This is a genomic window from Paenibacillus guangzhouensis (assembly GCF_009363075.1).
GTDB classification, from domain to species: Bacteria; Bacillota; Bacilli; order Paenibacillales; family Paenibacillaceae; genus Paenibacillus_K; species Paenibacillus_K guangzhouensis.
The window spans coordinates 6,357,672-6,588,357 of the sequence record NZ_CP045293.1; the positions used below are offsets into that span (position 1 = coordinate 6,357,672).

Annotated in this window: 192 protein-coding genes, 6 pseudogenes and 1 other annotated feature (2 of these 199 only partly in view); of the genes and pseudogenes, 153 read left to right on the forward strand and 45 right to left on the reverse strand. The window is 48.1% G+C overall.

The window, feature by feature from the left end; genetic code table 11:
• The 3 genes from kdpB to GCU39_RS28545 all read left to right on the forward strand — a co-directional run.
• Window positions 1-1,725: the 3' portion of a potassium-transporting ATPase subunit KdpB gene (gene kdpB / locus GCU39_RS28535; protein WP_152396574.1), read on the forward strand. 315 nt of this gene lie to the left of the window's left edge; 1,725 of the gene's 2,040 nt are visible here — the last part of the coding sequence; its start codon lies off the left edge, out of view; it ends in the stop codon at window positions 1,723-1,725.
• Between the two features lie 32 nt (window positions 1,726-1,757).
• On the forward strand, window positions 1,758-2,384 hold the full coding sequence (gene kdpC / locus GCU39_RS28540) for a potassium-transporting ATPase subunit KdpC (RefSeq protein WP_152396575.1): 627 nt from the start codon (window positions 1,758-1,760) through the stop codon (window positions 2,382-2,384).
• 174 nt (window positions 2,385-2,558) lie between these two features.
• Window positions 2,559-5,000 (forward strand): universal stress protein, encoded by a 2,442-nt coding sequence (locus tag GCU39_RS28545; RefSeq protein ID WP_152396576.1) that lies wholly within the window; start codon window positions 2,559-2,561, stop codon window positions 4,998-5,000.
• 73 nt (window positions 5,001-5,073) lie between these two features.
• Here GCU39_RS28545 and GCU39_RS28550 read toward each other — a convergent pair whose 3' ends face one another.
• Complete coding sequence (locus GCU39_RS28550) at window positions 5,074-5,592, reverse strand: hypothetical protein (RefSeq protein WP_152396577.1); 519 nt, start codon at window positions 5,590-5,592, stop codon at window positions 5,074-5,076.
• 202 nt (window positions 5,593-5,794) lie between these two features.
• On the opposite strand from GCU39_RS28550, the gene GCU39_RS28555 reads away from it, so the two are divergent.
• The 7 genes from GCU39_RS28555 to GCU39_RS28585 all read left to right on the forward strand — a co-directional run bounded on the left by GCU39_RS28555 (window position 5,795) and on the right by GCU39_RS28585 (window position 13,896).
• Window positions 5,795-6,085, forward strand: a complete 291-nt coding sequence (locus GCU39_RS28555) for a YerC/YecD family TrpR-related protein (RefSeq protein WP_152396578.1) — start codon at window positions 5,795-5,797, stop codon at window positions 6,083-6,085.
• 3 nt (window positions 6,086-6,088) lie between these two features.
• Window positions 6,089-6,859, forward strand: coding sequence for a sirohydrochlorin chelatase (locus GCU39_RS28560; protein WP_152396579.1), 771 nt, complete (start codon window positions 6,089-6,091; stop codon window positions 6,857-6,859).
• Window positions 6,860-6,895: 36 nt separating this feature from the next.
• Window positions 6,896-7,801, forward strand: a complete 906-nt coding sequence (locus tag GCU39_RS28565; protein ID WP_152396580.1) for a diacylglycerol kinase — start codon at window positions 6,896-6,898, stop codon at window positions 7,799-7,801.
• A gap of 152 nt (window positions 7,802-7,953) precedes the next feature.
• Window positions 7,954-9,438 (forward strand): 23S rRNA (uracil(1939)-C(5))-methyltransferase RlmD, encoded by a 1,485-nt coding sequence (rlmD, locus tag GCU39_RS28570; RefSeq protein ID WP_152396581.1) that lies wholly within the window; start codon window positions 7,954-7,956, stop codon window positions 9,436-9,438.
• Between the two features lie 898 nt (window positions 9,439-10,336).
• Window positions 10,337-10,768, forward strand: a complete 432-nt coding sequence (locus GCU39_RS28575; protein ID WP_152396582.1) for a hypothetical protein — start codon at window positions 10,337-10,339, stop codon at window positions 10,766-10,768.
• Between the two features lie 570 nt (window positions 10,769-11,338).
• Window positions 11,339-12,307, forward strand: coding sequence for a putative phage abortive infection protein (locus GCU39_RS28580; RefSeq protein ID WP_193726668.1), 969 nt, complete (start codon window positions 11,339-11,341; stop codon window positions 12,305-12,307).
• A gap of 344 nt (window positions 12,308-12,651) precedes the next feature.
• A complete protein-coding gene (locus tag GCU39_RS28585) occupies window positions 12,652-13,896 on the forward strand; it encodes a hypothetical protein (RefSeq protein WP_193726669.1) in 1,245 nt (414 codons plus the stop codon).
• 657 nt (window positions 13,897-14,553) lie between these two features.
• Here the strand turns inward: GCU39_RS28585 and GCU39_RS28590 are convergent.
• Window positions 14,554-14,742 (reverse strand): annotated as a pseudogene (locus GCU39_RS28590) (tyrosine-type recombinase/integrase); the annotation flags it as partial.
• Window positions 14,743-14,901: 159 nt separating this feature from the next.
• Here GCU39_RS28590 and dptF point away from each other — a divergent pair.
• The 8 genes from dptF (at window position 14,902) to GCU39_RS28630 (ending at window position 29,455) form a co-directional block, all read left to right on the forward strand.
• Window positions 14,902-16,686, forward strand: a complete 1,785-nt coding sequence (dptF, locus tag GCU39_RS28595; protein WP_193726670.1) for a DNA phosphorothioation-dependent restriction protein DptF — start codon at window positions 14,902-14,904, stop codon at window positions 16,684-16,686.
• A 3-nt stretch (window positions 16,687-16,689) separates the two neighbouring features.
• The gene (dptG, locus tag GCU39_RS28600) at window positions 16,690-18,081 is read left to right on the forward strand and encodes a DNA phosphorothioation-dependent restriction protein DptG (RefSeq protein ID WP_152396586.1); all 1,392 of its coding nucleotides are present in this window, start codon (window positions 16,690-16,692) and stop codon (window positions 18,079-18,081) included.
• Entirely contained in the window at window positions 18,062-23,215 is a 5,154-nt protein-coding gene (dptH, locus tag GCU39_RS28605; protein ID WP_193726671.1) for a DNA phosphorothioation-dependent restriction protein DptH, read from the forward strand. The genes dptG and dptH overlap by 20 nt, the downstream gene beginning before the upstream one ends.
• A 121-nt stretch (window positions 23,216-23,336) precedes the next feature.
• Window positions 23,337-24,428 carry a DNA sulfur modification protein DndB gene (gene dndB / locus GCU39_RS28610; protein WP_152396588.1) on the forward strand — a complete coding sequence of 364 codons (1,092 nt, stop codon included), beginning with the start codon at window positions 23,337-23,339 and terminating at the stop codon, window positions 24,426-24,428.
• Window positions 24,429-24,448: 20 nt separating this feature from the next.
• The gene (gene dndC / locus GCU39_RS28615; RefSeq protein WP_152396589.1) at window positions 24,449-25,948 is read left to right on the forward strand and encodes a DNA phosphorothioation system sulfurtransferase DndC; all 1,500 of its coding nucleotides are present in this window, start codon (window positions 24,449-24,451) and stop codon (window positions 25,946-25,948) included.
• Window positions 25,938-27,932: a DNA sulfur modification protein DndD gene (gene dndD, locus GCU39_RS28620; RefSeq protein ID WP_152396590.1), complete on the forward strand. Its 1,995-nt coding sequence runs from the start codon at window positions 25,938-25,940 to the stop codon at window positions 27,930-27,932. Before dndC ends, dndD begins: the two co-directional genes overlap by 11 nt.
• Complete coding sequence (gene dndE / locus GCU39_RS28625; protein WP_152396591.1) at window positions 27,929-28,315, forward strand: DNA sulfur modification protein DndE; 387 nt, start codon at window positions 27,929-27,931, stop codon at window positions 28,313-28,315. Before dndD ends, dndE begins: the two co-directional genes overlap by 4 nt.
• A 15-nt stretch (window positions 28,316-28,330) precedes the next feature.
• Entirely contained in the window at window positions 28,331-29,455 is a 1,125-nt protein-coding gene (locus tag GCU39_RS28630) for a cysteine desulfurase family protein (RefSeq protein WP_227793671.1), read from the forward strand.
• A 19-nt stretch (window positions 29,456-29,474) separates the two neighbouring features.
• Here the strand turns inward: GCU39_RS28630 and GCU39_RS28635 are convergent, their stop codons facing one another.
• Both GCU39_RS28635 and GCU39_RS28640 read right to left on the reverse strand, forming a co-directional pair.
• On the reverse strand, window positions 29,475-30,308 hold the full coding sequence (locus GCU39_RS28635; RefSeq protein ID WP_152396592.1) for a DUF3226 domain-containing protein: 834 nt from the start codon (window positions 30,306-30,308) through the stop codon (window positions 29,475-29,477).
• Window positions 30,305-32,341 (reverse strand): AAA family ATPase, encoded by a 2,037-nt coding sequence (locus tag GCU39_RS28640; protein ID WP_152396593.1) that lies wholly within the window; start codon window positions 32,339-32,341, stop codon window positions 30,305-30,307. Before GCU39_RS28640 ends, GCU39_RS28635 begins: the two co-directional genes overlap by 4 nt.
• A 645-nt stretch (window positions 32,342-32,986) precedes the next feature.
• Between GCU39_RS28640 and GCU39_RS28645 the strand changes: the two are divergent.
• Both GCU39_RS28645 and GCU39_RS28650 read left to right on the forward strand, forming a co-directional pair.
• Window positions 32,987-34,252, forward strand: a pseudogene (locus tag GCU39_RS28645) (class I SAM-dependent methyltransferase).
• Window positions 34,253-34,255: 3 nt separating this feature from the next.
• Window positions 34,256-36,841, forward strand: coding sequence for a metallophosphoesterase (locus GCU39_RS28650; protein ID WP_152396594.1), 2,586 nt, complete (start codon window positions 34,256-34,258; stop codon window positions 36,839-36,841).
• A gap of 370 nt (window positions 36,842-37,211) precedes the next feature.
• Here the strand turns inward: GCU39_RS28650 and GCU39_RS28655 are convergent, their stop codons facing one another.
• Both GCU39_RS28655 and GCU39_RS28660 read right to left on the reverse strand, forming a co-directional pair.
• On the reverse strand, window positions 37,212-37,385 hold the full coding sequence (locus GCU39_RS28655; protein WP_152396595.1) for an eL19 family ribosomal protein: 174 nt from the start codon (window positions 37,383-37,385) through the stop codon (window positions 37,212-37,214).
• Window positions 37,354-37,557 carry a helix-turn-helix domain-containing protein gene (locus GCU39_RS28660; RefSeq protein ID WP_152396596.1) on the reverse strand — a complete coding sequence of 68 codons (204 nt, stop codon included), beginning with the start codon at window positions 37,555-37,557 and terminating at the stop codon, window positions 37,354-37,356. Before GCU39_RS28660 ends, GCU39_RS28655 begins: the two co-directional genes overlap by 32 nt.
• Before the next feature lie 242 nt (window positions 37,558-37,799).
• Between GCU39_RS28660 and GCU39_RS28665 the strand changes: the two genes are divergently transcribed.
• The 4 genes and pseudogenes from GCU39_RS28665 (at window position 37,800) to GCU39_RS28680 (ending at window position 39,924) form a co-directional block, all read left to right on the forward strand.
• Entirely contained in the window at window positions 37,800-38,072 is a 273-nt protein-coding gene (locus tag GCU39_RS28665; RefSeq protein ID WP_152396597.1) for a hypothetical protein, read from the forward strand.
• 28 nt (window positions 38,073-38,100) lie between these two features.
• Window positions 38,101-38,412, forward strand: a pseudogene (locus tag GCU39_RS28670) (metallophosphoesterase); the annotation flags it as partial.
• 150 nt (window positions 38,413-38,562) lie between these two features.
• Window positions 38,563-39,118 (forward strand): annotated as a pseudogene (locus tag GCU39_RS28675) (RNA 2'-phosphotransferase).
• A 20-nt stretch (window positions 39,119-39,138) separates the two neighbouring features.
• Window positions 39,139-39,924, forward strand: coding sequence for a TatD family hydrolase (locus GCU39_RS28680; protein WP_152396598.1), 786 nt, complete (start codon window positions 39,139-39,141; stop codon window positions 39,922-39,924).
• A gap of 94 nt (window positions 39,925-40,018) precedes the next feature.
• Here the strand turns inward: GCU39_RS28680 and GCU39_RS28685 are convergent, their stop codons facing one another.
• Together GCU39_RS28685 and GCU39_RS28690 are read right to left on the reverse strand one after the other, a co-directional pair.
• Window positions 40,019-40,849, reverse strand: a complete 831-nt coding sequence (locus tag GCU39_RS28685; protein WP_152396599.1) for a WYL domain-containing protein — start codon at window positions 40,847-40,849, stop codon at window positions 40,019-40,021.
• Entirely contained in the window at window positions 40,824-42,146 is a 1,323-nt protein-coding gene (locus GCU39_RS28690; protein ID WP_152396600.1) for a helix-turn-helix transcriptional regulator, read from the reverse strand. The genes GCU39_RS28685 and GCU39_RS28690 overlap by 26 nt, the downstream gene beginning before the upstream one ends.
• 632 nt (window positions 42,147-42,778) lie before the next feature.
• Between GCU39_RS28690 and GCU39_RS28695 the strand changes: the two genes are divergently transcribed.
• From GCU39_RS28695 to GCU39_RS28715, 5 genes and pseudogenes are all read left to right on the forward strand, one after another.
• Window positions 42,779-43,894, forward strand: coding sequence for a slipin family protein (locus GCU39_RS28695; protein WP_152397479.1), 1,116 nt, complete (start codon window positions 42,779-42,781; stop codon window positions 43,892-43,894).
• A gap of 69 nt (window positions 43,895-43,963) precedes the next feature.
• Window positions 43,964-45,529, forward strand: coding sequence for a limonene hydroxylase (locus tag GCU39_RS28700; protein WP_152397480.1), 1,566 nt, complete (start codon window positions 43,964-43,966; stop codon window positions 45,527-45,529).
• A 369-nt stretch (window positions 45,530-45,898) separates the two neighbouring features.
• Window positions 45,899-46,696, forward strand: a pseudogene (locus tag GCU39_RS28705) (ADP-ribosylglycohydrolase family protein).
• Window positions 46,697-46,745: 49 nt separating this feature from the next.
• Entirely contained in the window at window positions 46,746-48,116 is a 1,371-nt protein-coding gene (locus tag GCU39_RS28710; RefSeq protein WP_152396601.1) for an SMI1/KNR4 family protein, read from the forward strand.
• Window positions 48,117-48,398: 282 nt separating this feature from the next.
• Window positions 48,399-50,033: a formate--tetrahydrofolate ligase gene (locus GCU39_RS28715; RefSeq protein ID WP_152396602.1), complete on the forward strand. Its 1,635-nt coding sequence runs from the start codon at window positions 48,399-48,401 to the stop codon at window positions 50,031-50,033.
• 105 nt (window positions 50,034-50,138) lie between these two features.
• Here GCU39_RS28715 and GCU39_RS28720 read toward each other — a convergent pair whose 3' ends face one another.
• Both GCU39_RS28720 and GCU39_RS28725 read right to left on the reverse strand, forming a co-directional pair.
• Window positions 50,139-50,570 (reverse strand): toxin-antitoxin system TumE family protein, encoded by a 432-nt coding sequence (locus tag GCU39_RS28720; RefSeq protein WP_152396603.1) that lies wholly within the window; start codon window positions 50,568-50,570, stop codon window positions 50,139-50,141.
• On the reverse strand, window positions 50,560-51,234 hold the full coding sequence (locus tag GCU39_RS28725) for a hypothetical protein (protein ID WP_152396604.1): 675 nt from the start codon (window positions 51,232-51,234) through the stop codon (window positions 50,560-50,562). The genes GCU39_RS28720 and GCU39_RS28725 overlap by 11 nt, the downstream gene beginning before the upstream one ends.
• 208 nt (window positions 51,235-51,442) lie before the next feature.
• On the opposite strand from GCU39_RS28725, the gene GCU39_RS28730 reads away from it, so the two are divergent.
• A complete protein-coding gene (locus GCU39_RS28730) occupies window positions 51,443-52,813 on the forward strand; it encodes a hypothetical protein (protein ID WP_152396605.1) in 1,371 nt (456 codons plus the stop codon).
• 94 nt (window positions 52,814-52,907) lie between these two features.
• Here the strand turns inward: GCU39_RS28730 and GCU39_RS28735 are convergent, their stop codons facing one another.
• Window positions 52,908-53,123 (reverse strand): helix-turn-helix domain-containing protein, encoded by a 216-nt coding sequence (locus GCU39_RS28735; protein WP_152396606.1) that lies wholly within the window; start codon window positions 53,121-53,123, stop codon window positions 52,908-52,910.
• 158 nt (window positions 53,124-53,281) lie between these two features.
• Between GCU39_RS28735 and GCU39_RS28740 the strand changes: the two genes are divergently transcribed.
• From GCU39_RS28740 to GCU39_RS28750, 3 genes are all read left to right on the forward strand, one after another.
• Window positions 53,282-53,527 carry a hypothetical protein gene (locus tag GCU39_RS28740; RefSeq protein WP_193726672.1) on the forward strand — a complete coding sequence of 82 codons (246 nt, stop codon included), beginning with the start codon at window positions 53,282-53,284 and terminating at the stop codon, window positions 53,525-53,527.
• A gap of 46 nt (window positions 53,528-53,573) precedes the next feature.
• Window positions 53,574-53,836 (forward strand) — a binding site (T-box leader).
• A gap of 113 nt (window positions 53,837-53,949) precedes the next feature.
• A complete protein-coding gene (gene asd, locus GCU39_RS28745) occupies window positions 53,950-55,035 on the forward strand; it encodes an aspartate-semialdehyde dehydrogenase (protein WP_152396607.1) in 1,086 nt (361 codons plus the stop codon).
• A 176-nt stretch (window positions 55,036-55,211) separates the two neighbouring features.
• Window positions 55,212-55,823 carry a TetR/AcrR family transcriptional regulator gene (locus GCU39_RS28750; protein WP_193726673.1) on the forward strand — a complete coding sequence of 204 codons (612 nt, stop codon included), beginning with the start codon at window positions 55,212-55,214 and terminating at the stop codon, window positions 55,821-55,823.
• A 57-nt stretch (window positions 55,824-55,880) separates the two neighbouring features.
• Here GCU39_RS28750 and GCU39_RS28755 read toward each other — a convergent pair whose 3' ends face one another.
• The 3 genes from GCU39_RS28755 to GCU39_RS28765 all read right to left on the reverse strand — a co-directional run bounded on the left by GCU39_RS28755 (window position 55,881) and on the right by GCU39_RS28765 (window position 61,376).
• On the reverse strand, window positions 55,881-57,461 hold the full coding sequence (locus GCU39_RS28755) for a DUF5597 domain-containing protein (RefSeq protein WP_193726674.1): 1,581 nt from the start codon (window positions 57,459-57,461) through the stop codon (window positions 55,881-55,883).
• A gap of 37 nt (window positions 57,462-57,498) precedes the next feature.
• The gene (locus tag GCU39_RS28760) at window positions 57,499-58,845 is read right to left on the reverse strand and encodes an MFS transporter (RefSeq protein ID WP_152396610.1); all 1,347 of its coding nucleotides are present in this window, start codon (window positions 58,843-58,845) and stop codon (window positions 57,499-57,501) included.
• Between the two features lie 161 nt (window positions 58,846-59,006).
• Complete coding sequence (locus GCU39_RS28765) at window positions 59,007-61,376, reverse strand: NPCBM/NEW2 domain-containing protein (protein WP_152396611.1); 2,370 nt, start codon at window positions 61,374-61,376, stop codon at window positions 59,007-59,009.
• Between the two features lie 592 nt (window positions 61,377-61,968).
• Here GCU39_RS28765 and GCU39_RS28770 point away from each other — a divergent pair.
• A complete protein-coding gene (locus tag GCU39_RS28770; RefSeq protein ID WP_152396612.1) occupies window positions 61,969-62,442 on the forward strand; it encodes a GNAT family N-acetyltransferase in 474 nt (157 codons plus the stop codon).
• A 134-nt stretch (window positions 62,443-62,576) separates the two neighbouring features.
• On the opposite strand, the gene GCU39_RS28775 is transcribed toward GCU39_RS28770, so the two are convergent.
• Window positions 62,577-63,260: a TetR/AcrR family transcriptional regulator gene (locus GCU39_RS28775; protein ID WP_152396613.1), complete on the reverse strand. Its 684-nt coding sequence runs from the start codon at window positions 63,258-63,260 to the stop codon at window positions 62,577-62,579.
• A 274-nt stretch (window positions 63,261-63,534) separates the two neighbouring features.
• Between GCU39_RS28775 and GCU39_RS28780 the strand changes: the two genes are divergently transcribed.
• From GCU39_RS28780 to GCU39_RS28795, 4 genes are all read left to right on the forward strand, one after another.
• Window positions 63,535-64,359: an SDR family NAD(P)-dependent oxidoreductase gene (locus GCU39_RS28780; RefSeq protein WP_152396614.1), complete on the forward strand. Its 825-nt coding sequence runs from the start codon at window positions 63,535-63,537 to the stop codon at window positions 64,357-64,359.
• Between the two features lie 143 nt (window positions 64,360-64,502).
• Entirely contained in the window at window positions 64,503-65,666 is a 1,164-nt protein-coding gene (locus GCU39_RS28785; RefSeq protein WP_152396615.1) for an SMP-30/gluconolactonase/LRE family protein, read from the forward strand.
• Between the two features lie 66 nt (window positions 65,667-65,732).
• Complete coding sequence (locus GCU39_RS32125) at window positions 65,733-65,960, forward strand: hypothetical protein (protein WP_227793367.1); 228 nt, start codon at window positions 65,733-65,735, stop codon at window positions 65,958-65,960.
• A 264-nt stretch (window positions 65,961-66,224) separates the two neighbouring features.
• Complete coding sequence (locus GCU39_RS28795) at window positions 66,225-67,259, forward strand: LCP family protein (protein ID WP_152396616.1); 1,035 nt, start codon at window positions 66,225-66,227, stop codon at window positions 67,257-67,259.
• 85 nt (window positions 67,260-67,344) lie between these two features.
• Here GCU39_RS28795 and GCU39_RS28800 read toward each other — a convergent pair whose 3' ends face one another.
• Both GCU39_RS28800 and GCU39_RS28805 read right to left on the reverse strand, forming a co-directional pair.
• A complete protein-coding gene (locus tag GCU39_RS28800; protein ID WP_152396617.1) occupies window positions 67,345-69,519 on the reverse strand; it encodes an S-layer homology domain-containing protein in 2,175 nt (724 codons plus the stop codon).
• 307 nt (window positions 69,520-69,826) lie between these two features.
• Window positions 69,827-70,936 (reverse strand): GntR family transcriptional regulator, encoded by a 1,110-nt coding sequence (locus GCU39_RS28805; protein ID WP_152396618.1) that lies wholly within the window; start codon window positions 70,934-70,936, stop codon window positions 69,827-69,829.
• A 156-nt stretch (window positions 70,937-71,092) separates the two neighbouring features.
• On the opposite strand from GCU39_RS28805, the gene GCU39_RS28810 reads away from it, so the two are divergent.
• On the forward strand, window positions 71,093-72,385 hold the full coding sequence (locus GCU39_RS28810) for a glycoside hydrolase family 125 protein (protein ID WP_152396619.1): 1,293 nt from the start codon (window positions 71,093-71,095) through the stop codon (window positions 72,383-72,385).
• A 58-nt stretch (window positions 72,386-72,443) separates the two neighbouring features.
• Here GCU39_RS28810 and GCU39_RS28815 read toward each other — a convergent pair whose 3' ends face one another.
• Window positions 72,444-73,493: a 2,3-butanediol dehydrogenase gene (locus tag GCU39_RS28815; protein WP_152396620.1), complete on the reverse strand. Its 1,050-nt coding sequence runs from the start codon at window positions 73,491-73,493 to the stop codon at window positions 72,444-72,446.
• A gap of 253 nt (window positions 73,494-73,746) precedes the next feature.
• On the opposite strand from GCU39_RS28815, the gene GCU39_RS28820 reads away from it, so the two are divergent.
• Window positions 73,747-74,775 (forward strand): LacI family DNA-binding transcriptional regulator, encoded by a 1,029-nt coding sequence (locus tag GCU39_RS28820; protein WP_152396621.1) that lies wholly within the window; start codon window positions 73,747-73,749, stop codon window positions 74,773-74,775.
• Window positions 74,776-74,947: 172 nt separating this feature from the next.
• The gene (locus GCU39_RS28825; protein WP_152396622.1) at window positions 74,948-76,393 is read left to right on the forward strand and encodes an alpha/beta hydrolase family protein; all 1,446 of its coding nucleotides are present in this window, start codon (window positions 74,948-74,950) and stop codon (window positions 76,391-76,393) included.
• A gap of 77 nt (window positions 76,394-76,470) precedes the next feature.
• On the opposite strand, the gene GCU39_RS28830 is transcribed toward GCU39_RS28825, so the two are convergent.
• Window positions 76,471-76,812 (reverse strand): helix-turn-helix domain-containing protein, encoded by a 342-nt coding sequence (locus GCU39_RS28830; protein ID WP_152396623.1) that lies wholly within the window; start codon window positions 76,810-76,812, stop codon window positions 76,471-76,473.
• A gap of 194 nt (window positions 76,813-77,006) precedes the next feature.
• Here GCU39_RS28830 and GCU39_RS28835 point away from each other — a divergent pair, with 194 nt between their 5' ends.
• The 3 genes from GCU39_RS28835 (at window position 77,007) to GCU39_RS28845 (ending at window position 79,964) form a co-directional block, all read left to right on the forward strand.
• Entirely contained in the window at window positions 77,007-77,438 is a 432-nt protein-coding gene (locus GCU39_RS28835) for a hypothetical protein (protein ID WP_152396624.1), read from the forward strand.
• Between the two features lie 198 nt (window positions 77,439-77,636).
• Complete coding sequence (locus GCU39_RS28840; protein WP_152396625.1) at window positions 77,637-78,143, forward strand: ferritin; 507 nt, start codon at window positions 77,637-77,639, stop codon at window positions 78,141-78,143.
• A gap of 246 nt (window positions 78,144-78,389) precedes the next feature.
• On the forward strand, window positions 78,390-79,964 hold the full coding sequence (locus GCU39_RS28845) for an ATP-binding cassette domain-containing protein (RefSeq protein ID WP_152396626.1): 1,575 nt from the start codon (window positions 78,390-78,392) through the stop codon (window positions 79,962-79,964).
• Between the two features lie 94 nt (window positions 79,965-80,058).
• Here GCU39_RS28845 and GCU39_RS28850 read toward each other — a convergent pair whose 3' ends face one another.
• Window positions 80,059-80,406: a hypothetical protein gene (locus GCU39_RS28850; RefSeq protein ID WP_152396627.1), complete on the reverse strand. Its 348-nt coding sequence runs from the start codon at window positions 80,404-80,406 to the stop codon at window positions 80,059-80,061.
• A 163-nt stretch (window positions 80,407-80,569) separates the two neighbouring features.
• Here GCU39_RS28850 and GCU39_RS28855 point away from each other — a divergent pair, with 163 nt between their 5' ends.
• The 3 genes from GCU39_RS28855 to GCU39_RS28865 all read left to right on the forward strand — a co-directional run bounded on the left by GCU39_RS28855 (window position 80,570) and on the right by GCU39_RS28865 (window position 83,087).
• Entirely contained in the window at window positions 80,570-81,226 is a 657-nt protein-coding gene (locus GCU39_RS28855) for a M48 family metallopeptidase (protein WP_152397481.1), read from the forward strand.
• A gap of 35 nt (window positions 81,227-81,261) precedes the next feature.
• Window positions 81,262-81,651: an iron chaperone gene (locus GCU39_RS28860; protein ID WP_152396628.1), complete on the forward strand. Its 390-nt coding sequence runs from the start codon at window positions 81,262-81,264 to the stop codon at window positions 81,649-81,651.
• Window positions 81,652-81,851: 200 nt separating this feature from the next.
• Window positions 81,852-83,087 (forward strand): DUF5050 domain-containing protein, encoded by a 1,236-nt coding sequence (locus GCU39_RS28865; RefSeq protein WP_227793368.1) that lies wholly within the window; start codon window positions 81,852-81,854, stop codon window positions 83,085-83,087.
• 80 nt (window positions 83,088-83,167) lie between these two features.
• Here the strand turns inward: GCU39_RS28865 and GCU39_RS28870 are convergent, their stop codons facing one another.
• Window positions 83,168-84,145 (reverse strand): DUF4179 domain-containing protein, encoded by a 978-nt coding sequence (locus GCU39_RS28870; RefSeq protein WP_152396630.1) that lies wholly within the window; start codon window positions 84,143-84,145, stop codon window positions 83,168-83,170.
• A 161-nt stretch (window positions 84,146-84,306) separates the two neighbouring features.
• On the opposite strand from GCU39_RS28870, the gene GCU39_RS28875 reads away from it, so the two are divergent.
• Complete coding sequence (locus GCU39_RS28875; RefSeq protein WP_152396631.1) at window positions 84,307-85,545, forward strand: MerR family transcriptional regulator; 1,239 nt, start codon at window positions 84,307-84,309, stop codon at window positions 85,543-85,545.
• Window positions 85,529-86,485 carry a GDP-mannose pyrophosphatase NudK gene (gene nudK, locus GCU39_RS28880; protein WP_152396632.1) on the forward strand — a complete coding sequence of 319 codons (957 nt, stop codon included), beginning with the start codon at window positions 85,529-85,531 and terminating at the stop codon, window positions 86,483-86,485. Before GCU39_RS28875 ends, nudK begins: the two co-directional genes overlap by 17 nt.
• Before the next feature lie 71 nt (window positions 86,486-86,556).
• Here nudK and GCU39_RS28885 read toward each other — a convergent pair whose 3' ends face one another.
• Window positions 86,557-86,985, reverse strand: a complete 429-nt coding sequence (locus tag GCU39_RS28885; RefSeq protein WP_152396633.1) for an exosporium protein C — start codon at window positions 86,983-86,985, stop codon at window positions 86,557-86,559.
• A 237-nt stretch (window positions 86,986-87,222) separates the two neighbouring features.
• On the opposite strand from GCU39_RS28885, the gene GCU39_RS28890 reads away from it, so the two are divergent.
• The 9 genes from GCU39_RS28890 to GCU39_RS28930 all read left to right on the forward strand — a co-directional run bounded on the left by GCU39_RS28890 (window position 87,223) and on the right by GCU39_RS28930 (window position 94,954).
• Window positions 87,223-87,699 (forward strand): GNAT family N-acetyltransferase, encoded by a 477-nt coding sequence (locus GCU39_RS28890; protein ID WP_152396634.1) that lies wholly within the window; start codon window positions 87,223-87,225, stop codon window positions 87,697-87,699.
• A 57-nt stretch (window positions 87,700-87,756) separates the two neighbouring features.
• A complete protein-coding gene (locus GCU39_RS28895) occupies window positions 87,757-88,044 on the forward strand; it encodes a hypothetical protein (protein ID WP_152396635.1) in 288 nt (95 codons plus the stop codon).
• Window positions 88,045-88,332: 288 nt separating this feature from the next.
• Window positions 88,333-89,532, forward strand: coding sequence for a DUF4855 domain-containing protein (locus GCU39_RS32345; protein WP_152396636.1), 1,200 nt, complete (start codon window positions 88,333-88,335; stop codon window positions 89,530-89,532).
• Window positions 89,439-90,950 carry a DUF4855 domain-containing protein gene (locus tag GCU39_RS32350; RefSeq protein ID WP_152396637.1) on the forward strand — a complete coding sequence of 504 codons (1,512 nt, stop codon included), beginning with the start codon at window positions 89,439-89,441 and terminating at the stop codon, window positions 90,948-90,950. Before GCU39_RS32345 ends, GCU39_RS32350 begins: the two co-directional genes overlap by 94 nt.
• 206 nt (window positions 90,951-91,156) lie before the next feature.
• Window positions 91,157-91,441, forward strand: a complete 285-nt coding sequence (locus GCU39_RS28910; protein WP_152396638.1) for a hypothetical protein — start codon at window positions 91,157-91,159, stop codon at window positions 91,439-91,441.
• 2 nt (window positions 91,442-91,443) lie between these two features.
• A complete protein-coding gene (locus GCU39_RS28915; protein WP_152396639.1) occupies window positions 91,444-92,403 on the forward strand; it encodes an FAD:protein FMN transferase in 960 nt (319 codons plus the stop codon).
• On the forward strand, window positions 92,403-92,978 hold the full coding sequence (locus GCU39_RS28920) for a ferric reductase-like transmembrane domain-containing protein (protein WP_152396640.1): 576 nt from the start codon (window positions 92,403-92,405) through the stop codon (window positions 92,976-92,978). Before GCU39_RS28915 ends, GCU39_RS28920 begins: the two co-directional genes overlap by 1 nt.
• Window positions 92,953-93,636 carry a response regulator transcription factor gene (locus tag GCU39_RS28925; RefSeq protein WP_152396641.1) on the forward strand — a complete coding sequence of 228 codons (684 nt, stop codon included), beginning with the start codon at window positions 92,953-92,955 and terminating at the stop codon, window positions 93,634-93,636. Before GCU39_RS28920 ends, GCU39_RS28925 begins: the two co-directional genes overlap by 26 nt.
• Window positions 93,626-94,954: a sensor histidine kinase gene (locus tag GCU39_RS28930; RefSeq protein ID WP_152396642.1), complete on the forward strand. Its 1,329-nt coding sequence runs from the start codon at window positions 93,626-93,628 to the stop codon at window positions 94,952-94,954. Before GCU39_RS28925 ends, GCU39_RS28930 begins: the two co-directional genes overlap by 11 nt.
• A gap of 87 nt (window positions 94,955-95,041) precedes the next feature.
• Here the strand turns inward: GCU39_RS28930 and GCU39_RS28935 are convergent, their stop codons facing one another.
• Window positions 95,042-96,238 carry an acyltransferase family protein gene (locus GCU39_RS28935; protein WP_152396643.1) on the reverse strand — a complete coding sequence of 399 codons (1,197 nt, stop codon included), beginning with the start codon at window positions 96,236-96,238 and terminating at the stop codon, window positions 95,042-95,044.
• Window positions 96,239-96,385: 147 nt separating this feature from the next.
• On the opposite strand from GCU39_RS28935, the gene GCU39_RS28940 reads away from it, so the two are divergent.
• The 11 genes from GCU39_RS28940 to GCU39_RS28990 all read left to right on the forward strand — a co-directional run bounded on the left by GCU39_RS28940 (window position 96,386) and on the right by GCU39_RS28990 (window position 111,189).
• Window positions 96,386-97,309 carry a helix-turn-helix domain-containing protein gene (locus GCU39_RS28940; protein WP_152396644.1) on the forward strand — a complete coding sequence of 308 codons (924 nt, stop codon included), beginning with the start codon at window positions 96,386-96,388 and terminating at the stop codon, window positions 97,307-97,309.
• Between the two features lie 182 nt (window positions 97,310-97,491).
• Complete coding sequence (locus tag GCU39_RS28945; protein WP_152396645.1) at window positions 97,492-98,802, forward strand: ABC transporter substrate-binding protein; 1,311 nt, start codon at window positions 97,492-97,494, stop codon at window positions 98,800-98,802.
• Between the two features lie 114 nt (window positions 98,803-98,916).
• Window positions 98,917-99,849, forward strand: a complete 933-nt coding sequence (locus tag GCU39_RS28950) for a carbohydrate ABC transporter permease (protein WP_152397482.1) — start codon at window positions 98,917-98,919, stop codon at window positions 99,847-99,849.
• A gap of 3 nt (window positions 99,850-99,852) precedes the next feature.
• Entirely contained in the window at window positions 99,853-100,683 is an 831-nt protein-coding gene (locus GCU39_RS28955) for a carbohydrate ABC transporter permease (protein WP_152396646.1), read from the forward strand.
• Between the two features lie 15 nt (window positions 100,684-100,698).
• On the forward strand, window positions 100,699-101,778 hold the full coding sequence (locus GCU39_RS28960) for a Gfo/Idh/MocA family protein (RefSeq protein WP_152396647.1): 1,080 nt from the start codon (window positions 100,699-100,701) through the stop codon (window positions 101,776-101,778).
• Window positions 101,775-102,611: a Gfo/Idh/MocA family oxidoreductase gene (locus tag GCU39_RS28965; RefSeq protein WP_152396648.1), complete on the forward strand. Its 837-nt coding sequence runs from the start codon at window positions 101,775-101,777 to the stop codon at window positions 102,609-102,611. Before GCU39_RS28960 ends, GCU39_RS28965 begins: the two co-directional genes overlap by 4 nt.
• Before the next feature lie 201 nt (window positions 102,612-102,812).
• Window positions 102,813-108,851: an S-layer homology domain-containing protein gene (locus GCU39_RS28970; protein ID WP_152396649.1), complete on the forward strand. Its 6,039-nt coding sequence runs from the start codon at window positions 102,813-102,815 to the stop codon at window positions 108,849-108,851.
• Between the two features lie 160 nt (window positions 108,852-109,011).
• Window positions 109,012-109,539 carry a DinB family protein gene (locus GCU39_RS28975; RefSeq protein WP_152396650.1) on the forward strand — a complete coding sequence of 176 codons (528 nt, stop codon included), beginning with the start codon at window positions 109,012-109,014 and terminating at the stop codon, window positions 109,537-109,539.
• Between the two features lie 36 nt (window positions 109,540-109,575).
• Complete coding sequence (locus tag GCU39_RS28980) at window positions 109,576-110,457, forward strand: phosphotransferase family protein (RefSeq protein WP_152396651.1); 882 nt, start codon at window positions 109,576-109,578, stop codon at window positions 110,455-110,457.
• 61 nt (window positions 110,458-110,518) lie between these two features.
• The gene (locus tag GCU39_RS28985; protein WP_152396652.1) at window positions 110,519-110,968 is read left to right on the forward strand and encodes a HEAT repeat domain-containing protein; all 450 of its coding nucleotides are present in this window, start codon (window positions 110,519-110,521) and stop codon (window positions 110,966-110,968) included.
• A 41-nt stretch (window positions 110,969-111,009) separates the two neighbouring features.
• Complete coding sequence (locus GCU39_RS28990; protein ID WP_152396653.1) at window positions 111,010-111,189, forward strand: DUF3934 family protein; 180 nt, start codon at window positions 111,010-111,012, stop codon at window positions 111,187-111,189.
• Between the two features lie 89 nt (window positions 111,190-111,278).
• Here the strand turns inward: GCU39_RS28990 and GCU39_RS28995 are convergent, their stop codons facing one another.
• The gene (locus GCU39_RS28995; RefSeq protein WP_152396654.1) at window positions 111,279-116,354 is read right to left on the reverse strand and encodes a cadherin-like beta sandwich domain-containing protein; all 5,076 of its coding nucleotides are present in this window, start codon (window positions 116,352-116,354) and stop codon (window positions 111,279-111,281) included.
• Window positions 116,355-116,750: 396 nt separating this feature from the next.
• Here GCU39_RS28995 and GCU39_RS29000 point away from each other — a divergent pair, with 396 nt between their 5' ends.
• The 6 genes from GCU39_RS29000 to GCU39_RS29025 all read left to right on the forward strand — a co-directional run bounded on the left by GCU39_RS29000 (window position 116,751) and on the right by GCU39_RS29025 (window position 126,576).
• Window positions 116,751-117,695: a permease gene (locus GCU39_RS29000; protein ID WP_152396655.1), complete on the forward strand. Its 945-nt coding sequence runs from the start codon at window positions 116,751-116,753 to the stop codon at window positions 117,693-117,695.
• Window positions 117,696-117,723: 28 nt separating this feature from the next.
• Complete coding sequence (locus GCU39_RS29005; protein ID WP_152396656.1) at window positions 117,724-118,662, forward strand: TIGR03943 family putative permease subunit; 939 nt, start codon at window positions 117,724-117,726, stop codon at window positions 118,660-118,662.
• A 204-nt stretch (window positions 118,663-118,866) separates the two neighbouring features.
• Window positions 118,867-120,261, forward strand: a complete 1,395-nt coding sequence (locus GCU39_RS29010; RefSeq protein WP_152396657.1) for an MATE family efflux transporter — start codon at window positions 118,867-118,869, stop codon at window positions 120,259-120,261.
• A 149-nt stretch (window positions 120,262-120,410) separates the two neighbouring features.
• Window positions 120,411-121,511, forward strand: a complete 1,101-nt coding sequence (locus GCU39_RS29015) for a DNA alkylation repair protein (RefSeq protein WP_152396658.1) — start codon at window positions 120,411-120,413, stop codon at window positions 121,509-121,511.
• A gap of 469 nt (window positions 121,512-121,980) precedes the next feature.
• Window positions 121,981-125,616 (forward strand): glycosyl hydrolase family 18 protein, encoded by a 3,636-nt coding sequence (locus tag GCU39_RS29020; protein ID WP_227793369.1) that lies wholly within the window; start codon window positions 121,981-121,983, stop codon window positions 125,614-125,616.
• A gap of 171 nt (window positions 125,617-125,787) precedes the next feature.
• A complete protein-coding gene (locus GCU39_RS29025) occupies window positions 125,788-126,576 on the forward strand; it encodes a hypothetical protein (protein WP_152396659.1) in 789 nt (262 codons plus the stop codon).
• Window positions 126,577-126,634: 58 nt separating this feature from the next.
• On the opposite strand, the gene GCU39_RS29030 is transcribed toward GCU39_RS29025, so the two are convergent.
• Both GCU39_RS29030 and GCU39_RS29035 read right to left on the reverse strand, forming a co-directional pair.
• Window positions 126,635-127,858 (reverse strand): MDR family MFS transporter, encoded by a 1,224-nt coding sequence (locus tag GCU39_RS29030; RefSeq protein WP_152396660.1) that lies wholly within the window; start codon window positions 127,856-127,858, stop codon window positions 126,635-126,637.
• Window positions 127,859-127,870: 12 nt separating this feature from the next.
• Window positions 127,871-128,785 (reverse strand): ArsR/SmtB family transcription factor, encoded by a 915-nt coding sequence (locus GCU39_RS29035; protein ID WP_193726675.1) that lies wholly within the window; start codon window positions 128,783-128,785, stop codon window positions 127,871-127,873.
• Between the two features lie 203 nt (window positions 128,786-128,988).
• On the opposite strand from GCU39_RS29035, the gene nirB reads away from it, so the two are divergent.
• From nirB to GCU39_RS29050, 3 genes are read left to right on the forward strand one after another with little or no spacing between them, the layout of a single operon-like run.
• Complete coding sequence (gene nirB, locus GCU39_RS29040) at window positions 128,989-131,391, forward strand: nitrite reductase large subunit NirB (protein ID WP_152396662.1); 2,403 nt, start codon at window positions 128,989-128,991, stop codon at window positions 131,389-131,391.
• Window positions 131,392-131,405: 14 nt separating this feature from the next.
• On the forward strand, window positions 131,406-131,726 hold the full coding sequence (nirD, locus tag GCU39_RS29045) for a nitrite reductase small subunit NirD (protein WP_018758565.1): 321 nt from the start codon (window positions 131,406-131,408) through the stop codon (window positions 131,724-131,726).
• 3 nt (window positions 131,727-131,729) lie between these two features.
• Window positions 131,730-132,500, forward strand: a complete 771-nt coding sequence (locus GCU39_RS29050) for a formate/nitrite transporter family protein (protein WP_152396663.1) — start codon at window positions 131,730-131,732, stop codon at window positions 132,498-132,500.
• A gap of 451 nt (window positions 132,501-132,951) precedes the next feature.
• On the opposite strand, the gene GCU39_RS29055 is transcribed toward GCU39_RS29050, so the two are convergent.
• Both GCU39_RS29055 and GCU39_RS29060 read right to left on the reverse strand, forming a co-directional pair.
• Window positions 132,952-134,580 carry a response regulator transcription factor gene (locus tag GCU39_RS29055; protein WP_152396664.1) on the reverse strand — a complete coding sequence of 543 codons (1,629 nt, stop codon included), beginning with the start codon at window positions 134,578-134,580 and terminating at the stop codon, window positions 132,952-132,954.
• Window positions 134,573-136,348, reverse strand: a complete 1,776-nt coding sequence (locus tag GCU39_RS29060) for a sensor histidine kinase (protein WP_152396665.1) — start codon at window positions 136,346-136,348, stop codon at window positions 134,573-134,575. Before GCU39_RS29060 ends, GCU39_RS29055 begins: the two co-directional genes overlap by 8 nt.
• A gap of 217 nt (window positions 136,349-136,565) precedes the next feature.
• Here GCU39_RS29060 and GCU39_RS29065 point away from each other — a divergent pair, with 217 nt between their 5' ends.
• The 17 genes and pseudogenes from GCU39_RS29065 to GCU39_RS29145 all read left to right on the forward strand — a co-directional run bounded on the left by GCU39_RS29065 (window position 136,566) and on the right by GCU39_RS29145 (window position 161,147).
• Window positions 136,566-137,504: an ABC transporter permease gene (locus GCU39_RS29065; RefSeq protein WP_152396666.1), complete on the forward strand. Its 939-nt coding sequence runs from the start codon at window positions 136,566-136,568 to the stop codon at window positions 137,502-137,504.
• Window positions 137,505-137,563: 59 nt separating this feature from the next.
• On the forward strand, window positions 137,564-138,526 hold the full coding sequence (locus GCU39_RS29070) for a carbohydrate ABC transporter permease (protein WP_152396667.1): 963 nt from the start codon (window positions 137,564-137,566) through the stop codon (window positions 138,524-138,526).
• 252 nt (window positions 138,527-138,778) lie between these two features.
• Window positions 138,779-140,272: an ABC transporter substrate-binding protein gene (locus tag GCU39_RS29075; RefSeq protein ID WP_152396668.1), complete on the forward strand. Its 1,494-nt coding sequence runs from the start codon at window positions 138,779-138,781 to the stop codon at window positions 140,270-140,272.
• A 258-nt stretch (window positions 140,273-140,530) separates the two neighbouring features.
• Complete coding sequence (locus tag GCU39_RS29080; protein WP_152396669.1) at window positions 140,531-141,592, forward strand: Delta(5) desaturase DesA; 1,062 nt, start codon at window positions 140,531-140,533, stop codon at window positions 141,590-141,592.
• A 66-nt stretch (window positions 141,593-141,658) separates the two neighbouring features.
• Entirely contained in the window at window positions 141,659-142,795 is a 1,137-nt protein-coding gene (locus GCU39_RS29085; protein WP_152396670.1) for a sensor histidine kinase, read from the forward strand.
• Complete coding sequence (locus tag GCU39_RS29090) at window positions 142,792-143,391, forward strand: response regulator transcription factor (RefSeq protein WP_152396671.1); 600 nt, start codon at window positions 142,792-142,794, stop codon at window positions 143,389-143,391. Before GCU39_RS29085 ends, GCU39_RS29090 begins: the two co-directional genes overlap by 4 nt.
• 215 nt (window positions 143,392-143,606) lie before the next feature.
• On the forward strand, window positions 143,607-143,963 hold the full coding sequence (locus tag GCU39_RS29095) for a hypothetical protein (RefSeq protein WP_152396672.1): 357 nt from the start codon (window positions 143,607-143,609) through the stop codon (window positions 143,961-143,963).
• Entirely contained in the window at window positions 143,945-145,795 is a 1,851-nt protein-coding gene (locus tag GCU39_RS29100; protein ID WP_152396673.1) for a helix-turn-helix transcriptional regulator, read from the forward strand. Before GCU39_RS29095 ends, GCU39_RS29100 begins: the two co-directional genes overlap by 19 nt.
• 174 nt (window positions 145,796-145,969) lie before the next feature.
• Window positions 145,970-146,893, forward strand: a complete 924-nt coding sequence (locus tag GCU39_RS29105) for an ABC transporter permease (protein WP_152397484.1) — start codon at window positions 145,970-145,972, stop codon at window positions 146,891-146,893.
• A 12-nt stretch (window positions 146,894-146,905) separates the two neighbouring features.
• On the forward strand, window positions 146,906-147,772 hold the full coding sequence (locus GCU39_RS29110; RefSeq protein WP_152396674.1) for a carbohydrate ABC transporter permease: 867 nt from the start codon (window positions 146,906-146,908) through the stop codon (window positions 147,770-147,772).
• A 31-nt stretch (window positions 147,773-147,803) separates the two neighbouring features.
• Entirely contained in the window at window positions 147,804-149,360 is a 1,557-nt protein-coding gene (locus tag GCU39_RS29115) for an extracellular solute-binding protein (protein WP_152396675.1), read from the forward strand.
• A 113-nt stretch (window positions 149,361-149,473) separates the two neighbouring features.
• Window positions 149,474-149,941, forward strand: a pseudogene (locus GCU39_RS29120) (sulfatase/phosphatase domain-containing protein); the annotation flags it as partial.
• A 224-nt stretch (window positions 149,942-150,165) separates the two neighbouring features.
• The gene (locus GCU39_RS29125; protein ID WP_152396676.1) at window positions 150,166-150,624 is read left to right on the forward strand and encodes a 2-thiouracil desulfurase family protein; all 459 of its coding nucleotides are present in this window, start codon (window positions 150,166-150,168) and stop codon (window positions 150,622-150,624) included.
• Between the two features lie 30 nt (window positions 150,625-150,654).
• Window positions 150,655-151,059, forward strand: coding sequence for a DUF6855 family protein (locus GCU39_RS29130; protein ID WP_152396677.1), 405 nt, complete (start codon window positions 150,655-150,657; stop codon window positions 151,057-151,059).
• Window positions 151,060-151,321: 262 nt separating this feature from the next.
• Entirely contained in the window at window positions 151,322-158,116 is a 6,795-nt protein-coding gene (locus GCU39_RS29135; RefSeq protein ID WP_193726676.1) for an S-layer homology domain-containing protein, read from the forward strand.
• Window positions 158,117-158,251: 135 nt separating this feature from the next.
• Window positions 158,252-159,385 (forward strand): PQQ-dependent sugar dehydrogenase, encoded by a 1,134-nt coding sequence (locus GCU39_RS29140; protein ID WP_407671727.1) that lies wholly within the window; start codon window positions 158,252-158,254, stop codon window positions 159,383-159,385.
• A gap of 406 nt (window positions 159,386-159,791) precedes the next feature.
• Window positions 159,792-161,147 carry a dipeptidase gene (locus GCU39_RS29145; RefSeq protein ID WP_152396679.1) on the forward strand — a complete coding sequence of 452 codons (1,356 nt, stop codon included), beginning with the start codon at window positions 159,792-159,794 and terminating at the stop codon, window positions 161,145-161,147.
• 102 nt (window positions 161,148-161,249) lie between these two features.
• On the opposite strand, the gene GCU39_RS29150 is transcribed toward GCU39_RS29145, so the two are convergent.
• Window positions 161,250-162,635, reverse strand: coding sequence for a sulfatase family protein (locus GCU39_RS29150; protein WP_152396680.1), 1,386 nt, complete (start codon window positions 162,633-162,635; stop codon window positions 161,250-161,252).
• A 218-nt stretch (window positions 162,636-162,853) separates the two neighbouring features.
• Between GCU39_RS29150 and GCU39_RS29155 the strand changes: the two genes are divergently transcribed.
• The 3 genes from GCU39_RS29155 to GCU39_RS29165 are packed head-to-tail and all read left to right on the forward strand — an operon-like array spanning window position 162,854 to window position 167,958.
• On the forward strand, window positions 162,854-164,443 hold the full coding sequence (locus GCU39_RS29155) for a TerB N-terminal domain-containing protein (RefSeq protein ID WP_152396681.1): 1,590 nt from the start codon (window positions 162,854-162,856) through the stop codon (window positions 164,441-164,443).
• Between the two features lie 9 nt (window positions 164,444-164,452).
• On the forward strand, window positions 164,453-165,772 hold the full coding sequence (locus GCU39_RS29160) for an ATP-binding protein (protein WP_152396682.1): 1,320 nt from the start codon (window positions 164,453-164,455) through the stop codon (window positions 165,770-165,772).
• Window positions 165,769-167,958 carry a DEAD/DEAH box helicase gene (locus tag GCU39_RS29165; RefSeq protein WP_152396683.1) on the forward strand — a complete coding sequence of 730 codons (2,190 nt, stop codon included), beginning with the start codon at window positions 165,769-165,771 and terminating at the stop codon, window positions 167,956-167,958. Before GCU39_RS29160 ends, GCU39_RS29165 begins: the two co-directional genes overlap by 4 nt.
• Before the next feature lie 74 nt (window positions 167,959-168,032).
• Here GCU39_RS29165 and GCU39_RS29170 read toward each other — a convergent pair whose 3' ends face one another.
• On the reverse strand, window positions 168,033-169,691 hold the full coding sequence (locus GCU39_RS29170) for an MDR family MFS transporter (protein WP_152396684.1): 1,659 nt from the start codon (window positions 169,689-169,691) through the stop codon (window positions 168,033-168,035).
• A gap of 24 nt (window positions 169,692-169,715) precedes the next feature.
• Entirely contained in the window at window positions 169,716-170,144 is a 429-nt protein-coding gene (locus GCU39_RS29175) for a MarR family winged helix-turn-helix transcriptional regulator (protein ID WP_152396685.1), read from the reverse strand.
• Between the two features lie 293 nt (window positions 170,145-170,437).
• Between GCU39_RS29175 and mutT the strand changes: the two genes are divergently transcribed.
• From mutT to GCU39_RS29230, 11 genes are all read left to right on the forward strand, one after another.
• Window positions 170,438-170,839: an 8-oxo-dGTP diphosphatase MutT gene (mutT, locus tag GCU39_RS29180; protein ID WP_227793371.1), complete on the forward strand. Its 402-nt coding sequence runs from the start codon at window positions 170,438-170,440 to the stop codon at window positions 170,837-170,839.
• A 2-nt stretch (window positions 170,840-170,841) separates the two neighbouring features.
• Window positions 170,842-171,174 (forward strand): nucleoside triphosphate pyrophosphohydrolase, encoded by a 333-nt coding sequence (locus tag GCU39_RS29185; protein ID WP_152396686.1) that lies wholly within the window; start codon window positions 170,842-170,844, stop codon window positions 171,172-171,174.
• A gap of 26 nt (window positions 171,175-171,200) precedes the next feature.
• Complete coding sequence (locus GCU39_RS29190) at window positions 171,201-172,865, forward strand: PucR family transcriptional regulator (protein ID WP_152396687.1); 1,665 nt, start codon at window positions 171,201-171,203, stop codon at window positions 172,863-172,865.
• Between the two features lie 457 nt (window positions 172,866-173,322).
• Window positions 173,323-174,786 carry a CoA-acylating methylmalonate-semialdehyde dehydrogenase gene (locus tag GCU39_RS29195; protein ID WP_152396688.1) on the forward strand — a complete coding sequence of 488 codons (1,464 nt, stop codon included), beginning with the start codon at window positions 173,323-173,325 and terminating at the stop codon, window positions 174,784-174,786.
• A gap of 21 nt (window positions 174,787-174,807) precedes the next feature.
• Window positions 174,808-176,160, forward strand: coding sequence for an aspartate aminotransferase family protein (locus GCU39_RS29200; protein ID WP_152396689.1), 1,353 nt, complete (start codon window positions 174,808-174,810; stop codon window positions 176,158-176,160).
• Between the two features lie 13 nt (window positions 176,161-176,173).
• The gene (gene ald, locus GCU39_RS29205; RefSeq protein WP_152396690.1) at window positions 176,174-177,307 is read left to right on the forward strand and encodes an alanine dehydrogenase; all 1,134 of its coding nucleotides are present in this window, start codon (window positions 176,174-176,176) and stop codon (window positions 177,305-177,307) included.
• A 124-nt stretch (window positions 177,308-177,431) separates the two neighbouring features.
• A complete protein-coding gene (locus tag GCU39_RS29210; RefSeq protein WP_152396691.1) occupies window positions 177,432-177,869 on the forward strand; it encodes a hypothetical protein in 438 nt (145 codons plus the stop codon).
• An 18-nt stretch (window positions 177,870-177,887) separates the two neighbouring features.
• Window positions 177,888-178,232, forward strand: coding sequence for a hypothetical protein (locus GCU39_RS29215; RefSeq protein WP_152396692.1), 345 nt, complete (start codon window positions 177,888-177,890; stop codon window positions 178,230-178,232).
• A 385-nt stretch (window positions 178,233-178,617) separates the two neighbouring features.
• Window positions 178,618-179,547, forward strand: a complete 930-nt coding sequence (locus tag GCU39_RS29220) for a metallophosphoesterase family protein (protein ID WP_152396693.1) — start codon at window positions 178,618-178,620, stop codon at window positions 179,545-179,547.
• A 341-nt stretch (window positions 179,548-179,888) separates the two neighbouring features.
• Window positions 179,889-180,680, forward strand: a complete 792-nt coding sequence (locus tag GCU39_RS29225) for a nucleotidyltransferase domain-containing protein (protein WP_152397487.1) — start codon at window positions 179,889-179,891, stop codon at window positions 180,678-180,680.
• A 4-nt stretch (window positions 180,681-180,684) separates the two neighbouring features.
• On the forward strand, window positions 180,685-181,911 hold the full coding sequence (locus GCU39_RS29230; protein ID WP_152396694.1) for an RtcB family protein: 1,227 nt from the start codon (window positions 180,685-180,687) through the stop codon (window positions 181,909-181,911).
• Between the two features lie 78 nt (window positions 181,912-181,989).
• Here the strand turns inward: GCU39_RS29230 and GCU39_RS29235 are convergent, their stop codons facing one another.
• Both GCU39_RS29235 and GCU39_RS29240 read right to left on the reverse strand, forming a co-directional pair.
• Entirely contained in the window at window positions 181,990-182,268 is a 279-nt protein-coding gene (locus GCU39_RS29235) for a DivIVA domain-containing protein (RefSeq protein WP_152397488.1), read from the reverse strand.
• Window positions 182,269-182,475: 207 nt separating this feature from the next.
• Window positions 182,476-183,228: a Crp/Fnr family transcriptional regulator gene (locus tag GCU39_RS29240; protein ID WP_227793372.1), complete on the reverse strand. Its 753-nt coding sequence runs from the start codon at window positions 183,226-183,228 to the stop codon at window positions 182,476-182,478.
• 82 nt (window positions 183,229-183,310) lie between these two features.
• Between GCU39_RS29240 and GCU39_RS29245 the strand changes: the two genes are divergently transcribed.
• Both GCU39_RS29245 and GCU39_RS29250 read left to right on the forward strand, forming a co-directional pair.
• On the forward strand, window positions 183,311-184,597 hold the full coding sequence (locus GCU39_RS29245; protein WP_152396695.1) for an NCS2 family permease: 1,287 nt from the start codon (window positions 183,311-183,313) through the stop codon (window positions 184,595-184,597).
• Between the two features lie 79 nt (window positions 184,598-184,676).
• A complete protein-coding gene (locus GCU39_RS29250; RefSeq protein ID WP_152396696.1) occupies window positions 184,677-185,882 on the forward strand; it encodes an anaerobic sulfatase maturase in 1,206 nt (401 codons plus the stop codon).
• A 62-nt stretch (window positions 185,883-185,944) separates the two neighbouring features.
• Here GCU39_RS29250 and GCU39_RS29255 read toward each other — a convergent pair whose 3' ends face one another.
• Window positions 185,945-186,925: an aromatic ring-hydroxylating oxygenase subunit alpha gene (locus GCU39_RS29255; protein ID WP_152396697.1), complete on the reverse strand. Its 981-nt coding sequence runs from the start codon at window positions 186,923-186,925 to the stop codon at window positions 185,945-185,947.
• Window positions 186,926-187,194: 269 nt separating this feature from the next.
• On the opposite strand from GCU39_RS29255, the gene GCU39_RS29260 reads away from it, so the two are divergent.
• Both GCU39_RS29260 and GCU39_RS29265 read left to right on the forward strand, forming a co-directional pair.
• Window positions 187,195-188,541 (forward strand): solute carrier family 23 protein, encoded by a 1,347-nt coding sequence (locus tag GCU39_RS29260; RefSeq protein WP_152396698.1) that lies wholly within the window; start codon window positions 187,195-187,197, stop codon window positions 188,539-188,541.
• 306 nt (window positions 188,542-188,847) lie between these two features.
• Entirely contained in the window at window positions 188,848-189,174 is a 327-nt protein-coding gene (locus GCU39_RS29265; RefSeq protein ID WP_152396699.1) for a hypothetical protein, read from the forward strand.
• Between the two features lie 168 nt (window positions 189,175-189,342).
• Here the strand turns inward: GCU39_RS29265 and GCU39_RS29270 are convergent, their stop codons facing one another.
• Window positions 189,343-189,771, reverse strand: coding sequence for a threonine/serine exporter family protein (locus GCU39_RS29270; RefSeq protein WP_152396700.1), 429 nt, complete (start codon window positions 189,769-189,771; stop codon window positions 189,343-189,345).
• Between the two features lie 30 nt (window positions 189,772-189,801).
• Window positions 189,802-190,560 carry a threonine/serine exporter family protein gene (locus tag GCU39_RS29275; protein ID WP_152396701.1) on the reverse strand — a complete coding sequence of 253 codons (759 nt, stop codon included), beginning with the start codon at window positions 190,558-190,560 and terminating at the stop codon, window positions 189,802-189,804.
• Window positions 190,561-190,773: 213 nt separating this feature from the next.
• Between GCU39_RS29275 and rnhA the strand changes: the two genes are divergently transcribed.
• Window positions 190,774-191,436, forward strand: a complete 663-nt coding sequence (gene rnhA / locus GCU39_RS29280; RefSeq protein WP_152396702.1) for a ribonuclease H — start codon at window positions 190,774-190,776, stop codon at window positions 191,434-191,436.
• A gap of 52 nt (window positions 191,437-191,488) precedes the next feature.
• On the opposite strand, the gene GCU39_RS29285 is transcribed toward rnhA, so the two are convergent.
• From GCU39_RS29285 to GCU39_RS29295, 3 genes are read right to left on the reverse strand one after another with little or no spacing between them, the layout of a single operon-like run.
• Window positions 191,489-192,439 (reverse strand): serine hydrolase domain-containing protein, encoded by a 951-nt coding sequence (locus GCU39_RS29285; protein WP_152396703.1) that lies wholly within the window; start codon window positions 192,437-192,439, stop codon window positions 191,489-191,491.
• Window positions 192,436-193,116, reverse strand: a complete 681-nt coding sequence (locus GCU39_RS29290; RefSeq protein WP_152396704.1) for a DNA alkylation repair protein — start codon at window positions 193,114-193,116, stop codon at window positions 192,436-192,438. Before GCU39_RS29290 ends, GCU39_RS29285 begins: the two co-directional genes overlap by 4 nt.
• 51 nt (window positions 193,117-193,167) lie before the next feature.
• The gene (locus GCU39_RS29295; protein WP_193726677.1) at window positions 193,168-194,343 is read right to left on the reverse strand and encodes a MalY/PatB family protein; all 1,176 of its coding nucleotides are present in this window, start codon (window positions 194,341-194,343) and stop codon (window positions 193,168-193,170) included.
• Window positions 194,344-194,517: 174 nt separating this feature from the next.
• Here GCU39_RS29295 and GCU39_RS29300 point away from each other — a divergent pair, with 174 nt between their 5' ends.
• From GCU39_RS29300 to GCU39_RS29320, 5 genes are all read left to right on the forward strand, one after another.
• A complete protein-coding gene (locus GCU39_RS29300; protein ID WP_152396706.1) occupies window positions 194,518-194,733 on the forward strand; it encodes a hypothetical protein in 216 nt (71 codons plus the stop codon).
• 176 nt (window positions 194,734-194,909) lie between these two features.
• On the forward strand, window positions 194,910-195,548 hold the full coding sequence (locus tag GCU39_RS29305; RefSeq protein WP_152396707.1) for a nitroreductase family protein: 639 nt from the start codon (window positions 194,910-194,912) through the stop codon (window positions 195,546-195,548).
• 37 nt (window positions 195,549-195,585) lie between these two features.
• Window positions 195,586-196,536, forward strand: a complete 951-nt coding sequence (locus tag GCU39_RS29310) for a ring-cleaving dioxygenase (protein WP_152396708.1) — start codon at window positions 195,586-195,588, stop codon at window positions 196,534-196,536.
• Complete coding sequence (locus GCU39_RS29315; protein ID WP_152396709.1) at window positions 196,533-197,144, forward strand: alpha/beta hydrolase; 612 nt, start codon at window positions 196,533-196,535, stop codon at window positions 197,142-197,144. Before GCU39_RS29310 ends, GCU39_RS29315 begins: the two co-directional genes overlap by 4 nt.
• Before the next feature lie 134 nt (window positions 197,145-197,278).
• The gene (locus tag GCU39_RS29320) at window positions 197,279-198,208 is read left to right on the forward strand and encodes a TRM11 family SAM-dependent methyltransferase (RefSeq protein WP_152396710.1); all 930 of its coding nucleotides are present in this window, start codon (window positions 197,279-197,281) and stop codon (window positions 198,206-198,208) included.
• An 8-nt stretch (window positions 198,209-198,216) separates the two neighbouring features.
• Here the strand turns inward: GCU39_RS29320 and GCU39_RS29325 are convergent, their stop codons facing one another.
• Window positions 198,217-199,200, reverse strand: a complete 984-nt coding sequence (locus GCU39_RS29325) for a DMT family transporter (protein ID WP_152396711.1) — start codon at window positions 199,198-199,200, stop codon at window positions 198,217-198,219.
• Window positions 199,201-199,391: 191 nt separating this feature from the next.
• Between GCU39_RS29325 and GCU39_RS29330 the strand changes: the two genes are divergently transcribed.
• Both GCU39_RS29330 and GCU39_RS29335 read left to right on the forward strand, forming a co-directional pair.
• Window positions 199,392-200,750 carry an aminotransferase-like domain-containing protein gene (locus GCU39_RS29330; protein WP_152396712.1) on the forward strand — a complete coding sequence of 453 codons (1,359 nt, stop codon included), beginning with the start codon at window positions 199,392-199,394 and terminating at the stop codon, window positions 200,748-200,750.
• 72 nt (window positions 200,751-200,822) lie between these two features.
• On the forward strand, window positions 200,823-201,785 hold the full coding sequence (locus tag GCU39_RS29335; RefSeq protein ID WP_152396713.1) for a Gfo/Idh/MocA family protein: 963 nt from the start codon (window positions 200,823-200,825) through the stop codon (window positions 201,783-201,785).
• A gap of 72 nt (window positions 201,786-201,857) precedes the next feature.
• Here GCU39_RS29335 and GCU39_RS29340 read toward each other — a convergent pair whose 3' ends face one another.
• On the reverse strand, window positions 201,858-203,144 hold the full coding sequence (locus GCU39_RS29340) for a hypothetical protein (RefSeq protein ID WP_152396714.1): 1,287 nt from the start codon (window positions 203,142-203,144) through the stop codon (window positions 201,858-201,860).
• A gap of 287 nt (window positions 203,145-203,431) precedes the next feature.
• On the opposite strand from GCU39_RS29340, the gene GCU39_RS29345 reads away from it, so the two are divergent.
• From GCU39_RS29345 to GCU39_RS29360, 4 genes are all read left to right on the forward strand, one after another.
• Window positions 203,432-203,866: a MarR family transcriptional regulator gene (locus GCU39_RS29345; RefSeq protein ID WP_152396715.1), complete on the forward strand. Its 435-nt coding sequence runs from the start codon at window positions 203,432-203,434 to the stop codon at window positions 203,864-203,866.
• Between the two features lie 101 nt (window positions 203,867-203,967).
• Window positions 203,968-204,819 (forward strand): hypothetical protein, encoded by an 852-nt coding sequence (locus GCU39_RS29350; RefSeq protein WP_152396716.1) that lies wholly within the window; start codon window positions 203,968-203,970, stop codon window positions 204,817-204,819.
• 89 nt (window positions 204,820-204,908) lie between these two features.
• Window positions 204,909-205,904 carry an asparaginase gene (locus GCU39_RS29355; protein ID WP_152396717.1) on the forward strand — a complete coding sequence of 332 codons (996 nt, stop codon included), beginning with the start codon at window positions 204,909-204,911 and terminating at the stop codon, window positions 205,902-205,904.
• On the forward strand, window positions 205,901-206,605 hold the full coding sequence (locus GCU39_RS29360) for a copper homeostasis protein CutC (RefSeq protein WP_152396718.1): 705 nt from the start codon (window positions 205,901-205,903) through the stop codon (window positions 206,603-206,605). Before GCU39_RS29355 ends, GCU39_RS29360 begins: the two co-directional genes overlap by 4 nt.
• A gap of 63 nt (window positions 206,606-206,668) precedes the next feature.
• Here GCU39_RS29360 and GCU39_RS29365 read toward each other — a convergent pair whose 3' ends face one another.
• The gene (locus GCU39_RS29365; RefSeq protein WP_152396719.1) at window positions 206,669-206,893 is read right to left on the reverse strand and encodes a DUF1128 domain-containing protein; all 225 of its coding nucleotides are present in this window, start codon (window positions 206,891-206,893) and stop codon (window positions 206,669-206,671) included.
• Between the two features lie 143 nt (window positions 206,894-207,036).
• On the opposite strand from GCU39_RS29365, the gene yyaC reads away from it, so the two are divergent.
• The 8 genes from yyaC (at window position 207,037) to GCU39_RS29405 (ending at window position 212,604) form a co-directional block, all read left to right on the forward strand.
• Window positions 207,037-207,585: a spore protease YyaC gene (gene yyaC / locus GCU39_RS29370; protein ID WP_152397490.1), complete on the forward strand. Its 549-nt coding sequence runs from the start codon at window positions 207,037-207,039 to the stop codon at window positions 207,583-207,585.
• A 135-nt stretch (window positions 207,586-207,720) separates the two neighbouring features.
• Window positions 207,721-207,984: a hypothetical protein gene (locus GCU39_RS29375; protein WP_152396720.1), complete on the forward strand. Its 264-nt coding sequence runs from the start codon at window positions 207,721-207,723 to the stop codon at window positions 207,982-207,984.
• Window positions 207,985-208,006: 22 nt separating this feature from the next.
• Window positions 208,007-208,807, forward strand: a complete 801-nt coding sequence (locus GCU39_RS29380; RefSeq protein WP_152396721.1) for an alpha/beta fold hydrolase — start codon at window positions 208,007-208,009, stop codon at window positions 208,805-208,807.
• Between the two features lie 147 nt (window positions 208,808-208,954).
• The gene (locus tag GCU39_RS29385) at window positions 208,955-209,218 is read left to right on the forward strand and encodes an autorepressor SdpR family transcription factor (protein WP_152396722.1); all 264 of its coding nucleotides are present in this window, start codon (window positions 208,955-208,957) and stop codon (window positions 209,216-209,218) included.
• 12 nt (window positions 209,219-209,230) lie between these two features.
• Complete coding sequence (locus GCU39_RS29390) at window positions 209,231-209,911, forward strand: SdpI family protein (RefSeq protein WP_152396723.1); 681 nt, start codon at window positions 209,231-209,233, stop codon at window positions 209,909-209,911.
• 30 nt (window positions 209,912-209,941) lie between these two features.
• Window positions 209,942-210,598: a DUF6483 family protein gene (locus tag GCU39_RS29395; RefSeq protein WP_152396724.1), complete on the forward strand. Its 657-nt coding sequence runs from the start codon at window positions 209,942-209,944 to the stop codon at window positions 210,596-210,598.
• Between the two features lie 15 nt (window positions 210,599-210,613).
• Window positions 210,614-211,819 (forward strand): class I SAM-dependent methyltransferase, encoded by a 1,206-nt coding sequence (locus GCU39_RS29400; protein ID WP_152397491.1) that lies wholly within the window; start codon window positions 210,614-210,616, stop codon window positions 211,817-211,819.
• 92 nt (window positions 211,820-211,911) lie between these two features.
• Window positions 211,912-212,604 carry a PilZ domain-containing protein gene (locus GCU39_RS29405; protein ID WP_193726678.1) on the forward strand — a complete coding sequence of 231 codons (693 nt, stop codon included), beginning with the start codon at window positions 211,912-211,914 and terminating at the stop codon, window positions 212,602-212,604.
• A 58-nt stretch (window positions 212,605-212,662) separates the two neighbouring features.
• On the opposite strand, the gene GCU39_RS29410 is transcribed toward GCU39_RS29405, so the two are convergent.
• Entirely contained in the window at window positions 212,663-213,013 is a 351-nt protein-coding gene (locus GCU39_RS29410) for a dehydrogenase (RefSeq protein ID WP_152396726.1), read from the reverse strand.
• A 51-nt stretch (window positions 213,014-213,064) separates the two neighbouring features.
• Window positions 213,065-213,550: a cupredoxin domain-containing protein gene (locus GCU39_RS29415; protein ID WP_193726679.1), complete on the reverse strand. Its 486-nt coding sequence runs from the start codon at window positions 213,548-213,550 to the stop codon at window positions 213,065-213,067.
• Window positions 213,551-213,709: 159 nt separating this feature from the next.
• Between GCU39_RS29415 and GCU39_RS29420 the strand changes: the two genes are divergently transcribed.
• The 4 genes from GCU39_RS29420 (at window position 213,710) to GCU39_RS29435 (ending at window position 217,040) form a co-directional block, all read left to right on the forward strand.
• The gene (locus tag GCU39_RS29420; protein WP_152396727.1) at window positions 213,710-214,324 is read left to right on the forward strand and encodes an undecaprenyl phosphate transporter UptA; all 615 of its coding nucleotides are present in this window, start codon (window positions 213,710-213,712) and stop codon (window positions 214,322-214,324) included.
• A 42-nt stretch (window positions 214,325-214,366) separates the two neighbouring features.
• Complete coding sequence (locus tag GCU39_RS29425) at window positions 214,367-214,933, forward strand: thioredoxin family protein (protein WP_152396728.1); 567 nt, start codon at window positions 214,367-214,369, stop codon at window positions 214,931-214,933.
• A 7-nt stretch (window positions 214,934-214,940) separates the two neighbouring features.
• Window positions 214,941-215,564 carry an MBL fold metallo-hydrolase gene (locus tag GCU39_RS29430; RefSeq protein WP_193726680.1) on the forward strand — a complete coding sequence of 208 codons (624 nt, stop codon included), beginning with the start codon at window positions 214,941-214,943 and terminating at the stop codon, window positions 215,562-215,564.
• A 279-nt stretch (window positions 215,565-215,843) separates the two neighbouring features.
• Entirely contained in the window at window positions 215,844-217,040 is a 1,197-nt protein-coding gene (locus GCU39_RS29435) for a M24 family metallopeptidase (RefSeq protein ID WP_193726681.1), read from the forward strand.
• Window positions 217,041-217,126: 86 nt separating this feature from the next.
• On the opposite strand, the gene GCU39_RS29440 is transcribed toward GCU39_RS29435, so the two are convergent.
• Window positions 217,127-217,723 carry a hypothetical protein gene (locus GCU39_RS29440; protein ID WP_152396730.1) on the reverse strand — a complete coding sequence of 199 codons (597 nt, stop codon included), beginning with the start codon at window positions 217,721-217,723 and terminating at the stop codon, window positions 217,127-217,129.
• 134 nt (window positions 217,724-217,857) lie between these two features.
• Here GCU39_RS29440 and pcp point away from each other — a divergent pair, with 134 nt between their 5' ends.
• The 16 genes from pcp to GCU39_RS29520 form a co-directional block, all read left to right on the forward strand.
• Window positions 217,858-218,508: a pyroglutamyl-peptidase I gene (gene pcp, locus GCU39_RS29445; RefSeq protein ID WP_152396731.1), complete on the forward strand. Its 651-nt coding sequence runs from the start codon at window positions 217,858-217,860 to the stop codon at window positions 218,506-218,508.
• 185 nt (window positions 218,509-218,693) lie between these two features.
• Window positions 218,694-220,451, forward strand: coding sequence for a glycerophosphoryl diester phosphodiesterase membrane domain-containing protein (locus GCU39_RS29450; protein ID WP_265333420.1), 1,758 nt, complete (start codon window positions 218,694-218,696; stop codon window positions 220,449-220,451).
• Between the two features lie 163 nt (window positions 220,452-220,614).
• On the forward strand, window positions 220,615-221,145 hold the full coding sequence (sigY, locus tag GCU39_RS29455) for an RNA polymerase sigma factor SigY (protein WP_152396733.1): 531 nt from the start codon (window positions 220,615-220,617) through the stop codon (window positions 221,143-221,145).
• A complete protein-coding gene (locus GCU39_RS29460) occupies window positions 221,132-221,527 on the forward strand; it encodes a YxlC family protein (protein WP_152396734.1) in 396 nt (131 codons plus the stop codon). The genes sigY and GCU39_RS29460 overlap by 14 nt, the downstream gene beginning before the upstream one ends.
• Window positions 221,517-221,747 (forward strand): transcriptional regulator, encoded by a 231-nt coding sequence (locus tag GCU39_RS29465; protein WP_152396735.1) that lies wholly within the window; start codon window positions 221,517-221,519, stop codon window positions 221,745-221,747. Before GCU39_RS29460 ends, GCU39_RS29465 begins: the two co-directional genes overlap by 11 nt.
• Before the next feature lie 33 nt (window positions 221,748-221,780).
• Window positions 221,781-221,975 (forward strand): PLD nuclease N-terminal domain-containing protein, encoded by a 195-nt coding sequence (locus GCU39_RS29470; RefSeq protein WP_152396736.1) that lies wholly within the window; start codon window positions 221,781-221,783, stop codon window positions 221,973-221,975.
• On the forward strand, window positions 221,972-222,892 hold the full coding sequence (locus tag GCU39_RS29475; RefSeq protein WP_321575612.1) for an ABC transporter ATP-binding protein: 921 nt from the start codon (window positions 221,972-221,974) through the stop codon (window positions 222,890-222,892). The genes GCU39_RS29470 and GCU39_RS29475 overlap by 4 nt, the downstream gene beginning before the upstream one ends.
• Window positions 222,889-223,677 carry an ABC transporter permease subunit gene (locus GCU39_RS29480; protein WP_152396737.1) on the forward strand — a complete coding sequence of 263 codons (789 nt, stop codon included), beginning with the start codon at window positions 222,889-222,891 and terminating at the stop codon, window positions 223,675-223,677. The genes GCU39_RS29475 and GCU39_RS29480 overlap by 4 nt, the downstream gene beginning before the upstream one ends.
• Before the next feature lie 121 nt (window positions 223,678-223,798).
• Window positions 223,799-224,179, forward strand: a complete 381-nt coding sequence (locus tag GCU39_RS29485; protein WP_152396738.1) for an ATPase — start codon at window positions 223,799-223,801, stop codon at window positions 224,177-224,179.
• A gap of 346 nt (window positions 224,180-224,525) precedes the next feature.
• Entirely contained in the window at window positions 224,526-225,278 is a 753-nt protein-coding gene (locus GCU39_RS29490) for a stalk domain-containing protein (protein ID WP_152396739.1), read from the forward strand.
• Window positions 225,279-225,378: 100 nt separating this feature from the next.
• Window positions 225,379-225,666 carry an Asp-tRNA(Asn)/Glu-tRNA(Gln) amidotransferase subunit GatC gene (gene gatC / locus GCU39_RS29495; RefSeq protein ID WP_018758650.1) on the forward strand — a complete coding sequence of 96 codons (288 nt, stop codon included), beginning with the start codon at window positions 225,379-225,381 and terminating at the stop codon, window positions 225,664-225,666.
• Between the two features lie 60 nt (window positions 225,667-225,726).
• The gene (gene gatA / locus GCU39_RS29500; protein WP_152396740.1) at window positions 225,727-227,184 is read left to right on the forward strand and encodes an Asp-tRNA(Asn)/Glu-tRNA(Gln) amidotransferase subunit GatA; all 1,458 of its coding nucleotides are present in this window, start codon (window positions 225,727-225,729) and stop codon (window positions 227,182-227,184) included.
• A gap of 314 nt (window positions 227,185-227,498) precedes the next feature.
• Window positions 227,499-228,938, forward strand: a complete 1,440-nt coding sequence (gene gatB, locus GCU39_RS29505) for an Asp-tRNA(Asn)/Glu-tRNA(Gln) amidotransferase subunit GatB (RefSeq protein ID WP_152396741.1) — start codon at window positions 227,499-227,501, stop codon at window positions 228,936-228,938.
• Window positions 228,939-228,964: 26 nt separating this feature from the next.
• A complete protein-coding gene (locus GCU39_RS29510; RefSeq protein ID WP_152396742.1) occupies window positions 228,965-229,660 on the forward strand; it encodes an MgtC/SapB family protein in 696 nt (231 codons plus the stop codon).
• Between the two features lie 127 nt (window positions 229,661-229,787).
• On the forward strand, window positions 229,788-230,420 hold the full coding sequence (locus tag GCU39_RS29515; protein WP_152396743.1) for an RNA polymerase sigma factor: 633 nt from the start codon (window positions 229,788-229,790) through the stop codon (window positions 230,418-230,420).
• A 10-nt stretch (window positions 230,421-230,430) separates the two neighbouring features.
• Window positions 230,431-230,686 carry the 5' portion of a hypothetical protein gene (locus GCU39_RS29520; RefSeq protein WP_152396744.1) on the forward strand. The gene runs 71 nt beyond the window's last position, so only the first 256 of its 327 coding nucleotides appear in the window; the start codon lies at window positions 230,431-230,433; its stop codon lies off the right edge, out of view.

Below are 230,686 nucleotides of genomic sequence, written 5' to 3' on the forward strand. Positions count from 1 at the left end.
GTGCTGGCGAATAAAGTACAGCCTGGCGGCGGCGTGAAGCAAGTGCCGGCAACCGAGCTCCGCAAAGGCGACATCGTCGTCGTATCGATGGGCGAGATGATCCCTGGAGACGGGGAAGTGATCGCGGGGCTGGCAACGGTCGACGAATCCGCGATTACCGGTGAATCTGCGCCAGTGATGAAGGAAGCGGGCGGCGACTTCAGTTCCGTCACAGGCGGTACACGTGTCGTCAGCGACCAGATTAAAGTGCGGATCACGAATGATCCGGGCGAATCGTTCCTCGATCGCATGATCTCCCTCGTGGAGGGAGCAGAACGTCAGAAGACGCCGAACGAAATTGCGCTGAATATTTTGCTCATTACATTGACCGTGATCTTCTTGATCGTTGTGGTGACACTAGCACCGATTGCAAAGTATGTCGGAGTCGACTTGGAAATTCCAGTGCTTATCTCCTTGTTAGTCTGCTTGATCCCGACTACAATCGGCGGGCTGTTGTCCGCAATCGGGATTGCAGGGATGGACCGGGTGACGCAGTTCAACGTACTCGCGATGTCCGGTAAGGCCGTTGAGGCAGCAGGGGACATCAACACGATGATTCTTGATAAAACCGGAACGATTACATTCGGGAATCGGATGGCGAGCGACATGGTGCCTGTCGGCAAAGCGACGGTCGAAGAAGTATCCCAGTGGGCTGCGGTGAGTTCGATGCACGATGAGACACCAGAAGGCCGTTCTGTATTGGAATGGGTACGAAGAGAAGGACATTCGTTCGATGAATCGCTGGCGAAGGGTGCGGAGTTCATTGAATTCCGGGCAGAGACGCGGATGAGCGGCGCTGATCTCTCCAACGGCTGGAAGGTTCGTAAAGGCGCTATTGATGCGGTGAAGCACTGGGTGCTTGAACAAGGCGGCGTGATTCCGGCGGATCTGACGGACAAAGGCAATAAGATTGCTTCGGAAGGCGGAACACCGCTTGCGGTGGCAGTGAATGACCGATTGGTTGGGATTATTTATTTGAAGGATACCGTCAAACCGGGGATGCGCGAGCGGTTCGAACAGCTTCGCCGCATGGGAATCAAGACGATTATGTGTACGGGGGATAATCCACTGACCGCAGCGACCATTGCGCGTGAAGCGGGCGTGGATGATTTTATCGCTGAGAGTAAGCCGGAGGACAAAATCGCGGTCATACGCAAAGAGCAAGCTGAAGGCAAGCTCGTCGCGATGACAGGCGATGGCACGAATGATGCGCCGGCCCTAGCGCAAGCGGATGTGGGTCTCGCGATGAACAGCGGGACGATCGCCGCGAAGGAAGCAGCGAACATGGTGGATCTAGATTCGGACCCTTCGAAGATTATCGAAGTCGTATCGATCGGGAAGCAGCTGCTCATGACGCGCGGTGCGCTGACGACGTTCAGTGTGGCGAACGATGTGGCGAAATATTTTGCCATCATCCCAGCGATGTTCATGTTAGCTATTCCGGAAATGCATGTCTTGAACGTGATGGGGCTCGGGTCTCCGATGTCCGCGATATTATCGGCATTAATATTTAATGCGGTCATTATTCCGCTCTTGATTCCGCTCGCGATGAAGGGCGTGGCTTACCGGCCGATGAGCGCGAGCAAGCTGCTCAGCCGGAACTTATTGATCTACGGCCTAGGCGGCGTGATCGCACCATTCATTGGCATTAAGCTGATTGACCTCGTCGTCCACATCTGGATTTAGTACGGAATCGATAAGAAAGGGATGGAATATCCATGAATATGAATCTTCAGACAAATACAACGGTTGAGGTGCCTGCCCGAACATCGGTCGGCTCCATCGTCGCGATAGCAATTCGTGTCAGTCTCGTCTTTATTATCCTCTGCGGGCTGGTGTATCCGCTCCTGTCCACGGGGCTTGCGCAGGTGCTCTTGCCGAAGCAGGCGAATGGCAGTCTCATTAAAGACGCGAACGGCACGGTGATTGGGTCCGAGGTGATCGGACAGATGTTCAAGGATCAGAAGTATTTCCAAGGCCGGGTATCCAGTATTGAATATAATGCTGCGGGCTCAGGGTCGAATAACTATGCGCCTTCGAACCCCGACATGCTGAAGCGGACGCAGGAATCGGCGGCGGCGTGGACGAAGAGTAACCCGGATGTGCCGCTCAGCGAGGTACCGATTCAATTGCTTACGAATTCGGGGTCGGGTCTAGACCCGCATATCTCACCGAAGAGTGCTGAGGTACAGATTCCGCGGATCAGCAAACTGACGGGCATTAGCACAGAACAGCTGGAGAAGCTGGTGGAGAGCCATACGGAAGGCCGGGATCTCGGCGTATTCGGAGAGCCGCGCGTGAATGTCTTGATGCTGAATATTGATCTGCAGAAATTAATGAAATAGATGAGAGAGTGTCCACTTGATCCTTGCGGTCGAGTGGGCATGTTCAAATATAAGAATTTATAAGTTTCACAAATAAATTGTTCTTATATTTCTCGCTTAAACGCTTCCCGTCCTTGGAAGGACGCCGTTGGCGTTTATGCTTGATGGGAATCGATAAACCAAAGGAGTAGGGGCATGGAGCAGTTTCGGAGGAAAACACCGGAGGAAATTCTGGAGTCGATTACGCGGTTGTCGCGAGGCTATCTGAAAATATTGATCGGCGCGGTCAGCGGCTCGGGCAAGACGTACCACCTGCTACGCGAAGGACATCAGCTCGCGAAGCAAGGGGTGGATGTCGTCTTCACGGCGATCTCGACGCGGCAGCGGCCCGAGACGATGGAGCAGATTGGCGATCTGGAGCGGGTGCCGAGCATTCATTGGCTCAAGGATGGAGTCGAGCAGAAGGACATCGATCTGGACGCGCTAGTACAGCGTAATCCGGAGGCGGTGCTCATCGACGGCCTCGCACATCGGAATCGGCCTGGTGCGCTCCATGCCACACGGCTGGAGGATATCCAGTATTTATTGAAGCAAGGCATTAGCGTCACGACGACGGTCAATGTCTACGAGCTGCAGGAGGTTGCAGCGTTCGCGAAGCCGTATATCGGCTTCATGCCCGAGATGACCGTACCGACGGATACGCTCGAAATGGCGGATGAAGTTCGGTTGATCGACGTGACGCCGGAGACGCTGCTCAAGCGGTTGGAGGAAGGGCATTTGTCTGGATTGCAGCTGCCAGCAGACCTCTCTGTCTTCCGGCACGGCAATCTGGCGGTGCTGCGCGAGATAGCGCTGCGGCTGGTCGCGGAGGGCGTGAACGAGTCGCTGGAGCGGCATCGGGAACGGCTGGGGCTCGTCGGGCCGTCATGGGCCGCGGAGCGGATTCTCGTCGCAGCGCAGTATCACTGGAACGGCTCGATCTATATTCGAAGAGGCCAGCAGATTGCGAAACGGCTCAATGGCGATCTGCGCGTTGTCACCTTCGTGAAACCCGGCATGGAGCTATCGAAGGAGAAAGCGACGTTCAAGCGGTCGATCGTGAAGCTGACAGAGAAGCTCGACGCGCCGTTTGAAGAGCTATCGCTCTCATCGCAGAGGCATCTGCCGCGCACATTAATGAAGTATGCGCTCGATCATCAGGTGACACGGATCGTAATCGGGCATTCGAAGATGACGCGCTGGCAGGAGTTCCTCAAGGGTTCGGTATTGAACGGCCTGATCGCGCGAATGAAGCAGGTGGATATGTTCATCGTCGCAGATCGAGCAGAATCGGAGGGGGAACGGATCCTGCCGACCAAACGGTTGTCTTCGCGCGGGGATGGCGCTGGCGAGCAGGTTACGAGCGGCGAAGCGAAGCAGCCGCTAGGCAAGGTGCGCGTTCGCGGTCAGCTGAGAGACTTGGAGCGGAATCGCTATCGCCGATTAACGCAGGAAGAGATTGAGCGGGAAGTCGCATCGATGCAGCGCGGGCATTTCAAGGTCTATATCGGGGCTGCTCCGGGGGTGGGCAAGACCTATACGATGCTGCGGGAAGGCAATGAGCTGCTGCGCAAAGGGGTAGACCTGTGTATCGGCTACTTGGAGACGCATGGCCGACGGGAGACGGCGGCCCAAGTAGGCGCTTTGCCGCTCGTCCCAAGGCGGAAGATCGATTATCGCGGCGTGCAGATGGAAGAGATGGACACGGATGAGATTCTGCGCCGCAACCCCGAAGCTGTGTTGGTCGACGAGCTGGCGCATACGAATGTACCGGGCAGCGAGCTGAAGAAGCGGTACGAGGATGTCGAGCGGCTGCTGACCGCGGGCATCTCCGTCATCTCGACGATGAATGTGCAGCATCTAGAGAGCTTGAATGATGCGGTGGAACAGATTACCGGCATACGCGTGCGAGAGACGGTGCCGGATCATATTTTGCGGCTAGCTGATGAAGTAGAGTTGATCGATGTCGCACCGAAGACGCTGCAGCAGCGGCTGCGGGATGGACATATCTATCGCAGAGAGCAGGTAGAACAGTCGCTGAATCATTTTTTCAAGACGGGGAACTTGATTGCATTGCGTGAACTAGCCTTGCGGGAGCTGGCGGACGATGTGGATGAACGTCTGGAATCGTGGGAACGGAAGCCTTCGCTTCGCGGCCCCTGGCGTCGGAAGGAAGTGATCTTCGTCGGGGTCACGTTAAGTTCGAACGCGGAACGGCTCATTCGGCGTGGATTCCGTATCGCGTATCGGCTCAAGGCAGCGCTCTATGTTGCGTATATTCACACCGGGGGGCCGATGACGGTGGAGCAGCAGGAGCGGGCGAAGGCGATTGAAGCACTCACGGAACGTTTTGGAGGCACCTTCAAGGTTAGTCACGCCCCGCATGCGAGCAAGCTGGCAGACGTATTCATGCAGGAAGCGAACCTCGTGAAGAGCACGCAGCTGATTCTCGGGCAATCGGCTCGTCCATGGCATGTGCGTCTACTGCGTGGATCGGTGATTAACAAGCTGCTGCGGATGGCGCGGCATATGGATGTATTGATTGTGGCGAAGCATAGAGGACTCGCGAGAGATGGAAGAGTGATAGAAAAAGGTTAGCAGGGAGAAAGGCTGAAGCGAGGAGGCTTCAGCCTTTCGTGCATGGTAAGGGGAGGGTGAAGAAGGGGATTGCTTATCTTTTAGGCTTGTAGCCTTTGTAACCTTTGGAGCCTTTGGAGCTGGTAGGACGGCGGCGCTGTTTCGATTTGTTCGTCGATTGGCGCTTGCGTCTGCGGCGCCGTCTGCGTTTTTTTGAGGACCAATCGTCATCACCATCCTTCTTTTTGCCGGGAAGCAGGACGTCGGCCATCATTTTCACGACAGGTGCGATCTGGGAGACGCTCTGCATCACCTTCTGCACCTTCGACACCGTGCTCACAATCCCGTCAATGCCGCCCATACGGTCGATGAAGCCTTTGATGTCACCAAAATTAAAATTGAAAGGGAACTTGCTCGTACTGGCGACAGGCGTGACAGGGGTGACAGATGGATTAGCGAAGGGGACGAGGGAAGAAGACTGGGCTGCGTCAATGGCCGCTGGCGTCGTCTCCGGAATGGTCAATTCTTCTTGCAGGGGATGCCGATTATATGGATTACGCACGCCGGGGTACGGTGAGACGTGACGTGTACGCGCGGGATGGTGCTGCGACATGGGAATTTCACTTCCTTTATGGGTGGATGTATAGAATACTGTATGTGTTAGGCGAACAACATGACTGGACGAATGCCCGGTTTTTGACAAAAAATGTGGGCAGATTTTCGCTCTGTAGTGCAGGAAAACGGTAATGCTTGAAATAGATTTGCACTCTACGTTACAATGGGGGTAAGTACCAGTAGCTGGGGGATGAGATAAAGTGCAACTTAAGAAACTTAATGATAAAACAATCGATCAATTATTCGAGGCAGTGCTAACGCTCAAGTCGGTAGAAGAATGCTATATTTTCTTCGATGATCTATGCACGGTGAACGAGATCCAGTCGCTGTCACAGCGTCTGGAAGTGGCAAGAATGCTCGGCAAAGGCTGCACGTATAATCAGATCGAAGCGGAGACGGGTGCGAGCACGGCGACGATCTCGCGCGTGAAGCGCTGCCTGAACTACGGCAATGACGGCTACACGATGGCGCTCGAGCGGTTGGAACGTTAAGGCATGCGTCCGGGTATACTGATCATTGGCCACGGGTCACGGGATCGCGATTGGGTCGCGCTCGTGGATGAAGCTGTGCGACATGCGGAGCTGCCAGAGGGAATACCCGCCGAGGTTGTATTTCTGGAAATCGTCGAAGGGCGACTTATACAAGATGGCATAGACCGTCTCGAAGCAAAGGGAGTTACGGACCTGTTCGTGATCCCTTTCTTTGTGTCGGGCGGAAGTACGCATGTCGACGAGATTGCCTATGCGCTCGGGGTGAAGGATGCCCCGTCTACCGATACGGATCTCTTGCCGTTCCGCGTGCAGGCGCGCGTCTGGTTCGGGGAACCGATGGACGAGGATCCGATCGAGATGGCAGAGATCGCGATGGAACGCAGCCGCGCATTGCTGGGCGGACGGAAGCCGGAAGAGACGGTGCTCATGCTCGTCGCCCATGGGAGTGAACACCCTTTATTCTATGATCGTTATGTGGGCGGGTTACTGCGGGTGGCTGATCGCATTCAGCGTGAGATGAAATATGCTGCCATTGATTCGGCGCTACTGCTTCCGGAGCAATTATATGATAAGATAATAAGATGGCAGACAGAGACGGACTATACGGTGATGGTAGTGCCGTTATTTTTGAGTTCGGGCTATTTCACCAATCGTGTAATACCGAATCGTATTGGGCAGGCTGTATGTGTATATGACGGTCAGGCACTGTTGCCGCATCCGCTCGTATCGAGCTGGTTGTCGAGGCAAGTGAGACAGGTTATGCAGCGACGATGACCCGTACGAAATGAATGAAACAGGGGCATATACAATATGGGTATGGATCGAATCACGAAAAGAGCGAGGCTCATATATAATCCAACATCCGGCAGGGAAGAGATGCGGCGACGGCTCCCTGATATTCTGCAGCGGCTGGATCTCGCAGGCATCGAGACGACTGCGCACGCGACGATCGGCGAGGGCGATGCAACGGCTTGTGCGATCGATGCAGTGGAACGCGGCTATGATATGATCATTGCGGCTGGCGGCGATGGGACCCTCTATGAGGTGATCAACGGCCTGGCGCCGCTTGCGAATCGACCGCCTCTTGGGATTCTTCCGGTGGGGACGACGAACGACTTCGCGCGCGCGATGAACATTCCGCGGAATTGGAGCGATGCGTGCGATCTCATTATCGATCAGCGTACGCGGCCCATCGATCTTGGTCTTGCGGGTGATCGCTACTTCATTAATATTGCGGGCGGCGGCTCGCTCACGGAGCTCACCTATGAGGTGCCGATCAAGCTGAAGACGATGATCGGGCAGCTGGCGTACTACGTGAAGGGGCTGGAGAAAATGACGCGGCTTCGCCCGTCGGAGCTGATCATTCGCGCGGAGGGCATCGGCGAATTTCATGAGGAATTCATGCTCTTCCTGATCGCGAACAGCAACTCGATCGGCGGCATGGATAAGCTCGCGCCGAATGCGCGGATCGACGACGGACTCTTCGATGTCCTACTCGTGAAGAAATGCAACCTCGCGGAGTTCATCCGGATCGCAAGCCTCGCGATGCGCGGGGAGCATATGACAGATCCGCATGTGGTGCATTTCCGGACTTCGCATCTGGAAGTGACATCGCCGGAGTACGTCCAGTTGAACCTAGATGGCGAGCTTGGGGGCACGCTGCCTTGTAACTTCTCGGTGCTGCCGTCGCATATTGAGATTTTTGCGGCGGAGTAGTGCGTAGGACTACGTTAGTTGGTAAGAAGGAAACAGAAGTGAGCGTAAACAGTGGGGGATTGCGTTTTGGCTCGGGATGAGGCAAGGCGGGATTCCCTTTTACTTATAGATAAGAGGTTGTTTAAATGTAAAAGTTGGGCGGGGTTAGATAGATGACTAGAGGAAGACAGCGCGGGGGACAAGCCCGTAATCATAGCAGAAGTAAGGTGCAATCGCAGGCGATTCTCGATCTGCCGGTAGAGAAGAACGAGGACGTTGAAGTCGACATCATCGGCTTGACGCATGAAGGCGAAGGCGTGGGCCGCGTGGAAGGCTACACGCTGTTCATTGGTGGCGCCTTGCCGGGCGAGCGCGTGCGAGCGAAGGTGCTGAAAGTGAAGAAGCAGTATGGGTATGCGAAGCTGCTTGAGGTCTTGGTCGCAAGCCCGGATCGGATCGCGCCACCGTGCGAGATCTACAAGCAGTGCGGCGGCTGTCAACTGCAGCACTGGTCGTATGAAGCGCAGCTCGACTGGAAGCGCCAGCACGTGGTGGACAACTTGGAGCGAATTGGGAAGTTGAAGGTTGGCGGAAAAAGTGAGGGAGAGATCGAGGCAGGGATCGTGGTTCACCCGACGCTCGGGATGAATGATCCATGGCGGTATCGGAACAAGGCGCAGGTCCCGATGGGGATGGCGGAAGAAGGCGGCCTGATCGGTGGCTTCTACGCACGCAACTCCCACCGCATCATCGATATGGATGCTTGTCTGATTCAGCATGATCAGAACGATGATATCGTGCGCCGTGTGAAGGCCATTGGTCGTGACCTCGGTGTGACGGCTTATAACGAAGAGACAGGCGAAGGCTTGCTGCGCCACGTTGTCGTACGCGTCGGCTTCCGCACGGGCGAGCTGATGGTCGTGCTCGTGACGAACGGGGCCAAGCTACCGCGTGCCGAGTCATGGATCGAAGCGATCCTCGCGCAAGTGCCAGGCGTGGCGAGTATTTGTCAAAACATCAACACGAAGAGAACGAACGTGATTTTTGGCGATGAAACCCGCACACTATGGGGCCGAGATGTTATCTATGACTACATCGGCGACGTGAAGTTCGCCATCTCAGCCCGCTCGTTCTACCAAGTCAACCCGGTACAGACCGAGGTGCTGTACGGGAAGACGCTTGAGTATGCCGGCCTGACAGGCTCCGAGACGGTCATCGACGCCTATTGCGGAATCGGTACGATCTCGCTGTTCTTAGCGCAGCATGCCAAGCGCGTCTACGGCGTCGAAATCGTCCCTGAGGCGATCGAGGACGCTCGTGCGAACGCGGCACTTAACAGGATTAACAATGCTGAGTTTGAGGTAGGGGCTGCTGAAGATGTTATGCCACGCTGGTTGGAGCAGGGTGTGACACCGGATGTCGTTGTTGTGGATCCGCCGCGCAAGGGGTGCGATGAGAGGCTGCTTGAGACGCTGTTGACGATGCAGCCGGAGAGCATCGTGTATGTGTCGTGTAATCCTGCGACGTTGGCGCGGGATCTACGTGTGCTTGAGGATGACGGGTATTGTGTGAAGGAAGTGCAGCCGGTGGATATGTTTCCGCATACGGTTCACGTAGAATCGGTGGCATTGTTAGTGAGGAATGGTACAGAGAGCTGAGTATGCAGTGGTGGACGGGTTTGTGGAGTATAACAGGTAGTGTAAAAGTGTGGAACAGAGGCTTGAAAATAATAGAGTTGACTGATTGTTGACGAAATTAATAGATTTTATCAGGCAACACCTGATGTTGAAATCAGGTGTTTTTTTAAAATTGGTAGTTAATCTGGTAGAACTTTTATGAAGTGATCAATGACTAACAGCATAATAGTAAAATCGGGACCTGAAAGTCCTATTTTTCCATCAATTTATGATATTATTTATATAACTTTTAATATTAAGTTCGGAGGGTTAGGATTATGTTTCAACCGTACCAGCCAGAGTGGATAAAGGAATTAACCGGTAATGATGGTGGTACATAAAACCATACTCCTAATGGGTTTCCAAATCGGATATCTATAAAGGGGACATTGTTGATAAATGTTATCAATTAGCTAAGACCCTAAACCTTCAAGGAATTTTCGATCTCGACGCTAGTGTGGTTGGCGCACAAAAGGGAGTAATGGATATCATTGATGGGTATGGAATCGAGGATCTGATTTTGGGTATGGGGAGAAGACCTGAGGTTGTTTACAAAATGAGAATCGGAGGAACCATACTTACACTGCAGATGAAATGTTCCATATCCCTTTTCAATTTCGAGGTAGGGTGAAGACTAATAGATACAGTATACCAGGCTTGCCTTGGTGTATCTAGGAAGCTCAATGTATATTTGTTGGGAGGAACTTGACCGCCCCGACCTTAATACGATACAGGGTTCGTTATTCATGATGAAAGGTCTTTCATATCTAGATCTTTCTACTCCGCCAACAGCCATTACGTTGAAGGCTGAGAAATTGTTCCTAAGATTTTACGGGGGAAAGAACAAGTTAATCATTGGTTTGACGAAATTAAAAAATATTTGATTCTTTGGCCTTTAATGGCTTGCTGTTCCATTCGTGTTAAGCATCCTGAAGATGCTTTCAAACCCGAATACATAGTCCCACAATTGCTACTTCAATGGATTCGCCAATCAAAATATGATGGAATTTGTTATTTTTCAACCCGTATCGATAATATCACGGATGAGAATTTAGAACTCTTTCGAAACTATGCCTTCCCCGTTAAGGATCGTCTGGCACAAGGAATATGCCAAAGGCTCGCAAATAAATTTAAAATACGAACAAATGCAATTCCTTGGCAACTCTTTCAGTTACACAAAGAATCATCTGGAATTTTGGCTAGTGAAGTAAGAAATCACCCTCTAGAAATCGTAAAAGGTGTACAACCAATACCTTATTCTCGAACTGATTTCAGGCTATTTGAAGAGCTACTTATTTCATCATATGCTTAAATACTCGCTCGAGTTATATGACAGTGAATAGATAAATATAAACATTGGGGGGCCTGTATAGGGCATGCTGGAGGACAATGAGGGGACGTAATTACCTGGACCGGGAGAATGAAATTTTGGTATAACAAGCTTCTAATGAATACATTTACTATTTTTGGTAGTATGTAGTCCGAGTTGAAATGATATTTACGCAAATAAAAGTGGAAAAATTTTAATTTAAAAAAAGTTAAGGATAAATATAAAATGGAAACAATCCATGGATTTTTTGAAAGAAAATGAACCGATTTGGGGCAATGAAAAAGAGAGAATTATTAGATAATCTCCACAAGGAACATTTGAACTACATACTTTTGTTGGTGGGCAAATGGAACAAAGGGTATGGCTCATATATCCTTAATAAAATAGAGCTTAAAAGCTAAAGAATAGGTTTTAATCGAATACTAGCCATCGTGAAGGAAACGAACCCTAATAGTTGCTAGAATGATTAAATGGTTGTATCAAAAGGGTATTCATCAAGGAGTCAGGGATGTAGGATTAGTGCAGAAACTGGTGTGTAGGAGGAGAATATTTTTGAAATGGGATAGAGATAAAAACTCGGCTTGGAAAACTGTATTGAATCTGTTTAAAAATCCACAATTTTATTTTATTTTCGCAATTCTTCTTGCATTATGGGGGTTTGCAAATCCTTGGTTAGTTAGATCATACTTCCTTGGGGGAGTTGAAAATTATAGTGTACAGGAAGCAACTTATTCTGAGCAGGTAAAGTCTCCTTCGAACGATAATCAGCCAGATACGCAAGATACTCCTTATCCAACACATAAAGAGTTGGGACCGATTGGTGACTGGTTAGGTGGGACGTCTACACCCCTGCTGACACTAGCGGGGTTTTTAATGATTCTTGCTTCATTTATAGTTCAGCGTCAACAATTACTAAACTCTCAAAAAGAAGTTCATGAGCAAAAATACACTTTAGGTAGGCAACGATTCGATAGTGTTTTTTTTAATATGGTTCAACTACATAACGAAATTGTTAAGTCAATGGAGTACACGGAACTAAAATACAACCCACTTAACTATACAGATTTCCATAATAAAATCCCAGTACATAAGTCAGGTAAGGAAAGACTTATTGAATTGGTGAACGATAGTGGAATAGTTAGTAATATAGCAACAAAACAAGAATTAATGGATAAATTCGAGAAATTATATAACAAAAATGATGATTTATTAGGACACTATTTTAGAAATTTATACAATCTGATTAAAATTATTGATGAAAGTGAGGATATTATTAGATACAACGCAGATACAGGAGAACTTGATATGGATATGACAGATAGAGAAAGAAAGAGGTATATTAGAATAATAAGAGCTCAATTATCTTTTTCAGAGTTAATTCTTATCTTCTTCAATTCATTGACCGAAAATGGCAGAGAATTTAAAGAATTAATTGAAAAACATAAGCTCCTAAATAACTTGAAAACGGAAAAGGTCCCAAAAGCAATGCGAGATATTATTGAGGACATGGGCCAACATTAAGTACAAATTCGTAGAAGGAATAGATATACAAGAATATTAAGCTATTAGAGTTAAGCACCCCAAGAGGTGCTTTTTATATATCCATGCAGGGGATGAGACACAAATAATGAATAATTTACCATAATTCTTTTGCGTAAATAAAATTTAATGGGATTTTCTCAGCTGAATTAATTGAATCAAATAACAATCGTATATTATTTGTTGAATCTGGTTTATCAAACCCAAGCTTATGTAAACAAGGAATATTAGATGAAAAACTAAAAATGATACTTAAACGATGTTTTTTTAAAAATGATTGAGGTGATCTAATTTTGGAATTCAACTTTAGAGAGCATGAAAGAAATATGATTAATACTAATTTTGAAAAATTGCTATTAAAATATTTCAATAAGACAGAGCACAAATGCTATAAACAGGACTGCAATAAAATTGCTATTGGTTCACATGCTATTTCAAGAAATATATCGCTTGCAAGTATTTCAGTAGATGGGAATATGAAGTATTTTAAATCAAAACGAAGTGGAAAAGAAAGTAAAACTTTAATATTGGACGATATTGGTATGTATGAGGCTAGTAAGTTTCAAGGATTTTGTTTGGAACATGATGGGGGATTTGAGTTTCTTGGTAAAAATTCTTATAAGTATAACGTCAAACAAATATTGATGCAATGTTATAGAAGTATATGTTATTCCTTGTTTAAGATCAAACCTTTAGCAGATCAATTTAATAATGATTCATTTGATTTTGTTAGAGAACTTGTAATGAAGCCTTCTGTGATTGAGACATTGCTAACAGAAGTAGTTGCCGAATCTAACGATAGTATAGAAGTATTTACTGAAAAATTAGGGAAAGATAGAACCCTTATTGAATGTTTAAGGGGGAGATTGGAAGAACTTATAGATGAAGAAGTTCTTAGATTTTCCTATGAGTACGATAAATTTTATGACCTAAAACAAACATTGGAACAGACTCTAGAGATACTGGAAGAAACAAAAACAAACGAACCTTTGGTAAAGTTCGAAAGTTTGTCTGACCCGTTTGGGGTTGGATTTTTTTATAAACGAATTGATATGAACATTCCTGTGGCGTTGTTGAATCAACACTTAATAGACATTCGAGGAAATGCAACTTTTCTCTTTTTCACTGTAATACCATATGAAGATGGTACAGAGATTTATTGGATATTTGATAATAAATACAGGCATGTGTTTTTGAATGAATGGGAAAAAATGCTTATGAATGAAATTGAGATAATCAACAGAATTGAAAGTAGTATGATGCATTGTGAACAATGGTTTATTGATCCTAAAGTTATAAATAGGATTCCTCCTGAACGATTGAAAATTATAACAGAAGATATTTATTTTATACATGAAAGAAATCCATTCAAAGATTATGATTTATCGATTTTTGATGAATTGCGTTTAAATTTGCTAGAGAATCTTGATGAACAAAAAAAACTACGTGAAAAAAATAAGATTAATTCTATAGCGACTCGTGAACCGAGTCATGTCAGAGATAAAAAGCTTAGAGAATCAGTCCTAAAATCACCATCAAAAATAATTGAAAGACAAATTCGCCAAACATGAGGCTGTAAATTTCTTTGTGTAAACTCATAAGTTAAAATGAATTAAACTAGGGGAAAGGTTGGTATTAAGAGAATGACACAAGTGGCACTGTTAGCACGACACCTCCATGGTCGAGGCGAAACTCATTCCCTCTTCCAGAAAGCCACATGGTCTATAGAAAAATAAAAGGGTTCATTGAAATAGGGTGATGCACCGCAAGAGCAAGCTTGCCGAACAGCTCGGATGGCATGAAAAGTATTCAGGGAAGTTCGCTAAGGGCAAGATTCATTGTTCTTGTTCTTGTTGTAGGAAAAAGACGGGGGAAATGGGGTTCCCTAAGTTTGAACTAACCAAGCTGGAAAATAACATGGTTGAATGATTGTGGTTTTGGATAAGCTTGTTGAAAAGAAATAGATGTATTATGTTTGCTTAAACGGGTGCCAGACCGTTATAAGTGAAAAAAAATTGTGGGCTAGCCCACGGAGATGGTGCAATGTTTCGGTGGAGAAGAAAGCGGATCCAACGTAAGGCGGTCAACCTTTTTGGCGGTGGGTGATCGCTTTTTTCATTTGTATTATTACAACAACTATTTTAAGGGGCATTTAAGTGTCGAAGATCCTTTCTATAATGTCTTGGATATAAAAATAAGCCGCGCTGGAAGATCCGGCACAGCCTTGTCTAACCATTTCTCTTTTCTTTCTTAGGTGGCACCAATGAATCCAGTTTATTCGCTGCATCCCTGTCGGCTGATTGTAAGGCATGGCCATAGATGTTCATTGTGGTAGAAATATTGGAGTGACCCAAGCGTTCCGATATGAGTTTGGCATGTACGCCTTTGTTGATCAATAAGGTAGCACTCGTGTGACGAAAGCCCCCCAAGAGCCCCCAAAGGTCACACGAAAGTCACCCAAAGGTCACCCTTTCGATAGTTTATAGGGTTGATTTGATGAGCCTTAAGCAGGGAAATCATGTATACTTAACGAATTGTAATAGTACATGTCGAAACTTTATAAGGAGGCTATCAGAGTGAGCGTGCAATCCTATTCCGGCTGCCTGGTAAGCACTTTGAAAAAATGTAAGCAATCTTCTAAAGAGGCTGTAGATAATTTGGAGTCTTTCGACTCCTTTAAAAAGTATATGCATATTTCAAGGACTGTCGAAACAGAGTTAGAAGAGATTATTGTAAAATCAAAAAATGCTGAGCAATCACAGCTTATATTAGTATGTGGCGGTGTTGGGGACGGCAAGTCGCACACACTTGCGTACTTAAAAAGCAAGTATTCTTTCCTAAGCACGACGGAGTTTTATATACATAATGATGCTACAGAAAGTTTTGATCCGCAGAAGACTTCGATTCAAACCCTGGCGGAGTGCTTTAGAGACTTCTCAGATGAAGGATTGAAATCTGGAGCTATTAAGAAAGCAATTCTAGCAATAAATTTAGGAGCATTGAATAATTTTATTGACTCGGATTATGGAAGTCAATTCAGTCAATTGAAAAACTATGTGAACTCTAAGAAAATCCTTGAGTCCACAATAACCTCAAACAATTATGATCCTAATAGTCACTTTCAATTTGTCAATTTTAGTGATTATTATATGTTTGAATTAACTGAAACCGGAACAAAATCGGATTATTTATTCGGATTAATTAATAAAATTACTGCTCCATTACAAGAAAACCCTTTTTACAAGAGCTATCAAAATAACTGCATTAATAACTGTGTGGTCGCCGAACAATGTCCAATTAAAAAAAATTACGAGTTGATTGCGGAATCTAATATTCAGAATAAGGTTATTGATCTTATTGTAAAAGCCGTGATAAGTGAAAAGCTCATTGTCTCGTCAAGAGCATTTCTGAATTTTATTTACAATATTCTGGTTGCTCCCAATTATGAGAATTTGTCAGATGATTCGATTATGAAAGTAAATATGAATATCCAAATTAGCGAATATATTGAGCGACTATTGCCATTTTTGGTTTTTGCTCAACCGGATAGCTCAAATATAAACTATGCCTTGTCACATTTGAGCCCGACCAATTCGAGAAATGAACATATTGATCAAGTATTAATTGATTTTAAAACTGTTGATGATAAGACCGATTTATTTCATAAATACCTCAATATTGACTCATTACCATACCTTTTTAGTCTAATAAAAAAATATCAAAAAGATGAACAGCTAAAGTCACAATTGGAACGGGAAGTCGGTAAGTTGTTTGTTCATTTATCATATTTCCTAAATAAGGAACACTGGAATGTGTTTCATGATCCTGTTTTTGTTAAGTATGTATCATATCTTTACTGGTCAAATATCGGAAATACAGGAAAGTTAGCAAATCTATATAATATCGAACTCAAAGAAGCTATTTATCGTTGGAACGGGAATGGGTTTGGTACTTATATAAGTCTCAATGTTGGGCAACCTCAGAATTCTTATAAAACTCTTCAGAAGCTTGAGATTCAACCTTTAATAAATAAAGATGTAGCGAGTTGTTCAGAGAATCAGCTGTCAAAGTTTCTATTAAAGATTCCTGTTGCATTTAAAGTGAAAAACTCAGTTGGTTCAGCTGCTGTAGAACTAGACTATTCACTATATAAACTTGTTACAAAAATAGGTGAGGGTTATCGGCCAAATAAAAATGATAAACTACAATTCATTAACTTCGTAGATTTTATTAATAAACTTAGTGAGTTAGGAAACGGACGTGAAGAAATTATTTTTGAGGAAGTTCACTCGGCAAGTAAAAGTAGATATTCCTTGAGTTATGATAATATTTTCGAAAATTATACATTTACGGTGGTATAACATATGAGCTATCAACTGGACATTGATAAAATTAAGCAAAATTTTAACTTCTACGAGGAAAAAATAAGACATAATCCCAGTAAAGTATCGAGATTTTTACCATATACCTCAAAAAAAAATGACGAAGATAAAGTAAAGGACTTTGCGATGGTATTGGGGGAGTTTTTTCGTCTAGTTGAAAAGAAAAGAGCGGACGAAAACATCGTTTTTAGTGAGATTTTAGAAAAAATGCTAGCTAAGGTTACTTTCGATAAAGAGGGGGATAAAGAGTACTTCATTAACCTAGTTAATTCTATTTTTCAAACGGAAAACAATAAGACGTATATTTTCCATCCACATATTTACTTGTATCTAACTACTGATACTGAGACGAAGAAGATGGGACGGTTTCTATTTGATGTTCTGATTAATGAATCAAAACAAAAGGATATCGTTCTTCAAATAAATTTTGATACAACAGATGTTCTTTCAAAATTATTTGTTGAAGTATTACCCCAATTAGAGAGTTACCAAGACAATGAAAAGGCGACATATCATTGTGCAATACCTAATATTTCAACATTATTCACTAAAGATCTTAAATGGTTATTGGCACATCCAAACTTGTTTATACTTCATGTAGAGAAGCTATTGAAGTATTACTACTTTTTTTACGTATCCCAATTTTCGTTGTCATGTCAACGTTTTTTGACTGAAGAAGAACTTGAGATACAACCTATATACTTTAACCTGGAATGGGAGAGTACATCTAGTAACAGGATAAGTTATGAAAATGGTTGGAAAAAAATTGAGGCCCCAATTTCGGTATTATTCTCACATATCAATTGCCTGGAGTTCTTAAACCACAAGAAACATTCCGATAGTGTTTATTTTTATAATGACATAGTAAGAAAATTAAAATCTGTAGACGCTTCAGGTCGTATGAAACTGTTAAGTGAATTGGAGAAACTAATCAAGGACTATATGGATAAATTACCTGACACCAACTGGGAAGGTTTTAAATACAAGGATACTTATGATGATCCAGTGAAGAGCATGATTAATAAATTATTCAGAGCAATAGATTACCAGTTTAATGATAGTACTCGTAAAAAACAATATATAATGTATCGGCAATGGTTTGTATCTTTTTGCCAAAGCAACTTTATTAAGGTGAGAGGGCGGCTTGGGAAGACATTGAAGTTAACTCCAGAATACCTGTTATTCATTACTAATTTAATCATTAAAGATGAGCCAAAAATAAGATTGAAGAAATTGTTTGAAGGATTTAAGGAGAGAGGAATTGAATTTGATCGGGATTCACAGAACCAGATTATTAAGTATTTTGAGGCTATAAATATAATTGAGAAAAAAAGCGATAGTGGGGATGCAATCTATGTCAAATCCTTTTTATGATTATCTTGCAAGGAAGGTGGATGAATATTTCTCCAGTACATTCCTTCTTCCTGGTGATAAATATCATATTTATTTTGATCGTGATGAGCATGTTTCAGTGTTGCTTACTCATTTAAACGCACTTAGCAACAGCGAAACGTTTCATGTCAAAGATGAGAGCGGTCATATAGTTTACGAGACATTTTGTTTAAAATATTATGGTTCAAATTTAGTTGTGGGTTCGACGGTTAATGCAACACCGGACTATTTAACAAAGCTCCGTAATAGTGTTGGAACTGAAAGTAACGATATGCAGGAAACGTCATTTTTACTTATACATAATTCAAATTTAGATAGTTTGGTTCATGGTACAGATTCTTTTTATAAGGAAGGCATGCCTTTTCATATTAAGGTAGTTGAAAAAGATATTAAACAATTGTTAGCCACAACTTCTCTTAACACAACTGAGAAAAGAATACTTGAATTCATTGTTTCTAATAAAAAAGTAATGCGCAGTCAATATGAGGAAACTACCCTTTTTGATTTTATTGATGTACTTGCGGTGCTAAATCGATCTGAAATCTCAAATAGTGAGTATATGTCATTTGGGTTGTTCAAAGATAATGATATGGTGCTTCCTACATTAACTGATAAAGATTTCAAAGAACGACTTAAACTTAACCATGAGTTGTTTACTAAAGTTGATTCTGTCTACAAAAATGGAAATATTGACACCGAACTTGAAAAGTATTTTGATGATGAGGGAGTAGACTTATTATCAAACCCAAACTGGGCAGAGACTGAGTTTAATCCCGTTTATATATCCAATCGTAATAAGCAGAATGATAAAGGACTTGAGTACGTTGAAGGAAAGAAAAAGACCCAAGATGGGCTGAACTTTTGGGAGAGGCCCGCGGGCGAAAGTAAGTCAAAACAAAGGACTCGAAGTTTTCTCATCTTTAATCCAGAAAAAAAACAAGAAATTAACCTTGAGTTGAACTTCAATGACAAAGTCTTCAACAAGCATGCCAAGTTGGAGACTAAGGTTATTGGTGTAACCACCGATACATATGGGTCCAAGTTGAAAGTTAAAATTAAGGTGAATGAAGTAGAAAGTAAATTTTTCAGAATAACCTACAAAACGGAGACCTCAAATAAGTTTGATTTTAGGTTTGCTGTAGTTGAAGTTAATGAATCATTTCTTGCGGGGATTCAAACTTCTTATACTGTTGTACCTACTAAAGAGCCATATCTCTTAATTAGTTCTGAGGAAACCGAACTAATAGTGAACCCCTCTGAGAACGATGTCGAAACAAACATGATAACTCTTGATGGTAGGTCTGTTCCGCAGGTTAAGGTGACTACTGGTCAAAAAGTAATAATTAAAAAATCGCTAGATAGTGATAATGAAGAAGAAGCAATTCGCTTCAATATTTTGTTTAATGACACCTTAATTCCTTTTGCGGTTGAAGATATCGTTGAGCGCCCTGCGCCAATAACAGCATTTACAGTTTGGAAACAAAAGATGTTAAGACAAGAGCACTTCTATTATAAAATCGAAAACGAGAAAATGAAGATAATTTATGGAAATCGAGAAACTTTCGCACAGGGGGAATTTAAGAAAAGTTTGGAGCGGGAGTATGAGTTAATTCATTCTGATGGGCTCTATTTCCATGAAGGCGTTATAGGGTTACTAAACAAAGAAATTGAGGTTCCCGATAGTATTAGAAGCTCTTATTCGAATCTAATTACTTATTTTAAAACAAAAAAATTGTTACCCAGTCTGGCATATATGGATGAGGAATATAAAAGCCTGGTCGAGGTCTACATATCCTCGTTCATTGATGAACTAGAGCAGCTAGAAAACGGACAGTTAACTCAAAAGAGTCGTAATATAGGTCTAGTTGGAACTATCGACCGGACGATAGGAGAAAAGGAATGGTTATTTAGTCCGTTGCATCCTATGAATCTTGTTTTTCAAATTGTATTAAACAAGTTGATAGCTGGGCAAGAACTTCAAGACGAATTGTTGAAAACGTTAAGGGGAACTTTTTTAATTCCTCATGTTCGATTTGGAAATGATAAGCTCTATAAGGTTACAGATCAATCAGACTCATACGAGTGGAACACCTATGTAGATAATGATCTACCTAGGTACGAAGGTAATAGGTCATTCGTGAATAAATTAGTATATGAAAAGATTGAGGAGTTTATCGAGCACTTTAAGTATTTGTTTGACACTGATGAGCGTTCGCCCTTAAAAGTAAATGTAGTGAATATGGGGGATTGCCGTGAGATAACGCAAGGACTTTTAGAATTTTACAAGAGACAACTTAAAAAGAAGATAAGCAAAGAGAAGCTAGTACCTATTAATATAAATATTTATTCTGAAACTCCTGAGACAAATGTGTTTGAAGAAATTTCAGAATTATCAAAGGTTGAAGATATCGAGGAACGACTTGATCTAAAACTATCTGTAGACGATTACTTAGCAGAAGAAGTAATTAATATTTTTCATGACAAGGTAACTTTTTTTTCGAAAGATGCCGCTAATGATAAGTACGAGTATAGTCATGTTACTTTCTATCAAATGAAGAAAATTGAACAGATAGCCGACAGCAAGATGGTGGATATCCCAACGGGCCTATCCTTATTCGGACTGTCTTCAGGAGTACCGTCTGCGTTTGTCAACGGAAATTATTTAACTGGGTTCGGCAGCAAATCTTTGCCGGATAGCAATAACTTAATTCATCGTCTCGCTCCGCGAATGAATGCTTTGTTAAGAGTTGCAAGGAACTTAAATAGCTACCAGGACGACTCGGCGGTAGTTACTGCGATATCTTCCGAAGGGAAACATATCCTTAATAAGATATATGATTCAACTCACTGGGTTACATTCGTAGAACCTCGTGTAGACTTGAGTTTTTTTAAAAATGACACAAGAAATAACGATTTATTAGTTATTCACTATAACGACCAATATACAACTTCTAACGCCTTGGATGCTATTACTGTAACTCGGCGATCGAAACAATACCAAGTACTTATTCAGGAATTTTTGGCTTCAAAAGGCGTACCTATTCAGGAAGATGTAACAATAAATATTATTAATCTTTTCAACGCACTAAATGGTAATTGGTTATTGCGTTTGCTTGCCCAGAATAATCATTTTCCAAAAGAAAAAATTAGTATTCTCTCTGCTGCTAAATTGGCACTAGCATTCCTATGGACTTCTGACATCATATGGATTCCGATTTCTATGGAGGAAGTGCTTAGGATCTCTGGTGGAACTGGACTTAAGCAAGCAGAGGGGTTATTCTCGGCGAAGAATTTACGTCAACATGGCTCGTATAGTGATGACTTACTTTTCATTGGAATTGAAACGTGTGATGGTAGCAACATTAAAGTCCATTTATGTCCAGTTGAAGTGAAAATCGGAGTTAATAGTAATGTTCAGGCTAAGGCCATTTCGCAAGTAAAGGAAACTCATCGACTTCTTTATGAATTTTTGACAGGGGATGCCCCATCGGCCATGATCTATCGCAACTTTTTCATCCAGTTGGCGTTGGCCAACCTGGAGAAATTAACTATTTATGATGTTTGGCCGGAACAAAATTTTAGAAATAAAGTTGATTATGTAATTAAGGAACGGCTTTTGAATGATGAGTATATCCTTTCTAATGAATTTAAAGAAGTCTTAGGAGAAGGTCTTGTTATTTCCTTCAAGCGTGATCTCATCTTTGCAGAAGCAAAAAAAATTGATGATGTAATGTACATCAGCTACCCGGAGAAGACTGGGTACAATTTCGTTACTACAAGCGTTGAAAATTTGAAAGCTGCACTGCACAATGGCCAGTCCAGCATCGATAAAAATTTGCTTTTATCAAATTGTCATAATAAATCGGATGCGACTACTGTTATTTCTTACGTACACGATAGTAACGAGAGTATAACACCTATTTCTGAGGCTAATGTACATTCTCCTGTAGCTGAAGCTTTACCTTCTGATGAAGATAAGCCGTTAGAAATTTTATTTGGAACGAATGTAGAAAATGGTGATAATGTCACCTGGTTTCCAACTTCTACAAATAAAGTCCTTCATACGAATACAGGTATAATTGGAACAATGGGGACGGGGAAGACACAATTCACGAAATCACTTGTAGCTCAACTTAAAAAGAACTCTGGTCAAAATCTATATAAAACACCAATTAAGGTTTTGATTTTTGATTACAAAGGAGACTATATAAAAGATGATTTTGTGAAGTCAACAGGAGCTAAAATTTACGATTTATTTCATTTGCCATATAATCCTTTGTCTTTGTTTGTTACCCAACCGATAAAACCTTTATTACCGGTTCATACCAGCAGTACTTTAACTGATACTATTTGCACTGCATTTAACCTTGGTCCCGTTCAGACAATAACCTTAAAAGATTTAATTATGGATGCGTATGCAAATAAAGGGATTTTAAAAACTGACTCGTCCACTTGGAATAAACCCGCTCCAACATTCAATGATTTGTTTGAGTTGTTTTCACAGAAAGATGGATTAAAGATAGACAGTTTGTACGCAGCACTAAAGGAATTATACGATACAGAAGTGTTCGAGCCTGATTCAACAAAAACAATTCCATTATTTGATTTAATTGAGGGAATAACTGTAATTAATTTGTCTGGCTACAACGATAGTATTCAGAATTTGGTTGTCGCAATTACTTTGGACAACTTCTACAATCAGATGCAGATGTCCGGGCATAGTAGGATACAAGGCAACATAAGAGAAATTACAAGAATGATATTGGTAGATGAAGCTGACAACTTCTTAAGTAAGGATTTTAAGGCAATTAAGAAAATCCTGAAGGAAGGCAGAGAATTTGGAGTAGGTACAATTCTTTCGACCCAATTTTTAAGTCATTTCTCAACGAACGATAACGATTATGCAAACTATATCTTAACTTGGGTCCTCCATAATGTTTCGGAATTGAGTAGTAAAGAGATAAGAATGTTATTTAATACTCAGTCCAAGACCGAAGAAGAAAATATTATGAGTCAGATTAAAAAGTTAGAAAAGCATCATAGTGTGGTTAAGGGGATTGGCAAGGAACCGATACTGATGAGAGATAAAGCTTTTTGGGAGTTATTTAATTATTAATTTATTCAGGATGCCCTTTTTGGGCATCTTTTCTTTATTGACCGCTAATGTTTAATTATGTACAATAGGATATAGAGACTTCCAAAATAGAATTACAAACTTCCAAATTCGGAGGGAAAAAATGCAACAGCATCTTCCAATGTTCTATACATTTCCATCCATTCGTGGTATACAGGCAGGGCGGGAATATTACATAACCATGTGCCCGTTAAAACTAATACCAAGAATCTTCCTTTTTGACGAAGAGGATATTGATCCCACCGTAAGATCTCAGAGGGTTTTAAATAAAGCACGAGTACCTGAGATTGCTGAATATCTTATTAATAATTGTAAGGATTACGTTTTTTCGGCCATTACCGCTTCAATTGATGGACTGGTAGATTTTGTACCTTTATCAGATGATCCTGTCAACTACAATATTGGTATTATTAAAGTTCCTATGACATCAAAAATTGTAATTAATGACGGGCAGCATAGACGTGCAGCAATTGAGGCAGCCTTAAAAAAGAAGCCAGAACTTGGGGATGAAACGATCTCTGTTGTTTTCTTTCTAGACGAGGGCTTGAGAAGATCACAGCAAATGTTCGCAGATCTTAATCGCTATGCTATTCGACCCTCTGGCTCCCTAAATATCTTATACGATTACAGAGATCCAGTAGCTGAAATCGCTAGACAACTATCGTATGAACTAGATTTATTTGATGGACTGACTGAAATGGAAAAGACAACCATATCGAATAGATCAACAAAGCTATTTACGTTAAGTGGGTTGTATCGTGCTACCAATGAACTGATTAATAATAAGATTGACAAACCTTATGAAGAGCTAAAAGAAATATCCTTCAAATATTGGGCAGTAGTCGGTAAACATATTAAGGAATGGAATAGTGTTAAGGAAGGCGTTGTAAAGGCTTCTGAATTAAGAAAAGACTATATCAACGCTCATGCTATTACATTAGTAGCCTTGGGTAAGGTTGGTTATTGTTTATTAGATGAATTTCCTGATACCTGGGAAAAGGAACTGGAAAAGTTACAATTAGTTGAATGGTACCGTGGAAATAAGTATTGGGAAGGTCGCGTTACTGTTGGTGGGAAAATTTCCTTCTCGAGAAATAATCTCATTTTATTAACTAGTGCACTCAAAAAGGTACTAGGGATTCCGCTATCTACAGAAGAGCAAGAGGCGGAAAGATCTTTACAGTCAAGTAATTAGTGTTTGACGGAGGAGCTATAATGAGCACAGCATTTAAAATAAATAAAGAATACCTACAGGAAATAAATGAACGAATTCAAGATTTGTATTTATCAGACCATATTCCTTGGATTGTGGGTTACAGTGGGGGCAAAGATTCCACGGCAACGTTGCAACTGGTTTGGAATGCCATAAAAACTTTACCAGAGGAAAAAAGAAATCACAAAGCTATACACGTCATAAGTACAGATACGCTTGTAGAACAACCAATTGTCGCGGCGTGGGTAAACAACTCTTTGAAAAAAATGAGAGAAACCGCTGTAGCAATGGGTATGCCCGTTACTCCACATAGATTAACTCCAGATGTATCAAATTCTTTTTGGGTTAATTTAATAGGTCGGGGATATCCTGCGCCGCGGCCGACCTTTAGATGGTGTACAAGTCGTCTTAAGATTGATCCATCTAATAAATTTACAACGGACCTTGTTAAAGATTTTGGTGAAACAATTTTGGTTCTAGGAACGAGAAAAGCGGAAAGTACAAGACGGGCAGGAACCATGAATAAATACGAGAAGCATAGGATCAGAGAGTGGTTAAGTCCTAATGGCAGCTTGCAAAATTCGTGGGTATTTTCCCCAATTGAGGATTGGACGAGTGATGATGTGTGGTTGTACTTGATGCAGCATACAAATCCTTGGGGAATCTCCAACAAAGATTTGATGGCTATGTATCGTGAGGCTACAAACGATAATGAGTGTCCATTAGTGGTAGATACTTCAACACCGAGCTGTGGGAATAGCAGGTTCGGTTGCTGGGTATGCACGTTGGTATCTTCGGATAAGTCGATGGAAGCCATGATTCAGAATGATGATGAGAAGGCTTGGATGGAGCCGCTTTTGAAGTTCCGTAATGAAGAAATTGGTATGCTAAATGAGAACGGGAGAATAGATGATCATGATAAGAGGGACTTCCGAAGAAAAGGGGGAGCGATTACTTTAAAAAGGAGCGGTACTGATGTAACTCCAGGTCCTTATCTTAAAAGTCATCGTGAACATTTACTTCGCCGGCTACTTGAAGTTCAAGAGGAAGTTCGTGAATTAATGCCGGAGGACATGGAAGGGCTAGAACTTATCGCACTAGAGGAGATAAAAGAAATTCAAAGGATTTGGGTTCAGGATAAGGCGGAATTTGATGATGCTGTCCCGAAAATCTATCATGAAGTTACAGGAGCAATTTGGCCATTTAATGATAAATATAGCTCGTTTGGTCGAGAAGAGTGGAGTATTCTCGAGGAGATAACTGAAGGCAATCATGTCACTATGGATTTGTTCTCTTCACTGCTATATATGGAGGAGCAACATACCACTCTGAGGGGAAGAAAAGCTGTCCTCAGTGAGATCGAAAAACATATCAAAAGATGTTTTTATGAGGATGCTCAAGATGCACTTGCGTTTAAGCAGAACCAAGTTGCACTTAGGGATAACGCTAATCCGGATGAGTTAGCCAGCCAACTTGAAATGGAGTCAGAAGATGATTATTAAATCAATTAGTCTTTGCAACTTTGGTGTATACGCAGGGGTACAACAACTAAATCTAGCTCATGATGGGAAAGGGAAAGGCCAGGTCGTAACACTGGTTGGTGGACTGAATGGGCGAGGAAAGACCAGTATCCTTGAGGCTCTCCTGCTGGCCTTTTATGGAAATCGCTCTCCCAAAGTAAGGGAGAGTGGACGCAGTTATTCAAATTACTTGGCCGAATTAATTCATGGTCGTGGAGTTGAAGAACTGGAAAGTTGGGTGATACTTGAGCTAGAAGTTCCTCTGGACAGCTCGGTAAGCAATATCAAACTAAAGCGTTCTTGGGGAAAAAAGAATGTACGGGTGACGGACTTCCTACAGGTATGGCGCGATGAACGAGAAGATCCATACCTAGCGGAGAATTGGGATAGCTACGTTGAAGAATTAATACCGTCCGCTATAGCAGAGCTATTCTTTTTTGATGGTGAACGGATAAGTACTCTGGCCGAATCTGATGAAACAGTGGAATCATTGCGAAAAGCCATTCAAACGCTTCTAGGTATTGAGACTATTGATAGGCTTACAAAGGATTTGGAGCTTTTAATAAAAAGAAATAGAGCTGTTTCAGTAAATACTGAATTAAAAGATGAGTTACAGGAAATTAACGAGTACCTTCAGTCTATAGAGCTGAAATATAGTCATGTAAACCAGGAAAGAAGTAGTTTGAATTCGAAAATGCAATATATGACTCAGCAATTGGAGCTACTGAAAAAAGCATATGGTGAAGCTGGGGGAGGATACTTTGATAATCAAGGTAAACTTCTTAAACGTCAAGGGGAGCTCCATATTGAATTAGATGAGCTAAAATTAAGTGTAGGCTCTGTTCTAGCGGGTGCTTTTCCTTTAATTCTTGTTGAAGACCAGGTTAGGAAGGTTAAACAAACTGCTAAACGCGATTTGGTAAACAATCAAGCCAAGGCATCTTTATCTTTCATTAAGAATATCTCTTCAGATATTATGTCGAGCATCAATATTCTAGAGATTGACAGTATCGAGAAAGATAAAGTACAACAGCTGATCTTATCGAAGATAGCCGGAGTGGAACAATCAGCAAAAGAGGATCCTCTATTTCCGGTCGGGCTTACGATGTCGAATCAACTGGATAATATATTGGGCCTTTTAAGCTTAGAAAAAACAAATGCCCGGGAATTGATTAGTAGATATGAAGAGATTGATCACGAACTTTATCAAATAGAAAAGAATATGCCATCCGATCCGGATGTCGATGCTCTCAAGGATTTGCTAGAAAAGCAGAAAGAAACAGAGATGACCATAGGTGAGTACTCCAGGGCCATCTCTCAATATGACGAAGAGTTGAGATTGTTAAAAATTGAGGAGCAAAGGGCCAAGGAAAAGATCGTGAAGATGAGTACTTTGAAGGCCGAAGCAGACGAGACAGAGCGCATGATCAAATATGCCCTTCAGACTCAGCTGAAAATGAAAGTTTTTCGGGATCGATTAACAGAGCAGAAAGTAAATAAATTAGCGGAGTTTATTTATGAGGCGTTCAAATTATTAACCCATAAGAGCAGCTTGGTCTCGCAGGTAACTGTAGACGCAGAGAATTTCAAAATAAAGCTTTATGATATAAGTGGTGCAGAAATTTCTAAGTTTAAACTGTCTAGCGGTGAGAGGCAAATGTTGGCTCTTGCGATTCTATGGGGGCTAGCAAAAGCATCTGGTAAAACATTGCCTGTTGTCATAGATACACCAATGGGGCGGCTGGATTCACTCCATCGGATTAACTTCGTAGGGAAGTACCTTCCTAATGCAAGCCATCAAGTTGTTGTGCTTTCCACGGATACTGAAATTGAAGGAAAGTACCTAAAGATGCTTTCGCCATATGTCGGCAAGAAGTATTTATTGATATACGATGAAACAAACCGGGCTACCGAGATCACCGAAGGATACTTGCTACCTGAAAATGAGATGGAGACACTTGTATGATTGTGAAACAAATTCGGCTTTCGAACAAAGCAAAAGAGCAGTTAATTCGACTAAAGGCGAAAACAGGTATCCAACAATGGAATATCTTATGCCGTTGGGCGCTCTGTCTATCAATAAAAGAACCAAACCCACCGATGGACATTGATTACCCAGCGGATAGCAACGTCGAAATGACTTGGCAGGTTTTTGGTGGAGAACATCAAGATATTTATGAGGCTCTAATTATTCAACGTTGTTTGGATGATGGTTTGGGAACTGATCCGAATGTGCTTGCAAAACAGTTTAGGTTACACTTACACAGAGGGATCGGACGACTCGCTGCACACGGTTCTAGGCTTAAAAAATCTACGGATCTATTAAAGGTAGGTTTAGGAAAATTCTAGGAAAGAAGAGATTTGATGATGCCACTTTACCTTGACTTTAATGCAACAAGCCCTGTTCATGATGAAGTGTTAGAAGTGATGGTTGAAGCTTACAAGAATAATTTCGGAAACCCCGCCAGTAGGACGCATCATCACGGGCATCAAGCAAAACAACTAGTGGATAATTCACGCAAAAATATCGCTGCGGTTCTTGGGGTGGTCCCCAATGATATTATTTTTACTAGTGGCGCTACTGAGAGCAATAATCTGTCCATTCTTGGGCTTGAGGAATTCGGTGTAAAACAAAATAAAAAGCACATTATATCTACAGTTATAGAGCACAGTTCAATTTTGGAACCACTAGAGCATCTATCCAAAAAGGGCTTTAAGATTGACCTTGTTCCAGTGGATTCATCAGGAAGGGTTTCAGCTGAGGATATTATAAACCGTGTTACAGACGATACCTTACTAGTTACTATTATGCATGCTAATAATGAAACTGGGATTATCCAACCCGTGAAAGAAATTGGCGATGCCCTGGTTGACCGTGACGTATTTTTTCATATTGATGCAGCTCAGACCTTTGGAAAGCTTGTTGATGAATTGCAAGAAGTAAAATACGATCTTTTAAGTATAACAGCTCATAAGATATATGGACCCCAGGGAATTGGTGCGCTTGTTTTTCGGAATAAAAAATATAAGCGTCCACCAATTACTCCATTGATGTATGGTGGGAAACAAGAAAAAGGACTAAGGCCGGGTACCTTGCCTGCTCCGTTAATTGCAGGGTTTGGTAAAGCAGCAGAGTTGATATTATCTAATTATTTAAATTGGGCCAAGGCTGAATTGATTATTAGACAAAGTATTATAGAACAGCTTAAAGAAGTAGAATATACTATAAACGGTGACATTTCCTTATGCTTACCGAATTGCATTAATATCAGCTTCCCTGGAGTAGACTCGGAGGCGTTAATGTTATGTGTTAGACAAAAATTATCGTTATCAAATGGATCAGCATGCACCTCATCTGAATATAAACCAAGCCATGTTTTATCCTCAATGGGAGCACTAGCTGAAAACAGTGTAAGGATATCTTGGGGACCTTACTTAGAAAATGTTGATTTATCAGAAATGATACTTTTTATAAAAAAAATTATTTAGATTAAAAAGAAGCTGTGACTTACATAACAGCTTCTTTTACTAATGTTGAGAATAACTTTTCAAAATAACAAATAAGTTCAATAATCTTCGGATCTTGTTGAATTTTTTGATCAGAAATATAATCAGTGTCACTTATTATTACCTTGTTAGTTTTTCCTGGCTTTTTTAATTGTCCAGCAATCCCTATGCTCATCTTTTGAGTATCGGACGAATGTTTTTTAGGTATGTATGAACTGTTTTTTTGTAAAAACGTCTCTATATCTGTGAATAGTGGCTCATGATCTTTAATCATAAGGGGAAGTACAACATCTTCAAGTTTCCCCATCCCATCTCCTTTTTCAAAAATGTAACAACCCAAGAATAACTCTTTATTATTTTTCTCCTCATTACAGATAATATCTAAATTAGATATTTCTTTAATTAATGGGAGGGTTTTGCTATACTCTTCTTTAAAAATATTTACTACAGATTCAATTCCTTTGTCGTCTGCATCATTAGTAAAAACAAAGGAGATATTTGTGATTTCAGTATCAGTTGCTGGTACTTCTAGAATATCAAGGTACTTGCCTATTAAGTCCCGTACTCTATCGTGCTTAGTATTTCCTCCAACACTGTATAATAACACAATTATTTTATCCTTATAGAGTATATCCATAGGCAGTAGCGGGTAGTAATTTTGTAAATTTAATTGGTTTAAATCATGTTTTTCTATTGCGTTCTTGAAAATTGCATTTAGTGGATAAGGTGCTTTGCCTATTTTTTCTCCATAATTTCGAAAATTCATAGTTCGTAAAACCCTGTATATAAAAGCGACGTCGTGGGGACCTTCACATAGAATTAATACTACTTTCATAAGCCACCTCTAAGATCCAAGTCAAGATTCTCAATCAGCCTTGCCAAACTAGGGCCAGAATAGTAATTTGAAGTTATTTGGCTGTTCTCATAGTTAAATCTATAAGCAGATATGAATGAATTAGTCAAACAGTTGTTAACCAAAGCATTAATGCATTCTTTGCTATGAGAGGTAACAAAAATCTGCACATTAAATATTTCAGCAAGCTCACCGATGAATTTAGAGAATTCGACCAATAGGGAGTGGTGTAATGCATTCTCTAATTCATCAATGAATATTACTCCATTCTCAACTGCGGCAAATTGAAGAGATATGTGGAATATCCTCTGGAAACCTTCTCCAAAATTTGTGATATCCACTGCTGATTTGAAATTTTTATGGTTTACAAGGAAACGCTTCATCTCCCCTGCTAATTCTATATTTTCTATTCCGCTGTCTAATCGTGAATTAATAAACTTAACTATACGTTCGATATTTCGAGTTTCTACACTTTTTTCATGTAATCTGATTAGTTCTTCCTGATTTTGCATTGAAAAGGGAGTTGTGTAGGTTGAGAAACATAATTGATGTATTTTATCATAGAAGATTTCATTTTCTTTCTCGATAAAAAGTCTTGATTGCGTAGTGAATGTTCTATCCTCTACGGTTGCTATTAAATTCAAAGAAGTGATATACGAGTTTTTATTTAGATTATTAATACTTTCTTCTTCTTTAACTAATTTTGTTGATATAGATTTACCTTCGAAGTTACCAGATATATTAATTTCATCAGGAATAACGGAAGAAAGCCATGAAAAATCTAACTCATCATGAAATTTTCCTCTTCTTCTAAATACATCATAGTAACCGAAAATATCATTTAATCGCGTAAGAAAGTAAAGGGCTTCTAAAAAACTAGACTTACCCGTATTATTGATTCCAGCAATAATATTGATCTTATTCAAATTTTCTACTCTAAAGTTCCTGAAGAGTTTATAGTTTTCAATGTTTACAGAACAGAAATGATTTGTTACTTTTTCAATAAGTGTATTCTTTAACACTACAGTATTTTTACTAAAATCGTTGCCTGTTTGAGGAGATATACTAATTGCTTCAAGTAACTCTTGCTTATCTTTATAGTTTAAAGCTTTATCAACTGATTTAGTATTTTCCATATACAGAAGAGTTCTTTCGTCATCCAAAATTGAGCGAAGATTTCTTATATCGGTGTAGTTTTTGATTATACGTTCACCGGGAGAGTTATCACCGTTAGTGTTATCGTCTAAATCTTCTTCATCAATTGATAACCAATTAAACAATCGATTAAGGTTCTTACTATTACTTGCTTTTAAGTTTTCCTCATCCCATTCAATCCATGCTCTAAGATTCGGGCTTTTGATAATTTCTTCAAAAATTGTGTACATATCTGGTTTAAATTGCTCCCCGAATTCGCAGATTCGGAACTGATCTATTAAACCTAAAGTTCTTAGTGCACGTTTAATAGTTCCTGATTTAATCCCTAGAGTATCTGCAACGTCCTTCTCATTTAGTTTTTTCTCATGAATTAAATAATGGAGATATTTTGCCTGATTCCAAGCAGGCCAGCTTTTTGTACCGCTTATATGTTTTAGGCCCATAATAATTTGATAATTTTCAAGACTTTTTTCTGAATAGACCACGACTGGGATTGTAGAAAAAATGCTAGGATCTAGCCCTCCAATATCTAAACCAAGTTTATAACGTTCGTATAAAACTTTTAATGTAGAGACACGACGATTACCTTCGATTACTTCATATTTGTCTTCTGATAAATTAGTTACCTGGATTAAATCTACAGGCAAATACCCATTTTTTGTAAAACTCAGAAGCAAATCATCTATGTTTTCATTTTTGTTCCCTGTAACAAGAATTCTTGTTCTAGTTTGTAAAACAGGGTCAGTTATATCTTCAATTTTTTGTCCAAATTCAATCTCATGAACTAAGCGGAAATTTTTGGGATCTAGATATAGATTATCAATGTGGACTTCTTTGTGCTCATAAGCTTTATCCATCATTAGGGTGCAACCCTCCTTTGTGATATTAATATAATAGTAGCATTTTCCATTCGGTTATGAAATGGATATATTCAATTATAGCCTTATATGATTAGAAATAACCCATAAAAACCAATATGTTTTATTGTTAGAATATAGGCTGAATATCTAGGAATCTTAAAGCCTTTACTTACTATAAAGCCTAATTATGTTATTTTGTTGATGAATTATGTCAACAAACAATAAATCAATTTTGTTACGATGCATGTAGAAGGGTTAACTTATAGAATCTAAGCGATTCAATTCAATAAAATATTTACAATAACTCCATCGATCATTCAATTCACACCATTGTTAGTTTCAGGAAAATACTTTATCAACATAAACCAAAAGTATATATGAGAATTAATTTTAGAATAAGTGTCCTATTCATTATTTCAGAGCTACGTATACGAAAATCTCGTAATATTTTCACCCTGTTCCTCCACATATAAATAAGCGAAAATACGATCAGTGGCCAAGAACATCGAGGCACATGGGATGGGTTACTTCGCCTATTAAGTGTACCTATCCCAACTTATTCCTCAATGATCTTTCCACAGGAAGTTGCGGGGGCCGTTAAGGTCATCCGCATGATCCCAAATTATAGTGTAGGAGTAGATTGAGATGGCGATCGTCCAAGTGAGATCCACGAATCCGCAGTTCTCGTATTTAATTAAGAAAAATCCGAATTCCGGCATGATGCTTCGCTCGATCCGCAGAGGTATGACGTACGGATGGTACACCGATGACCAGACCTATAACGTTTATTTTAAAGACGCAGACAATGAAATTTCCTATAAACAGCATGAGCAGGAGAATTTCGAATATCTAAATGTATCGAGGTACAACACGCCGTTATTTCCTCTTAATGCTATTAATGAATTCTTCTCCGCGCCGCTTAAGGCACAAGACGAACGAGATGTAGAGGGTTATGAGCATACCTTCTTTATTAATATGATACATATCGAACTGATCCGGTATATTGAGTTTTTCGAGAAACATTTGAAAGATTTCTCTTTCGAAATCACCCACCAGGCCCATAAGAGCTATTCGCTCACCGTTACGACGAAGGAGAGCCTGTATCAGCTGCTGCATGCGGTCAGTGTATTATGCTTATTCCTGTCCATGTTCGGCAACGAGTACATCGATATCTCGGACAGCATTCTAGATAAGTACATCAAGAGCATGAATGTGATTGATGCACCATTCTATATTCGTAGCCTGTTCGTACGGAACTTCTTGTCTTCAAGAGATCGGTTTCATAAATACAAGGCAGAGCTTGAGAAAACGGAGCGATATGACATTCAGTTCGCCTACGGAGGTACGGCACTGCAGCGAAGAAATTATATCGGAAGCGCACTGGCTTTTGACAAATCGATCTTGGATGTAGGGTGTGGAGAGGGATTCTATGCGCTCCCTTTTGCGGGGAAAATAGAAGGCAGCTACTATGCGGTGGATATCCATGAGGAGTCTCTGGAGAAGGTAAGGCGTAAAGCTGAGGCCAGGGAGATCGATAACATCGTCATATTCGGCTCGATCGATCAGTTCCTGGAAAGCTATAACGGAGAGCAAGTCGACGTGATTCTTACGGAGGTTATTGAACATATGAGCCAGAATGAGGCCAAACTGCTGATCCATCAAATCTCCGCGCATGTCGATTTTGACAGATTTATTATCACGACGCCTAACGCCGATTTTAATATCTACTATGAGCTGAACGATTTCCGTCATGACGACCATAAGTGGGAAATGGGCGAGGAATCATTCCAGCAGTGGATGCGCGATGTGATTTAGGATACGAATCTGCATGCTGAATTTGTAGCCGTTGGCGATGGCGTCAACAATATCAAGACGACGCAGGGCGTCATACTTAAGAGAAGGGGGGCCTGAACCATGGATATTCAAACGAAAATTCATACGATTTTCATGCTGATCGGGTCTACCGAATGCGGCAAAACGACGTTCGCCAAGGAAGTACTAATTCCCGGGTTGCGTTTTGAGGATGCCAGCCGGAATGTTAGGGGCAACGTTCAATATTTATCCTCAGACCAGATCCGCCAGGAGGTTCTTGGCTATGAATACGATAAGTATGACCAAGTGATGCTCGAGGCTAGCGAACAAGCTTTTCACCTGTTGTTTGAACGGTTGAAGATGGCAACGTCTTTTCCGATCAATGCAGAGTTTGTGGTCGTTGATACAACTGGGTTGTCGGAGGATTTCCGCGCAAAGGTGAAGGAAGTTGCGTTTCAGAACAATTACAACCTTGAGGTCATTGTCTTCGATTATCGCAAACGGGAAGATTATTATGCCTCGGAGCGTTCGAAGAAATTGATTACGAATCACATTAACCGTCTGAAAAAAGAAGTTCTCGGTTCGTTATCTCGCGAAGGATACGGCAAGATTCATAAAGTGCGCGCCAAGGATTTTTATCTGCCCGAAGAAGGAAGAGCGAACCCAGAATACAACATTGTCATCGAGGATTTGGATTCTTATTTATCGACTGTTCTGCCACAGGATCAGCAATATATCATCATTGGGGATGTCCACGAATGTGTGGATGATCTGAAAGGGCTGCTCCTCGACCACGGGTACAAGATGGATGCAGGCAAGCTGGTTGTAACAGATAAGCTGAAGCATACCAAGCTCATTCTCGTTGGGGACTGGATTGATAAAGGCAAACAGACGCAGGACATCGTTCAGTTTTTATATGATAACCAGGAGCACTTCTACTTCGTGCTAGGGAATCACGAGAACTTCGTCGACAAGTATATCAAAGGTGAAATAAAAGGCGTCGATCAAGAGTTGCTCCATACGTATTTTGATTCAACGCAAGTGTTATTGAACGATTCGGTGCTACTGGATAAATTCCAGCACCTCGTGTCGATTTCCAAACCGTTCTATCGGTATGTAGGCGTCAACGGTTCGTCCTTCTATGTCACACATGCCCCGTGCCGGAATAAATACATCGGGAAGCTGGATACGAATTCTATTCGACATCAGCGGAACTTCCGAATCGATCGGGAGGCGCCATTGGAGGGTCAACTTGCATTTCTGCAGGAGGAAGCGGTCAGAAATCATCCGTATCACGTGTTCGGTCACGTTGCAGCCAAGCAGTCTTTCCAAATCGGCAACAAGCTTCACATCGACACGGGAAGCGTGCATGGTAACCTATTAACTTCCGTCAGTATCTCGTATAAGCCGTTTATGAAGTCCCACAAATCCCACCAAGCGGTGATTACTGAGGAATTGCAGACTTTATTCAAGCAAGAGCGAAAGGTATCCATGCAAGACCTTGCAGAGGACGATATCCGCAGACTCCATTATTGCTCGCGACACAAAATCAATTTCATCTCAGGTACCATGTCCCCAGCGGATAAGGACGACGAGACGAATGAGTTGGAATCCTTAAAGTGTGGACTCGAATATTTCAAAGAACGCGATGTCCAGCAGGTTGTTCTGCAGCCGAAATATATGGGTTCGAGATGCAATATTTATTTGCATAGAGATCCGGAGCAATGCTTCGCTGTCAGTCGCAACGGTTACAAAATCAATCATGTGGATTTATCGGAGATCTACGGTGAGCTGCTGCAAAAGTTCGGTAGCTATATGGAAGAGCAGAAGATTGCCATGATGATTCTAGATGGAGAGCTTCTTCCGTGGATGGCGCTTGGCGAAGGACTGATCGAAAGACAGTTTAAGCCTATTGAAAAATCGCTGGAGACTGAGCTAACATTCCTACAGCAAAACGGTTTTGAGGAAGCCTTTCTTAAGCTTATGACTGAGTACGAGGCGAGTGGTTTTGAACAAGATCAACATCATACAGCCAAGTCTGTGTTAAGTGATAAGTACGGCTCAAGCGTATACCAAAACTATAAGTACGCCCATGATATTCGGGGAACGTATGTCCCATTATCCGAGCACATGAAGGCTTATCAAACGTATAGAAGACAGTTGGAGCTATATGCGCAAGACGAGGCTATGAAGTATAAACCGTTTGCCGTGTTGAAAATCGTATATGATGACGGGCAGGAAGAAGTTCCAGAATGGAAGACCAGCGAGATGTATGCTTTTCTCTCGGAAGATGAAGCGATCACATTGGATCTATCCGAGCCGGACGGCTTGGAGCGAGCTGAACGTTACTTCTCGAAGCTTACGACGGAGAACCATATGGAAGGGATCGTAATCAAACCGGAGATAAGGAACGGAAAAACGGTACCGTATATGAAAGTGCGTAATCCCGATTATTTGTCCATCATTTACGGATATGACTACAAGTTCCCGCATAAATACCGTAAGCTGCTTAAACAAAAGAATGTCAATCCAAAGCTTCGTACTTCACTCAAGGAGTACCAATTGGGGATGCAAATGCTAGCGGTACCATTTGATGCAATTACGCCTGAGCATGAGGCTTATAAAGAGATCGCTGCTAATCTACTGTTCGAGGTTGCACAGGAGCGGGAGATCGATCCGCGTCTATAACAGGGATGAGGTGTCTGACTTAGAGTCGGGCACCTTTCCTTTGTACAAAAGATGTGTAAATCTATAATTCTCCTATCTCTTATTTTTCGAAACAAGTATAATGCTCAATACTTCAGACTTTAGTGAAGTGCAACACGCGGCCAATTTAGGCGGAGACTCGGACACGATTGCCTAGGGCCTGGCGGGGGTGTATTGGGTATATAGCAAGATTCCATCGGTGTTGCTGATGGATTATTGATCAAAGATCGACTAGAAGAAGTCATTTCGTATCTGTATCGTTACGGACAGGAGAGAAAGCCCCCTTCATAAGCATAGAAAAGAAGCTTCGGCAATCATACTCAACGATTGTCGAAGCTTCTTTGTTATGTTCCTATTCCTCAACCAAATACACAATCTCCCGAATATCCTCGCTATTCAGTGCCTCCGCAACTCGCTCAATATGGCTGAAATTAATATTCACCCGCTTGCCATTAGCCAACTCGCTTAATGCGGCATGTCTTACATCGGACAGCCTAGGAAGGTTCTCGTCTGTCCTTCCATTCATTTACTTCTCTAGGATCAATATCTAGAAGCTCGCAGATATGCAAAGCTATGGTCACTGTGGGCGTTGTTATACCATGTTCGATGTTTTGGTAATGTTTCAATGAAACGTTAATAGCTCGACTTAGCTTTTCTTGACTAATACCTTTATGTTTTCTGGCTTCACTTAGATTCAAAAGTAAACAACTCCTAGCTGGTTTTTACCATCGTAACAAAAGTGTGAAATTTAAATAACAAATTATTATTGGCAAATTTTAATACGAGAATTATAATTACTAATTAAGTGAACTGTTAACTTGGAAAGAGGTGAGGATATGGTATCGATGTATGAATAAAATAGTTTTGTGGTCCTAAAGGAAATTTATTCAACTATTTACATGAGATGTCATTGAATAGCAGACAAAATGAGGTGGCAGATATGAATGATACATTTAAAAAATACGAAGAAGCCATCCAAGAAGAACACACACTAATGCAAAGAATCTGCCTGTGCAAAGAACTCATCAACGTTATACTAGAGTATATCTCCAACAAGGCAGATAATATTCATTTGCCTACTGCGGAGGACATTGTGACTGCCATCCATACGATGGGGCAGGATCTCGATACAGAGCTGCTTCATCTGCAGTTAGAAATGGGAGTCCTCGAGAGGGAGATTAAAAGCTTAAGGTTACAGAAAGAATACCTCTAGATGCCTCGATGCGTACGCTGGAGACTATATGGAAGGGATCGTGATCAAACCGGAGATATGGAATGGAAAAACGGTACCGTATATGAAAGTGCGGAATCCCGATTATTTGTCCATCATCTATGGATACGACTACAAGTTCCCGCATAAATACCGCAAGCTGCTCAAACAAAAGAATGTTAATTCAAAGCTTCGTACTTCATTCAAGGAGTACCAGTTGGGGATGCAAATGCTAGCAGTACCATTTGATGCAATTACGCCTGAGCATGAGGCTTATAAAGTGATCGCTGCTAATCTACTGTTCGAGGTAGCGCAGGAGCGGGAGATCGATCCGCGTCTATAACAGGGATGAGGTGTCTGACTTAGAGTCGGGCACTTTTCCTTTGTACAAAAGATGCGTAAATCTATAATTCTCCTATCTCTTATTTTTCGAAACAAGTATAATACAATTAATGGAATTGTTATGATAGCATTGGGAAGCGAAGGAGTAGTTATGTTAAATCAAGTTATGGAACAAAGCTTAAGCAAATTAATGACGAAGATTCTGCGGCACACACCGGAGGATTTTGGAGTTCTCTTGGATCCTGAGGACAGTTCATGTCCGCTAGATTCGTTATTGGAAGCCCATTCAAGCACAGCCTAAGTGGTCGTTGGTTAAAATGGAAGATATAGAGCAGGTGGTCCGTAATTCAGAAAAGCAGCGTTTTGAAATCGAAGGCAGCCGCATCCGAGCAAGGTACGGTCATAGTCATGCCAAAGTCCAATATGCCCCGGGTGAGCCTCCGGCCATTCTATATCATGGAACGAATAAGAAGGCTCTTTCGTCGATCTTGAAGGAAGGGCTGCGACCGATGAGCCGGCAGTATGTGCATTTGTCGGAAGGCACCCATTTTGCAACGCTGGCAGGGAGCCGCAGGGGAGAGCTTGTCATTCTCAAGGTAGACACCGCTCATGCCAAGCAGTTAGGAATTACATTCTACTACGCAGGGAACGAAGTATGGCTAGCTGACCGGGTGCCGCCTACAAGCTGCTCGGTCATGGAGCCCTAGGAAAAGGAGCAATTATAATCATGAATCATCCAATCATTGATATCGGTGTCAATTTGATGCATCGTTCGTTTCACCAAGATCGAGAGCAAGTGGTTGAAAGAGCGGCAGCGAATAACGTTTCACCTCTTATCCTTACAGGAACGAGTCTAAGGAACAGCGTCGATGCGGCTCGATATGCAGGCCGTTACAAAGGAAAATTGTATTCTACAGCAGGAGTTCATCCGCATGATGCGAAGAGCTGCGACGATCGGACGATCGCGAAGCTCAGAGAATTGGCGGCGATGCCACAGGTTGTCGCAATTGGCGAGTGTGGTCTAGACTATAACCGGGACTTCTCGCCGCGGGATGTACAACGGAAATGGTTCGCTGAGCAAATTCAATTGGCGCTTGAGCTGAATATGCCGTTGTTTCTACATGAGCGGGACGCATTCACGGATTTTACGGCGATGCTGAAGGAACATGCTGTACAGAAGGCAGTGGTACATTGCTTTACCGGGAATCTGAATGAACTGAAGACATACCTGAATATGGGACTCTACATAGGCATTACAGGATGGATTTGCGATGAGCGGAGAGGGAAGCATCTGAGGGACCTGGTCCGCATCATCCCACTCGACCGATTGATGATCGAGACGGATGCGCCGTTCTTAACCCCGCGCGATCTGAAGGAGAAGCCGGCAGACGGACGCAATGAGCCTGCATTCTTGCCGCATATTTTGGAAGCTGTAGCACGATGTACGGGTAAGACGGTAGAAGAGGTGGCGAAGGCTACGACGGAGACGGCCGTAGAGTTTTTCCGAATTTGATACATCTCAATGAAAACAAGAAGCTCAAGCATCGGTTTCACAAGCCGACAGTTGAGCTTTTTTTCTATGTACGAATATTCGAATTTCATGATCCTTACGAAGATCGTTCCTCATTGACTGTAGCGGTAGCGACGCCATATCGCTCCAACGCTTTCGTTGACGCCTTTAGCATCCTTCTTTTTAAATAATCTCCCTCGATCACCCGAACACGTTTCCCGAGAAAACGAATCTTGGAAAGCAAATACTTCATTTCATCTCCTAGCAGAGAGACTCTGATTCGATAGGTATCATGATCCAGATCATACTCGACACTTTTTTCGAAGCTGGAGAAGGCGTAGAGGATGCGGGACAACTCTTCGTTATACATTGGAATAATCTCGATGACCACTTCACTTTTGCGCGAATCCAATGTGTTACCGATTTCCTGAAGGATGCTCTCTGCAACTGATTGTCGGATCGATTCTTCTGTAACCTCATGAATATGCTTCAGCCGGGTGCTCATAAAGGCGTTATATCTGGTGTGGTACCATAGCAAATACCATTCTCTCTTGACCATGGAATATTCCAGCTTATACGGAAAACCTGAATGGTCTGTTTTCAATCGTCCGCTCTTAATCTCGTAAGTGATGCGAATTCCCGTCTTATTCATAATGTGCCGACGTAGTGTGGGCAGGAGCGGGTGATACACCTGTTTCTCCAGACTGCGGGCTTTTTCAATCAAATGAGAGGAGGTATCCATCACTTGATCCGACGCAAGGATGGAACGTAACTTGTTCAACGTGTCTGCAGTGAAAGCCTCGGCAGCCGCAGGATGTTCAAGCATCGTCTTCAGCCATGCCCGTTCATGCGAGGTGACCATGAAGGTACCGGAATCCTCCAAACGTGAGATGATCTGGTGGTTAAATATTTTCTCGAACAGGTTCATAGTAGGCTTGAATCTCCTTCCACTCGGCAATCATTTCCCGCCGGAGCTGCATAGGCTCTAGAATCTCGCAGCTGGAACCGAAACTGCGCAGCCATGGCTTGATTTCGGTCGTCCCGTTCACGGTAATTTCGTAGATAAACGCATGTTCATCTTCGGAGACGATCTGTCCCCACTGTCCCTGCAGCATGACTCGGTCCTTGACGAAGTTTGGTTCGGACCCACCCGGATTATAGAATTTAGCGCGTACCGTCACCGGTCGTCCCGTATCGATGAGCCAACTATACTGCATTTTGGCGGCAAGTTCGGTCTTCTTTTCTTCACACCATGCCTCGTCCACAGATTCATCCTCTTCGATTTGCGTGATCCCTTCGATACGGTATTTGCGGATTCCCTCTCTGCCATAGGCAAGCAAATACCATCTACCATACTGATGATCGTACACAATCTTAAGCGGGAGCGTCTTCTCGGTTTTGCCTTCCGTATCCCGTTCAAATAAGGGGTTGGTATTCTTGGAGGCATAGCTTTTCTCGGACTTCGGCGAGAAGTAGAGAAAACGGACCTTCCTACGGTGACGGATCGCATGCAGCAGCGTGAACAGATGCGCCTCATCCAATATGCGTGAGTGATAGTGATATTTATATAAAAATGGCTCGACGGCATGCTGCTCGACTTGATTGCGCAAGAGAAGCTTCTTCAGTCCGTCACGCAGCAGATAACCTTGAACAGAAGGCACCTGCGTATTCGCCATGACGTCGACAAAATCATACAAATCGATAAGCTCTTCATCCGATAAGCTGCGAACCAAGTCATCCTGAATGCGATAACGGTAGGGGCGAGGTCCAGGCTCTTTCTTGATGACTCCGACCTCCTCCAAGTATTTGAGATCGGACCGAATTGTCTTCTCATCAGGGAGTGGAAGATCCGAAGATAGGCTGTTGCAGCATACATCCAAGAGCTCCATTGCCGTCAGAGCCTGCTCATTCATCGCACCTAGCAGCAGCGAGATTCGTTGACTTTCGGATTCCTTGACGGATTTGGCGCGGAACAGGAACAAGAGCAGTGGATCGGTGGTGTCATAGTAGCTGTACCGAATCGTCTCGGATAATTCCTTACTCTGTTCTTGAGGCAAAACCTGATGCAGCGAGCTGACGACTTCTTTGAGCCGTCGTATTGTTTTATCGAATGTGTGGACGGAAATGCCAAGCCGTTCTGCGAATTGCTGTCTACTGAAGGCACCGCTGGTCAACACAAGCATACGTAGGAATTGGATTTCTTTATCAAAACTTTCCTTAGCCAATGGGATCCCCCGTTCAAATGAAACATCTTATACTATTGTATCAGGGGAGATACTTGGGTGAAATGGAAAACTTTATGGGCAGTCGTAATACTTTCGCCATGTTCGTTCGGGTTGAAATGAGCGATGATAGAACCTGTAAGACGCACGGAGCAAGGTGGTAAACGCCAGATGGCGTTTCATCATACATTGTTTCTTATTCGGACGGTCGTAACGAGGCGAGGATATCGAGGTATCCCGCAGTGCCGCGCATGGTATGTGACTGTATCCTGTACGGTCGGATCGGTAAGGAACCAACATTTGGGGTTCGATTCCCCAATCGCCTGTGGAGCGATTTTGGTAGCATACTCGACTTCCAATCGAGCGAAAATTATTCAAAAGACCAAAAGGATAGAATCCCTAGCGGCTATTTTAAGCGCACTGCAGGAAGGCTTTGCAGTCCGTGGATACCGATGGAGCGAAATTTCTGGAAGTTCTCTTGGATGGAAGAATAAGTAGTGCGGCTGAAGCAGGGTCACGCTCTTATTCCAAAATCCTTGCAAACGAAGGATGGATTGCTCCGCTAAAGCGAGATTCCGCCAGAACGCAGTGGGATTCTAAGTCCATTGGTCGAACTATTTAGGGGGTTAACAATGATGATTACAAAAGTAACGATTCAAGCAGACGAACGCGGTTTGCTATTTGATAAAGGAAGTTATGTGAAAAAGCTGATGCCGGGGACGTATCGCTTTTCCATGTGGTCTAAATCCACCGTTGTGGTGATGAATATCGCTAAACCGTTCCATGTGGACGGAAAAGATCTGAAGTTGTTCCTTCATGACGAGAATCTCGTGCGTGAGCTCGATATTGTGCGGGTGCAAGATCATGAATACGTTCTGCACTACGAGGACGGACAATACGTACAATTGCTTAAGCCTGGTACCTACGCCTATTGGAATATGCTTAAAAAACATACCTTTGTGCATGCGGATATCCGACAACCTGAATTGCCTGTCGAGGTTAATCGTTCAATTATATCGAAGCTTACTGCCAATGTGCAGTCCTACGAAATCGCGAGTTACGAATCCGGATTTTTGTTCTATGACCACGTTCTACAACGAGAGCTGTCTCCTGGTAAGTACTACTTCTGGAGAGGTCCAGTCTCGACAATGGTTAAGACGATTGACCTAAGACAGCAACAAATGGATCTGATCGGCCAGGAAATCATGACAGAAGACAAAGTCACGCTGCGTTTGAATTTCGTCTGCCAGTACAAGATCGTGAATCCACTGCGCGCGCTAGAAATGAAGTCATTCGACGACCAAATCCATATCCAGCTTCAGCTTGCGCTTCGGGAATATGTCGGGGCTCTAAAGTTGGACGATCTATTGAGACGCAAAGAGGACGTAGCGACGTTCGTACTTACTCGACTGCGGGAGAAGGAGGAAGAGTTCGGCGTGCAATTTCTGAGTGCAGGGGTGAAAGATGTCGTCTTGCCGGGGGAAATGCGAGATATCTTGAACACCGTCCTGCTCGCGGAGAAGAGGGCACAGGCGAATCTCATTACGCGTCGCGAAGAGACGGCCTCGACCCGAAGCCTGCTTAACACCGCGAAGCTGATGGACGAGAATCAGACGTTGTTCCGGTTGAAAGAGTTGGAATTCCTCGAGAAAATATGCGAGAAAGTCGGGTCCATCTCACTATCGGGCGGCGGGGATCTGTTGGAACGTCTGAGTGCACTTATTGGTGAGAGGAAGGCTACGAGCAAGTAGTGAACACCATGCGGATGAGATTTTCCGATCCGTGCTGAGAGAAATATGGGAAAAAGGGTGATAAAAACAATGGTTATTTTCTTCAATAAAGCAACACGGTCGCCTTGGGAAGGGAAGGCTTCCATTTACGCATATATTCGTGATCAAGGGGAACATGTTGGCGATTCCTTGCCGGATGACGAGGAATACTGGTCAGACAGTCCAATCAGGTGGGTAGCCGGCGGAATGGATGGAGCATTAGGGCATCATGCAGGGAGCAGTGACGTGCCAAATGAGGCGCACGAGCTTGCGAACCTATTGGCGAAGCACTCCAGGAAACCGAATAACTCAACGAGAAAAGAGCTTTATGCTAGAGTTGTGACGGCTCAAGTAGGGGGCATGATGGACGCCATCTTGGACGAGGTGCGCAAACATCCCGGCATCCAAGCAGGTGTTGTTTTCGACGAGGCCAGATGGTTCGTTGAGCATGCGGCACATCGTAATGTCGTTAAATTCGGAATTGCGCTTTTGGGACTCTTTCAGAACGAACAGGTTAAAGAACTGCTTCTTACGCTTGGTAGACATGAAGAATTTACACTATATTCCGCAGTAGCGATTCAGAATGGGATGGAAGACAGTAACGAGGTTCTCTTTGAGCTAGCTCAACATGTCCATGGTTGGGGGAAGATAAATCTCGTCGAGAGACTCGAGCCGAATACAACAGAAATTAAAGATTGGCTGCTTCGACATGGCTGCCAAAATAGTATCATGAACGAATATCTAGCCTGTATTTGTGCGAGAAATGGAGATTTGCGAGAGGCTCTCGTACCGGATCAGGTCGACCGAGAATTATTTGAAGGAGCGTCTACGATCATCGAAGCGTTGTTGTATGGCGGTCCTGCCGAGGATATCGATGATTATGAACATGCGCCACAGGTGCTATCTGATTACGTGAGGCTGTCCGGGGAAATGTGCTCAACCACCAAGCATCTATCTGTCATGTTGAACATTCGAGACTTCTTAGATCAGGATGAGGAGAAGTGGGAAGGGCGGATGTCAGCGGGATGGACAGCGCAGGCAAGAGGCGATATTCATGATGCTTGTCAATTCATCATTGGTGATTCCAAGTGGAGCAGCTTAATTATGGATGCGGTCAGCTCTAATGACTCACAGAACCGCTACTATGGCGTGGCTTGTGCGGAAAAGCTCGGCATGGATATTTGGGAGACGCTCTATAGCCAATTAGCTGTAAATCCGCTTCAAGACGCACATTACCTTCAGCTCATGAAATCGAATGATCCCGCTAGAATTCAGAAGTTGGTTCATTTTGCTACGGAACATTTGCCGCTGCCGCAGATTGCTACAGGCCCTGGGGATGAAATGGGATTCGGCAAAGAATATGAAGCGCATAGAAGCTTGGACACCATTCTGCAAAGCTTGGATTCGTTCGAGGGGATGGGCAAGGAGCTGATCCTTACCGGACTGAAAAGTCCTGTGATCCGGAATCGGAATATGGCGATCATGGCGCTAGAGGGGTGGAACGTTGCTTCTTGGGGAGATCAGCTTATAAAAGCAGTTATACATTTATCAGGTATAGAGCCCGATGATTCTGTAAAAGAGCGACTTCAACAGCTGCGGACGGAAAAAGAAGTATGATTACCAAGGTTATTCCTATATAAAAACGCAAGCGCCGGGCTCCCCAGTCCGGCGCTTATGCTTATTTTCTTTTATAGAGTTTTTCCCATTTCTTGGTCACTTCTGCCCGAGTCCGTCGTTGGTCCCTCGGATTAGTTGAAGTTTCCCATTCGTGACGCCGTAAAGAAGAATTGGTTGCACGGAAGTAAGATATGAATCTACGGCTCCATCCAATCATCAAAGTATGGTACGATTTGGATAGTGAGCATTTTTAGTTCCACATAGGGATTGGATGGTGTCGTGATGAAAGATGATCCATTATTCAATAGAATCAAAGGCGGACTATACGGCGTGGCTGTCGGCGATGCACTTGGAGGAACGACCGAGTTCATGCATCCTCGTGAGATTAAAGCCCAGTACGGCTATTTAACAGAAATCATCGGAGGCGGCGTCTGGTAGCTGGAACCAGGGGAAGTAACCGATGATACCATGATGACGCTATGCGTCGCGGAGGGGATTCTGGAGAACCGCTTAGATCCGATGGAACCGATTGGGCGCCGATTTTTGGCTTGGTATCATACGAAACCAAAGGATATTGGCAATACCATTCGCCATGTGTTCAAAATTTATGAGGGAGATTGGTTCGAGGCGGCGTTTCTCTCGGATATGGATCTAGGTCAAAGCGGGGGAAATGGGTCCTTGATGCGCTGTCTTCCGGTGGCGCTGGCCTATACCGATCTGCATGATTTGGAACGCGTATCACGAATGCAATCGAAAATGACACATTATGACGAGCAGTGCAGCGAGGTGTGCGTCATCTATAATCGAATAGCCCGCAGGCTCCTGCATGGGGGAGTGTTAAAAGATGCGATTCTGTCTGAGGTGTCCGGAACGGAATATGAGGCGTTTATCAAGAAAGCGCCTGATTGCGAACCGAGCGGGTATGTCGTGCATACGTTCCGCTGGGTGCTGCACATTCTGCTTCATGCTTCGAGCTTCAGCGAAGTCGTGCAACAAGCGGCTAATCTGGGGAACGATTCCGATACGATCGGGGCCATCGCCGGTGGTCTTGCGGGAATCCATTGGGGGTACCGCGAAATTCCATCGACCTACTCTGATGTCATCCTGATCAACGAACGTCTGAACGACATTGCCTTGCGATTGTATCGATCACGAGTAGGGGGATAAGCTTCGATAGACTATTTAATGCTATAAAATGCATCCACGGGAGGAGCACATGTCAAGAAAAGAGCAATTAATTCGAATTCGCAGGAAGCTGGAACTAGCGGCTCAAGCGGACCCAACGTACAACGTATTCGGATCCAGAGCGCATCGATATCAACTGAATGAGCCGCTAAGCCTTGCTGAAGTAGAACAGTTTGAGCGAGAGCACGGGATCACGCTGCCAGAGGACTATGTTGATTTTATGACGGAGATCGGGAACGGCGGCGCGGGACCCTATTATGGCATACATCCGTTGGGCGCCAAGCAGGCTATTGAACTTGATCTTATTGGACAGCCGTCACCTTTGAAACCGAGGAACGAATGGAGCGGGACGGGCTGGTCTGAAGATAAATTGGTTGACGATGCTATGGATGATGAAGAAGAGGAATATCCGGGTCTGCTGAATATCGGTGAGCAGGGCTGTAGTTATGAGACGATGCTGGTCATTACTGGGGAATATCGCGGTAAAGTGATCTATATCAACTTAGACAGCCAGAAGACGTTTTTTACATATGAGGCGAACTTTCTCGATTGGTATGAACGTTGGCTGAACGAGACGATTGCGGGGTATGAGAACTCGTGGTTCGGGATGCGTCGAGGCGGCGATGATCGAGCGTTAATGGAGTTGTACCGTTCGACTGAAGATGAGCGGATACACATCGAAGCGTTGGAAGGGATGCTCAAGCTGCCGCGTATTGCCGATGAGACGGTGGACTTTCTCATACAGCAGTATCATGCGAATGATGGCGAGGTGCGCCGCTGGGCGCTTCAAGTGCTAGCGAAGATGCGGTTTAACGAAGCCGAGCCCCTCATTAGGGAAATGCTTCGCAGCCAGGACGGAACAAATCGACTGCTTGCATTGCAATTGATCAAATGGTACCTGCCTGAAGGCGATCGGCGATTTACGGCGGAGTTGGTCAGCATGGTGGCGCTGGAGAACGGTGTGGAGGCATTCCGATTCTTAACCAATATTTTGCATGAAGCCGAAGTGAATATGTTGCCACTGATGTTACCTTTCTTCAGTCATGGGGACAAGGACATTCGGATTCAGGCGCTATATCAGGCGGGGCATGCTCCTGTTCCAGAGAGAGTAGAGCAATTGCATCATTTCATCGCTGCTTTAGATGATCCGGAAATATATGTGCAGCTCATCGCGTTGCAGGCCTTGAGTGGCGTGACGGACGCACGGCTCCTTGAAGTTTTTGAGCAGCTGCTTGAGCGGCATAAGACGGATAAGGATTATATCCGATCGAACGTGAAGATTCTGCTCGAGGGATTCACGTTCAGCGATCTGGAGCAAGTGGAGCGGGAAATTCCTGATGCGTTGCGGCAGGTGAAGGGGATATTAAGGAAGAAAATGATGGAACACAAGAAATTCTTATAAGCGCATGAAGAAAAGCGTTGATGATCATTGCAATGAACATTAACGCTTTTTTTTATTTTCAGATGTCATTCCTAAACCTAGGTTGGAAGTCTACTCACGAAGCCTTTATGGAAGAGTTAGCGCGCTTTGTGTGACAATCCGTCTTTTAATATTCTATTGGGCGGATTAAAATTAGGTGAGAGGGAAGACTCGCATGAATAATGAGTAGCATTTTTGAGAGCTTGTGGATTCAACTCAACAATAAAAAGCCAATGAAGCGGAATAGGTATGGAGGCATCAAATATGAAACCAATCACAGAAGTTGCAGCACAATTGGGCCTGGAGCCCGATCAGCTTGAGCTATATGGAAAATGGAAAGCGAAGCTAACCGAGGATGTATGGGCATCCGTCTCTCAGCGGCCAGAAGGAAAGCTTATCCTTGTTACTGCTATGAATCCGACGCCGGCGGGAGAAGGCAAGACGCTGACAACGATCGGGCTCACGCAAGGATTGAATCGGATTGGACGGAAGGCGGCCGCCGCGCTGCGTGAGCCATCGCTCGGACCGTGTATGGGCATGAAGGGCGGCGCCACAGGCAGTGGCAAAGCCCAGATTGTGCCGGCCGAGGATATTAATCTGCACTTTACGGGCGATATCCATGCGATTACATCAGCGCACAATCTGTTGGCGGCACTCATTGATAATCATATTCACCAAGGAAACGCTCTACGTCTTGACCCGGCGCGCATCGTATGGAAACGGGCGCTCGATATGAACGATCGGCCGTTGCGCCAGATCATCATCGGCATCGGCGACAACAACGGCACTGTGCGTGAAGACGGCTTCCTTATTTCAACCGCTTCGGAAGTGATGGCGGTATTGTGTTTAGCGGAAAATATGGCTGATTTGAGATCGCGGCTCGGCCGGATCGTCGTGGCGTATGACATGGACAGGCGGCCGGTGACGGCGGGTGAGTTCCGGGCGGTGGACGCGATGTGCACCCTGCTGAAGGATGCAATCCATCCGAATCTGGTACAGACGCTCGAAGGCGACCCGGTGTTCGTTCACGGCGGTCCGTTCGCCAACATTGCCCACGGGTGCAACAGCATACGGGCAACTCGTCATGCGCTCAAACTGGCCGATTACGTCGTGACGGAAGCAGGATTCGGTGCCGATCTGGGCGCGGAAAAATTCATGAACATCAAGTGTCGTCTGGGAAGCCTGCATCCGGCGGCTGTGGTCATCGTCGCGACCGTGCGTGCGTTAAAATACAACGGCGGCGTATCGAAGCAGGAACTGTTGACGGAGAGTGCCGAGGCAATATGGTCCGGATTCGGCAACTTACGGCGACATGTTGAGAACATGCGCGCCTTCGGCGTGCCGGTAATCGTCGCTATTAACCGCTTTGCTGCGGATACGGAGGCAGAGCTGGCGCAGGTTGCCGCTCTCTGCGCAGAGCTTGGCGTGAAGGCGATTGTCTCGGACGCTTGGGAACATGGCGGTGAAGGTTGCCGCGAGTTGGCGCAGGAAGTGGCCGCGTTGGCCGATGGATCGACGGTGGATACGTTCCAACTGCTCTATTCTGACGACATGTCGCTTACAGAGAAGATTGAGACGATCGTTACGCGCATCTATCGCGGAGCCGGAGTCAATTATCGCCCGGCTGCGAGGCGAGCACTGCAGGAACTGGAGCAGCTTGGCGTGCGCGACCTTCCCGTCTGCATGGCGAAGACGCCGTATTCGTTTACAGACCGTCCCACCGTCCTCGGGGCGCCTGAGCAGTTTACGATTGAGGTGCAGGATGTCCGCTGGTCGGCCGGCGCAGGATTCGTCGTCGTGCTGACGGGGCAGGTGGTCACGATGCCAGGGTTGCCTGCGGAACCGGCAGCGTGGCGCATAAGGCTGGATGAGGCGGGACATATCGAAGGCTTGGACTGATTGCGGGGCATGACGGATCACCGCATACGCTTGCGGTCCAAGGTGATCCTATAGTCCTTTGTGGAAATACCACGCAGGCGAACCCAGGATTGAATGATTCCAACTTTAGTATAAAGAGGGACGAGATGGAATAACGGAGAAGATGATTATACCTTCCACAATGGAGTATAGATCCTGATGAGAATGATTTGGAAAACGATCTATGTTGGACAGAATGGAGTCCTTTGGCGGATGAATATGATAGGGCTCCGTTTCCGTTTGGTAACGTTTATCCTGATCATGGGGTTCGCTATGGTATTGAGCTTTTAATCGACCGCTCTCATCTTCCCAGTCGTAAAAGTACTTATCTATATAACCTGATTTATTCGTATATTCCGTAATGTAAAGCTTGGAATAATCAGTGAAGGTAATTGTTGCTCGTTGAGCATATATACTAGAAGTTATTCCTGATCGGTCCGTATTTCGTATTTCGCCTAAAATCCCGTGGCCCAGGTCGCGACGAATACGATCTAAATTACTTTTGGATTTACCGATCACCTGCGATCTCCTTCATGACATAACGCCATTCGTCAGCATCCCGCATCCATTTCCAGTCATGGGAAGATTCAGGATCGCCTAAACGAGCTACAACGTCCTCATATTTGCCACCATATTTCTCTTCAAAGGCTAGAATGACCTTGACTAGTGCTTTCATTCGTTCCACTTCATCATAATCCGGCGCTAAAGATTTCTGGCTTTCGTATTCTTGAACGATTTCACGAAGAATTGTCTCTTTCCCATTAGGGGCTTTGTAGATAGCTGTGTCCGGGATTCGAGCTTGCTTATAAGAGGGCTTGTCATTCATCCCTTGGTAAGAAAGACGTTTTTCTCGAAGCCAGTTATTAATTGTCGTGATGGATACACCGAAGTATGTGCTCATTTGTCCCGTTGTATAATATGTTGGTTTGTCTAATTCTGATGCATATTGGAACGCTAAATCGAGGAGTTGGATCATTTCTATAGATAGATTACTCTGGTCAATATGATTATTGACATCACTCGTAGTAGAATGGGCAAAACGATGCTCTATTAATTCTGCTGGGCTAATCCGACTTAATAAATTGTATAGGAGTTTAAAAGTGGCCAATCCGTACTGGGGATTACTCCGTATATCCCGAATAAACTCTTCCTCGACAAGTCTCCGATCCTCATAAGTAATCATTAACAAATCACCTCACCCCCATATGATAACAGAATGACATCTTAACTACAAGTAAACTACAAGTAAACTGAAACAGAACTGAAAGTTATTATTAAATATAGTCAGACGGTGAGTGTTTTATTCATCACATCTTTGACAGTTTCGAAATTAGGAAAAGTCTATTATGATGAAATGAAGAGACCTGTAGAAAGGTTGAGGTGTGAAGTCCGTGAGCAAACAGTCAGATTTAAGTAAAGTATTGAACAGCCTCACGAAAGAACAATTAATCGATATCATTGAGCAAGTCGCTCAGGGTGATCAAATTATTGCAAACAAGCTCATCGTCAAGTACGGCGAAGTTCAATCTGGGCAAGAAATAATGCTGTGTAAGAAATTGATCAAATCCATCGTAGCGAGGTGTAAGGGGAGAGAAGGATTTATCCACTACCGAGAAACGTATGGATTTGTTCAAGAAATGATGGATGTACTCGAGAAAATCCATATTACGTCCGATGTATTGCTAGCATTAGATATTGCATTTCTAGTGCTGGGTGAAGCCGTAGAAGCTTTTCAATATGCAGATGATTCCAATGGAGAAATTGGATTTCTAGTACAAGAAGTCTTAAAACAGGTACGGAGGATGGTGCTTGAAAGAGAGACTGAGGATAATAGAGTAAATACTGCAATGTTCGATAGGATCTTGGTTCAATCTGATAGTGAGATATTTAAGGGCTGGGAAGATTTCCGTATCGAACTTCTAGGAATATGCGCCGAGTTTACTGATAACGTTGTTCTTAGGGAGCGACTTCAAGTGAAGCTTCGGCATGTAATAACAGAGAAATCCGACGATGATTATATGGAGTATACCCAAGAGCAGCTGCTCCAGTTACTATTCATGCTCGTGACGGATTATGGTACAGAAGAGGAGAAGGATCAATTCATTCAAGAGCACATTCATTTTACCTTTTTCCGGGAGCGGGCCATCGACCAATACTTGGTGCAACACAATTACGATAAGGTAATTGAATTGGCGTTGGTTGGAGAGGAACAAGACAAGCAATTTGCAGGATTAGTCCATCGGTGGAAGAAATCCAGATACTTAGCTTACCATAAGCTTTCATTCAGGAAAGAGCAATGGGCGTTAGCTGAAGAAATGTTATTGGATGGGGACTTCGAATATTATCACGAATTGAAGTTATTGGCTGACAAGGATCAACCTCATTATTACCAAGAGATTAAAGAAAAACTGAAGAAAACGCCGGGTTGGCGAAGCAAGGAGATCTATCTTAAGGTTATTGAGCTGGAAGAAGATATTGAGGAAATGATGGATGTGGTTCGACACGACCCCAGCAGTATTGAGCATTATGCCGATAGACTGATAGATTCGCACAAAGATGAAGTGATCTTAATCTATGGCAATCATATTGAAAACGCAGCGAGACAATCGAACAATCGAAAAGCTTATCAACAAGTATGTAAAATCATAAAACGATACAAAGCGATAGCAGGTAAGGATCGCTATGATGAATTAGTGATGAAACTAAAAGAGCTACATGGAAATCGGCCAGCCTTTTTGGATGAACTGAGCAAGCTGAAATAAAAGTAAGAAGTAATTTGTCTTGAATATAAGGTTTTACAGAAAAGAAGCTTCAGTAATCATCTCGATGATTATGAAGCTTCTTCTATTTTGAGTTCTATTCCTCAACCAAATCAATAATCTCCCGAATATCCTCAATCTTCAGGGCCTCGGCAATTCGCTCAATATGGCTGAAATTTATATTCTCCCGCTTGCCATTTGACAATTCACTTAACGCCGCATGTCTCACATCAGACAATCTAGATAACTCGCGTAAGGAAATGTTATGTTGTTTGGTTAGTTCATTTATTTTAACAACGACTTTTCTAGCCATATAAAGAATCACCTTCGAACAATGAATGTTGACTATACGCATTAACGTACCATATAATATGTTCATAACTGGTACGTATATACGTACCGATAGAGGTGACAGCGATGCATGATCTCCTTACCCAATACGAAGAAGCCATCCAAGAAGAACACACACTCATGCAAAGAATCAGCCTTTGCAAAGAAATCATCGACGTTATCCTAGAGTATATCTCGAGTAAGGCAGATGTGATTCATTTACCTACGGCAGAGGACATCGTCACGACGATCCATACGATGGAGCAGAATCTTGATACGGAGCTGCTTCATTTGCAGCTAGAAATGTGCGTTCTGGAGCGCGCTCGGCGGAAGAAAGGAAAGTCTACGGAAGGGATCAGGGGGCTTGAAGTAACTTACAAACCATAAATTCTATTTACCTCACCGCGTTAATCTGATAATATAAATCCAACATTGAAATGCGATGAAGAGAAGAGTAGATAACTTGATTCTTACACAGAGAGCTCCGGCAGCTGGAAAGGGGCAAAGAATTCGTTATTGAAAAAAGACTCAGAGCAGCACGTCGGAACCTTTCCAGGAGATGATGTGCCAGGTGCTCCTGTTATCGAGCTAGAGTATAAGCATTACATCGTAATGCCGTACTTGAAGAGGTTAGTATGGTGACATACTAGCGAATTTAGGGTGGTACCACGGGAACATACAGATCTCGTCTCTAAGACTATACGTCTTGGAGGTGGGATCTTTTTTGTTGTGAACAAGCGTACACAGCACACATGCAGCATACGATACATCAACTATAATGTTCGAATAGGAAAGGATCTGAATTTCTTATGGCAATGAAATTAAAAGCAGGTATTGTTGGCGGAACTGGAATGGTTGGACAGCGGTTTATCGAACTGTTGAATGGGCACCCTTGGTTTGAAGTAACGACGATCGCAGCAAGCGGCAGATCTGCAGGTAAAACCTATGAAGAATCTGTCCAAGGCAGATGGAAGCTCGCAACACCTATGCCTGATGCGGTGAAAAATATTGTCGTGCTCGATGCATCGAAAGTAGAGGAAGTTGCGTCTCAAGTCGATTTCATCTTCTGTGCAGTCGATATGACGAAGTCTGAGATTCAAGCATTAGAAGAAGCTTATGCGAGAACAGGTACCCCGGTCATCTCTAACAACTCAGCGCATCGTTGGACACCGGATATTCCAATGGTTATTCCGGAGATTAACCCACAGCATATTGAAGTGATCGCTGCGCAAAGAAAGCGTCTGGGGACTTCAACAGGCTTCATTGCGGTGAAACCGAACTGTTCGATTCAAAGTTATGTGCCAGCACTTCATGCACTGCTTGATTTCAAACCGACTCAGGTGGTGGCATCGACGTATCAAGCGATTTCAGGAGCGGGTAAGAACTTCACAGACTGGCCTGAAATGCTGGATAACGTCATCCCTTATATTGGCGGCGAAGAAGAGAAGAGTGAGCAAGAGCCGCTGCGTATCTGGGGAAGTGTGAATAACGGTGAAATTGTAAAAGCAAGTTCACCGATCATTACAACACAATGTATCCGCGTTCCCGTTACAGATGGACACTTGGCAACGGTATTCGCGTCGTTCGAGAACAAGCCTGCGAAGGAAGAAATTCTTGCTCGCTGGTCGAACTTCAAAGGCCGTCCGCAGGAGCTCAGTCTACCAAGTGCACCGAAGCAGTTCATTACGTATTTTGAAGAAGACAACCGTCCACAGACGAAGCTGGATCGTGAGATTGAGCGCGGCATGGGGGTTTCCGTGGGACGATTGCGGGAGGACTCCATCTATGATTATAAATTTGTAGGACTATCCCACAACACATTGCGCGGCGCAGCAGGCGGCGCAGTTCTCATCGCGGAGCTTCTGAAGGCTGAAGGATATATTCAAGCGAAATAAGGTATCACATGGTCGAGAGTCTGTTAACCCGAGCGATTTCTGTAAAGTCGTTCGGGTTATTTAATTTTTCAGTATCTATATACTGGAAATAATCTCTTGATCTTATGTTAAAATGAATAGAGCTAGCCGATGTTATAGTAATATTTGATAGAGGGATGAAGCGAGGGGATGAAGGAATGGATATGCACACGACAAGGCAACGTATCCTGATCGAAGCAGAAAAACAATTTATAACGCTCGGGATCGCCAATGTCCAAATGAAAGATATAGCATCGGCCGTAAACATCAATCGAAGAACACTCTATCGTTATTTCCCTACGAAAGATGAATTAGCATTTGAAATTGAAATCCTGGTGATGAAACAAATACAGGACTACCTTACGCTGGATATTGGGGATACGACTGGCAAAACGGGTTTTGAAAAAGTAAAAGCGTACTTCTTTCAGGTTGATCTAGATAAAGTTAAAGAGCAGATCAAATTCACTGCCGAGTTCGACAGGTATTTTCAGGAGAGTTATCCGAATCCAGAGCTGGAACAATCGTTTATTGAAGCTATGAATCCCGATCGTGACCCGCTGTTTCATTATATTCGCGAAGGGGTGACAGACGGCTCCATTCGTAACGATCTGACGGTCGAAGAGCTGTATCACTTTATAAGCCACAGCTTTATCTCTCTTTTCCAACGTCTGATTCTGAGAGAGAACCACTTGAAGCATGAATACTGCGATAATATTGATTTTCGCAAATCTTTTCGGAATATTGTACTAAGTGGAATACAGCGCACATGAATACCGGAGTTGATGGACTGCGGTGTCATGTGCGTTGTATCGGCGGTTATTCGATAACTAAGGCGTTAGTACGACCCTGACAACACCGCAATATGGCGTAGCCCAGAAACTTCCGAATACGGATTCATCGCCATTTCGGGTGCGCGTGGGTACGAACTCGCCTGTCTCTGTCAGATAACCTTCCTCCACGGAAAGATAGTCGACGGGGGTCTGTACTAACGACATTTTCAGAGCATCCAACCATCCAGGTCCTGACCTAGGAACCATAAAGAGATGGAAGTTGCCGGCCAAGTAAAATTCTTGCGGTCCGGCTTCGATGATTAGCCCGTGTTTAGGTCGACCTTCAATCAACTGAGGATTACGGGCATGTCGATGGTCCTTGTTCTCGCTCGCCCCGCCCATATTGATAAAAGGCACTGCTCCGATGTAATGTTCGAATTCAAAACTCTGGTTCATTTGATAATCCTCTTCGACGACAGCATGAACTTTGCCTGTGCCTCGATACTTCTGAATCAACGGCAATAAACTCATGACGCTGCGGAAACTCTCGGCGAATAATACGGCATCTTCCAGCAGATTGCCTTCCATATCCAGGATGCTGTCTACGCCAAAACAAAAATAACCGATCGCGTTGTAGTCAGCCAAAGCCCGGAGCATATTTCTCGCATTAAGCCCGTCTGGGCTGGATTCCGGAACAAATAAAGGATTGTCTGGCCGGTGATAGTCGTCGCACACAATCTTGTAGTCACTAAAATTAACAGAGTAAATATCCGGTGCGATCAGATCCAAATGAGGCGCCGCAAATTTCCAAATGTCTATCGTGCTCCTAGCAGGCCCGCCGGCAGGATAGAATCCCGGAATCGGCCAACCCGGAAAAGAGAGCCAAGCATTGGTATACATAGGAATGTTATATACCGCGCGGCCTTCTGCGGCGATGTGATCGATATATTTGGCAATAGACCAAGCTGTGCAGAATTCCCCGCCCTCGACACCGAAAACTTCCTCCCAATTCCCTTGTTCTTTAGAACCGTTCTTCTGAAACACCTTCCAGACATTCCCTTCTTCAAGGCCCCTCACATGTTCGAGAAGTTCGGAGGGTACAGCCCCGGATAATGCGGCATTTGCCTCAGGTCCATAATCCCTGTCACAGCCAAGAATGCCCGGTTCATTCTCTACTTGCACCGCAATAACCGTCTCCGTCTCGCTATCCTTTTCTTTCAGATAGCCCATCAAGGCTCGGAACGCTCTTGCATCCGCCTGAAGCGCTTCTTCACAAAAAGACGAAAGGATATTCATAGGGACGCCGTCACTGCGAAGCACCCTGAAAAACCGCTGTTTGTCTGTCTTGATCCAGCCGGGACAATAACGCATCTCGCCATTCTTCCAGGTTGCAAACCATAATACGATAAGGTGCAAGTCATTCTTCCGGCACTCCTCCAGCAACATGTCTACCGAAGAAAAATCAAATTGCCCCTCTATAGGCTCTACTTGTTCCCAATAGACCGGAGCTTCCAGCGTATTGCCTCCCAATGCCTTGACACCCGCAATAGCAGATGCCAATTCTTCCGCGTTATAGGCGCTGGAGTTTTTGGACTGGCCTCCCATTGGCATGAATGGTTTTCCCTTTACTGTAAACATACAATCCTCTCCTGTTCTTATATTTAAATGGGGTAGATCACATACTTGCACTGATTTTCTTCTCGTCGTATTTAAGAAAAGCGAATAAGGATAAGAGGGCAACAAGGGCAGCGATGATGACGGATATTCGGATCCCGGAATCATCATGAATCGAATTCCCGATGGCTAGTATGGTGGGTAAGATAATTACGGATAAAGCGGTTCCAAATTTCGTTAGAAATGAGCGTACGCCAAAGTACAGCGCTTCTTTGTTTTCTCCGCTTGAACTGGCGTCATAGACGGCGCAATCCGCAACGATGGCATTCGGCAATATACCTGATATGGCCGAGGTAACCGCAGAGAGAAGAACGATGGGAATCAACTGTAAAAATCCGTTAAACGGTAACATCCCCATAAGCGAGATATAGATGAAAGAAACGAAAAGAGAAACGAACGATACGATCATCAGCTTCTTCTTGCCATACCTTTTACTTAATCGATTGACGAGTGGATACAGCAGGAACGAAACGACGCCGACGGCAGCCACAATCAGCCCGACATCCGTTTCCTTCTGCCGTGCGAGCACCGTAATGTAGTATACAAGGGATGATTGAAAGAAACTGTTCGTGAACCAATACCCTAGCTCGCTCATTAAGAAGAATCGGAAATCTCGATTTTGAAATATTGCTGTAACGGATGCTTTGATGTCCAAGCTTGTCGCGTTTGTGGAACCATACAGATTCTCATTAATCGTATAGGCCGGTATGAGCATAAGGATCAATGCAATGGCTGCTAGTCCTGCAAAGGTCCACTGAATCGAAGCGGTTTTGGAAATATCGAAGACCGTCATCACGGTCTCCCAAATATTAGGGGCGAACGTTGCGATAATCAGACCCAGAAACCAGGTAACCGAGATATACGTCGATAGATCGATTCGGTCTTCCGTGCTGCGGCCCAATTCGCTTAGCAGGGCAGTGTAGGGTATCACATAACAAGTAAAAGCAACAAAGTATAGAGGCAGGAGGATGAGGAGCCATATGGAATTGATGGTATGAATGCCGTTTTGAAAGGGAACGAAAAATATGCACACGAGCAAAATGGCGCAAGGCAGCGCGCTTCGTCTCATAAACGGCGTTCGTCTCCCAAGGCGGTGCCTGGTTCTATCGCTCATGTTCGCAATCCATAGGTCAGTCACTGCATTGATCAACGTAGAGATTCCCATGATGACGCCAATAATCGTAACGCCCATAAACACACTATCTTGCGGGATCACCACATGTATGCCGGATTCTTCTGGAGGCAAATAAAAATAGATGAGCCATGTACCCATGATGCCGGCCAGAATCGACCAGCCTAACTGCCCAAGCGAGTAGAACACCCTGATCTTCCTTGGTAATTCCACCATTGAAGCCCTCCTTTGCTATTGCTTTTACTTGAATGCCACACGTGTGGCATGTGGTAATTGTACAATATTGGAAATAATTGCGTCAATATCCTTTCGCTCGCAAAAAAACCTCCGACAGCAGGTCTTGCCTGCGTATCGAAGGTTTTGTATTCATGATTACGCTATGGAGTGGTGTTCACTAAGATCTTAGCACCAGCCCAGTCTGCATGGTCATAATTGTTATTGACGCCTTTCGTGACGACGAGCTTAAGAATTTTGGCTCCGGTGATATCGACATCGATATGCTGTACCGGTGAGCTGCCAGTCAATTCGCCACTGTCGTAGACCTTAATCCCATCGGCCCATACTTGGAATACGACAGAACCGTTGTCTCCGACTTCATCATCAATCCCAACGTCGGCAATAAACTTGGCGAATTTGCCGCCAATGTAATAGGTGATGGCTGAATCGGCGTGCGTTCCAAGTCCTTTGTCATACGTGGTGCCATCGATGGTGATTGCGTGCCCATCTCCGGAACCGGATTCTCCGTTGCTCTGATCTCGCTCAACAGGGCCCCAGCCGTTCTCCGCTTCAAGCCAATTGATATCGCTAAGGTAAGTATCTGTTGCGGGTGGAGCTGCATACACTTTGATCTGGCTTGTTGCCTGCTTATCTCCCTGTTCATGACCTCGATAATTATAATCTGTCTTGGCATGGATGTCGTATACCCCCGTAGTCGCACCGCTGGACACGGTCATATCCCATGTCGTGGTAATGGACTTCCCTGGAGGAAGGCTATGAAAGGAGGTTGGCGAAGTCGCGTTCACATTCCATCCGGTAGGCGTCTGTAACTGGATTTCGATTCTTTGAAGCGCTATTTTGCCGTTATTCGTAAATGTCGCCGTGACCTGGCCGGATTGACCTGCTTCAACCGTGGGATCTGCTGTGACTGTAAGATTGGTTGACGGCTGGGTCATGTTCGGCGTTCCAGGTTGGACTCTGAACATGACAGCTCCATGGGACGGCACATCGGCGCTAATGGTGTTCGTTGCTGCACTCTCACTGTGCTCCCATAGGTCGCGCACGATATATACAGGTGCCTTCTTCAAGCCGAGCTCATCGATGTTCAAACTCATGGATGTTGCTGCCTGGCTCCGGTTAAAGAACAATACGGCCTTGTCACCGTTAGACAACGGCTTAACCCATACCTCATAGTCCCCGTCGTCACGTATTTTACTTCCCTGTACGCCTGCCGGGTCCTGATCGATGGCAATGACTTCTTTGTTCAGTAGGATCTTCTTCGTCGCATCCGACATTGCCGTAATATCGTTGCCTGCGATGAGAGGGGCAGCCATGATGCTCCACAAGCTGAAATGCGCACGGTACTCCGTATCCGTCATCCCGCCGTTGCCAACCTCGAGCATATCCGGATCATTCCAATGTCCCGGGCCTGCGTATTGGGCCAGCACGGAATTTTCGTCCAACAAGGTGGTCATGCTGTTCCATGTGTCGGTGATATCGCCGGTTGTACGCCAGAGATGTCCTACGGAAGGACCCCACAGCCATGGTTTATTGGCTCCCCATTCGCAAATGCTGAACATGATCTTACGCCCCGTCGCTTGCAGCGCATCTCGCATGGCTCCGTACTGTTGTGCCGATATAGCCGATCCGTCTTCCGGGTTGTAGAACTTGATCGTATTCTCGCCTTGCTGCAGCGTAACCTGAATCGGATAAGCAGCAGCCGTATCCCAGCCGCCGGAAGAAGACAGGCTGTATTTCTGTCCCGTCCCGCCGTTCACGCTGACGTACAGATTTCTGCTAGGGTCCCCATTTAGATAGTGGATAGTTAACGTATAAGTGCCTGCCGCCGACGCATTGATTTTGTTGATAATTAATTCACCGGAGTTATTGCCTATAAATCCGACCTTTGAGCCGGCTATTTTGGCGCCTCCGACGAGCGTATTGTCAGGCGATTCCGCTTCGTATGTCTTGGTGTTACCCCCATTGGATACCACAATCTTATCTAGATCTGGCGCATACGTAGAGAATCTCACATTATAGCAGAAGTCATATTTTAGATAGTCGACTTCCCATTCTGCGAATTTGGCCGCGTCTCTCTGTTCATTGCCTTGGCTCGCTGGAAGGCCCATGCATGTCTTCGTCCCGTTAGAGGAGTAAATGCCAAGCTTCAAGCCTTTGCTGTGAACGTAATCCGCAACGCCTTTAATGCCGTCGGGGAATCTCGTAGGATCGGGCACGAGATCGCCGTTCGCATCCCTGGAACTGGTCATCCAGTTATCGTCGATATTGATATATTCATAGCCTGCATCCTTCATGCCGTTCTCTACCATCGCATCTGCCATGGCCATGATCTTCCATTGGTCGATGTTGCCGCCGAACTTGTTCCAGCTGTTCCAACCCATCGGGGGCGTAAGCGCAAGTCCATCATCTAATGCATAGGCGGTGGGTGTCAGCTTGCTCATAACGCCGGTCTGCATCCATAGGGCACATACCATTGCGACGGATAACAATAACATTCTGAACTTACGCATAAGAATACCTCCACATGATTTCATTCTGAATTATCGTTATTGCGTATGTAACGATTTTCTGTAATATCACCTGCCTTCCAAAATATCGGGGGATAAAATTCCATTTTAAGGGATAAAATTCAATCGTTTACATCGTATGCGATCGCCTATTTACGTATGCGGTAAATTTTTGTTGCCACTAGATCTAAAAAAGTTGTGATCATCCCGAATGAGATCTATCCGAATGAGGCGATCAAGAGCGTCTGCTTTATCAAAAATGTGATCACGCGTCACGCATCACAATGAGTTCCTATCACGGAGTGGTTCTAAACAAAATGGGGAGAGCGTTCACCTGTTAAACTCAGAGAAATGATCGCTCCTTAATAACGATCCTTAGTCTCTGATATGCCGTAAGATAGTGGAAGCACAAAGCAGACGCGTAGTGTGTTCGTGAGGATTGGTGCGGTGGCGATTGAAGAAGGTCGTGAAACCCCTAGCGCAGTAAAGTGACTTGTGTTATTTCATATAAATAGTAAAATGACTAGATATTTAATTTAATTTATGGTGAAAATCACGGCCATACAATGACATCATCACAATGGAGGTTTACCTCATGTTAATTAGAGAGATTGCAGAAAAAGATAACGAACAAGTAGAGTACCTTATTAGATCTTGTTTGATGGAATTTGGAGCGAATAAGCCGGGGACGGCTTGGGCTGATCCGACATTAGGAGATTTTTATAATCTGTACAGTAATGAGGGTTCTAAATATTGGGTTGTTGAGGATAATAACAAAATAGTAGCTGGTTGTGGTGTTGGACCGGTTCATAGCTGGCCGGATATTTGTGAATTACAAAAGATGTATGCATTAAAAGAAATGCGAGGTACAGGATTTTCAAGCGAGTTGCTGCGGATTGCCCTAGATTTTGCGAAAAAGCACTATAAAAAATGCTATCTTGAAACGCTTAGCAATATGGTCGCAGCCAATAAGTTTTACAAAAAGAATGGATTCATTCAATTAGATAAGCCGCTAAATGCAACGGAACACTTTGCTTGTGATGTATGGTATATGAAAACGTTAAAATGATACTGAAGATGTATTGGTGGGAAATAGAAGAGGGGCGAACCCCTCTTTTTTGTTTTTATTATGCCTATTTCGGGTGATTTACACCTAGTCAATATTCTAAAATTTTCAGGTGCGTCAAACTTCTGTAGATATTGTTATTCGAAAATCACTGGCAGCGATGAGGTGCTATGATCCAGCAACAACGAGCTGACAATCAAAGACAATGTTTGCCTGTATGTTGCATGCGCAGATTGAACATCACCTAAATGTCCTCCCATGTAAAGATGAATGACGCCATGGAGCGAGGCCCAGAATATGCGAACAACGGATACAGTGTCATATTGGTCGGGAATGAGACCTTGCTTCTGAGCATTGCTGATCACCGTCAATAATTGTAGCATGGCGGTTTCGGTACCATTTAGGCTTTCCTCATCTGGTTTGAAATCTGCGAAAGCGCCTCCGAACATCAGTTTAAAATAACTAGAGTAACGTTGTCCGAATTGCCAAAAAGTTTCGCCTAAATTCAGCAAACACTGTGCCGGATCAGAAGCTTGCGGCGTCTCCTCGAACTCATTAGCGAGAAGCTTACAACCCTCCAGATACAATTGCTGAGCCAACCCCTCTTTATTGACAAACAAGCTATAAATGATTTTTGTCGAGCAATCCATTTTCTGCGCTACTTTACGCACCGTAACGGCTTCTGGGCCCTCTTCTTGCAAGAGTGATGCCGCAGCATCAACAACGAGCTTGCGGAGATTTTCAGTATTTTGTAAGCGAACTTCTTGGTAGGTTTTCAATTTATGTGAATTCACATTGGAGGAAATATCTTGGCCGCTCATAGTCATCACCTTCGGTTGTTTTCGTCAGGAAACAAAGTTTCTGACTCTCTTATTAGGGATTTTATTCAGTTGTCCGGCAGTTGTCAAATGTGACGTTGGATGTTCAAAGTTCATATTGACTTTCTAAAAAAGCGTGGTTACAATGAAATCTAACGGAAACAGTGTTACCAAACAATGCGATGATTCTTAATTTTTTGGGGATTTCGGATTCTTCTAAGCTTACGGTAACAGTGTTACTATATTAAAACGTAGTACCTAAAAGGAGAATGACATTATGAATATTCAAGGAAAATGGGCGCTTATCACGGGAGCTTCTTCCGGTATTGGAGAGCAATTCGCAAGACAACTGGCTAAACAAGGCAGCCATCTGGTACTTGTGGCCCGATCGAAGGGCAAGCTTGAGAGTCTGGCATCAGAGCTCAGAAAGATGTATGGAATCAAAGCCGAGGTTATCTCTATGGATCTTTCGAAAGAGGGAGCTCCCAGCGAGTTATATCAGCAATGTCAACTTTTGAAAGTGGATATCGAACTGCTGGTCAACAATGCGGGCTTTGCTACACATGGATTGTTTGAACAAGTGTCAGGTGAACGTCAACATGAGGAAGTGATGCTCAATGTCGCCGCTGTTGTAGATATGACCCACTTATTCTTGCCGGGTATGTTGCGCAAAAGCTCAGGTGCAGTAATCAATGTTGCTTCAACCGCCGGATTTCAACCGCTTCCCTATATGGCCGTATATGGGGCGACAAAAGCTTTCGTCTTGTCGTTTACTCAAGCGTTATGGTGGGAAAACCGCGACCGCGGTGTACAATTCTTCGCACTTTGTCCTGGTGCGACGGATACCAGTTTCTTTGATGTCGTAGGAACGGAAGATGCCTCCGTCGGAAAGAAAGACACGCCGGAAAGAGTCGTAGAGATTGCACTGCGTGCCTTGGAGCAAGGGAAACTGTATGTTGTTCCCGGTATGCAGAATTATATGGGGGCGCAGTTAGCGCGTTTTATTACACGAAAGCAAGGCCTTAAGCTTGTTGGGGGCATGCTTCGTCCACGCAATAGCTCCAGTAATAATAACAAACCGGGTAATCAAAACGGCTTCTGACCATGGCTGAACTCGACATATCAACGCCGGGCCATTGCAGGAGTTGGAGAATCATCGCGCTCTTGGCTGAAGGGAAGCAATATTTCGGTAAAATCGTAGTACAAATCTAAAATTCTCGCTTACATTACAAAGGAGGCGCTCTAATGCCCAATACAACAGTAAATCCCGATAAAGCTTCTAAAGGTCTGAATCATCCGAAACGCTCAGTGAGTAAAAAAATACGCAGATGGGGCTTATCATTGCTTGCAGTACTCCTTCTTGGCGTGCTTGTGTTCTTACTTGTACCTTCACCCGTCGTACCGGCTAAATGGATAGCACCTGCAGCACCCTCGTTCCAAGAAGCAGGTCCGTGGAAACAGAACAACAAACTCAGCTCGGCTGAGCTTGTTACGGATGCCCCTCATTTCCCAGAATTTATTACCTTTGATAAGGAAGGCCAGCTATATGCAGGAGATTCCGATGGGAAGATCTACAAGGTTCCTTTTGATGCAGTAGGCAATCCGCAACAGGCTCAAGTATTTGCAGATACCAAAGGAACGCCTAATGGGCTTAAATTTGACACGAGTGGAAATTTGATCGTTACGGATATCCAGAGAGGGCTGCTGTCTATAGATTCATCCGGTAACATAGAGGTCCTGGCCGATCACGTTAACGGCGGACCGATTTACTTGGCCAACGAGCTTGATATTGCTCAGGACGGCTCGATTTATTTTTCCGATACCTCAACCTATGGTCGGGTGATGTTCAAAGAAATGGCGGAGAACAAACCGCATGGACGACTGTTGAAGTATGATCCAAAGACCAATCAGACGACAGTACTGTTAGATAATCTTTATTTTGCTAACGGGGTAGCCTTGTCTGCGGATGAAGATTTTGTGCTTGTGGCGGAATCGTATCATTATCAGTTGACCAGATACTGGCTCAAGGGTCCAAAGAAGGGGACATCTGATATTTTTGCAGACAATATTGCAGGCTTTCCAGACAATATTACACGCGATGAGCAAGGCCAGTTCTGGGTCGGTATCTTCACGACTCGTCTTGCCTTTGTGGATCAGATGCATAGCAATCCTTGGCTAGCCGGCAACATGGCCAAAATACCGCAGGCGCTGCTAAACGGGGCGAGCGCGCCGGTGAAGCACGGGCTTGTGGCGGAATACAGCCCGCAGGGGGAACTGATGGACAGCTGGCATGATCCCAACGGTTCATTGTATGGCATAACCACGGCTGTAAGCCATCATGAATATTTATATATTGGAACGGCGCCGGGCGGTAGCCAAGGCGTGCATCGCGTACCTTTAACAAAATAATGTTGGAATCTATGTTGGAATCTGGAGCAGTCTGGTACTGCTCTCAGCATATAAGGAGGCTACGTAATGGAGCTTGATGATTTGGCGCTATCATGGAATACGAAGGAGAGTCTGGCCGGCAAAATAGCTTTGGTGACAGGTGCCAACAGCGGGATCGGGGCGTTGGAATTTTCTCAAGCAGCTGGGTATTCCGAGGAAGAAATTCGTGCGTTTACTTCGAACATTCTGCCTTTACATCCCGATAATGTTGCAGAGGTGGCGCTTTATGGCAGATACGATCCACATGCCTACTAAAGAGGACTTGGTGACGGCCATCCATACCATGGGTTAGGATCTCGATCGGGAGCTGCTCCATTTGCAATTAGAGATGGGCGTCTTTGCACATACGATTAAGAGTTTACAGAATCAGAGCCAAAATAGATCGGCTTCTCAATTTTAACTTTTTCATAACTTTTTATCTCCGATCGCGAGATACAATGGAATGAACTGAGAAAAATTAGAAGAAATGTCGAATATGCGGCTGCGGTGCAGCGGTAGGCATTTCGTTCGGAGGAAACGATGACCACGAATCACAAATCTTCAGTACTGCGGCGGACGATCTGGATCTCCGCACTCGTGCTCGGCACGCTGCTGCTCGTTGTGGCAGGTTATCTCGGACATCTCTACTATAAGGCGGATTCCGCGATTGAGAGGATGGCGGCACCGTCAGATGCAATGCAAGAGAAGGAAGAACAATCCCATGAAGTTGCTACGAATGAGAAGGCGATCCGTCCGTTCCTCATGCTGCTCGCCGGAATCGATAACCGGGAAGGAAGCGGGGGCACGCTGAATACCGATGTCCTGATGTTTATCAGCTACAACCCGGAGACGCGCTCGGCGAGCATGATGTCGCTGCCGCGGGATCTGCTGATGAAGCCGAAAAATTTGCCTAATCGGAAGGCGAATTTCTACTATGCTTATTATGCGATCAAGGATAAGGCAGCTGCCATTGCGAATACGAAACGGTTCTATAGCGATATGCTGGGATTGCCGATTGATTATATGGCACTGGTGAATTTCGATGCACTGCGTCAAACCGTGAACACGGTTGGTGGGCTCGAGATCGACGTTGATATGGATATGAAATACGTGGATACCGCGGATGGTACCCACATTGATCTTAAAAAAGGATTGCAGAAGCTGGATGGGCAGAAGACGCTCGACTTCGTTCGATACCGCAAATCCAATCGGGGGACGCAAGAGTCCTCCGACTTCGCGCGAGGTGAACGGCAGCAGCAAGTCATCAAGCAATTAACGGATAAATTGAGTGCTTTCCAAGGGATGACGCAGTGGGGAAAGGTCCTGGATATTATCGGGGACAACGTGAAGACCGACATGCCGGCGAACGAGTTAAAACAATGGCTATTCAACTTCCCGACCTACTATCCGAAGACGATTCGCTCGTTGCATGTGGAGGCCGATTGGAAGAGTCCTTATGTCTACGCGAGCGAAGAGGATATGAAGCAAGCGCTCGCGGATCTGCGGGCGGAAGTTGGCGATAAGAAGGACAGCCCGATTCGTCTAGGCGATGTGATGGGGCTGATGAAGAATTAATGACATACTCGAACGAGCTGAGCGAGTAGCAACAAGAAACGTTAGCAAACCGTGTGGTCTGCTAACGTTTTTTCATTGCAAGGATTTACTTGCGATATTCATTCATTTTGACGCGTCCGAGATCGACGCTAATCTGATATAGATAGTTCGGTTCGGTCTCGATATTAATAATGAGCTTATCGGCATCCAGATTGTCGGCCGTTAACGTGAAGTTGCCCCCGGCATCGCCTGTGACGGTCTGCGTCAGAAGTTGTTTCTGCTTCGGTGCAGGTCCATTGACGAAGACGGTAACCGTGCGGTTCGCGATTTTCGAGAAGGTTCCTTTGAGAATCAACTGGTGATCGGAGGTGAAGGAGGCGCGGACCGTATAGTCGGGGAATCCTCCGTTTTTCTCGTTATCCGTGAAGATCGTGAATGCTTCCGGACGTCCATGTAGCTCGAACCCGTGCTCATAGAGATTTTTCAAAAAGGCGACAGCCTCCGCGCGCGTTAGCTTCTCTTGCCCAGCAAAACCTTCGACGGTCGGTGCAGTTTTTCCAGTGGAAAAGCCCATGTTCAATAGATAGCGTATCGCGTCCTGACGATCGGCGTAGTTCCTGCCATTAAGGCTGGCTACGATGTAAGCTACTTCTTGACGGGTGATGGGGCGGTCTCGCAGCTTCTTGTTCTTAATTGCCTCCAGATCGACGTTGTAGGACCTTGCATATCGATAGTATTTGTCGCTCCATACTTCGATTTTGATCGGATGTTCTTGATCTAACTGTTGGAGTATTTTCGTATCCGCGTAGAGCTTGAACAACATCGCCAGAAATTCAGCTTCCGTTACTTCGTTATTCGGTCTGAAGGTTCCATCCGCATATCCGCTTGCCATCTGTCGCTGAACTCCCCATTGAATCGCCTCGCGGGCCCAATGGTTGCCGATATCCGTTAATGAGGTCGATGGTTTGACATTGACCTTCAGTTCGGCCGTCTTGCCCTCGTAACGGATCGTGATCTTCGCGATACCGGGTTGCAGTCCCTTGATCTTCCCGTTGCGAACGTCGATTAGCTGAGAAGAGGAGGTGTAAGAGAAGCCGGACTTCATCGAAAATTGTTCTCCGTTCTCCGTATATGCGCGTACCGCAGGCATTGCTATTTCGTCGCCTGCTTGCACAGTGATCTCCCGCGGTTCGATGGACAAGCCGCTTACACGGTCTTCCGTGCGCGAATCGATGCTGAAGAAGCGGGTCTGGTAGGAGATATCGGCCGGTGTGCCGTCCGTCTTCTTAAGACCGGTAATGTTGACCTTGAATACGTCGCCATTCTTCAATAATTGCACATCATCCGGACGGAAAGTAATCGCATAATTGTTCCCGTAATTGATCGTACTGATATTGAAATGGAGCTGTTCAATGTCCTTGTCTTGGGTACTCTGGTCAAAAGTCCAACGTCGCTGGTCTCCGAGGCGGATGAGCTCGACGCGAACATCGTCTAATGCAGGCTCTTGAAAACGCTTCGGATTTAATTGAACGGACCAAGCATAATCGCTTTTGAAGGCCTCGAGTGGAAAAGCGCCTTGGTTCGGAAATAAGCTATAGTTGTAATCGATCGTGTTGGTTCGGCTTTTATCTTGCACTTGCATGCTGCTATAAGATTTGTCTTGGTGCGCTGCTAATCCGAAGCCGATCTGCTGCAATTGCGGATTCAGGATCCATCGGCGATGGCCGACGTTGTCGATGTTCTTGTCGTCCGAATCGTCCATGTAGGCACGAACGCTATCCACAAGTAGATTCGAATCGAGCGAACGCGTCGTATAGTATAAGTTCGAAGAGGTTGTCGATCGATACCCTTTGTCATAGAAAGCTTTGTCCATATCGGACGGCTGTGATGGATAATGACTGAGCCGGCCAAGCGTCGAGACGAGGACAGCGCCATACTGTGCCTGCTCGTTAAGGCTCGGATCAAGACGCAGATCGCCAGGCAACCCACTAATGAAGCGATAGAAATTCGTCGCGTCCAATCCTTGCTGAACATAAGCTTCATTTAATTTGCCTGCTCGGTAAGGGGAGGAGGTCAACGGTGTCTCATCAAAGACGGTTTGTCCTTTGCTGGACGGATTCATCCACTGGCTCCATTTATCTTTGATTTCCTGCTCGCTGCGTTCTGGAAGCAGACTGTCCACGGATTCCGCGAAAGCAGCAGGGGGATTCCATACGAAATAGAGCAAGCATACGGCGATAAAACTGATCATTTTGATACATCGTGGTGTTCTGTTAGACACATGTAGCACTCCTTAGCTGGTTAAAATATGGGAAATATTCTCATGATAGTCCCATACAAAATAGCATAGAGTGTGCTAGGGTTCAACAAAAATCGGCATATTTCCCATCTTCAATAGATCATCGGCCTCACCCAAAAAGGGCGAACGCCCCCCAAATAAGAGGAACACTCACCCTTAAACTCATCGATATGCCTTACTCCGCCTTGACCAGAATCTTCACTTGATTCTTCTCTTTCAGTTGCTGAGCTCGACTGTTTTTTTGCTTCCGCTCTGGACCACGAGCTGGCCGAGGGCTCGACGAATGCGCCTAACCCTCAGTCTTCCTCGTCGAATAGCCAACCACCAACTCCCCAACCAAGTTGACCTTGGCAACGGAAGCTGGATTATTAATAAGCTGCATTATCTGCGTGATGCATTCCTCGCCGAGCCGATGCTGCGGCTGCTGGATATGCGTAAATCGGAATCCCGCCTGGTTATAATAGTTGTCCGGATGGTCGAAGCAGACGACCGATAAATCCTCAGGCACGCGCTTGCCGATCTGATCGCAGGCTTGTCGGATGAGCAGCGCAATGCTGTACTCCGTAGCCACGATGCCGGTCATGGCTGGATGCTCTTCGATGAAGGAGGCGATTTTGTCGATATCCTCTTGAAAATGGACATCGGAGCCCGGAATCACGGACTCGACGAAGCTGTATCGCAAGGAAGGATCCATGGAGACATGATTCGCAGCATGCGCTTGTACATAGCCCTGAATGCGCTCCTCGACGGTAGAGACGATATTGCTCGAAGTTACGATGCCGATATGCTTGTGGCCTAGATCGATCAAATGGGAGGTAAGTATTTCGGCCGATTCGGTATTGTTGGTTGTGATCGAAGATATCGGCAGGTTCTCAAGTGTACGATCGATCACGATCAGCGGGAACTTCCGCGATGCAAGCTCCAGAATGATCGGCGACAAATACTTCGAGGTGGAGGGGAGCAGCAGAATGCCGGCCACGTTCATTTGGATAAATTCTTGGATCAACTGTTCTTCCACCTGCATATGTCCCAGCGATTTCTTCACAATGACATGAGCGCGGGAGTCGCTAGCTTCCAAGATGCCGGATAGGATCTTGGTGCCGAACGTATCATTGAAATCGGTCATGATGCAGCCGATGAGCGGCAGATGGAAATGCTGAACCGCGGCAGGCGTAGTCTGTTTCGTATTCGAGATGACGATCGTGCCTTGCTTAGGCTTCCTCGATATATATCCTTGTTTTTTCAGCTCATCTAATGCTCGCTTGACGGTAATGATGCTTACGTTGTATTCATCCGCTAATTCGTGTTCGAACGGGAGCTTATCTTGAATTTGATATTCTCCATGGATGATTTTCTCTTCGATGGCATCAAATACTTGTTGGTATAATAATTTTTTCAACAAATGCACCCACTAGTTTTAAATATATTTTTTATCATTAATTATATTTTAAGACGATCGGCAAGTAAATGAGAGGGGAGATTGACATCAAAAAACATACCCCGTACTATATAAATATATTATAAATAATAAAATATATTTATTGGTGGTGTACATATGATTATAAAAGATCGGAAGTTTATTCAAGCTGCGAAACAAGCTTTGTTAGACACGTTCCAAGATGAGAAAGTCGCTGGGATGTTTGAGAAATGCATGGAGAACACACTCGACACGACGATTAAAATCCAAGACGGCGAGACATTTATTCTCACGGGCGACATCCCAGCCATGTGGTTGCGCGACTCGGTGTGCCAAGTTCGTCCATTCCTGCTATTCGCCAAAGATCATGCAGAAATTCAAGAGATGCTGCTCGGCCTAATTAAGAAGCAAGTAAAATTGATTGCGATGGATCCTTATGCGAATGCATTCAATGAATCGGCCAATGGTGCGGGGCATCAGAATGATAAGACGGAGATGTCACCGGCAGTATGGGAGAGAAAGTACGAAATCGATTCGCTCTGTTACCCGGTTCAGCTTGCGTATCTGATCTGGAAAATAACGGGGCGTACGGAGCATTTTACGACGGAGTTCAAGCAATGCATCGATACGATCGTGACGTTGTGGAAAGTCGAACAGCATCATGAGGAGAAGTCGCCATACCTGTTCGAGCGCGAGGATTGCGTGCCGACAGATACGTTAGTACGGAAAGGCAAAGGATCGCTGACGGGATATACGGGCATGACATGGTCCGGATTTAGACCAAGCGACGATGCTTGCACGTATGGCTATCTTGTTCCTTCGAATATGTTCGCTGCGGTGGTGTTGAAGTATGCGGAAGAAATGCTATCCGCTTTCTATTCGGAAGAGCTTGCATTGCTGGAGCGTGTGCGCGAGCTGCGCACTCAGATCGAAGAGGGTATTGAGAAGCACGCGATCGTAACGGATGATTGCTACGGAGAGATGTATGCTTATGAAGTGGATGGCTTAGGTCATACGCTTCAGATGGATGATGCGAACGTGCCAAGTCTGATGGCGCTGCCATTCTTGAATTATTGCGATCCGCAGGATGCGCGGTACCAGAATACCCGGAGATTCATTCTCAGCTCGAAGAATTCAACCTTTTTCAAAGGGAGAGAAGCGAATGGTGTAGGAAGCCCGCATACGCCGAACAATTATGTATGGCCGATCGCGCTGTCTATTCAAGGGTTGACCAGTCAATTTGAATCCGAGAAAAGAGATATCGTTGCTACATTATTGCGTACAGACGCTGGTACAGGCTTAATGCATGAGTCTTTCAATGTCAATAATGCCAACGAATACACGAGAGAATGGTTCTCTTGGGCCAATATGATGTTCTGTGAGCTTGTACTTGATGTCGCAGGAATCAATATGCACAAATTCATCCGATAAACGCAAGAAACGTTAGCAAACCGTACAGGTCTGCTAACGTTTTTTTTGCATCAAACGCTTACTCCGCCTTGACCAGAATCTTCACTTGATTCTTCTCGCGAAGCAGCGCTTCAAATCCTTCCTCTACAACTTCATCGAGCTTAATCCGTTTGGTCACGAGCTTCTCAGCCGAGAAGTAGCCTTGCGCCATCAAGCTGATCACGGCAGGGAAGACGTTGCGGTAGCCGATAATTCCTTTGACGGTACGCTCCATCATGACAATGTTGTTCGGCATAATCGGTGCTTCCTTCTCGAAAATGCTGACGATCATCAATTCGCCGCCGATTTTCGTGGAGTTCAGCGCCTGCGTGAGGACAGGAGGGACCCCGGTCACTTCATAAGCAACGTCCGCGCCGCCGCCAGTACGCTTATGGATTTCCTTCACGACGTCATATTCTTTCGGATCGATGACGATCGCGCCGAGCTCGGCTGCTTTTTGCTTCCGCTCAGGAGACAGCTCCACCGCATAGATTTCGGCAGCGCCCGAAGCTTTCAACGCTTCGATCACGAGCAGGCCGATTGGGCCGGCGCCGAAGACGACTGCTTTGTCGCCGACTTTCAGCTTGCTCTGGCGTACTGCATGGAGCGCCACGGCTGAGGGCTCAACGAGTGCACCTTGCTCATAGGAGATGCTGTCCGGAATTTTGTGAACCATATATTCTTCCGCTGCGACGTATTCGGAGAATCCGCCACCACCGCCCGCAAGACCAAGGAAGCCCATGGTGGAGCAGAGGTTATAGTAACCTGCCTTACATGCATCGCATGTGCCGCAGGCATAGATCGGTTCAACGACGACGCGGTCGCCGACTTTCACTCTGGATACGCCTTCACCAATCTCGACGACCTGTCCGGAAAATTCATGCCCCATGACGATCGGCGCTTTCTCTCCCGTAATCGGATGCGGAGTTCCCTCCGGAATGAAGATCGGTCCTGCTGTATATTCATGTAAGTCGCTGCCGCAAATGCCGCACCATTCGACTTTGATTTTCACTTTGCCAGGTAATGCCTTTGGTTCTTCAATTTGTTCTACACGCAAATCTTTGAGGCCGTGCCATCTGAGTGCTTTCACCTTGTTCATCCCCTTAGAAATGTTGAATTGCGAATTCATCTATATTATTTTCGGAAATTCAATTATTTTCGGGAAACGTTTCCGACACCTACTATGTCACTAAATTGTCAAACTGTCAATGTTAAAAATGTTATTGACGCAAAATGGTGGCTCATGTATCTGATTCCAATCCGTTGTGTTATAATAAAAATATTGATAAATTACACAAACATTCGTGGAAACGATTTCGGAATAAAGTAGGGGCGTGCTAGCATTGGCGAAAGACAAAGTGACGATCGAGGATGTCGCTGCGCGAGCAGGGGTTGGGATTGCAACCGTATCGCGGGCGATTAACAATATGGGAGGCATCAGCTCGAAGACGAAAGCGAAGGTGATGGAGGCGGTCGAGGAGCTCGGCTTCATTCCGAATACGAACGCTCAGAACTTGAAGCTGCGGCAGACGAAGCTGCTCGCGCTCGCCGTACCGGACATTCGCAACGCGTTCGTGCCTGAGATTGCTTATTCGGTCGAGCAGGCCGCGAAGCATTACGGTTATCGTGTGGTGCAGATCAATACGTTAGGGAATATTCATTCCGAGCTGGAGCTGCTGCGAGACATGAAGAAGCTGCATGTGGACGGGCTGATTATTCTGCCGCTGGCTTACCCGGATACGCTGAAAGATCTCATCAACAAAGCCAAGCTGCCAATCTCGATCATTAACTATGGCAAAAAACTGGATCAAGACATCAAGGCGGACATCGTCAGCCTCGCGACGCAAGAGGGTAAGCTCGTGATGGAGCATCTGATCAGCATCGGCAGGACGCGTATCGGCTATGCTGGAGCACCGAAAGAGATCATTGAAGAACGGTTTTTCGCTTACGAGGATGCGCTAGAGCATTTTGACCGGTCGCTGGTCTATTTCGGCGACGATTTCTCCTTGCAGACGGGCGCGCGGGCGGCGGATTATTTCGTGAACCTGACGCATATGCCGGATGCGATCTATGCTGGGAACGATATGGTCGCGATCGGACTGCTGAACCGGTTCAAGGAATTAGGCGTCCGTGTGCCGGAAGACATCGCGATCGTCGGCATCGATAACAACCTGTTATGCACGATCTCGACACCGAAGCTGAGCTCGGTCTCCATCATGGGGGCGGAAGTGGCCAAGGTAGCGACGGAGCTGCTGCTCCAGCGCATCCATGAACAGAAGAAAGGGCTCTATGAACGGATTCAGTTCGAACCAAGGCTTATCGTGCGAGAATCTAGCTTGCCGCGAACACGTACAACGCAGCAGATCGATTGAGCGGAGCATGAACATTAAAGGGGCTGTTTCCTAAAGGAAAACGGCTTTTTTACTGTGTCTATGACGCTAACCTTAAAAAATTGAGAAAAAATTCAGAATTTCTTTGCCTTCGTCTTCATTTTTCAAGCGTAAGATGGAACTTAATCATTTACTTGCGGTTGGAGGGATGCAGATGAGACTTTTGGAGATCGTATTGATTGCGATCAATTTTGGACTGTTGTTCTGGATGGTGACTGGGAACCGGAAGGTTGGGAAGTCAGCTGCGATACCGCTGGTGGTTGCCTTTGGTCTGGTGATTGCTCAGATCGCGGTAGAAGCCGCGCGATGGGAGATGATCCCGGCGTACCTGACGCCATTTGTATTAACAGCTTATCTCTATGCAGGTAGGCGGTCCAAAGGACGACGAAGTCTGGTGGCGTTCACGATCCAGATGGTATGCCTAACGCTGTATCTGATCGTGTCGATTGCCCCGCCTTGGCTGATGCCGGTATTCGCATTCGAGCGGCCGACAGGAAAGTACGCGGTCGGAACGTCTGTGTATCATTGGGTGGATGAACAACGCCATGAGCCTTACTCGGCGAACGCGACTGACAAACGAGAACTGATGGTCCAATTATGGTATCCGGCCACCGAAGGCGGCAAGGGAGAGCAGAGCGCTTATCTCCAGAATGCGTCGATCATGACGCAAGCCATATCGACGAACATGATGAACTTTCCAGCTTTTACGCTAAGTCATTTGAATCTGATTAAGACGCATGCGATGTTGGAAGCCAAGCTATCGGAGTCGGAAAGTCGGTATCCTGTATTGATTTTCTCCCACGGGATGAACGGTTATCGCAATCAGAATATGTTCCAACTGGAGGAACTGGCAAGCCACGGTTATATTGTGATGGCCACCGATTATGCTTATGAAGCGGCTGGCACCGTGTATCCTGACGGACGCGTTGCGCTGAGTAAAACCGATCCCAACCTGACTTCAAATGCCGAGTACACCAAGCACATCCCGCTATGGACAGCGGATGCCACCTTTGTACTCGATCAAGTAGAGAAGTTGAATCAGAATGATCCAGCAGGGCGCTTCACCGGCAAGATCGATATGGATCATATCGGTATGTTAGGGCATTCCTTCGGGGGGGCGGTTACGCTGCAGATGATCAAGAATGATCCGCGTGTGAAGGCGGCCCTGAGTATGGACGGCGGATTCTACGGTCCACCGGTCTCAGATAAGGGGTTAGGCAAACCGTTTTTAATGATGTATGCAGAGGAGACCTACAATAAGGTGATGACTTCTTACGAGGAGGTTGCCAGCCAGTTAGGCGGAGTAAGCCGCGAAGCGTTCGAAGCGCCTAGGAAAGAATATATTCAGAAATCGGGCAATGCGCTGGCAGGCGGTGGTCTATCCTTACTTATTCCAGGTTCTAAGCACGCGAGCTATTCCGATCTAGCCTTATTCTCTCCCTTGTTGGGATTGAACGGACCTAATCCACGGCGGGATCACCGGATTGTGAACGAGTTCAGTGTTGCTTTTTTCGACCGGTATTTAAAAGGAAAGGATGATTCAGCGCTGCGAGGATTAGCCGCCAAATACCCGGAAGTGAATTTTAAAGTGAATCCATAGGTTTGGAGCATAAACAAAAAGGAGCTTCCTATCCACGAATTGCGTGAGGATGGAAGCTTCTTTGCTATGCCGATGCCTTATTTATAGTTAAAAATTTCTCGTACCACATTCTTCGCCATGGCGATCTGCTGCGGGTTCTGTTGAGTGAGCATATACGTAATCTCTTGAATGTCCGCTTGGGATTTCTCGTCCGGATCCGGGGTCTGCGGAGTGAACAGCTGCGAGATATCGACATCCAGCGCTTCGGCAATTTTGGCGAGGTTAAGCAGCGCGACGTTCTTCTCACCGCGTTCGATCTGTCCGACATAGGAGAAATGAAAGCCGCCTTTCTCGCCAAGCGCTTCCTGCGTCAATCCCTTTTCTCTTCTCAGTTCCCGAATCCGTGCCCCGACGCGGAGCAGAATTTCTTTATCCGTCATTCCTTCCACACCTCTCTACTTCAAAGTGTAGATAAAATAGGACCCATCATACACCGGCGATTAGATATCATAAATTATACTTATTGATATTATTTTGTTGTATAATGAGGAATAAAGGTAATTATTTCCACGATTCGTGCGAATCATAACCGCCAACACCGAGTCGTGCACTAATCCTCATAGGAGTGAAGCATGTGAATCATTCAACCCTTATCGATGAATGCAGAGATCATCGCTCAATCCAAGCCCTGACCATCCGTCGGCTGCTGCAGCTGTCACGGCTCCATATCGACTCGACGGCTTATTTGACGGACCTATCCGATATGCATGCATGTCTCATCTTCATTGACCGCGCGCTGGATTATATGCTCAAGGCGGTGTATGTGCTAGAGAACGGCTGCAAGTCGGCTCCGCCTACGCTAACCCACCACGATGTTCTTCAGCTCACGACAGATGCGCCCATTTCACAGTTAGACATGGTGACGTTCATCCTGAATATCCGTTACCTGGCAAGCTGTAAGGATCCTGCGCTGCTTCATCCGATGCATCCTGCACATCTGCGGATCATGCTGGACAGGGTAGAGGATATTCTCCTCCATCTGTCAGGTAGAATTGGCGATCATTAGCATTCTAATTGATAATGATTTTCAATAAAATGCGCCAAAGTGGTTTACATTCCCGTTAAATTCCAACATACTAGGAATAGAAGGAAGTCAAATCGTGCAGGATAACATCGATTGCCATGGTATGGTGTCGATAGGTTATTCCAATACGGTACAAGCTTACCTTTCATCTAGACAAGCGAATAAGGGAGAGTGATCCGAATGTTAAGTGAGAAGCTGCTCGCGAAGTTGAACGATCAAATGAATTATGAGTTTTATTCTGCGCAGGTATATCTTGCGATGGCGGCGTATTGTTCGTCGGAGAGTTTTGATGGATTTGCGAATTTCTTCATCATGCAATCGGAAGAAGAGAAATATCATGGAATGAAAATTTTCCATTTCATAAATGCACTTGGTAAACGTGCCGTTGTTACAGGCATGGAGAACCCTCAGAATGAGTACAGCTCCTTGCTGGATGCGTTTGAGCATTCCTTCGAGCATGAGAAGACGGTAACGAAGCGCATCTATGAGTTGTCCGATATCGCATGGGACGAGCGGGAGCATGCGACAATCAACTTCCTCAAATGGTTCATCGATGAGCAAGTCGAAGAGGAAGCAACCTTCGATAGCATTATCCAAAAGCTGCGCCGCATCGATAACGATAGCAATGCATTCTATATGCTCGATTCCGAGCTCGGCAAGCGTACGTTCACACCAGGCGAAGAATAAGCATAATTCGCACATTCAAGAAGCTGTTTCCCTGCTAGGGGGAGCAGCTTTTTTGGCATGGCGGCGAGCTTAGTTACACACGTGTTCTATACCATTGAAAGTCGTCATTTTTATTAATTATAATTTAGATCATATGATTTATAGCGGAAGGTAGTATATTTTACCAATATAAGATTTGTTAATGGATTGTTGGTTAAGGGGATTAAGTTAGGTTGTAATTATTGATGCTGTTCTGATGGGGGAAAAATGAAACATTATATTTTCAAGCTTAAGTATATTATCTTAATAAAAATTGTAGCTGCTCTTATCTCCATCATAGGAATAGCTAGCATGCCATACATCTTAAAATTATTGTTTGATTATGATTTTTCAAAGGGTATAACAGGAATTGTTGTGCTAATTTTAACGTATGCTTGTGCGATCGTCGTTGGCATGTTGTTTGAGTATATTAGTCAAAGGCATGCTTGGAAGTTGGAACAGAGGTTTAACCTATTCGTTAAGCAAGATTTATTCGATTCCTCACTTCGTAAAAACGTAGTGAATTTTCAAAAATTTGATGTATCGGAGTATATTTCGATTTTTAACAATGATATAAGAACCTGTCAACAATACGTGGAGAGCATCGTCGCCATCATTCAGACCGTTTTACAATTATGTGTGTATGGTTTTTTCTTATTTACCCTTGATTATCGACTTGCAATCATTATTATTTTGAGTTCATCACTAAGTCTGATTTTGCCTCGTATGACTGGTAAGCGCTTAGCGCAGAAGAAGGGTGACCATTTGTCTGCCATGGCATCCTATGTTGACACTCTCTTTGATTTGTTATCTGGGTTTAAATTAGTAAATGACGAGACAAGAAGCAGTATTTCTCAAAGGCAGAATAAGGCTTTGACAGATACAGAGGGCAAGCTTTATGAATTTGGGAAATTTAAGACTTTTGCCAACGTTCTAAGTGGCAGCAGTATGTATTTTTTAGAGTTAATCGTGTTTGCTGCGATCGGAGTAATGCTCTTTAAACAAAATATTACACTAGGTATTGCTGTTGCAGCTTTAGGATATATACAAAGCTTTTGTTACCCGATGGCTTATTTGTTGACAGAAATGAATAATGTAAATGCTTCAAGAGATGCCAAAGATAAACTCATGAGCATAATCAATGAACAGATTGATCATAGACCTGTTATACAGGATTTCCAATCCACAATTACATTTGTGAATGTGTCTGTTACGTTAGGGGATTTCACCCTAAGGAATTTTTCATACGAATTTGAGAAGGGTAAAAAATATGCGATAGTGGGTCCTAGTGGCGTTGGCAAGTCAACGATTCTAAATCTTCTTATGCAATACATTTATCCTGATAGCGGTGCAATTCTACTTGATGGTAAATCCATAAAAGAGATGGATACTAGCAAGATAATGGATTGTGTAAATCAATTTGAACATTCGTTTCATGCGACATGTATGGAAAACGCGACTGTATTCGGCGCACATCCCGAAACATCCGTAGTAAATACGCTGCATTATTTCAATAACGATAAAATGTATAGTATTTCTACAAAGGAAAATGCGAGGGAGTTAAGTGGTGGGGAAAAGCAAATGTTACAATTGCTGAGAATTGCAGCATGGGATAAAGACATACTGCTGTTTGATGAGTCATTCTCGGCCATTGACCATGAGAACGCCACAAAACTGCAACATGATCTCCTGCTAAAAGATAAAACAATTCTATGTATTACTCATAATGTATCAAGTGAAAATCTGAATGATTTTGATGAGATTGTGACTATCTCTGCATATAGCTCTAGCGCTACAAAATAAAGACTCCACGATCATTAAGCATCATTAAGCGCAGTTTAGAAGCTGTTTCCCCACCGGGAGACAGCTTCTTCTTTTTGTAGAACCAAGCTGAAGTTTATTTCTGCTTCACCAGCCATAGGCCGACGGCGATGACGCCGACACCAAGCCACGTTTTCCAATTGGGAACCTCGCGGAGGAACAGATATCCCATCCCGATGGAGATTAGCACCTCGATGCATTTGGCGGCAACCAGTACATAGCTGAGCTGATGCGCGGCCTTCACCCCGAATTTCACCCCATACCCAATACTGAGATTCGCGGCCAAGAACACCGGGAGCAGCATCAGCTGGAATTTCAACGTGGTCCAGAAGGCGGGATCAATATGCTTGCTCTGGTAGGAGAATACCAGGTTAATCACGGTGAGTCCCGCGAAGAGCAGGGCAACGCTGTACAGATAGAGCATGTCAACCTCCTGAAACTTCGTGTAACACCTCCTTAATGTTTCCCGAACACAACTTTTTAACACATGGGAAAATGTACGAAATCGATGAAGCCGAAGCCCCCGCGTTCTGCTACAATAAGGGAGAATCGTACTTACGAAATAAACGACAGAAACGATGTTGATGATGAAAATAGAACTCGAACAGCAAGTGATCGATGTGCATGTGGAATACGGTCCGCGCAAGAAACTCTCGATCCATATCGACCCGTCGGGCCTGATTACGGTGAAGGCGCCTAATCGTACCAGTGACGATATCGTGATTAGCGCTGTGAAGCAGCATGGAAGCAAGATTGTGAAGCAGCTGCAGGCGATTGAAGCTGCTCGCCAACCTGCGCCGAACGTCAGGTCTTATGAAGAGGAAGGCAAGTTCCTGCACCTCGGCCGGTATTATACGCTTCAAGAGCTGATTGCAACGGATGGCTTAACGGAAGAAGAGCTGCAGCGCGAATTGAAGAAATTTTATTTTGCCAGCTGCAAGAAGGTGATTGGGGAGCGTCTGAAGATTTATCAGAAGCAGCTCAAGGTGACCCCAAAGTCGTACTTAATAGAGGAGTCGCTGACGAAATGGGGGAGCTGCAGTTCCGCGAAGCATCTGACCTTCAATTATCGGCTTGCGATGGCGCCTATTGACGTCATTGATTACGTGGTGATTCATGAGCTCTGCCACCTGTTGCATATGAATCATGATCGCTCCTTCTGGCGGCGCGTCGGCAGCATCATGCCGGATTACAAAGAGAAGGAGGCGTTCCTCGCGAAGTATGGACAAGCGATGACGTTGTAATACTTGAGAGAACGAGGAAAAGAGGAGGCGTTACCGTGGATGGGAATAAAATAACGTACGAATCGATCGACCATTATATTTCGACTTTTCCGCCGGAGATTCAGGAAATCTTAGAATCGATCCGCAAGGTGATCCGCGAAGCTGCGCCTGACGCGGTGGAGAAGATTAGCTACCAAATGCCGACATTCGCGCAGCAAGGCAACGTGGTGCATTTTGCGGCGTTCAAGAACCATATCGGCTTCTATCCGGCGCCGAGCGGGATCGAGGAATTCGAGCAAGAGTTAGCCCCTTACAAAGCAGGCAAGGGGACGATTCAGTTCCCGCTAGAACAGCCGATACCGATGGAGCTGATCACCAAGATCGTGAAGTTCAGAGTTGCAGAGAATATCGCCAAGGCAGAACGGAAATCAGCCAAGAAAAAGTAACGAATTTGACAAATCTAGGGTGAAGAAGTTAACGACATTTCATGAAAAATATAACAAATTTGGTGTTTCATCCGATATACGTAAAGTGTACCTCCTGAAAGAAGAGGTACAACCTACCTAGAAGGGATGTATCGGTAATGAAAAGCATTTCTACACTAATAAAGAAAACGTGTAGTGTGGTTCTACTCTGTTCACTATTGTTGACAGGTATCGGAACCTTTGCCTTAGATAAGGCGGCAGCAGCAACGGGGGATGCATATGTTTATTATGTATCTAATAGTGATTTGTATCGGGTGAAAAGTGATGGCACCGGAGCACAACGGTTATTGAAAAGTTTTAATTTTGAAGGCACCGAGATGAAGCCGGCTGGAGACTATTTATATTTTGCATATGACGAAGGATCAACGACGTTATTACGTGTTCCAGTAGACGGATCGACGAATTTACCAAAACGATTCTTCGATGATGCAATCTATTTTGAGACGGATCATAACTTCTTGTATTATATGGACAGTAAAGGGAAAATTTATCGTGCGCCAGCCAATGCGGTGGATAAATCCGAAGCCAAATTGATTGCCGATATGGCAGATACGAAATTCTCTAGTTTTGCGGTGGTTGAAGGTCGGATATATTATAATGCACTGAAAGACGGACGCAAGACTTGGGTGGCATCGAAGGCAGCTGATGGTTCGGGACAAGTGCAATGGATTGCAGCAGGTGCTTTTGAAGACGCTTCGAGTGCACGCGTTACGGGTTCGACCTTGTATATCGTAGTAAATATTAAACCGGAAGAAGTCCAATACTCCACGAACAGTATCGTATTTTACGCCATACCTGCAAAAGGCGGAGCAGCGAAAGCTATTAATGCCAAAGCTCCACTCGATGTGAATGCGGTTTATTCCGGATGGCAGACGAACCATCTCTTTTTATTTAATAAAGGAATTAAGCTCGATGCAGATGGGGATTACGATTATAGTCTCGGTAAAGGGACACTTTTAACGGCAGAAGGAAAAACGATTGATCTGTACAAAACTAGCGTGCCTGAGGTTGCTAGTGTAGGAACCGATAAACTTGCATTTGTTGATGCGAGTGGTCATGCTTATGTGAGTACACTCAAGAATAATAAAGTGGTCAGCACCAAGACATTGTCTGTTACCAACGCCTGGTATGTTCGTAATCTTGTAACAGATAACCAAGTAAGAGCGACCTTGATCTTTGCGGACAGTGGCGCATATGTATTAAAGAATGATCTATCCTTGCAGAAAGTCGTCGGCGTGGAATGGGATTATGTGAAATACAAAGATAATGTATCTGGATTTTTCTACGTCAATGCTGGAGACAACAGTCGATTGTATCATATGGCGGACGATGGTAAGACGAGTACAAAGCTAAGTGAAGAGACGATTGATCGTATCGTTCTGATTGACAAGCAATAAGGAGCAGAAGCTCACGGATACGTAAAAGCCGCACTATACGCCAGCATTAATCGGTGTATAGTGCGGCTTTTTGTCATTCCTTACGCCTTCACGGGGATTTTCATCTCCAGCGCCTTATGATAGAATTTCACCCATTTGCCTTTCGCATCGGTCATGATTTTCCCTTTCTTATCCATGCTATAGGTATACGGCTTCACCGTAATGAACTTTGCGCCGGAGAGAACAGGAGGGTATACGATCTTGTCTTGATACTCGTTCAGCGGTTTCCCATTAAAAATATCGATCTTGATCGGCTGCAGCATTTCACCGCGGTCATCGGCGATATCGTAATACATTTTCGTTGCGGTATTCCCTTTCGGAATCTTGGCGTTGCTCGGGATAGGCCCAACACTCTTGACTTCCATCAACGTTGTCGTAGAGGTCATCGCAAGCGACAAGACGCTCGAGCTGAATTTTTGCTCGGTTTTCGTTATTTTCGGCTGGAGGGCGATGCGCTTCTTGGCGATATTCTTGACTGGAATAGGAAGCGTGAAGGCATCCTTGACGTCGTTGACCTCGGTTTGGAGCGTCAATTCGAATTCATCCGGAAGAAGGTTCGCCCCGGTGCCCTGGTCGATCATGTCAGTAAATTGGATAAGCAGCGTATCGTCTGACTCACCAGCACTTTTAGGAACCGTCATCATGGAGGACGTGATGGATCGATCGAGCGGCTGCCCATCCACGAGATAAGTCGGAAAACTTACATTCTTCGCCGTAGTGCCCTTTACCTTCAATACCATCACCAAGCGGATTCCGTCATACATCAGCTCGGACACGCCGAGCGTGACGCCATTCTGAGTTAGACTCACATCCTTCACGGTTGTCATGCCTTGCTTGTCAGCGGCCTTCAGCCCTGCGTCTCCCCATTGTTTAAACACATTGTCGTTTGCTGCTTGTGCTGCTGCGACCGAGGTGGCGGTCAATGCGCTTCCCGTGATGACGCCTGTCCCGAGAAGAGCTGCTGCACACGTGGCTGCGATGGTTTTTGTGAATAAGGTTAACGATGTGTTCTTCATCATATATTGCTCCTATCTTCGTTGTTGTTCATAGCTATAACAATCTCAACTCCGCCATTTGTGACAGGAAAAGTAAAAAACTTCAGCGATGAAGTCAAATCATACTTGCAGGTGACCTTACGTCACCGATTACAATAGGAATGACGAGGAGGAGGGGGAACGTGATGCCGGAGGAGCGCCATGACTTCACAACGGGTCAACTTGCGAGGCGAACGGGGATGACGCTAAGAACGCTTCGTTACTATGACAAGATTGGATTGCTGAAGCCGTCACAGACGAATCGTGCTGCTGTGAGGCTCTATAGTAAGGAGGATGTGGCCCGGCTGCACAAGATTCAGATGCTGAAGTACATTGGGCTCACCTTGACTGAGATCGGACAAATCATCCAAGACGACGCCACCCCAGAACAGAACCTGAGAAGTTCATTGCAGATGCATAAAGAAATCATCCAATCCCAAATCGCACATTTGCAATACGTGTCCAGAGCCATTGATGAAACACTGGGGAAGTTAGATAGACAGGGACAGCAAGTCGACTGGGATGGCGTGGCGGACGTGATGCGAACGATTCATAGGGAGAAGGACTGGAGCGAGCAATACCATAACGCGGTTCGACTTCAGGCGAGAATGCGGTTGTATGACCAGTTTAGTTCGAACAAGATCGGATGGCACCGGTGGTTCTTCGCGCATCTGGGCTCGCAGCCCCATCTGAAGGTACTGGAGCTCGGCTGCGGCGATGCGGCCTTATGGCAAAGGAATGCGGACCTTATTCCGGATACGTGGAGCATTACGCTTACGGATCTATCCGCAGGGATGCTTGAACAGGTGCGGATGAGCTTGGGGGCACACAGCGGACGGTTCAAATTTTTGCTTGTCGACGCCCAGGAGATTCCTTTCCACGACAACGAGTTCGATATCGTGATCGCCAATCACATGCTGTATCATGTGCTCGACATGAATCGTGCCGTATTCGAGATGCACCGTGTGCTGAAGCCTGGCGGCTGCTTATATGCCTCAACGATGAGCACGCGTCATCTGCAGGAAATCGAGCAGTTGACTCAAGCTTTCGATCCGCAGATTCGGGTGCTCGACCCTGTCATGGAGCGCTTCCAGCTCGATAACGGGCGAGATACGCTGCAGACCGCATTCACCGAGATCGAACAGATCCGGTTCGAGGATGACATGCGGGTTGATGAGGTGCAGCCGCTCATCCAATACATGACGTCGACGCCGATGAATGCGAGGAAGGTACTCGTCGGCGCCAAGCTCGACCAATTCACATCGTATTTGAAGGAGAAGATTGCGGAACAAGGCAGCATCTACATCACGAAGGATACGGGATTCTTTTTGGCTAGAAAAACGGGGATACGTACAAGGAGAGATCGAGATGATACCGAACATTGAAATCGTGAAAGAAGAGATTTTATCGGACAATTGGTATGTGTTGAAAAAAATGACCTTTAAGTATCAGAAGCGTGATGGCAGCTGGGAAACGCAAGCGAGAGAGGCGTATGACCGTGGCAACGGCGCTGTGATTCTGCTATATAACCGTGCGAAGCAGACCGTCATTCTGACCAGGCAATTTCGAATGCCGACGTATATGAACGGCAATGCGACGGGGATGCTGATTGAGGCTTGTGCGGGATTGCTGGATCAGGACTCGCCGGAGGACTGCATTCGCCGTGAGACGGAAGAGGAGACCGGCTACCGCGTATCGAACGTGCAGAAGATTGGGGAGGCTTATATGTCCCCAGGATCGGTGACGGAAATCCTTCACTTCTTCGTGGCGGAATATACGCCGCATATGCAGATAGGTGAGGGCGGAGGCGTTGAAGTCGAACAGGAAGAGATCGAAGTGCTCGAGCTGCCCTTCGGACACGCTCTGAATATGGTGGCAACGGGTGAAATACGGGATGCGAAGACGATCATGCTGCTTCAGCATGTCCAGCTGCACGGGCTGTTGCTGCCTGAGAGCGGGCCGCAGCATATTCTTATCGCGGGGCCTTATCGTTCGAATACGGGGGACGATCCGGAGCGGATCATGGCCAATATGCGGCTGATGAATGAGGCGGCCTTGCGCGTGTATGAGATGGGCCATCTGCCGGTACTCGGCGAATGGTACGCGCTCCCGCTCATGGAGACTGCCGGTTCCCGCCAAATCGGGGACGAGATATTCGAGCGCATGTTCCACCCTTCTGCCGTGCGGCTGTTATCCCACTGTGATGCCGTGCTTCGAATCGGAGGGCCGTCCAAGGGTGCGGACGAGATGGTCAGTACGGCTGAGGCCAAAGGGAAGAGGGTATACCGCGATATCAGTGAAATCCCTGCACTGGCGCTTAGGTAGATGTCGTGTCAATAAAAAGCAGCCCACAACTGGAACAATACAGTCTTGCGCTGCTTTTTTCTGTTACGCCATTAGGTTCTCGTTTGAACGGCTAGCCCACTGAAAGAAATCGGGCCAACCACATCAGCTCTGGTATTTGCGGTTAGATTTTCTGCGGTTACGCTATAGACATGACGACCCGATCTTACATTTCGATCAATCGCCTGAAAGGTAACAGCATAGTTTTGTTCCGAACCAACGGATTCAATACCTTGTTGTGTATTAAAAATCTCTACGCCGTCACGGAAGACTCTAAAGAGAATTTGAGCAATACCGGTAACTCCCCGTACACCAATCGTTGCAACTAATTCAACCCGATTCGGCCTGGCATTGACAGCTGGGATTCTTAATTGAATGCTTGCTAGACGAGACTTCGCTGGTGAACGTCTGATCGTAAAGGACGTTGCTAAGTTGAATTTACGACGCGGCTGGACGGCAGCTTTATCGAGAATACGGACCAAAAAATCATCTCCTCACGTATGATAATCTCACAATATGTTGGTCAGAAGGAGAGTGATTGGGCGAATGATGATGAAACAATTCGAAGGGAATAGGGTTATGATCTGCTCAATCTGTGGTAGAATAACGAAGGATAATAACTCTTACACATTCAATTGGAGAAGTAGGGGTCGTATGAGAGCCCTACTTCTTTTATCATTTGAAGATGAAGTACTGGATATCACATAAGGAGAACAGTTATGCCAACGATTATTGCAAAGCCATTTGACCAAGAGATGCAGCGATGCCTCAGTGAGATTACATCTGCGTATCACGCAGGAGAATTGAGCTCGAAAGAGCTGTCGGAATTACCGGAAGAAATCTATATCATTGAAGCGGGTAATACGATGGCTGGCTACTGTGTCGTATGGGAATACGAGAACGGGAATCAGCTGATTCAGAAAGCCGAACAAGATTATTTTAGTCCCGATGAGCGTTATTTGGAGAAGGATTTCTATATCGATATCAAGTCGAAGAAGGATTTTATCTTTATTGAGGCCTTGGATGTGCTTAGAGAATATGAGAGCAATGGTTACGGCGCTGCCCTCGTCAATTGGCTCAAAGCCAAGTATCCGAACAAGCGAATGTATGTCTATTCCCTGGACAAATCACGGAATTTTTGGTTCAAGCAAAATTTCGAAGCACTGGGAAGCACGCCATGGATGACCTTTAATTAAGGTATCCTGCATCATCAAATTTAACTGAGGAGTGATCGTCTGAGAAAGCATAAACCGATGTCGTTTGACGAACTATTGAAAGAGTTGCAAGGACAAAAGTCCGAGGAGGAAGCGCTGAAGGAAGCATCGCTCGAAGCCTTGTTCAATGATGCATTCATGAACGAACATTCACGTTGCGAAAGCTTTGAGGCGTTCCTAGCGAAGGGTAACTTCCAAGTAAGCACGCGGGAAGATATCGATAACCTGCCTGAAGAGCTGTTTGATCGGCATGTTGCGAGGGAGACGGATTTCCCGAATTGGACATCCATGCTGGATACAGCGACTTCGACACATCAGGGTCATTAAGATAAGGTCAGCCAGATCATACTGGTTGGCCTTTTTTCGTTCGGCAACAAGCAATGGTTAATGATTAATCATCACTTAGATAGGCCTAACGCAGGGCATCTACCGCAGATGTCTTTTTTATTCGCTAAGTTTCATCATTAAATAACAGTATTCGACAGCAATCCTGAATATTTACTTAGTTCTTACAGCCGATGGTGAGAATTATGACTTGTATGGCAAAGTATAACCAATCACATCTTGTAACCGCATTCACAATCTAGTATTTCATCCAAATTGGGAGGGAAATGAATGAAACGAAACAGGAGACAAGGCGTTGCCGCCGCTGTTGCATTGTTGCTGGTGCTGCTATGGCTGCCGACAGCCGAAGCAGCTAAGGACAAGCCTGAAATGCGAAATCTCGCAGCGGGTATCGGCTATACGTGGTCGGAGCAGCCAGAGCCAAGCTATGGGGATACGGGCAATAAATTAACGGATGGGAAGTACGGAACAACGGTCTTCTCCGATCCGGCCTGGGCAGGTCATCTTCGTAAGTCTACCCGCAGCGTCATCTTCGACCTCGGGGAGAAGAAATCAATTGGTCGGATTCAGGCACATTTTCTTCAAGATTCATCGGTTGGGATCGCTTATCCAAATACGGTATCCATGTACGTCTCGAATGACGGCGCGCAGTGGGGGAATCTTGCGCACATCCCTAGCCGTGAAGTGCGATGGGCCGATGTCCCGGCGAGCACCCAGGATTATGTCTGGGACGGCAGCAAGGACGGCTTAGGCCAGCATCATCCGAATGCCACGATGGCGTATGCCCAATATGTCAAAGTAACGTTCACCACCGATGTGTTCGTGTTTGTGGATGAGATTGAGATCTGGGGGACGGATGGCAAAGGGAACAAAACCAAACAAGTAACCGCGGATCGTCTTGCGTATCAAGAGCCGGGGAGAGCGACAGGCGGCATGCGCGACCTCGTCTTGCTGAACAACGGGAACGGATCGGGAAGCTGGACGAAAGATGCCCTCATGCCGTATATCAGCTACGTGAACCAACAAGGCGAACCGCAGGATTGGCTGTTCGACGGGGTACTCTTCCAAAGCGTATTGTCGACGAGCGGGAAGGACTTCACGAAAGGGACAGCGACTTTAAGTGATTGGACGGCATATCTGGACAGGATATTCGCGGAGCAAGGGGATCTGCAGCAGTTGAACGAAGCTGTAATCGAAGCCGGGGTGAAGCTGGGGGACCGAGGCCATAAGGTGAAGGTCGTACTGATGATGCCGAATCCCGGCGATACGTTAACGGATTTTGGCGATGTGGATGGCGACGGCATGACGGAGAATTTCAATTCCGCCGTCATTGGTGCGGATGCGGCTTACGCGAATAAGCAAAAGGCGGTCACGTGGTGGATCCAGCAGATCAAGCAGCGGTGGAAAGAGGAGAAGTATGGGAAGCTGAAGCTGAACGGCATTTATTGGGGCAGCAAAGCATCAGCATGACCGACCCGAACGAACCGAATGTGATCCAAGACACGAGTAAGCAAGCACATAAGAAGGATCTGAACTTCTATTGGATCTCGAGCTTCCAAGGCCATCGGAACTTTGATTGGGAGGCGCTGGGCTTCGACGCTGCGTTGTTAGAGCCAAGTGCTTACAACGCAGCATCGGTGACACAGCGTATGGAGGATACGGTGGGGTTAGCTAAGCAATACCGTATGGGGATTGAACTGGAGTTCGATGATCAGATCAATACTGATACGGATAAGCGGGAGCGGTATATTCAGACGCTGAATGGCGGTATCGATTATGGCTATATGAGTAAGGCCGCCTTTAAGGTCTATGATCAAGGCAGCAACCGTGCGTTGCTGGGCAGCGCCAAGAGCTCAGACCCGATGGCGCGGCAGAATTACGATCTGATGTATCAGTTCGTGACTGGGACGTATGCGAAGCCAAGGCCTTGCACGAAGCAGCCGGAAGGTCCTGTGGCGCCCAATGCGGCGCAATACGTCGTGAAATGCGGTACCGAGATCACGATTGCCTCCAAGTACAATGACCGGAGCGATCTATGGATCGTATTCGATCGGTTCGGCGCGAATAAGCTTGAGGGACTCAAGGAATGGCGATTAGCCGAAAATACGGGGTCGAACGTAAATCCAGACCTGTCTCGTCCATCGACCATGCTGCAGGCGGATATATCCGACTGGATCGGGCCTTATGTGGTGCGGGCGAACGCGAACGGCAATGACAACCCGTGGGACTTCACGGGAGGCAATCACAACTACGATGGCGGCAGCAATAGCTCACATACGGGTACGACAGCATCGTTCCGCGTATGGGCTGACGGCGTGGAAGTCCAGGACGGCAGCGTGACGGCGAGCGTCTATACGAAGATCGAAGTAGTTAACTTGATCCAAGCCTATAACACGAAGGTGGCGGATGGCTCCGGAAGACCTGTGCTGCGGGAAACCGTCACGTATGAGGTTTCGAACGGACACGTGCAGGTGCATACCGAGATCGAAGCGCTGGAAGACATCACGTTCGATACGTATTACGGACTTCAGTCCGTGAATGGGGCATGGAATGATACGGTTCGCTATTTCGCGGGCGATCAGGAGGTCGCGTCCAGCCCGGCGGGCATGTATAGCGATTCGGGCACGAAGGCGGCGAACCCGAACGTGGATAGCTACTTGCTCAGCTCCGGCGATCAAGGCGGGTTCAAGCATATGCTGCGTGTACGGCTTGATCGGCAGTATGGACTCGGCGTGTTAGCGAATCTAGCAGATCACCTGCCGGTCATTTTCACGCAGGAATACGGCAAGACCTATTTCCTGCAGATCAAAGGGACGACACCGGAACTGAAGCAGGGCGAGAAATTCCAATGGCAAGGAAGTTATGACTTCTACGCCGAGAATCTATAATCATATCGCAAAGCGCACGGCTCAATATGAGACCGTGCGTTTTTTGCGATATGCTGCATAACCTCCGATGCCATTTTCTAGCACAACCCCTTCTCATATTAATTTCAGATTCTAGCGTTATACTCGGTTTCATTAAGAAGCCTAACCAGTGAGGTGAACCGCTGATTTGGCAGGAGAAAGGCAAGCTGGAAGGAAGGGGATGTCCTATGAATCGTAATGCCACCAAATGGATTATCGGCGTTTCAAGCGTAGCACTTTTTACGGGCCTACTCTATGTAGAAGGCGAGATGAACAAGAAAAATAATGAAGCAGGCATGGAGTTCAACTGCGATTCGAGCGGCTTCGGCAGCAGTCAAAGTGAAAGCTGGACCCCATGTACGGATCAGGTTCAGCAACAAGGTCAGCAGCAGGATCAGCAGGAATATACGATCATTCCAAAAACGGACTCACAGCCAAGAGAGCGTAGTTCATTTCGAACAAGGAGATCCTAGGGATGGAGACCCGATTTCGTGCCATGAATACGGAGATTGCCGTAACCATCAACGAATTGCACGGTCATGACGATTGGGCGGCGCAAGTTCAGCAGTCGTTCAGGGATATGGAAATGACGGCCTCGCGTTTCGTGGCGGACAGCGAATTGTCACGCTGGAATGCGGCGCCAGTCGGAATGCCGTATGCATTATCGAAGCGGCTCTATGAACTCACAGCCTATGCGTGGCAATGTGCAAGAAAGACCGATTTCCGGTTTCATCCCTGCGTCGGCTCCACGCTCGCGCAGTTCGGCTACGACCGATCCTTCGAGAAGCTGCAGCGTACGGATGAGGAGCTGTCAGCAGGGCAGCAGGCGACGCTGCTTGCTATGGGCAGTAGTGAAAGGCGCCATCTGCAACCTGAAATATTGGGATTTTCGGAGCATGATCTGACGATTACTAAACATATCTCTGCAGATATCGATCTGGGAGGGATCGGGAAGGGCTGGACGGTGGATCAGGTCTATCATATGCTTCGGGACGATTACGGTGTTCATTCCGGTGTCATCGACGCAGGCGGGGATATGCGCGTTTGGGGTGAAGGAACGCCTTGGCAGATCGGCGTTCAGCATCCGTCGGATGAAGACCGTGAGCTCGTTCAGTTATGGATGAAGCAGGGGGCGATCGCTACTTCCAATGTCCTGTATCGACGCTGGCAGCATCATGGGCAACTCTACCATCATATTATCGATGGGCGTACGCTGCAGCCGGCGAACTCGGATATCGTGCAAGCCACGGTGCTCGCGCCGACGACAGCGTTAGCGGAGGTGGTGTCGAAGGTGATCTGCATGCTTCCTTCTTCGGAAGTGAACGCTTGGGTCGCTTCGCATTTTGCAGGGGTCGGATATCTTTTCCTCACGAGAGAAGACGAAATCAAGCTGAATCGGGAAGTGAAACATTACGTGGAGGAGCTGAATTGGTAATGGAGACATATCTATCAACCTGGGGCGTCATTAAGGCGGCGGGCATATGCTCGTATTTGCTATTGTTCGTCTCGGTCTGTGCGGGAGCCTTCAGCTACGGCAAGCTGCTCCCCGCAAAGACGCGAGCAGCAATGCTGCCTATCCATCAATGGAGTGGATGGTTTGGTTTTCTATTCGGTTTGCTGCACGGCGTCGTGCTGCTGATCGATTCATATGCGCCGTTCTCACTGAAGGAGCTGGTGATTCCTTTCTACGCGGATCATCAGAGAATGGCAATCGGCTTCGGAATCGTTGCATTCTATATGTATTTGGCCGTGCTCGTCACGTCGGATTGGATGAAATGGTTCGGGCGAAAGGTGTGGAGGGCGGTGCACTATCTTCCTTTTCCCGCCTATGTCTTTTCCTTGCTTCACGGGTTCCTAGCCGGATCGGATACGACGCATAAGGAGATGAAGATCATGTATGCCGCGACAGGCATCGTGTTCATTCTCGTCTTCGTCGTAAGAATCGGATGGAGCAAGAAGAATACGGTAAAGGAGCATAACGCACATGCATATACTGCTGGCAGAGGATGATGTTCGGCTGGGTCCGCTTATCGTGCATATGCTGAAGAAGGAAGGACACGCTGTAGACTGGGTCAAGGACGGCGTAGAAGCGCTGGATTATATAGAAACCACGAGCTATGACATGGTCATTCTCGATTGGATGATGCCCCGTATGGATGGAATAACGCTGTGCGGGCACCTGCGCATGAATAACTATGCGGGCGGCATTATTATGCTGACGGCCAAGGATACGCTGAACGATCGGATCGATGGTCTGGATGCAGGCGCCGACGATTATATCGTCAAGCCGTTCGAATTCTTCGAATTGTTCGCTCGCATACGCTCCTTGTCCAGACGCATCGCGCAGGGGATTCAAGACGATTGGATCGAGATCGGAGCGAACCGGCTGCAACTGCAGGAGCGGTCATTGTACGTTGGCGAGGCGATCGTTCCCTTAACCATACGGGAATTCCAACTGATCGAACTGTTCATGCGAAATTATGGCAAAGTTCTGCCAAGACAGCTCCTGATCGACCGGATATGGGGCTGCGATACTGAAGTGAACAGTAATACGCTTGACGCGCTTGTCAAGCAGCTGAGGAAGAAGCTGGAAGGCGTGACCGCAGACATGCAGATCCACAACGTGCGAGGCACGGGGTATAAGCTGGAGGTTGCCGATGTTTGCTAGGACGAGCAGCAGACTGACGTTGTTCTTCGCTGTCATGATGATCGTGTTCCTCTTGTGCATCAATGCAGCAAGCTATTTGCTGTTGTCTTCCTTGATCTATAAGGACCAGCAGTTGAAGCTGAAGTCAGTCGTTGAAGTGGAATTTAAGGAGCATGGACGCGAGCTGCTCGATGGACGTAACCGGCCGGGACGTGGCGAGATTGCTGGCGATAATAGAATGAAGCCAGATCCGTACCGAGATGTGGCAGTTCCGCTCCGCCCATTCTATATGGTGCTCGACAGCAATGGACGCTTAATTCGAAGCAATGAAATCGATCCCGCGCTGGCACAAGAGATTTGCGATAAATTCGAGCAGAGCGTTCCGCTGAATGAAGAAATCGTGCATCAGGTTCTAACGACGGGGGAGCACAAGATGCATCTCTTTTTATCCGGCAGAGCAGTCTTTCAGGGGAACGAGCCTGCGGGCAGCATTGTGGCCGGGATCGACGTGTCCGAACAGCATCGGCTGCTTGAGCAGGTGATATGGACGCAGGTTATCATATCGATCCTATTCTTGCTCGTATCTATCGGCTTTGGATACATGATGTCGCGCCGGGCGATGAAACCGATCATGCAATCGTTCGCGAAGCAGCAGCAATTCACCGCAGACGCATCGCATGAATTGCGCACGCCACTCAGTGTGCTTCATTCCTCCATCGAAGTGCTGGAGAGTGAGGGAGAGATGCTGCCGCCGTTCTCCAAGCAGGTGCTGCAGGACATGAAGGAAGAGGTCAAGCGCATGACCGGGTTGGTATCAGACCTGTTAACGCTCGCACGTGCGGATGCGCCCGCCATGAAGCTGTCGTTCATCGATTTTGCACTGGATGAGGAGTTCGATCGGTTACATCGGAACTTCGCACCTATTGCGATTCAGCGGCATATCCAAATGGTTGTGCATGCCGATACCCACGCGATCGTACATGCCGATCAGGAGCGGTTTCGGCAACTGCTGGTCATTCTGCTGGATAATGCGATGCAGTATACAGCTGAAGGTGGGAACGTGGAGGTTCAGGTCGACGTAAGAGGGAGCTTGTTAACGGTACAGATTCGGGATACGGGGATCGGGATTCCGGAAGATAAGCTGCTTGAGGTCTTTGAACGGTTCAATCGATTGGACGAATCGCGTAACCGGACGCATGGGCATGCAGGACTCGGGCTTTCTATTGCGAAATGGATCGCTGAAGCGCATCGGGGCACGATCAAGGTCGACAGTAAATTAGGCGAAGGAAGCAATTTTATCGTTACGCTACCAATTGTCGTTCCGAAATTGAAGGGTTAATCGGAGAGCTGAAATAAGAAAGCAAGGAACGAAGCGTTCCTTGCTTTTTTTTGTGGCAGGATGCCGCCTTAATGCGCTAAGGTCAAGCTATTCTTCTGCACCTTTACGCAGCCGCTGCTTGTTGCGGTCCGCCATCGGCTGGAGCAATCGCTTGCTCCATCGTGCGAGAACAGCAAGCGTGACCGCATCCACCCAGCGGTAGTAGAAATGTGCACACATGAAGATGACGGGCGTTGTGATCAGGACGGTTAGGACGACGCTTACCCCATAAGGAAGTATGTCATGCAGGTGAAGGAAGAGGTAGCTGCCGAAGGAGCAGAGCAGGGTGAAATGAACGAGGTAGAGCGAGAATGATATTTTGCCAAGATATGCGAATGGCTTGCTGCTGAACCATGCTTGCATCCGGGATGAATTCAGCAGGGCGAGTAAGACCATGAAAGCACCTATCACATGATAGAACTGGAAGTAGGCGAAGGAAGCTCCCGTCTGCCAGACGAGCAGGGCATAGACCGTGCCATCCACGGCGAGATATGGGAAAGAGCCAAGATAGAGCCCGGCGATGAGGAGGAGGACGTTCACCCAAGGGCGGCGAATGGTATCCAGCCAGTTCCGTTCGCGGTCGCTATACCTCAGGTCGCTGAGCAGCATGCCGAGCACGAATCCTAAGTAATAGGAATCAATGAACACCCAACATAGCGCTAGATAGATTAGAAAACGAAGCTTGAATTTACCTACGAGCAGCAGGAAGCCGAAGATGAGGAAAGAGCCGAACAGCTCATAGGTCATGGTCCACAGCACGGGATTATACGTCATGCCATACGTGAAGAAGGTGTGGTAGAAAGCTTCTTGGATCATGACGCTGAAGCTCGCGCTCGCGGTAAATGGATCCGGCATGGAAGACAGCGTCATCCCTTGAATATCATCATAGTACCCGAACCCGAAGCAAATGACGAGGTAAGCGATGACGACGGACAACACGGCAGGCACAGCGAGGCGCAAATATCTTCGCAGTGCAGAGGAGTAGACGGGAAGCGGATCTTTCGTCCGAAAATACCGATAACTGAGCACGTACCCGCTGAGGACAAAGAACAGGCAGACCGAGAAATTGCCGTTGAACAATAGATTGATCGGTGTTCTCGCAGCGAAGCTCTCGAAGGCAAAGTGCGCAATGTCCGCCTTCCCTTCAAAGACTGACGGAGCAAATACTTGAAAAAAGTGAGATACAACGACGATACAAGCCGCCAATCCTCGTAAACCGTCTAAATAAGTGATTTTGGACGTCATAGCACGCGGAACTCCTTTCGTAGGAAAGATAGGTTCTGCATATACATGAAATAGACCGTACCTATTTCGGGCGTTGTATAGGATAATTATGGGATAAGGTCGAATTGAATGACTTTCAATTTCACGCTAAGGGGGTTCATCGTTCGTATGAGACCGTTAGATATCGAGGAGTTAACGCGTTCAGGGGTTATTTATTTTACTTCGAAGCTAGAAATGCTAGAGGAATTGCACTGCAAAATGTATAAATTGGACAGAGTTCACAACCTGTGGACCCATTTCCATGATTATTTTCAGATTTGGTACGTCTCCAAAGGCGGATTCATTCATACCGTGGACAATCGACCCTATACGATTACAAAAGGCGACTTATTCGTCGTCGCCCCTTATACCTTACATAGCATCCAAGTCGAGAGCGATCGAGAGATAGAGATCATCGGCTGCGAATTCATGCCGGGGTTCGTGAATGAACAATTGGATCAACGGACGGCGAATCAGGTGGTTTTCGACGCCAGCTATTTGGAGCACTTCTGGCATAACGATCCCACTGCGCAATCGCAAATTGCGCTGGATGGTGTAACGGAAGGGAAGATTCGCAATCTGATGCTAGAAATGCTCAGTGAATACGAGAAACGAACGCCATTTTTTCAAATGGTGCTGAAATCGAATCTATTGGCCCTGCTGGCGATCATCGTTCGGCAGGTGAATCGCGACGTCGTCCGGGCGGGGTTCGAGAAGTCCGAGAAATATCGTGACATCATGACCCGCGTCGTAGACTATATGCATCACAACGTGCATGAAGATATTAAATTGGAGCAGGTATGCACCCTGGCGAATATGTCGAAATCGACCTTTTGCAGCTTGTTCAAGGAGTGGACAGGCAAGACCTTCAACCGCTATCTGATCGATTTGCGCATCCTGAATGCGATGACGCTGCTTCAGCGTCCAGCCTTATCTGTTACGGATGTCTGCTATGCGACGGGGTTTAATGAGCTCTCTTATTTCTGTCGAATTTTCAAAAAGTATACGGGGATTTCACCCAACCATTTCCGCAAGCAGGCGATCCAAAAATAGCGAATCGTACGATAATCCTATTTTCTAGGACGATAGTGAAATGATCTTAAGCGCTTACATGATAACATGTGAATCATTGATAGCCGCTAGCGGATAAGGGGCAGATGGTTGCTATCACGAAGGGTGAGAGGAGTATCTTCCGGTTTTGCACGAAATTAGCAAGAATCAAAGGAGGAACGGGCATGCAAAAAAAACCATGGCTGTGGGGTCTAGTTCTTGTTCTTATGATTTCGGTTGCATCAGGCTGTTCGGGGAATGGAACTCAGAAGGGGAGCGATCAGACAGAGGGTTCGCAGGGAGGCGATGGGGCGAAGGGTGCAGTAGAGCTCAGCTTCTGGTACGGCTGGACGGGGCCGGAAGCGGCGGCGCTCGAGAAGATCATCGCGAAATGGAATGCGGCGAATCCGGACATCAAGGTGAAGGGACTTTCGCAGAGCGATTATCAGAAGCAGCTCACCGCGATTACGGGAGGCAATCCGCCGGATATCGCCTCGAACTTCGGGCAGGATGTCGTGCCTTGGGGTGAACGCGGGGCGATGATGCCGCTCGACGATTACATCAAGAAGGACGGCGTTGATCTCAGCGATTATATTGCGGCTGCGCTGAGCTCGTCGCAGGCGAACGGTAAGACGTACGCGCTGCCGATCGCGATGCATACGACGATGTTGTTCTACAACAAGGACCTGCTGAAGGAAGCGGGACTGGACGGTCCGCCGCAGACGATCAGTCAGCTGAAGGAATATATCACGAAGCTCAGCGTCAAGGAGAACGGAGGACGACTGCAGCGGCTAGGGCTATGGCCGGGGGTGGATGCATTCACGTTCACGAATGCGTTCGGCGGTTCTTACTATGATGCGAATGCGAAGCAGGTGACGCCGGACAATGCAGGTGTCAAGTCGGCGATTAATCTCGCGAAGGGCATCTGGGATCAATTCGGATCGGAGGAGCTGGATCGCTTCGCATCGGGACTCGGACAATATATGTCCGCCCAGAATCCGTTCTTCACCGGCCGCTATGCGATGACGATCGATGGGGAGTGGCTGCCGACCTTCATCAAGCAGTTCGCGCCGAATTTGAATTACGGCATCGCGCCAATTCCGTATGACGATGCTAACCCGAATCTGAAAAATCCCGGGAACGTCACGACGAGCGTATTCTACATTCCGAAGGGCGTGAAGAATCCGGATGCTTCGTGGAATTTCCTGAAGTGGCTGATGGAGCCGGCGCAGATGGGAGAGTTCACCGCCGCACTTGGGAATCTGCCGACAAGAACATCACTCATTAGCGACCCGATCTACAAGGATGTGCCTGGATTCCAAGAGTTCCTCACTTATTCGCAGAGCCCGAATCTGCATTCGTTCCCGGCGACATCCTTCGCGAACGAATATATGACAGAGTTCTCAGATCAATATAACGCCATCTTACGGGGCAAGATCGGCATCGACGAAGGGCTGAAGAAGGTGAAGGATAAGATCCAACCGCTTGTCAAATAAGAGCAAATGAGTCAAGGCGGATCCGACTCGGCAGGGCGTGCCGTAAGGGCTTGTAGCGCCGGGTTGGATCCGACCTTATGAAAGGAGTATAGGGTGATGAGTGACTCCGCATCCATGAAGCCGCTCGCTGAACGTACGGGCTACACGAGACGGCAATGGCATTATTTCTGGCTGGGACTCCTCTTTGCATCCCCATGGATTATCGGATTCCTGGTCTTTACGGTGTATCCCTTCTTCAGCTCTTTGTACTTCAGCTTGACAGCTTACGATTTATTCAATCCGCCGCAGTGGGTGGGGCTGGATAACTACAAGCAGATCATGAGCGACGAACGATTTTATAAATCGATCAACAACACGTTGTTCATGGCCTTCATCTCGGTACCAATCTCACTAGCCAGCTCCTTGGTTATCGCGCTCATGTTGAATTTCAAGGTTAAGGGCATTAACTTTTATCGCACGATTTTCTATTTGCCGGCTGTCATTCCTGTCGTGGCGAGCGCACTACTGTGGACGTGGATGCTGAATCCAGACTTTGGCCTCATCAATATGTTCCTTCGTGCGGTCGGACTTCCGGATCCAGCTTGGCTCATGGATCCGCGTTATACGAAGCCATCGCTCATTCTGATGGGGTTATGGGGCTCCGGCGCAGGCGCCTTGATCTTCCTCGCAGCGCTGCAGGGTGTGCCTCAGCAGTATTACGAGGCCGCGCAAGTTGATGGGGCGAACGGGTGGCACCGCTTCTGGCGAATTACGATCCCGGCGCTATCGCCGATCATACTCTTCCAGCTCATCATGGGGCTGATCGGTGCTTTTCAGATATTCACGGAGTCCTATATCTTGGCTGGAGGCAAGTCGGTAAGCGGCTCTATCGGCGGGCCGGATCAATCGCTGTTGTTCTATGCGGTCAACCTCTACCAAGAAGCGTTCATGAACCTGAAGATGGGCTACGCTTCGGCACTGGCTTGGATTTTGTTCATCATCGTGATGGCTATTACCCTCGTGCTGCTGAAGACGTCCAGACGCTGGGTCTATTATGGAGGTGAATAGTGGATGACGGCGAAGCTGCTGCGAACCAAGGTCTTTCCGCATACGATGCTGATCTTGTTCTCGATTTTCTTTCTGTTTCCATTCGTCTGGCTCGTGTTCACCTCGCTCAAGACGTCAAATGAGATTTTTGCGATGCCGCCGCGCATTTTGCCTGAAGCGTTCCACTGGGAGAACTACGTTGCAGCGCTTGAGACGGTGCCATTCCCTCAGTATATGTGGAATACGCTGGTGATCTGCGTGATCTGTATCGTGGGGCAATTGTTCGCTGCGCCGCTCGTGGCGTATTCCATCTCACGCATTCCATGGGTGGGGAGCAAGATCATTTTTGCGATCGTGCTCGCGACGATGATCCTGCCATTTCAGGTGCAGTTGATTCCGCAGTACATTATTTTTGCGAAGCTGGGTTGGATCAATACGATTCTGCCACTCACAATCGGGGCGTTCTTCGGTGCGCCGTTCTATATTTTCCTGCTGCGTCAGTTTTTGATGGGGGTACCGAAGGAGCTGTCGGAAGCCGCCAAAATCGATGGGGCATCCGAGTTCCGCATCTATCGGCAGATTATTCTGCCAACGCTGAAGCCGGCGCTCGCGACGGTGGCACTGTTCACCTTCGTCGGATCCTATACCGATTTTATGGGACCGCTCATTTATTTGAACGATGCGGCGAAATGGACGATCACGGTCGGCTTGCAGGGCTTCCAGCAAGATCATGGCGCACAGTGGGAGCAGCTGATGGCAGCTTCGACGATTATGGCCATACCTATGATTCTCTTATACTTTTTCGGACAAAAATATTTCATGCAATCCGGTTCTGCGTTTACTGGGTTCAAATAATTGGAGGGACTGTTCATGAGTAAGACCATTGTAGCAATCATCGGGTGTGGGACGATCGCGAATAGCGCGCATATTCCAGCATATATCGCGAATCCGGATGCGGAGATCAAATATTTCTGCGATATTCGCAAAGACAGGGCGGAGAAGGCCGTCGAGAAATACGGCTGCGGCGAGGCTATTGAAGATTATCATGCCATTCTGGCAGATCCGGACGTTGAAGCGGTCTCAATCTGTACACCGAACAATGTCCATGCCTCGATTGCGATCGATTGTTTACGTGCGGGGAAACATGTCTTGTGCGAAAAGCCGGCGGCGAGAACGTATGCAGAAGCGCTGGAAATGCAGAAGGTGCAGCATGAGACTGGGAAGACGCTGAACATCGGCGTCGTGAATCGCTTCAATAAAGGGGTTAATCTAATTAAGAAAATGATCGACGATGGCGAGCTTGGCGAGCTGTACCATGTGTACGTCAGCTTCCGGTCCCATCGCTCGATTCCGGGGCTTGGCGGGGCCTTCACAACCAAGGCGATCGCTGGCGGCGGGGCGCTTATCGATTGGGGCGTGCATTTCCTCGACATCGTGATGTATTGCGCAGGCGATCCGGAGCCGAGGACGGTAACGGGAGAGGCCTACTCCAAGCTGGGCAAGGACATGGAGAATTACGCTTACCTCAATATGTGGGCGGGTCCGCCGAATTTCGAAGGGACATACGATGTCGATGATTTCGTCACGGCGATGATTCGGACGGAAGGGCCTTCGATTACGCTCAATGGCGCATGGGCGCAGAATATCGGCGTCGATGAGATGTATATCGATTTCCTCGGCGACAAGGCAGGCATTCGGCTGCAGTACGGCGCGGACTTTACGGTCTACAGCGCGAAGCATGGCGCATTGATCGAGAGCACGCCGAAGTTCACGAAGGGTGAAATGTTCCAGAGTGAAATCGACGGATTCCTCGCCTGCATCAAGTCAGGGGAGAAGCTGCCGGCACATATTGATTATGCGATTCGATCCTCCAAAATTATTGAGGCGATTTATCAATCCTCCGAGCAGAAAGAGGAAATCTCCTTCGTAAAGCAAGGTGTAGCCCAATGAAGAAGATCGGATTCATCGATTATTATCTGGACGAGTGGCATGCGAACAACTATCCGACGTGGATTCGGGACGCTTCCGGCGGGAGCATGGAGGTTGCTTACGCGTACGGGATGAAGGATGCCGAGAACGGGCTTAGCAACGCGGCATGGTGTGAGCGCCATGGCGTGACGCTGCTGCCGACGATCGAGGCCGTTGTGGAGCAGAGCGATTATCTGATCGTGCTGTCTCCCGATCATCCGGAGCAGCACGAGGCGCTGGCTGAGCTGCCGCTCGCCTCGGGGAAGCCGACGTATGTGGATAAGACGTTCGCCCCGGATCGGGCGACTGCACTGCGATTGTTCGAGCGGGCGGCGCAGCATCGGACGCCGCTCTACTCGTCATCAGCGCTGCGGTTCGCGACGGAATACGTGGAGGCGGAACGGGAGGGGATTCGAGTGGTCTCCAGCTGGGGTCCAGGTGCCTTCGACAACTATTCAATCCACCAACTGGAGCCGATCGCGTCGTTGATGGGCACGGATGCGAAGCGCATCATGTTCATCGGAACGGAAACCGTCCCGGCGATCCTGCTCGAATTCTCGGGCGGTAGGCAGGCGACCATTCAGCATCCGGGGCCGGGATGTCCTTTTATCCTATCGGTGAATGATGCATCGGGGAAATGCAGCATACTGCAGCCGCAGTCGAATTTCTTCCAATTATTCATTCGCGATCTGATAGCTTTCTTCGAGTCGGGGCGTGCAACGGTTCGGGCGGAAGAGACGGTTGCCATCATCACATGGATCGAATACGGGCGGATGGCCGCGCAGCGTCCCTATCAGTGGATCGAGTTACCTTGATAGTTTGGTAGATAATAGAGTTGAATCTATAAAAGGAAGTTGAAAGTCTATCCAGACTTGCGACTTCCTTTTTTTTGCTTTCACTTTCCTTTACAGACACTCCATATGGGGATGACCTAGATTTTACAATGGGGGGTTAGACTACAGTTGTGATACACCCATCATTTGGAACTGAAAACAAAAGGAGAGAGAAAAGATCACATGCGAATACGCAGAAAATGGTTGTCTCTAGCACTGCTTGGGAGTATGCTGCTTGGCGTGCTGCAGCCCGCATTGGCACAAGCCGCAGCTGGATTCGATTATACCAAAGTACCGAAGCTATTAATTACGGAGCTGGTGCCGGATACGAAGAACGTGAATTCGGCAGACGGCTATGAGAGCATTGAGATTTATAATAATACGAGTCGTGATATTGATTTTAGAAATTATAAGATTGTGTATAACAACGGCACCAACAACGATTGGCTTCTTGCGGAAAAAGAAGTGCCTGCTATCATCAAATCGCACCAGACGATCGTCCTTTGGGTAATGAACGGTAGCAACAGTACAGAGTCAGCAGAAAATTTCAATAGCAATTATACGGCAAATGGCTATACGTCTACGTTAATCCAGAACACGAACTTGTTCAAGATTAACGGTGGAGGCATGGCGAACACTGGAAATCGCAGTGTAGCCATTCATACGCTTAACGATGTGGAGATTGTCAAAGCGGCTTATAATGTTACCACGTCCAAGGTCAATTATGGCATTCACTACAGCTACCCTATGGATGCTACCAAAAATATGTCAGTCGTCGGCGTACCGGAATCCCAGCCAGCTTCTCCGGGAACCGTCGAGCCAAACCAAGTGCCGGCATTCCCATCGGATATCGGTGAGCCGCCGGGCGCTACAACTTTGAATTTCGATCACACAGCTGCGCCAAAGATCACTGTGAATCAAGATTTACCGATAGAAGCGTCCATCACGGGCAACCTGAATACGGTTACCGCTTCCGTCTACTATAAGACAGATGTTCAGACGTCTTACACACCGTTAGCAATGGCATCGGCGGACGGCGTGAAGCATACGGCGACGATTCCGGGACAAGCGGTCGTCGACGGGCAACTGCTTCAATATTATATTGAAGCGGCAGACGGCGAGCTGCAGCCGGAACGTACAGGTACATATGCGGTCGAGATCGAACCTTTGCCGCCTGCAGAGAACAAGCTTCAAATCGAGCACACGCCGGCGAAGCAAGTCGATCCGAAGGATCTGCTCATTACCGCGAAGCTGAACAATCCGGATAAAGTCAAGATTGACAAGGTAGAACTATTGTACAAGTCTCCTTCGCAGGTGAAGTACACCCTGCTGGCGATGAAGCAAGTTCAACCTGATGGCAACGATTATAGCGTTACGATTCCAGCGAGTGCGTTCGTTGAATCCACGCTCAATTACATCATTCGTGTGAAAGACGTGGAGAAGAGTTACAATGTTGACGTGAATATTCCGCCATTCAACGCGGCGAAGGTACCATCCTTGCTCGTGACGAAGATCGTGCCGAATACGACGAACGTGCCGAACACGTCATCGGACGCATTCGAAATGATCGAAGTGTACAACAACACGGATGCACCGATCAATTTCAAGAACTACAAGGTCAACTATCGTTATCCGGACGATGGTCCGGAAGCCGACTTGAAATGGTCGACGATCAAAGAAGATTTCATCATTCCGTCCCAGCAGTCCGTTGTATTCTGGATTAAGAACGGTGCGAACGATAGTTATACGGCGGCGGATTTCAACAACTTCTATAAGTCGAATTTGATTGAAAATACGAACTTGTTCGTGATTAAGAGCGACGGTATGGCGAATTCCGGACGTCGCGGGATTGTGATCAAGACGAACACGGGCAAGGAAATTTCCTATGCCAATTATGACGCGACCACTGTGTATGAAGGCGGTGTGAGCGACGAGACCAAGGAAGACAAAGCGATTGTATATAAATACCCAATGGATGGCAGCATTACGATGATCAAGGCAAGCTCCGGCCTCGCGGCGCCTGCACCTGGCGTGACTGATCCGGCGCTCGTACCGGCCGTGCCTGTGCATGTCGATCTAGACACGACGCTACCAAAAGCAGAAGACCGCTCCGGGATTTCGTCGATTGAGCAATCGAAGAACCTTGACCTGAAAGCTTTTGCGGATGACGAGAAGCAAGTGGCGACGGTGAAAATCTTTATCCGCACGGACAAAGAAACGGAATATACCGGTTACGCGCTGACGCAGAATTTCAGCGATTCGCTGTATCATTATCTCGTGCCGGCAGCGACGCTGATCGGCAGCAAATCCATTGAATATTACTTCATGGTATCTGATGGCACGAATGAGGTGGAGACGCCGAAGGTGAAGGTGGACATTACCGGCAAACCGGGACACGATCCACTTCGTCTCAATGTGAAGAACGGAGATATCGTGAATGGTACGAAGACGTTGAAAGGGACGTCGGAGACCGCGTCTGCGAATACGTTAAAGTTAAGTGTGGACGGTCAAACGATCACACAAAATACGTTCGAAGCGCTAGAGCATGACGCTTATTTTGTCTTCGAAGCGAAGAACGTCGATTATTACTTCAAGAACGCCGTCACGATGGGACCGGAGAGCGAGAAGGATAAGACGATCCTCTATACGTTCATGGATCCGATTCCGACGTATACGACATTGACGTTTAAGATCGATGCGAGCCGTCTTCACATCGGTGCGGATAACGTGATCTATATCCGTGCAGGATCGAAGACAAGCCCATTCGATGATCGCAAGGAAGAGAATAAGGACGATTTCGAAGTGCGCAACGTACGCTTAATGTTGGCGGACGGTACTGAGATTTGGGATCCGCTCTATGTGAAGGATAAAGAATTCAAGATCGGCGACAGCCCTGGCAAAATGGAAGGCATCGGCTTCAACTTCAATCTGGATGCGAAGTACTTCCAATCGCACGCATATGCTTGGGACACGACCAAAGCAGTTGATGGTGCGCATCAGGTGAAAGTGACCGACAGCAAGAACGTTGACGTGACGGCGAATGTCACGGTTGACAATACACCACCTTCGATCAAGCCGAATGTGGAAGAAGGCAAGCAGTACCGCGGCAGCTTCAAGCTGGATGCGGAGATCAAAGACCAGCTTGCCGGCGTAGACCAAGTGGTCGTGAAGCTGGATAACCAAGATATTACGCTTCCATATGCATTGTCTTCTGGCAGTATGAAGGCAGGTAATCACACGCTGACGATTACGGCATCCGATAAGGTTGGCAATCAAGCGGAGCGTACGGTAACGTTCACGACGCCGGAGGAGAATCCACTGAAGCCGGAATTGATCGCGCCAACCCAAGACCAATCGGAATTGGGCGGCAGCGTGGGGCTGAAGGTGAAGGTGCAGGATCCGACGAATGATTCGATGAATGTATCATTCTACAGAGGCTTCCAATATGACGGTAACCGTACTGCTGGAGGATTCACAGGCTTTAAGAACGCATCCGATACCGAACCGCCGAAGACGATGATTCCGGCAGATGAAGAGGCGCTAACGGCTGAGGAATATGGCAAGATCAGCGCGGAAGACGGCGACTACCTTGTGAATGATGCGGTGGAGCAATTCCCGTATCAGCGTTATGAGATTAAGCTGGACCCTGCCGTTAAGGCGACAGACCGCGTCGATATCGTCTGGAAAGGTCATTCGATCGAAGGACGTAAAGTTAGCTTGTATGCTTGGAACGATATCGCGAAGAAATGGGTTCAACTCGTTACCCGCATTGCAGGTACAGAGGATTTCGAACTGAAGTCGACGGTTCAGGTTAAAGACTATGCGATGGGACAGACAATCCAAATCATCGTACAGGACGAGATCGCGGAGCTGAAAGAAGAACAAAAGTCCGATAAGACCCAAGATTCGTATGATTTCTCCTTTGTATGGATGTCGGATACGCAGTACTATTCGCAGAGCTATCCGCAGATTTACAAGAAGATCGTTAATTGGGTGGCAGACAATAAGGAAAGCAACAACATCAAGTATGTTATCCATACGGGTGACATCGTCGATAAATCTTATCAAGAATATCAATGGCAGGAAGCTGATGAGGATATGAAAGTGCTGGAAAAGGCCAACATTCCTTACGGCGTGCTTGCAGGCAACCATGACGTGGGTCATCAAGACAACGATTATACGAAGTATTGGGAGTATTTCGGTGAAAAGCGGTTCAAGGATATGCCGACGTACGGCGAATCCTATCAGAACAACCGTGGTCACTACGATCTTGTCTCGGCCGGAGGCAATGATTTCATCATCGTTTACATGGGCTGGGGCCTTGGTGACAAGGAAATCGACTGGATGAACGAAGTCGTAGCGAAATATCCGGAGCGGAAGGCGATCTTGTGCTTGCATGAATACATGCTGGTATCGAATAACCGCGCTCCAATCGCCGATAAAATTTTTGAGAAGGTCATCAAGCCGAACAAGAACGTCATCGCGGCGTTGTCCGGACACTATCACGATGCGCAGCTGAAGATCGATGAGCTGGACGACAACGGTGTGAAGCGTAAAGTCTATCAGATGCTGGCAGACTATCAAGGCGCGCCGGAAGGCGGTCTTGGTTATATCCGTCTGATGCAGTTCGACACGAAGAACAACAAGCTTAACATTAAGACGTATTCGCCGTATTTGGACGATTACAATTATTATGATCCTGAGTTCTATCCAGGCAAAGACGAGTTCTCGTTGGATCTGGATTTACAACCGAAGACCAAACGCGTCGCTACCGACTACATCGGCGTGAAGGTCTATAGCGATCTGCCGATTGGCAAAGTGAATAACGTACAGAGCGGCCAGCAGGCAGCTTTTACTTGGAGTGGTCTTAAAGGTGATAGTTACTATCAATGGTATACGAAGGTAGAGGACGGCAACAGCGGTCAAGTGTTATCGGATATTTGGGGCTTCTATACGGGTAAAGTGAGTAATCCTGATCCGGGCAACCCTGATCCAAAGCCGGAACCAAAACCAGAACCAAAGCCAGAATCAAAGCCTGATCCAAAACCTCAACCTAAGCCGGAGCCTGCTTTGGACAAAGGGGTTGTGAGCATTAAACCAGGTGCGGATGGCGCTTATGCGGCTGATCGAGCTGCGCTTGAAAAAGCAGTGAACGAGGCAGAGAATGGCAAAGTTGCGATCAAGCTCGAGGGAGCAGCTTCGGAACAAGCGGCTCAGCTCTCATTGGATGCAGCTGGTGTGCAGAAAGCGAAAGATCGCAAGCTGAGCATCGAAATCGCTGGTCCTGGATTTACCGTGACGATTCCGGCAGCTTCCTTGCCGAATGGCATCACAGACGCGGATCGTATCGTGCTTCAGATCGATCCAACGATGAGCTCCTCGATCCAGACGGCTGTCAACGCTGCGATCAGCTCGAACGGTGAACTGAAATCGACAGGCGTAGTATTTACGCTCAAGCTCGTCACAGTCAAAGGGAAGACGGAGACGGCGGTTCAGCAATTCAGCGGTCCGATTACCGTGAAGCGCACGCTTACGACAGAGCAAATGAAGCAGCTGCAGCAAGACTATGCGAATCTGTATCGTCTGGCTGGAAGCAAGGCTGAGCTGATTCCTAGCGCATTCGATAGCAATACGCTCAGCTTCACGACGGATCAATTGGCACAATTCGCGGTGCTCGAGCTGCACAAGCAGTTCGCTGACTTAACTGGCGGTTGGGCTGACGAGTACATCCTCAAGCTGGCTGCGAAGAATATCATTACAGGGATGGAGAGTAATCAATTCCGTCCGAACTTGAATGTATCAAGAGCGGATTTCGCGACGCTCGTCATTCGTGCGCTGGGTATCCAAGCGGCGGAAGGACAGACGGCATTCGCGGATGTAGCGGCTGACCGCTACTATGCAGGCTATGTGAGCAAAGCGGCTGAACTGGGGCTGGTGCAGGGTAGCAACGGCAACTTCCGTCCGACGGAGCAGATTACCCGTGAAGAAGCGGCAGTAATTCTGGCCAAAATGGCGGATTACATGAAGAAGCCGATCGCTGGGGCGTCGTCCGGAGCAGCCTTCGCCGACACGAACAGCATTTCTGGCTGGGCGAAGGATGCCGTGACGAAGCTGCAAGCAACAGGTATCATCAACGGCAAGGACAATAACAAGTTCGATCCACGCGGCTCGGTGACGAGAGCGGAAATCTCGAAGATGCTGTATATGATGTTGAAGAAATAAGGGTAAACAAGGAGATAGACTCCCCTCGGGGCGGGTCTATCTTTTTGTTTTCGCGCACCGCGGCGAACTTTACTTTCCCTCTTATTTCCAACATACTACTAGTATCAGAAGGTCATGAAGCTGCATCGGATTAGAAGGTAGAAGGTGGGGAGGATGAAGCATGAACTTTAACTTGGATGAAGCGATCGAGGTGCTGGAACGTACGCCGAAGATGCTAGAGGCTTTCTTGTCAGGTTTATCTGACGCATGGCTGCAATGCAACGAGGGGGAAGGCACATGGAATGTCACGGAAGTGTTGAACCATCTCATCGAAGGGGAGCGCGTGAACTGGATGCCGCGGCTTGAACACATGCTGCAAGCGGGCGCGAGCAAACCGTTTCCGCCGTTCGACCGTTACGCGAATCTGCAGGCCGACTCGGGGAACACACTGGAACAACAATTACAAGCTTTCCGTGCAATTCGAGCAGAGAGCATCGCGAAGCTAAGAGCGATACCGGACTTGACATCAAAGCTGGAGCTCACGGGCACGCATCCGGTCTTCGGAGAGGTTCGCGTTCGAGAGCTCCTGTCTACTTGGACAGTGCATGATATGACGCATATCGCCCAGATCGTGCGAGTTATGGGGACACGTTATCGGGCGGATGTAGGGCCGTGGATTGCCTATTTAGGGATCTTAAATCAGAAGTAGTTCAACTTATCTATTAATCTGGAGAGGAAGATTTGTTTGATAGATTGGATGACACGCGTGGATTGGCGGGATCGCAAGGAACAGCTCGATGCGTTGCTCGTTTACGCGGACAAGCTTACGGCGCATGATTTGAATCAAGGTTTTGAAGCGGAAGTGGTGAAGCTGACCTTCGGGGACCAGAGCTACGTCTTAAAGACATGGAGCAAGCATTCGAAGCCGGATATCGGCTATCAATACCGGCTGCTCGATGCCTTGTCGGAGCGGGGACTGTCGGTCTCGAAGCCGCTCGGCTGGGGCATGAACCCGGAGGGCGATCCCGTCCTGTTGACGACCTACGACGGCGTCCCTGCCATGCGCGTGAACAAGAAGAAGCTGACGATACTTGCCCAGATTTTGTCCGCGATTCATCAGATGGACGTGAAGGAGTTGGCGGGGGTGCAGCTGCCGAAGTACGACTTTATCGGCTATTTCTTCCCTGGCGCCGAGGGGCATCCGGATGTGCTGAAAGCAGCAGAGCGGATTGCCGAGATGGCAGACATGTCGCAGCATGCCATCATTCATGCTGATTTCCACCTAGGCAATATTCTGGAGGATGGAGAGCGGTACACCGTAATCGATTGGACAAATGGTCAGCTGGGCGATCCAAGGTATGACTTCGCATGGTCTTATATTTTGTTGAAAATCTACATTTCTGAACGTCACGCCGAGATGTTCCGAGCGGCTTACTACGGGAAAAAACCGATCCCTCAGGCTTCGTGGGAATGTTTCGAAGCGCTAGCTTGTCTGCGCTGGGTCTTGCTGCAGCGGTACGGCAGCGTGCCCATGGCGCCGAATACGATGGCGACCGTGGAGGGGATCTTGCAGAGCAATGTCCATCTTAGCGCATTAACGCAGGAATTTCTCTATAGAAAAATTTGATTCTATCGCAGAAACAAGCTATTCTAATGGAATGATTACTAAGTGAAGGGGATCAAATCCATTGAATCATCAAGATATCGATCAAGACTTACCTGAAAATTTCGAGGAGCTCAAAGCTTCCGCGAAACGTTCCTCGAATTGGAGAGAACGTCTGCGTGCAGCGGAAGCATTAGGACAATACGACCACCCGCAGATTACGGCGATTCTGTCGCGCATGATGAAGCATGATCTTGTCTACCCTGTGCAAGAAGCAGCTTATCTCCAGCTGCGTGCGATGGGGGAGAACGTCCAAGCGCCGTCGCGGAATAAGCCTGAGCTGTTCAAGGGCATCTCCAAAATTATGCTCCGCATCAAGAAGAGCTTGCCGAAGGACCATACGTACGAGCAGTTCAAAGAGAAAGTGAAGAAAATGCGAATCGACATCTACGATGCGTACGAAGGGGATAAGGGAGCGGAATTCGATCCATGGCTCGAGAAGCTGTGGCAATCGCTGGATACGCATAAGAAGTAATTGATGGACCCGGGGCTTCCTGGGTCGCTTGGAGTGATGGCATGAGCAAGGCGAAAGGCAAGGGCGGAACGGGCCGCGGCACGGACAAAAAAGGCTGGAACCGTTGGCAGGCTGCTGCGAAGCGGGCTAAGAATGCGCCTAAACCGTATAAGAGTAAGGGAACGAAGAAGCCGCCCGATGCTCCAGATCCACTCGATCTGAAGAAGGGCGACAAGCTGTAATCACGTTCCTGAAATGAATAAAGCAACAGCGCTAACAAAACGCGCCCGGTTCTTCCGTACGGAAGGCCGGGCGCGTTCTGTTTTAACGCTTATTGAAGGGACTTGAGCAAGTTGTAAATCGCTTGCGTTGCTTCCGCACGGGAAGTGACGGCAGCCGGTACGAAGCTTCCGGCTTGACGGCCCGATAGCAGCTTCGCGTTCAGCGCCTCATTCACATAAGGGAGCGCCCATGTGCTGATCGCCGAAGCATCGGAGAGGGCTGCAGGAGCAGCGTCTGGCTTCTGCACCGCTTGACGTTCGTAAGCGTGAACGAGCATAACAGCCATCTCTTCTCGCGTGATGCTGCGATTCGGCTCGAAGGCTTGCGTGGACGCACCAGTCACAATGCCAGCCGCATAGGCTGCTGCGACTTCATCCGCATACCATGCGGAGCTTGCTACGTCGCTGAATGGAGCAGCTTCCGAAGCGGTGAGCCCAAGTGACCGCGTGAGCAATGCTGTGAATTCCGCACGGGTCACGGCTTGGGACGGAGCAAAGCGGGTGTTCGTCACGCCTGTGACGATGTGCTTCGCAGACAGCTCGCGAATCGTCTTGTAGGCCCAGTGCTCGGCACGGACGTCGTCATAAGACTTCTCGAGTGACAGCACCGCGTATTGGCTGAAATGCGTAAGCTCAATGTCGATCGCCTTGCGATCTTGCGTTAGCTTTCCACCCAAGTACGTTAAGCTTCCATTCTCGAGTACTCGATAAATGCCTGCAAGGCTCGCTTCCATTCCTGTTGGAATTGGGAACGATACAGTAACTGGCTTGGCGAAGGTATTCAGCTTATACATCTTGCCGGCGCTATCTGTGATGTAGAGGGATAGCTCGTACATCTTACCGCCCAGCGTATAGATGCCACTGTCTTGACGGCTTGCTTGCTGAAGCGTCTGATCTGCTTGTGCTGCAGCGATCGGCTCGACTGCGACCGTCATCGTCGCATTCTTGTCAGGTGAAGGCAGCAAGCCATTCAAGGCTTGGAAGAGTTCACTCGGAACGGTGAGCTTCACATGTTCTGCTTGGACGGTCAGCGAACGGCCATTCAACTCATCGGCTTGCGCTGCCGGCAAGATGACGCGGTTTTTCCCTTCCGTCAGTTCAATATCGACGGATGGTTTGTTGTTGTTCAGATCTTTATCTTGCACGGCGACAGCATCAGCTGGCAGCACTGGCTTGATCGGCGTTACGGCCTCTGGTGTCATTGTTTTACCCGTTGATCCTCCCGGCGTCGTCGTCGTTGAAGGCTCTGCACGGCGAACATTCACCACATATTCCTTGGTTGTTAGGCGATCAGGCGCCGTAACGAATAAGACGATACGATTGTCGCCTACCTGCAAGTCAGATCCTCCGGTCACGAGAACCGTCGCTGCAGGGTCTTGTGTGCCGTAAGTCACTTTCGCGACGGATGTCGCGTTCGATACCTGTATCGTGTAATTCAACTTGTTCGGATCAAATCCGTTCACCTGGGTGCCGTTAATCCGTAGATCCGATAGATTTGCGTTAGACAATACGGCTTCAGGTTGTCTTGTTACCGTGATGTGGTAGATAAGCTTTGTGATGCCGTCTTGTGCCGTTACCGTAACAGTCATCGGGTTCTCACCGATTACAAGTGCTTCACCACCGTCCACGGTTACCGTTGCAAGTTGATCTGCAGCCATATACGTCACGGCAGCTACTGATGTCTCATAAGGAACGGTGACGGCATAGTCGAGCTTATTCGGCACGAAGTCTGCGATGGCCGTGCCATTGACGTTCAGTTGAAGCAGGGTAGCGTCGGACGGAAGCGGAGCGTCCGCACGATGGACACGAATGACGTAGGATGTGGTGCGGCCATCAATGGCCGTGACGGTAACCGTTACGTTATTGTCGCCCACTTGTAGGTTGTCGCCGCCGTTCACGGTGACTGTAGCGCCCGCATGCTCCGCTGTATAAGTCACATCAACCTTCGTCGTCGCATGGGATACGTTCATCGTGTAGTCGAACTTATCCGGCGCGAAGCCTGCCACGGTTGTGCCGTCGACGCGCAGGTCAAGCAGCTGTGCGCTCGGGCTTGCTATTTTCTCGCCCGTAAAATCGATCTCGCTCATGCTCGTGAATTTCTTTGTCTTATCCGTGTTGTAGGTGCCAGTAACTAAGAATTTCACGTATCGTCCTTGCAGTTTCTTGTCTAGCGCAACGAAATCTTTGTAGACCGTGCCTGCCCATGTCTTGCCGAAGGTTCCGGTTGCCTTATTGGCAGCGTCGCCTAAGAATGCAGGATCGCTCAGGTCGGTTAGCTTGTTAGAAGCATACAATTCGAACTCCTTCGGGAATTCCATCGCGGACTGATTCAGACGGCTCGTACGCTGGATACCGCTCAACTGATAGGAATCCTCCATGTCGATGATGACCCAATGCGGGAAATCCGGTACGGGATCTTGCCACTTGGAATGCCAAATCGTTGTCTGATCGCCGTCCAGAATGTTCGCCGCGTAGGCATTTTCGTTGTCAGCATAAGAACTGAAGGTGTCGATCGTAAAACCTGTTTTTGGGATGAAGCTGTAGATGACATTTCCTTTTGCAGTCTGCAGTACCCACATGAGATCGACACAGGCTTGGTCAATTTTCATGGCTTCATCCGTTGCCTTTAGAGCATGTGCTGCTGCCAGTTGTGTCTCTAGCTCGCTTTTGGTCTGTGCCGGAAGCGACAACCCCTTCGTTGCTCCGATATAAGCGATGAATTGCTCGGCTTCCGTGATTTTCGCCGTTAACTGCTCATAGGTATAGAGCGTTTGCGATTGATAGGAGTCGGATAACGCTTTGGCTTCCGTTGCGGACAGCGCGCGTTTCCAAATTCTTAGATCGTCGAGCGTTACACTCGCCCCGCCGTTATTTTTCTTGCCGTCGGCGCCAAGTATGATATTAAACGCCGTATCCATGTTAGTTGTCCCGAGGATAGAGATATCCTTGGTTGCTTTGGCAGCACCGTCAACATACGTCGTTGCCGTCTTGTTCTCCCGATCGACGGAAATCGTGAAGTGGTGCCATTCTGATCCTACGCCATTCGCGGAGTAATCGATCCGATTGCCGCCGCCAGCCATATTGAGCGTCATGTTGTTCGTTGTCGCAGGTCCAATATAGTAACCGACATTGGCGCCCGAGTTCCAATCTTTGTTGGAGAAGATCGTCTGATCGCCGGCCAGATTCCCTGTATGCCAGAACGATACCGTGAAGCTCTCACTGCCGAACTTCAAGTCCGAGCGGTTACCAAGGTCCACATAGTTGCTGTTGCCTGCCGGAATGCTGATCGCTTTGCCGGATTTGCCTTCGACGAAGGACGCAGTGCCAACCTTGGTTGCTAGGCCAGTTACCCCCACCGCGCTATCGCTCAGATCATCATCGAATTTCATTTCAGATACGAGCTGATTCCACATCGTCGTCGGATCGATTGGCGTAAGCTCCGGTGGTGTCCCGCCCGTCGCGAAGGAAGCCTGTAGTGCTGTGCTCTTGTTGCCATAAGCATCAACCGCTGTAATTGTCGCCAAATAAGAGGTTGCGGCAGCAAGTCCGCTCATCGGGATATTCATCTTGTTCGGAATCGGGGAGAAATAGTAATCCGATAGCACGTTATAGGATTTAACCGTCGCGCCTGTGCGTTTATTCAATACTTTGATCTCGTAATGATGCATCGATTGATCATCTTTGGCTTGACGGAAGGATAGCACTTGCGTGTCATTCGCGCCTGCCGTCACTTGAAGCTCGGGATTGGCAGGGAACTGCGGTGCAGTTGTGTTCCGGTTGTTCGTGGTGTAGGTGAAGTTGTTCTTAATTTCATCTTTCGTATTGCCTTGCAACTTGACGACCCACTTCTTGCCCGCCAGTGCGCCCGCACTATTAAACGGCAATTCGGAAGGTCCTTGCCATACGCCGCCTTTATAGATCGAGCCCGGATCGCCATTGAATTCGACGCGTTCGATCTCGACCCGATCCGCATAAACTTCGATGAATTGCGCCTGGTTCACAGGGAACTCGAATCGCCCATCGGCCAGACCCTCGTTCGTTACGGCCGAATAGCCATGGTCGACCTCGATATACGACATCGAACCCAGATTGATGGATGTGAAATCCTTCTGATGGATGGAGCGGTCATCATTAATGTTCAGGTGGGAATGACCTGTTAAGACGAACACCTGCGGGTAATCCTTCAGGTCCGCATACAGGTTCGGGTTGGATGTCTGCTGACCGTCCATGACCGTACCGGAAACAGGGTGGTGCAGCGTAATGAAGATCGGCTTGTTCAGATTCGTCGGGTCGCTTGTAATCTCTGCGAGACGTCCTTTGAGCCAGTTCCGCTGCGCGGTGTCGCCATTGTAGTTGTTGCCGTTGACGAAGAAGAAGGAGTAGCCCCCGATGGTCTTCTCATAATAGCCGTTCGACTGGGTGGTGAACCATTCTGGCGGGTAGTTATTCGTTGCCGTCGAGACCTTATCGTCATGATTCCCCATCGCGAATTGCACACGTGTATCCGTCATGTTCGTGCGGTTCAGCTGCTCTTGGAAAATATCCCGTACAATTGCATGATTTGCACCGATGCCTTCTCCATTGTCATTGATCGCGTCGCCTGCGATGACAATCGCATCTGGCTTTTTGAAAATCGAAGAGATGACATCGAAATTGCTCGTATATCGCTCGCGAACCTTCGCTAAAGCTTCGTTCGAGTTGCCGTTCGGGTCACCTTTGGAGGAGCCGATATGCACGTCTGACATCGCTACAAATTCCAGTAATGGCTTGTCCGCCGATTTGATAATGTAACCATACGTGCCTGCGGTGCTCCAGATGCCGTCTTTCAAGGCACGGACCGATACGTTCGTGGATTCGGAGAGGACGATTGGTGCCCCATCGAACTTTAGGCTTGTCTCATCTGGCATCGTCCCATCGAGCGTATAGTAGACATCGGCGCCTGGGGTGCTGCTGCTCAGCGTGATGGATACCGATTGCTCGTAGCGACCTGCAGGCTTAGATGCAACCGGCTTGTCAACCGTTGCAGCGGCAAGGGCAGCGGGGATGTAGATGACGCCCGTGGAATACATAGCGGAGAAAGCGATAGTTCCCGCCATGCATGCAGATAACAATTTCTTGACCTTCAATGTTGGAATCCTCCTTTGGATTGCGTTAATAGAAGACGGGTGGACTAGAATCGTTCAACGCCATGGACGCTGATTATGTGGATAGGTCAGATGATTCGTTCGCGCAGTGGCATGTCCCTCCTTATTAAAAACAAATACAAAGCGCCAATTTTCGTTGTTTTGTTGTTGTTTTTGTTGGTTTTAATGAATTTTAAGTTTGGATTGTTTGTTGGTTGTTAACTGAATCTATTGATTTTGTAAATATCCAGATGGGGGAGGTGTTCATAATTACTTCATAATGCGATCATCTTTCGCTAACAATTCGGGATTACATTGAAGGACAAATACACGACATAACATTTAACGAAGCTATTATTTCGTAGTGTTAAATTGTTCTTGCTTGGGGGAAGACGATCGATGATAGGTTTTCTTAACGATTTTCGTACGATGGTAATCGGGATATTATTGGAGTCCTTTCCGTTTGTACTCATAGGCGTCATATTATCCGCGCTGCTCCAGACATTTGTCAGCGATCAGACGCTGCAGCGCTTCATCCCGAAGCGAACCGTGACAGGCATATTGTTCGGCTGCCTGCTCGGCATTGTTTTTCCTCTATGCGAATGCGGTCTGATTCCGGTCGTTCACCGCTTAATCCGCAAAGGGATGCCGCCATATATCGGCATCGTCTTCATGATGGCGGGGCCCGTCATTAACCCGGTTGTCTATGCATCCACGTATGTCGCCTTCCAGTCGCATCCGGAAGTGCCGCTTTTTCGCATCTTGCTGGCCTTTGCTGCCGCGGCAGTCATCGGGTTGTGGGCAGCGCACAGCATGGGGGAATCAGCCCTGCGAACGCCATCCAGCGCGATAACGGAATCGGCTGCAGCCGCGGTCAGTCAGTCCGCGAAGCGCAAGCAACACCGTATGAATCAAGCCGTTCCTAGAACGCACTGGCTTCACCAACTGCACGAGACACTTGAACATGCTGCGATCGAACTATTCGATGTGGGCAAATTCCTCGTCTTGGGCGCGACGATTACTGCGCTGCTGCAGACCGTCGTGAGCCGACAATGGATGCTTTCGCTCGGTGAAGGGGAGGGGGCCGCTCATTTGTTCATGATGGCACTGTCCTATATTTTATCGATCTGCTCTACAGCGGATGCGTTCGTCGCCGTAACGTTTAGTCCGGATTTCAGCTTTGGCTCGCTGCTTGCCTTTCTCGTATTCGGCGCGATGTTCGATATAAAGAGTACGCTGATGCTGCTGAAAGTCTTCCGTGCGAAGACTGTATTCACGGTCATGGCGATGGCTGCAGTCGTTATTCTCGTCGGTTCGATCCTAGTGGATCAGTTGTATTACTAATAAATGATGAAGAGGAGGAGGGCCTCTTATGAGCACATGGTCTATGTTCACACACCGCTTGATTCGTGCGATCGTCTTGTCTGCATTCGTACTATTTATCGTACAGGCGCTTCGGACAGATGCATTGATCTATTTTGTCGCGCCGAGAATGATGATCTGGGTGAAATGCCTTGCCATCGGGCTGTACGTGCTCGCAATGCATCAGTTCTATCTGGCCGTTCGAGATGTGCTGCGTCGTCGAAATCAGGTGGGGAAGGTCGAAGCGCATTGCACTTGTTCATCACATCATCACCACCATCACCACCATCACCACCACCATCACCACCATCACCAGAATCTGTTGAGCACCTGGATCACATACGGCGCCTTAATCATACCGCTCGCGCTGACGTTTATTTTTCCGAATCAAGCGCTTGGCAGCCAAATGGCGGCCCAGAAGGGTTTGAACCTGACACCTTCGAGCATCTTGGTCTCGTCGAATGCGAATGACACAGCCCCGGAATCGTCGTCCGAGATAAGTTTGGCCTTTCCATCGAATGAGTCAACGCGGCCTTATGCCAAGCTAGCGGCAGAATTGGTCGGTCAGCCGGTAATCACGATTCCCGAAGACTACTATATCGAGTCGCTGACCTCGCTTGACTTGTACAAGCAGCGTTTTATCGGCAAAAAGGTGGAACTGAAGGGGTATATATACCGTGCGGAGGGAATGAACGAGAACCAGTTCGCGATTGGCCGATTTTCCATGCGCTGCTGCGTTGCGGACACCGTACCGTTGGCCCTTTTGGCTGAAGTCGATAACGCCAAGGCGTGGAAGGATGACATGTACGTCGTTGCGCTTGGGGAGATTGCACTGAGGACTTATGCGGGGAAAACGGTACCGACGCTCGTAATCAAATCTATCGAAGAAAATTCGGATGCATTGCCATCCAATCCCTATGTGCATCAGAACCCGTATTTCGGAACTTGACGATAATCCGGCGTATAACCCGCTGTCGATCCAAATAAAAGTCTCAGCGGTGGGAATGCGCGCCTTATCCTGCTTTTTCTCCGCTATATAGCAACACCTATCACTTCAATCTCTTGGGGAGCATGGTATAATCGTTATGTTACAGCGAGGATGTCAAGGGGGGACCTTGACCCAGGCAGAATACGACCCAAAAGAGATGATAGAGTGAATATAATCAGTCCCAGTCTAAAACGAAGAACGACCTTCCTGTTAAATAAATATTTCACGGGAGACACGCTTGATTACAAACAGATTATCGCGATCATTATTCCGATATTTGTGGATCAAGCTTTTATTATTTTGATGAGCTTGGTGAATACGGCCATGATCAGCTCCTCCGGGGTGGCGGCAGTCAGCGCGGTGAGCATGGTTGATTCGCTGAATATATTTTTGATTAACGTCTTCGTCGCGGTGGCGACGGGCGGAACCGTCATTGTCGCCCAGTACCGGGGAAGCGGGAATCCAGAGATGGTCGCGAAGTCGGCGGCCCAAGCAATATCGGCGGTAGCGATCCTGTCCGTCTTGATCAGCGCGATCGTTATTATTTTTCATAATCCGACGCTCGATTTGTTGTTCGGGCAGGCTGATGCAGATGTCTTTCATAATGCGAGGCTATTTTTGATAGGGAGTTGCATTTCGTACCCCTTTATTGCGATCTTCCAAGCGGTGACCGGTGCGCTGCGCGGGGTAGCGGAGACGAAGGCATGCCTTGGCTTGTCGCTTATTATGAACCTGACGTATCTGATCCTGAACATTTTGTTTATCTCCGTGCTCGACATGGGCGTGATTGGGCTAATTATCTCATTGATCACGGCGCGGGTGCTCGGGATGGCGGTGTCGCTCATCTATCTGCTGAAGTACAACCAGACGCTGCGATTCCGTATAAAAAATGCGCTCAAGATCGATTTCTCGATTCTGAGAAAAGTCATGATCATCGGTATTCCGTTCGCGGCGGAGCAGATGTTCTTCAATGGCGGGAAGCTGCTTACGCAGACATTCATCGTGAAGCTCGGAACGATGGCGATTACGGTCAATGCGATCGGGAACTCGATTTCACTCGTCTTCCAGATTGGGGCCAGTGCGCTGAGTATTGCCGTTGTGACGGTGGTAGGCCAGTGTATCGGACGACGGAATATCCAAGACGCGCGGAAATTCATTAAGTCGTTCATCGGCTTGTCCACCGTCATCTTCATTGTCGCAGCAGCAGTGCTGATGCCGCTCATGCCGTGGATCGTTAAGCTGTTCTCTCCACCGGCTGAGATTGTGTCGACACTCTACGGACTTATGATCCTGATTGCCGTGACGCAGCCGCTGCTCTGGTCGATCAGCTTCATTCTGCCGTCGGCGCTGCGTGCAGCAGGGGACTCGAACTTTACGTCGATCTCATCGCTGCTGACGATGTGGGTGTTCCGCGTCATTCTCGGTTACGTGCTCGGGATTACGCTCGGACTCGGCATTATGGGCGTCTGGATAGCCATGGTGAGCGAGTGGGGGATTCGCGGCGCGATCTTCTGGTGGCGGTTCCGAGGCGAGAAGTGGTATAGTCGGAAGTTGATATAATTAAATTTGTGAGGAGCACCCTTCGGGGTGTTTTTTTATTGTGTTACGGGAGATTTCATGATCTTGCGATTTTATTCCTTGACACCCTGTTGTCCGATTTCATCCGTTATACTAGGATTAGCAAACGTATGATTTAGGAGGGGACACATTTGGCTGAGCCATTAAAATTAGTCTATAACGAAGCTTTCTTGCGTGATTTCGGAGCGAAAGTCAAGGAGGCGTATGATGCATTTGATGTAGAGCGATTCATTGCGGATGTCATCGATTCGTCGTGGGACGAGCTAGCACTGAAGGAACGGATGAGAAAAATATCGGAGACGCTCGGGCGCTATTTGCCACCCAGCTATGAAGCGAAGCTTGACGTCTTATTTGCTGTGGATGATGGTTCTTGCACAGGTTTCCCTTATTTATTCATGCCTGACTTCATCGAAGTCTATGGACAAGCCGAGGAGCATTGGGAGCTGTCGATGCAGGCGATGGAGCGGTTCACGCGAGGTTCGTCGGCCGAATTCGCCATTCGCCCGTTCATCCTGCGTGACCCTGAACGGGCGATGCGTCAGATGACAATCTGGGCGGATCATCCGAATGAACATGTGCGGCGACTTGCGAGTGAAGGCTGTCGTCCTCGGTTGCCTTGGGGCGTTGCATTAGCGATGTTCAAGCGCGACCCCGCGCCGACTCTACCGATTCTGGAGAAGCTGCAAGCCGACCCGTCGCTCTATGTACGTAAGAGTGTCGCGAACAATTTGAATGATATTGCGAAGGATCATCCGTCGGTTGTAATTGAGACGGCTCGCCGCTGGCAAGGGAAGCACCCGGATACGGATTGGATTATCCGTCATGCGTGCAGGACGTTAATTCGGAGAGCCGATCCGGAGATCATGCAAATCTTCGGATATGCGGAAGATGCGTCATCCCTTACAACGTCTGCCGAATTACGTGTCGAACCTGCAGCGCTTAGCATTGGCGAGCGATGTGAGCTTCACTATGCGATGCGTGTGCGCGAAGGGGAAGAGGTGCGTGTACGCATCGAGTACGGCATTTATTTCGTGAAGGCGAAAGGACAGACGTCTCGTAAACTGTTCTTGTTATCGGACAAAACCGTACCAGGCGGTTCTGTATTGAGCGGACGGCGCAGCCATAACTGGGCAGACTTGACGACGCGCCGACATTACCCGGGAGCGCATCGAGTCGTTCTCGTTGTTAACGGCATGGAGGTGGCGGAGGCGATGGTGGAGTTGCAGGAATAGGGAAGAATATATACATTCATTGTTATGTATATTTATTCGTTATAATGTTCGTGACCGATAGGGATCATTCACTAGAATGATCCTTTTTTCGTTGGGCTACGGAATCTTTTTCGGATGAAATCTTCGATTTTATATAAATCCACGGAAATTTATAGTAATTAACGATCCCCTTCGAAATGATATTATTTTCCCCCTAAATAATGGAAATATCTCCCTTCCAAATCGATGTAACCCAAGACATGATGGAATGAGAAGGCTTTCTTTACAAAATTTTAACGAATGCAGACAGGGTGGTGGTAACACGCAGAACGCGAATGATCGTTTTATGTTTTACCTCATGCAAGACTTGGTTCCTCGATTGCTTACTTCAAGCGACTTCACAATTCATCTCCTCAAGAAAAATGCATAATTATTCCGCACCAACTGTGTTTTCCATTCGAAATCTAGTTCATGGTAGGAGTGATCTTTATTGCGTAAATCCGTTCGAAAAACTCGTCTTTTATCTATGGTATTAAGCTTCGTTCTTGTATTCGGAACCCTATTCACGACCTCGGCGGCATTTGCGGAGGAAGGTGAGGCGGGGGCAGCAGCGGCAGCTCAGGCAGATCCACCCCCGCCTACAAATTTGCGTGTCACGGAAGTGAATCATAACAAAGCCAAACTGGAATGGGATTTCGTAGACGGTCCCAATGACATTCAAATTTATAATCTGGATACGGGGAAGAACATTACGTGGGGGAACAAGGAGACTCGTTATGCAACAGGGCTGAAACCCGAGACGACCTATCATGTATTTATCGTCTGGGAGAAAGACGGCGCTGGAAAGGTGAACACGAAGGATATTCCTGAGGATCGCTGGAGTAATGTCGTAGAATTCACAACTCCGCCGAATACTGACCAGTACGAAGAGGCACCACTAAGTCCGCCGAGCAACTTGCGTGTCACGGATGTGACCTATAAGTCCATTTCGCTTGCTTGGGGAGGAAGTGATGGGGCAAATGGGTACGATCTGTACGTGAATAATGCTTGGAAGACAGGCATCTGGGATGGAACCAATCAAGTTACATACCAGATCGCGCCGGAGACAGTAACTGGATCTGTATATACGTTCATGGTCGGTGCTCAGAATATGCCGAAAGTATCGGACAAGAGCAATAAAGTGACGATCAAGTGGGGTGAATTGGCCGCTCCAGTCGATTTGCAAGTAGTCTCGGCTACCCGGACGACCGCAGCACTAGGTTGGGCAGCGACGCCAGGCGCCACGAGCTATGATGTCTATGTGAACGGAGAGCTTCATGGCTCAAGTGAAGAGAATCGTTATGCCGTAAGCGGACTAACGGAGGGATCGACGTATGATGTCAAAGTTGTAGCCAAGAACAGCCTCTGGGCCTCGCCGGAGAGCAGCTCAGTTCAGGTCGTACCGGGGCGCAATTATAATATCGTAACCTATTACACGTCATGGTCTTCATCGAACCCAGGCCGCAATTACTACCCTTCCGATGTAGATGTGACACAATTTACGCACATTAACTATGCTTTCTCCGATTTGTGTTGGAAGAAGTTCAGCAGCGATGGCAAAAAAGAATGTAAAAATGCAGACATACCGCTTCAAAACCGATACGTTCATGATGGCGAGATGATTATCGGCGATCCGGAACGGGATGTTGAGCAGCTAGCGGCGTTTAACGCTAAAAAAGCAGAGAACCCGAACCTCAAGCTGTTAGTATCGGTGGGCGGCTGGTCATGGTCGAAGTATTTCTCGGTCATTGCCGCGAATGACGTCACGAGAAAGGCATTTGCGAACTCTATCGTCAAGTTCATTCGGGCGTATAAGCTCGACGGGATTGATATCGATTGGGAATACCCGGTCGAAGGCGGAGAAGATTCGAATACGAGAGGACCGGAGGATAAAGTGAACTTCGGCTTGCTCGTGCAGACGGTTCGTGAAGCTTTGGATGCGGCGGGAGCGGAGGACGGCAAATATTATCTCCAGACAATTGCAGCCGCCCAAGGAGATAACTTCATCGTCAACTCCGACCTAGCGAATTCGTCAGCTTACTTGGATTTTGTGAATATTATGACGTACGACTTCAGCGGAGGCTGGGAGAAACTCGCGCATCATAACGCACCGTTGTATTTTGACAAGAACCATCCGAGGGCAGCAACTTCTGCCCCGCGGAACAACGTAGCGGGCTCGGCAGCCAGTTTTGCAGGGAGCATTCCGAACTATAAAGTCGTGGTCGGTGTACCATTCTATGGAAAAGGATGGAGCGGATGCCCATCGACGGGGAATGGACAGTATCAGGAATGCGCAGGCGTCTCGCCAGGTACCTGGGAAGGCGGCATCTTAGATTATCAGGACCTAGAGAAGAATTATATCGATAAGAACGGCTATACGCGCTACTGGAACGACGCGGCCAAAGTCGCTTACGTGTACAATCCGGACACGAAGATTTGGGTTACCTATAATGACCGGAACACGATGGCGTATACGGCGGCAATGCTGAAATCATTGGATATTGCTGGCGTCATGAGCTGGGAAGCGCATGGGGATAAGACGAAGACCTTGTCCACTCAGCTATCGCAAGATTTGCCAACGTATGGTCGTTCGTCGAATGAACTAGCGGCACCACGGAACTTAGCTGTTACGTCGACTGGCGCGAATACGATCTCGTTAAAATGGGATGCCTCGGCTGGCGCGACCGGCTACGAAGTTTTCGTGAATAAGCAGTGGGTTGCGAATACGACGAATACGAATTACACCGTCGCATCGCTCAGCGCGAATACGAGCTATACGATTCATGTTATCGCTGTGGTCAAGGACGGGGCAGACGTGAAGCAGGTGTCCGTTAACAGCCAAGCCATTAGCGTTAAAACTTCGGATGGAAGCGGAACGACGCCTACGACACCAACATCGCCGTCCACGGGTTCATCTAGCGGAGGAACGACGCCTGCTCAGCCGGCTGCACCAACAGGTCAGTTGGAGACGAAAGTGAGCAAAGACGGGGATAAATTAACGGTCAGTGTGCCAAAAGATGCTGCACTCAAAGCAATAGAGCAGGCCACGTCGCCAACCTTCAGCATTCAAGTGGCGGAGAAGGCAGGGCAGGTTGAAGTGACATTGCCGAAAGAAGTCATTGCAGCCATCGCGAAGAAAGGCGATAAAGCTTCGGTTACGGTGAACGTGAACGGCGTCGCGCATCTCATTCCGATCCAATCGCTTGGTTCGGCCACAGATGTGAAAATCTCGATTCAATCGCCAAAACAAGAAACGCAGGATAACATAGCGAAATTGTTGAATGGGGCGAAAGCGCATGTATCGGCTTTTGAATTCAAGCTCGCCCCGTCAGCTTCAAAGCCGGTAAGCCATAAGTTCACGTTCCAAGCAAAAGATGTGGACGCGAATCGTTTAACGGGCGTGATCTATCTGCCGGAGATCAATGAAATTCGCTCGGTGCCGACAGTGGTCACCGTCAATGCGGATGGTACAGTATCGGTAGAGGTGAAAAGTCAAGGAAATGGCATTTATAGCGTCATCGAATCGAAGGTGCTCTTCACGGATGCCATTCCGGCATGGGCGCAGGAGGATGTGCTGCGCGCGGCTGCGAAGCTGATTGTATTCGGCGAGGGAGAGGCGAAGTTCGGAGCGGGGACGGAAGTGACTCGCGGCGAGATCGCATCGATCATTGCACGGGCATTCGGTGTCTTGCCGAACGGAGGTAAGTCGACCTTCACCGATGTAGCGCCTGATTCGAAATACGCGAATGATATCGCGGCGGCGAAGGCGGCGGGACTGATTCAAGGCAAGTCCGAATCGATCTTCGAGCCGAACGAGAACGTAACGCGCGAGCAACTAGCTGCGATATTGGCGTCGGCATTGAAAGCTGCGGGAGTCGCGAGCAGCGCAAGCACAACGGCATTGGATCCGTTCAAGGATCAATCGAGCATTTCGTCCTATGCGAAGGACGCGTTGGCGATGCTCGTCGAACATAAGATTTTGCTTGGCGTGTCCGATACGCAGCTCGCTCCGATGGACGAAGTAACGAGAGCGCAAGCGGCCGTGATCATCATGCGTGCACTGAGAGTTAGTGGATTATCGAATTAATAAGGGACAGCACCCGGGAACGGGTGCTGTTTTGTTATTAATGTTAAAGATGATTGCCTTGGGACTTTTTTGTATATTTTTGAAAGGAATAATGTTAATACTTGTCGAAAAATAGTAACTAAAGAAGGTTTTGCAAACGGGAATATTAATGAGCTGCAAGGAGTGCATCAAATGTGGTCTGAAATATCTAAACTCATTGGAGCGAATCCAATCATGACACTAGTACTAACCATCTTTGGAACAACGACGATTTGGCTGTATAAAGAGTTTAAAGAGATGATTAATCAAAATAATAGAACACAGCTTGCATCCGTAAATGAAAAAATAAAGATTTATAGTCAATTGCAAGCTAGTATCTCGGCGGTAATCCATGGTGGAGATGCAAAGTTCGGCTTAATGCAGAAACTTGGTGAATCCAGTCCTTACTTGAGCGAGAATGTTCGTAGAATCGCCCGAGATTTTTATTATCAAGCGGATATTGCATATCTGACTTCCATGCTCACTTTTATTGATGTAGATCTTGGGAAGCTTGAGCAAGAAAAAACAAAATACTCTAAATATGATAAGTCAACAGACATTAGTGATTTTGTATTGAAGTTATATGCGCCTCTTAAGCCAATTGCGTTTATTTGGGTAAGTATCTTAGTCTTTTTACTTACTTACGATCGTTTACTTAAACAGCAGTTTTGGTATGACCAGGTTTATGTCATTTTTATTACCGGTTCCACTGCTTTAAGCGCGATTATAGTTTTTGTCTTATTTTCATTGAAGTTGGAGGGAGCTTTACCTAAGCAAGGCGCATATCGATGGGGGATTAATCTATTAATAGTTGTAATGCCAATGTTATCTTTGGTTCATAACGCACTTTCAATCATGTCGTTAATTATCCAAATTCTGCTCATCATGATATTGTTGCATATGAAAAAACGTAAAAAGAACATAATCTTAATGATCGATTAATTAAATATTAACAGCTACTGTCATCAGGATTTCTCTGGAGGCAGTAGCTAATCGTCTCCTACTCCGCCACCCCTGCCGCATTCCCCACATCCTGTACCTTGTACCCTCCAGCCTTCCGATAGAACCAAACGCTGAGCAGAGCGGTCACCGCAATTGCGCCGAACATCACTTGCCCGTTGTAGTGGACCAGGAGCGCGCTCCATAACCAAGGACCGATGAAGTTGCCGAGGCTATTCAGCGAGAACGCGCCGAAGTATGTTCCGCGCACCGACGCCGGCGTAATCTGGTTCAGCAGCGTATATTGCGAGGGCATGATCAGAATTTCCCCGACGGTGAAGATCACCATGAACAAGATGAACATCGACCATGTGAAAGAGAAGGCATATCCCAACTCCGCTAGAACGAACAGCAGGCTCCCGAACGTAATGGCATACAACGGGGATTTGCGCTGCGTCCATTTGGCGATGATCGGCTGCAGCAGAATAACCAAGGTCGAGTTGACCGTAAGCAGGACGGCGAGCAGCTTCTCGCCATCGGCAAACTGCGTAGGCAAATAATTGGCGAATGCCACGGACCACAGACCTTCCACGGCAGTAGTCAAGATGCATGCGCATACGAAGAATAGGAGTGCGGCATCCCGCCGTAACACATGCCAGGACGCGCCTATCGTGAGAGAAGGAGAGGCAACCGATGCCGGTGCACCGCGATCCTTCAATCGCTGCAGTGCAACGAACAAGACGATGGCATAGGCGAAATAACAGATGGCCATCAGCACGAATGGCGTCGGACTTCCGGTCAGACCCAGCGCAAGGCCGATCAAAGGCCCCACGGCAAATCCGATATTCACAGCCATGTACCGCAAGGAATACACGGTAGATCGTTGATGCTCCGGCGTGAGATCGGCAAGATAGGCATTCGAAACCGGGGCGAAAAAGGCGCTGCCAAATCCCCCGATGACGACAAGAGCGAAAATGAGCGCCGGATGCGGCACCATGGCGTACCCGGCATAGATCACGCTGGAGGTCGTAAGTGAGAGGAGCATCAACTTTTTCCGACCGATCCGGTCCGATAGATACCCGCCAATGAATCCGCCCACGGTGCCCGCCAATGCCCCTGCACCAATCATGAACCCGATTGTTCCAACACCGAGACTCGTATGCTTCGAGAGATAGATGACGAGAAAAGGCGAACACATGGATAAGAATAAATTCGTGATGAGCGATCCGGTCAGCAAAATCACTATGACCGGATGGAGCTGTGTTGGTAAGCGTAATAGTCTCATGTCAGACCTCCGTTAAACATGTGTTCTGTGAATGTACGCTGCAATGTCAGATTCCAAATGATTCAGAGGTCCCATCCGAGAGCTGTAGGATTCGATTTTATCCTTCACGTAGTGGGAGCGCAGCAGCCCAGATAGACGAAGCGCCGTCAGATGATAGTGCACATTGCTTTTGACTAGGCCGATATAGGCGGCGATTTCTTTGAAGGAACGTGGTTCTTCGGCGACGTATTGCAGGATGCGCAGTCGATTCTCATCGGACAGTGCCTTCAAGGTGTTCATCAGCTTGAAGGACGGTACGGTAGGATCTGTTGCAGGCATTCCCACCGGATATTGACAGACAATCAACCCCTCGTAATGATCGATGACCGTATACGGATTGCAGTGGATCTGCGGGACAAGCAGCACCTTCTCAATGCCAGGGCTAGGCTCGACGCGAATCCCATTCGTACACTGTTCAATCAGCTCGACCGCGGGAGTCGAGGGGAGGAGCTGTGCGACTTGATCCCCACTGTGCTTCAGCACGCGAAGGAACGCCGGATCGATATGACGGAAATATTGTTCGTGCCAGTCATGCAGCGCGGAGACGATGAGATCCCGAACCGAGTTCATGTCTTCTTTGAACGAAGAGACCCATGGCACAAGCTTCTCATAGATTTCGCCTGGTGCCATATTCGTGAGCCAATGCAGAAAATTCTCCACCGTACGTTCGCCGGGGCACTGCCAGACTAATAAATTCAATCGGTGTAGCACTTCTAGTCGATGATCCTCAAGCCGCTCCGATAAGGAATCGCTGAGACGACGACGTACGTCGGTTTTCCATGCTTTGCCGAATGCATTATGTTTGGATGTCGGATGCTCGATGTAACAATAGAGGCTCACGATCAGTTCATAGACCGGTGAGGAATCTACTTGGACCACATAACTCATGAATGTTTCACTCCTATAGAACTTATAATATGTTCTAATTTTATAGAACAATTTCATAAAGTCAAGAATGACATGCAACGCATTTCCATTTATTTCACAAAAAATCCATTAATAATGTGCGTAGGATCACACGTGATTAGTTAAAAATCAATATAATACAAGTATGTTACTTTTTTCACATAGTAGTGATGGAGGCGGGTTCGATGAAAAAAAAGTTGGTCATGATCGGCAATGGGATGGCGGGTGCACGTTGTGTTGAAGAAATTCTAAAAAGAGATGCTGACATGTTCGACATCACCATGATTGGGGATGAGTCTTATCCGAACTATAACCGGATAATGCTATCGAATGTCTTACAAGGCAAAACAACTTTTAGTGAGATTAATATAAATGATTGGGATTGGTATAAGGAGAATAACATTCAACTGATCTCGAATGAACGCGTCATCGACATTCAGCGGGAGCAGCAGCAAGTCGTTACGAATCAAGGGAAGGTCATTCCTTATGATGAGCTGATTATTGCGACGGGATCGAGCGCATTTATTCTTCCGGTGCCAGGACATGAGCTCGAAGGCGTTGTCGGGTTCCGCACAATTGAGGACACCGAGTTCATGATGGAAGCGGCGAAGCAATACAAGAAAGCGGTCGTTATCGGCGGCGGATTGCTCGGATTGGAAGCGGCCCGGGGGCTGATCGATCGCGGGATGGAGGTGCATGTCGTTCATCTGCTACCGAACCTAATGGAGATGCAGCTTGACGGTGAAGCGGCAAAGCTGCTCCAGAAGGACCTCGAGAAGCAAGGCATGAAGTTCCTAATGGAGAAGAAGACGACGGAAATTTATGGCGAGAAGCGGGTTGAAGGGCTTAAATTCGATGACGGTACAAGTGTCGAATGTGATCTCGTCGTGATGGCGGTAGGGATCAGACCAAACGCTGCGATTGCGCGGGAAGCAGGGCTTGCTGTAGGTCGCGCCATTCAAGTTGATGATTTCATGCAGACGTCGGATCCTAACATTTATGCGGTTGGGGAATGTGCGGAGCACCGGGGAATCGCCTATGGACTTGTTGCGCCGCTCTATGAGCAAGGCGTTGTGCTGGCAGATGTATTGACAGGAAAGCCAACCGAAGGGTATCAGGGCAGCGTGCTCTCGACGCAGCTGAAGGTAGCGGGATGCGACTTGTTCTCGGGCGGAGAAATTCATGAACGGGAAGATACGAAAGCCATTGTCGTACAGGATCAAGTGAAGGGTACCTATAAAAAAGTGCTCGTCCGCGACAACAAAGTTGTCGGCGTCGTCCTCTATGGCGATGCATCGGATGGGACGCGGTTGTTCAGCATGCTGAAGAAAGAAGCTGATATTCAAGAATATACGAATGCTTCTGTTCTGCACAAAGCGGGGGAAGAAGCGGGCATCGACGTAGCTTCGATGAGCGCGAATGAGACCGTGTGTGGCTGTAATGGGGTGACGAAAGGCACAATTGTCGGCGCAATTCTCGAGCATGGATTGACGACATTCAATGAAGTGAAAGCTGTCACCAAAGCAGGCGGATCGTGTGGTAAATGCCGCGGGGTAGTCGAGGCGATTCTGGCACACACGCTTGGCGATAAGTTCGATGCAGCAGCGGAAGTCACTGGCATGTGCAGTTGTACGATGTTATCCCGAGACGAGGTCGTCGAAGCGATTCGTGAGAAAGGCATGCATACGCCGAAAGAAGTCCGGATCGTGCTTGGCTTCAAACACGAGGAGGGCTGCTCGAAATGTCGTCCTGCCTTGAACTACTACCTGCGGATGCTGCGTCCAGATGAATACGAGGATGACAAAGCATCGCGATTCGTCAACGAACGGATGGACGGTAACATTCAGAAGGACGGGACGTTCTCGGTGGTTCCGCGGATGTACGGTGGTACGACAACGCCGGAAGATCTGATTCGTATCGGCGAAGTAGCGAAGAAATACAATGTGCCGCTGGTGAAAATTACAGGCGCAGCACGCGTCGGACTCTTTGGCGTGAAGAAAGAGGATGTGCCGAAAATATGGGCTGAGCTTGAAATGCGTTCGGGTTACGCTTACTCCAAGTCGCTGCGCAACGTGAAAACTTGTGTTGGGTCGCAGTTCTGCCGCTTCGGGACGCAAGATTCGCTCGCGCTCGGCATTCGCTTAGAGCAGGAGATTGAGATGGTGGATACGCCGCACAAGATGAAGATGGGGGTAACCGGTTGTCCGCGGAATTGTGCGGAAGTATTGACGAAGGATTTCGGCGTCGTCTGCGTAGAGAATGGGTTCCAGTTGTATTTTGGCGGTAATGGCGGGACAGAAGTCCGGGAATGCGACAGCTTGACGACGGTTGCGACGGAAGACGAAGTGGTGCAAATGGCGAAAGCCTATGTGCAGCTCTACCGGGAGACGGGCATTTATGGCGAGCGTACAGCTCCTTGGGTCGAACGTGTCGGCGTAGATATGGTGCGTATGGTCCTCGATAATCAGGATCAGGTGGAGAAGCTAGCTGGTAGATTTGAACTCGCACGGGACACGTACCGCGAGGCATGGAGCACGACCCTCGAAGATGAGAAGCGCCGGAACATGTATACCATTGAACAACGATAGAAGGGATGATCGCGATGAGTACAACGATGAATATGATCAAAGTAATCAAGCTCGAAGATCTTGCGATACAGATCGGCAAAGAAGTGCATGTGAAGGAGAAGTCGATCGCCATCTTTCGCCTATCGAATGGTGATGTCCGTGCGGTGAGTAATCGTTGTCCGCATAAGAACGGTCCGCTTGCTGAAGGGATTGTCTCCGGGGAATTCGTGTTCTGTCCTCTGCATGACTGGAAAATCTCGCTTGTCACAGGTGAAGTCCAGAAGCCAGATGATGGATGCATTGAAGTATATCCGACGGAAATTCGTGACGGTTATGTCTATCTCGGGGGGCTGTAATGGATGAAGGAGCTCATTAATGTCATTAACAATGCAGGCGTAGGGAAAGTCGCTTTATTGAATCGCAGCAAAGGGAAGTACCTGACTTCCTCGATGCTCGCCGGATTGTTCGTAGGTCTGGGTATCATTCTCATCTTCACCATTGGCGGGCTGTTATCGCCGGCGCACGTGCCGAGCACCAAGATCATTATGGGGATCTCCTTCGGGATCGCCCTCAGCCTAGTCATCATGGCGGGCGGCGAATTGTTCACGGGCAATAACTTTATTCTGACCGTGAGTACGTTAGAAAAGAAGACCACGTGGCTTGAGACGATGCGCATATGGTTCTACAGTTACATTGGCAATTTTGCAGGGTCCATGCTCGTGGCGGCCATCTTCGTCGGAACGGGGCTAGCGACTGGCGGTGTAGCGGATTTCATCAACACGGTAGCTGGAGCCAAGATGAATGCGCCATTCTTCGAATTGTTCATGCGCGGCATCTTGTGTAACACGCTGGTGTGTCTTGCGATCTGGTGCTCGATGAAATTGAAGGAGGAGACGGCGAAGCTCATCATGATTTTCTGGTGCCTATTCGCCTTCATCACGTCTGGCTTCGAGCATAGCGTGGCGAATATGACGTTATTGTCGATCTCGCTCTTCATCCCGCATCCGGAGACGGTATCGTGGGTAGGACTTGCGGCGAACCTCGTTCCCGTAACGCTTGGGAACATCGTCGGCGGTATGCTCTTCGTAGGTATTGCGTATTGGTATATTGCACGGGAACGGGAAAAGTAGTAAAAGGGCTGCACAGTGTCATGCTGTGTAGCCCTTTTTTGATTGGAGGAGAGGAGACGCATTGCCCGATTTCCTTCGACCCAGTATCCTCCTCGCACCTACAATGGATTTTTGCACGAACTTGGGCTAGTTTGCGCCCTGAACAGTACTTATCCTGTATTTGTGCATGATAGAGCAGCGTTTGAAGCGCAAAAGGGACGATAAAGCAGCTCTATCTTGCAAAAAATCCACGATAGCATGAGGAAACTAGCAAACGTAGCAGTCTATCTTGCAAATATCCAACATAGGTGAGGGGGAAGGGAGCGGGGGGCCACTCTATCCCTACTTGCTCCCTTGCTCCATCTACTTGAATGCCGTGTCTAGGTTACGCTCCCTTGCTCCAAGCTATCAATATGAACGCCGTGTCTAGGTTACGCTCTTACTCTAAGCTACCTACATGGACGCTGCACGTCTAGGTTACGCTCCCATGCTCCAAGCTAGCCCCATCCCGCTTGCCCCGGTACTGTGTAGGAGACATCCCCGTGTACTTCTTGAACATCTTGTAGAAGTACCCCGGCTCGAGGTATCCGCAGCTCCGCGAAATATCGCTCGTCTTCATCGTCGTTGTCTTCAGCAGCTTCTGCGCCTTCTTGATGCGGAAGGCATTCAGGTAATCCGAGAAGCTCTCGCCCGTCTCCTTCTGGAACAGCTGTCCAAGGTAGAAGGGGTGAATGTGCAGGGTATGGCTCAGCGTCTTGAGCGATAGCTCCTCCGCGTAGTTCGTCTGGATCTGATGCAGTACCTGCTTCACGACCGCACTGAATTCATCGTCTTCGGTCGACAGGTAGTCGATGGCCGAATCCGCGATGAACTTCACGTGTGCTGTCAACTGGCCAATGGTATGTGCTCGGAACAAGGCCGTGAACAGCTGCTTATAACCGCTTGTCGCGAGTTCATGGTTCAGCTTGTTGTCCCGCACGACCTGCTTCGTGCAGAGGATGAGCTCCACGGCACGGTTATGGATGTGAGCCGGTGTAATCGCTGCGGTCGATTGCAGCTCCTGGAACAGCTGGTCGATATAGGCGTGCAACGTCGACTTGTCCTTGCCTTGCAGGAGCCGTTCATACTCGAACGCATCCATGGAAGGCAGCTCGAGCTGCTCATCGACAGCCACAATCCGATCATATGAGATGATAGCATTGTCCGTATGCGTCAAGAAATACTCTTGCAGCCGTTTGGCATGCGCATAGCTCTGGGACATGTCCAGATAGCTCAGCTCCATGCTGCCAAGCGTGATGAATACATGCATGCCAAGCCGCTGCTTCAGTTCCCGGCGAATCTGCTCGAGCAGGGGCATTGTCGCTTCAAGCCCTGCCTCGGCACTCGCGCCGGTGATGAGAATCACGGTATCGCCGTCAATATCACAGTAGCAATAACTGCCTTCCAGCGTGCGCACGAGCGATTGGCTGATCCGATAAGCTTCGCTATTCTGCTGCTGCTCCCATAAGGAGGCGTCGCTGCCGCTGCGAAGGACGATCGGGGCATCCTGCACCGTCTTCACGGTTGCCGCCGCATAGAAGGGGCGGTCCATCGGGATTTCTAGAAATTCGAGCCTGTTCCGCAGCTCCGCCGGATCGATGTTCCCGGCAGCCCACCGCGCCATCACATTGTCACGGAGAATATCGAGTTGATTCTGGACAATGTAGGCTTGCCGGTCTGCTTGTTCCAGCTTCTGAACCGTGCTCATGACCGTCTCCGTTAATTCCTTCATATTCACCGGCTTCAGCAGATAGTTCTCAATCCCGAGCCGCATGCCTTCCTTCACGTAGCTGAATTCGTTGTACCCGCTTAGCACGATGAACTTCATATGCGGATAGAGCGGCTTCAACCGTTCGATCAAGGCCAAGCCGTTCATATCGCGCATCATAATGTCCGTGATGAGAATATCCACCTGAGAGCCGATCTGCTGCAGGATCTCAAAAGCTTCCGTACCGTCGTAAGCTTTGCCTGCAAGCGTGATGCCGAACTCTTCCCAGTCGATCACCGTTGTTAGACCTTGCAGAATGAAAGGCTCATCATCCACGATAAATACGTTACGCATATAGTTCTCCTCCTTGGCTTGCTGGTATTTTCATCGTAATCAGAGTGCCTTGGCCCGGAACCGACTCCACCCGTATGCCATAAGTAGGACCGAAGCAGATTTTAATCCGTTCATGCGTATTCATCAGACCGATCGATTGGCTGGCTGCTTCCTCGGTCACCTCGGTATTCAGCTTCTGCCTAATGGACTCGAGCTTCTCGGGCGCGATGCCACTGCCGTTATCCTTGATCGTGATCATGAGCACGTCATCTTCCATGGCGGCTTGAATCCAGATGCGATTATCGGTACGTGACATGACCAGCCCATGTACGATGTAATTCTCAATGATCGGTTGAATGGACAGCTTCAGCACTCGCAGGCTCATCAGCTCCGGTTCAATATCGATCTCATACGAGAAATTTTGCATATAGCGAATGCGGAACAGGTCCAGATACAGGCTGCAATATTCGATCTCATTTTCGAGCGGGACGATTGTATCGCGCCGTACAGAGTACCGGAATAACGTCGACAGAATGTAGATCATCTCGCCGACATCCTCCGCTTGATAGGAGAGGGCTCGCATGCGAATCGCTTCGAGCGTGTTGTACAGAAAATGCGGTTTGATCTGCGCTTGGAACGCCACCAGCTCCGCTTGCTTCTGCCTGATCTCCGAGACATAGACACGGTCGATATATCGCGTCAAATCTTCGGTCATATGGTTGAAGCGATCCGCGATCTGGAAGAGCTCATCTTCCTTCTCCATCGTAATCCGTACGGATAAATCTCCGCTGCGCAGCTTCTCCATCGCCCGTACTATCGTTCTCGTCCGCCTGGAGAAATTCACGATCGTAAAATACGTCAGGCCCATCGCGGCAACGATGACGAGGCTCGTGACGAGCATTAACGTATTCCTTAGGCCAACCATACTATCCGACATCTCGCGCTTCGGAATGACGCCGACGATCCAATATCCGAAACGATTCGTCGTCTGCACATTCACATAGGAAGGTTCCTCGAATTGTTGGGTGGAGGAGGACGAGTTGAGCTGTGACATATATGGATATTTGGCGCCGTAATATCGATTCGAAGAATCGAAGACGACGTTGCCGTTCGGTGTTAGGACGAGCACATAGCCCTTCATTTCGCTCCAATTATTCTGGAACGCGCGATAGATCCCGTCGGAATTATAGTCGATGATAAGATTGCCGTCCGTCTCTAGCGTCGTCAGATTCGTAATGTTGCTGACGGTCGTGATGCTCTTGGGCGTAATGACATATTGGTTTAGGACGTTCTGGAGGTCATGGTTCACCGGATAGTAGGTCTGCGTGTCTTTCGTAAGGAGCAGAATAAAATTTTTCTTGGAGCTGTAGAGTCCGATTGTCCGAATGTCTGAGAACGTATTCAACTGTATGCGCAGGAAATTGAACACATCTCGCCTTCGAATGCCGGTATCGCTGAATTGCGACAGTCGTTCATCCAAATAATCCGAGAAGCTATTTCTCAGAAATGACAGCGCGTCATCCAGCAGGGTAGAAGAGCCATCTTGATAAATCTGCTGAATAATCTGCTGGGAAGCCGCATGGCGCGCATCTAGATAGCTGCCGATGCTCGACAGCACATGGTTGTTCGCATCCAGCTCTTTTTTGATCTGATTGTTGCTGTAATACGTAAAGACGAAGACGGATAGCGTCGCCAGCGACACGATCGTGATCAGGGAGTAGATCATCAAGATTTTATTGAACAATTTTTGTTTGAAGTGTTTCTGGTAGAAGTCAATCATCGGACGCATAGGTGTCTACTCCTTTGTATGTATACGCTTACACGAGTGAGAATTCCTACCTTTTTAATTAAGGGGAATCCCAACATTTATTGTACTGTCTTGGCAAATAGAAAGGAATACGTTCTTTGTTTTATCCACTTCGACTTTTGATTTGTCCACTTTAGAGAACGCTTACATTGCTGTAGAGTTAGGCATATAAACAAATGACGAGCTGAGGGGGGACAACATGAAAGGTTTAATGCGCTGGCTGAAGCTGGTTGGCCGTAATAAAGCTCTGCTCCTGATGGTACTGCCGGGATTCGTATGGTTTCTGCTCTTCTGTTACTTGCCGATGCCGGGAGCATTAATTGCATTCAAGGATTATCAGTTCAGCCGAGACGGATTCTTAGCGAGCATGATCGAGAGTGATTGGGTCGGGTTCAAAAACTTCGAGTACCTGTTCAAGACGGAGGACGCTTATCTGATCGTGCGGAACACACTGCTCTACAACACTGCCTTTATCATTCTCGGGACATTTTTCGCCGTGCTTGTCGCGATTGTCATTAGTGAGATTGCGAACAAGAAGCTGGCCAAAATTTATCAAACCGGCATGTTCCTGCCGCATTTTCTATCGTGGGTTATCGTGAGTTACTTCGTATTCAGCTTCCTAAGCGTGGATAAAGGGGTACTGAACCAGTTCTTGACCTGGATCGGCCTAGATCCGGAATTCTGGTATTCGGAGACGAAGTTCTGGCCGTACATTCTCATTATCGTAAACCTGTGGAAGGGTGTCGGATACGGCAGCGTCATCTATTTGGCGGCGATTGTCGGTATCGACAAGTCGTATTTCGAAGCGGCGATGATCGACGGGGCCAGCAAATGGCAGCAAATTCGCAACATTACGATTCCGATGATTACACCGATTATCGTTATCATGTTCATCCTCGCTGTAGGGGGTATTTTCCGGGCGGACTTCGGACTGTTCTATCAAGTGCCGCGCGATACCGGCGCACTCTATCCGGTTACGAATGTCATTGACACGTTCGTCTATCGCGGACTGAAGGTCACGGGCAATATTGGCATGAGTACCGCAGCGGGACTCTATCAAGCGGTGGTCGGCTTCATTCTTGTCTTAACCACGAACTTTATCGTACGCAAAATTAACAAAGAACAAGCGTTATTCTAACGTCCACGGACATCCCGTGTTCCGTGACCGACATCTTTAGCGAGAGGGGGAACTCTACTTTGGAACATCGAACCGCCGTTGATCCACACCCGCAAGCAAATAAGCACGCAGCGAAGAAGCTTCGGAACATTCACCATTTGTCACCGTTCTGGAATGCTATAGCACATCTTGGGATCGGATTATTTTCACTCGCTTGCGTCTATCCGTTTTTGTTCGTAGTCGTGCTATCCTTCACGGATGAGACGGCGTTAGCAAAGAATGGGTATTCCATTATTCCGGAGAAGTGGTCCGTCGATGCTTACACTTACCTGTTCAAAACAGGCGATCAGCTGCTTCGATCCTACGGGGTCACGCTGTTCATCACCGTCGTAGGAACGCTGCTCACTCTGATCATCGTGTCCTTATATGCGTATGCGATTTCCCGCAGTTACTTTCATTTTCGAGGTTTTTTCTCCTTCGTTGCCTTCTTCACGATGCTGTTCGGGGGCGGGTTAGTCCCATCTTATATCGTCGTGACGCAGGTGCTGCATTTGAAGGATACGATGTGGGCGTTAATTCTCCCGATGTGCGTCAGTGCATTCTCGATCTTGATTATGCGAACCTTCTTCAAGACGATGGTGCCTGATGCCATTATCGAATCGGGCAAAATTGACGGTGCAGGCGAATTCCGCGTCTTCCTGTACCTGGTGTTACCGATTTCTCTGCCGGGCCTAGCAACGATTGGATTGTTCGCAGCCCTTGGATATTGGAACGACTGGTTCAACGCGCTGCTCTATATTGACGATGCAAGATTGCTGCCGTTGCAATCCTTACTGATGAAGGTAGAGACGAATATCCAATTTATTCTCCAAAATGCGGGATTGGCAGGTGCAGGGGACCGAACCGATATGGTTCGAACGTTGCCGGCCGAGACGACACGGATGGCGATGGTTGTGCTGGCTACCGTGCCGATCATATTCGCATATCCTTTCTTCCAGCGTTATTTCGTGCAAGGTTTGACGATTGGCGCGGTGAAGGAATAGCGCCGAAGGGATATACGTTGAACGAATATCATTATAGCGGCTAAGGAACGAAGAGGAAGCTTGAGCTTGGAGGAGTGATAACGTTCGCCTTTGTTGTCGGATTTCCTCTATAACTTAATCATTCAAGAAATCCGACAACAACAGCGACCGGAAGGCCAAGCTTTCTCGTAGTGACTGCTAGCAGGTACCAAGCCATCTGTTCGTTCAATCTATATACAGGTATAACTCAAAATAAAAGGGAGGAAGACAGAGATGAGAAAAAGTGTACTACTCGTATTGACCTTCATCATGCTTGCTTCAGTTGCGCTTGCAGGCTGCGGCAGCAGCAAGGATGCCAAACCCAGCGAGGGAACGAAAGACACAGGAACGACCGATACGCAGCAAACGACGCAAGAGAAGAAAGCTGATCCAGTGACGCTGTTATGGTATACCATTGGCGGTCCGCAGAAAGACCAAGATAAAGTACTTACTGAGGTTAATAAATATTTGCAAGAGAAAATCAACGTGAAGCTGGATATGAAAGTTATCGATTGGGGCGACTATTCGCAGAAAATGCAAGTTATCGCCGCTTCGGGTGAGCCGTTCGATATCGCGTTCACGAGTTCATGGGCCTTCAACTATGTGGAGGGGGCACGAAAAGGCTATTTCCTAGAGTTGGATGACTTGATCAACCAACATGGCCAAGGCATCAAGGAAGTGCTGAACCCGGCGTTCCTCGAAGGTTCTAAGGTCAACGGCCATAACTATGCGATTCCAACGAATAAAGAGCTTCCGGCACAAGCCGTGTGGCGGTTCAACAAGAACCTGGTCGACAAATACAAATTAGACATTACAAAAGCAACAACACTGGAGAGCCTCGCACCGATGCTGAAGGCTGTCAAGGAAGGCGAACCGGATGTGTATCCGATTCCTTCGAACATTGGGATGTACCTTCCGTTTGATTTTGCATTAGAAGGCATTCCGGTTGGAGTGTCTATGAACACAACGGATTTCAAGATGGTGAATATTTGGGAGTCAGCAGAAGCGAAGCAAGTGTTCAAAACGATGCGCGAGTACTACCAAGCGGGATACTTGCCGCCGGATGTAGCGACGAAGCAAGGTAATGATTTCGAGAAGACGGGCAAATGGCTCGTGGATAAGCAGCACACCGTACCATTCGCCGACATTCAATGGTCAGACAGCATGAAGTATCCAATCGTCTCGACCCCAATGCATGAGCCGCTCGTATTCAACTGGTCTGTAACGGGCTCGATGCAGGCGATTTCATCCAAAACCAAATATCCGCAGCAAGCGATGGAGTTCTTGAATTTGCTGAATACGGATAAATATCTGCGCAACTTGATTAATAACGGGATTGAAGGCGTGCACTACAAACGTCTGACGGAAGATACGTACGAGCCGATACCGGATTCCGGCTACAGCATGCCGTCCTTCACGCTTGGCAACATGTTCTTGCTTGATAAACTCAAAGCTGATCCAGCGGATAAGTGGGAGCAATATAAGAAATTCAATGATTCTGCGAAAAATGCACCGCTGCTTGGGTTCCAATTCGACCCAACGAATGTCATGACAGAAATCGCGAACGTGAAGAATGCGGTCGATGAATTCGGTCCTTCCTTCAACACAGGTTCGGTAGATCCAGAGAAAATGCTGCCAAAAGCGATTGAGAAGCTGAAGGCGCAAGGCATCGATAAGATTATTGCAGAAGCACAGAGGCAGCTTGACGCTTGGCGCGCAAGCAAATAAGACGATGATCGGCAGACCTTCTGCTGCGAGAGGAATCCTTCTCTTCGCGGTAGGAGGTCTTTTGTCATCGGGTGGGGGTATTCCATCATTTCTGGGTAGGATTGGGAAAAACATGTCCATTTATATGATATTCGTCATACTTGTCACCTGACGTTCATGACTACTCGGCGGATAGGGGATTTTTCTATACTGAAGGTAGAATAGACCCGTTGCGTGGATTGGCTATACCATGCATGAGCCCAAGGAGGACATGACACGATGACACAAGCGAGCGTCGCTCATTTGAAGAAAGAAATGGTTCCCTATGAGAAGAGCAGCTTAAAGACGAGTATTCGTCAGATGTTGAATACAATTGTACCTTTAATTTTGTTATGGATTGCGGCCTACGCTAGTCTGTCCGTATCGTACTGGCTTACGCTGCCAATCGCGATCGTCGCATCGGGGTTTGTGATTCGCACGTTTATTATTTTTCATGACTGCTGTCATCAATCCTTCTTCAAGAGCCGCCGGGCCAATGATATTCTCGGTACGATCACCGGTGTGTTGACACTTGTTCCGTATCAGCAATGGAAGAACAGCCATTCGATTCACCATGCAACGAGCAGCAACCTCGACAAACGGGGCGTTGGCGATATGTGGGTGATGACGGTGGATGAATATATCGCAGCACCAACGCTGCAGCGTCTGGCTTACCGATTCTATCGCAATCCGTTCGTTATGCTGGTTCTTGGACCGATTTTTATCTTTGTTATTAGCTACCGGTTCAATCGCAAAGGCGCGAAGCGGAAAGAACGCCTGAACACCTATCTGATGAATGTACTCATCGTAGCGCTCTACGCACTGCTATGCTGGGCCATTGGTTGGCAGGCATTCCTCTTGGTTCAGGTTCCGATTATTTTCGTATCGGGTATGCTCGGCATTTGGTTATTCTACGTGCAGCATCAGTTCGAGGATTCGTACTTCGAGCATGAGGATGAGTGGAGTTATGTGCTTGCTGCCGTGGAAGGAAGCTCATATTATAAGCTGCCGAAGGTATTGCAGTGGATCACTGGCAACATCGGGTTCCACCACGTTCATCACCTTAGCCCGAAGGTGCCGAACTACCTGCTGGAGCAAGCGCATGACGAGACACCGCCATTGCAGCATGCGACGACGATCACGCTCCGCACAAGCTTGGAATCGCTGCGGTTCCGTCTATGGGACGAAGAGCGCAAGACCTTCGTGAGCTTCAAGCAAATCAGGCATTTGCTGAAGAAGCCGGCCCATACGGTCTCTGTGCAACCTGTGAAAAATCGCCGGCCAAGCGTGCAAAGCAAGTAACTGCTGTATGCTCGGATATGATAAGATACTAGTAACGTATCGCATCAAGGATAGGGAGGGGCAGCCTTGCAGAAATGGTATCAAATTTTCCACCGCAGTACGGGGCTTAGTCCGTATGTGTGGGTTGTCTTCTACATTCTCCCGTTCTACTTCATATTCCGCTCGTCGTCTCCTTACGAGGTGGCGATGGGGATCATTATGATATTGGCCTTTTTCGGCTGCTATGTGCTGTCCTTTGTCTCCAAAGGATGGCTTGTCTATTTCTGGACATCGATTCAAATTCTGATCTCGATCACGATGACCATATTGTTCGGTTATGTTTATTTCGGTCTGTTCCTGGCGTTCTTCATTGGGAATATTCATCATCGGGTCGGATTTATTACCTTGTATACGATTCATTTGATTACGACACTCGTTACGATCAACATCGGGTTCGTGACGAAAAATCCGATTATGATTACGCAGATTCCATTCGTTCTGGTCAGCTTGATCGCCGTTATTCTGCTGCCTGTGACGACGTATTTCCGGAACAAGCGCGAGAAGCTGGAAGTGCAGCTCGAGGACGCGAACAAACGGATCTCTGAGCTGGTGAAGCTGGAGGAGCGGCAGCGGATTGCTCGGGATTTGCACGATACGCTTGGACAGAAACTATCGTTAATCGGATTAAAAAGCGACCTCGCGGGAAAGCTCATCACGAAGGACCCGGCAAGCGCGCTCGCTGAGATTCAAGACGTGCGTCAGACGGCAAGACATGCGCTGAAGGAAGTGCGGGAAATGGTCACGCAAATGCGAGGAACGAGTCTGGAAGACGAGATGTTCCGCGTGAAGCAGATTCTGAAGGCGGCCTTCATCGAATGCCATGTCGAGGGCGACCTCAAGCTTACCAACACTTCGCTGCTCGTCGAGAACGTCATTAGCATGTGCCTGAAGGAAGCCGTGACGAATGTGGTCAAACATAGCAGCGCGTCGCTCTGCGATATTCGTATCATGCCTTCGCGGACAGAACTCACGATACAAGTTATGGACAATGGTGTGGGGTTAACGAATGAAGCGATGTGCAGACGGGGGAACGGATTGCGCGGGATGAAGGAACGGCTTGAATTCGTGAACGGAAGCATGGAGATTCGTTCCGAATCCGGGACGACCCTAACCATTCGTGTACCGAATATCGTGAATCAACCGGAAAAGGAGGTGGTCGTATGATTCGAATCGTGATCGCAGAGGATCAGCGGATGCTGCTTGGCGCACTGGCATCATTGCTTGACTTGGAAGAGGATATGGAAGTGGTGGGCCGGGCGAGCAATGGCGAAGATGCCGTAAAGCTCGTTCACCAGCATCGTCCGGATATCGTCGTGATGGATATTGAGATGCCTGGCAAGAATGGACTCGTAGCGGCCGAAGAGCTGAAGGGCAGCGGTTGCAAAGTTATGATCTTGACCACCTTCGCGAGATCAGGATATTTCGAACGGGCGATTAAGGCGGGAGCGCACGGTTATTTGCTGAAGGACAGCCCGAGCGAAGAATTGGCGGATTCCATTCGCAGCATTATGGCAGGACGCCGGATTTATGCTTCTGAGCTCGTCGATGATGCGTATGGTGAAGAGAACCCGCTGACACAGCGGGAGAAGGAAGTGCTCGGTCTGATCGCGGACGGCAAGAATACCAAGGAAATCGCGAACCAGTTGTACATTACGCAAGGAACGGTACGCAATTATATCTCCGTCATTCTCGACAAGCTGCAGGTGACGAATCGGATCGAGGCGATCACGCGGTTCAAAGAGAAGGGCTGGTTTAAGTAAGAAGAGCAGGCAAATGCCTGCTTTTTTTGTTTGTTAAGACAATGTTCTCGGGAGGCCACGCCAAGTACTAGATGGAACTTCGAAGCCAAAGCACCACTTTGTGGGGGCTACCGCCAATTGAGAACTTGACAGACGAACGAGTACTGTGCAAGGGCAATCGGGCTAGGCTATAATACTGCTCAGTACCTGAATAAGTTGAGGGGAGCATTTGGCTTATGTTCAAATCCACGTACTTGCGTATTTTTGTGTGGAGCGGCATCTTTATCATCCTTGTGATCATTCCGTTTTCATTTTTTCTGATCCAGCGATTCGAAGGCTTTGCCACCTCTCAGATTAGTTCGATCAACCGTGATCGCATTGAAGAAACATTGGATCGTACCGAATTCATCCTGGCTAAGCTGAAATGGTACAGCTTGAGTATGTACGAGGACCAGACTATTCAGAACTGGATGTATTCAGAGCAGGATGAACCTTTGCAGGATGCGGCAGCACTTCAGACGCTGTCCAAATATTTATCCAAGGAATCTTTTTTGAAGGCGCTTACTTATTTAATATGCGCAGGGAGAAAGTGATTGATTTCCATGTGGGCCTTCTACCCTTTGAAGAGTTTACGGATAAGACCATGTTGGAACGGGTGAAGCAGCAGGATCCATCCTTATTGCGGTATACCCACCATGAAGCGGGAAATAAATCGTATCTGACCTTGCTGCTTCCTTCTTCTTATGTCAAGAAAGAGCAATATGGCTATTTAGTTGTCTTATTAAATAAGCATGCACTACAGCAGTACCTCATCTCAGGAAGCGGTACGGATAATCAAGTGACACTGATGGATCGGTCTGGGCAGGTCATTTTAGGGGAAATGAATGAAGAAATGATGCAGCGCATCATGCAATCGAGGACATCGGCTAGTCAAGGCTCCTTCGAGTTGAAGGTCGACGGGGAACAGGCTTACGTCAATTATGCCGATTTAGATTCCCAGGATTGGACTATTTATTCGCTGTCAGGCATGGATCAATTCCGTAAGCAGGCGACGGCTTTCCAACAAGCGATTATGCTGTCATCTATTCTGCTGCTGATCCTGCTGCTGCTGGCTGCGTTCTGGAACTCGCATAGCTCCTTTAAGCCGTTCCGGAGACTGGCCAATCAAATTCACGGCAAGCTGCGTATCCGCGCCACAAGCGATTATGATGCGATTCAGCAGAGCGTCATGATGCTGCGCGATCACTACACGCTGATTAAGACGGAATATTTGCGGCAATGGGTTCTGCAGGGCAGACTGGGCGACGAGGCAAGAAAGGCACTAGCTCGTGAATCCAAGATCCTCGATCATTCATGGATCAGGCTGGCCGTTGTCAAAATCGATGCTTACTATGAGATTTCGGAACGATACGATTTTGCTTCCCGGCGACTGCTGAAATACGCCATTGGCAACATTGCGGAGGAGATGCTTGGCAGTAAGGAGCGTTCTATTGAGGTTGTGGATTTTGGAAGCGACCATCTGCTGATTCTTATTGGTGTGGCCGATCAGGGGGATGACGTGACAGAGGAACTGCAGGAGATGCGCCGACTGGTCGAGCAATATATTCAACTTACCATCATCGTCGCCTGCAGTGGTTCAAGACATGCGCGCGATGACTTGCGTTCGATTTACGATGACTTATGCGAATGGACGTTGTTCAAATTCGTGAGCGGTGACGACAAGATATTCACCGAACAGGAATATGAGCGATACGCAGATTTGCAGATGCAACCGGATGATACCCAGCTGGATCTCCTCATTCAATCCATACGCAGCGGGAAGGAAGAGCAGTCCCTTAGCTTGCTTGAGCAGGTGTTTGCCCGGCTGCAGACGATGAAATACGCCGAATGTCAATTTCAACTTCGATTGTTGTTCTTCTCCTTCATCAAAGCGTTTAGCAAACGGACCACCCTGAACAGTATTGAAGGCATTGAACAAACGCTCAAGAAATTCACGAAGCTCGAAGACATACACAGGTGGATGAAAGAAGAGATTGTACGCATGATCTCCTTGCTCGGGGACCAGAAAAGGTTGAATCGCAAAGGGAAGAACGTCGAGGAAGTGATTGAATATATCCAGATTCATATTCATGACCCACGGTTGTCTGTGGAGGATATCGCCGATCACATTGCCTTGTCTGCCAAGTATGTGCGTCAGTTGTTCCTTGACCAGTATGGCATGTCATTATCCAATTACATTCTGAATATGCGGATTGAGAAGGTGAAGGAACTGCTTCAGCATTCGGACATGAGTGTTGCTGAGATTTCGCAGCAAGCTGGCTTCTTAACGAAGAGTCACTTCTTTACGGCCTTCAAAAAAGCAACAGGCATGACGCCAGCGCAATATCGCTATCAGCAGCCCGATGCTGACGAAGCAAGCGGTTGAAGCGAAGATAGGGATCGGGTACGAATTCAGAACCTGACTGGTTGAATAATAACCTGTGCAGCAGCCACACAAGAACCGAAGTCGAACATTGAGAACTATCCAAGGCGGTTTCGCGGCTGTTACGATAACTTCGTCAGATTACATGGATAGGAAGGAGGGCAGTCCTTGAGGAGCATGAAAGGTGGAAGCGGCTTTATCTACGAAATCGTGAAGAATCGGTATTTGTATTTGCTGGCACTGCCAGGCATCCTATTCCTGCTCATATTTGCCTATACCCCGATGGTGGGGCATTTGTTGGCATTTCAGAACTATCGGCTTGCTGACGGGTTGTTCGGCAGCGAATGGGTAGGATTTCGAAATTTCGAGTTCTTCTTCGGTAGCAAGGATTGGCTGCGTGTGACGTGGAACACCGTGTTCTTGAACGGGCTGTTTCTGGTATTCGGTCTAGGAACGGCAATCGCGCTCGCTGTGCTGCTCAATGAAGTCACGGGGAAGTGGTTCAAGAAAACGGCGCAGTCGTTTGTATTCTTGCCGTATTTCATTTCTTGGCTGGTCGTCAGCATGATGGTGCAGACGATGTTCAGCTCAACGGAAGGCATGATGAATCAGGCGCTAACTACTCTTGGATTCGAAGGAATGGATTGGTATCTGATGCCGGGCGTATGGCCCTATATTCTGACGTTCGTATACGTATGGAAAATTGCGGGCTACAACTCGATTATCTTTCTTGCCTCGATCACGGGCATTTCTTCGGAGTATTATGAGTGTGCCAGAATGGAAGGAGCCAGTCGCTTTCAGCAGATCATCTACATTACGCTCCCGCTGTTGCGTCCAATTATCATCATCATGACGCTCCTTGGCATCGGCCGGATCTTCTATGGCGACTTCGGCATGATTTACGCGATTATCGGGGATGTAGGGGTTTTGTTCCCGACGACGGATGTCATCGATACGTATGCGTATCGCGCGCTTCGGCAGATGGGCAACTTCAGCATGTCCTCCGCCATCATTCTCTATCAGTCCTTTATGGGGCTCATCGCTGTTATTTTCTTCAATTGGCTTGCACGCAAGGTAGATTCAGATTCGAGATTGTTCTAAGGTGTGATGGGCATGAGAGAACGGATTTTTGTTGGTTTTGTATACGTGTTTTTGACCTTATTTGCACTGATTTGCTTCATCCCGTTTTGGATTGTAATGATTAACTCCTTTGCCAATGAAGCGCTGATTCAATCCTCTGGGTATCAGTTGTTTCCGACTTCCTTCAGCTTGGATGCGTATGCCATGCTCTTGTCAGGAAATCAAGTGTTCCGAAGTTATGGCGTCACATTGTTCGTCACAACAACAGGCACGGTGCTTGGCGTACTTCTTACGGCTTCTTTTGCCTATGTTCTCAGTCATCCGAAAGTGAAGTATCGGCATGTGCTTTCCTTTTTAACCTTCTTTACGATGCTGTTCGGTGCAGGCCTTGTTGGATTCTATATCCTCATTGCGAACTGGCTCGGACTCAAGGACTCCATATGGGCGCTTATCCTCCCATACCTGTTGAATCCTTTCTACGCGTTCATCCTTGTATCCTATTATCGCTCCTTGCCCTATGAATTGAACGAAGCAGCGACCGTGGACGGAGCGAATGATATTCATATCTTCTTCCGTGTCATCTGGCCGATCTCGCTGCCGGTGATTGCTACAGTTGCACTGTTTTATGCGCTGCAATATTGGAATGACTGGTACTTATCGCTGCTGTTTATCGATAATTACAAGCTGCATCCGCTGCAAATGATGATTAGGCAGCTCATGTCCAACTTAAATGCCATGTCCTACGTGGGAGGCAGTCAGACCGACTATAATATTATCGTTCCGACATACGGCATGCAGCTTGCCATTGTGTGCGTTACGATTGGGCCGATTGTATTCGTGTACCCGTTCGTACAGAAATATTTTATTAAAGGTATGACACTGGGATCGGTTAAGGGTTAATCCAGAACCATAAATGAGGAGGAGCAAAAGAATGAGAGTAAAACGTTGGTGGAATCTAACGCTCGTGCTGTTATTATCCTTAACCCTGATCGTGGGGTGCTCCAAAGGAACGAGTGAACCATCCGGCACAGATAGCGCCAAAGGAAATGAAAATGAAGCAGTAAGCACCAAGTTGGAACCGGTTACACTGAAAATTATGATTCCGGGGGATCGTCCGCCAGACATGGATCAAGTGATCGCAGAAGCGGAGCGGCGGATGAAGGACACGATTAATGTCAAGTTGGACATCGTGTTCGTGCCATGGGCTGACTTGAGTCAGAAGACGCAAGTGACGCTTGCATCTGGGGAGAATATCGATCTGATCTTCGATGCGCCATGGCTTCACATCAATCAGATGATCGCAGACGGCTTCTACGAGCCATTGGACGACTTGCTTGCCAAGTACGGCAAAAATGTGCTGGAGAAGCGCCCACAGCAAATGTGGGATGCGAACAAGTATAACGGTAAAATTATGGCGGTACCGCTCGGGCTTACCTATGGGAGTGGGAACTCTTATGTTGTGCGCAAAGATCTTCGCGAAAAATTAGGTGTACCACCGATCAAGAACAACAAGGAACTAATTGATTTCGCCTACAAGGTGAAAGAACAGGTGCCAGGCATTGCTCCGTTCATGGCAGCGGGGACTTCGGGGCAGCAGACGTATTCCATTGTGGGTCAGCGCAGCCAATTCGACTATGATACCCATGTGCGATTTACGCATGTGCTTGGAAGCAGTCTGATGTTGTACTACAAAAATAACGATGGCAAGGTATACAATCTGCTCGAGGATAGAGAGCCCGTGATGTCGTGGTTGAAGGATGCTAGACAGATGTATAAGGATGGACTCGTCTACAAGGATATCCTAACGGCAAAGGATTTCATCCAGCCGTTCTTAAGCGGCAAAGTGGCCATCGTGACCAAGGGATCGTTCGGTACGGGGCTTTCCTTCGATGAACAGTTCAAGAGCAATGTGCCAGGCGGTGATCTGGAGACCGTAACGTTCTTTGACGGAACGAAAGGGGCGAACATCTCCAACTTCAAGCAGTGGAATTTCCTTGCAGTTCCGAAGGTTAGCAAAAATAAGGAACGGGCCGTGATGTTCATGGACTGGGCCAATGAGAAAGAGAACTACGATCTGCTATCCTACGGCATCCAAGGGAAGCACTGGGAGCCGGTTGGCGATACAGAATATAAATTGCTGGATACGAAGGGATATTGGGGATTTGGCTATGTATGGGTATGGAATCCAATTGATGAGCGCTCGGATGCCAATCGCGACAAGAAATTTGATGAATTTGATGCGGTGCTGCGCGAGGCGGATAATTTCACGAAGGATATTCTGACCGGGTTTGAATTTGATTCGTCTGCCATACAGAATGATCTTAGCCAATACAATACGGTCGAGGCGAAGTATTATCCTGCCATGTTCAATGGCGTCCTGGATCCGGAGGAGACGCTTAAGAAGTTCGAGGCGGAGGCTGGGCCTTCCCTGAAGCGAATCCAAGAGGAATTGCAAAAGCAAATCGATGCTTTTTTGGCGAAGAAGTAGTCAATTTTATGATTCTAAAAAACCTGGAGCATAGCTTCAGGTTTTTTTATGTTACTTAACATTCATGAAGTAGAACAGACTCGAAGTAGGATAAAAGAAGGGCACGGGTATGGGAAGGCGCCTTCCATTATGAAGATTTATTGAAATTGCCATTTATTGTTCGCTATCCGAATCACGTTGGGGCAGGCATGACTAGCAACGCGATGCAATCGCTCGTGGATCTGGCTCCGACGTTCTTGAAGTTCGCGGGGGTACCGATTCCTGGGGCGATGACAGGCAAGGATCAGTCAGAAGTATGGCTCGGTCAGCAGAAGCAGGCGCGGAATCACATCATCTGTGAGTTCCATCATGAACCAACAACCGTAAATCTGCGAACCTATGTGAATGATCGTTATAAAATAACGGTCTATTGCAATCAAGAATATGGTGAGATGTTCGATCTCTTCGAAGACCCGAATGAAATTCGCAACCTCTGGGATAGCCCGGAGCACCGGGACGTGAAGTCGCGGCTGCTCTTGGCGTTCATGTGGTCCGAGCTGGATAAGGATCCAATGTGGATGCCGCGAATCGCAGGGGCATAAGACGTTAGAAGAGAAAGCGGTGCATTCCTGAGGGATTGAACCGCTTTTTGTATATATCTTAAGTTTATAATTCCATATTTTTACTTTATTTGATGTGGGAACCAATATTGGGATAGCTTCTATTTTTTCAAGAAATTCATACGTGTTGTTGAAGAAAATAACCGATGGATTGATTATAATAGAAACACATTATATCGAACGTGATAGAAAGAGGTCGAAATTGCATGATACTTGTAAGCTCTTGTCTCGCAGGTGTAGCGTGCCGCTACAATGGCACCCATCGTCTGGTGGACAAGATACACAATCTTGTCGAGCAGGGGCAAGCCACGATGGTCTGCCCAGAATTGCTGGGAGGGTTCCAGACACCGCGTGAGCCTGCAGAAATCGTTAACGGTACGGGAGAAGATGTCCTGCTAGGGAAGGCCAGAATTCTCGATCGGTCAGGAAACGATGTAACGGATCTTTATCTCCTCGGGGCCCAGCGTACGCTCGATATGGCGAGGGATTTGCAAGCGACGATTGTTGTACTCAAGGAATACAGCCCATCCTGTGGTGGAAAAATGGTCTACGATGGCCATTTCTCGAACACACGGGTGGTAGGTGAAGGAGTAACGACCGCACTGCTCAGACGCGAAGGATTCCAAGTGATATCAGAAGAAGAGTTCGCAGCGACGTGTGAGTAGAAACGTAATGATAATGGAGGAGTGAATGAAATGTCAGAGCTTGGAACGAAGGACAACCCTTGGCAGCTGAAGACACCTCCGCAGACGTCGGAGTATCAGATGTACAAGGATGAGAAGGACGGCAAAGAGATTATTGTATGTACCGTGGGGAAAACCGTATTGCACTATGATGCGCGGTGCATAGCTGATTTGCATGAGATGCTGAAGGCCCATGGCGACTGGATGGAACTCGGAAGCGCCGATGAGCAGAAACCTGCCAAGGAAGGTACGGTAGAGGCTTGGGGGCGTTCCCCTGAGAATCCGATTGGGGGCTGGTATGGACTCAAGAAAGGGTTTCGGGGGCGCTTCGGCATGTACGTACCGCCATTAATGGAAGCCTTAGGACTTGCTGAAGTGGAGCATAATCCAAGAAATAACCGGATGCGGGCGCGATAATACAAACATGATGCGACAGAGAACACGATGACCCATTCGTCGTGTTTTTTGATTCTCTAAGCAAGTTTTCACTTGAATGTAGGGACGATTATGCCCTTTTTGGAGTGTGATAAAAATCATTGACAAAAACGAATAAAAACTATGTCGAAAAATGTAGAAAAATGGTATGATGCTGAAATGCATCACGATGTGCAGCAGTACGGAGGGAAATACGCCTCCATTTTTTAATAGATTGGGAGAATACATAGGGGGAATCGATTGTATGCGTTCAAAGTCAATGAAGCACAGAGCGTCTGGGCAGAAAGGGGTGGCGGGTTACACGAGAATGAAGCGTGGACTGAGTCTGTTTCTAGTGCTGGGACTGATATTTCCGCTCGTAAGTATGCTAGTAATGCCCGAGACTGCGCAGGCTGCGACTTCTGTGGTTGTTAAAGAGCAGAATGAGGCAGCGACCGGCGTGTTAACCAGTGTTGCATTCGGGAATGGGAGATTTGTTGCCGTCGGGAGAAACCGAAGTATCTCGACCTCAGACGATGGAGTAAAATGGACAGTCGTTCCGAGGGATGTTAGCGCTCCGACATTCAAGACCGTCGTGTTCGCGAACGGTAAATTTGCAGGGATTGATGGCACGACGACCAAGGTGTACATCTCGACGGATGGAAGCGATTGGAGTGCGCAGGAGGTTGGGATTGTTCCTGCTAAGATTAAAGTCGCGAACGATCGTTTCTTTATATGGCAATCTTCATACGTACCAGGATCGAATCCGCCTGTCTATGACGTGAAATTGTACGCGTCCCAGAACGGCGTCGCTTGGTCCGACACGAAAATAAAGCATACAGGATCATCGCCGATCCCTGGAATGCAGGATATTACAGATATTACGTATAACGGATCGAAATACATCGTATCTGCGTTGACGGCAACGTTCTATTCCTCATCGGATCTACAGAACTGGTCGACGAATACATTAACGGACATCGTTCTTAATCAGTATGATTCCATGTGGCCGAACATGAATAATGTCATCTACCTGAAGGATCGATTCTTTACCTATACCGGAGCCACGATGGACGGGAAACCGAAGCTGTTCACATCGACCGACGGCGGTAGTTGGTCCACGAACTCATCCTGGAATAACGCTCCGTTCTCAGGCGGTGCGGCTTTGAATAACAAATATATTCTGCTCGGCACCGGGAAGCTCTATGTTTCCAATGACGCCGCCCCGCTGGATTTCAATCAATGGACGACGATTGATCTTACCCCTGCGGTGAGCTTTGATAGTATCGCGTATGGCAATACCAAATACGTTGCTTCCAGCAGCAGCGGGATTTTCGTCTCCTCCGATCTAGTAAAGTGGAGTAATGTAAGTGCGAACCTGAAGAGCATTACCGCGGACACCAATGGCAACTATGTTGCTGTAGCGAACAATGGGTCTTATGGTTCGATTTATCAATCGACGGATGCATCTAGTTGGAAGGAGGTCACGCCATCTCAAGTTCCGGGGTTGAACGCAGTAACATACGGCGGGAATGGCTACGTTGGCGTTACCAATACCGTCTCAGGCGGTAATGCCAAGGCGCTTGTATCGTCTGACAGTACGACTTGGGCCTCGAAAGATACCGGAATCAAAGCACGATTAATGGGTGTTGCATATGGTGCAGGTTTATATGCGACAGTCACTTATACTGGAGACATCTATACATCAACGGATGGTTCGTCTTGGACTTCAAGGTATAGCAATGCCAATTATCGATTTAACACAATTGCATTCGTGAACAATCAATTCATTGCGCTTGGCACCAAGTATGAGAGTGGCAAGGCAAGTGGCATCGTCATTGCCAAGTCTTCGAATGGAATCGATTGGGGTACGCCTGCCGAAGTGAACAAGCCAGACACGAATATGACAGGGATAACCTATAACGGCAGTACATATGTAATGGTAGGTTCCTCTACGCTTAGTGCAGGTCCGGGTTGGATTTTAAAATCTACGGATTTAACGAACTGGCAGGATGTTACGAGCAATCCAATTCGATTCAATTCGGTACAAGCTGGAAGCGGCATTTTGGTGGCTGTGGGCAGCAGCGGAGGCGTGTTTACGTCCGTTGACGGCGACATTTGGATTCCGGGTGGGTCGAAATTAACCTCCAATCTTACAAGTATTCTCTTTGAGAAGGGCAGCTTCAAAGTCGTCGGTGATAATTTCTCTAAAATGATTATCATTCCGCCTGCAGTAGGCGCGCAGAGCGTTCAGGCATCCGCTGCGACGTTGACGCCGATCGCAGGCCAAGAGGATGAAATTACGTTGACGGTACTCGATTCGGAAGGAAATACAGACGTAAATTTTGACGGCAACAAAAACGTGACCGTCAATGGGGTGTTGCCTGCACCGGGCGGCACTTACGGCAGCTTCCATGGGAAGGAGCTAAGTCTATCGTCGACAATAGTATCCGTTCCTTTCTCGGATGGTGTGGCCAAAGCGCAATTGAAGCTTAACCGGGCGGATGCCCAGTCCATGGTGTTCCAAGTGGAAGGCGTCGCTGCTAATAAGACGAATGCATTGAACATCGTGGCTGCGCCAGGCAGTGCCGTAACGATGAATTGGTTGCTAGATATTACGGCTCCTGCCGTGAACGGCGGCATGTTCGCGAAGCAGCCGATCATTAAGCTGCAGGATGTCTACGGGAACATAGACAGAAATGATAACAGTACGGTGGTGACAGCATCGAAGAAGGATGCGGGCGATTGGACGCTGACGGGCACGCTAAGCAGGAAGGCGTCGGCTGGCGTCATCACTTTCGTTGGATTAGGAACAGCGAATGATGAAGCCGTCTCGGGCGCGCAGTTGCAATTCAAGGCCGCAGCTTTCCTGGATCTTGTGAGTACCGCGGTCAACCTTCCGGCGCCGGTGGGGGCGCAGAGCGCAACCGCTGTTGCTCAGAATGCGAACCCTGGCGTTGGTGTAGAGCAAGTTGTGACAATGACGGTGAGCAATGCGCTAGGAAAGACGGATAAGAACTTCAACGGTGCGCATGACATAACGGTATCAGGCGTTGGGCAAGCGCCGGACGGTTCGTATGGAAGCTTGGGCGGCGAGAAGCTGACCGCTCCTGATCATACGGTTCCGGTTACGTTCACAAGTGGCATAGCTACGGTGAAGCTGGCATTGAACAAAGCAGCAGCACAGTCGATTCAATTCAACATTGCTAACGTTGCGGTATCGAATACAAGTGCGATTAGCATTACGCCGGTTGCAGGTACAACAGCCTCCATGAAGCTAAGCCGAGATATCACGGCTCCGAGCCATAATGGCAGTGTGTTTGCGCAGCAGCCGATCATCGAACTGCTGGATGCATTCGGCAATATTAGCGTGAATGATAACAATACGGATGTGACTGCGTCACAGAAAGATGCGGGCGAGTGGACATTGACGGGCGTTGTGACCGTAAAGGCCAAGAATGGACTCGTGACGTTCAACGACCTAGGTGCGACCAATGATGAAGGCGTCACCGGTGCGCAGCTGCAATTCAAGGCAGCGGGCTTGTCCGATGTGTCGAGCGCCGCGGTGAATCTTCCGGCACCAGCAGGAGCGCAGAGCGTAACTGCAGCAGCGAATAACATCAATCCAAGCGTCGGCACGGATGTGGAAATTACACTTACGGTATTAAATTCGTTAGGACATACGGACAAGACATTTAATGGTGCGCAGGATGTCATTGTGACAGGTTATCAGCAAGCGCCGAATCAATCCTATGGAAGCTTCAAGGGAACCGATTTGACCGCATCGCCGAATACGGTCAGCGTCATGTTTGTGGATGGGGTAGCAAAGGCCAACTTGAAGTTGAATAAATCGGGTCTTCAATCAATTGTCTTCCGCATTGTTAACGTTGCGAAGCAGGATACGAATTCACTTGATCTCGCATGGGTTGCAGGCAACACAGCATCGATGGAGCTTACGACGGAAATTGCGGCCCCGGCAAGCAATGGTGGCGTATTCGCAGCACAGCCAGTTATCACGCTGCTTGATAAGTACGGTAACGTGAACAAAGGCGATAACAGCACCATTGTCACCGCATCGCAGAAAGATACGGGGTTATGGACACTAACCGGTGACACAGCTGTAACAGCTAAGGCAGGGATCGTGACATTTACCAACTTGGGAACGGCCAATGATGCAGGCGTCACGGGCGCACAATTGCAATTCCAGGCAGCAGGCTTGACGGAAATCACGAGCGCGGCGGTAAATCTTCCAGCTCCAGCTGGCGCGCAGAGCGCTTCAGCAGTGGTCGAGAAGACGAACCCTGGCGTTGGTGAAGAGACCGAAGTGACGTTAACCGTCAAAAATTCGCTAGGACATACGGATACGACATTTGAAGGCGATCAGGATGTGACAGTAACGGGTTATATGCAGGCGCCAGCCGGTTCGTATGGCACATTCTACGGCACCGATCTAACGGCTTCGCCGAATACGATCCGTGTTCCATTCGTGAAGGGCGTCGCGGAAGCGAAGTTAATCTTACACAAATCTGATCCGCAATCGATTGGCTTCCGGATCGGCAATGTTGCAGCACCGGATACCAATCCGTTGAACATAAGTCCAGTCGCAGGCAGCGCAGTATCCATGAAGCTTACATCCAACATTGCAGCGCCTGTGAATAATGGCAGTGCATTTGCGGCACAGCCTGTCATCACGCTGTTTGATACGTACGGTAATGTGAGTGCGGGCGATAACAGCACGGTTGTAACCGCATCGATCAAGGATGCTGGGGCGTGGAAGCTGACAGGTACCGTGACGGCGACTGCCCAAGCGGGTATTGCCACATTCTCAGGGCTTGGCGCAACGAATGAAGCTGAAGTCATTGGAGCACAATTAGCATTCCATGCAGGTACGATGGCAGAAGTTCTGAGTGCAGTTGTGGATCTCCCTTGGCCATCGCTTACGGCACCAAGTATTGAGTCCGTAACAGCGGGCGACGGACATGCTCTTTTGCAATGGAGTGCCATGTACGGATCGGTAAGTTACGCCGTATATCAGCGGACAGATGCCGAAGTCTATGATAAGGAGCTTGCAGTCGTAGACAGCTCGGTTACGAACTATGATGCGGTAGGACTAACGAACGGCACAACGTATCATTTCGTGGTCAAAGCCATTAATCCAGGGGGCATAAGCATCGCGTCTAATGAAGTGAGCGCGACGCCGCAAGTGCCGGTACCAGGTGCGCCGATCCTGCAGCCAGCTGTTGCAGGGGATACTCAGATTCATCTGGAGTGGGGTCCTGTAGATGGGTCGACAGGTTATAAAGTGTATCAAAGTCAAACGTCAGGTGTATATGGCGCGGAAATTGCTTCCGTTGCGGGCGCAGTGTACAGCTACGATGTCACGGGGTTGACTAACGGGGAATCCTATTATTTCGTTGTGAAATCGACAAATCCAGGCGGAGACAGCGCAGCATCGAACGAGGTAAGTGCGAAGCCACGAACGGTTCCAGGAGCCCCAACCGATGTACAAGCGACGGCAGGTAACGGCCAAGCAACAATTACATTCAAAGCGCCAACGCATGATGGCGGAAGCTCGATCACGGGTTATGAGGTGACGGTGTCACCGGGGAATACTGTTGTCGCAGGTGCGAATAGCCCAATCATCGTTACGGGTCTTGTCAACGGAACGACGTATTCTTTTACGGTTCAAGCCATCAATAGTGCTGGCAAAAGTGAGGCTTCAGCAGTATCCAATGCGGTTACGCCGTCAGCGCCTACGAGCGGTGGAGGGAATAACACTTCCTATCAACCGAGCACACCTAGCCCGACCGACAATCTCGTGGATGTCATCATGAACGGGAAGGTTATCCATATCGGTAAAGTAACGAAGAAGCAAGTGAATGGACAGACCGTCACAACGGTGACATTGGATCAGAAGAAGCTGGAGGAAATGCTGGCAGCAGAGGGCCGCGGGGCAGTGATCGTGATCCCGGTATCGAATTCCGATGTTGCGATCGGCGAGATCAATGGACAGGTGCTTCAGTTATTGGAAAAGGCAGGGGTGACCCTAACATTGCAGTCGGAGAATGGATCTTACACCATCTCATCTAAGCAGTTAGGCGTAAGCCGGATTATAGATCGGTTTGGTAAGGATGTCGTCCTTCAAGATATTAAAATTCAGATCGAAATCGCCGTACCAAGCGCTGCCGTGTTGGACAAGATTCAGTCCGTAGCTGGCAAAGGGGGCTTTACGCTTGTAGGAACGCCGCTCCATTTCAGCGTCCAAGCATTCTACGGAAGTAAGAGCGTAACGTTGTCTACATTCGATTCGTACGTCGAGCGAACCATTCTTCTGCCTGATGGCGTGGATCCGAACCGAATCACAACTGCGGTTGTGATCGAGGAAGACGGCAGTGTACGTCATGTGCCGACCAAAATCGTGCGCAAAGACGGCAAAGTTGCCGCTGTAATCCGCAGCCTCACGAATAGTACGTATGCGGTCATCTGGCATCCGACTGAGTTTAAAGATGTAGCGCAGCATTGGGCCAAAGATGCAATTACGGACATGGGTTCACGCATGGTAGTGAGCGGCGATGAGAAGGGGAAATTCAACCCAGATCAGCCAATTACGCGAGCCGAGTTCGCCGCAATGCTTGTACGTGGATTGGGATTGAAGCTAGAACAAGGGGAATCGGTGTTCAAGGATGTGTTGGCGTCTGATTGGTATCAGGAAGCAGTTCAGACAGCTTACGCGAATCATTTGATTAACGGTGATCCGAATGGTCAATTCCGTCCTGCAGCGCTCATTACACGGGAGCAGGCAATGGTCATGATCGCGCAGGCGATGAAGCTAACGGGATTAGGGGTTGACTTACCGACAGCGTCCGCAGAACAAGTGCTGCACGCGTTCAAAGATCAACAGCAAGTCTCCGATTGGGCAGCTCAAGGCATTGCATTGAGTGTGCAGGCCGGCATCATCACCGGGCGCAGTGCGACACAGCTTGCGCCGCAAGCGACAATGACGAGAGCTGAAGTTGCAGTGATCATAAAGCGACTGTTGCAGAAATCTAATCTTATCTAATTCATCAAGGTTATCCTTTGAGCCTACTGCTCGAGGGATAACCTTTTTTCATTCACAGGAAAAATAAGGGATCTCTCGAATAAATAACATAAAAGATTGGCCGGGATATCCACGTTCCGTCCATCGAAAGGAGAGATGATATTGAAATTCGCTGCAATCGGCATATTATTCATGTCATTAATGACGGCTGCGTGCACGAAAGAAACCGTTGAAGAACAGCGACCAGGGTTGGTAGAAGAACAAGCGGACCTGCCTTATCAGGCTGAGGTTGCAGCAGATCAACTCGACGTACCATGGGAGATGGATGTGGCGCAGGATGGAAGAATCTTCATCGCCGAGCGATCAGGACAAGTTCGTGTGATGATAGAAAATCAGCTGCAGTCGGAACCATTGATTGATCTTGCAGAGGACATCTACCAGGAGGCAGAGAGCGGATTGCTTGGGCTGGTGCTCGATCCTCGTTTTGAGCAGAATCACTATCTCTATGTCTATCATACCTATGAACGGGATGGCGCCCTATATAATCGGGTGCTTCGCCTGAAAGAGCAGAACAATCGAGCGGCGGTGGATCGCATCCTTCTGGATGGGCTTGGCGGCGGGACGTCTGGTAACCATAACGGTGGACGAATGAAGATCGGGCCAGACGGCAAGCTGTATGTGACGATGGGGGAGCAATATCAACCCTTGCTAGCGCAGGACCCGAATGTCAGATCCGGCAAAATTCTGCGCATCAACCTGGACGGGTCGATTCCTTCTGATAATCCGACGGCAGGGTCGCCGATCTACAGCATGGGCCACCGGAATCCGCAAGGTTTGGCGTGGCATCCTGAGACAGGTAAGCTGTATGCATCCGAACATGGTCAATCGGCGCATGACGAGATCAATATCATCGAAGCGGGTGCGAACTACGGATGGCCCGTGATCGAAGGCGACGAGACGTCATCCGAGCAGCCGGCTCTCAAGACGCCAATCATTCATAGCGGCGAGGAGACGTGGGCGCCATCCGGGATCACATTCGTCTCGCAAGGGCCGTGGAAAGGACACCTGCTTGTTGCGAATTTACGCGGACAGCAGGTGCTTCGTATGACGCTTGATGCGAGCGGAGAGAAAGTGACGGATGTGCAGGCTCTTTTCCGCAGCTATGGTCGAATTCGGAATGTATATGAAGCGCCGGGCGGCGTGCTGTACCTCATGACCAACAGCCGTGATGGTCGCGGGAATCCGCAGGAGGGAGACGACAAGCTGATTCGTCTTGTGCCGAAGGGGTAGGTGACGTAGAACTGTTGCGCATGCCTTATCTATGGCGGTCATGGTGTGGTGGGCACCTATGTTGGAAATCTGCACGAACTTTGGCTCTATATGATGTTGAATACAGGCTATAATGGATATTTGCATCAAAACCGAGACTATTTGAGCGTAGTAGGGATGTATTTAGCGTTCTACAGTGCAAAAATCCAGTATAGATCGTTTTTTATGCGAATAGGCAGTTGTATACTGGATAAATTCCAGCATAGATTACGAATCGCTGGCTGAGGCTGCTCTGACCCTAGGTGCAGGATTACCAACTCGATAACGAATGCATCATCTTGTTGCTCAAATTTTTCGTAATTTCACAAAAACGTAGTACAATAGAGACATACATATCTATTTTCAGATTGAGGAGGACTTCCATTACATGAGTTATGAGACGTATTTTCAGACCAATAGAGAGAAGCATCTAAGCCAGCTGCAAGAGTGGCTTGCAATTCCGAGTATATCTGCCTTGTCCGCGCACAAAGGGGATGTGAATCGCGCAGCGGAATGGCTTGCGAACCACCTGAAAGAAATCGGACTCGAGCACGTCGAAGTTCATCAGACGAACGGACATCCGATTGTGACGGCCGATTATCTGCACGCGCCGGGCAGACCGACGATTCTCGTGTACGGCCACTATGACGTTCAACCGGTCGATCCGCTGAACTTGTGGACGACGCCGCCGTTTGAACCATCGATTCGTGACGGCAAATTGTATGCGCGCGGCGCAACGGATGATAAGGGACAATTGTTCTTGCATGTGAAGGCAATTGAAGCGATTTTGGCGGAGGAGAAGCAATTGCCCGTCAACATCAAGCTGTGCATCGAAGGGGAAGAGGAGATTTCTAGCGCCAGCCTCCCGCCATTCTTGGAAGCGAATCGCGAGAAGCTCGCTTGCGATGCGATCCTGATCTCGGACACGTCCTTGCTCGAACCGGGCAAGCCAGCGATCAGCACAGGACTCCGCGGATTATGCTCCCTCGAAGTAATCGTGAATACGGCGAATACGGACCTTCATTCCGGGACGTATGGCGGCGGTGTGCCGAACGCGCTGCATGCCATCGTATCCTTGCTTGCAACACTGCATGACGAGCAAGGCCGCATCGCGGTGGACGGCTTCTACGAAGGCGTGCCGGAGCTATCGACGATGATGCGCGAAGAGTTCGCGAAGCAGGGCTTGAACGAGGATGCGCTTAGAAATTCGCTTGGGCTTGAATCGCTCTATGGCGAAGAGGGGTATTCGTTCGTTGAACGTATTGGCGCGAGACCGACGCTGGAGCTCAACGGCGTCTACGGTGGATTCCAAGGGGAAGGCACGAAGACGGTCATTCCGAAGGAAGCGCATGCGAAAATTACTTGCCGTTTGGTAGGTGATCAGGACCCGCAAGATATGCTCGATAAAATTAGAAAGCATCTGAACGCCCACATTCAGCCGGGTGCGACGCTTACGATCATCGACGGCGAGAAAGCCCGTGCATTCAATATCGATCCGACGGATCGCGTCTTGCAAGTGGCAGCGGATGCCTATGGTACGGTCTATGGTACACGCGCATTGTTCACGAAAGATGGGGGATCGATCCCAATTGTCGAGACGTTCTCGCGCGTGCTCGAGGCGCCGGTCGTGATGATGGGCTTCGGATTGCCGGATGAGAACTTGCATGCACCCAATGAGCATTTTAACCTGGAGAATTTCGATAAAGGTCTGCTCACCATTGTTGAATTTTTGAAGACTGTCTAATTAATCACATAAACCGTCTGGGAGAGATCCGAGGCGGTTTTTTGATGGGCGGGTAAATCAAAAGCTGCTTCCGGCTGTGTCCAGAAGCAGCTTTTTTGTATGTTACGAAGAATGATGAGGAGAGGAGAGCAGTACGGGAACTTCTTGCAGAATATCGTCATGATCTACCATCCAAGCTTGCAGTGCTGCAGCCAAACGGTGAAGATGTTCCGCATTCGCTGGGTGCTCGGATACATCCTTCGTCTCCCAAGGGTCCTGCGCCAGATCGAATAGTTGAAGGCGATCCGTGCCTCGGCCGGAGCTTGCGGACACGTAATAGCGAATCAGCTTCCAACGGCCGTCCTGAATTGTCCGTTGAATGTCGGCATAGACCGTACCGACGACGTTCTTCGCTCGCAGCTCGTCTTGAAGCAGCGGAACCATGCTGGTTCCGTCTGTTACTGGCTGCGGGATGCCGCATAACTCGGCAACCGTTGGGAAGATATCGATATTGCTGGTCAACGCTTGCACCTGCTTGTCGCTAGGAATACCAGGCCCTTTCATGATGAGCGGAATATGAATGCTGTGCTCGAACATGTTCTGTTTGCCCATCAAGCCGTGCTGACCGATTGCAATGCCATGGTCTGCGGTATACACGATGATGGTGTTGTCTTCGATGCCTTTGGCTTTCAGCGCCTGCACGACTCTTGAGATCTGGGCATCCATGTGCGTAATCATGCCATAATAATCGGCGATATGCCGGCGTATTTCATCCTCGTCTCGCGGTTTTGCTGCCAGATGCTCATCCCGTACGTCCATGTCCCCGTTATCGAAAGGGAACGCTGTGCTGTAATTGGGCGGAAGCGGGATCTCACTAGGCGGATACATACTGGCATACGGCTCGGGCGCTGTACGCGGATCGTGTGGAGAGGTATAGGCGATGTAGAGATAGAAAGGCTGCTCTTGCGTATAATTCTCTACAAATTGCACAGCTGCATCGGTGAACAGCTCCGAAGAGAAACCATCGGCGATGGTTTCCCGTGTGGACGGATATTCGCCGCTTGGATCGAAATCCTGGACAGGCACGGCCGTGTGATCGCTCATGCCGCCGAAGAACAGCTTATCGCCGCCGGTGAAGCTGCGGGCAAAGCTGGGCTTGTCGTTGTGCCATTTGCCGACGGCATGCGTGACATAGCCAGCGTTCTTCAGCGCTTGCGGCATGAGCAGGACATCGGATCTTAGCGTGATCGCATGATCCCAGTTGGTGACATCGTTCCCGATCATGGAACGGAAGATAGACAGACCAGAGTTAACGCAGGCTCGGCTCGGCGCGCATACGGCTCCGGTCAACCCCCCCATAATGTGGGTGCTGCAAAATGTCGTTCCTTCCTTGGCAAGCGTATCAAGCGTAGGGGTAAAGACATCCTTATTCCCGAAGGCGCGTATCGATTCGGCACGATGATCGTCTGCGATGATGAATACGACATTCGGTTGCTTCACTTGATTCATGTGACTGCTCCTCTCACATAACATGATTTGATGGGAAAAAGATTCGAACATATCTTAGCCCCCACAAGTTAACAGAGTTTAGTAGGAGTGTCAAGGTCGGATTCGCGCTGCTTTTTTTGTTTATGATGCCGGTTACAAGATTACATTCGATTCAACCAATGTTATAATTAGAACATACATTCGAGTCGCGTGACGACCTTTGAGGTGTTCAAATTCTAATGACGAATCACAATCATGAAGTGAAATTTGCAGAAATCGAGCTGGGGGAAGAGGAAGCGAAGAGCGCAGGCATGTCGATCCCACCAAGACCGGAGGCGCCTGAGCAAGATGCGACGAGAGAAGAAGTTACAGCGACACCGGTGATTCAGCCTGTCCGAAATTATCCGACGGGGGAGCAGCGATTCCTGGATCGAGCGAAGCAGATGGAGGATCACGTCGAACCGGAGACGCCGTTCGTGCCATTCATGACCTATTGGCCGACCTATAGCAATATGGATGCCGCACAGACGAAGTGGTATTACTATTGGCGCAGCGAGGTTCGCAGCGGACGCTACCCGGAGACGGATCTATCGTATATATTTCTCTACATTTATGAGTTAATCAATGGCGTAGGCTGGCAGGAGCCGATGGAAGGGTACCGATCTTTGCTCGCGTTATGGGATGCCTATCGATCGCAATATGCGAAGTTAAATTTCTATATCGTGGACTGGATCGCCGATTTCATACTCGTGCACAGGCTTGATATCTCGTTCCAAGAGATGATGTGCCGTTCGACGTACGGATTGAATGGGGAGTTGCTTGATCTGGAACTCATGCGCGGGCTGTATGCGGAACCGGTTGATGTCTCATGGGACATGCTGCAGAAGCTGTCCAACTATAACGTACAGCAGAGCAAGTATTATACAGGCGACGGTGGGGTCCATATGGAGACGCATATCCCGCGTGTGGTTGCGCTTGTCGACGCCTATTATCGGAAGACGCAAGGCTGTAGATTGATTGAGTTGTTTAAGCCAGGCCGAGAAGTGCAGCGCGAGCGATACCTGTTCGGCAGCGCGGTCTATGATACATCATTATATGGCCGAACGTTGACGGTCCACACGGTTCAATTTAGCGAACATAAGCTTCTTCGGGATTGGGTTACCCAGTTGATCCGATATTGCGAGAATCAGCTGCGAGAGCTTAGCGGGTACAAAGGCAAGTTAAGAGGCATTCACATCGATGCCGCCCTGGAGCCGCTCATTACGAGAGCAATAAAAGCGGAATTCGAGCGACGGGCTGCAATGGACCGCGTAGAATCAGAGGTGCAGATTGATCGTGATCGATTGCAGCAGTTGCAGCGGGATTCGGATCACGTGCGCGAATTGTTGACGGTGGAGGAGGAGCCGGTGCGGGAACCGGAGCGCTGCGTCGAGAACGGCACAGGAGATGATGTGGCGGTGGTGGCTGCGAATAGCGGGGCGTATGAGACGTCCATCGAAGCTCCTCTTAGCGATGAGTCGATCGCGGCGGTCCCATCATTCCCAACCCAGACGCCAGATTCTGAACCAATAGATCGTATGCAACTTGATGACAGTTGGCAAGCTTTCCGCGCGGGGCTGACGCCGGCCTATCGTGCCGCTTTATCAGCGCTTGTGCGGGGCAGCTGGGAGAGTGACATGTTCGCGATTGCGCGCGAGCATAACACGATGCCGGCACTGATCATCGATGGTATGAATGATTTGGCGATGGAGACGATTGGCGATTTGATCGTGGACGCAGATGTCCTCGTGGATGAATATATCGAGATGCTTAACAATTACGTAGGATAAGGTGATGACATGCAAGAGATTAGAATCCCGAAGCGGATAACGACCGCGCTGGTGAATTCCTTAACGGCGGGGGTTGTGCCGCGCATAGGGCTGGAGCACGTAGCCGTCGGGCGCAAACCGGAGATCGAGGCGATGCTCACGGATTTGGATAATATTGCAGAAGGCGGTGCTGCATTCCGGATCATCTCGGGCCGCTATGGCAGCGGCAAGAGCTTCCTGCTGCAGACGATCCGCAATTATGCGATGGACAGGAACTTCGTCGTGGCGGACGGCGATTTGTCGCCGGAACGGAGGCTTGTCGGGACAAAAGGACAAGGCCTCGCAACCTATCGTGAACTGATGATGAATTTGTCTACGCGCACAAGACCGGATGGCGGCGCGCTCGAGACGGTGCTGCAGCGTTGGTTCGGAGCATTGCAGCAGCAGGTGATGGAGGAGCGGGGCTTCGCGATGGATGACCCGGCGCTCAATGCCGAGGTGGAGCAGCGCATCGTGCAAGTGACGAACGAGATGCAGAATATGGTGCATGGCTTTGATTTTGCGCGGGTACTGTCCGCGTATTGGATCGGATACCGCATGGGCGATGATGAGCGGAAGCAGTCGGCGATGCGCTGGCTGCGCGGGGAGTTTCCGACGAAGACGGAGGCGAAGCAGGCGCTTGGTGTGGGTGTCATAATCGATGACGATAACTGGTACGATTATATGAAGTTGTGGTCGGAGTTCACGGCCAAGATTGGATATGCCGGGCTGCTGTTGTTCATTGACGAAGGCGTGAATCTGTACAAAATATCGAACAGTATCTCCCGTACGAGCAACTACGAGAAGCTGCTGACGATGTTCAACGATACGATGCAGGGTAAGGCACAGCATCTCGGTATCTATCTGGGCGGGACGCCGCAGTTCGTAGAGGACCAGCGCCGAGGCTTGTTCAGCTATGAAGCGCTGCGTTCGCGGTTAATCGAAGGCCGCTATGCCAAAGACAGCTTGCGTACCTACGCAGGTCCGATTCTGAAGCTGGACATGCTGTCTTATGAGGAGATCTTGATCCTCTTGCAGCGGTTAAGACAGATTCATGCACAGCATTTTGGCTACACGCCAACCGTGACAGATGATCAGATGATTGCGTTCATGAAGCTTGCCGTCGGACGGCTCGGTGCGGATGAGCTGTTAACAACGCGCGAGATCGTGCGCGATTTCCTGGATTTGCTGCATACGCTGCATCAGCATCCGGACACATCCTTCGATATCCTGCTTGGCGATCGTACGATACAGCCGGCCGCAGCGAACCCGGATGAAGTGGACGATTTGCTGGCGGAGTTCGAGCTATGAGTGATCACCCATTCTATCGGTTGGCGCCGTTCATACAAGAATATATTTATCGCAAAAGATGGGATACCCTTCGCGAGGCACAGGTTGAAGCATGCCGTGTGTTGTTCGACACGCGAAATCATTTGCTGATCGCATCGGGCACGGCCTCCGGTAAGACGGAGGCGGCGTTCTTCCCAGCGCTTACAGAGCTGCATCATGAGCCGTCGAAGTCGGTGGGCATCCTCTATATTGGGCCGCTCAAAGCGCTCATCAACGATCAATTCGAGCGATTGAAGGAGCTGCTGCAAGAGGCGCATATCCCGGTCTGGCATTGGCATGGCGACGTGCCGCAGTCGGAGAAGACGAAGCTCGTACGGGATCCGTCCGGCGTGCTGCAGATTACGCCCGAATCGCTCGAAGGGCTGCTCATGAATCGGCCGAATGCGATCCCGGCGTTGTTCTACGATCTGAGGTACATTGTTATCGATGAGGTTCATGCCTTCATGGGTGCGGATCGTGGGATGCAGGTGCTGAGCGAGATCGCGAGAATAGAGCGGATGGCCGGTTGCAGACCAAGGCGAATCGGTCTGTCAGCCACCTTGAGCGACTATGCGACGGCATCCGAATGGCTGCGCGCCGGCTCAGTCGAAGGGGTTGAGGTCGTGGCTCCGCAAGGCGGACGCAAACTCAGACTCTCCATCGAGCATTTCTCCTTTCCCAGCGCTCGGGATGAAGAGCAGACGGAGCACCTCGCGCAGGCGACGCGCGCCTATTACGATTATATCTATGACCATACGCGGCTCAAGAAGGCGCTCGTCTTCACGAATAGCCGTTCCGATGCAGAACTCGCAGCCCTTGAACTGCGGCGCACAGCAGGGAGACGTCAGGAGCCGGATGTCTTCCATGTCCATCACGGCAGTATCTCTGCGATGCTGCGTGAAGAAGCGGAGGCCGCGCTGCGAACAGGTCATGGGCCGGCCGTCGCGATGGCGACGGTGACACTGGAGCTCGGGATCGATCTCGGCGAGCTCGAGCGTGTCGTGCAGCTGGAGTCACCGAGCAGCTGCGCGAGCTTCGTTCAGCGGCTGGGCCGATCGGGACGACGCGGGGATATGCCTTCCGAGATGATGTTCGTCATCCCGGAAGAGGAGGACGAGCAGGCACAGCTGCCTGCTCGAATGCCGTGGACGCTGATGCGGGCGATCGCCATCATCGAGCTCTATGTCCGGCACAAATGGGTAGAGCCGCTTAGCCTTCGGAAGAAGCCCGTCGGGCTGCTCTACCATCAGACCATGAGTGTGCTGAAGAGTATGGGGGAGGCGGCGCCGAAGGATCTCGCTCGGATGATTCTATCGCTGCCGCCATTCCAGCATATTTCTCCGGAGGAATATCAGCAGTTCCTACAGTATTTGCTTCAGACAGACCATGTGCAGCGGACCGAAGTGGGCGGCTTGATCATCGGGCTAACGGGGGAGAAGACCGTGAATAATTACCGATTCTATGCGGTCTTCAAGGATGACGAAGAATACGTCGTCTACAACGGCTCCGAAGAGATAGGTTCCATTACGACGGTTCCACCGCCGGAATATTGCTTCTCGCTCGCCGGCAAGCTATGGAAGGTCATCGAGATTGACCGCAAGCATAAAGCCGTCTATGTGAAGCCTTCGCTCGGCAAGGTGGATACATTATGGGTCGGAGGCAGAGGGGACATCCATACGGAAGTCATGCGCAAGATGAGGGATGTTCTCGCGGATAACACGATCTATCCGTACCTGGCGCCACGTGCCGTGAATCGTCTTGAGCGGGCGCGCCGGCTGGCTCGGGAGAGCGGCTTACTGGAGAAGACCGTCATCCCAGCTGGTGGCGACTCGATGTTCATCCTGCCATGGATCGGCACGAAGTCGTTCCGTACGTTGGAGCGGCTCGTGAAGTATCGACTGGCGGATCGACTCTCGCTGCGATCGATCGTACCGATGGAACCGTATTATATGGTTATCTCGGGACGGGCCGATGCCGAAACGCTGCTGGCAGAGATCCAAGCGGAATGCTCGGAAGCGATCGATCCACTCGGCCTGCTGAAGCCGGACGAGTCACCTTACCTTGGCAAATACGATGAATTTGTCCTGCCTGAGCTTGTGCGGCAAGCGTTCGCCGAGGATGGGCTGGATATCGAGGGACTTCGCGCAGCGCTAAGTGTGCAAGAATAGACAGGTAGACATAACACAAAAAAGGAGCCACCAACCTTTCGGTTGGAGCTCCTTTTTCGATATAGCATTTTCTTTTAGTTCATGCTATCGCTCGCAAACACTTGCTTCGTACCAACATCTGTACCCTCAGCCTTTGCTTGCTCACCATCTGCAGCGGCTGCTGGAACCGAATTGGATGTGCGCAGCGGAATTTCTTTTAAGAAGAAGACCAGTGCTAGGGCAAGGAATAGTACGAGCGTGCCTGTCAAGAATACCGTCGATAAAGTCGAGCTTAATGCATCGCGGATCATATCGAGCATTTTCGTAAACAATGGTTGAATGTCTGCTGGCAATTTCGCCATCGTCTCCGTAATTAGCGGTTTGTTCATCAATGTCTGCGGATTCGCAAATGCGGCTAATTGCTTCGCGATATTCGGATCCATCTTCGTCATATCGACGCCATGGGCCGCAGCGGATTGCATTTTATCTGTAATATTGCTCTTCAAGCTGGTGGCCATAACGGAACCCATCACGGCGATCCCGATCGTACCGCCTAAGTTACGGAACAATTGTGAGGATGCGGTCGCAACACCGATTTCTTTATGGGATACTGCATTTTGTGTTGCAAGAGAGAAGACCGGCATGCCAAGTCCAAGACCGATACCGAAAATAATCATACTGATAACAGCCATCGTCACATTCGTCATGAAGACCATAATCGCCATACCAGCGATCATAATCGGTACGCCGAGCATCGCGAAGCGTTTGTATTTCCCGCTCTTCGAGATTTTCTGACCGGTAATGGCAGCCGTAATCATCATGAAGATGGACATCGGCATGGTCACATATCCTGCATACGTCGGTGAAATTTCTAGAACACCTTGCACGAAGAAGGACAAGTAGATCAGGGCGCCCATCATCCCGAAGTTCATCAAGAAACCAATGATGTTCGAGACGGTAACGATTCTGTTCTTGAATAAGGACAGTGGTAGAACAGGGCTTTTCGCATGCTTCTCGACAAAGATAAAGATGATTGCAGATATAATCGAAGCTGCGAGTAATCCTAGGATTTGCGGTGAAACCCATTTATATTCGCTACCTGCCCATGAGAAGGCAAGCAGTAAAGGTACGAGCGATGTTGTTAAGAAAATCGAACCCAGGTAGTCGATCGATTCTGATTTCTTGCGGTCCACTTTCGGGAACAAGAAAATGATCATGAAGAATGCAACAACACCTAGTGGTAAGAAGATCCAGAACACCCAGTGCCAATCCATGTTATCGATCATGTAGCCGCCAAGCGTAGGCCCGATGACACTCGAGAATCCGAAAACGGCGGTCATAAGTCCCGTCCATTTACCACGTTCACGCGGCGGGAACAAATCACCTATAGCAGTGAAGGAAGTCGCCATGATAATCCCTGCGCCGATCCCTTGAATCCCCCGATACGTTATGAACTGATAGACATCGGACGAGGTCCCGGTTAAGAAGGCCCCGACCATAAAGAATAATATACCGGCTAGCAAAAATGGTTTACGTCCATAAATATCGGACAATTTTCCGACCAAGACGGTCGCGATCGTCGACGTTAACAGATAAATGTTAATCGTCCAAGTGTACAAGTTCATACCATCTAGTATGGCAATGATTCTCGGCATCGCCGTACTGCCAATCGTCTGGTTGATCGCCGCGAAGAACATGGCAGCCATGATGGCGATCATGATGGTAATTTTTCTTTTCAAGGATAAATGCTCCATGATGATTCTCTACTCCCTTTAATATTAATTATCTATTTTCGCAAGCACGGTCGTCATAATGCGTTTCAGGTGCTTGATATCTTCGTCCGGTAATGAACCGAAGAACATTGCGATGGTTTCTTTCTGATCTTCCATCACTTGGTGCGTAATCCGTCTTCCCTCCTCGGTAATCTGAATGTAGACGACACGTCGGTCATCTGCTGCACGTGTGCGTTCAATGTAGCCTTCCGACAATAGACGATCGGCTGCGCCAGTCACGGCACCTGAAGTAATGCACAAGGCTTCCGCAAGCTGTGATACCTTCTGCGGACCGTGTTTCTCCAGCTTGAAGAGCATTTTGAATTGAGGGTAGGTTAATTGATGAACCATCCGTTTGTTCCAATTCTGAGTGACCCGTTTGATAAGCGTCTTGAATAGGGTTGTGACTTCAACCAGTTCTGTGTTGATCGGCATGTGAATTCTCCTCGAGAGCTTCAGGGTATGCACGATCTTAGCATGTTCAACAGCAGCTAGCAGGAGCTCACCCCAATGCTCAGTTTATTTGCGATACATATTTTTTATGACTAAAACAATTCACTATCGAATATTTAGACAGTATAAATCTTTTGTTTTAAAACGTCAATAGGTAAAGGAAAAGTGAAAAAGGAAAAAATCGTAAAATAATGTGGGTGGCAGAATAGGCTCCAAATGATATTCTTATAGTAGAAATAAGTTGAAATAACGTGCAAATGAGGATGGAACAAGTCATGAAATGGATAGATGTTGGAGCCGCCATTATTGAGAACGAGGCCGGCGAGATTCTGATCGCAAGGCGGAAGCCAGGCAAATCACAAGCCGGATTATGGGAATTCCCGGGCGGCAAAATTGAATCCGGCGAGTCCATCGTAGCTTGCATTCGGCGGGAGTTGATGGAAGAGCTTCAGATTGATGTTGACATAGGCTCCTATTTCGGCACGCATGAGCATCAATATGAGACAGCCAATATCCGATTAATCGCTTATAAAGTGAGTTACCTTCAAGGGGAAATCCGTCTAATCGACCATGATGCGTACTGTTGGGTACGCCGTGAAGTGCTTCATACGATTGCTTTTGCCCCGGCGGACGTGCAATTTGTTCAGATGCTGCAAGAAGAATTAGAGGAGAAGTGAACATGCCTACTTATACCTATAACAAGCTCGTGCGTGATTTGATACCACAGATCATTGAAGCACAAGGGAAACGAGCGAATACGAGCGTACTCGAAGAATTCGACTATATGGAAGCGTTGAGAGTGAAGTACCGTGAAGAGACGCAGGAGTATTTTGAAGCGAACAACAATGAGGAGGCGCTGGAAGAGCTGGCTGATGCATTAGAGGTCATTCGTGCATTGGCGGTTGGACATGGCGCATCTTGGGACGAGCTCGAACAGATCCGAGCGAAAAAAACTGAGGCGCGTGGGGGATTTCAGAATCGGGTCTATCTGATCGATGTAGTCGAGGATTGACGCACTAGGAGAGGAGAAGCTCGCATATGGAATTCATTCTTACGGTTCATGATATTTTACTGCGTCCTCTTTTTCAGAATGCGGTCGTCGTCGCAGGGGAAGGTGGATTAGCCCGCCGCGTACGCTGGGTGCATATTCTAGAAGTATCGAATTTCGACCAATTGATCAATGGGGAAGAGTTAATCCTAACGACAGGTATTAGCTTTCATTCCGATCCCTCTTATGCCGTGAGCTACGTGGAGGAGCTGGCGAAGCAGAATGCCTCCTGTCTCTGTATTGAACTGGGCCAATTTTTTGATAAACTGCCGGAGGCGATGATTGAGGCGGCGAGCAGACATCAGCTACCGCTAGTTATTTTCCCGCACGGGGTACGGTTCGTGGATATTACGCAAGATTTGCATTCTATGATTATTAATAGTCATCATCGCATTCTGCAAGAATTAGAGAGTGTGTCTAGAGAGTTCCATCGATTGACGTTAACATCGCAAGGGATTACGAATGTCCTAAAGTTGTTACATACGAGTACCAAGGCGCAAGTGATCTACGTTCCGACACAGGGGCAACCCACCTTCAATCCTGCGCTGCCGATCCAGACACAAAAGCGTTATTTGGAAGCGTTATCTAGCCGAATCCCGGAGATCCCGGACCATAAGCCTCATGTCGTGCCAATGGAGTGGGCGTTCGATAACAAAACGATGATTCTACAATCGGTAGGGGCGCTCGGGAAGACTTGGGCCTATATTGTGATGGTGCTCGACCATCCGCCGCAAGAATACGATTATCTGATTCTGGATTCCGCCTCCTTATCGATCTCGCAGGATTTGCTGCGCAAACGGTACATCGAAGAACGGAAATTGTATACCGAGAATTTATGGGTGGACGACCTGCTGCACGTCCGAATCAAGGATGAAGAACAGCTCAAGTCACTGATGGGGACGGATTTCAAAAAGCTGAACGAAGCGCAGTACCGGGTCTGCCTCATCGAATTCGATCAGCAAGGAGATCAGTCGTTCCACGCGGTGGAGGAGGGGACGGAATCAGTCGGGATTCATCTCTCCATGGTACTGCGTTCCATCTTCGAGCAGCATGCCTTCATGCCGTTGATCACGCTGAAGAATAACCGTCTTATTATTGTAGCGATTGATCTTAATCCGAAGCGTCCATCGAAAATACGATTGCAGCAAGTATTCGATTCGCTGCGTCAGATCCAGCTGGATGAGAAAATCGAGGATATGGACTTACTCATCGGCGTCGGACGTTCTTATGTGAAATTAATGAATGCTCATCATAGCTATCAAGAGGCCATTCGGGCCATATCGCTCTATCCGTGTTTCAAGAAACCTGTCATGTTCTTCGAGGATTTGGGCGTCTTTCAACTGCTATTCCATATCGACAATCGCGAGATGCTGGAGTCCTTCGTTCATAGCTATCTGGGACCGCTTATTGATCATGATCTGACCAGAGGAAGCGAATTGATTCGTACGCTCAAAGTCTATCTCGACCATGACGGATCGAAGCAGATTGCTGCTCAGAAATTATTCATTGTCAGGCAATCACTCTATTATCGCTTGGAGAAGATCGCAGAATTGCTCGGTGCCGACTTTATCGAACCGGAGAACCGAATTGCGCTGCAGGTTGCGCTTCGCGGTTACCAGATGCTGAATCCCGATCGTTTATTGAATCAAGATTAAACAAGAACGCTTACCCAGCTGAATGTAGAAGGGTAGGCGTTTTGTCGTCATGAGATAAATTCGTCATTTATGTCAAAAAAATGAAAGATTCTACTTAACAATTTGTCTAATGCATTGATCCTAAAAAAATTTATACTTAATTTCGTAGCACATTAGAATGATTGTAATCGCTTTAAAACGGGATTGATTGTGAGCTCGGCACATACGGCTTTAAGGAGTATCTGGAGACGAAGCAGATTCATGTGGCGTTACAGCCGGCGCCTTCCGGTTGGTTCTGAAGTTAACAGGAAGATTAGCTTGCCCAACGGCATAGGATGATTATAGGCGTATCGCAACATCGTTTTTTCTATAATGGTAGAAAATTTATATTTCTTCCTAACATCCTGTCTAATGTTTTGCACAAGGAAGCTTCTATCTGAACGTAATCTTACATCCTAAATCTTGGGAGGGTACTCACATGTCTGAAGTGAAGACGCAAGTCATGACCATAAAGAACTATATCAACGGCGAATGGATCGAATCCGCGAGCGGCCGTTACGATCAGGTGCCGAACCCGGCAACGGGTGAGATGATCGCGCAGGTGCCGCATTCGACCCGGGCGGAGTTGGACCAAGCGGCGGAAGCGGCTGCGAATGCGTTCGCGACGTGGAAGAACGTTGCGGTACCGCGGCGTGCGCGGATTCTGTTTCGCTATCAGCAATTGCTCGTCGAGCATTGGGAGGAGCTTGCGAAGATCGTCACGATGGAGAACGGGAAGAGCTACACGGAAGCGTATGGCGAAGTGCAGCGCGGGATTGAATGCGTCGAATTCGCAGCGGGTGCGCCGACGCTAATGATGGGCAATCAGCTGCCGGATATCGCGACAGGCGTAGAATCCGGGATGTACCGTTATCCGATCGGGGTGGTCGGCGGCATTACGCCGTTCAATTTTCCGATGATGGTGCCTTGCTGGATGTTCCCGCTCGCGATTGCTTGCGGCAATACGTTCGTGCTGAAGCCTTCGGAGCGTACACCGATCCTCGCGAATCGCCTAGCGGAGCTCTTCGAGCAAGCCGGACTGCCCAAAGGCGTGCTGAATATCGTACATGGTTCCCATGACGTCGTGAACGGCATTCTGGAGAATGAACGCATCAAGGCCGTGTCCTTCGTCGGCTCCCAGCCTGTCGCGGAGTACATCTATAGGACGGCTGCCGCGAATGGCAAACGTGTTCAAGCGCTGGCGGGTGCAAAGAACCATTCTATCGTCATGCCTGATGCGGACCTCGACAACGCGGTAACGAACATTATTAGCGCGGCATTCGGATCGGCTGGCGAGCGATGTATGGCTTGCGCCGTTGTCGTGGCTGTCGGTGACGTGGCGGATGAGTTGGTAGACCGCTTGCTGCAGGCAGCGAACGGAATCAAGATTGGGAACGGCATGCAATCTGACGTGTTTCTTGGCCCTGTCATTCGCGAGGAGAACAAAGCGCGCACGATCAACTATATCGAAATTGGCCAGTCCGAGGGGGCGGTGCTCGTGCGCGACGGTCGATTGGATCAAGCAGTGAACGGCGACGGCTATTTCGTGGGGCCGACGATCTTCGATGAAGTGAAGCCGGGGATGCGGATCTGGAAGGATGAGATTTTCGCTCCCGTGCTGTCGATTGTCAGGGCGAAGAATCTGGCTGAAGCGATTGAGATCGCGAACCAATCCGAATTCGCGAACGGGGCATGTCTCTATACGGATAGCGCGAAGGCGATCCGCCAGTTCCGCGAAGACATCGATGCCGGCATGCTCGGCGTCAACCTAGGCGTTCCGGCACCGATGGCGTTCTTTCCGTTCTCAGGCTACAAGAAGTCGTTCTACGGGGACCTCCATGCGAACGGACGTGACGGCGTAGAATTTTATACACGTAAAAAAATGCTCACAGCCCGTTACTAATCAGGGGGAGGTGTTGCAGAGATGTCTATCAAACGTGAACCGGTCGATATCCTAGCAAAAGATCGGAAATATCTGTGGCACGCGATGTCTCCCTATAACGAGAACGTTCCGCCCATGGTGGTGACAGCTGGGGAAGGGTCATGGATTACGGATTTGAACGGCAATCGTTACTTGGATGCGATGTCGGGTTTATGGTGTGTGAACGTCGGCTACGGCCGGGAGGAGATGGCGAAGGCTGCCTATGATCAGCTTGTTGCGATGCCTTATTACCCTTTAACGCAAAGTCATATCCCGGCGATTGAGCTGGCAGCGAAGCTGAACGAATGGCTGGAAGGGGAGTATGTTATCTTCTTCTCGAACAGCGGTTCGGAAGCGAATGAGACGGCATTCAAAATCGTGCGTCAATACCATGAGCAATCCGGATATCCGAATCGCTATAAGTTCATTTCGCGTTACCGCGCTTACCATGGCAACTCCATGGGCGCGCTCGCGGCGACGGGACAAGCGCAGCGCAAATATAAATACGAGCCGCTCGGCGGAGGATTTGTCCATGTGCATCCGCCGGATAGCTATCGTCGTCCAGCGGGGATGAGCGTTGAAGCGTTCAACCTGCAATGTGCGCGTGAGATTGAGGACACGATCGTCTGGGAAGGCGAAGAGACGATTGCGGCGGTGATTATGGAGCCAGCGATTACCGGTGGCGGCGTTATCGTCCCGCATCCAGTCTATATGGAAGAAGTGCAGAAGATCTGCCACCGCCATGGGGTGCTGCTTATTATCGATGAGGTGATCTGCGGCTTCGGACGCTCCGGGCGCAAGTTCGGTCATATGAACTACGACGTGAAGCCGGATATCGTCACGATGGCCAAAGGGTTAACGAGCGGCTATCTGCCATTATCGGCGACAGCTGTGCGCAAAGAAATCTATGAAGCCTTCAAGAGCAAGGCGGATTATAGTCATCTGCGCCATGTGAACACGTTCGGCGGTACGCCGGCGGCTTGTGCGCTGGCATTGAAGAACCTCGAGATTATGGAACGTGAGCATCTGGTGGAACGTTCCCGCGTGCTTGGCGAGAAGCTGGAAGCAGGTATGGCAGAGCTTCGTGATCATCCACTTGTGGGCGATACCCGCCGCTTCGGATTCTTGATGGGAATCGAGGTCGTGCAGAATCAAGATACGAAGGAGCCGTTGCCGCTGGCTGCAATAGGCAAGATCATCGCCGAATGCAAGGCGAAAGGGCTCATTATCGGGAAGAATGGCGATACAGTTGCGGGATATAACAACGTGCTCATGTTCTCACCGCCGTTATCTTGCACGGACGAAGACGTAGATTTCATTGTGAACACATTTAAGGCGGTTATGAATAATCAATAAGGAGCGGACTATTATGTTAATCGGTGTACCAAAAGAGATCAAAAATAATGAGAATCGCGTCGGCATGACGCCAAGCTCTGTCGTCACGTATATCAATGCTGGGCACGAAGTGCTCGTGGAGACGAATGCGGGGGCGGGGATCGGGTTCACTGATCAAGATTATCTGGCTGCCGGGGCGCGGATCGTATCGACTGCGAAGGAAGCATGGGCGGCGGAGATGGTCGTGAAGGTGAAGGAGCCGATCCCATCGGAGTATGGTTACTTTCATGAAGGACTAATCCTCTATACGTATTTGCACCTTGCGCCGGAACCGGAACTAACGAAAGCGCTCGTGGACAGCAAAGTGACGGCAATTGCCTATGAGACGATCCAACTGGATAACGGCAGCTTGCCATTATTGACGCCGATGAGCGAAGTGGCTGGGCGGATGTCTATTCAGATCGGTGCGAGATTCCTCGAGAAGGCGAACGGCGGCAAAGGCGTATTGTTGAGCGGCGTACCAGGAGTTGCACCAGCGAAGGTAGCGATTGTTGGCGGCGGCATTGTGGGGGCGAACGCGGCGAAAATGGCGATCGGGCTCGGCGCGGACGTGAGCATCCTGGACATCAGTCCAGATCGTCTTCGTCAGCTGGACGATATGTTCCAAGGCCGCGTGAAGACGATTATGTCGAATCCGTTTAATATCGCGGAGACGGTTCGGAACGCGGACCTTGTTGTTGGCGCAGTGCTCATCCCAGGCGCACGTGCGCCAAGACTCGTCACGGAGAAAATGGTGCAGAGCATGAGCCCGGGCTCCGTAATCGTCGATGTTGCGATTGACCAAGGCGGCTCCATCGAGACGATTGATCGCATTACGACGCATGACAACCCGACGTACGAGAAGCATGGCGTCGTCCACTATGCGGTGGCGAATATGCCGGGCGCAGTGGCGCGCACGTCAACGTTGGCGTTGACGAACGTGACGACGCCGTATGGCGTGCAGATCGCTAGCAAGGGCTACAAGCAAGCGGCGCTAGACAACAAGGCGCTAGCGAAAGGCATCAACGTCGTGGATGGCCACGTAACGTACAAAGCTGTCGCAGATGCGCATGGCTATGCGTTTACCGATGTGTACGCGGTGTTGAATCAGACCGCGGTTCACGCGTGATAGGAGAGACGCCCCTGGGAGGGGCGTCTTTTTTGTGATTATTCATCTAGGCATATAGAACTAGGTAAGCTATAATGCTGAGAGATTAATCCAATGATATCCAAAAATGGAGGAGAATCGATCGATGAAACATCTAAAGTCATTATTGATGGTCTGTCTTACTATCGTGCTAATCCTTTCTTTATCGAACGTAGCGCTCGCGAAGTCATCCAAGTCAACCTTAAAAAGCTATAAAATTACGTTCGTCAGTGCGAAATTGGTAGAGAACAACCATGTGGGGAACGAATGGAGCACAGGCGCGGAAGTGAATGGTCAAGCGATATCCGTAGGGAAGAGCAAGACATTGAAACTGAAAGATTCAGATATGATAATACTGACTGCTACAGCCATCGAAGAGGACAAAGTGCCAGATGAAGGGACGGAATCGGAAGAAGTTGAGGTTAGTTCATTAACGAAGCAGAAGACGACCAGTAAAATCAATGTAATGGTGACTGAGAATCGTGGAAGATACTCTGGTAATACGGCAACGTGGACGTTTATGTTTAAAATCGAGAAGTTATAAATATTAGGGATATCCCGGGTGGGATGTCCCTTTTTTATTATAGTACAAGATGAGCAAATAACTGCAAAAAAAGCAGTTATTACGCACAAAGTAGCGCGTACGCTCCAAAATAACTGCCAAAAAGCAGTTATTTTGCTCAAAGAAGCGCCCGCGTCTCAAAATAACTGCCAAAAGGCAGTTATTTTGCTCAAAGCGGCGCCCGCGCCCCAAAATAACTGCCAAAAAGCAGTTATTTCGCTCAAAGAAGCGCCCACGCCTCAAAATAACTGCCAAAAAGCAGTTATTTCGCTCGCAGCAGCGGCTGCTACCCCAAATAACTGCAAAAAGGCAGTTATTTCGCTCTCAGTAACGCGTGCGCCCTAAAATAACTGCCAAAAAGCAGTTATTTCGCTCAAAGAAGCGCCCACGCCTCAAAATAACTGCCCAAAAGCAGTTATTTCGTTCAAAGAAGCGCGTGCGTCTCAAAATAACTGCCAAAAGGCAGTTATTTTGCTCAAAGCGGCGCCCGCATCTCCAAATAACTGCCAAAAGGCAGTTATTTCGCTCAAAGTAGCGCCCACGCCCCAAAATAACTGCCAAAAGGCAGTTATTTCGCTCAAAGTAGTGCCCGCGCCCCACAAATCTACCCCGATTAGCCGTATGCTTCCCAACAACCTCATCCTATCAATTTAACTCTCGCCACCCCGCCTCGACGAGTGCTAGAATGCAAATGAGAAGCGAACAATTTTACCAAAATGGGGTGTAGACGTTGAACGAGTATACGACCGTGCCGCCACTGCGATTTGGGGTGATAGCAGACTTGCATCAAGACATCATGCATGATGGACCCGAGCGATTACAGGCATTTATTGATCGAATGAAGGTGGCAGATGTTGATTTCATCATCCAGTTAGGGGACTTTTGCTTTCCGATTCCGGAGAACGAAGTGATCCTCCGCATCTGGAACCTATTCGAAGGACCGAAATTCCACGTTCTCGGTAATCATGACATGGATCGGAATGACAAATTGGAGATTCAGAACTATCTTGGCATGCCTAACCATTACTATTCCTTCGATGCGGGCACGTACCATTTCGTCGTACTCGATGCGAATTATTATAAGCACGAGGACCAATACGTCGATTACAATAACGGCAACTACTATGCGCACGGAGAGCAATTGCCCTACATCCCCGATGAGCAACTGCAATGGTTGATCGACGATTTATCGCGAACTGACCGACACACCATTATTTTCAGCCATCAAAGTCTCCACAATCCAACTGACGGCGTGCGGAATCGAGACGATGTACACGCTGCACTCGTCGCAGCCAATCAGGCCGCAGAGTTCCCCAAAGTCATCGCGTGCTTCAACGGACATAACCATATCGATGCAGCCATCACCCGTGATGGGATCCATTACATTGAGGTGAACAGCACGTCCAATCAATGGCTTGGCGAAGGCTATGAATACGATCAATACGAAGCATCGATCCGAAGCCGAAGACCGGCAATGAAATATGTTGCGATGTATGCAGATCCGCTCTATATGACCGTTACGATCGCACCGAATATGATTCAGATCGAGGGCATCCAGAGCGAGTTCGTCGGTCCTGCGCCACGGGAGCGCGGGCATGAAGGGATCGTATGTGGTCATGAAATTACGGCGACTATCACTTCGCGACATTTGATGTTCTAAATATAGTTTGACAAAAATTGGGTAACCACGTATTATTTCACTATCCGTATCATGAAAGGAGGTTCGATGAACATGCTAAAGACAAATCCCACGTTGCGACAATTTACGAAGGCGAACGCTCTCTGGCTTCAAGAACGTTTACAATTGCATAGGTATGTCATCGTCCAACCGCGAGTTCATGATCGGGCTGTTCGGGTGTAACGTCTTGGAAGGATCCGAGTCAGACCACCGACCAATCTAAATGAATCTACATAAGCGAATCTATATTTGGCCATGGACGGCGATAACTGTCTATGGTCTTTTTATTTTTCCTATTATCGATAAGGAGGTGCATTACCATGATGATCGATATGAATACCAGAATTCTTCAGGAACTCCGTAATATCGAACAAGAGGAGAACGTGCGCATTCTCTATGCGTGCGAATCCGGGAGCCGTGCTTGGGGTTTCCCGTCACAAGACAGCGATTATGATGTTCGGTTCATCTATCTTCGCCCCGTAGACTGGTATCTGTCCATTTTTGACAAGCGCGATGTGATCGAGCGTCCGATTAACGATTTATTAGACATCAACGGCTGGGATCTCAGGAAAGCGTTGAATCTGTTCCGCAAATCGAACCCGCCGCTGCTCGAATGGCTGCAATCGCCGATTCAATATATGGAGCAATATACGGTAACGGAGCAGATCCGCCGAATCTCACCGCTTTCCTTTTCACCGAAATCCTGTATGTATCATTACTTGAACATGGCGAAAGGGAACTATCGGGACTACTTGCAGGGCGACCAGGTGAAAATTAAAAAATACTTCTACGTGCTTCGACCGATCCTGGCATGTGCATGGATTGAACGCTATGACGACATGCCGCCGATCGCATTCGATACGCTCGTGGAACGGCTTCTTCCTGGGGATGGGGAGCTCTACCAGTTCATTCAACAGCTATTAATTCGTAAAAAAGCAGGTGAGGAGCTGGACTACGAGCCGCGGATTCATCTCCTAAATACATTCATTGAGGAGCATATCTCGCATTTTGAACAAAAGGCTGCTGCGCTCAAAGCAGCGGAGGGTACGTTAGACGACCAACTAGACGCATTATTTCGAGCAGCCTTAACGGAAGTATGGAAAGAGAGGAAATAAACATATGGCATATCAGACGATAGATGGCGTGCGTGTCTGGGGAAACCCGGATGACGGCGCATTAGCGCAAGCGAGGACTTGCGCGGAACACGGCCGCGTCGTACAGACGCTGCTTATGGCGGATCATCATAAAGGCTATAGTCAACCGATCGGTGGTGTGGTCGCCTATGACGGACAAATCTCGCCTTCGGGCGTCGGTTACGATATTGCGTGCGGGAACAAAGCCGTCCGGACAAATCTCATGGCAGCCGATGTGATGCCAAAAATTTCGAAGATCATGGATCAGATTGCGCGGCATATTTCTTTTGGCATCGGTCGTGTTAACAACGATAAGGTGGACCATGCGTTGTTCGACGATCCCGATTGGGATGTGTATCTGAACGTGGGGCGTCAGGAACATGACAAATTAAAATCGCTTGCGCGAGATCAGCTCGGCACGGTCGGCAGCGGCAATCATTATGTTGATTTGTTCGAAGAGAAGGCGACGGGACGACTGTGGATCGGCAATCATTTTGGCAGCCGTGGATTCGGCCATAAGACGGCAAGCGGCTTCATCAATTTGGCTGCGGGTCGGGAATTTCTTGCGAACGCGCCAGGGGAGAAGATGGATCAACCACCGATTTTGCTCGACCTAGACAGTGAACTCGGCGATATGTATTATCGTGCGATGAAGCTCGCTGGGCGGTACGCGTATGCCGGACGGGATTACGTCATCGAGCAGGTTCTGTCCTTGCTCGGTGCTGAGGCCGATTTTGAAGTTCACAATCATCATAATTATGCTTGGCAGGAGACGCATCAAGGCCGTAACGCGGTCGTCGTTCGTAAAGGAGCAACACCATCGGCGCCTGGACAGCTAGGATTTATCGGTGGCAGCATGGGGGACATCTCGGTCATTGTGCGGGGGAAAGATACCGAGGAAAATCGGAGTGCATTTTATAGCACCGTGCACGGCGCGGGACGTATCATGAGCCGCACACAAGCAGCGGGACGAATGAATTGGAAGACACGGAAGCGTTCCGGCGGACAGATTAGCCCGCAGCAAATGCGTTCGGCCGTCAAGAGTTATAACGTAGAACTACGCGGTGCCGGTACGGATGAGAGTCCTTTCGTCTACAGGAAGTTGCAGGATGTGCTCGATGCGCATGCGGAGACGATTGATGTCTTGCATATCCTTAAGCCGATTGGCGTCTGCATGGCAGGGGCGGATGAATTCGATCCGTACAAGGATTAGCCCTTGCCTGCAACGCAGCAACCTAATCCCCAAAAGAGCAGGCATCATAACGATGCCTGCTCTTTACTATATATCGAATTAGCCTTTAATTTTGCCCCAGCAGAACATTTCGAGCTCACGAACACGCTGCAATAGATCGTCAGTGTTGGAGATTTCTACGTTTGCCGCATTTTGCATGTCATAGATATGTTTTTGCATTTCCTTGATTAATCGTGAGAACAGCTCATAATCTTTAATGATTTCGTCGAGGTATGCATCAACTTCTTCTTCATTGTAACCACGGAGGGAACGGGTGAATTCTTTGCTATGAATTTCTTCAGCATTTAACTTAATTCCCATTTCTTCGAGGTTTTTCATTTTTCCAAAACCGTTAGTCACGTTACATCACCTTTCTTATCCATAATCGTAAGCACGTCAAGCTCGTGGGTGCCAGCGAATGAATTGTACCGTCTGTCGGAGTGCATGGTTATTCTGTGAACAGGTTAGCCTAACTTTTATGAACCAAATCACATTTTAAACGTTATCGGTCTAACTGCATCGCCAGCTTTTCTTTTGCTATAGTCATTATACAGGCTGTTCCGATGTGGTGCCATGCTGCCATTTGCGAAGCTCAGGAACTTCTTCGGTCTCCTGACAAATTCGCTCCAGGTGCTTCAGATTTAACACATAGATATATTTCTGCCGAATCTCGATAATTCCTTCATGCTGGAGATCGTTCAGTGTTTTCGAGATCGATTCGCGTGTAATTCCGACCATGCTCGCGAGCAGGGAATGATTGATTTTCATATCAATTTTGTAAGCGATCCCATCTTGCTCACCGAAATTATAATAAAGATCCATGATCAAATTTGCAATTTTGGTGCGGACATCGCAGAACGTTAAGTAGCGGATAGTGCGATTTAAGACACGGACGCGAGCGAACATAATATCATAAGCACGGCGTAGGATAGAAGGATAACGATCTACCAAGTCAAGAAAATCCTTCTTTGTAATTTGCCATGCAGCAACCGGCTCGAGCGCCTCGATGGTCGCAATGCGATGACTATCGCCTGTTAATGCTTCGGCCTCACCGATGACGTCGCCTGGGAATTGAATGCCCATGATGACTTCTTTGCCTTCTTGTCCCCGGTATACTTTAACTTTGCCGGACCTTAAGATAAAGATACTATCGCTCTGGTCATTCTCGAACATGAAGACATGATTCTTCTTATATTGACGCTCTCGGAGCAGAGGGATGATCTGTTGCAATGCATCGCTAGGAAGATCAGAGAAGATCGGGACTTGATTGATTTCGATCATGCGTACCAATCCTTTCACGGTGTTCATTCATCATTATTGTAACATGATTCGACAAGATTCAATATTAAAATTACTGGCAGCATGGGATGGAGGATCACCATTGAACTCAAAATTAGGACGAATATTTCAAATTGACAATCAGCAGACCAGTATCCGAACGGAGATGCTCGCGGGTCTGACGTCATTCATTACGATTGCTTATATTATTGCCGTCAATGGGGCCATTCTGAGCAATGCAGGCATGCCATATGAAGCGGCGACGATTGCAACGGTGTTCTCCGCGCTGGTCGGTTGCATGCTCATGGCTTTCTGGGCGAAGTCGCCGTTGATTCTTGCGCCAGGGATGGGAGATAATGCGTTTTTCGTCTTTACCCTAGTCTTCTCTTTCGGCCTGACTTGGCAGCAGGCGCTTGCCGCAGTGTTGATCGCAGGGATTGTGTTCTTCCTTGTCAGTATGACGAAAGGGGCGGTCTATTTATCCAAGAAGATTCCAACCTCCATGATTCATGCGATGACGGCGGGGATCGGTCTATTTATTGGGTTTCTTGGACTAAAAAATGGCGGCGTCATCGTTGCGAGTGAAGGGACTTTCGTACAGCTTGCCAGTTTACGGGATCCGCACGTACTAACGACGCTGTTAACGTTAGTCATTGTTGTGCCGTTATTTTTGCGCGGTGTTCGCGGGAATTTCTTAATTGGGATCATTGCCGGTACAATCATCGGCATTCTGCTTGGTATCGTCGATTTCTCGCAAATGGGCAGCTTCCAGTTCTCCATGGCGGGATACGATCAGGTCTTCTTTGCTTTTGATTTCAGCCAACTGCATTCGTTCCAATTCTGGATTGCGGTGTTCTCCTTGTCGATGGTTATTATTTTCGCAAATATGGGGGCACAGCTAGGCATGCTGCCAGATACGTCGAAGTTCAGACGATCATTCCAAGCGAACTCCTTATCGATCATTGCGGCCTCCATGTTCGGCTGCAGTCCGACGACGACAGCTGCAGAAGGCGCGGCAGGGATCGCTGCAGGCGGACGTTCGGGATTAACGCCGTTCATCGCGGGATTATTGTTCATCCCGGCTCTGTTCCTGATTCCGATTCTTAAGATTATTCCGAGCAGTGCAATCGCTCCAGTACTCATTGTTGTCGGCTGCTTAATGATTCAAGGGATGAAGCATGTGAAGCTGGATGATTTCACTGAGGCTTTCCCGGCTTACCTGATGATCGCGATTATGCCACTGACGTTCAGTATCGTGAATGGGATTGCCTTTGGCTTTATCGCTTATCCGATCGTGAAGATCGTGACTGGGCGCAGACAAGAGGTCTCCGGCGCGATGTATGTGATTGCAGCGCTGTTCCTGGTTTATTTTATACTGGGTGTCAAATAAGACTCTCTCCCTTGTGATGTAGGTTACTTCGAATCGCACCCCGATTTGGTATACCTAGGGAAAAGGGAGGGAAAGCAGCATGGATTCTTGCCGTACAGCTACGATGGAGGCGCCAGCTGCACTGATGTGGAAAACCGTATCGGAAGAATGCAATCTGGCGTGCGATTATTGCTACTACAGCTCTTGCCATGGACGGCCTTCTGCGGATATCCAGCGGATCGATGATGAGTTGTTGCGCAAAGTCATCCAAGAGATGATGCAAGGCTCGCGGGGTAGCGTATCATTTGCCTGGCAGGGAGGGGAGCCACTGCTCGCCGGGTTGGATTTCTTCCGTCGGGTTGTCCAGTATCAACAGCACTATGCGCCGCGTAATACGATCATCAGCAATGCGCTCCAGACGAATGGAACGCTGGTGACTCGGGAATGGGCGGCGTTTTTCAGGCAGTATTCCTTTTTACTCGGCGTCAGTGTCGATGGTCCGGCTTGGATTCATGATCGTCGGCGCAAGACCGGTTCGGGCAAGGGTTCGTATGATCGCGTTATGCAGGGGATTGAGGTGCTGCGCGAGGCACGGGTAGATTTTAATATTTTGATGGTTATTCATGAAGATAATGTCCATGAGGCGGAAGCCATTACGACATGGATTGATCAGCATCAGTTCGATTTTGTACAGTTCATTCCCGGGATGGATTTTCGCTCACAGGATGCCGGGGCAGAGGGCAAATTCCTTGTCACGGCGAAGCAGTACGGGCAGTTTCTCTGTCAGATCTTCGATTGGTGGTATCGTGACGGGGAACCGTGCGTATCCGTACGGGTTTTCGATAATTGGCTGCAGCGCCTTGTCGGACAGGAGCCGGAGATGTGTGTCCATCGGGAGTCTTGCCCATCTATTCTAATATTGGAGCAGAATGGTGCGGCATATCCCTGCGATTTCTATATCCATGAGCAGTATCGGCTTGGCGATGCCGGTGAACAGTCGCTTAGCGCATTGATGGCTGATTCAGCGTGGGATGCTTTCCGTTCGCAGAAACAAGTGCTCGCTGACGCATGTCGGGCTTGCGAATATGTGCAGTATTGCCATGGCGGCTGTCCACGTCATCGCGTAGGGAACGCGGGACAAGATGCGCTGTGTGAGAGCTATCGGATGCTGTATGCCTACGGCGAAGACCGGATGCGAAGACTTGCGAAAATGTTGATCGGTAGACATGGATGGAAGCTTCCTGCGCGCAATGAACGTTGTATGTGCGGGAGCGGACGGAAGTACAAGAGTTGCTGCGCCATATGAAAATAGCAAAAGCTGACCCTGATACAGGTGTCAGCTTTTTTGGTGTGAGAAAATAATTGAATTTAGGCCGTGCCCCATACGAGGCCAGAATCTTTCAGGTAGCGACGGTAAGCGATACTCATCCGGTCACAGGCAAGGGAAAGCTCAGCTTGCAGATCCAGAGGGAGGTCTTCCGGCTTCTGGTTCTCGACCACCGGCTTGTCCTGTGCGAAAATAACGTCCTGGAACGCCGCGATCTCTTGATCGGAGAGATCCATCGGATAGTTGAAGGACAGGATGCCGTAAGCGATCGTCGTCTCTGCATCCTTCGGCGCCACCGTTAGAACGATCGACATCTTGTTGTCGGTCTCTTTGTCGCGCTTCGTGAATTTCACCGTCATGGGACGAAGAATTTCATAGGTGTAGTAGACATTTTTCGCTTGACCTGAACCGTCCGGATCCGGTTGAAACACTTCAATCTCCTCGGAGCGGATGGAATGCTCGTCATAAATAACATGATAGTCGCCGATGATCGTGTGCGTCGAGACGCCGAGGTATCCTTCGTGCACGACTGCCAAGTGGCCGACGTCCAGGAAATTTTCAATGACGCGTGGCGGCTTCGCTTCCACCGTTGTCGATCCCCACATTACATTGCGGTACGATTCGTCCGTCCATTCAGGCAGTGCGAACATCGGCGCGGGTTGCTCACTATCGAGGCATACCCACACAAGACCATATTCTTCTTTACAAGCATATTTGAAAGTACGAGCTTTGCCTGGAATTGCACGATCAGCGGGAAGCTGCGGGATCTTGACGCAAGCGCCGCTGCCATCATATTCCCACGCATGGTATGGACATACGAGATTTCCATCGCGTACACACCCAAGGGACAGTTTCGCTCCGCGGTGAATACACAAGTCTTTGAACGCATGAATGCCTTCTTCATTTCGGAACAACACGACACGTTCACCCATCAGCATCACGCCAAGTGGTTTCTCCTGCAACTCATCCGTTCGACATGCTACAAGCCACTCACGCCGTAATACCGCATCTTCAATGATCATGATTTCATACTCCTTCGCTCACTCAAAGTTGATAGAATTTGATGTTAAATGTCACTATTTCGCGATTAAAACACTTATATGGTACATATTATCAAATCAAATCTAGTTATTCAACATAAACACGAACATTAATTTTAGGTTAAATAAAAAATGTACGTATTTAGGGCTGTACAAATCAAAAAACGTCGCCTATAATCGGAATTGAGATTTTTGTCACATCGTGTCGATCGTATAAAAAGAGTGGCCCAAAAAAGAGAGGATGGTTTTCGTTGGAACAGCAGCAGCCGAACAAACCGCAGCTAATCGTCGGGGTGAATGAAAAGATTGGCCCTGTCAAAGCGCTATTGTTAGGATTACAGCACGTATTAGCGATGGATTTGTATATCGCGCCGATCATTATTGCAGGGATTTTATCGTTAAGCAACAGCAATGCATCCTTCTTTATTCAAATGTGTTTCTTCGCGACAGGGATCGCGACTTTGATTCAGACGGGGATCGGATTGCGTCTGCCGGTTGTTCAAGGCCCATCCTATGTACCGATTGCAGCGATTGGTGCAATTGGCAGCAAACTCGGTATGGGGGCAATGGCTGGAAGCTTGATTCCAGGGGCATTGATCGTCATGCTGCTCGGCTTGCCACTGAAATGGTTCGCCAAAGCGGTTCGTAAATTCATTCCGCCGCTTGTCGGGGGAACGGTTATTCTGATTGTGGGTATTGGCCTAATGCCAGTTGGCTTAGGAAATGTATATCATGCGAAAGGTGAGCTCGGCACGAACATTCTGATCGGTGCTGTCTCAGCGATCGTGCTTGTCATTTGTATTCTTCTTGGACGTAACGCGAAAGGGCTAGGAACGTTCTTCCGCCTGATTTCGGTTATCGTTGCGATTGTCGCAGGCATCATCACGGCATCGTTGTTCGGCGCAGTTGATTTTTCCCCGGTGAAAGATGCTGCTTGGTTCTCTTTCCCGAAATTGTTCCCATTCGGAGCGCCTGTGTTCGATATTAGCGCCATTCTTACGATGGTATTCGTATACTTCATCGTCTTGATCGAGACGACAGGAACTTGGTTCGTTATCTCTTCCGTAACAGGTGAGGAGTTGACGAACGAACGCTTGAACCGCGCATCCTTCGGTGAAGGTCTTGGATGCTTTGTTGGTTCATTGTTCGGCGGTACGCCAATGACGGGTTATTCTTCGAATGCCGGTCTGATCGCGATTACGGGTGTTGGCAGCCGGATGGCGATTATGGCAGGTGGCGGTATTCTTGTTCTGCTTGGCTTAATGCCGAAGCTGTCCGCATTGATTACTTGTATTCCAGAGTCCGTGATCAACGGTATCTTCTGTATCGTCTGCGTCGCGATTGTCATTAACGGTCTAAAAGTTATCCAGCACGTTGTGCTAGATGACCGCAACATGATGGTCATTGGGATTCCGGTATTGCTGACGATTGCGATTACGGTGCTTCCAAAAGGTGCAACGGACGGATTGCCTGACTTCGTCAACTATGTGTTGTCTTCAGGCTTGACGGTAGGTGCGCTTGCGGCGGTATTACTGAATCTGCTGATTCCGAATCACAAAGAAAAACCAGCTGCGGCTTCGAAGCAAGAGGTCGCGTAATAGGAGAAAGGCTTGGCGTAGGGGCCAAGCCTTTTTTGTGTTTTAGATGGGGGAGTGCTAGTATGCGCGCATGTGCGGAATAACTGCAAAAAAGCAGTTAATCGGTGAGAAAGTAGCTCGGATGTGCGGAATAACTGCAAAAAAGCAGTTAATTGGCGTGAAAGTAGCTCATGTGTGCGGAATAACTGCCAAAAAGCAGTTAATTGGTGGCGAAAGTGGCTAATTTGTGCGGTATAACTGTCAAAAAGCAGTTAATTGGCGTGAAAGTAGCTCGTGAGTGCGGAATAACTGCAAAAAAGCAGTTAATTGGCTGGAAAAGTAGCTCATGTGTACGAAATAACTGCAAAAAAGCAGTTAATTGGCGCGAAAGTAGCTCGGATGTGCGGAATAACTGCAAAAAAGCAGTTAATTGGTGGTAAAGTGGCTCGCGTGTGCGGAATAACTGCCAAAAGGCAGTTAATTGGTGGGAAAGTAGCTCGTATGTGCGAAATAACTGCCAAAAAGCAGTTAATCGGCGGGAAAGTGGCTCGTATGTGCGAAATAACTGCCAAAAAGCAGTTAATCGGCGTGAAAGTAGCTTGTATGTGCGAAATAACTGCCAAAAAGCAGTTAATTGGTGGCGAAAGTGTCTAATGTGTGCGAAATAACTGCAAAAAAGCAGCTAATTGGCGTGAAAGTAGCTAATGTGTGCGGAATAACTGCCAAAAAGCAGTTATTCCGCTCAAAGGAGGCGCCACCTCCAGTGCGCCCCTACGAAAAAAATGCCTAGTAAGCATCCATCTGCTCACTGGGCATTTTCATTTAGATCCGGCTGCCGACCTTACGCAGCATCTGATTCAGCACCTCGGCCAGCACCAGGCCGATGGCGATCGCGCCGGAGATGAAGAAGGCCTGCGCGGCGAGCTGCATTGCGACATTATAGTCATTCTCGACGAAATGGCGCATCGCATCGTAGGCCATGCCGCCAGGCACGAGTGGGATCATGCCCGATACACTGAAAATAATGACGGGCGTCTTATACAGCCGCGCGAACACAATACTCGTCGCTCCGACGACGAAGGTCGCGGCGAAGGTTGCTAGAACGGTGCTGTAGCTTCCGTTCAAGAGAATATAGACAGCCCAACTAACCATCCCGACGAGCCCGCATTGCGGCAGCGAACGTCTCGGCGCATTGAAGATCACACCGAAGGCGGCAGAGGCGATAAAGCTGGTAACGAGTTGTGCGATCATAGTTAGCGTGACCTCTTTCGAATGAGAGAATTAGAATAGAATGAAGACGAGCGCAATCCCTGTGCCAATCGCGAAGGCGGTCAGGAATGCCTCGGCTCCTTTCGAGATGCCCGAGACGAGGTGGCCGGACATTAAGTCGCGGACGGCGTTCGTAATTAATAGACCGGGCACGAGCGGCATGACCGATCCAATGATGATTTTATCTACTTCGTAACCGATTCCAATTTTGACGAAAATGAACGCGAGCAGCCCTAGCAAGAACGAAGCTGAGAATTCGGCGAAGAACTTCACCGCTACAATCCGGTGGAAGTAAATGACAGATGCCAGACCCAGGCCTCCGCATAGAACTGCAGGGATGAAATCGTACCATCCGCCGCGGAACATAATCAGGAAGCAGCCGCTGGCGATGGCCGCAGCCACGATCTGGAACCAGATCGGATACGTGTGTTTGTCTTGTTCGATTTCTCGGAGCCGAAGCCGGGCTTCGGGCATGGTGATAGCGCCGCTAGTTAAGGCGCGTGACACATTGTTCACCTCGGCGACCTTGGATAAGTCGGTGGTGCGTTCAGTAATACGAATCAGCTTGGCTGGTTCCGCGCCATCCGTCGAGAAAATAATGCCCGTCGGCGTCACATAGCTATGTGAACGCGGGATGCCAAGCGATGAAGCCATCCGCGTCATCGTATCCTCAACACGGGAAGTTTCTGCACCGCTCTGCAGCATAATTTTGCCGGCGAGCAGACAGATTTCGATGGTCTCATATGTTAAATGATCAAGTTTGTCTTCCATGTTCTATCCCCTATTATCGAGATGATGCAACATTCATAATTATGATCATTATGTAGAAGAAAAGGCTGAATGTAAAGCAGGTTTGTCTCAGTTCGTCATGTCAGTTGCTTATATGAGATTGAAGCGTATAAGCGAAGGCAGGACAACCCATTTCTTCTCAGGTTCATTTTCCATTATAATAAGGAAATAGAAGAGGGTGCGAGGAGGAAAATCATGGCAAAACAGAAGTATTACGTCGTATGGGCTGGGAAGAAACCGGGGATTTATAAGACATGGCCGGAGTGCCAAGAGCAGGTCAATCAATTCCCGCAAGCCAAATATAAATCGTATGAGACGCTAGCAGAAGCGGAAAAAGCTTATCAAGGTGGGGCGAAGTCGTATTGGAACCAGGCGGGATCGAAAGGAAACGGGGCTTCCAAGTCATCATTCGGATCGCGCAAACCAGCGGCAACAGACGTACCTTTATCGGAAATCGATTATAACAGCATTTCGGTTGACGTTGGGACACGGGGAAATCCGGGACCTGTCGAGTATAAAGGGGTAGATACGCAGACCGGGGATATCCTGTTCTCGCATGGCCCGATTGCCAAAGGGACCAACAATCTAGGGGAATTCCTTGCTATCGTACACGGTCTAGCCTATCTGAAGCAGAAGGGCAGCACGCAGACGATCTATAGCGATTCGGCGAATGCGCTCAAATGGCTGAAGCAGAAGAAGGTATCCTCTACACTCGTACGGGATGCATCGACAGAAGAGATCTGGACCTTGGTTGATCGAGCGGAACAGTGGCTGCGGACGAACACGTACAAGAATAAAGTCTTGAAGTGGGAGACGCAGAGCTGGGGGGAAATCCGTGCCGACTATGGGCGAAAATAATACAAAAAGGCTTGTCCTCGAACGAAGAGGACAAGCCTTTTTTTAAGCAAAGCTAGGTGCCTCGCACGAGCGTAGATGCAATATATTGCAGGAACACATCGATCGGCGGCTTGCGCTTCTTATGCCGGTCATTGGTCAAGACTGCAACGAGATCATGCGATGGAACAACGATAATATATTGCCCACCGAAGCCTAGGGCGAAGTAATAGGGGACTCCGATCGATGGCTCTTGCTCCGTCGTGAACGAAGACACCCACCAGTGCCAGCCGTACATGCCTTCTCGTGGCTTGCTCACTTGCACCCGCGGCAGGGTGGATTGTTCGATCCAGGCATCGCTTAACAGCTGCTTCCCTTGATGTCGGCCCCGATGTAGGTAGAGCTGTCCGAACTTCAACATATCCCGCGGTTTCAAATAGAGACCGAAGCCACCTGTATGAATGCCTTGCGGGTCGACTTCCCATTGCCACGTTTCGATACCAAGCGGGTGGAAGAGGTGCTGCTGTGCAAAGTCTTCAACCGATTGGCCCGCTGCTTGCATCACCATGGCCGCGAGCAGTTGCGAACAGCCGGAATTGTAGATCATCCGTGTGCCCGGTGGATCCGCCAGCGGTAATGTTAAGGTGAAGTCTATCCAATTGGCTGTCTTGGTCATGCGCGGAAATGAATTCAGTCCCCCGAATTCCATCCATTCGAATCCCGCGGTCATGTCAAGCAAATGCTCGATTGTAATGTCACGTTTACGCTGATCGGCATCGTGCGCGAGCTGTGGGAAGAATGTATGGATTTTGGCGTCGGTTCCCGGCAAGATTCCCTGATCGATCGCGATCCCGACTAATGCGGATAACACGCTCTTCGTGCACGAGTTAACCTTAGATAATGCATCGGCTGATTCGGGTTCCCGGTAGTATTCGAACAGAATTTGTTCGCCTCTGGCGAGGATACAGCTACGCAGGGCATGCGTTGTGATGGAGCGTTCAATGGCGTCGAGATCAAATGGACTCATGCGTTATTACGCTCCACATACTTCAGCGCTTCCTTCCGGCTTAGCGGCGAGAGTTCCGTCTCCGCAACGAATTGACGTACGGCGTCTTCGTTCGCCTTGGAGTATTCACGCAGCGCCCAGCCGATCGCCTTGCGTATGAAAAATTCCTGTTTTGTCGCAACGCTGCGGATGTAGCGGAACAACCGCTCTTCGTCCGTGTTCTTCTTATAGCTTAACTGATAGAGCAGGGCAGTGCGCTGAAGCCAGAGGTTGTCGGACGCAATCCATCGTTCCGTATATGAGGCTATGAGCTCCGGATATTTGGCAAAGTGAAAGCCAATCAAGCGTGATGCGATCAGATCCACCGTATCCCACCATGATTTATCGATAACAAGTCCTTCGAGGATATCGATATGTGCTTGTTCGGCATGCTTCCGGTGTTTCTCGTAGAGCACCATTGCGATATATTGGAACTCCCGCTCCGGCAGCGACCAGACGTCGCCAGCCACCTGAACAAGCTCTCCCCCTTTCGGAAGCGGGTTCGCCTGCATAAACTCGCGCAGCAGCCGGTTTCGATCCGGCGTCCGAATACCGAGGAACGGGAATTGATCTCGCATATATGCGGCCATCGGGATAGCTGTTTCCGCATGGGTATGAGTTCGAAAATATGATTCCAGCTGTACAGCATAGGGATGCATTCGTTCGTAGCCTCCTTTGAATATCGTTAGAATGTCCCAATCCCCATCCATTTACCTCTTAGCTAGGGGATAGACCTTATGGATTCGTTCCAACGCTTCCTGCAGTAATGCTCGCGGCGTGCCTAGATTGATGCGGATGAAACCTTCGCCCCCAGGGCCGAATGCTGCGCCGAAGCTAACCGTAACGCCAGCTTCTTGTTCAATCCATAGCTTTAATGCCTGGTCTTCCAGGCTAACCGCACGGCAATCCACCCAGAGCAAGTAAGTTCCTTCCGGCTCAATGACGACAAGCTCCGGCATATGCTCCGCTATGAACTGCTTCGCATAGGCAATATTGCCTTGAATGTAAGCGCGCAGTTCTTTAAGCCATGCATCGCATGACGTATATGCAGCTTCAAGCGCTGGAACGGCGAAGAAGGTCGGATCGAATACGCCGCATTGCAGCATACGTGCACGGAACCCTTCGCGGAGCTCAGGATTCGGAATGATGATGTTCGATATTTCGAGCCCGGCTAGATTGAAGGTTTTGGCAGGGGAGGTGCAGATGATGGAGCGCTGTGCGATCGCTTCGGACAAGGTCGCAATCACGGTATGCTCGTGACCGACATGAGGGAAGTCCGCATGGATATCATCCGAGACGATTAGCACATCGTACTTTTCGCATAACGCTGCGACACGATCGAGTTCCGCGCGAGTCCAGACCCGCCCCGTCGGGTTGTGCGGTGAGATGAACAAGAGCATTTTAATTCCTTCTTGCATCTGCCGTTCCATATGTTCGAAATCCATTTCATATCGACCGTTAATCAGCTGCAGCGGGCTCTCCACCAAGGTGCGATGATTCAGGCGAACCGAACGTGGAATAGGCTGATAGCATGGGGTATGAATCATGATCCGGTCCGTCTCCTCGGTGAAATGCTGGATAATCAGCGAGACAGCTTGGACGATCCGCGGACAGAAGACAATCCAGTCTCGTTCGACTCCCCAGGAATAGGCATGACGCATCCAGCGCTGAACGGCATCGTAATAAGGAGCGAAAAGGTTCGTATATCCGTAAATCCCGTGATCGGCCATATGGCGAATGCGATTCTGTATCGCTTCGGCCGTAAGCAGATCCATATCAGCGACGGAGAGAGCGATTTGATTCTGCCCGAACTGCTGGGCCATCACATCCCATTTATCGCTATTGGTGCCGAATCGGTTCGTAACTTGATCGAAAGATGATTGCATCGTGGAAATACCTCCTGTTGTTCACGTGTATATTCTTATTTAAAGGCTTTCTCCACAAGCAATCAACCATGAAATGTGACTGAGATCGCGATCGAAGTAGAAGATACATAGTTTTGCCGGAAATGGTCACGCTATCCTTGAACGCAAATGCTTGTGAACGAGGAGGAGACGACCATGTCAGATCAGAGCAGAAAAGCTGTTCAGGATGCGATTCAAGCGGATTTCGAATCGATGAATGCAGCGACATCAGCTAGCGCAGGACTAACATCGATGCAATTCGGGCGTGATGATGTGCAAGAAGGAAATACGATCCCATCCGCAGCACCTGCGCCCGCCGATACATCGATACAGCATGCATCCAATGTGATTGAAGACGACGCTTATATCTAAATAGGAATGAATGTGAACAAAACAGGAACGTTTCCACTTCAGACGGAAGTAAGGGACGTTTCTTTTTTTGGGGGTTATTGACTTACTTTTTGTTATATACTATAATCAAGTTATAAATTGATTCATCAACAAAGCAGGACGGTTATACATACATCATCCAGTAGGGGGAACCGAACATGACTGATTTTATGCAAGTAGTGAAGGATCGCAGATCGGCAATGAAATTTAAACCGGAAGTACATATTACAAGAGAAGAGTTAAATGAGATGTTCGAACTCGTCAAATATGCCCCGTCGGCGTTTAATTTGCAGCATGCGCATTATATCGTTATCGATAATGAAGCGCTCAAGAACGGTAAAATTTATGAAGCTGCGAATAAGCAGTATAAGGTACAATCGGCATCAGCCGCGATTCTGGTGCTGGGCGATATGGATGCCTATCGGCAGGTAGGCGAACTGAATGAAGGAATGCTGAACTTAGGCATCATGAACAAGCAAGAATACGACATGACGGTTGAATCGGTGACATCCTTCTACGAAGATCGAGGTGAAGCATTTAAGCGCGATGAAGCCATTCGCAATGCGAGCTTGTCGGCGATGCTGTTCATGTTGATTGCCAAAGAGAAGGGCTGGGATACTTGTCCGATGATCGGATTCGATGCCGAAGCGATGCGCGAAGCATTGAATATCTCTTCCCGGTACGTTCCAGCGATGTTAATCGTCATTGGACAGGAGCAAATCGCAGGACAGAGACCTCGGGGTTATCGGAAGCCGGTCGCAGAGTTCGTAAGTTATAATACCGAAATTTCAAAATAAATGATTAGCATTATCACTTTGAAAGGGGTTGGAGATCATGGCATTACGCACAGCAGGCATTCATCATATTACGGCGTTTGCACGGAATCCCCAAGAGAATGTTGATTTTTACGCAGGGATTCTTGGGTTAAGACTTGTGAAGAAGACCATTAACTTTGATGCACCAGAGGTATATCACTTGTATTTCGGTGATGAGGCTGGCACGCCCGGTACGATCATCACGTTCTTCCCGTGGCCAGAATCACGCAAGGGACGGGTTGGCGGAGGGCAGGTAGGACGAACAACCTATGTGATCCCGCCGGGTGCAATGGGCTTCTGGGAAGCTCGCTTAAAGCATTTCGGCATCTCGGTCTCGAAGGCTGAACGCTTCGGCGAGGCGTATCTGCAATTCGCCGATCGTGAAGGGCTGCAGCTGGAGCTCGTGGAACGCGAAGCTGGCAAGCCGAGCGCATGGTCATTCGGCGGCATTCCAACAACGGCCGCGATTAAAGGCTTCGGAGGCGCCGTGCTGTTTAGTGTCAATTCAGCGAGCACGATGGGGGCGCTTGAGGATGTACTAGGGCTCACGAAAGTCTCGGAAGATGTAGGATACGTCCGTTATCAAGCAGACGGAGAGTTCGGCAATATCATCGATGTCGTGGCGAACAATGTGGATTGGGGCCATGGCGGTGCGGGTACAGTGCATCATATTGCATGGCGTGCCAAAGATAATGAAGAGCATGCCGAATGGCGGCAGGCCGTGATTCAAGGCGGGTACCAACCGACAGACATTCTGGATCGACAGTATTTCCATGCGCTGTATTTCCGTGAGGCAGGCGGAATTCTATTTGAGATTGCGACAGACCCTCCAGGCTTCGCAAGGGATGAAGCACCGGAGGCGCTAGGCGAGCAGCTCATGCTGCCGAAATGGTTCGAGCCACGGCGCGCGCAGCTCGAAGCAAATTTGCAACCGATTGAGGTTCGCGTATTAGGAGGCGATCACGCATGATTCACGTATTCGAGCAGGGCACAGACCAAAGTGCGCCGACACTGGTGCTATTCCATGGCACAGGCGGTACGGAGCGAGATCTGCTGCCGTTAGCGAAGCATATTTCACCATCATCTAGTATTCTTAGCCTTCGAGGCAACGTGCTGGAGAACGGCATGCCGCGTTTTTTCAGACGATTGGCTGAAGGCGTGTTCGATGAAGAGGATTTGATCTTCCGTACGAAGGAAGTCTACGAATTCCTAGATCAAGCTGCAACGCAGTATAAGCTTGATCGCGACAATTTCATCGCCGTAGGTTATTCGAACGGTGCGAATATTATCGGCAGCTTATTATTTCATTACGCAAATGCCGTGAAGGGTGCTGTTCTGCATCATCCGATGGTTCCGCTCCGCGGGGTGACCTTACCTGAGCTTTCGGGAACACAAGTCTTCATCGGCGCGGGTACGAATGATCCCATCTGTTTGAGATCCGAGTCCGAGGAGCTGGATCAGCTTCTGCGGAGCGCAGGTGCATCGGTTACACTCCATTGGGGGAACGCGGGGCATCAGTTGACCGGAGCGGAAGTCGAAGCCGCGAAGGTCTGGTTCCAGCAACATTACGCTTCATAATTCGAAATGCAATAGCCATGGTAGACGACGAGTGAATCTCGGGCGAACTGCCATGGCTTTTTGGCGCATGCTGGAGCATACGCAGGATATCCGCTATACTGGCTAGAGGTTAATAACGGAAGAGGTTAGTTGACATGACGAAATATTTATATACATACGCAGCGCATGAAGATGAACAAGCCTTGTGTCAATTAGAGCTCCGGACATTGTTCCGCGGTGCGAAGATGGGGGCCAGGAGTCTAATCTCCGCACGCCGAATTGAACCAAGCCGCAGTCCGTTCATCCATGAACGGTTGGCCATCGAATATATGACCCCCACGCTTGACGAACTGGTTCAGCAGGTTGCATCCGTGCAGATTCCAGAGGGACAGACCTTTAAGGTCGTGTATTATAAATCGGGTGAAGATGTGTCTTACGAGGAGGAGCGGGTGATTGAACGAAGTCTCGGCGCGATGATTCGCGGGAAGGCGGATATGCGCAATCCGGAGCTCCTTTTCGGGGTAACGAAGCATGCCGAGGGTTTTATATTCGGTACTTGTGCCCAGAGCTCGGCCATCTGGAAGCATCACATGGATAAGCCTCAGAATTATTCGACGGCTCTAAGTACAAGGCTCGCACGTGCCGTCGTCAATATTGCTGTGCCCGACATCGAGGGCGTCCGCGTTATCGATCCTTGCTGCGGCATTGGTACCGTGCTTCTGGAAGCCCTATCGATGGGGATCGATATAATAGGTCGGGACATCAATCCCTTAACGACGCGAGGGGCACGGCTGAACCTCGCGCACTTTGGCTATCCGGATGTCGTTACGCTAGGAGATATGCGCGAGATTACAGAATCATATGATACGGCGATCATTGACCTGCCTTATAATCTATGCTCGAAGCTCTCGGCTGAAGAGCGGCTGTCCATGCTGCGCGGTGCGCATCGATTCGCGGATCGTGTCATATTGATTACCACGGAGCCGATCGACGAATCGGTTGCGCAAGCGGGCTTCGAGATCATAGATCGTATTCAGGTGCACAAAGGTCGATTCGTGCGCGAAGTGCTCGTCGTCCAAGGATGAGTTCCTGCTTATTGATTCGCTTTTGCGTGGGGGGCAGGCTTCACAGCGTGGCTGTTCGATTCTAGTACTTCCGGCTGCGCTGTATTTCGTTTTCCCCAGATGAGCGTGCCGATGACGCCGACGATGATCATGATTGACCCGAGGATATCATAGATCGTAATCTGTTCGCCGAATACGAGCACCCCGCCGATCATCGACACGATGGTCGCAAGATTGGAGAATACGCTCATCTTGGACGCTTCCATTTTGGACAAGGTATACGTCTGTAATAGCAATGATATCAAGGAAGAGAGCAGGCCAAGATATAGAATGGCGATCCAGAAGGAACCGACGGTCAAAGGTTGAACCAATTGCTCCATCGTGCCATTCACACCGTGCTGGACGAGCGCCATCGCGCCGAATGCGATACTGCCGATCGCCATCATGATATACGTTAACTCAATCGGTCGGAACTGGCCGGAGAGCTTGCGAGCAAATACGCTATACCCCGAGAACGACAAGACGGAGAAGAATAATAAGATGATCCCCGCCATATGCGATAGATCCAGCTTCGTCCCCTTCATAATGACCACGAACAATACCCCGAACACAGAGAGCGCAATGGCGAACTTTTGCTTAAGCGTTGTACGTTCCTTCAGGAAATATCCCGCGAATAGTACCGTTAATACGGGGGTAAATGCATAGAGAATACCGCCTTCCGCGGAGGACGCGTGCTGCAAGCCAAACGCTTGAAGCGCGAAGAACAAGGTTGGATACAGGATGGCCATGCCTAGAATCGGGCGTAGCGATTTACCGCGAATATTGATTTTGATCCACCCAAGCGCGACGGGAATACTTAAGACCAGGAACGATAGGATGAACCGATAAGCGAGTGCGGTGAAAGGGTCTGCGGATTGCAGCGCGCTCTTCATGAACAGAAATGATAATCCAATAATGCTTGCATTGATGATTGCGGAAACGACGGCAAGCTTATGGCTTTGTTGTGTACGCATCTAAATTCCTCCTAGAACAAATCCTTATGGATTTATTTGAAAATTACGATCTGCCTGCTATTCAGTGATAGGTTGAATCGTTATACTGAAGATACGATAAGATCTGGAAATTGACGAGATGGAATTGTTGTGATTGTATCGGTACAGTTTAGAAGGATCTATTCATTTTGTTAGAGAAATGCGGTGTGTTAATGGCTAAATATGTAACCGTACTCACGGACATGGAAGATCGGATTCGTACCGGGCAATACGCCCCTGGACATAAGCTTCCTTCGATTCGTGACGCATCCGAAATGTACGGGTGCAGCAAGAGCACCATTATTCGTGCTTACGCCGAACTCGAACGTCTACATATCATATATGCATTGCCGCAGAGCGGCTATTACGTCATTGATCGCCGTGGGGAGCAGTGGGATCAAGGGAAGGACACCGACAAGCTGGATTTCTCATCGGCGTCGCCCGACTTGCATATTTTCCCATACCTCGATTTTCAGCATTGTCTGAATCGCGCGATCGACACCTATCAATATCAATTGTTCACCTATGGGGATTCACAGGGGCTTGAGAGCTTTCGGCATACGCTCGTGAAACATCTGGCCGACGATCAAGTCTTCGCGAAGCTGAATCAAATCGTCGTCACGTCGGGGGTGCAGCAAGCGCTGAATATTCTGACCCGGATGCCTTTTCCTAGCGGCAAATCCGTGATTCTGATTGAGCAGCCGAGTTATGAGATCTATCAGCGGTTTCTAGAGCTCGAAGGGGTGAAGGTCGCCGGGATTACGCGAACAACCCGTGGACTGGATCTCGACGAGCTGGAGAAGCAGTTCAAGCAGGGGGATATCAAGTTCTTCTATACGATGCCGAGGTATCAGAACCCGCTCGGGACATCCTATACCCTTGCCGAGCGGAAGGCTATCGTCAGGCTCGCTGAACGCTATGATGTCTATATCGTTGAAGATGATTATATGGGGGATCTGGGGGCAGAGGTTCGAATGAATCCGCTCTACAGTTACGATACATCAGATCATGTCATTTATTTGAAGAGCTTCTCTAAAGTCATATTCCCGGGGCTTCGCGTCGGTGCGGCGATTGTTCCTAAACTGCTGCATCCGATATTCGTGCAATATAAGAGATTCTCGGATGCCGATTCTTCGATCGTGTCTCAAGGCGCCTTGGAGATTTACCTTAAGAACGGTATGTTCGACCACCATAAACGCAAGATTATCCAGCTCTATGCGGCTCGGATGAATCGAATGAATCGTGCGCTGACCGAGGCGCAAGCATCGGAGTGGGTTGAAGTCGCCCCCGTTCAGCAAGGGGTGTATATCTCGCTTGTGTTACCGAAGGTCGTGAATATGGATCAACTGCACGGGAAGCTGCAGCGAGCAGGCGTCATGACGGTACCAGGTAAAGAATTCTTTTTGCAAAATCAAGCACCGTTATACAAATTCCTTCGGCTTAGCATTACTCGAGTTCATGAGGACCGCATTGAAGAGGGAGTGCAGACGATTATGGAAGAGGTGAAGCGAGCAGGGCGTGGATGGGGTTAGATAAGCAGGGGATGTGGAATGGTTGCCATATGTAACGTCATGTGAATTTCGAAAATTGGGGAGGAAACGGTAATGCAAATTGGGATCATTGGAACCGGAGGGTTCTCGGAGACACACTGCAACTTATTGGAACAGATGGATGATGTTCGCGTTAGCGCCGTATGCGGGACAAGTCTTGCCAAAGCGGAGCGGTTCGCTCAGAAATGGCGAGGCGTAGCAGCTTACGGGGACGTTAATCAAATGCTCGATCAAGAGAAGTTGGATGCCGTCTATATTTGCGTTCCTCCATTTGCGCATGGGGCGCTGGAGAAGGCGGTAATCGAGCGGAATATTCCGTTCTTCATCGAGAAGCCGATTGCGCTGGATGATGAGCTCCCTGCCGAGCTTCTCGCACGCATTGAGGAGAAATCACTGATTACGTCGGTGGGTTATCATTTCCGGTACACCGATGCGACGCAGCGAGCGATCGAGCTCTTGCAGGGCCGAACCGTAGGGATGGCACTTGGCACATGGATGGGGGATATGCCTCGCGTCGGATGGTGGCGGAAGCAAGAGGGCTCTGGCGGGCAATTCCTCGAGCAGACGACCCACATGGTGGATTTGCTTCGTTATACGCTTGGTGAAGTGACCGAAGTCTATGCCGCTTATGCGAATCGGGTCATGCACCAGGTCGAAGAGGACGTTACCGTTGCGGATGTCGGTACGGTGACACTGAAGTTGGCAAGCGGTGCGGTAGCGAACATTTCAAATACGTGTATTCTGCCAATTTCCGATCAAGCAGGCCTTCAAATATATACCGACCATGGTGTGCTGCAGATCCAATCGAACCAACTTGTCGATCGGACGAAGGGGGAGACCTATACGCTGCAGAATCAGTCGAACCCTTATGCCCTCGAGAATAAGGCGTTCATTCATGCGGTACGCACAGGCGATACGCAATATATCCGTTCAACTTACCAGGATGCGATCCAATCGCAGCGGATTGCGACGGCAGCCTTGCGCTCCGCAGCGACAGGTGCCCCTGTCACATTATAGAGAATGAAAATAAGCCCACTGAACAGATGAACTGCGCAGTGGGCTTATTCTTAGAATGCCGTCATGTATCGATCATTTCGGGACTTGGAACCAGATTTCTCCGAATTTCGCATCTTGAATTTGGTACCATTTGTTACCCTTCGTATCGAGCTTCTCATTACGAATCGTGACGATCTGAGGCATCAGCGTCCCCAGTGCTTTGCTTGTTGTCGTCTTGTGAGCCGTGATCGGTTTGGCAATGGAGTAGGTCTTGTCAGGCTTTGCAAGGGTTGGTGTCGTTACGTTGAACATCCGGTTAAACGTCGGAATGTACGAGACCAGATCATTGAAGATTCGAGCCTCTTTGCTGCCGCTTGGATAAGGATTGGACTGCGGTGTCTCGATAACGTAGACCTTATCATTTTGCGTTCCGACAATGACGCCGTTGTTCGGGCCTTTAGCAATAGCTGCCCATTCTTTTTTGGTATATTTCGTGATGGAGAGGACCATCTCATCACTCGCCTTAGCCCCTTTGGTCTGCCCTGGCGTATATAGGATTCGTTCCGAGTAAATGCCGCCATGCTTCATTTTATCCAGCTTTGCTTGGTTTAATTTCTCTACATGAACGATGCCGTCCCAAGATGCAGGAATGACGTACATGAAGTCTTGCGCTGGACTGGTATGAATGGTGCTGAGCGCTTCCTTGGTCTTTGTTTGATTCGTCGCGGTGAACTCGCCGTTACGGTAGGCAAGCGTCGTATTCACGTAACCGATCGTCTCGGCATTGCTATCTCCGGTCAGACGCTCTTCGCCGAGCAGTTCATAGATTCCATCTCCGTTCGTATCGATGGGGTCTAGCGAATTGAAGGTCGCCAGATTGCCTTTGACCCGAAGGTTGTCGGATAGAATAACTTTGGGCGTATTATTATAGAACGAGACGATGCGACTCGTAATGTAACCGCCTGACCCGCCGGTATCAGCTGTCAGCATGATATCATTGGCTTTATCGCCGTTGAAATCCCCAGCAAAATTAATATACGGCATATAGCCATCGAATCCGATGATGTTCGCGTTCATGATTTTAGCGGTTTTGCCATCGACCACGATGAGGTTAATGTCAAGGGAATAAGCGGATTTGTTATCTTCACGCGTTCCGACGACATAAGCCATGTCCAGCACGCCGTCCTTGTTCACGTCAATCAGCTGCTGGTCGAGCAGCACGGTATGCTCAGGAACGGTTACGCCATCCAGCATAAAGGTTTGTCCGATTTTAAGCGATTTGTCGGAACCGGGTTTCGTATGGTCTGCAGCGAACGCCGCTGCGGGGAATGTGGCGAGCATAGATAACGATAGCGTCAGGGCCATAATTTTTTGTCTCATAATGATGTACCTCCTGTCAGTCCGTCCTGGATCATCAGCCTTATCGGGCGGTATGGATATGTATTCTACATCTATATTTTATACGTGTTCAATTCGTCTAGGGTTACAGCTTGGTATCAAACTATTTAAAATAAGATTACGAATCCTGTCGAACGAAGGATCCCGAAATTTGTATAAACCTTGTAGTGATAGGTGATGGCGGGTATTGACCCTTATCAAGAAAAAGTCATATACTGTTGGATGGTTCATGAATGGTTACATTATTATGCCCAAGAGGAGGTTGTGCGTTGGCTAAACGTGAGAACCTTATTGAAATGGAAAATGAATTTAGAAAGTTCATGAGAAAGGTGCAGTCTGAATGGGCGAGAAACGTGAACAGCGAGCTCTCTCGGACGCAATTTCTTGTACTCGATAAATTGTATGTGGAAGGTCCGATGAAAGGGTCAGATATTGCAGATGCGATCTATATTACTGCAGGAGCTGTAACAGGATGTTCGGACAAGCTGATTCTCGGCGGTTATGCGGAGCGGATGCGTGATGAGCGAGATCGGCGTGTCGTCTATTTGAAAATTACAGAGAAGGGCATCAAGACGCTGCAAGAGATCGCGAAGCGCAGACAGGAATTGATGAATGATCTATTCGGCAATGTGTCGGATGAAGATGTGAAGCGTCTGACGTCCATTTTCAAGCAGGTCATTGAGAATTCCGAATCCAAAGAATGATAAATTGCGTGTTTATAAAGTGTGATTGCTGCAGCAATACATAATCCTTGGACAATCTTGCCATCCTAATTGGTAAAAAACGATAGACAAGGATGTGCCTTATGAAGCAGCGCACGAAATCGAAATGGATTGCAGTTGTCTGTATATCTGCTGTGTTATGTACTTTATGCCTAGGTATGCTGCGTGCTTCCGCTGCTGCTCCGCCGGCTGTGGCAGATGCACCTGAGCAGTCTGTCACCGTTCCAATGGAGATTCCAGATCATCCGCAGTTGAATGCGCTTCGGAATTTACAGTGGCTCCAGACGGATGCAAGAGACATCACGGGAGATCGTGAACAAGAGCAAATCGGATTATTAGGCGGCAAGGACGATCCGAATTCGGATCATTATCAGCTTGTCTATCTCATTTATAAAGACGTGAAGCACCAGAAGACCAGTGTTACGTTCATTCAAGGCGGATATCGGCCGAGCATGGTCGTCTGCGATTTGAATGGGGATCAGGTGAGCGATGTCTTGGTGAAGCTGCCTAAAGGGAGCGATACGGCGAAGGCCAATTATCGACTGTACACCGTGAAGAACCAAGAGGTTGTACCGATGCCCGCGCCGAGTCCGATCGAGATCGTCGGACAACTGGAGAATGATTATACCGTCACATTAAAGGCGAAGGGACAAGAGACGTACACGGTTAATATGAAGGATCGAAAGGAAAAATACGATGCAGCGGGATACTATAAGAATGGGAAGCTGCTGCGTCCGACGAAGGTATCGAATGCCTCATTTGATGTGATACAGCCCGTCGATTTTGATAAGAACGGAACAACGGATTTACAAGGCGTGCAGAAGGTTACGGGCGCGAGTGCAGATGATGTGATCGCCTATGTGCATTCCTTATGGACGTGGGAGGAAGGTAAATGGAGACAACTGCATGTCTATGTTCAGAAAGCCGTAAAGTAATGAAGCGTCACAAGCAGAGCTATCCTGCCGTAGGGTAGCTTTTTGTTGTATACTGGAAAGGGAGTACGATCCGAAAGGGAGTTATCATCATGGAACAAGTATTGGTGGAGGAATATCGTAACGAGACGCTCGAATGTCTGCATCGCGGACACATTTGCGGTGTTGGGATAGATAGAAAAGTGAAATACGAAGTAGGCGATGCCGATTATCTGGCATTCCTGCGTTCTGCGGGCAAGCCGTTTCAGGCCATTCCGGGTATTCGTGCCGGCATTCAGGAGGCGTATGGTTTGACAGATCGCGAGATTGCGATCATGACAGCTTCCCATCGTGGAGAGTCATTCCATATGGATACGATTCAACGGTTTATGCAGCATACTGGGCTCGCGGAATCGAACTTAGTCTGTGCGGAGAGTTATCCGATGCACCGCGCATCGCGAGAGAAAATTATTCGTGAGCAAGGTCATGAGCGCCGCATCTATCATAATTGCTCAGGCAAGCACTTCGGTGTGTTGTCCTACTGCAAGCTGATGGGCTACCCGCTTGAAGGCTATGAAGACCCGAATCATCCGGCCCAGCTCGAGATTGTGAAGACACTGGCGATGATGGCTGAGATGCCAGAAGATCAGATTGCGCGCGGCATCGATGGTTGCGGGCTCCCCGTATTTGCGCTCCCGCTGCGGCACATTGCGACAGCTTACTTGAAGCTTGCTTGCCCAGAGCTGATTGAAGATGAGAAGACGCGTGAAGCCGTTCGCAAGATCACGGCTGCTATGCATGCGTATCCCGAGAATGTCTCGGGCACGAATCGGATCTGTTCAACGCTGCTCATGGACAACAACATTGTCGCTAAAGGCGGGTTCAAAGGAATCTACGGGTTCAGCCTGCGCAAAGAGCAGCTCGGATTTGCATTCAAAATTATAGACGGCTCAGATGAAGAGTGGGCGCATATCGTGGTCTCGATTCTGGAACAGATTCAGTATGACAACAAGGAGACCATTCAGCGCATCCATGAGCAATTTCCTACCGATATTCGGAATGATGAAGGAAAAATTGTAGGCTATAGCAAGGGGGTATTTGTCCTATGAGACAACGTGTCATGCTCGAAGTCATTGCAACGACATTAACGGAGGTTAAAGCAGCGGCAGCGTACGGTGCGGACCGGATTGAACTTATTACGGCCATGCAGGAGGGGGGCTTGACGCCATCAATCGGGCTCATCGAAGAAGCGGTGAGATCCGTCTCGATTCCCGTGAATGTGATGGTGAGGCCGCATAGCCGCTCGTTCGAATATGATCGAGAAGATATCCGTACGATCTTATCCGAAGTGCGTCATATGAAACGGGCGGGCGCCAATGCCATTGTATTCGGGGCATTAACGTCCAAAGGCGAGATCGATATTCGATTGTTGGAGCGTGTATTAGATCGCGCAGGCGATATGAAAATGACATTCCATCGTGCGATTGACGAAGTTCAGGACCAAATGGCGGCACTGGAGCAGATCCTTCAGTATCCACAGATCACGACCATCCTTACGTCCGGGGGGCAACCGAATGTACTTCATGCGGTGGATCGCATTCAGGCGATGGTCGCACGTACAGCGGGAACGCATTGCACGATCCTGGCGGGAAGCGGATTATCGCCGGAGGCGGCGAAGCTGGCGCCATTCTTGCAGTCGACAGGGGTACAGCAGGTTCACTTTGGCTCCGGTGTGCGCGTGGAAGGCAAGTCGCTGGCGCCGATTGATGCGGAACGGATGGCTGCAGTACGAGCAGTGTTGAATGCCTAATTGGTTTCTTTATACATAAATTAGAACAGGCACCGTTCCTAAGTAGGAACGGTGCCTGTTCTATTAGGCGTTTCTAAGCTTACCTAATTCGGAGACCAGCGCTTCGATTTCGCTAATGCTGAAGTTCTGCTTACTCACGACGATATCGTACAATTCTTGAATATCTTCATAACGGTTCACGGAGAAGGATGAAGCTTGCATCGCAGCAGCGGTTGCCATTTTGAGCTTGGTTTTGATGACTTCAATCATATATTCTACGTTTTCTTGCGTTGGGTGTGTAAGATCCACATTATTCATCCTTTCCGGGGTTCAATGTCCTTATTGTAGCACGATTCAAATCAGTGGTGCTCAAAAAATTGCCATGATCTTATTGTTCAGTTACAATCATAGCAATATGCGGACATAAGCATGAAAGGAGGGGGTGGGTGATGATGTTAGAATGGGATTCGAGTTCGCCAAGCAGCGGCGCTCGGCAGAAAATGTCTGCGGAGAGACTTTCATCTTTTTTTCAGTCGATCTTCGCCGCGCACCCGGTGGATCAACTATCCTTCGTCTGTATTGGAACGGATCGTTCGACAGGCGATGCACTTGGGCCCTTCCTTGGTACCTTGTTAGAGCAGCGGGGGTTCCCGCATGTGATTGGGACGCTCGCGAACCCATGCGACGCGACGAATCTTGCAGAACGAGTGAAGACGATTCCACCTCATCATATTGTCGTTGCTGTGGATGCATGCCTTGGCCATCCCTCGATGGTCGGCCAATACTACGTGTCGTGCAGTCCGCTGAAACCTGCGGAATCGGTGGGAGGAGGACTGCCGGAGGTCGGACATTACAGTGTTGCGGCGGTCGTGAACGTCAGCGGGCCGAAGCCGTATTGGACGCTGCAGATGACCTCGCTCTATCATGTGATGCAGATGGCAGAGAAAATCGCGAGCGCGGTGGATGAAGGGCGAAGGTCCTGCACAATCGCAAGGGAGTAATTTTGATTCAGGATGATGAGCATGCAGAATTTTTTTTGGCTGTTTACAAATTTCGAGTCTCTTTTTAATATTGGCCGCATATAATCTAGGTACGCTAATACGAGGTGCTCTTGAGGCCGAGAGGAGAGATGAGTAATGACATGGATGAATCATGTGAATATAAAATCGAAGGATGGACAAGTCTATTGCTGCATGCGCAATAAAATTGTAAATTTCAATGAACAGCAGTTAATGAGTTACTGTGTAGGCTGCAAGATGTTTGGAGGGACAGCACAGGGAAAAGGTGTGGAGTGCTTCTGGAATGACTTGCGCGGAGAACACACGCTTATTATTACTGATCCCGAACATGAATTTGCCTATAATCAGACGCGAAGTGTTGTGATCACAACATCGAAATAGCTATGGAAAAGAGGGAACATCGATGAACGCAGGAATCGAACAAGGTAAAACCCCAGCAGGGTTATTTTATAAGGTGCAGGGTGAAGGGAATCCCATTGTGCTGCTTCATGGTTTTTGTGGAAGTTCGGACTACTGGGAAGCCGTTATTCCCCTACTAGCTCAGGATTATCAAGTCATTACGCCAGACTTGCGCGGGCATGGCCAATCGGCTGTGATTGGAGCATCATTTGGAATCGAAGACATGGCGCAAGATATTGTAGCCTTGCTCGATCAACGCGGTATCGCAAGAGCCGTATTATTCGGCCATTCACTAGGGGGGTATATTACGTTAGCCTTCGCAGAACAACATGCCGCACGACTGCAAGGATTCTCACTTGTTCATTCGACTGCGAATCCCGATGCAGAGCAGGCGCGTGAGAATCGGTTAAAAGCAGTGAAGACGATCGAAGAAGAGGGCATCCAGCCGTTCGTCGATGGTCTCGTGCCAAAATTGTTCGCACCGGCGCATGTCGCGTCGATGGCTGAGCAAGTGGAGAAGGCGAAGCAGATCGGTTATGGCACAGCGCCAGCTGGCGCAACCGGCGCAAGTCTTGCGATGCGAGCGCGTCCGGATCGCAATCATGTATTGCAAGAGACGCAGCATCCGGTCTTAATCGTAGCTGGTGAACAAGATCAGATCGTGCCGCCAGACAAAGCATTCACAGTCCAAGGCGCTCATATCGAGCAGGCGGTTATTCCTGCCGCGGGACATATGAGCATGATGGAGACGCCGGACAAGCTGGTTCCGGTACTGCGCAGCTTTTTACAACGCGTGTATGAATAAGTGGACAAGAGAGGCGGGAGCAGGTTCGATTCGGATGCTGCGAGGCCTCTTTTTGCATTCTGCAGGCGTAGGATTGACACATCACAGGGGATTGCATACAATGCGTTTAGAAGATTACCTAATTATCTAAGGAATGGAGGAGCACCCATGAATGATGCCTTTAAGGCACTGGCCGATCCAACGCGGCGTCAGATTCTAGTGTTGCTGAAGGAGCGGGATATGTCCGCTGGCGAAATCGCCGATCATTTTGCGATGACGAAGCCGAGTATTTCACATCATCTGAATAGCTTGAAGCACGCGCATCTGATTGTTGATCAGCGTCAGGGTCAGAACATTATCTATTCACTTAACACGACGGTCATTCAAGAGGCGCTCGGTTGGTTCCTGAACATGATTCAGAAGGATAAATAGGAGGGAAATGCGATGAACACCTCAGCAACGAAAGACAATTCAGAGAAGCTATGGGATCGTAAGGATACGATTCTGATCGTCGTCAGCATCTTATTATTCGGGCTGGCTTCCTTGTTCTATCCGCGCCTGCCTGATCAAGTGATCTCGAAATTTGATTTTCATGGCAATCCAACACGGACGATGGCGAAATGGGCATTTTGGTTATTGTACGGGGGGTTATCCATCATCCTGCCGATCGTGATTAAGCTGACGCGAAACCTCGATCCGCGCAAAGCGAACTATGCCTTGTTCGAATCGACATTTCAGCTATCACGATGGGCGGTCGTCTTATTCATTCACTTTATTTTTGGCTTTGGAATTGCGTATAATTTAGGGTATTCCGTTTCCATGAACATGGCTGTATCGTTCGGACTTGGGATCTTATGGATTATGATCGGGAATGTGATGGGCCGAATTCGATTTACTTATTTTATGGGGATTCGTACACCATGGACGCTTGCAAGTGAGGAAGTCTGGCGGAAGACACACCGCTTCGGCGGGAAGTGCTGGTTCGTTGGCGGGTTGGTAATGATCATTGCGGCCTTCTTCCCAACAGCGTATTTCTTGGTGACGTTTATTACTGTATTGCTCCTTAGCACGATCATCCCGACGATCTATTCATACATGCTGTATCGGAAGGAATTAAAGTCATAAATCAATAGATATGACAGGCAGGTGAGAGGGATGTTCCAGAGGGATTATCTGGTTCGGCTAATTGAAGAGATGACAAACGTGCTTGGCAAAGCGATGGGACTTAGACAAGACAATAAATTAATAGAAGCGGAGTCGGAGATTGACGAGCTTCTGCAGCGCAAATTTCGTCTTCGCGGCCCATTGCTTCAATCATTGTCAGCGGAGGATCTGATTAAGATGTTTACCTTCAACGGCGTGCTGGAATCAGATCGATTGCAAGGCGTCGCACTGCTCATGAAGCAGCAAGCGATGATCGAAGAGAGCAGGCAGGACCCGGGCAAAGCTGTCCAGCTGCGAACCAAAGCCTTGCATCTGCTAGCCTATGCATCAACACAAGGATATCCCGTCAAATGGGTGAAGACGAGTGAGGAGATCCGCGGGCTTGAAGCAGAACTTCAAGGAGTATATCTGTCGGATACACTGCACAGACTCTTGTGGGAGCACTATGCAAGCAATGGCAGTTATGCGAAGGCAGAAGATCATCTCTTCCATCTGTATCACCGAGATCCTGAGATTCTCTTGGAAGGTATAGCCTTCTACAATCGTTTACTGGAGCAGACAGACGAGGACCTTGAAGAGGGCGGACTTCCTAGGGAGGAAGTGCTGCAAGGTCTTGCTCAGCTGCAGGGCGAGGGCAGGCTTAAGTAAGAAATGGAGGCAACAATTTTGGCTAATGAATCCTATACGATAGAATCCTTGGGCGACATGCTCAAGGGACTTGTGCAAGAAGGTAATCTGGTGTCGGGGACGATGAGTCAATTGCGGCATAAACTGCCAGACACGTATTCGAAAGTGCTCGTTAAGACGATTGAGCTTCGGAAGCAATTGTATGTGCAGTTTGAATATCACTATGCGAAGCGGGTCACGCATGAGAATATTCCGATGGAAGAGGCAGGAGCGAAGCTTACCGAACTCTTCGAGCATACCTTCCGTCAGGGGCTGTTGCGTACGACTTCGGAAGAGATGCAAGTCCTTCTCTCGAAGAAGAACAAGGTGACGGTCATCCGGAAGAAGACGGCAGCGGTCACCGCGAATTTAACGCATAATCGGAAGAAGCAGTACGTTCTCGAAGAAGGGGATCCTGTACCGTTTTTGATTGAGCTTGGTATCATGAATGCGGAGGGCAAGGTGCTTGCGAAGAAATATGATAAGTTCAGGCAGATTAATCGGTTCTTAGAGATGGTTCAAGATGTGCTGCCGCATTTGCCGAAGGACCGGACGATCACCATCGTTGACTTCGGTTGCGGGAAGTCTTATTTGACCTTTGCGCTATATCATTACTTGGCAATACAGCAGAGCTTGTCCTTAAATGTCGTGGGGCTCGATCTCAAGGCCGATGTCATTGCACATTGCCAGCAGCTCGCAGAGCGTCTCGAATATGGACAGCTTCGATTCCTTGTTGGCGATATTGCCGAGTACAATGAGTTAGAGCAAGTGGATATGGTTGTCACACTGCATGCTTGTGATACTGCGACGGATGCAGCCCTTGAGAAAGCTGTGCGATGGGGAGCGAGTGTGATTCTGTCGGTACCTTGCTGTCAGCATGAGTTGTTCCGTCAGATCGACAATCCGGCGCTTGCACCGCTTCTGTCCCACGGCATATTGAAGGAGCGTTTCTCCGCGCTAGCTACCGATGCGGCGCGAGCTAAGCTGCTTGACCTCATGGGTTATCGTACGCAACTGCTCGAGTTCATCGATATGGAGCATACACCGAAGAATATTCTCATTCGCGCAGTGAAAGGCCATGCCGCTGCGGATTTACGAGAGCAGTGGGTTCAGGAGTACGTGCAATACCGTGATTTTCTGCATATCTCGCCTTACTTGGAGCGGGCTTGTCAAGACTTGCTGCCGCCGATCATTCGTCAGTAACCTGGGAATTTCTAGGGTGGGTGTTCGTCTTGACTGGTCTATGTTAATATATGGGTAAAAGACGATATGACTAGATTTGGAGGGACGGCAGGTTGGAAGAGAGGATTTATACGAATGAACGTGAATCTGTTCCACTAACCTCATTACTCGACTGCAGGACAGTCGTAGAACGGAAAGATTACGTATCTACAGGTGTGTTGACATTTGCGGAAGGCGATTTGCTCGAGGTTGAAATTGCGGAGTTCCAAGATTTTGAGCTCGGTGAATCAGTCAAAATAACGATCTATTCTCCAGTAGGCATTCATATTCTGCAATCTTCAGTTATCGCAAAATACGAAGGAGCTATCCTCATCATCCATCCGCCGAACCATCAGAGTAAGTTCGAGGACAAACGGAAGTATCCGCGGATTGCGACGAATAAGGGAGGACAGATTCTAAAGATTGTGCGCCATGCAGATTTGTTCGTACTGGATGAGCCGTTATCCTTTAACCTGTCGAACATAAGCCTGCAAGGGATCGGTTTTATGCTGCCGAAGTCGGAGTTGTTCTCCATTCATACGCAGTTCCATGGCGAATTGGATTTAGGATTTCGATTCCCCTGTACCTTCATGATCGTTCGCAAGCAAGTATCGGAGAATGGGATCTTTTACGGCGCAGAGCTGCTTGAAGTCTCGGATGAATATGAACGCAATTTACGCGCATTTATTCTGAAGCAGCAGATCGAGAACCATTACGAGATGATGAAGGCGAAGCAGAAGGGCAACTCGCCGCGTTCCTCCAAATGACAATAAATACAGGTAGCTTCGTCCATCGACGAACGGCTACCTGTTTTTGTTTGCCGGATCACCCTCCGAAGGACTCGCGGAAAGCGCGGCACAGCTTCTGGCGATCTACCTTCCAGAGTTCAGCTAATTCCTCGCTTACGGCTTCGTCCCACCAATCCGATAGAATCTTGCGATTGCTGGAGTTCTCATGAATCCAGATCAGATTGCCTATGACTTTGCGATAATAGAGTTCTTCCCCTTGTTTCATGGATTCTTCAGGAATCCATACTTTCATTCGTTTGACAGCGCGGTATAATTCCGTATTACAGGTTCTACGGATTTTTCGGGCGGACGGTAGATTGGCTTGATGCTTCTCCGTATGCTTGGCTGATTGATGTGTGTTCGCCACGCGGCATCGACTCCTCTCCATACCAATGTATGCAGACAGGAGCGGGGAGGCTACCGCCTTAGACGGTCTTCGTTAATCGACGACAATATATCCGATCATCGGCGCCGCGATTTCTTCATGGTTCGTAGGGTTCGTCTCCGTATTGGTGGCGAGGTGGCCGGAATGTGTGGTGCAGATCAGTCGATAGATTCCTTTTTTCTCTGGTGTAAAGGTGACGACCGTCTCTCGCCCTTTGCGAACTTCCCCGCGAATCGTTGTTCCTTCGATATAGAATTGATGATTCGCACCATTCACACCATAAATGCTAAGCTTAAGATTCTCCCCGACTCGAGCTGGAATTGTGCCGGGGTCCCAGCGGTATACTTCGATTTCCTTGCCATCTGCGGTCTTCGTCTTGAATTCGCCGGTTACGATATGAATGGTGCGTTCTTCCGGAAGCTCTGTATTCACGGGTTTTGATTGCTCCCAGCGCAGATATGCGATGGTCAGCATGACAGCGAACATCGCGACGGCAAGCCATTGGACTTGTCGCTTATTAATCACCCAGATTCTAGACACAGTATTCACCTCGAATTATGCATTTGAGACAAGTGTATGCGGGTGTGGGGCAAGCCATGCCAGTGAAGTAGAAGTCATGTCCCACCGTGTGATAGAATAAAATAGATTGTAGAGGTAGTTAAAAACGTCTGGAGTGGAAGAAAATAACTGGGGGGCAGAATGGATACTATTCACGCAATTATTAATGACATTTTTCAATGGGTTCAAGGTTTAGGGTACTTTGGGATTGTGCTCGGTCTGATGCTCGAAGTCATTCCGAGTGAAATCGTGCTCGCTTACGGGGGCTATCTCGTTTCGCAGGGAGAAATATCCTTCGTCGGCGCCGTGATTTTCGGTACGATTGGTGCGGTTGGCCAGAACTGGATATTATATGCGATTGGCCGCTATGCAGGTCGTCCGTTCTTCGAGAAATACGGCAAGTATTTGAAGATCAAGGAGAAGCACCTAACCATCGCGGAAGGTTGGTTCAATAAATACGGAGCAGGCATCGTGTTCACCGCAAGATTCATTCCGTTCATGCGTCAGATCATTTCGGTTCCTGCCGGGATGGCGCGGATGTCTTTCGGCTTATTTACGCTGTTAACGACACTCGCATCGATTCCATGGTCGCTTATTTTCGTCTTCCTCGGATGGAAGATGGGAGATCAGTGGCAGAATGTAAGTGAGAAGGCAGGTCCTTATGTACAGCCGATCCTCCTGATTGCAATTGCGTTATTAATTGTTTATGTTGTTATTAAAATATGGCGTTCCAAGTCTCGTGCCAAACGAGTGTAATGGAACCTTTTCTTATACCGCTAATGAAGGTGAGGATGTCTCATGAGTAAAAATGTAGCCGCTAAATTGCGCACGGGAATTACACCGAAGCAATTCATCGACGGGATGACGAAAAATCAAGATACGTTCAAGGGCTGGTATGATGCTTTTACGTGGCAAAATGCAGAAGATGAAGAGTTCTACGAATCGCTGAACAACCGTGATGATTTGAGATGTCTCATCATTGCGGCGGATTGGTGCGGGGACGTGGTCCGCAATATTCCGGTCGTGTTCCGTCTCATGGAGAAGGCGGGTATTCCGACCGAAGTATTCATCATGGAAGAGCATTTGGATTTCATGGACCAGTTCCTAACGCGTGGCGGACGCTCTGTGCCGGTTGTGATCATTGGGGATACAGGCGGTTACGTGCTGGCGCAATGGGGCCCTCGTCCAGCGGCGGTGCAAGCGCATATGAATGCATTTAAGCTCGAGAATCCAGATCGGGAAGCATCCGATTACCAAGAGAAAATTCAAATCGTTCGTCAGAAAATGATTCAAGAATATGGAGAAGGAACGGGCTATCAGGCTGTGATTACAGCAGAGCTTCGTGACTTGCTAGCAGGAGTGTAGAACCATCATGTTAAAGATTGAATCTTTCCAACTAGGGCCGCTTGAGACGAATTGCTATCTCGTCATCAACGCGGAGACCAACAAGGCTTTTGTCATTGATCCCGGCATGAATCCTGGGCCATTGCTTCGCCGAATTCAGGATATGGAGATTGAAGCGATTGTGCTGACGCATGCACATTTTGATCATATGGGCGGCGTGGATGAAGTTCGGAAGCTTAAGAAATGTCCTGTCTATATTCATGATCTGGAAGCCGATTGGCTCACGGACCCGAAGCTGAACGGATCGCTTCGCTGGTCGCAAGTGACCGAACCGTTGTCGACGGATCCAGCCGAATATGCGCTGGAGGATCGTCAGAGCTTGGAGCTGATTGGACATACGTTCCAAGTTATGCATACGCCAGGCCATTCGCCAGGCAGCGTAAGTCTATTGCATGAGAACGACTTGTTCGCAGGAGATGTACTCTTCCGTATGTCGGTCGGCCGCACCGATTTACCTGGGGGACGTCAGAATGACTTGCTCGATTCCATACATCAGAAGTTGTTCAAGCTGGATGACGCGGTGAAAGTCTATTCTGGTCATGGGCCGCGGACGACGATTGGGTTCGAGCGCGCGAACAATCCTTACGTCTAAGAACATTGTGTGAACATATCGACAATTCTACAATATTCGACAAGGCGAGACTGGACTTTAGCACTAGGTGCTGATATACTAATCTCAATTAGAAATACTTAACTTCGCGAAGCACGCAAGCTGAGGAGAATCGCTCCCGGTTTGCGTTCTTTTTTTTTGCTTTTTTGCAGGGGTCACTGGGAATGCTAGAAATGAATCCTCTGATGATGGACAAGGGATTTGGGACATGATGCGCGAACATAATAGAGAAGCACTTGTTAGCATTGGAGGCAATGAAGGATGACAGTTCCAAAGCAGGAAATGATGAACCGGATCGAACGTTTGCAATCGAAATGTCGTGAACAGAAGATCGACGGTTGTCTTATAACGCAAAATGTCGATTTATATTATTTCACCGGTTCGATGCAGACTGGTTATGCCTTTATCCCGGCACAGGGTGAGACGGTGTATTACGTGCGCCGCAGCTTAACGCGAGCGGAACAGGAATCGCTCGTAGAAGTCCGGCCGCTCGGTTCGTTCCGCCAATTCGGCGACACACTGGCGGCGGACTTCCCACACATATTCGCGAGCGCTGCACCTGTGCTCGCGACCGAGTTCGACGTGCTGCCGGTACAATTGTACCAGCGCTTCGTCGAACTGCTGCCGCCGTCTACCCGATGGGTGGACGGCTCGCAGCTGGTGCGTGAGACGCGGATGGTGAAATCCGCGTTCGAGGTGGCCGCCATCCGCAAGGCGGCCCAGCTGGCAGACGCCGCACTCGAAGATGCGGCGTCGTACCTGCGCGAGGGCATGACCGAGCTGGAACTGATGAGCCGGATCGAGTATACGTTCCGGCGTCAAGGCCATCTCGGCATCATGCGCATGCGCGGCTACAATCAGGAGATTGTCACCGGCATGGTCGGCGCAGGTGAGGCAGCAGCTGAACCGACGTACTTCGACGGGCCAGCAGGAGGGCGGGGGATGAGCGCAGCCTATCCGCAGAGCTCATCCTTAAGGCCCATTGCAGCCGGCGAGCCGATTCTGCTCGATATCGGCTGCAATGTCGATGGGTACGTGATCGACCAGACACGTACGCTCTGCATTGGCCAGCTCGCTGCCGATTTACAGGCGGCATACGATCTGTCCGAAGCGATCATCCGCCGTACGGAAGAACACCTTGTCCCAGGTACGATTGTTGAGCAGCTCTATACCGAGTCGCTGAAGATGGCGGAAGCGGGCGGACTAGGGGAGCATTTTATGGGATTCGGCGCTGATCAGGTTCGGTTTCTCGGCCATGGCATCGGTCTTGAAATTGATGAACTTCCGGTTCTTGCCCGTGGTTTCAAGATGCCGCTGCAGCCAGGTATGGTCATCGCAGTGGAACCGAAATTCACGTTCCCGGGGCGTGGGGTTGTTGGAATTGAGAACACGTATCTCATCACGGATCATGGGTTCGAGCGGCTGACGATTTCCCGCGAGGGCGTCATTACAATATAAAGGAACCGCATCTAGTGAATGAGAAAGAGACGTACGGTTAGCAGAACCTGCTGACTGTACGCCTCTTTTTGTATGCTTGGAATTCCTTACGTCAAAATCGCGAAGTTCTTTTTCAAGAATTCGAAGTTCATGAGAATATCTTGAAATTGTTTGCCTTCTTTGCTCTCCAGATCGTATGGATTCGATTGTGGAAGGGCCCCAAGCCATACTTCTTTATCGTTCTCCGCGATCACTTCGCCTAATGCAGGACCTTCTTCTTTTTTCATCTTGTCGTACTCTTTTTTGCTTACCTTATATACCGTAAATAGGGATGCCGAGTTCGGATCGATTTCGCCTTTTGGCGCGTACATGAATGAGACGATACGATCAATCGAAGGCGTATCATTGGCAGGTTCATCAATCGTTTTTACAAGGTTGTTCCATACTTCAGGATATTTGAGCGAGAAGCCGGCTACTTTGCTCGAGAATGTCGCTGTATCTGCGGCATCCTCGTGATCTTTATCTACAATCACTTGGTCCTCGTGTTTTGTTTCTTCTTGTTTTTGGTTGTTAACTTGCTCTTGTTTTTGTTCAGGTGGGCTCGTTTCCGCTTTTTTGTCTCCATTTCCGCCGCATGCGGCAAAGACGACGGCCATGCAAGCCGTTAGCAATACAAGCGATAGTTTTTTCATGGTGTGATTCATTGTATAAATTCCTCCTTGATGTCATAATCACAGGGGTTAGTATAACAAGGATCATTTCACGAGAAATGACTAAACGATGAAATACGGGTTACAGAATGTTAAAATAGGTATTTAGTGGAAGAGAGGCGTGCGTCATGAAGAACATTCTATTGACTGGCTTTGAGCCGTTCGGCGGGGAGACGATGAATCCGTCGTGGGAAGCTGTGAAGTGTCTGGACGGGGAAATTCTATTCGGAGACTATCAAATTCAATCGGTGCAATTACCGACAGTGTTCGGGGATGCGATCCATCAATTGGCGCAAGCCCAAGCACGGATCTCACCTGTATTGACCTTATGTATCGGGCAAGCCGGAGGAAGCTCCGAGCTTCGAGTAGAACGCATCGCTATCAATTTGGATGATGCTCGAATTCCTGATAATGCAGGGAATCAGCCAATCGACCAGCCGATTGTGCCGGATGGGCCTACTGCCTATTGGTCGACGTTACCGATCAAGTCGATCGTAGAAGTCTTGAAGGAGAATGGGATTCCAGCATCCGTGTCGCATAGTGCCGGGACCTATGTATGCAATCATCTTTTCTATGGCTTGATGCACCGCATCGCTGAGAGCAAGGTTGAAGGAAAGGGCGGATTTATTCATATTCCGTTCCTGCCGGAGCAGGTCGCGTCAAATCGTAATCAGCCAAGTATGTCACTGGAGACGATCGTACGAGGGATTCGGATTGCCACCGAGGTAAGCTTGCGTCAGCATGAAGATATTCGCGTGGTAGGCGGTGCGCTAGATTAGCCGAATCGTCTTTTACCCCTTGCCATGCGTAAAAACATATCGAAGATGGATATCCTGATGGTATTTAGAGAGAGGAGGGGGTTAGGATACGCAAGATTCATTTTCGCCGGAAGACACCCTTTCGATTGTTATTCAGCACGCTGAAATCTTTCAAATCGATATTTTGGCCATCGCTTATTTTTGAGATGGTGTACAAAACGTTGACGATTACGATTTTTGTGCCATTCATTTCGTTTATATTTCATCGGGCAGTAGAATATAGCGGACTCGCGGGAGCGACCAATTACGAACTATTGAAGTTCGCGATGACCCCCTACGGCATTTTATGCTTTTTGATCATTATTCCGTTTGCGACGGTCATTATTTTCATCGAGGTTACCGTTCTCATTCTCTTGTCGTATTACGCGCACCAAGGCGAACGGATCAAGCTCATCCCTGCTTTTATGCAGTCATTAACCTACCTGCCTTTTTTGTTCCGGTACGGATTTTTTGGCTGGGCACTGTATTTATTGTTCATGGTTCCGCTCCTCAATATCGGGTTCTCGTCGACCCTGTTGCCGTCCCTTCAAATTCCGAATTTTATTACCGGTGAGCTGCTCAAGACCAACTCGGGGATGCTTATTCTAGGCAGCTTCTTTGTCGTGGTTGCGCTCTTCTATTTCCGCTGGCTCTTATCGCTTCATATGATCGTCATTGAGGGCAAACAAGGATTCATTGAGTCTGCGCGGAAAAGTGCGAGGATGATGCGGAAGTCATACTGGAAAATGTTCGTCACCCTTGCCTACGGGGTCTTGCTATATTTCGTGTTGTTCGTTCTATTACTCGTCGCGTTCATTGTCATTGTGACGATCTTTTCCTTGGTTGCAGAAGAGACGGGTCTTGAGAATACAACGTTATTTGGGAAAGTGTTATCTTCGATTTCGGTGTTTGCGTTATTTTTGGCATCGTATTTCTCTTCACCGCTCTTTATGCATTTGCTTACCGCATTTTATATCGATCGGGCGGAGCCGATGGATGCTGCGATCCGGCATGCGGATTGGGATCCGACCAGAGATTTTCATCCCAAGGTCCATCGCTCGCGGCTGCAACGATTCCGGGGAAGGTTCGTGATCGTGTTCGTGATGGTGATTACGGGAACGCTGCTGCTGGATTATTCAGTCCATGTGACGCAGCAGCGGACGCATCCATTTACCATAATGGCGCATCGCGGGTATACGATGAAAGGCGTTGAGAACTCTTTAGAGGCGCTTCAGGGCGCGATCGATGCTCGGGCGGATTATGCGGAAATCGATGTTCAATTAACGAAGGACGGCCAAGTGGCAGTCATTCACGACACCAATCTGAAACGGCTCACGGGACGGAACGTTGCGGTATATGATCTCACGATGGATGAGCTTCGTAAGCTTGAGTTAAGGCAGGGTAATTTCAAAGGGCGCATTCATACCCTCGAAGAATTTATTGTGTATGCCAAAGGCAAAATTAAGCTGAATATTGAGATTAAGCTGCATGGTCGTGAACGAGAGGATATCGTGGGCAAAGTCGTCGATCTGATCCACAAGCACCAATGGCTTGAGCAATGCGTTGTTCAGTCATTGGATCAACAAGTCGTGGTGAAGGTACAGGAAATGGATCCTAAGATCAAAACAGGCTACATCGTGTTCGCAAGTACGGGAGCCATGTCGTGGATTCATGCCGATTTTATCGTCTTGGAAGAGTTTATGGTGACGCAGAAGGCAATCACATCCGCTAAATTGCTCGGCAAAACGTTATATGTCTGGACAGTGAACAACGCTGAGGACGTCGAGAAATATTATTATATGGGCGTCGATGGCGTTATTACGGATATCCCTCAGGATGCAAGATCAACGGTGCGTTATATCGAAGAGACGAAAAATGAGGGTGAGTATATCTTTAACTCCACGTTATCTTCACTATTCTCATAATCAACTTGCTGAAGAAGTCTCTCATCCTAGAATTTCGGTTCATCGGTGAGAGCTTCTTTTTTTTATTTTTTCTTACTGAACTTTTTACGGGAGCGGTTCGTATTATGGTTGATTTGCAAATCACAACACATGGATCCTATCAAAAAGGAGGAAGCACGTAGCAATGGATGAACAACAACGAATTCACTTGGCCAAACGCGGTGACGACCAGGCGTTAGCTCAATTGCTGCATGACCACTACGCCTTTTTGATGAAATATTTAATTAAAGTGACGATGAATCCGACCCTTGCAGAGGATTTGGTGCAGGAGACGATGCTGAAATGTATTGAGAAAATCACTTATTATAACGGCACATCCAAATTTTCCTCCTGGATGATTACGATTGCGACCCGATTATACATTGACATGATGCGTAAGCGTAAGGTAGAGCAGCGTTGGCAGGAGCAGGAGCAGGCGCTCCGCGGGGTTCAGTGGCATATGCAGCAGCACCAGGAAGCTTGGACGGATGCGATCGATGCCATCTCCAGAATGCGTTATGACATTCGATTGCCGATTCTGCTGAAGCATTATTATGGATACGCGTATGAAGAAATCGCCGAGATGATGGATATCCCGCTAGGAACGGTCAAATCACGAATTTACAATGGGTTGCAGCAACTGCGAAAGGAGCTCATGCCGAATGCGAAAAAATAAATCGAAAACCAATCAAGAGGCTATACAAGACGCTTCACTGGAAATGAACGTCTCGAACGAAGATCAGGAGCTGATTGATCAACTCATGATGAGTTTTGAACAGATGGATCATGTGATCCCGCACAGCACGGCACCTCATGTAGGGCATTTGGAGCGGCTGGTTACGGAGCAGAAGATGGCAGTTCGTCGACGTCACCACATCGAGCTCCTTTGCTTTTTCCTCGTTGCGCTCGTGCTGATTGGCGGGAATACGCTCCTCGTTATGACGAGCTGGACTGCATTTGGGATATTCCAAGGTGTGACGTTGGTTGCGGCGCTGGGCTACCTCTTCGGCTCCTATGTACGTCGTAAGAAAAAAGGGGATGTTCAGCATGCCAAGTGAATATTATCATCCGATTCCTTGGTGGGCGGTAATCCTCATCTTTGTCACTTTGATTACGCAGAGCTTCTGGCTATTTACTGATGCGCGCCGGCGGGAGAAGAACTATTGGTTCTGGGGAATATGGGGACTGATCCAGTTTCCGCTTCCGATCTTGTTCTACAGTTTATTTCATATTTATTTGCCTTATCGCAGGTCGAAGTCTAAACGGGGTCCATCCTAATCATTCATTATCTCATTGAAAGCAGGGATGAACATGAATCTTACAGTGAACTGGGGACTGCTTGCCCCCATTCTAGTGATACAACTTATTTTGATGGTGACTGCCTTGCTCTCTCTCTATAAGGCCGAAGCTACGCGTGGGCCGAAATGGATGTGGGTGCTGATCATTGTGTTCGGTCAAATTCTAGGTCCGATTGTATACTTTGTCGTCGGAAGGAAAGATCGATGATGACATTGCTGCAGGTAGATCGGTTATCGAAGCGGTTTAAACAACATCATGCGGTGAAGGAGATTAGTTTCTCAATCGAGGAGGGCCGCTGTGTTGCCTTGCTTGGGCCGAATGGGGCGGGCAAAACGACAACAATTCATATGCTAACCGGACTGCTGCGTCCGACCTCCGGCGAAATTCGATTGATACAGCAAGGGAAGCAGGTAGCAGATCGGAGGCCTTATCTCGGCTATTTGCCGCAAATGCCAGTGTTCTACTCCTGGATGACAGGACATGAGTTTGTTCAGTATGCCGGGCAGCTCGCGGGGCTAACGAAACAGGAAGCGTCACGGAGGACGAAGGAGTGGCTCGATATCGTTGGCCTCCAAGATGCCGGCAAGCGACGCATCGGCGGATATTCGGGCGGGATGAAGCAGCGGCTTGGTCTGGCGCAGGCTCTAATCCATCGGCCCAAGCTGCTGATTCTCGATGAGCCGGTCTCCGCACTGGATCCGATTGGTCGGCGAGACGTGATAGGCATCCTGGAGCAGATTCGCCAAGAGACGACGGTGCTGTTCTCGACGCACATTTTGCATGATGCGGAGGAGATCTGTGACGATATCCTGCTGATCGAGCAGGGGGAGATTGCGGTACAAGGCAGTCTGGATCAGATTCGACAAGCGCATAGTGAGCCGTTACTTGTAATTGAAACCTTGAGTGAAGGGGATGCGAAGAAGCTCGAGATGGCGATCCGCAACAAATCTTATGTGCGCCATATCGTGAACAATCGTCAGACGCTGCGAGTGACCGTTACTGCGCTGGAAGAAGCCGAACGGGGGATGATGGCGGAAGCTGTGCAGCATCAAATATTCATTCGTAAGTTAGAAGCGGGTTACAGCACATTAGAGGACTTGTTCATGAAGGTGGTGCAGGCATGAGACAATTCGGCCTCTTTTACCGAAAAGAAATGTTAGAGATGGCACGCAGCTACAAATGGATCTGGGTACCGATGGTCTTCCTTCTTCTTGGCGTGATGCAGCCTGTAACAACGTATTATATGCCCGAAATTTTGAAGCACGCAGGCAATATGCCGGCAGGGACGGTCATTACGATGCCGACACCCACGGCGGGTGAAGTGTTGGCGCAGACGCTCAGTCAATTTGGTATCCTTGGCATTCTTGTGCTTGTGTTGTCCATGATGGGCGCCGTATCTGGGGAACGGCAGAGCGGCGTGACTGCGATGATATTTAGCAAACCGGTTTCGTTTATTTCCTATATGGCTGCCAAATGGGCCAGCATGCTCACCCTAACGGTGGCTGCGTTTGCGGCGGGGTATGCAGGCGCTTGCTATTATACGGTCCAGTTGATCGGTTCGTTGGAATACGGAGTTGTCCTGCAAGCTGGTATGATGTATTTGTTATATTACGTCTTTGTCGTCTCGATTCTGCTGTTAATGAGTGCTTGGCTGCCGAATGGGGCGGGCGTGGCGTTTACGACGATAGCCTTTCTTATGCTGCTCAGCTTCGGATCGAGTCTCTTGTCACGGTACTTGGCATGGAGCCCGAGTCGGCTGAGTGCGATCGCATCGGAGCTGTTAACGCGTGGTGAGTCGCTGTCGTCTGTAGCACCTGTGCTTTGGATGTGCCTATGCAGTGTGCTTCTGTGTGTGACGTTAGCTATCTATCAGATGCATACGCAGGAGTCGATTTCGGCAAAAGTCTAGCATTGCAGGAACTCTAGCAGCATAACTTCGCTTCTTTTCCTCTCTCGCGTGGACTTACTATTTTTTTTGTAGTAGGATAGAGGAAATAAAAAGATAGTTCGACAGCTGGGGGGAAGAAGCGATGTTAAATTTAGGGCAAAAAGTGATTATCGTCGCTGATCGATTTGAACAGAACATTCCGATTGGGGAATATGGTTATATAATCGCATACGATCGAAATGCGGATAATGCTTTTGACTATGTTGTTCGGGTGCCTAAGGTGAATCGTAACTTTGCGGTGCCGTACACAGATATTGAAGTTGAAGAAGTATTGATTGCACAAGAGATTGAACGCATTGAACGAGAAGCGCTGATTGATTTCGCGCTCGCTACCCGCAACGAGGAGCTGTTCCGCAGCATCATGAATCGCGGGGAAGAGCCGGAGGAAGCTGAGGCTGAGGAGCCTGAGGAGATCACGCAGGAAGAGTTCATTCGTCAAGTCAATCTCAAAGCATGGATTTAAGAGCTCGGCACTGTGCCGGGCTTTTTCTTTTTTTGGCGGAGGGGTGTGATTTGGATGTTTTGGACAATGACGGACCAGCTAACGGACTCAGATCACCTTATCCTACTCGAATATAGCGGTTTGAACATCTAACGGACTCCACATACGTTATTCGCGGCAAATTGGGGTGGTAAACGTCATTTTTAGAAGAATAAGGTATCTGGGATTCGTTAGAACGAAAAAGAGGCTGTATTCCCTTCAATAAGCTCCGTAGGATTCGTTAGAACGAACGGTTCATGTCAACGTGATTATATTATGGTAAAATTTACTAGGTCAAATTTATCCATCGTGTTGAGGAGGACTGCGGATGAAGACGAAAATAGTAGCGGTTTGTACGGTCTTGTTGATGCTGTACAGTGCTAAGGCAGAAGCGGTGAGTTTGCTTGTTAAAGCGGCGGTGTCCCATGTGTTTCTGGTCGTTAATAATGTTCAACTCCACGCCGATTCCATGCCTGAAATTTTGAATTATAAGAATCAAATTTATGTATCTTTACGGTATATAGCGAATCAATTCGGAGCTTTAGTAGGCTATGATCCTACCTCTCGTAATGTTTATATTGACCATAATGATTACGGTCAAGTACGTTCCAAGCTCAACGCGAGCGTAACGGAAGGAGATTTTGAGCTCAGTATCTCCTCTGCCAGTGCGAAGTATAAGCAAGGAGATCCGATCAAGCTGTGGAGTACATTGACGTATCGGGGGGAAGATCCGATCACGGTATCACATGGCGGTTCGTTACTCTATTTTAGTTTAATGGACGAAGATCAGTTCTCAGAAGGATATGTGAAGACCGTGATGCTGGTATATGAAAAATTTCAACAAGGGGATAATATCGTCTCGTTTTTGCACCCGGGACTCTTTACTACGTACTGGGCAAGCAAAAATCAGATTACCGATATAGATAGATATCTGCAAGAAACCCCGCGCCCCCACATTCTTCCCAAAGGCCGCTACACGATCATCGTCCATGCGGAGTTTGCTATTGGCGAGAAGTTTGATCCCGCAGACGATTCGAAGCATCGAGAATTCAGCGCCGAAATTCCGATCGAGATCGAATAGGCCGTAATAGGGGATCATACATATTTTTCCCTCTGCATTGAGTATGAAAAACAACTACGCTATACTATATAAATTAGAGCCTAAGGGGGATTACGTAACGATGAGCATTACGGTGAAAGACGTTGAGCATGTTGCGAAGCTCGCGCGACTCGCATTATCGGATGCAGAGAAAGAGCAGTTTACAGGTCAATTGAACGCGATTCTGAAATACGCGGAGAAATTGAACGAATTGAATACGGATGAAGTGGAGCCGACAACACACGTGCTGCAGATTCGTAACGTGATGCGTGAAGACGAGACAAGACCGTCGCTCCCGATCGAGAAAGTACTGCGCAATGCGCCAGATGAAGAAGACGATCAAATTCGTGTACCGGCTGTCCTCGAATAGTGGACGGAGGCTAGCGTACAAATTCATATATTATGTTGAATGGTTGAAAGGAGAATTCCCTTGTCATTATTTGATTTGCGGTTGCAGGAAATACATAACAAGCTGAGCGCTAAAGAATTGTCCGTCACGGACCTCGTGAGCGAAGCTTATGGACGTATTGCCAAGACAGAAGACCAAGTGAAAGCTTATTTGACGTTAGATGAAGAGAGAGCTCGCGCGCATGCAAAATTGCTGGACGAGCAGCTTATGACCGATGCGCCTCGCGGATTGCTGTTCGGGCTTCCAGCGGGGATTAAGGATAATATCGTGACGGAAGGACTCCGCACGACTTGCGCGAGCCAATTCCTATCGAACTATGATCCGATCTATGATGCGACGGTTGTTCAGAAATTGAAGAAGGCACAGTCCGTTACGCTCGGCAAATTGAACATGGATGAATTCGCGATGGGCGGTTCGAATGAGAACTCGAGTTTCTATCCGACACGTAATCCATGGAACTTAGAATATGTACCAGGTGGTTCGAGTGGTGGTTCTGCTGCAGCTGTGGCTGCTGGTGAAGCATATTTCACGCTAGGCTCCGACACAGGCGGTTCCATCCGTCAGCCAGCATCGTATTGCGGTGTTGTTGGATTAAAACCAACTTACGGACTCGTATCCCGTTTTGGTCTTGTTGCATTCGCATCTTCGCTCGACCAAATCGGACCGATCACGAAGAATGTAGAAGATTCCGCGTATGTATTGCAAGCTATTGCAGGTTATGACAACATGGATTCCACATCCGCGAATGTAGAGATCCCGGACTATATCAGCGCACTGAACGGAGACATCAAAGGACTCCGCATCGGCGTGCCGAAGGAGTACCTTGGACAAGGCATCGATCCGAAAGTGAAAGAATCGGTTCTTGCTGCGCTTAAAGTGCTTGAGAGTCTTGGCGCTACTTGGGACGAAGTATCCTTGCCGCATACGGATTATGCGGTTGCGACATATTACTTGCTTGCTTCGTCGGAAGCTTCATCGAACTTAGCACGTTTTGACGGCGTACGTTATGGTGTTCGCGCAGAGAATCCGGACAATCTGATTGATATGTATGTGAAGTCTAGAAGCCAAGGCTTCGGGGATGAAGTGAAGCGTCGGATTATGCTTGGAACGTACGCATTAAGCTCTGGTTATTATGATGCGTATTATCTGAAAGCACAGAAAGTCCGCACGCTCATCAAGCAAGATTTTGATCAAGTATTTGCGAACTATGACGTTATTATTGGACCTACGGCACCAACGACGGCATTCCCGATCGGATCCCAAGTGGATGATCCATTAACGATGTATTTGAATGATATTGTGACCATTCCGGTCAGCTTGGCGGGGGTACCGGCGATCAGCGTTCCATGTGGACTAGCGGATGGCTTGCCTGTCGGATTGCAAATTATCGGGAAAGCTTTTGATGAAGCAACTGTGCTGCGTGTTGCGCATGCTTACGAACAGAACACAGAACATCATAAGTTGCGCCCGCAGTTGTAAAGAGGTTGTTCAATAAGTCGACTTTTGATCACGAAGAGTTTCAAGATGGAGATTCGGCATCGAATCTTGCGTTCATCCTCGAAGAGCATTTGCTTACGAAGTATCCTTCCTGAGGAAGGATTTCGGGTACTCATTTAGGTTTTGCCTAAACTCCGTTCCTCCTTAAAGTTTTTCGAAGAAAAACTCGCTACGGGAGCATCGGCTTTCGGATTCACGCAACCTAAGCATATGCTTACGATGTCAGTTTTCTGCGAAAACTTTCAGGTGCTGAAAAGCAGACTTTTTGAACACGCATTATATATAGGAGGTTTCCCATGTCTACATCGAAATACGAAACCGTCATCGGCTTAGAGGTTCACGTTGAACTTCATACGAATTCTAAAATTTTCTGCGGCTGTAAGACTTCCTTCGGCGCATCGCCGAACAGCAATACATGCCCAATCTGCCTCGGACATCCTGGCGTATTGCCTGTACTTAACCGTCAAGCGGTAGAGTATGCGATGAAAGCTGCAATGGCTCTAAATTGCACGATCGCAACTGAGAGCAAGTTCGACCGTAAGAACTATTTTTACCCGGATTCACCGAAAGCTTACCAAATCTCGCAATACGACAAACCGATCGGTGAGAACGGTTGGATCGATATTGAAGTGAACGGGGAGACGAAGCGCATCGGCGTTACCCGTCTTCACCTCGAAGAAGATGCAGGCAAGCTTACACACGTGGATGGCGGTTACGCGTCGCTCGTTGACTTTAACCGTGTCGGTACGCCGCTGCTTGAGATTGTATCAGAGCCGGATATCCGCTCTGCGGAAGAAGCGAAGGCATACCTTGAGAAGCTTAAGGCGATTATGCAATATTGTGATGTCTCCGATGTGAAGATGGAGGAAGGCTCGCTTCGCTGCGATGCGAACATTAGTCTTCGTCCTTATGGACAGAAGGAATTCGGTATTCGTGCCGAACTGAAGAACATGAACTCCTTCCGCGGCGTTCAGCGTGGAATTGAATATGAAGAATACCGTCAAGCGGACATCTTGGATGATGGCGGCATCGTCGTGCAAGAGACAAGACGCTGGGACGATACACAAGGCAAGACATTCTCGATGCGTGGCAAGGAAGAGGCGCATGATTATCGTTACTTCCCAGACCCGGATCTTGTATCAGTCTTGATCGATGACGAGTGGAAAGCACGCGTGAAAGCTTCGATTCCGGAATTGCCGGATGCGCGTATCGCGCGTTACGCAGCGGAGTTTGGCTTGCCAAGTTATGATGCGAATGTTATTACTTCATCGATGGCGCTCGCAGACTTCTTCGAGGAGAGCTTGAACTATACGAAGGACGCTAAAGCGGTTGCGAACTGGATCATGGGCGATTTGCTCGCGCATCTCAACGCGAACAACCTGGAGATGTCCGATGTGAAGATCACGGGTCAAGGCCTTGGTGAGATGATCGGCTTGATCGAGAAAGGCACGATTAGCAGCAAGATTGCGAAGACGGTCTTCAAGGAAATGATCGACAGTGGTACAGCGCCGCAAGCGATTGTGGAAGAGAAGGGTCTTGTTCAGATTAGCGACGAAGGCGCGATCAAAGCGATCGTCGACAAAGTTGTGGACGCGAACCCGCAGTCCGTAGAGGATTACCGCGCAGGAAAAGACAAAGCGATCGGCTTCTTGGTCGGCCAAGTGATGAAGGAATCGCGCGGCAAGGCGAACCCGGCCCTCGTGAACCAATTGCTCGTGGATCGACTTAAAGGTTAATTCGACTTCGAGAGGAACGGATTTGCATGCACGATCCATGGGTCATTGATAATCTGCACGTCATGATCCGACTGCTGCTTGCGATGCTGTTAGGCGGGCTTGTCGGGTTCGAACGTGAACATAATAATCATGCAGCAGGCCTTCGGACACATATTCTGGTCTGCTTAGGTTCTACCTTAATTATGTTGTTATCCATTTACGGATTTGCTGAATTCGTGACGTTGAATCGTGATCCTGCGCGGCTTGCCGCGTCGGTCATTACTGGGATCGGATTTCTCGGCGCCGGGACGATCCTATTCACGGGCAAATCCATTACAGGGCTGACGACGGCGGCATCGCTGTGGGTCGTCGCTTCCATCGGCCTAGCGATTGGAGCGGGCTTCTACTTTGCAGCGGTCGCAGCAACCATATTGGTTCTGCTTAATCTGTGGGTGTTGAATAAGATAGAACAACGGTTCTTGCGAGGGAAGAAGGTTCGCCTGATCACGATTCGAGCAATAGGGCAGCACGATCTGCTGGATGTCGTATCAGCGAAGCTTACTTCCCTGGGTATTACAACGAAGAAAATGTCTTTAACTGAGACACGGCATGCCACCGAGCATGAAATCGACTTGCAAATGGAGCTGCAGCTTCATGTCGTAGCGCCGAAGCAATTGGAGCCGATTCACCTGATCGTGGAACTAAAATCCATTGCTGGCGTATTTAATGTTTCGGTAGAATAAAGTAAGGGGTCTATCTCTTACGATAACCTTCCTGATGGGGAAGGTTATTTTTTTTGAATTATTTTGAAGGGTTTATTGAAATGAATACGTCATAAGTATAGATTCATATGGAGAGAGGGGGATTGCGATGGACAATCAGACGGATGATCAGCTCATTTATCAGATTCGGGAAGGAAATCAAGAAGCTTATCGAATACTGGTTGATCGGCATAAAAATTACATTTTCACGCTATTGTTCAGAGAACTTGGCCATCGTGAGACCGCGGAAGACCTCGCTCAGGAAGTGTTTATTAAATTGTACCGTTATTTGCCGCAATTCCGTGGGGAGTCGAAGTTTACGACTTGGATGTATCGCTTAGCGATTAATACGTTAACCGACTATCGTCGATCGCAGCAGCGTAAGCCGCTGACAAGTCTGATAGATTCGATCAAATCATGGTTTAAATCTCCTGCAGAAGAAGAGCCGGAAGAGCGGCTACTGCATAAGGAAGAGCAGCTTGAGGTACAACGGGTGCTCAGCAAGATGAAGGAAAATTACCGTATCATTCTTGAACTCTATCATATGAGACAACTCTCGTATCAAGAAATCGCGGATATTCTAGAGGTTCCGATACGGACCGTTGAGACACGTCTATATCGGGCCAAACAACAATTCGAGCGTTTATGGACGGAGGTGCAAGTTCATGAGAAGACGATTCAAGCGAAAGTCACCACATCAACAACATCAAAGAAAAGACTGGACAAAGCCTCGTCAAGCTAAGGTCTTGCCTATGGAACGAGAGAAGGTCATGGAGCAGATGCCTGTCTATGAGACCTCTCCAGCGTTTACAGATATCGTAATGCAGCGAATAACCGCGCAAGGAAGCACACCCAGGGCTACGACAGCAGCTGCGCCGAACGTGAATTATTTTACGCGACGGAAACAGTTCATCCATTTTGCGGTAGCTGGAGCAGCGACGTATCTCTTTATTGCAACAGGGATCTTGCAATCGCTCATTGCGATGGATGCTTTTCAGCTGGAATTTC

Excerpts from the sequence above, each read along its gene's own strand:
- kdpC (WP_152396575.1), top strand. The coding sequence starts at position 1,758 with ATGAATATGAATCTTCAGACAAATACAACGGTTGAGGTGCCTGCCCGA.
- GCU39_RS28545 (WP_152396576.1), top strand. The coding sequence starts at position 2,559 with ATGGAGCAGTTTCGGAGGAAAACACCGGAGGAAATTCTGGAGTCGATT.
- GCU39_RS28550 (WP_152396577.1), bottom strand. The coding sequence starts at position 5,592 with ATGTCGCAGCACCATCCCGCGCGTACACGTCACGTCTCACCGTACCCC.
- GCU39_RS28560 (WP_152396579.1), top strand. The coding sequence starts at position 6,089 with ATGCGTCCGGGTATACTGATCATTGGCCACGGGTCACGGGATCGCGAT.
- GCU39_RS28565 (WP_152396580.1), top strand. The coding sequence starts at position 6,896 with ATGGGTATGGATCGAATCACGAAAAGAGCGAGGCTCATATATAATCCA.
- rlmD (WP_152396581.1), top strand. The coding sequence starts at position 7,954 with ATGACTAGAGGAAGACAGCGCGGGGGACAAGCCCGTAATCATAGCAGA.
- GCU39_RS28585 (WP_193726669.1), top strand. The coding sequence starts at position 12,652 with ATGATTAATACTAATTTTGAAAAATTGCTATTAAAATATTTCAATAAG.
- dptG (WP_152396586.1), top strand. The coding sequence starts at position 16,690 with ATGAGCTATCAACTGGACATTGATAAAATTAAGCAAAATTTTAACTTC.
- dptH (WP_193726671.1), top strand. The coding sequence starts at position 18,062 with ATGTCAAATCCTTTTTATGATTATCTTGCAAGGAAGGTGGATGAATAT.
- dndB (WP_152396588.1), top strand. The coding sequence starts at position 23,337 with ATGCAACAGCATCTTCCAATGTTCTATACATTTCCATCCATTCGTGGT.
- dndC (WP_152396589.1), top strand. The coding sequence starts at position 24,449 with ATGAGCACAGCATTTAAAATAAATAAAGAATACCTACAGGAAATAAAT.
- dndD (WP_152396590.1), top strand. The coding sequence starts at position 25,938 with ATGATTATTAAATCAATTAGTCTTTGCAACTTTGGTGTATACGCAGGG.
- dndE (WP_152396591.1), top strand. The coding sequence starts at position 27,929 with ATGATTGTGAAACAAATTCGGCTTTCGAACAAAGCAAAAGAGCAGTTA.
- GCU39_RS28630 (WP_227793671.1), top strand. The coding sequence starts at position 28,331 with ATGATGCCACTTTACCTTGACTTTAATGCAACAAGCCCTGTTCATGAT.
- GCU39_RS28635 (WP_152396592.1), bottom strand. The coding sequence starts at position 30,308 with ATGAAAGTAGTATTAATTCTATGTGAAGGTCCCCACGACGTCGCTTTT.
- GCU39_RS28640 (WP_152396593.1), bottom strand. The coding sequence starts at position 32,341 with ATGATGGATAAAGCTTATGAGCACAAAGAAGTCCACATTGATAATCTA.
- GCU39_RS28650 (WP_152396594.1), top strand. The coding sequence starts at position 34,256 with ATGGATATTCAAACGAAAATTCATACGATTTTCATGCTGATCGGGTCT.
- GCU39_RS28655 (WP_152396595.1), bottom strand. The coding sequence starts at position 37,385 with ATGAATGGAAGGACAGACGAGAACCTTCCTAGGCTGTCCGATGTAAGA.
- GCU39_RS28665 (WP_152396597.1), top strand. The coding sequence starts at position 37,800 with ATGAATGATACATTTAAAAAATACGAAGAAGCCATCCAAGAAGAACAC.
- GCU39_RS28680 (WP_152396598.1), top strand. The coding sequence starts at position 39,139 with ATGAATCATCCAATCATTGATATCGGTGTCAATTTGATGCATCGTTCG.
- GCU39_RS28685 (WP_152396599.1), bottom strand. The coding sequence starts at position 40,849 with ATGAACCTGTTCGAGAAAATATTTAACCACCAGATCATCTCACGTTTG.
- GCU39_RS28695 (WP_152397479.1), top strand. The coding sequence starts at position 42,779 with ATGATTACAAAAGTAACGATTCAAGCAGACGAACGCGGTTTGCTATTT.
- GCU39_RS28700 (WP_152397480.1), top strand. The coding sequence starts at position 43,964 with ATGGTTATTTTCTTCAATAAAGCAACACGGTCGCCTTGGGAAGGGAAG.
- GCU39_RS28710 (WP_152396601.1), top strand. The coding sequence starts at position 46,746 with ATGTCAAGAAAAGAGCAATTAATTCGAATTCGCAGGAAGCTGGAACTA.
- GCU39_RS28715 (WP_152396602.1), top strand. The coding sequence starts at position 48,399 with ATGAAACCAATCACAGAAGTTGCAGCACAATTGGGCCTGGAGCCCGAT.
- GCU39_RS28725 (WP_152396604.1), bottom strand. The coding sequence starts at position 51,234 with ATGATTACTTATGAGGATCGGAGACTTGTCGAGGAAGAGTTTATTCGG.
- GCU39_RS28735 (WP_152396606.1), bottom strand. The coding sequence starts at position 53,123 with ATGGCTAGAAAAGTCGTTGTTAAAATAAATGAACTAACCAAACAACAT.
- GCU39_RS28740 (WP_193726672.1), top strand. The coding sequence starts at position 53,282 with ATGCAAAGAATCAGCCTTTGCAAAGAAATCATCGACGTTATCCTAGAG.
- asd (WP_152396607.1), top strand. The coding sequence starts at position 53,950 with ATGGCAATGAAATTAAAAGCAGGTATTGTTGGCGGAACTGGAATGGTT.
- GCU39_RS28750 (WP_193726673.1), top strand. The coding sequence starts at position 55,212 with ATGGATATGCACACGACAAGGCAACGTATCCTGATCGAAGCAGAAAAA.
- GCU39_RS28755 (WP_193726674.1), bottom strand. The coding sequence starts at position 57,461 with ATGTTTACAGTAAAGGGAAAACCATTCATGCCAATGGGAGGCCAGTCC.
- GCU39_RS28760 (WP_152396610.1), bottom strand. The coding sequence starts at position 58,845 with ATGGTGGAATTACCAAGGAAGATCAGGGTGTTCTACTCGCTTGGGCAG.
- GCU39_RS28765 (WP_152396611.1), bottom strand. The coding sequence starts at position 61,376 with ATGCGTAAGTTCAGAATGTTATTGTTATCCGTCGCAATGGTATGTGCC.
- GCU39_RS28770 (WP_152396612.1), top strand. The coding sequence starts at position 61,969 with ATGTTAATTAGAGAGATTGCAGAAAAAGATAACGAACAAGTAGAGTAC.
- GCU39_RS28775 (WP_152396613.1), bottom strand. The coding sequence starts at position 63,260 with ATGAGCGGCCAAGATATTTCCTCCAATGTGAATTCACATAAATTGAAA.
- GCU39_RS28780 (WP_152396614.1), top strand. The coding sequence starts at position 63,535 with ATGAATATTCAAGGAAAATGGGCGCTTATCACGGGAGCTTCTTCCGGT.
- GCU39_RS28785 (WP_152396615.1), top strand. The coding sequence starts at position 64,503 with ATGCCCAATACAACAGTAAATCCCGATAAAGCTTCTAAAGGTCTGAAT.
- GCU39_RS32125 (WP_227793367.1), top strand. The coding sequence starts at position 65,733 with ATGGAGCTTGATGATTTGGCGCTATCATGGAATACGAAGGAGAGTCTG.
- GCU39_RS28795 (WP_152396616.1), top strand. The coding sequence starts at position 66,225 with ATGACCACGAATCACAAATCTTCAGTACTGCGGCGGACGATCTGGATC.
- GCU39_RS28810 (WP_152396619.1), top strand. The coding sequence starts at position 71,093 with ATGATTATAAAAGATCGGAAGTTTATTCAAGCTGCGAAACAAGCTTTG.
- GCU39_RS28825 (WP_152396622.1), top strand. The coding sequence starts at position 74,948 with ATGAGACTTTTGGAGATCGTATTGATTGCGATCAATTTTGGACTGTTG.
- GCU39_RS28830 (WP_152396623.1), bottom strand. The coding sequence starts at position 76,812 with ATGACGGATAAAGAAATTCTGCTCCGCGTCGGGGCACGGATTCGGGAA.
- GCU39_RS28840 (WP_152396625.1), top strand. The coding sequence starts at position 77,637 with ATGTTAAGTGAGAAGCTGCTCGCGAAGTTGAACGATCAAATGAATTAT.
- GCU39_RS28845 (WP_152396626.1), top strand. The coding sequence starts at position 78,390 with ATGAAACATTATATTTTCAAGCTTAAGTATATTATCTTAATAAAAATT.
- GCU39_RS28850 (WP_152396627.1), bottom strand. The coding sequence starts at position 80,406 with ATGCTCTATCTGTACAGCGTTGCCCTGCTCTTCGCGGGACTCACCGTG.
- GCU39_RS28855 (WP_152397481.1), top strand. The coding sequence starts at position 80,570 with ATGAAAATAGAACTCGAACAGCAAGTGATCGATGTGCATGTGGAATAC.
- GCU39_RS28870 (WP_152396630.1), bottom strand. The coding sequence starts at position 84,145 with ATGATGAAGAACACATCGTTAACCTTATTCACAAAAACCATCGCAGCC.
- GCU39_RS28875 (WP_152396631.1), top strand. The coding sequence starts at position 84,307 with ATGCCGGAGGAGCGCCATGACTTCACAACGGGTCAACTTGCGAGGCGA.
- nudK (WP_152396632.1), top strand. The coding sequence starts at position 85,529 with ATGATACCGAACATTGAAATCGTGAAAGAAGAGATTTTATCGGACAAT.
- GCU39_RS28890 (WP_152396634.1), top strand. The coding sequence starts at position 87,223 with ATGCCAACGATTATTGCAAAGCCATTTGACCAAGAGATGCAGCGATGC.
- GCU39_RS28895 (WP_152396635.1), top strand. The coding sequence starts at position 87,757 with ATGTCGTTTGACGAACTATTGAAAGAGTTGCAAGGACAAAAGTCCGAG.
- GCU39_RS32345 (WP_152396636.1), top strand. The coding sequence starts at position 88,333 with ATGAAACGAAACAGGAGACAAGGCGTTGCCGCCGCTGTTGCATTGTTG.
- GCU39_RS28910 (WP_152396638.1), top strand. The coding sequence starts at position 91,157 with ATGAATCGTAATGCCACCAAATGGATTATCGGCGTTTCAAGCGTAGCA.
- GCU39_RS28915 (WP_152396639.1), top strand. The coding sequence starts at position 91,444 with ATGGAGACCCGATTTCGTGCCATGAATACGGAGATTGCCGTAACCATC.
- GCU39_RS28920 (WP_152396640.1), top strand. The coding sequence starts at position 92,403 with ATGGAGACATATCTATCAACCTGGGGCGTCATTAAGGCGGCGGGCATA.
- GCU39_RS28925 (WP_152396641.1), top strand. The coding sequence starts at position 92,953 with ATGCATATACTGCTGGCAGAGGATGATGTTCGGCTGGGTCCGCTTATC.
- GCU39_RS28930 (WP_152396642.1), top strand. The coding sequence starts at position 93,626 with ATGTTTGCTAGGACGAGCAGCAGACTGACGTTGTTCTTCGCTGTCATG.
- GCU39_RS28935 (WP_152396643.1), bottom strand. The coding sequence starts at position 96,238 with ATGACGTCCAAAATCACTTATTTAGACGGTTTACGAGGATTGGCGGCT.
- GCU39_RS28940 (WP_152396644.1), top strand. The coding sequence starts at position 96,386 with ATGAGACCGTTAGATATCGAGGAGTTAACGCGTTCAGGGGTTATTTAT.
- GCU39_RS28945 (WP_152396645.1), top strand. The coding sequence starts at position 97,492 with ATGCAAAAAAAACCATGGCTGTGGGGTCTAGTTCTTGTTCTTATGATT.
- GCU39_RS28950 (WP_152397482.1), top strand. The coding sequence starts at position 98,917 with ATGAAGCCGCTCGCTGAACGTACGGGCTACACGAGACGGCAATGGCAT.
- GCU39_RS28955 (WP_152396646.1), top strand. The coding sequence starts at position 99,853 with ATGACGGCGAAGCTGCTGCGAACCAAGGTCTTTCCGCATACGATGCTG.
- GCU39_RS28960 (WP_152396647.1), top strand. The coding sequence starts at position 100,699 with ATGAGTAAGACCATTGTAGCAATCATCGGGTGTGGGACGATCGCGAAT.
- GCU39_RS28965 (WP_152396648.1), top strand. The coding sequence starts at position 101,775 with ATGAAGAAGATCGGATTCATCGATTATTATCTGGACGAGTGGCATGCG.
- GCU39_RS28970 (WP_152396649.1), top strand. The coding sequence starts at position 102,813 with ATGCGAATACGCAGAAAATGGTTGTCTCTAGCACTGCTTGGGAGTATG.
- GCU39_RS28975 (WP_152396650.1), top strand. The coding sequence starts at position 109,012 with ATGAACTTTAACTTGGATGAAGCGATCGAGGTGCTGGAACGTACGCCG.
- GCU39_RS28990 (WP_152396653.1), top strand. The coding sequence starts at position 111,010 with ATGAGCAAGGCGAAAGGCAAGGGCGGAACGGGCCGCGGCACGGACAAA.
- GCU39_RS29000 (WP_152396655.1), top strand. The coding sequence starts at position 116,751 with ATGATAGGTTTTCTTAACGATTTTCGTACGATGGTAATCGGGATATTA.
- GCU39_RS29005 (WP_152396656.1), top strand. The coding sequence starts at position 117,724 with ATGAGCACATGGTCTATGTTCACACACCGCTTGATTCGTGCGATCGTC.
- GCU39_RS29025 (WP_152396659.1), top strand. The coding sequence starts at position 125,788 with ATGTGGTCTGAAATATCTAAACTCATTGGAGCGAATCCAATCATGACA.
- GCU39_RS29030 (WP_152396660.1), bottom strand. The coding sequence starts at position 127,858 with ATGAGACTATTACGCTTACCAACACAGCTCCATCCGGTCATAGTGATT.
- GCU39_RS29035 (WP_193726675.1), bottom strand. The coding sequence starts at position 128,785 with ATGAGTTATGTGGTCCAAGTAGATTCCTCACCGGTCTATGAACTGATC.
- nirB (WP_152396662.1), top strand. The coding sequence starts at position 128,989 with ATGAAAAAAAAGTTGGTCATGATCGGCAATGGGATGGCGGGTGCACGT.
- nirD (WP_018758565.1), top strand. The coding sequence starts at position 131,406 with ATGAGTACAACGATGAATATGATCAAAGTAATCAAGCTCGAAGATCTT.
- GCU39_RS29050 (WP_152396663.1), top strand. The coding sequence starts at position 131,730 with ATGAAGGAGCTCATTAATGTCATTAACAATGCAGGCGTAGGGAAAGTC.
- GCU39_RS29055 (WP_152396664.1), bottom strand. The coding sequence starts at position 134,580 with ATGCGTAACGTATTTATCGTGGATGATGAGCCTTTCATTCTGCAAGGT.
- GCU39_RS29060 (WP_152396665.1), bottom strand. The coding sequence starts at position 136,348 with ATGCGTCCGATGATTGACTTCTACCAGAAACACTTCAAACAAAAATTG.
- GCU39_RS29065 (WP_152396666.1), top strand. The coding sequence starts at position 136,566 with ATGAAAGGTTTAATGCGCTGGCTGAAGCTGGTTGGCCGTAATAAAGCT.
- GCU39_RS29075 (WP_152396668.1), top strand. The coding sequence starts at position 138,779 with ATGAGAAAAAGTGTACTACTCGTATTGACCTTCATCATGCTTGCTTCA.
- GCU39_RS29080 (WP_152396669.1), top strand. The coding sequence starts at position 140,531 with ATGACACAAGCGAGCGTCGCTCATTTGAAGAAAGAAATGGTTCCCTAT.
- GCU39_RS29090 (WP_152396671.1), top strand. The coding sequence starts at position 142,792 with ATGATTCGAATCGTGATCGCAGAGGATCAGCGGATGCTGCTTGGCGCA.
- GCU39_RS29095 (WP_152396672.1), top strand. The coding sequence starts at position 143,607 with ATGTTCAAATCCACGTACTTGCGTATTTTTGTGTGGAGCGGCATCTTT.
- GCU39_RS29100 (WP_152396673.1), top strand. The coding sequence starts at position 143,945 with ATGCGCAGGGAGAAAGTGATTGATTTCCATGTGGGCCTTCTACCCTTT.
- GCU39_RS29105 (WP_152397484.1), top strand. The coding sequence starts at position 145,970 with ATGAAAGGTGGAAGCGGCTTTATCTACGAAATCGTGAAGAATCGGTAT.
- GCU39_RS29110 (WP_152396674.1), top strand. The coding sequence starts at position 146,906 with ATGAGAGAACGGATTTTTGTTGGTTTTGTATACGTGTTTTTGACCTTA.
- GCU39_RS29115 (WP_152396675.1), top strand. The coding sequence starts at position 147,804 with ATGAGAGTAAAACGTTGGTGGAATCTAACGCTCGTGCTGTTATTATCC.
- GCU39_RS29125 (WP_152396676.1), top strand. The coding sequence starts at position 150,166 with ATGATACTTGTAAGCTCTTGTCTCGCAGGTGTAGCGTGCCGCTACAAT.
- GCU39_RS29130 (WP_152396677.1), top strand. The coding sequence starts at position 150,655 with ATGTCAGAGCTTGGAACGAAGGACAACCCTTGGCAGCTGAAGACACCT.
- GCU39_RS29135 (WP_193726676.1), top strand. The coding sequence starts at position 151,322 with ATGCGTTCAAAGTCAATGAAGCACAGAGCGTCTGGGCAGAAAGGGGTG.
- GCU39_RS29140 (WP_407671727.1), top strand. The coding sequence starts at position 158,252 with ATGATATTGAAATTCGCTGCAATCGGCATATTATTCATGTCATTAATG.
- GCU39_RS29145 (WP_152396679.1), top strand. The coding sequence starts at position 159,792 with ATGAGTTATGAGACGTATTTTCAGACCAATAGAGAGAAGCATCTAAGC.
- GCU39_RS29150 (WP_152396680.1), bottom strand. The coding sequence starts at position 162,635 with ATGAATCAAGTGAAGCAACCGAATGTCGTATTCATCATCGCAGACGAT.
- GCU39_RS29155 (WP_152396681.1), top strand. The coding sequence starts at position 162,854 with ATGACGAATCACAATCATGAAGTGAAATTTGCAGAAATCGAGCTGGGG.
- GCU39_RS29160 (WP_152396682.1), top strand. The coding sequence starts at position 164,453 with ATGCAAGAGATTAGAATCCCGAAGCGGATAACGACCGCGCTGGTGAAT.
- GCU39_RS29165 (WP_152396683.1), top strand. The coding sequence starts at position 165,769 with ATGAGTGATCACCCATTCTATCGGTTGGCGCCGTTCATACAAGAATAT.
- GCU39_RS29170 (WP_152396684.1), bottom strand. The coding sequence starts at position 169,691 with ATGGAGCATTTATCCTTGAAAAGAAAAATTACCATCATGATCGCCATC.
- GCU39_RS29175 (WP_152396685.1), bottom strand. The coding sequence starts at position 170,144 with ATGCCGATCAACACAGAACTGGTTGAAGTCACAACCCTATTCAAGACG.
- mutT (WP_227793371.1), top strand. The coding sequence starts at position 170,438 with ATGAAATGGATAGATGTTGGAGCCGCCATTATTGAGAACGAGGCCGGC.
- GCU39_RS29185 (WP_152396686.1), top strand. The coding sequence starts at position 170,842 with ATGCCTACTTATACCTATAACAAGCTCGTGCGTGATTTGATACCACAG.
- GCU39_RS29190 (WP_152396687.1), top strand. The coding sequence starts at position 171,201 with ATGGAATTCATTCTTACGGTTCATGATATTTTACTGCGTCCTCTTTTT.
- GCU39_RS29195 (WP_152396688.1), top strand. The coding sequence starts at position 173,323 with ATGTCTGAAGTGAAGACGCAAGTCATGACCATAAAGAACTATATCAAC.
- GCU39_RS29200 (WP_152396689.1), top strand. The coding sequence starts at position 174,808 with ATGTCTATCAAACGTGAACCGGTCGATATCCTAGCAAAAGATCGGAAA.
- ald (WP_152396690.1), top strand. The coding sequence starts at position 176,174 with ATGTTAATCGGTGTACCAAAAGAGATCAAAAATAATGAGAATCGCGTC.
- GCU39_RS29210 (WP_152396691.1), top strand. The coding sequence starts at position 177,432 with ATGAAACATCTAAAGTCATTATTGATGGTCTGTCTTACTATCGTGCTA.
- GCU39_RS29225 (WP_152397487.1), top strand. The coding sequence starts at position 179,889 with ATGATCGATATGAATACCAGAATTCTTCAGGAACTCCGTAATATCGAA.
- GCU39_RS29230 (WP_152396694.1), top strand. The coding sequence starts at position 180,685 with ATGGCATATCAGACGATAGATGGCGTGCGTGTCTGGGGAAACCCGGAT.
- GCU39_RS29235 (WP_152397488.1), bottom strand. The coding sequence starts at position 182,268 with ATGAAAAACCTCGAAGAAATGGGAATTAAGTTAAATGCTGAAGAAATT.
- GCU39_RS29250 (WP_152396696.1), top strand. The coding sequence starts at position 184,677 with ATGGATTCTTGCCGTACAGCTACGATGGAGGCGCCAGCTGCACTGATG.
- GCU39_RS29255 (WP_152396697.1), bottom strand. The coding sequence starts at position 186,925 with ATGATCATTGAAGATGCGGTATTACGGCGTGAGTGGCTTGTAGCATGT.
- GCU39_RS29270 (WP_152396700.1), bottom strand. The coding sequence starts at position 189,771 with ATGATCGCACAACTCGTTACCAGCTTTATCGCCTCTGCCGCCTTCGGT.
- GCU39_RS29275 (WP_152396701.1), bottom strand. The coding sequence starts at position 190,560 with ATGGAAGACAAACTTGATCATTTAACATATGAGACCATCGAAATCTGT.
- rnhA (WP_152396702.1), top strand. The coding sequence starts at position 190,774 with ATGGCAAAACAGAAGTATTACGTCGTATGGGCTGGGAAGAAACCGGGG.
- GCU39_RS29285 (WP_152396703.1), bottom strand. The coding sequence starts at position 192,439 with ATGAGTCCATTTGATCTCGACGCCATTGAACGCTCCATCACAACGCAT.
- GCU39_RS29290 (WP_152396704.1), bottom strand. The coding sequence starts at position 193,116 with ATGCATCCCTATGCTGTACAGCTGGAATCATATTTTCGAACTCATACC.
- GCU39_RS29295 (WP_193726677.1), bottom strand. The coding sequence starts at position 194,343 with ATGCAATCATCTTTCGATCAAGTTACGAACCGATTCGGCACCAATAGC.
- GCU39_RS29300 (WP_152396706.1), top strand. The coding sequence starts at position 194,518 with ATGTCAGATCAGAGCAGAAAAGCTGTTCAGGATGCGATTCAAGCGGAT.
- GCU39_RS29305 (WP_152396707.1), top strand. The coding sequence starts at position 194,910 with ATGACTGATTTTATGCAAGTAGTGAAGGATCGCAGATCGGCAATGAAA.
- GCU39_RS29310 (WP_152396708.1), top strand. The coding sequence starts at position 195,586 with ATGGCATTACGCACAGCAGGCATTCATCATATTACGGCGTTTGCACGG.
- GCU39_RS29315 (WP_152396709.1), top strand. The coding sequence starts at position 196,533 with ATGATTCACGTATTCGAGCAGGGCACAGACCAAAGTGCGCCGACACTG.
- GCU39_RS29320 (WP_152396710.1), top strand. The coding sequence starts at position 197,279 with ATGACGAAATATTTATATACATACGCAGCGCATGAAGATGAACAAGCC.
- GCU39_RS29325 (WP_152396711.1), bottom strand. The coding sequence starts at position 199,200 with ATGCGTACACAACAAAGCCATAAGCTTGCCGTCGTTTCCGCAATCATC.
- GCU39_RS29330 (WP_152396712.1), top strand. The coding sequence starts at position 199,392 with ATGGCTAAATATGTAACCGTACTCACGGACATGGAAGATCGGATTCGT.
- GCU39_RS29335 (WP_152396713.1), top strand. The coding sequence starts at position 200,823 with ATGCAAATTGGGATCATTGGAACCGGAGGGTTCTCGGAGACACACTGC.
- GCU39_RS29340 (WP_152396714.1), bottom strand. The coding sequence starts at position 203,144 with ATGAGACAAAAAATTATGGCCCTGACGCTATCGTTATCTATGCTCGCC.
- GCU39_RS29350 (WP_152396716.1), top strand. The coding sequence starts at position 203,968 with ATGAAGCAGCGCACGAAATCGAAATGGATTGCAGTTGTCTGTATATCT.
- GCU39_RS29355 (WP_152396717.1), top strand. The coding sequence starts at position 204,909 with ATGGAACAAGTATTGGTGGAGGAATATCGTAACGAGACGCTCGAATGT.
- GCU39_RS29360 (WP_152396718.1), top strand. The coding sequence starts at position 205,901 with ATGAGACAACGTGTCATGCTCGAAGTCATTGCAACGACATTAACGGAG.
- yyaC (WP_152397490.1), top strand. The coding sequence starts at position 207,037 with ATGTTAGAATGGGATTCGAGTTCGCCAAGCAGCGGCGCTCGGCAGAAA.
- GCU39_RS29375 (WP_152396720.1), top strand. The coding sequence starts at position 207,721 with ATGACATGGATGAATCATGTGAATATAAAATCGAAGGATGGACAAGTC.
- GCU39_RS29380 (WP_152396721.1), top strand. The coding sequence starts at position 208,007 with ATGAACGCAGGAATCGAACAAGGTAAAACCCCAGCAGGGTTATTTTAT.
- GCU39_RS29385 (WP_152396722.1), top strand. The coding sequence starts at position 208,955 with ATGAATGATGCCTTTAAGGCACTGGCCGATCCAACGCGGCGTCAGATT.
- GCU39_RS29390 (WP_152396723.1), top strand. The coding sequence starts at position 209,231 with ATGAACACCTCAGCAACGAAAGACAATTCAGAGAAGCTATGGGATCGT.
- GCU39_RS29395 (WP_152396724.1), top strand. The coding sequence starts at position 209,942 with ATGTTCCAGAGGGATTATCTGGTTCGGCTAATTGAAGAGATGACAAAC.
- GCU39_RS29410 (WP_152396726.1), bottom strand. The coding sequence starts at position 213,013 with ATGGAGAGGAGTCGATGCCGCGTGGCGAACACACATCAATCAGCCAAG.
- GCU39_RS29420 (WP_152396727.1), top strand. The coding sequence starts at position 213,710 with ATGGATACTATTCACGCAATTATTAATGACATTTTTCAATGGGTTCAA.
- GCU39_RS29425 (WP_152396728.1), top strand. The coding sequence starts at position 214,367 with ATGAGTAAAAATGTAGCCGCTAAATTGCGCACGGGAATTACACCGAAG.
- GCU39_RS29430 (WP_193726680.1), top strand. The coding sequence starts at position 214,941 with ATGTTAAAGATTGAATCTTTCCAACTAGGGCCGCTTGAGACGAATTGC.
- GCU39_RS29435 (WP_193726681.1), top strand. The coding sequence starts at position 215,844 with ATGACAGTTCCAAAGCAGGAAATGATGAACCGGATCGAACGTTTGCAA.
- GCU39_RS29440 (WP_152396730.1), bottom strand. The coding sequence starts at position 217,723 with ATGAATCACACCATGAAAAAACTATCGCTTGTATTGCTAACGGCTTGC.
- pcp (WP_152396731.1), top strand. The coding sequence starts at position 217,858 with ATGAAGAACATTCTATTGACTGGCTTTGAGCCGTTCGGCGGGGAGACG.
- GCU39_RS29450 (WP_265333420.1), top strand. The coding sequence starts at position 218,694 with ATGGTGTACAAAACGTTGACGATTACGATTTTTGTGCCATTCATTTCG.
- sigY (WP_152396733.1), top strand. The coding sequence starts at position 220,615 with ATGGATGAACAACAACGAATTCACTTGGCCAAACGCGGTGACGACCAG.
- GCU39_RS29460 (WP_152396734.1), top strand. The coding sequence starts at position 221,132 with ATGCGAAAAAATAAATCGAAAACCAATCAAGAGGCTATACAAGACGCT.
- GCU39_RS29465 (WP_152396735.1), top strand. The coding sequence starts at position 221,517 with ATGCCAAGTGAATATTATCATCCGATTCCTTGGTGGGCGGTAATCCTC.
- GCU39_RS29470 (WP_152396736.1), top strand. The coding sequence starts at position 221,781 with ATGAATCTTACAGTGAACTGGGGACTGCTTGCCCCCATTCTAGTGATA.
- GCU39_RS29475 (WP_321575612.1), top strand. The coding sequence starts at position 221,972 with ATGATGACATTGCTGCAGGTAGATCGGTTATCGAAGCGGTTTAAACAA.
- GCU39_RS29480 (WP_152396737.1), top strand. The coding sequence starts at position 222,889 with ATGAGACAATTCGGCCTCTTTTACCGAAAAGAAATGTTAGAGATGGCA.
- GCU39_RS29485 (WP_152396738.1), top strand. The coding sequence starts at position 223,799 with ATGTTAAATTTAGGGCAAAAAGTGATTATCGTCGCTGATCGATTTGAA.
- GCU39_RS29490 (WP_152396739.1), top strand. The coding sequence starts at position 224,526 with ATGAAGACGAAAATAGTAGCGGTTTGTACGGTCTTGTTGATGCTGTAC.
- gatC (WP_018758650.1), top strand. The coding sequence starts at position 225,379 with ATGAGCATTACGGTGAAAGACGTTGAGCATGTTGCGAAGCTCGCGCGA.
- gatB (WP_152396741.1), top strand. The coding sequence starts at position 227,499 with ATGTCTACATCGAAATACGAAACCGTCATCGGCTTAGAGGTTCACGTT.
- GCU39_RS29510 (WP_152396742.1), top strand. The coding sequence starts at position 228,965 with ATGCACGATCCATGGGTCATTGATAATCTGCACGTCATGATCCGACTG.
- GCU39_RS29515 (WP_152396743.1), top strand. The coding sequence starts at position 229,788 with ATGGACAATCAGACGGATGATCAGCTCATTTATCAGATTCGGGAAGGA.